The sequence below is a fragment of the Xanthomarina spongicola genome (assembly GCF_003148645.1).
GTDB lineage: Bacteria > Bacteroidota > Bacteroidia > Flavobacteriales > Flavobacteriaceae > Xanthomarina > Xanthomarina spongicola.
On sequence record NZ_QGGP01000002.1, the window covers coordinates 457,881 to 624,364 of the forward strand.

A 166,484-nucleotide genomic window follows, 5' to 3' on the forward strand; every position below is an offset into this window, starting at 1 on the left:
CATGATTTCCAGCACTGGCACAAACCACCCCTTTTGATTTTTCTTCATCGGTAAGCGACACAATTTTGTTGTAGGCTCCTCTTAATTTGTAAGAGCGTACAGGTTGTAAATCTTCTCGTTTCAACCAAACTTGAGCGAGAAATTCCTCACTCAAGTTTTCGTTTTTCATTAAGGGTGTATGTGTTGCCACGTCTTTAATACGCTCTCTGGCTTCATATACTTTTTCTAATAATGCCATTATTTCTTCGGTCTTAATTTTCGTACTTCTAAGCCTGTTTGCCACAATTCACTGTGTTTCATCAGATTTAGCTCTTCTTCTAATTTTGCTCGGTAATCTGGTTTGTTATTGGCTTCAATAACTATTTCTGCTTCCTTGCCAGATAGCACACTGTCATACAATTCATTCAAAACAGGTTCTGTAGCTTCACGAAATTTCCCTTTCCAATCCAGGGCACCACGTTGCGCTGTGGTCGAGCAATTGGCAAACATCCAGTCCATCCCATTTTCTGCTACAAGTGGCATCAAACTTTGAGTCAATTCTTCAACGGTTTCATTAAAGGCTTCACTTGGTGTATGCCCACGTTGACGAAGCACATTATATTGCGCTTCAAAAACGCCTGCAATGGCACCCATTAAGATGCCACGTTCTCCAGTAAGATCGCTATAGACTTCCTTTTGAAATGTGGTTTCGAACAAATACCCTGAACCAATAGCAATCCCTAAGGCTAATACGCGTTCCTCTGCTTTTCCAGTTGCGTTTTGAAACACAGCATAACTTGAATTAAGCCCTTGGCCTTTTAAGTACATACTTCTAAGTGAGGTTCCAGAACCTTTGGGTGCCACTAATACCACATCGATATCCTTGGGAGGTACAATCCCAGTTTTTTCATGAAAAGTCACCCCAAAACCGTGTGAGAAATAAAGAGCTTTTCCCTTGGTTAAATGGTTTTTCATGCCATCCCAAGCTTGTATTTGTCCAGCATCTGAAAGTAAATTCAAAACCACAGTCGCTTTTTTACAAGCGTCTTCCAGTTCAAAAAGGGTTTTACCTTCTTCCCAGCCATCAGCCAAAGCTTTTTTCCAACTGCCTGTTCCTTTACGTTGACCTACAATCACATTGATCCCATTATCTCTTAGGTTCAACGCCTGTCCTGGACCTTGAACCCCATAACCGATAACGGCTACCGTTTCATTCTTTAATACCTCTTGTGCTTTTTGTACTGGAAATTCCTCGCGTGTTACCACGTTTTCAAGAACGCCTCCAAAATTTATTGTTGCCATAATTATTGTGTTTTTTAATTTGTTATTAATCTGTTATTTAATTCTTCTAGTTCTTCTAAATAGGTGCTAAACTCCTTCATGGGTTTGGTAACTGCTACGCGTCCGGAGCGTGCAAATTCCAGCACACCAAAGGGTTGTAGTTTTTCAAAGAGCCATTGGGTTTCTACTACATGTCCTGTTTTCTCAATGACCATAAATTCAGGGTCCACTGTAAGGATTCTTGCATGATGTTCCCGAATCACCTTTTCAACATCCCCATTGGTTAATGTCCCTGTTTTAATCTTGTACAAGGCAATTTCTTGATGTACCACTTCAGATTCTTCGTGTGCAAAGGCTTTAAATACATCGATGAGTTTTTCAAGTTGACCAATCACTTTATCTACTTGCTCTCTAGTTGTTCTTAAAACAATGGTATATCGAAACACCCCTTTTACTTCCGATTCGGAGGCTGTGATGCTATCAATATTCAAATGTCTTCGGGTAAAGATGATGGTTACACGATTCATCATCCCAATGCTGTTTTCGGTAAAGACCGATACGGTATATGTTTTTTTCATAATCTAATTAGTTTAAACGGACTTCTGATACTGAGGCTCCTGTGGTCATCATAGGAAACACATTTTCTTCCTTGGCAACCATTACTTCTAATAAATAAGAGCCTGTATGATTTAACATGGTTAATAATGCATCTTTTAAATCTGCTCGTGCTTCAATTTTCTTGGCTTCAATACTATAAGCTCTAGAAAGTGCTACAAAATCAGGACTTACCATATTCGTAAAGGAATAGCGTTTCTCAAAAAATAGTTGTTGCCATTGGCGTACCATGCCAAGAAACCGATTGTTTAAAATGATGATTTTAACATCCACATCACTTTGTAAAATCGTACCCAGTTCTTGTAGTGTCATTTGAAACCCTCCATCTCCAATAATGGCTACTACAGGTTTATCTGGAGCTCCAAACTTAGCTCCTATAGCTGCTGGAAGCGCAAAGCCCATAGTCCCTAAACCTCCAGATGTCACATTGCTTTTTGTTTTGTTGTATTCATAATAGCGTGCCGTCATCATTTGATGCTGTCCCACGTCTGTGACAACAATAGCCTCTCCCTTTGTTAGATCTGATAGCATTTTAATCACTTCATCCATTTTCAATTCTTCAGACTGTAAGTCTCTGGCACTTTCCTTTAAGGTGTCCACTTCAACTTTTTTAGCATCTTTAAACTCTTGCAGCCAGTCCGTATGTTGCTTTTCTTGAACCAATTCAGTCAATAATGTCAATGCTTCCTTGGCATCGCCATGTACTGCAACTTCCGTTTTAATTATTTTATTCAATTCGGAAGCATCTATGTCCACATGAACCACTTTGGCTTGCTTGGCATACCTAGACACATCTCCAGTAACTCTATCGTCGAAACGCATCCCGATAGCAATAAGCACATCGCATTCATTGGTTTTTACATTTGGAGCATAATCTCCATGCATGCCTAAAAAGCCAACATATTGCGAATGATGATGTGGAAAAGCTCCTAATCCTAATAATGTAGATGCTACAGGAATTCCTGACTTCTCAACAAAGGCTAGCAATTCGGATTCTGCATTCGATAACATAATGCCTTGCCCAATTAATAAATAAGGTTTTTTGGCTTGATTAATTAAAGTAGCTGCTTCTTCCACAACTAGTCTTCTCAACTTGGGTTTCGGATGATAACTTCGAATAGATGTACAGGATTCATATTTAAAATCCATTTCCCCAAATTGGGCATCCTTGGTTATATCAATCAATACAGGACCAGGCCGACCAGATTGTGCGATATAAAAAGCCTTAGCAATGGCAGCAGGAATCTCTTCGGCTTTGGTTACCTGACAATTCCATTTGGTAATTGGCATCGATATCCCAACCACATCTGTTTCCTGAAAAGCATCAGTCCCTAAAAGATGGGAAGCCACTTGTCCAGTAATACAAACCAAAGGGGTAGAATCTATTAAAGCATCGGCTAAACCGGTTATTAAATTGGTAGCTCCAGGACCTGAAGTGGCAAACACCACACCTGTTTTATTGGAGGTTCTGGCATAACCTTGAGCTGCATGAATAGCACCTTGCTCGTGACGCACTAGAATATGATTTACCATATGCTCATAATCATATAAAGCATCATAAATAGGCATGATAGCGCCTCCGGGATACCCAAATATCGTATCCACTTGTTCGGCTACTAACGATTTCATGACGGCTTGTGCGCCTGTTACTTTTGTTGTTTTCATTTCTTGTTCTTTTAAATTATTGATCGGTAACACAGCCCGTGGACGCACTTGACACACATTTGGCATATTTATATAAAACTCCTTTGCTTGCATTAAGCTGGGGTTGTTGCCATTCAGCTTGTCGCTTGGCTAATTCCTGGTCGCTGACTTTTAATGTTATGCTATTGTTTTTTGTATCGATGGTGATGGTATCTCCATCTTTTACCAGAGCGATGGTTCCACCTACAAAAGCTTCAGGTGTAATATGTCCTACCACAAAACCGTGTGTGCCTCCTGAAAATCGGCCATCGGTTATTAAGGCAACACTTTTCCCTAATCCTGCTCCCATAATGGCAGAGGTAGGCTTTAACATTTCAGGCATTCCGGGTCCACCTTTTGGTCCACAATAGCGAATCACAACAACATTCCCCGATCTGACTTCGCCATTTTTTACACCAGCAATAACTGCATACTCATCGTCATACACTTTAGCTGTGCCTTCAAAATAGCTACCTTCATTACCACTAATTTTTGCTACAGAGCCTTCAGAAGCTAAGTTTCCATAGAGGATTTGCAAATGCCCAGTGGCCTTTAAAGGTGTTTCTAAATCAAAAAATACCTCTTGTCCAACTGTCAAACTGGGTACATTCATTAAGTTTTCTGCAACTGTTTTCCCTGTAACCGTTAAGCAATCTCCATGTAACAGCTTGTTTTCTAACAGGTATTTCATAACCCCTGGAACACCTCCCACAGCATGTAAATCTTCCATTAAGTATTTACCACTGGGTTTTAAATCGGCTAGCACTGGAACTTTGTCACTAATCTTCTGAAAATCTTCCAGGCTCAATGTCAAGTCCACTGAATGTGCCATAGCAATTAAATGCATCACTGCATTGGTAGAACCTCCAAGAACTGTCACCATAGTCATCGCATTTTCAAAAGCCTTTTTGGTCATAATATCCTTGGGTTTAATGTCTTTCTCCAGCAAAACCCTGATGGCTTTCCCAGCATCTAGACATTCCAAATGCTTTTCTTTACTTAAAGCTGGATTAGACGAACTGTATGGCAGGCTCATCCCCAAAGCTTCAATGGCAGAAGCCATAGTATTTGCTGTGTACATGCCACCACAGGCGCCAGCACCAGGACAGGCATTTTTAATGACACCCTTAAAATCTTCAGGGCTTATGGTATGGTTGAATTTCTTCCCCAAAGCTTCAAAAGCAGAAACAATGTTTAAGGACTCCCCTTTCCATTTGCCAGAATGAATACTTCCTCCATAAATCATGATAGCTGGTCGGTTTAGTCTGCCCATAGCCATTACAGAACCTGGCATATTTTTATCGCAACCCACTACAGCCAAAACGGCATCGTACCATTGAGCGCTCACCACAGTTTCAATAGAATCTGCAATAACATCTCTGGAAACCAACGAAAAACGCATCCCATCAGTACCGTTAGAAATACCATCACTCACACCAATAGTGTTGAATATCAGCCCGACAAGATCTTCTTGTAGAACCACTACTTTAACTTCTTTCGCCAAATCGTTCAAGTGCATATTACAGGTATTCCCTTCATATCCTGTACTTACAATACCTACCTGGGCTTTTTGCATATCCTCTTCTGTTAACCCAATACCATAAAGCATGGCTTGAGAGGCAGGCTGAGAGGCATCCTGCGTAATGGTTTTACTGTATCTGTTTAGTGTATTCATAATGCTGTTGTTGTTCTTAATGTTTTTTCTGATTGCCTCACAAATTCCGAATAGGCATCCTGTAATTTTTTCCCTAGTGTATCGGTCCATGCTTTAGGGAAAACGGTATCATCTACAGATGCAATTCCAATCACTTCGGCTGCTGTACCACAATAAAAAGCACTATCTGCCAATGCCAATACCTCAGGCTTATAAAGTCCTTGTTGCACTTCAACACCTAGTTTTTCGGCCAATTCTAAGACTGTTGCACGTGTAATTCCCGGGAGAATGTTCCCTAATTGTGGTGTAAACAAAACGCCATCTTTTTCAAAAAACAGATTCGCGCCTGGACCTTCGGCCAGGTACCCATCACTATCTAAAAGCAAAGCTTCATCATAGCCATTGTCTTTAGCTTCATTCGTGGCAAGAATAGAATTCACATAATGCCCACAGACTTTGGCTTCTATTTTTATGGAACGTGGATGTGGCCTGCAATACGAAGAGACATTTAAACGTAAGTGTTTATCACCCAGATAAGCACCCCATTCCCAGGCGCAAATCATAATGGAAACCTCTTTTGGTCTAGTAAGAGCCATATTTGGGTCGCAGAAAACCAACGGACGCACATAGGCATCAGATAAGTTGTTTTTTTCTAAGAGCATATTAGTGGCATCCACTAACGTCTGTACAGAATAATCTAATGGAATGTTAACGAGCTCGCAGGATCTTTTCAATCGCTCATAATGTTCCTTAATTTTAAAAACTCGCGTGCCATTTTTGGTAGCATAGGCTCGAATACCTTCAAATACACCATAACCATAGTGCATAGTCTGACTGTACAAATCTGTTGTAGCTTCACTAGCTTTTACAAACTTTTTGTCGAGATAGATAAGTGTGTTGTTGTTGTAATACATCTTGTTTGATTTAATTGTTATTTCATTGAATAAAAAAGCCTTTCTCAATGGATTGAGAAAGGCTTATAAATTTGGACAATACCAGCCTGACTCACCCGGAAGGGCAAATAATAATGCTGATAATAATTATGTTAGTATGTGTTGTCATGTTTCAATAATGTTAAAAAAAAAGCCTTTCTCAAATAAATGAGAAAGGCTTAAAATTGGATTATACCAGCCTGACTCACTCCGTAAAGCAAATAATAATGCTGATAATAATAATGTTTGTTGTCATATCTTTTGTACCAATAAAAAAAGCCTCCTGATGTCTCGGGAGGCTTTTTAAATATCTGTTAATATTTTATACCACTCCCTCTGCCGATGTAATAATAACATCTGCAATAATAATTGAAGGAATAATAGTAAATGATTTCATTGTTTTTCTAAATGTGCTGCAAACCTAGAAAAAAAATTTGAAAGTCCAAACATTTTAATTAAAAAGGAGATAATTCTTTTTATTAGGGCAGAAAATTATACAAAATCAGCTTTAAAAACGTGGCTGATATGGAGTAACCCGTGAGTTACTCTGGGTAAACTCTTATGGAAATCTTTATTTATAACAGCTCTGTTTCCACTTCCTTAAAGGAAAAGGCATACTAATTCATTACTTACTCTGATGCTTTTAAATAGTTGTCTAGAGGTACCAAGATGTTATTGGTTTCCATCATTTCGTCTGAAAGGGTTTGAGCTTCGGTAACCATAGCAGCAGTTAAGCCACTAGTAGTTGAAATATTATTTCTTGCTTGATTTTCAGGAGATGCATCCATAGCAGCAGAAACCAGGAGAAGTGCCATACCTGCAACCTTGTTTTCTTTCACACCTTGACCACGTATATACAACATGCCTAGATTACCAACAGCTAGACCATCACCTTGAACGGAAGCCTTTCTATACCACGCATTCGCTTTTTCGAAATCAACCGTAGTACCTAGTCCATTTTCATAGCAAACGCCAAGATTAAATTGGGCAGCTGAATTTCCCTGCTTGGCAGATTGGTTATACCAATAAACTGCTTCCTTTGCATTTTTACTAATTCCAAGACCCTGTTCATACATGAGTCCCACATTGTATTGAGCAAACATATGCCCTTCTTTAGCTCCAGCCAGAAATTCATTATATGCCAATGGCATGTTGTTTTCATTTGCAGCCTTTAGCCCAGATTCAAAATAAGCTATTCCTTTAGCAACATTAGTGGTTTCTTCTTGAGCTGGACTAGCAACTTCTTCTTGAGCTGTACTGGAGGCTTCACCTTTACAAGATATTATGACATGCAGACATACACTAAGTAAAAGAATTCGACATGTGAATGGTACTATTTTCAATAATGTCATTTTTTGTTTATTTTTTTGAGATTTTACGTTTTAGCAAGTAACTAGGGCTAAATCGACTTTTTATTAGGTAAACAAAAATAGTATTTTATAGCAGAATAAAATTGTAAGTGGTATTCTTATTTTAAAAGTAATTCTAAACAGATGTGTATCTACTTTTTAATTACTTAGATTATTTTAAACCCGTTGTTGTGCTTTCGTTATTTTTTTTTGTCTTTTAGCTCTAATTCAATTGCATGAATAAGTTCAGTTATCATTTTCTCTATGTCTTTATATGTTATGATTATATAATTTCTCAAATCACAATTTAATTTAATAACTGACTTAAATTCATTATTCCGTGAGAGCTCTTCAAAATTAATTGGTTGATATAAATTTTCAGAAGTCAATCTTAAGTTCTTATTAATTTGAGGTATAATTTGTTCATATTGAAATTTCTCATCTCTTACTTGTTCTATATACCTTATGTATTCATATCGTGTAGAATATAAATTTGTGATTTTTATTCGTAGACTGTCATTTTTTATAATATTGATTCCAAGGGATTCTAAATTTTTGTAGGCTGAAGTATTTTTAACAAAGACAGTATTTCCTTTTATTAATGTATAGTAAAAATTTAAAGAATCGTGATAAACACCATTGTTTAAACTCTTAATTACAATACGGTTGGCTTTTAACAGTCTTTCATTTTTATTAATATCCCACTTTAAACCTTCTAAATCCGATTCTAAATTCGATTTCATTTCAATTAGAAGAGTTGTTTCCTTATTTGAAAGATTATTTGCATTATTCCAATTGTTTATTCCTAAAGCAATCAGAATTCCAATAACCACAAGAATTATTTCACCAATAGCATATTTAAGATACCTGCCTGTCCGGTAGGCAGGCTTTCCAGTTTTATTTTCCATCAGTAAATTTTGTCTAATTTTTCTAAAGAACTTTATCATTGGTTAGTGGTTTCTGATAATGAAGCACAACCTGCTTCTATATTAGTGGTGGCGTGTTCCAGCATCTAAGTTAGCTAATTCAAACCAAACAGACACGAGCAATGTAAACTGCCTAGCAATTTTCGTGAGAAATCTAAAACGCAGCAACATGCCTGACTGAAGATAGGTTTTATAAAATAGCTTAAAATTGCTTGTTTTTTAACTCAGTTCTTTGTTGTGCTTTCGTTATTTACATTCTTTTTCTTTTAATAATCTTATAGGTTCTTGCATTTCCTTCTTCAAATTAGATAAATGCTGTTCCTGTCTAATTAGCATACCAATAAGTGTAACAAGATTGTCCTGAAACTTTAAGAATATTGGATTATTAGGCTCATTGGTCCAATTATTTTTTGGTAAAAGGTCAATATGTTCTTTATCAAGCTCGCGCTGAAGATAATCCATATCTTGATATCCAAATTCAGTCATTAACTCAAAACTATCCATCCCGTTAATAATGACATTCCTATTTTCTTGGAGTAGATTTGAAATGTTGTTTAAAAATGTACTATGCTGAATCAATCTGTTTTTAAGTTCTAAATCTGTTAACAGCTTTAATTGCCCTGATGATGTTATGTCTTCAAAAGCAATAGTACTGGGTATAAAAACGTCTTGTCTTAATGCAAGTACAAATTTATTTAGTATTTCACCTCTGTCATTCGGTATATTGTTTAAATCTAATATCAGCTCTTTACAAATCTTTATTTTGTTTCTTATCAGTTTAGAAGATTCATCAATTAATTTTTCATTTAACTCAAAGTCGTCTAAAATTCTACAGTAGTAATCAGCTTCAGCAATTTTATTTTTTCGGTTTTCATTCCAATTATTAATCTGTAAAGCAATCAATATCCCGATGACTACAAGTACAATTTCACCAAGGGCATACTTAAAATACTTTCCAGTTTTATTTTCCATCAGAAAATTTTGTCTAATTTTTCTAAAGAACTTTATCATTGGTTAGTGGTTTCTGATAATGAAGCACAATCTGCTTCTATATTAGTGGTGGCGTGTTCCAGCATCTAAGTTAGCTAATTCAAACCAAACAGTCACGAACAAAACAAACTACCTAACAATTTTCGTGAGAAATCTAAAACGCAGCAACATGCCTGACTGAAGATAGGGTTTTTAAATTAGCTTAAAATTGTTTGTTTTTTAACTCAGTTCTTTGTTGCCAGTAGTTATTATTCTTTTAAAAATTCGTATTCGTATATTTTCGGTTTAATTTTGTCTTCTAAAAAGTTCAGTTTGTTCCTTAATTCTCCAATCAATTCCATATATTTTTCATCATCACTTTTTGAGTTCATTCTACCTTTGGCGTTTCTGCCCTGAAAATGAACTCTAATGTCATAATAACTTGCATTTACATTTACATTAGGTTGGCTGTGATAGTATTTCCAAAGTTTTCTACCTGCATCAAAAACGTCTTTAGCTTCTTCTGAAAATTCTCTTTTTTTGTTTTTATTTGAGCTAGTTCCAAACAAGTCTTTTTCGTTTTCTGTTTTCATTTTACCATAAATAAAATCGGTCATAAAATTGCTCTCAAATCTATTTTGTGCATTTACTTCTTGTTCTGTAAATGGTATCCAATTATTTATGCCAAAACTTGATGAAATATTATTACTATTATCGAACAAGCAGAAAGTTAAACAATCACTTTGAAACTCTGTGTCATACACCCAATTATCATTCGGGTAAGTAAACTGGTCTCTATCATTTATCCAAGTTGCTTGAATGCAATGGCGAACAGAAATATATATTGAAACTTCTATAATGTTTTTATCAGTTACCCAAGTACCTCTAGGGTGTGGTAATTGATTTTTGTCATTAATAATGAAAATAAAATTTGTGTTTTGGAAATCATTGCCTTTTGCAGACATAAAACCAATATTTTTTTCATTAACTCTATTTCTAGTGGTTTTTATCCAATCATTTATTGATTTGAAAATTGAAGTATTAATAAATTTTTTATTGCCAATAAAATCGCCTTTAGAGTTATAAATATCACTTTTTATTTCTTTAAAATCTTCCTTAATATTATTGTTCCATATGAAAAAGCCTATTGGGAATTTTCCTTTCACATTATCGAATGAGCTTGCTGGAACAACAAATAAATTTTCGAGTTTAGCTTGAAAAAAACTTCTAAAGTCTTTGAAATTTGGTGCTTGTAGGGTTTTTAAAGTTGAGAAATCTGCAATTATTGTATTAGGAATTTCAGCATTAATTCTTGTTAGAAACTGAACAAAAAGTTCACGTCCACCAATTCCAATTTTGCTTTTATATTTTTCATAAATTTTTGTGGTAACTGCAACATTTGTTTTATTTGTCCCTGTCTTTGTTACAGTAGATTTACTCGCTGCTTCTGCATAAGGTGGATTTATATAAATAATCAGTTTTTTCCGTTTCTCGGTATCGTTAATAACGTCTTGTAAACTTTGAGGCAACTTGGTGAAATCATCATTTAAGAAGTCAAATTGAAAAATGTGATTATGCAGTAAGTTCGCTCCGTGGTCAATACGCTCGTGCATTACGTTAACATCAGACTGATCTAATGTGCTTGCGTAAATATTGTATTTGTTAGTCAAACCTGTTAATAGATTTCCTGTGCCAGCCGCACAATCCCAAACGTAATAGTCGTCTTGCCAGTTTTCGCCTAAATGGTCAGTTAAGTATTTTTGTGAAAGTTCAACCCAAATCCGAGGTGTAAAAAAAGCTCCTTTGCGTTCTCTAATATCTTGAGGTACGAGTAAATCTTTGCGTTCTATTATATAATCTTGAAATTCTTGTATTGGTGGCCGTTTGTAGAGTTTCCAGAATTGTAAATAAGCATTTTTATTTCGGATATTTATCGTAGCATCAAACATTTGCTTAATGTTCTCTTTGGCAATTTTATAGCCTTGATTATGAAAGACAACAAATAAACTATCTCTTATGGTTAAATCATCATCAATATCTTGTGTGCCTTTGTCGTCAACAAATATGTCAGCTAAATAAAAATCACTATCAAAAATATTCGCTTTTTTTAAGTCATCCCAATTAACGTCAATTATAGGTTTAACAATCTCAATCCAACGTAAATAAATTGGAATGAAATTGTTTTTGTCTATTTTGATTTTACTTTTTGTTGTGGCATTAGCCACATTATTTTTAATAAAGGTATTGAGTAGCTTTTCGTCTTTTTGATAATCAAAAACATAAGTTTTCGTTTTTAAGATAGATTCAATTCTTTCTTTAATTATTTGAAATTCTTATGTTTCGTGATTACTTGATGTGACGTTCCAATTAAAGTCATTGAGATAAAAAATATCTTGAATGTTAACATAATCAACAAATGCGATTTTTTTAAAATCAAATGCGCCTAAAAAAGCTGGCGGTAATGTTTTGTCAAAAGTTCTTGCTTTTCCTATTGTCAGAATGAGCTGAACAAACATAGTCGGAATGTCAAAATCCCCAGTTTTGGCTTCTGCCCATAAAAGAGGTGTTCTTCCAAATAAGCTGTCTTGTTTCGGAAAAACAGTAAAGTCAATATTTCCAAGAATTTCGGTTGTGTCAAATTGCTTAAACCAGTCAGCTCCAACTTTATTTTTTAGTTCTTCTTCTCGGATTTTTTTATACCTCATTCTTTTTTTTTGTCTTTTTACGCTGTGGTCTGTTCTAATTGCTGGCAACGGTTACGTATAAGAATAGTGCGGTTTTGAGAGCGAGGATTTTCCGAAGGAAAATCAGCAGCTAACAAAAACGTACTAACCTTTGATTAAGCACTAAACTACGCATTATTTTTATACAATGTTGTGTAACGTTTTTTTTAAATTCCATAACTTTCATTCATACACATAATTCCATTTATTTCGGTCATTTTTTCAATTTTTTTGGTTTTAAGATTTGCTTTCCACGCACTTTTAATTTTGGAATAATATTCTAAATCAAAATCATTTTCAGTTCTCTCAATTATTGTGAAAATCCGAGAATCTGCTTTTCCGTTATTTTGGCAAACACCAAATGATGTAAATTCATTTTCTTTAAAATTATTGATATGAATGGTATCTAAAATTTGATACTTTTTTTCAGGTTTTCCAGTCTCAACAATTTTCTCAAGAATAATTATTCGTTTGTTGTCATTTACCATCTCCACAAAAACATATTCCCATCTACTTTCTTCATAATTTATGACAGAGCTAATTCCGTTTTCGTGATTTTTGAAATATTCAATTTCATTAATTTTCCTAAAGACTTTATCAAAAATCGTTTTTTTTGTTTTTTCAGAATCCGAAATTTCAGTTTCACTTTGTTCATTTAGTGATGTTTGAGTTTCTGTTTTATTCTTTTTGTCAACACAACTAAAAGTCAGAAATATTAATATGCAAGTTAGTATTTTGTTCATTTCTCAAATGTTACACAACTCGTTTTATAAACCATAAATATAATCATATCCCTGAAACGAATTCCATTAACAAGCCAATATAAACTGTTTTATATTAAGAAATATATGGAAATCCGTAAGTATTAAAACATGAGTAGATTTATAACCTTATTTCTTACTTAGTTCATCCACATGCATCATATATGTTGCAATGGCATCTAACTCAACATCGGTAATTTGTTTTAAAAACCCATCAATATTAGCTTGCATTATAGCTACTTGGCTGGCAGTTGTATCCACAATAGGTTTTGCATAGCCTTTTAAGAAGGATACAATATCGGCATTATTTGCTTTATAAACATGCATAATATCTACAACCGAAGGCGCTTTATGTTCTCTATCTATAGCATGACAGGTAATACAGGTCTTTTCTGAAAACAACCTATTACCTAGAAATATTTTTGAATCTTGACTTAATTCCGTTCGCTCAGGAACTACAGTCTCAAGTTTCTTTTCTGTTTTTTTATCTGTTTGGCAGCTAGTTAGCACTAGAATTCCTGTTAAAACGATTAATATACGCTTCATATAATGGGTTTTAGATGACTACTTTTAAAGTTTGATTTTACTAAAATAAATAATATTTCCATGTAAAAAGCAGTTTACAATACAGGTTGTGACTTTTTTGTAGATTATTTTAAAAGGACTTTGATTCTGAAACAAAAGAATAATATCTTTGAGCAATAACAAACTAAGCCTATAAAGATTGCAACAGATAAAAGCGTATTTAGATCAAATTGCTACTATTTCTAATACAGATTGGGCGTTTTTTACATCTAAATTGCAACGTCGTGTTATTAAAAAGAAAACCGTTTTTTTAAAACTTAACGACATAGAGAATCACATCTCTTTTATAGAGTCTGGAGTGGTGCGTGTTTATATTCCAAAAGAAAACCCTGAGAAAGAAATAACTTTTGGGTTTAGTTTTAAAGACCAGTTTATTTCTGCTTACGATTCGTTTTTAACCCAAACACCTTCGGCTTACGAGCTTCAAGCACTTACAGATACCACCATTTTAAGTATTACCTACAACGATTTGCAAGAGGTTTATAAACAGACACAAATAGGTAACCTAATTGGCAGACTCACTGCCGAACGCTTGTTTTTAATCAAATCTAAGCGCGAACAAAACCTGTTAAATCTTACAGCTGAAGAACGTTACGTGAAGCTGTTTAAAGAACGTCCAGAACTTTTAAAAGTTATTCCTTTAAAATACATCAGCTCTTATATAGGTGTTACTGCTCAAGCTTTAAGTAGAATTAGAAAACGTATCTAACTAGCTTTTGGAATTTAGTTTTTTAGAACCCTTACAGTTTTTCTTGATTTAGGTTCATTGTTTGGCTCAACGCATCAGTTTATCTTTACAAAAAAAAGAAATGGCAGTTGTTATTTTTGTGTTAGTACTATGGTATGGAGGCTTATTCTTTCAATCTTTCTTTTTGCATCGCTATGCAGCCCATCAGGTATTTACTATGTCGAAAACTATGGAACGAATTACCTTTGTTTTAACTTGGGTATTTCAAGGCTCTAGTTATTTAAGTGCCTATGGTTATGGCGTTATGCACAGAATGCATCATGCCTATACAGATACTGAAAAAGATCCACATTCGCCATCTTTCGATGCTAATGTATTTGCCATGATGTGGAGAACAAAAACAATCTATCAAGATATTAATAAACAACGTGTTGCTGTGGAAGATCGTTTTACTAAAAACGTCCCACAATGGAAAAGCTTTGATGCTTTTGCTAGTTCTCGCTTTTCCAGATTACTCTGGATTACTGCTTACATTTTATTCTTTGTATTTTTTGTTACTGCATGGTGGCAGTGGCTTTTGTTACCAATTACATTTTTAATGGCACCAATTCATGGTGTGATAATTAATTGGTTTGGACATATTTATGGCTATGTCAATTATAAAATGAAAAACACCAGTAAGAATCTATTCCGTTTCGATTTTTTAATGATGGGTGAAGGTTATCATAACAACCACCACAAACATGCTAGTAGTGCCAATTTCGGGGTAAGATGGTATGAAATTGACATCACCTATTTAATTATAAGACTGCTAGATATTTTTGGCGTTATTCAATTGAAACCTGTAACCATAAAGAAATAATTATTTAGTTAGTACTTGATTGTTATTGTTTCATTCTAAATTGCTTTAAATGAAATCCGAATAATAACAATGCTAAGAAGATGTTAGCGAAGTTAGAAAACTAACCAGTTTATAAAATGAAAAAGTGAGGCTTTTAAAAAATAGAATGTTTTTCTATTCAAATAGCCTCACTTTTGTTTTATTCTGTAATTATAATTATTCTTTTAACGATTTCATATCAATAACAAAACGGTATTTAACATCGCTTTTAAGCATGCGTTCGTAAGCTTTATTTATGTCTTGCATTTTTATCACCTCGACATCCGAAATAATTTGATGCTTGCCACAGAAATCTAATAACTCCTGAGTTTCAGCAATACCACCAATTAAAGAACCAGCAATAGCTTTTCGTCCCATAATCATTGGAACAGTTACTAACATTGGGTCTAATGGTCCTAAATAACCAACAACAACCAAAGTACCATTTGTAGCCAATGTGCCAACATATGGATTTAAATCATGCGCATAAGGAACTGTGTCTATAATAACATCAAAGTTGTTCATTACACTTTCCATTTGGGTTTCATCTGTAGAAATAATAACCTGATCTGCTCCTAATGCTTTGGCATCTTCAATTTTATTAGTAGATCGTGAAAACAATGTCACTTGAGCTCCTAAAGCATGTGCTAATTTAATAGCCATGTGGCCTAAGCCTCCCAAGCCAACAACAGCTACTTTAGAGTTTTTTCCAACATTCCAGTGTCGCAATGGAGACCAAGTAGTAATTCCAGCACATAAAACAGGTGCAATACCAGCAAGATCCAGGTTTTCTGGCACACTTAATACAAAATCTTCGTCTACAACAATGGTTTCTGAATAGCCACCATGAGTATTGGTATCTAAATGCTTATCGTAACCACCATAAGTACCAACCCAGCCTCCAGAACAGTATTGTTCTAAATCGGCTTTACAGTTATTACACGTTCTACAAGAGTCAACTAAACAGCCAACAGCTACTAGATCGCCTTTTTTATATTTGGAAACTCCTTCTCCAGTGTTTATTACTCTTCCAACAATTTCATGGCCAGGAACAACAGGATATTGCGTCATTCCCCAATCGTTACGAGCAAAATGCAAATCGGAATGGCAAACACCACAAAACAAGATGTCTATTTCTACATCTTTAGAGGTCACTTCCCTTCTATCGATATTAAATTGTTTTAAATCGGCTTCAGCTGAATCTGTTCCGTATGCTTTTACACTTTTTGTTTTCATGGTCTTTTTTTATTTGTTATAATGATTAATTAATACTTTATTTTTTGAACTTTTTAAAAAAGGAATCAGCAAATGAAATCATGGCTAACGCATTAATTTATTCTCATAAATATAAAGAAATAGAGGTAATTTTTTTAGAGAAAGCAGAATTAACTTTCTAATCTAAACAATAGGCTTGGTTTACAAGCTCACTAAAATGGACTTGCTTCAGTTGTTCTTTCTTTGCAATGACTAAGCTTGAGTTACGTTTGGGTATAAAAAAACCATCTGTTAGAATGGTTGTTTTGTAATACATGAGATATGGTTAGACTAAACTTACTTTAACTGCAATTAATCCTTTTTCTCCTTGTTCTATATCAAACTTTACGTGGTCGTTTTCTTTAATAGTATCGATAAGATTAGTTGAGTGAACAAATATTTCTTTCTCAGAATCTTTAACTGTAATAAATCCAAAACCTTTGGCTTTAATGAAAAACTTCACGTTACCTTCTTTTAATTGACTTGCCTTATTAGATTTTATAAATCTATTTAATATTTTTTTAATCATTATTTCTATTGTTATTAGTCGTTTTCATTCGCTTTTAGGTGATGCCAACAATTGGCTTCTTTCCAAGCATTCGAAGCATTTTTGTATGATCTTTCAAGGCTTGAAAGATGCTTTTCTTTACATGATATGGCATACCAAACTCTTTGGCAGTTTCTGAAACTATATTGGTTAATTTTTTATAATGGACATGACACACGTCTGGCAAAACATGATGCTCCACTTGGTAATTTAAACCTCCAATCAACCAAAATAGCAACTTGCTCTTTGGCGAAAAATTACTTGTAGTAGCAAATTGATGTCTGTACCACTCATTTTTCATCATGCCTTTTTCATTAGGCAAAGGGAAATCAGTTTCTGGCATAATGTGCGCAATTTGAAACACAGCACTTACCATAAGACCTGTTATTACATGCATGCTTAAAAATGCTAATAAAATAATCCACCATGATAATGGCACCATAATCATTGGTAGTACTAAGGCATAAGAATAATAAAATAGCTTCCATGCAGTAATACTAAATATTCCTTTTGGAAATTCATTTTTCTTGTTCAGTAAACCCATATTATTATAACGGTTTAAACGAACAAAGTCTTTTACTGTTATCCAAAACAAAGTAGATATTCCATAAAAAAACCAGATATAAACATGTTGAAATTGCTGAGACCAATGATGTTTCGCATTAGGAGAAAAACGAAGAAAAAATGGTGTATTAATATCATCGTCTGCATGATCAATATTGGTATAAGTATGATGCAGAATATTGTGTTGAATCCTCCAAACTTTATCGCTTGCACCAATTAGATTAAAAGTATAACCCAACAGTTTATTGATATTTTTATTTTTTGAATAGGCACCATGAATAGCATCATGCATCACTCCCATTCCTATTCCAGACATACCAAACCCACTTATTATGTATAATATGAATAGTAGCCAGATGCTTGTAACTAATCCAGAAGAAAGTAAAATTAATGGTACGAAAAATAAAGAAAGCATAACTAAAGTTTTTACAACCATATTAGCATTGGCTTTTTTACTTAAATTATTTTCTTTGAAATATAGATTTACGCGACTTCTTAGTGTTTTCGAGAAATCGTTACCTGCTTCTCTTGAAAATCTGGGGTTTTCCATTGTATGATTTGACGTATTAATTAATGGCATTGTATGCTTCAATCACCTTTATTAATGGTTTTGAAGTTTCGTATTTCTAAGAGAAAATAGTTATGAAGATTGTATTTTGGATAGGTTTATTTAAGCAAATCCGAAAAGTCTTAACAAATAGAATATCTAATATACTACGATATTAAAGTATTGAAGAGCGCAAAAATTAATTAAAATTGGGAGAAATTAAAAAAGGTAAGCAGTCTAAATAATTAATGTTGTAAAGATAATCTTAATTTAACCAAATTAGCATAATTATGTGTTAAAGTATTGATAATCATTATTTTATTTAACCAACTAGATTCGCTTGAGAATGTGCACTCCACTACGCTCATTTTAAATAAGATACCCTTTTTTAAAACTTTTTAAATACTAAAAAACTTAAGAATTTATTTCCAATTTATACCCTACACCATGCACATTTGTAATCTTTACAGAATCGTCTTTTTCCAGTTTTTTTCGCAATTTGGAAATATAAGTATCTAAACTTCTACCGACAAAAACGCCATGATCTTCCCAAACTTTCTTAGTTAATTCATCTCGTTTAATAATCTGATTAGGATTTGCTACAAAAATTTCTAACAGTTCGCATTCTTTTTTAGACAGACTAATTTCTTCAGCTTGTTTTACTAATTTATTTTGCTCTGGATAGAATTGAAAACTGCCAAGAGTAGCGTAATTCTCTGCGTTTTCTGGAATGTCTGGTTCTAGTTCTCTTTTATAGAACCCTAAAAACACTAGAACAAAACCTGCAAATAATAATCCATAATAACCTATTTGACCACTAGGAGATGTTGTTTTTATGTTTGTAAATTGTACTTCAATAGTATAACAACTTTCTGGCAAATACCTTCCAGCACAAGGGATGATGCTATTTTCAACATTATTTAATATTTGATAACTATATGCAACTTCCTGTTCTTCACACTGGATGGTTTCCACCAAGTAATCTTTAGGAAGTGTTGCTTTTTGAAATGAAGAGTCAATAATGGAAACTAAGTTTCCAGGTTCAAAAGACAATGGCTTTTGAAAAGATAATTGATATTTGTTTTCTTCTAATTCTATAACAGGTAAAATTAAAGACGTAGTATCTTGATTGCGTAGTAATATTTTATTCCCAACATCACGTAGAGAAACCTTAACTCTTTCAGAAAAAAGGTCCTTATTTTTTTTAGTTGGTATTAGCATCCATATTGAAAACAGAATGATAATCAAACCACTAGCTTTAAAAATTATTTTTTTATTCATAATTACTGTAAATAACATGATATTTAATGACTTTTTAAAACTGTTGACACTTCTTTTACATTTTTTTGACATTTTTTGGCTATGTTTATTCTAGTTTTACGGTTATTATGAATCACTAAAACAATCAATTTATGAACAGAATAGTATTATGTTTCATCCTGCTTATTTTTATTAGTTTCAGTACTAAAAGTCAGGAATCGGGTAAAGAGATTGCTTCAACTGAAGTGAATTTACCTTTAAATCCATTTGAAACAATTACATATAAAGAACCTTATAGTCCACATAGCCCTTATCATTTAGACTTAAAAATAGAAAATACAGAAACTGATTCTAAGCAATTAGTTGTTTTTATAACCTTGAAAGGTGACTCCTATTTTGTATCACCTCATGCAAAAAAAGATTTTAAAGGACGTTTTAGCATGACTTTAGATGAAAGCAGCAATTTGGCAACACAAGGACACATTATTGAAATACCACAATCGGTTGAGGAAATAGATACTCACCATCTTGTAGATGGCACTGTTAATTGGGTAAAAGAAAACACGACATACAAATTACCATTAAACGTTAATACAGATAAAGACTTTGAAGCAACTGGAGCTATAAGATTTACTATAGAGCCACGTTGCACGTTTGAAGAAATCCCGTTTATGATTAGTCAGAAATCTGGGAAATTATCTGTGAAATTAATTGGTGGTTGTTAAGGATAGTATAGAAAAATTTGTCATATGCAACTGAAATAAATTCAGACCTTAAATGTCAATTTGACATATTTATTAACTATAACATGCTAACTTTAAACATATTAACTACTTTTTCATCTAAAGGTTTTAATAAAAAGTTAAAATAATATCAATTTTTAACTTTGGCATTTTGTTTGCTTTTTTTGATAATGAAATTTTGATTTAATGTTTAATTTTAAATTTTTATTATTATGAGCACTATAGTTAATGTTCCTAAAAAAGAAAGTTTACCAAACACTAATTCGAATGTAAACTTTCCTAATTGGTCTAATTGGTTAGAAGATGTTTTTAACAGAGAGTTACCTAATGTATTTACTCCTAATTTTAATACTGGTATCTCTTTACCTAAAGTAAACATTAAGGAATCTGCTGATTCATTTATTGTTGAAATGGCAATTCCAGGAGTTAAAAAATCTGATTTAAAAATTGACCTTGATAACGAAACTCTTTCAATTTCTACTGAGTTAAAAGAAGAAAATGAACAGCATGAAGATAATTATACTCGTAGAGAGTTTGGTTACTCTTCTTTTAAGAGAACTTTTACACTTCCTGAAAGTGTAAATGACACAAAAATTGATGCTAAATATGAAGATGGTATCTTGAATATCTTATTGCCAAAAAAAGAAGAGGCAAAAAAGAAACCAACAAGAACTATTAAAGTTTCATAAAAGTAGCAATTTATTTGGTAAAGAAAAATGGGGCTGCTTTTAAGCCCCTTTTTAACCAACTTTCTATTTATAATTTGATTACAATTTCTTATTATAAATTACTCTATTCCATTAAATATAATAAATGTTTAACCTATAATTAAAACTTAATATTATGACTTTAAGAAAATTTAAACCAGGAGATTGGGTTAAAATTAAAGGTTTACCCAGCAATCAAAAAATGGAAGTATTAAAATATGTTATAAAAAAAGACCCTCTTTTAGGGATCACCAATAGTAATAAATATTTAGAATGTGTTTGGTATAAAAATGGCGAACGAAATTCAGAAATATTTCATCAAAACAAATTGTTAAAAATACATGAAACTGGTGGCCTATATAAAGCTTAGTTAAACATATAATTAATAAAAAACAAATATCATGAGAGCTTATATTATTTTATTAATGATGAGTTTATTGAGTTCTAGTTGTACTGGACAAAAAAATGATTTGGCAAATAATAATTCTAAAGCTCATCAAGAAAGAAATGAGAATCAACCTCAAGGAATTTGGAGGGTTGAAAAAGAATTTGATAAAGACGGAAATTTAATTCGTATTGATAGTATTTATTCTTGGTCTTATTCAAGTTCGAGTAAATACAACGAATTAAATGATATAGAAAAAGACAGTTTGCTTGAGGAGTTTAAATCTAGATTCTTTAAACAGTATTCCCATTTAAAAAATGATGGGTTTGGTAATTTATTTAATTTAGATTCAATTTATAGCAAAAACTATTTTAATGATGATTTCTTTAAAAGTGATTTTGGTAATGAATTTATGAATCTAGATAAAATAACACAGCAGATGATTGACAGACAAAAAGCATTTTTAGAGAAATACCAACCAAAAACTATAGAACCTATCGAGTAGGAAACATATACTATTATAATTTATAAATAAAGACCATATTTTGGTCTTTTATTTTTTTTCTAAAATAATATTATAGTTAGACACGTACATATCTTCCTTTTTTAATGTAGTAAGAATACTATTTATTCCTTTTTTATTTAGTCTTTTTCTGCAAGCTTTAGTTAAAAAAGGGTCGTCGTTAAATAATAAAGTATTTAAAGCGTATTCTGGTTTACCTATTTCTTTAACCACTGGATGTATGTGTCTTAATTCTTTACTATGTGGATAAGATCCTGGAATAAATGTATAAAATGTATATTCTCCATTTGCATCTGTTTTAATCCAGCCTCTATTATTTACATAACGTTTATCATTCTCAAATTTTAAATCGTACTCTCCATTGTCATTTGGTTGTTCAATATATAGAATCACGTCTTTAGCAGGAGTCACACCATCTGATAGAAAAATAGTACCAGTAATTTTAAGTTTATTTTCCAGAGTTTCAAATCCGGGAATGGTATCTGTATTGTTTAAGTTTTTTTCAGCATAATCATATATAGGACTTCTGGTCATATAATCGAATGGAATTTCTTCTAAAACATTGGCTGAATCTTGTGCTTTTAGCTGTACAAATGAGCTAAAAAAACAAGAGATAGAAAAGATAATAATAAACTTTTTCATGAGGCTTAACTTATATAATTCGTTTAAAACTATATATTTAGACCTATTACTTCATAAAAAATCTTATGAACTATAAAATTTTACGATGAAATGAAAATAAGGTTCAAAAGTATCGATGTAATACACTAATTAGATGTGATTCTTGAAAACTAAAGAAAGTCTATTTGCTCTATTTCCAATTTAAAGTTTTGAGCTTTCTTATTAGCTATTAAAAATCCAATTTCTTCAAGATATTTTCCTGGATATTTAGAAAGTTGCAACTCTCTGCCACGATAGGTTGGATAGAATTCTGTAAGTGGAAACTCAATAGTTTGCCATTGGTCTGAAGTTTCAAAATAAGATATATAAGAATGTCTATCTTCTTTTTTAGTTTTTATTCGTAATTGATATCTATGCGTATCTCCTTTTAGTTTAATTCTAATTTTTGTAAATGCATCTACATCTATCCGATCTAAACTATATTTAACACTAGAGAAACCACCATTATTTTCTAAAGACACTTGACCTGAAAACTCGCCATATCCTTCTTTATTTATAACAAATTTAGATTGAGAGTTTCCTCCCATTACCACATCATTAGTAATCTGCCAATTAGATAATTCAGGGTGTGTTTTTGCGTGAAATACCATCATAATAAAACCTCTAAGTATTTAATTAAAGTTACCAAATAGTTCATTTAATTTTTGAGTACGATGATTAAAAATTTCAGTTAGTTTAGGCTTTACTAAAACAGGATGTAACAACCTACCCAAAAAACCAAATGGTATTTTATAATCTATTATATCTTCCATCTCTACTCCTCCTTCAATTTCTTTTAAAAAATGTTTGTGATGCCACAAAGCATAAGGCCCAAATCGTTGTTCATCAACAAAATAGTGCCTGTCCTCGACATGTGTTATTTCAGTAACCCAATGTGTTTTTATTCCTAAAACAGGTGTCACAATATATTGAATAATTTGGCCTGCAAACATCGGTTTTTCAGCACCTGAAATAATATCAAAACTCATGTATCCAGGTGTAATCGTTTTTAAATTTTTTGGGCTAGATAGAAATTGCCATGCTTCTTCTAATGTAATTGGTAAATTTTGTTTGGATGACAATCTATAAACCTTGCCTTTTGTAGAGAAGTCCATGTGGTATAATTAATTATTAAATAATATATAAGCATTTAAACTACTAGCTATTATTAACCAACCAAAATATAGTACAATCAACCAAGTTTTAGTCTTTAAAGCAGGCATGTATTTAAACAAAAATGTACCAACTACAATAGTTAAAAAGAGTATGATTATAAGGCCAAAACCAACTAAATGCTGATTGAAGAAAATATAATTCCAAGACACATTTAATACAAACTGAATAGCAAACAAACTAACTACAAAAGTATTGGGCACTAACTTTATTAAACTTGCCATATAAAACGAAAAACAAATCATAATAGTTGTCCAAGCAACACCAAACAACCAACCAGGTGGAGTCCAAGGCGCTTGATTTAGGCTCATGTACCATTCAGTCATTGGACCATTATCCATTAGCCAACTTCCAATTCCTAGAGCAGCAAAATTTATTATTAGAAATAAAATGACTAATTGATACTTTTTCATTTCAAATGATCTGTAATTTTAGAACTTAAAGGCTTGGTTATTGAATAATAATAATCTACAAAATGACCCTCTTCGTCTAATAAATATTTTTGAAAATTCCATTTTACTGTAGAACTACTTACTCCATTTAACTCTTTGTTTGTTAACCAAGTATAAAGCTCATGCTGATTATCTCCTTTAACATCAACTTTTTCTGTCATTAGAAAAGTTACGCCATAATTTACTTGACAAAAAGATTCAATTTCTTTTGCAGATCCAGGCTCTTGACCACCAAATTGGTTGCATGGTACACCTATAACTACTAACTTATCTTTATAAGTATCATATAATTCTTGCAAGCCTTCGTATTGACCAGTAAAACCACATTCTGAAGCCGTATTTACAATAAGGATTTTCTTTCCTTTAAACTGACTTAAATCTATGGGTTCACCAGTTAAACTATTAATCGATATGTTATAAATACTCGCTGTTTCTTGCATAAGTTTCGCTGGTTTATTTCTATTAATAAAATAGAAGATGATTCCTAATGGGATTAATACGTAAAGAATTTTTATCATTTTATATATTTTTATGAGTTGTTAGTTTTTTTTGTTTAACATTTATCGTTGCAAAGTTAGACAAAATATTTAAATTAATTATATAAATAATCATAAAATATTATAATTGTCGGGGAAACTATATATCACAAACAGTAAATATTACTTATTTCTAAACCTGTTAAATATGGCAATTTTTTTCTTTGTATTAATAAAATAAACACCAATTAGTAAAATAAATGCAGCAATAAGGGACTGTTTTGAGATGTGTTCATCTAAAACATACCAGCCTAGCAATAAAGCTATTACTGGGTTTACATAAGCAGAAGTAGATACTTTCTCTGTAGAAACCACTTTAAGTAGGTAGTTAAAAGCTGTAAAAGCAACAATACTTCCAAAAATAATTAACAAGACCATAGATACTTGTGCCTTAGCACTCCAATTAATTGGAGATAACCAAGGTTCGTTTAATACAAGACTAAAAATAATTAGCAAAAATCCTGCTGCCAACATTTGATATCCTGTACTAACAAAAAAGCTACTAGGCAAATTTGCTTTAGACACAAATATACTAGCATAACTCCAGCATAGAACACAACTAAAGATCATAAAAATGCCTATAATGCTTTTGTTATTCAAAACTAAGCTGTCTTGACTAACCAATAAATACATTCCTATAATTCCTAAAACAACGCCAAGAATAGATTTCACCTGAATTTTACTACCATAAAGAATTCGCATGAGAAAAATTACAAATAAAGGTTGTGTAGCAGCTATAAGTGCAGCAAAACCACTATCTACATATTTTAATGCCCAAACAAAGACACCATTTCCATAAACTAAGAATAAGAAACCTGCAATAACACAGTTAATAAGCTGTTTCCTGGTGATTTTTAACGAAATTTTTAGCAAAAGTGATATACAAATAATAATTGCTCCTGCTATAAAAAAACGAATTGCAGCTAATAACAAAGGCGCTACTTCTGCTACTACTATTTTATTTAACAAATAGGTAGAACCCCAAATAACATAAATAGAAAAAAATGAAAGAATAATTAATAGGCCTTTTTGAGGTTTACTCATTTTTACATAGTTAAGATTGGCAATATTTTGCACCTCAATATTAAGAAAACTAATTAGTATATTATTATTTCAAGCAAATATAATTAACCATATAATAGTTAAAATTGTCTATTTACAAGATTCTTTAAACGGATACTTTTCTTTTGGAAAACAATATGTTAGGTGATAATTCTGAAAAATAGTTGTACCTTAGTAATATATAAATCATCGGCTTTCCCCAAATAATTTTATCGTTTTTTCTCTAAGTAATTGATAATAGCACTAATTATTAATCAACCAATAACATTACAATTATGAGCAAAGCAGTTGAAATTACAGTTATTTTGGCAGATTCTAGAAGCAATCCTCCAAAAATTAAATTAAGAGATTCAGAAGGACACTCCTCAAAAGGTGACGACTTGACTACAAATGTCGATCCAGGAGCAACGGTTACATGGATTCCAGATTACAGTAGTGGTATATCGGAATTAACAGGGATAACCAAAAACGCCAAAATTACTAAAGACAATTACAATTTATTAAATGATGACATTAAACCAGAAGGTGGAAAACTAGTTGGGACTATTGTAACAAAATCTCCTGGAAAAGGAAAAAAAGAATATTACACTATTGGTTTTAAAATAGATGGAGATAATTCTCCATATTCTGATGATCCAAAACTTCAAATTAAAAAATAATAATTTGTGACCATGTGTATAAAACATTTTAAAGCCTATTACTTGTTAATAGGCTGTTTTTATTTTTTTATTCAAGCTGCTTACTCTCAAGAACAAAAACAGGCAGATAGTTTAAAAACACTTTATAATACTGGAGACTATAAAGAAAGTGAATTAGAAATACTAAGTAGTATTTTAATGTCTGAAATCAATCCAGATACATTGTTACATTATTCTGATTTATTAATTGATAAAGCTACACCAGATTCAATTAACCATTTAAAAAGAGGCTATTTAAATAAAGGATATGCTTTATCAAACAAAGGTAATAATGTTGAAGCATTACAATATTTCTTAAAATGTTTAGAATTAAACTATCAGTTAAAAGATGAACAAGGAATTGGGGCTGTATTAATTTCTATTGCAGATACGTATTCCATTATGGAAAATAAAGAAAATGCAACTGAATATTACAATAAAGGGATTCAAATTATAAGAAAATTAAACGATTCTATACCTTTAGGTTCAGCCCTTTTAAATTCAGGTGATAATTATTTTCACATAAAAAAATATGAAGAAGCCTTATCAAATTTTAAAGAATCTGGCACGATTTTTAAAAACATAAATTTTGAAAGAGGAACAGCTTATAATACGGGAAATATAGGCATGGTTTATACAGAACAAGGAAAATATGACCTAGCTAAAACATATTTAAATGAAGCAATATCAAGTCTTGAACCTTTTGATGACTACTATGCTATTTCTGTGTATCTTTTATATTTATCAGATATTTATGCAGAAGAGGGTAATCTAACTGAAGCTTTTAACAACGCTAAAAGAAGTTTAGAGCTTTCTTCTTCTCTTGGTTTAAAAGATCAAATTAGTGATGCAAACTTGAAGCTATCTAGACTCTATGAAGACTCAGGAAATATCGAAGATTCTTATACTTATTTTAAAAACCACATTATTTATAGAGACAGTGTTAATAACATTCATTCTGTACAGGCAATGGCAGATTTGCGCACCAATTTTGAAGTGTCTCAAAAACAAATTCAAGTTGACCTTCTTAATCAGCAAAAAAAGAATCAACGAATTATAGTATATTCAACCTTTGCAGCCCTTTTAGCCCTTATTCTATTTGCTTTTGGTCTATACAGACGTTTTATATATGTTCGATCCACCAAAAAGATTATAGAACAAGAAAAAGAACGTTCAGATAACTTATTGTTGAATATTTTACCAGAAGAAACAGCACAAGAACTCAAACTGAATGGAAAAGTACAAGCCAAAAAATTCGAATCAGTAACTGTATTATTTACAGATTTTAAAGATTTTACCCACTATGCAGAAAATTTATCTCCAGAAAAATTAGTAGAAAGTATTGATTTCTATTTTTCAAAATTTGATGCTATTATTGAAAAACATGGCTTAGAAAAGATTAAAACCATTGGAGATGCCTATATGTGTGCAGGTGGCTTGCATAATTTATCGCATACTCATGCTAATACCATGATATTAGCAGCATTTGAAATATTAGAATTTGTCTCCAAATCAAAATTAAATAATCCTGAAAATTTAACTCGCTATGATATTCGAATAGGTATACATACAGGTCCTGTAGTAGCTGGTATTGTAGGTACTAAGAAATTTTCGTACGATATTTGGGGAGATACTGTAAATATTGCATCCAGAATGGAAACTAATTCAGAACCTGGTAAAATAAACATATCAGAAAATACTTATTCACTAATAAAAGACTCTTTTGCTTGTGAATATCGTGGAAAAATGAAAGTAAAAAACAGAGGCTTATTAAATATGTATTTTGTTTATGGAATGAAGGATGGTAATGAATTTTCTAAACTTCAAACAAGTCATCTTACTAATTAATAAAGGTACACAAAAATGTTATTTTTTGTTAAATTTTTCATCACTTCTAAAACTGTAACACGCTGATTATCTATTTATTATAATATATATGATATTGTAAAATGTTAAATGTTATCATAAATTGGCATCAAATGATAATGTTTTGTGTATTTGAACGTTCTTTTTACTATTTTCGTCGAGTTTAACAATTTAATCGAAGCCAAATCATTCTTAATAACGCTTGAATGTTTTGAAAGTAAATAGTATATGAAGTCATTTATTGCCTTAGTTTTTTTGTGTACAACCTACACTACTTTTTCTCAGAATATGTCACCTGAAGTCAATTCTATTGAATCTACTATATTTATAGATAGCTTAAGTCAGTATCTAACAGATTTGAATATTAAAGAACACACTGTAGATATTACAGCCGACTTTTGGGATACCAGCAAAGTAAAAATAGATTATAATACAGAAGTTACATATCCATTGCACATTCAGTTTAAAGACTCAAACTATATCTCTCCTATTTCAAAAAACAAAGTAATAACCTCACGTTATGGCTGGAGAAAAGGTAGAGCTCACAAAGGTATAGATATCGATCTGGTAACAGGAGATAGTTTGTATGCCATGTTTGATGGTGTGGTTAGATTTGCAGATTATAGTTCTGGGCATGGAAGAACTGTTGTAGTTAGGCATTTTAACGGATTAGAGACAACTTATGCACATTTATCTAGATATGGTGTTAAGGAAAATGATTCTGTTGTAGCAGGATCTTATTTAGGTAAAGGTGGAACGTCTGGAAATGCTAGAGGAAGTCATTTGCATTTAGAAATAACTTATAATGGCATTTATATACATCCAGAAAATCTATTATATTTTGATGAAACAAACCAAGTTCGAGCAAAAGATATCTGGATTACTAAAACATGGACGAGACCAGAATTACACAATAGCAAACGTCAAAGTAAACTAGAAATATTCTCAACTGAAGAAGAAGCTATAGCTAGCATGAATAAGCCAGCACGAGTTTATATTGTTAAGAAAGGTGATACTTTATCTCGAATTTCTTCTAGAAATAATACAAGTATTAGTGCATTATGTAAAAGCAATCATTTAAAATACAATAGTACTTTACGTATTGGACAGAAACTAATTATAGAATAAATAAGATTTATTAAACGTAATACTTCTTTCTTAACCAAAACGCCACTCTTACTAAGAGGATTAATGCAGGTACTTCTACCAAAGGACCAATAACGCCTGCAAAGGCTTGTCCAGAATTCAACCCAAAAACTGCAATAGCAACAGCAATAGCTAATTCGAAGTTATTTCCTGCTGCAGTAAATGCAATGGCTGCATTTTTATCGTACGTAGCTCCAAGTGCTTTGCTAACAAAAAAGCCTATTAAGAACATGATGGCAAAGTAAATTAATAATGGAACTGCAATAATTAAAACATCCATTGGGATTTGAACAATTAATTCTCCTTTAAGCGAAAACATCACGACTATAGTAAACAATAAAGCTATTAAGGTGATTGGTGAAATTTTAGGAATAAAAACAGTGTTATACCAAGTTTCTCCTTTTAATTTCACTAAAATCTTCCTGCTTAAAAAACCTAATAAAAACGGAATGCCTAAATAAATGGCAACACTTTCGGCTATTGTAGCTATAGAAATATCAACAATAGCGCCTTCAAATCCAAAGTATGGTGGTAATATGGTTATAAAAATCCAGGCATAAAAACTATAGGCAAATACTTGAAAAATACTGTTTAATGCTACCAAACCTGCTCCATATTCGCTACTACCTTCAGCTAGATCGTTCCAGACCAAAACCATGGCAATACATCTGGCAAGACCTATTAGAATCAAACCAACCATGTATTCGGGATAATCCTGTAGAAAAGTGATGGCAAGAATAAACATCAATATTGGACCAATAACCCAATTTAGAACCAAGGAAATAGAAAGGATTTTAACGTCCTTAAAAATCTTTGGCAATAAGGCGTAATTTACTTTTGCAAGTGGTGGATACATCATTAAAATTAATCCAATAGCAATAGGAATATTAGTCGATCCACTACTAAACGTATTGATATAACTAGGAATTGAAGGAAAAAGATAACCAACACCTACTCCAATGGCCATGGCAATAAAAATCCAAAGTGTTAAATAACTATCTAGAAAACTTAATTTTTTTGTTGAAGCCATTATTATTTTTTGATTTGTGAAAAAACATAATACATTTCGGTTGCTATTTGCAAACTTCGGTTTGTATATACTTTAGTTTGCTTTGAAGTATTATCTGAAATTTTTGGATCTTCATAGGTTATTGGAATCCGTTTTTCTGCTCCAATAATATAAGGACATCCTGCATCAGCCTGCGAACAAGTCATGATAGCAGCAAAATTTGATTCTGGATTAAAAGCATCATCGAACGTTTTTGAAAAACCGATAATTGGAGATTCATTTTCTGAAAATTTGATATTATAAACCGGATTTTTATTTTCAGATAACTTAGTGATTTGAAAACCCATTTGCTCTAAAGTTTTAGCAACCATAGGATATAAAGCTGTTGCTTCTGTTCCTCCAGAAAAACAATTCACTTGATTTATTTGAAAATAATGAGCCATTGTTTGAGCCCAAACTTGAGATAAATGGCTACGTCTGGAATTATGAGTGCAGATGAAATTTAGACGAACTTCTTCTTTATTTGAAACCTTTTCTTGAATGTAACCAACAAGTATATTTAATAAAGCTTGGCGTTCTTTTGGAATACTAGTAACATCCAAGGAGTTAATTATATCTGTAATTTTTTTATACATCACAAACTTATATTCATTAAAATTAATTAGCAACAATCACCATCTTTAATTGTTACCTGTTCTAAAAACTGCGTAAACAATATTCTAATATTTTGCCATTCATCTTGATTAATACAATAACAAACACTGGTTCCTTCTATGTTTCCTTTAATAATACCAAGATTTTTAAGTTCTTTTAAATGCTGAGAAATGGTTGGTTGTGCCAAGCCTATTTCGTTTACCAAATCGCCACAAACACAACTATTTATTTTAAAGAGATGTTGCAGAATGGCTATTCTTGCTGGATGACCAAAAGCTTTAGCAATCAAAGCTATTTTATTTTGTTCATCGGTAAACATTTCAGATTTTGTTAATCCCATAACTCTAATTATTTATCCATTAATTGCAATATTACGATTAAGAGATATATAACACAACTATTTTTAATAAAAAATGAAAATTGAGTTAATATTAGAGGTTTCCTTTTTATAAAAAAGATGTACTTTGCATGTCTATTAAAACAAATTAAATGAAAGTATGTATTGCCGAAAAACCTAGTGTTGCTAGAGAAATTGCTTCTGTTCTTGGAGCAACAAACAGACATGATGGATATTATGAAGGTAATGGTTATGCTGTAACATATACATTTGGGCATTTATGCACATTAATGGAACCAAATGACTATAAACCACATTGGAAAAGTTGGGATTTAAACAATTTACCTATGCTTCCAGAGAAGTTTAAAACGAAAGTGGTTAGTAATTCTGGAATTCAAAAGCAATTTAAAATTGTCAAGAGTTTATTCGATAAAGCAGACGTGGTTATCAACTGTGGTGATGCTGGTCAAGAAGGAGAACTCATTCAACGTTGGGTTTTAGATCAGGCCAATTATAAAGGTAAAGTTGAACGACTTTGGATTTCTTCACTTACAACAGAAGCTATAAAAGAAGGATTTAACAATTTAAAGCCTTCTGAGAATTATGATAACCTCTATTATGCAGGGTTTTCAAGAGCTATTGGAGATTGGCTATTAGGCATGAATGCAACAAGGCTATTTACTGTAAAACATGGTGGATACAAGCAAGTACTTTCTGTTGGTCGTGTGCAGACACCTACTCTAGCGATGGTTGTAAGTAGATTTAAAGAAATTGAAAATTTTAAACCACAAGCGTATTGGGAACTTCAAACCATGTATCGAGATACTTTATTTTCTTATGAAGAAGGTCGGTTTACAAAGATGGAAGATGGTGAGGTTTTAGCCAATAAAGTAAAAGAACACGAATTTGAAATTGAATCTGTAACCAAAAAGAAAGGAAAGGAATATGCGCCAAAACTCTTTGATTTAACGGGTTTACAAGTGTATTGTAATACGAAGTTCGGATTTTCGGCAGATGAGACGTTGAAGTTAGTTCAAAAGTTATATGAAATGAAAGTGGTTACGTATCCAAGAGTCGATACTACTTTTCTACCAAACGATGTGTATCCAAAAGTAGCTGGCATACTTCAAAAACTCACTAATTACGCTACTTTAACACAACCACTTTTAGGGAAGAAAATAAAGAAATCGTCTAAAGTTTTTAACGATAAAAAAGTAACCGATCACCATGCAATAATTCCAACAGGCATTCAAACAAATTTGCAATACAATCAACAACAGGTTTATGATATTATCGTCAAGCGCTTTATTGCTGTTTTTTATGAAGATTGTTCTGTATCAAATACCACAGTAATTGGAAAAGCTGCTGATGTCAATTTTAAAACAACAGGTAAAGAAATCTTAAAGAAAGGTTGGCGAGTGGTTTTCGAATCAGACGAAAAAGAAAAGAAAGAAGCCAATATGCTTCCAACATTTGTTAAGGGTGAAAAAGGACCACATGAACCTAGTTTTTTAGAAAAACAAACTAAGCCACCAAATCAATTTACAGAAGCCTCTCTCCTACGCGCTATGGAAACAGCAGGCAAACAGGTAGACGATGATGAGTTAAGAGATTTAATGAAAGAAAATGGAATTGGTAGACCATCGACTCGTGCTAATATTATTGAAACACTTTTTAAGCGTCAATATATAAAACGAAATAAAAAGCAAATATTACCTACAGTTACAGGAATTGCCTTAATTGATACTATACAAAATGAATTACTCAAATCTGCTGAATTAACTGGTTTGTGGGAAAAGCAATTAAAAGATATAGAAAAAGGAACATTTAGTGCGAGTCAGTTTATAATTAACATGAAAAAAATGGTTGATGAATTGGTTTACGAAGTTCGAAGTGAAACTACCAGAGCCAATATCTCTCAAGCTACAGTCGTTAAACAAAGACAAGCCAAAACAGAGCAAAAGCAAAAAGCTGGGATTACTGTAGAAACCTGCCCAAAATGTCAAAAAGAAACCCTAATCAAAGGAAAAAAAGCTTATGGTTGTTCTGCGTATAGTGATGGTTGTAAATTTATTTTACCATTTGAAATTTACGGCAAAAAGATTTCAGAAAAACAATACATCAGACTCCTTCAAAAAGGCTCTACTGTTAATTTAAAAGGTTTTAAAACCGATTCCGGAACAACTGAAGGCCTATTGTGTTTAGACGATAATTTTCAACTTGTTTTAGAACCAAAGAAAGCCAAATTAAAATCTATTCCAGACACTTTAGCTTGTCCGAAATGTCAAAAAGGAACCGTCATCAAAGGCAAGACAGCTTATGGATGCTCTGCTTATAAAGAGGGTTGTGATTTTAGATTTTCTTTTGATGATTTAAAAAAACAGGCCGGAAACAAAGCTCTTACCAAAGAATTAGTATACCATATTCTAACAAATTCTCATTAGATTACCACCTACCAATTAAATTATTCTATTCATTTTTAGTGCAATTGAAATATTTTAGTATCTTTGTTAACCAAATGGTTAAACTATACAGTTAAATGGCAAGAACTAAAGACGAAAATACGGAAGAACAAATCCTTGAAGCTGCAAAAAATGTCTTTCAGACAAAAGGTATGGATGGAGCAAGAATGCAAGAGATTGCAGATAATGCAGGTATAAATAAAGCGATGCTTCATTATTACTATAGAAATAAACAGTTACTATTTGAAGCTGTTTTTAAAAGTGCTTTTTCCTTATTAGCTCCACAATTAAACAAAATTTTAAATGATGATTCTTCAATAGAAGATAAAATTAGAAACTTCACAACTAATTATATCTCTTTTATTATGAAGCATCCTTATTTACCAAACTTCATCATACAAGAACTAAATAGAAACCCAGATTTTATTATTACCATTCAAAAAAACAACACGTTACTTAATATTGAAAAATTTAAAGCTCAAGTGGATTTAGAAGTAAGTCAAGGGAATTTAAAACCAACCAAAGGAGATCAGCTATTCATTAATATTTTATCGTTAAATATTTTTCCATTTGTTGCAAAACCACTTATAAAAGCATTTACTAAAGAAGATGACAAAGGTTTTGAGCGACTTATAGAACAAAGAAAAACTGAAGTTTCAGAATTTATTATCAATTCAATAAAACAGCATTAAAATGAAAACAACTTTTAGCATATTGGTTTTCTTTTTATTAATCTTACAAAGTAACGCGCAGCAGCAAATTACGTTGGAAGCCTGCTATCAGTTGGTTTCTGAAAACTATCCATTAGTTAAACAAAGAGCGTTATTAGATAATAAAAATGCATTAGAATTAGATGCTTTAAACACTGCAAAACTACCTCAATTGAATTTTAATGCAGAAGCTTGGTATCAGTCTGATGTTACCCAAATTCCAATTCCAAATTCAGGAGTGGAACCACCAAATAACGATCAATATCGTGCAACACTTTCCGTTAATCAGTTAATATATCATGGTGGTTCTATTGATGCTTCATCTAAAGTAAAATCGGCACAATTAAAAACACAACAAAAGCAATTAGAAGTAAGTCTTTACCAATTAAAACAACGTATCAATCAGTTATATTTTTCCATTTTACTTTCAAATGAATCTTTTAGCTTATTAAAGGCAAAGGAAATCCAGTTAGAAACTAAACTTAAAGAAGTAAAATCTGGTATTCAATATGGAACAATATTACCATCATCAGACAAAATGATTGAAGCTGAATTGTTAAGAATCAAACAGCAGTTTTTAGAAATCAATAATAATAAAAAGGTGTTGATTGAGACATTGTCTTCTATAATTGGTAAACCTTTAAGTATATCAACCATATTTCAAGAACCAAATATCTCAACAAGCCTCACTCCTACAGCTCAACGTCCAGAGATGGAATTGTTTCAATTAAAAAAAGAGGAAATTGAAAGTCAAGAACTGCTTATTCAAAAAGACAATATTCCAAAATTAGTTGGCTTTGCTTCTGGTGGTATTGGAAATCCTGGCTTAAATATGTTAGACAATACATTTGAACCATTTTATATTGTTGGTATGAAATTGAACTGGAATGTGTTTGATTGGAATGCTAATAAAAAGAAACGCGAATCCTTAATCATTAATAAAGATATTGTTAATAATGAAACTGAAATTTTTCAATTAAACACCAATATTGAACTTAATCAATATCAAACAGAAATTGATAAAATTTCTAAAAATATAGTCATAGATTCAGAAATTATCCAACTTAGAAAAGACGTATTGTTGGCCACAGAATCTCAACTAAAGAATGGCGTAATAACCACTTCAACTTATATTACTGAATTGACCAATTTATTTGAAGCTGAAAATATGTTGGTAACCCACAATATTCAATTGGAATTAGCTAAAGCAAATTATAACATCACTCAAGGACACTAAATATGAAACAAATACACACATATTATATAGCAGTTAGCTTAGGCATTTTAAGTATGGCATCTTGCAGCGACTCTAATGGGAAAGCTGATGGTTATGGTAATTTTGAAGCCACAGAGATAACCGTTTCAGCTGAAAATAATGGTAAACTCATGACATTTCAAGTAAATGAAGGCGATGAGCTTAAAAAAGAAACTTTTATAGGATATATAGACACTATACCATTGTCTTTAAAACGCGAACAACTTTTAGTCTCGAAAGAAGTTATTAGGTCTAAATCACAAGGAGTTTTATCTCAAATTGATGTATTGCATGCTAAGCTAAAAACAGCCAATACCAATAAAACCAGAACAAAAAATTTAATAAAAGATAATGCAGGAACACAAAAACAATTAGATGATGTTTTAGGTGAGATTGATGTTATTAAACAACAGATACGAAGTGTAGAAATCCAGAATGCTCCAGTAGTAAACGAACTTAAAAGTATAGATATCCAGTTAAAACAAATTGATGACCAAATTAAAAAATGTAAAATAATTAATCCGATAAACGGAACTGTTTTAACTAAATATACTGAACCTGGTGAGATTACGGCTTTTGGAAAACCACTTTACAAAATAGCCGATTTAAACACCATGGAATTACGTGTTTTTATAAGTGAAACACAATTAGCAAATATAAAAATTGGTGAAAATGTTAATGTAAAAATTGACAATCAAGATACCATGAAAGATTACGAAGGAACTGTTACATGGATTGCCTCGGAGGCTGAGTTCACTCCAAAAATTATTCAAACAAAAGAAGAACGAGTAGCCTTGGTTTATGCAGTAAAAATAGCAGTTATAAACGATGGTAGTTTAAAAATTGGTATGCCAGCCGAAATGTGGCTAAAAAAATAAAATCAACCCTTAAAATTATATATTATGAAAAAAACACTTTTATCAATCGCAATGATGGCATTTATCCTTTCAAGTTGTAATAACAGCAAAAAAGAAGCACATGCTACAGAACAAAACACGAAAGTAGAACTTGAAGAAGTTTCTCATCAAAATCATGACGCACCTTCTGAAGGTAATGTATTAAACAACAACTGGATGAATGAGATTCAATTAGATAATGGATCTCAATGGTTAGCAAATATTGAAACAAACGAAGGTGTTCAAAAAATGAAAGAAATGTTAAAATCTATAGACACCAATACCTTAGAAGAATATCACAACCTTGCTGCAGAATTAACTCATGCAAAAAATTATGTTATAAAGGAATGTACCATGAAAGGGCCTTCTCATGATAATTTACATGTATGGTTACTTCCATTAATGGAAAAAATTGATGCACTTGCAGAAACTAATAATTTAGAAGAAGCAGCAAAAATAAAACAAAGTATTACAGAGAATGTAAATGCTTATGACAATTATTTCAAATAATCTCTAAATATAAATCATCATGGAAAAACATGTTTATAATGTAGATGTTACTTGGACGCAAGATAGAAAAGGTATCATGTGTTCTCCAGAATTAAACAATGCAGAAACTCAAGAGACCAACTGTTTAGAAGTTGCAACACCTCCTGAATTTCCTAATGGTATGCCACATATTTGGTCTCCAGAACATTTGTTTACTGCAGCAGTTAGCAGTTGTTTAATGACGACCTTTTTGGCAATCTCTGGATATTCAAAATTAGAGTTTATCAGTTTTAAATGTCCATCGAAAGGTATTTTGGAGAAAGTAGATGGCAAGTTTGTTATGAGTGAAATTCAATTGTTCCCTGAAGTAGTTATAGCAGATAAAAAACAACGTGATCGTGCAGAACGTATTATAGAGAAATCGGAAAAAGCGTGCTTAATCTCTAATTCCATTACATCTAAAGTTACCTTAAAATCAACAATAATTGTACAAAATTAGATAGTCTTGGGAATTTCAGTTTCAAACATATCAAAATCTTATAAAGATGTAAAAGCCTTACAGAATATATCATTTGAAGTCAAACCCAATGAGCTTTTTGGGCTCATTGGGCCAGATGGAGCAGGAAAAACCACGCTTTTTAGAATCTTAACCACTTTGTTAATTGCTAATGAAGGTGAAGCTACAGTTGCAGGATTAGATGTGTTAAAAGACTTTAAGGAAATTAGAAAACATGTGGGTTATATGCCTGGAAGATTCTCTTTATATCAGGATTTAACCATTGAGGAAAACCTAAACTTCTTTGCTACCATTTTTGGAACCAGCATAGAAGAAAACTACGATCTTATAAAAGATATTTACGTTCAAATAGAACCTTTTAAAGACCGAAGAGCTGGAAAATTGTCTGGTGGCATGAAACAAAAACTTGCCTTAAGTTGTGCTTTAATTCATAAACCAAAAGTCTTGTTTCTAGATGAACCAACAACTGGAGTAGATCCTGTTTCAAGAAAAGAATTTTGGGAGATGCTAAAGCGCTTACAACAAAAAGGCATTACCATTTTGGTGTCCACACCTTATATGGATGAAGCTGCTTTATGTGATAGAATTGCACTTATTCAAGATGGAGAAATATTACAGATTGATACTCCTGAAAATATTGTGAAACAGTATCCTAAAACCATTTACGATGTAAGTGCCAATAACATGTATCAATTAATTAATAGTCTAAAGGCCTACCAACATAAACATAGTGTGTATCCCTTTGGGGAATTTGTGCATTATACTGATACACGTTCAGATTTTAATCCTAAAGAATTAAAAACATATTTAGAAGCGCAAAATCTATCTAATATAAGTATAGAAAGAACCCAAGCAACCATAGAGGATAGCTTTATGGAATTGGCAAAATAACAACCTTCAAAGTCTCAAAACCTTGTAGGTTTTAATGAAAAACATGAACAATACCAACGTCATTCAAGCAGAAGGCTTAACCAAAATGTTTGGGGATTTTACAGCTGTAAATGCCATTACTTTTGAAGTTAAAAAAGGAGAGATTTTTGGATTTCTTGGAGCCAATGGTGCAGGAAAAACTACAGCTATAAAAATGCTTATTGGCATTTCTAATCCAACATCTGGGCAAGCACATGTAGCAGGTTTTGATGTTTCTACTCAAGCTGAAGACATTAAGAAAAACATTGGTTATATGAGTCAGAAGTTTGCTTTGTACGACGATTTAACTGTTAAAGAAAATATTACTTTTTTTGGTGGCATTTACGGACTTACTAAAATAAAGATTAAAGAAAAAACCAAAGAGCTTATTGAAGACTTAGGCTTGGAGGAAGTTGCCAATCAATTAGTTGGTTCTCTGCCATTAGGCTGGAAACAGAAAATTTCGTTTTCAGTTGCCTTATTGCACGAACCAAAAATTGTGTTTTTAGATGAACCAACAGGAGGTGTCGATCCAATAACCAGACGTCAGTTCTGGGAAATGATTTACAGAGCAGCACACCAAGGTACCACCATTTTTGTTACTACTCACTATATGGATGAAGCTGAGTACTGCGATCGTGTTTCGATAATGGTAAATGGTAAAATTGAAGCGTTAGATACTCCAAAGGAATTAAAGAAACAATTTCAAGTTGATAGTATGAATGATGTGTTTTTAAAATTGGCCAGAGGATGAAACGATTTATAGGCTTTATTACCAAAGAATTTTATCATATTTTTAGAGATAGACGCTCATTGTTTATACTTTTTGGAATGCCTATTGTTCAAATTTTACTTTTTGGTTTTGCTATTACAAATGAAATTAACAATGTGGATATTGCCATTTTAGATCATTCTAAAGATGCCACTACCAAAGAGATTATTAATAAAATTTCTGCCTCTAAATATTTCAGCATCAAACAACTTATTGAACGTGAAGACGATATTGAAGCTGTTTTCAAAAAAGGAAAAGTAAAGGCAGTTTTAAACTTTGAAAAAGATTTCAGTAAAAACCTAGTCAAAGATCATAAAGCTACAGTTCAAATAATTACAGATGCCACTGACCCTAACACAGCAAATACCATAAGTAATTATGTAAGTTCAATTTTGCAAAAATACCAACAAGAACAAAACAAAGCTATTAAGATTAACTATATAATAGTTCCACAACCAAGAATGGTTTATAATCCAGAACTAAAAAGTGTCTATATGTTTGTTCCTGGCGTTATGACCATTATTTTAATGTTGGTGTCTGCCATGATGACTTCCATTTCCATAACAAGAGAAAAAGAACTTGGTACTATGGAAATTTTATTAGTATCTCCTATTAAACCTTTTCAAGTCATTATTGGCAAGGTGTTTCCTTATATTTTCCTCTCTATAATCAATGCCATTGTTATTGTTTTATTAAGCATATTCATTTTTAAAATGCCAGTTCAAGGAAGTCTGTTCTTATTAGGTGTTGAGAGTGTGTTGTTTATTATTTCGGCTTTAGCTTTAGGTATTTTAATTTCAACCATTTCTGCAACACAGCAAACAGCCATGATGATTTCCTTAATGGGACTAATGCTTCCAGTAATTTTGCTATCTGGCTTTATTTTTCCTATTTCAAGTATGCCTCTACCATTACAGATTATAAGTAACGCCATTCCAGCAAAATGGTTTATCATTATTTTAAAAGGGATTATGTTAAAAGGTGTTGGTTTACAATTTATATGGAAAGAAACATTGATTTTATTGGGAATGACAGTGTTTTTTATTGGGTTAAGTGTGAAAAAGTATAAAATTAGATTGGAATAATATGAAGATAATTTTCTACATCATACAAAAGGAGTTCAAGCAAATTTTTAGAAATAAAGGCATGCTTCCTATTATTTTCGTGTTACCACTACTCCAATTGGTTATTCTATCTAATGCTGCAACTTTTGAAGTAAAAAACATCAAATTTGCTTATATAGACAACGATCGTAGTTCTTCGTCTAGAGCCTTAATAGAAAAATTCGAGGCATCAACTTATTTTAATGTCCTAACCAATTTTCCATCAGAAGCCATTGCAAGTTCAGCGATGTTAAAAGGAGAAGTGGATGTTGTTTTAGAAATACCTTCACATTTTGAACGTAATTTGCAAAAAGAGAAAAGGTCAAATCTTGGAATTACTATAAATGCCATAGATGGCGCAGCTGCTGGTGTAGAAAACGTTTATGTTACACAAATAATACAAAGCTATAACAAGCATATTAAAACGGATTTGATGCAAATTTCAGATACACAAATTCGACCCGTTAACATAGATACAATACCTTTATTTTGGTATAACGAAACTCTTAACTATAAAACCTATATGGTTCCAGGAATTCTCGTGCTGTTAGTGACCATGATTACTTTATTTCTTGCAGGAATGAATATTGTTCGTGAAAAAGAAATTGGCACCTTAGAGCAAATAAACGTAACACCTATTAAGAAAAGTCAGTTTATTATTGGAAAACTCTTTCCGTTCTGGATTATTGGTATGGGCTTATTAACCATAGGATTACTATTAGCAAGGTTGATTTTTGATGTTCCAATGGTAGGGAGTTTGTTATTAATGTATGCTTACACTTCTATTTATATTTTAGTGATACTAGGTATGGGATTATTTATCTCCAATTTTACTGATACTCAACAACAAGCCATGTTTATAGCTTGGTTTTTTATGGTCATTTTTATATTAATGAGTGGTTTGTTTACACCTATAGAGAGCATGCCAGAATGGGCTCAAATACTAACAGAATTTAACCCAATTAAATACTTTGTTGAGGTGATGCGTATGGTTATGCTAAAAGGTTCTGGCTTAATGGACATATTACCACAACTTATCAAGACAATTGTTTATGCTCTTATAATGAATGGCTTAGCTGTTTGGAGTTATAAGAAGACCTCTTAAATCACACTACTATGGAAACAAAAAAAAACCATAAACTTTCAACAGACGAATCCTTGTTTGTTAGAGGACCATTATCTCGTTTCAAAGAATTAACCTTTGCATTTAAAGTGTTTTTTAATTTTATTAACGCATTTAGGAAGATGCATTTTATCGGTCCTTGTGTTACTGTTTTTGGCTCTGCAAGATTTACACAAAACTCTGAACATTATAAAAATGCTGAAAAAATTGGAGCAGAATTAGCAAAAATAGGATTTACAGTAATGACAGGTGGAGGTCCAGGTATTATGGAGGCAGCTAACAAAGGCGCTTTTGAAGCTGGAGGATATTCTGTTGGATGTAATATTATCTTACCCTTTGAACAGAAACCAAATCCCTATCTCCATAAATGGATAAATATTCCATACTTCTTTGTACGAAAAGTTGTTCTTGTAAAATACTCCTACGCCTTTGTAGTTATGCCAGGAGGTATTGGAACTTTAGATGAACTTTTTGAAGCATTAACACTTATCCAAACCAAAATAATACAAGATTTTCCTGTGGTTATTTTTGATTCAGAATATCATAAAGAATTATGCCAACACATTGAATTAATGGCAAAAAATGAGAGTATAAGTCCTGAAGATATGGAATTATTATTTGTAACCGATTCTGTTGAGGAGTTAATTGCTCATATTAGATCTCATTCCATAAAGAAATTTGGATTGATTAACAAACAAGATAGGCCAAAATGGTGGCTTGGTGAACAAAGAAATAAGACAATTACTCATGAAAAATAAAAAGGTTATACATATAATTAGTGCAATTGTTCTATTGTTGTTTGCTATACTTACTTTGTTTATGAGTAGCTCGGTAATTTTTGATTGGTTTGATATTAGAGTCAAAGAAGGTAACTATGTCCTTTTTATTGTTTGGGCAAATTTTATTTGCAGTCTATTATATTTTCTTGCTGCTTATGGTTTTATTAAAGGCCAAAAGTGGACTTTTTCGGTGTTAATATCAGCTTTAATAATTCTAATCATCAGTTTTATTGCGTTACAATTTTACATTAATAGTGGTGGGATTTATGAAACAAAAACCATAAAAGCCATGATCTTTAGAATATTACTAACGTTCACTTTTTCATTAATTGCATTCTTTATGTTTCGTAAAACACTATTAAAAAAAGTAATAAATATGTAAAAATGAATTTTAGAATAATCATTTTGATTCTTGTTTTGAATTCTACCTCTTATTTAATGGCACAGGATTCAGACTCACTTTTACCTAAACTTTCATTAGAAAAAATAGCATTAATCAATCAAAGTGATAGTTACATTACCTTTCCTACAGATATTGGAAACATAGAACCTTTAATATTTGAAGCCAATATTAACCCTTCATTTGTAATAAGAAAACGAAAGGATTCTAAACTTATAGCAATATTAACGCCTCAGATTATTATTAGAATGTACAATGAGGACTCCTATCCTATTCGAACACCTAGTTATATTCCTCAAATTTCTGCTTTTTATCTCTTGAATAATAAAAGTGTGTTAGAATACTCTGTTTTATTTGGACGATTAGCACATCATTCTAATGGCCAAGATGGTGCGTTTTATTTGGAAGATGGTTCCATAAATTTAGAATCAGGTAATTTTTCAACAAATTTTATTGAATTAGGTTTTATTCAAACTGATTACAGCAATAGATTAAAAGCCATTAAAACCTTAAAAAGCTCTATTGAAATTCATCCAAAGTACTGGATGCAAGACGAGTTACAAGGCCTATATAGTGGTTTAAGATGGAACAATGCATTTACTTCATTTAAGTTTCCTCTAAACAAACCAAAAATACAAGATAGAGCAAAGTTTTCACTAAAGGCTGAAACCATCTTTATGCTAGATAATTATAACGATTTAAAGATGTTTGACCTAGATAGACTTAACGCCAAGCTTACTTTCTATTACCATCCCAAGTTTTTTGAAGACATCGGTTTCTTTATGCAGCTTTATCATGGTATGGATTATTACAATATTTATTTTCAACACCAAATATCTGTCATTAGGTTTGGAATAATGACAGAGATTCTAAGATTTTAAAACTATATATTATGATGAAAAAACAAGTTTATATTAAAAAAAGTAATGATGAGGTTGAACTTTTTTCGTTTGAAAAGTTAAGACAATCTCTTCTAAATACAGGAGCATGTTTAGAAGTGGTTGAAACTATAGTGAGTAAAATACAATTGGAGGTTTATGATGGCATATCATCTAATGACATCTATAAAAAAGCTTTTGCTTTATTGAAAAAACATAACAGAATCTCAGCTTCTAGATACAGTTTAAAACGGGCTATTTTCGATTTGGGACCTACGGGTTTCCCTTTTGAGAGATTGATTAGTGCACTCTTAAAAGAAAAAGGATTTAATACAAAAGTAAGTGTTATATTGGATGGAGAATGTGTTACTCATGAAATTGATGTATTAGCAGAAAAGGATGGCAATGTGTATGCTATTGAATGTAAATTTCATTCGGATGCTAAAGGGTCAAGTAATGTTAGAGTGCCTTTATATATTAATTCCAGATTCTTGGATGTACAAAAACAATGGAATACCAATTCAAAAAATAAAACACACTTAAAACAAGGTTGGCTGGTAACTAATACCAGATTTACTAAAGATGCTATAGATTATGGGAAATGTATAGGTTTGACTTTGTTAAGTTGGGACTATCCGAAAAACAATGGTTTAAAAGCAAATATAGACAGCTTGGCTTTATATCCTGTAACTGCTTTAACAACTTTAACGAAGAAAGAAAAACACCAACTAATTGATAAAAATATTGTTTTAATTAAAGAATTAGCTAATGCTACTAAAACAATGAAAAGTATTGGAATCTCTGATCTTAGAATACGAAGAATTCTAAATGAAGTAGAGAAACTTTGTCTTTAATAATAAAAAAATCCCATCAAAATGAATTGATAGGATTATATATTATAAGTAATTTGATTTTAATCAACAATTTTCACACGAACAGCATTCATTCCTTTCATACCTTTTTCAAGTTCGAAAGATACTTTATCGTTTTCTTGAATTTCATCAATTAATCCACTAACGTGGCAGAAATATTTTTCTTGATTTTCTGAATCTATTATAAATCCAAAACCTTTTGACGAATCGAAAAATGACACTTTTCCTTTTCTAACTGGATCGAATTCTTCTATATCGCTATCGTCACGTTTTGGAATACTAACTTCTATACTTTCTGCATCTACCTTTACTTTTAAAGAAGGGTCTGGAGGCGTATCAGTTAAGTTTCCATTAAAATCAACATAAGCAAATTGGATACCTTCACTTCCACCAGCTTCTTTTTCTAGCTTTCGAGCTTCCATTTTTTTACGTTTATCTTCGCGTTTTTTTAAACGTTTTTTTTCCTTTTCACTTTTATTAAATGTCTGTTGCGATTTTGCCATTCGTTATTTTAAAATTAATTGATAATGTATTGCTTAAGAAGAAGTTAAAATACTAAACGAATGTTTCGATAAGAACCATGTATATTATTAATGAACCTAAAGATATGACTTGCAAAAAAATATTGCTAACTAGGTATATCTCCTTTAAGTCCTACAAAGATAAGGGATTCATTTTAATTTATTTAGAGAATTGACTGTATTTTTTTTAAAGACGTAATAAATTATAGCCTTAAAAATATTTCCTAAAAATTACATAACAATCTCTCTAAATGTAATTCCTAATTCTTTTTGCAGATCATGAACTCGTTGTAATTCTCCAGGAATAATTAATGCAATAGAATGTCCTGTTTTTCCAGCTCTTGCAGTTCTACCACTTCTATGTGTATAATACTCTAGTTGTTCAGGAAGTTGATGATGGATTACAAAAGCTAAATTATTAACATCAATGCCACGTGCAGAGACATCTGTTGAAATAAGTACTCTAAGAGATTCGTTTTTAAAGGCACGCATCACTTTATCACGCTCCTTTTGTTGCATGTCTCCTTCTAGTGCTCCAACCGAATATCCTTCGTTTTTAAGGTTTTCAACCAAATTTTGTGTTCCTGCTTTAGTTCTGCAAAAGATAATACCTCTTTCTCCTTTTCTTCTATCTAAAATTCGAGTGATGATATTTTCTTTATCTTTTATAGTCGTGCTAATGTATTGATGCGTAATGTTTTCATTAACCAAGCTATCTTTGTTAACTTCAATACGAATAGCCTTTTCAGACATATACGTTTTAATAATTTGTTTAATCTCTTCAGGCATAGTTGCAGAAAACAACCAAGTATGTCTATTACCAGTAGTAAATTTTAATATATTATTTAATTCATCTTTAAAACCCATACTAAGCATTTCATCAGCTTCATCTAGCACTAAGGTTTTTATATTTTTAATGTCAATCGATTTTCGCTCAATTAAATCAATTAAACGTCCTGGAGTTGCTACCACAATATGTGTAGGACGCTTTAATGCACTTATTTGTCTATCTATTTTTTCGCCTCCATAAACACCTTCAACAAAAATTTTAGAATCTGTGTATTTAGTAAACTTAAATAATTGTTTTTTTATTTGCTGAACCAATTCTCTTGTTGGAGCAAGTATTAAAGCCTGAATTTGATTTGATGTAGAATCTATTTGATGCAAAATTGGTAATCCAAAAGCAGCTGTTTTTCCTGTTCCAGTTTGTGCTAGTCCAATAAAATCTGTTTGTGAATTTAGTAAAATAGGAATCGTTTGCTCTTGTATATGCGTAGGTGTTTTAATTCCTAGCTCTTTTAAAGCTTTAACATATTCTTTTTGAATTCCTATATCTAAAAAAGTTGCCATATTATTTAATTAAGTGGCAAAGGTAATGCTATTTACTCTTGTTGGATTAGTTTAATTATAAACTCTTTTAGATATTTAATAAGTTTATCTTTGGCTTATAAGAGTTAAATCAAATAAAATGCATCTTAGAAACATACATCGTAAAGGATATAATTTTGATGAGTTAGTTGAAAATCATAATCCATTAGAACGTTTTGTGTTTACTAATGAATACAAAACCAAAACCATTGATTTTAATAAACCAGACGCTGTATTTCATTTAAATAAAGCCTTATTAAAAACATATTATCAGATTACAGATTGGCGTATACCAAAGGGTTATTTATGTTCTCCAATTCCTGGAAGAGCAGATTATATACACCAAATAGCAGACTTACTTCAGGTGCAAGACTCTAAGGACTATATTACTGGTCTTGATATTGGTGTTGGTGCCAATTGTATTTATCCTATTTTAGGTAGTAAAATTTATGGATGGAAAATGGTTGGATCTGACATACAATTAGAAGCTGTTGAAGCTGCAAAAAACAATATTAGCTTAACCAATAACCTAAAAGATTCCATAGAAATAAGGCATCAATCTAATCCAGCTAATATTTTTGAAGGGATAATCCAACCCAATGAACATTATCATTTTACGATGTGTAATCCTCCATTCCATGCATCTAAAGAAGAAGCTTTAAAAGGCACAAAGTTAAAATTGAAGAATCTTAAAAAGGATGGAGCTACATCACTTAATTTTGGTGGTCAAGCCAATGAACTGTGGTGTAATGGTGGCGAAGCCTTATTTATAAAACGAATGATTAAACAAAGTAAGGATTTTAAAAATCAAGTAGATTGGTTTACAAGTTTGGTTTCAAAAAAAGAGCATTTACCTAAATTACAGAAACAGTTAGTAAAGCTAAATTCAACTTATAAAATAATTGAAATGTTTCAAGGAAACAAGAAAAGTCGCATTCTAGCTTGGTCTTTTAAAGATAATTAATAAGAAAGGCTTAGTGAATAAGCAATTTATTTGTTTCACTTTGATTAGCTGAAGTTATTTTAACCAAATACATTCCAGAGCTAAGAGCTTCTAATTGAATATTGTTTTTTCCAAAAGAAAGTGGTTGACTAATAATAACTTGCCCTTTAATTGAATAAATATCTAAACTTGCTAGTTGCGTATCTATGGTTACAGAAACCATATTTGTTGCAGGGTTTGGAAACATATTAAATCCAAATTTAGGCTCTTCTTCTACTGTCAAAGCTTCACAATCAGATTCATTTTCAACAAATGCACTAGCATCATCAATTAACCATGTTTCTAAATAACTTGCTTCTGCATCATCAACAAAAATACAGTTTAGATTTGAGTTTTCTGTCATTGTAAATTCAGAAATATGACTGTTGTTTCCATTTCTAAAATCTACACTAGATAAATTATTTTTATCAAATTTTATCCATCTTAAATCTAAATTATTTGATATATCTAAAGTTGATATATTGTTATCGCTAGCAAAAATCAATAACAAATCTGAAAGATTGGTTAAGTCTATTTCTGTTAAATGATTGTTACTAAAAAACAATCGTTTTAAATTTGAATTATTACTTAAATCTAAATCTGTAAGATTATTATCCCTGCAATCAAAATAATTCAAATCAGAATTGTTTAGAAGGTTTAATTCCGTAAAGTTATTTGAACTACAGGACAAAGTTCTCAATATCGTATTTTGACTAAGATCTAAATTGCTTAAATTATTAAAATTTATAAAAACATGTTTTAACAGTGTATTATTAGTTAAGTCTATTACACTTAAGTTATTAGAGTAACAACCTAAATATTCTAACTGTAAATTATTTGTTACATCTAATGAAATTAAGTTATTTAAATCAACTGATAAATTTTCTAAATATGGATTATTGTATAGATTGATAGTGGTGAGTTGATTTGAACTCAAACTCAATAATTCCAACTTAACATTAGATGAAACATTTATCGTATTTAGTTGATTATCGTTTGCATTTAATTCCTCTAATTGAATATTATTTGATATATCTATTGAGTTTAGATTATTCTTAGAACAATCAAGTGTTTTCAAATTCGAAAAAGCTTCAATACCTGTAAGATTTTGAATAAAATTTTCGCTAACATCTAAATTAAGTACTGAATCAGCGTCACTATTTAGTATATTACCATTTAAACCGTTAGTATCTATATTTAAATTTACAAGTGCTTGTTCAAAATTAGAATCTAGAATATTTGTTGTTTGAGAGTAACTTTGGCAATGAAAAAAAACACTTATAAAAAGTGTTAATATAAAGATACGTTTATATATGCTTTTTGATGTAGGTTGCATATTTTGGTTTGTTTTTGGTTTTAATAATAGCTTACTGATTATAAATGTATTGTTTTATTAAAAGGCAATTACATTTTATCGTTATTGGTTTAATTTATTCGATAACTTGTTGTTTTTTACTTTAATATAAATTTTCAATGCATGATATTTAATTAGTTAAAAACATTTAAAAAATGCTCTTAATTAACTTATTGAATTGTATTTTTGCTCCTTAAATAAACTTTATGCTTACATTATTAAACCTCTTCAGAATTATTGCCTTTTTAGAAGGTGTTTCTTATATTTTATTATTATTTATTGCCACTCCAATTAAATATTTTGGAAACGATCCTCAATATGTAAAGTTGTTAGGTATGCCACATGGATTGCTTTTTATAGCTTATATTATTTTAGCCATAATACTTGGGTCTAAATTAAAATGGAAAACTAAAACCTTATTGTTTATTTTAGCAGCTTCTATTATTCCTTTTGGAACTTTTTATATTGAAAAAGTATATTTAAAACAAGCTTCATAATGCAAGAGTTTCAGTGTTATTTTCATGATTATTTTGTGTCTTTCGGTATTTCTGAAATTGCTGCAAAATATTTAAACATGTTATGTTTGTTACTAATCTTATTGGTGATAATTTACATAACCGATTTTATAACTAGAAAATTATTAGTAAATGCATTTATTAGTTTTTCAAAAAAATCTAAAAATAGTTTAGATGATTTATTAGTCAATCATAAAGCACCAAGAAACTTAGCACATATAGTTCCATTAATTATTACCATTAAAGTATTTCCTATTGTTTTCTACGATTTTCCTCATTTTGAAGGTTACATTGTTGTCTTACTAAAAGTTTATGGAATTATTCTATCTGTATGGATTATACGTAGTATTTTAAAAACATTTGAATCTTATTTTAAAACCTTACCAAGATTAAAAGACAAGCCAATTGACAGCTATATACAAGTAGCTATGTTATTTATATGGATTATTGGTGTTGCTGCCTGTTTAGCAGTTGTTATTGATTTATCTTTTATAAAATTCTTTACGACTCTTGGTGCAGCTTCTGCTGTATTATTATTGATTTTTAAAGATACTATTTTAGGATTTGTAGCTAGTATTCAAGTGGCTGTTAATGACACTGTTAGAATTGGAGATTGGATAACCATGGAAAAATATGGTGCAGATGGAGATGTTATTGAAATTAATCTGTCAACGGTTCAGGTACAAAATTTCGATATGACTATTACTAGCATTCCAACATATGCTTTAATTTCAGATTCTTTTAAAAACTGGAGAGGCATGCAAGCTTCAGGAGGAAGACGTATTAAACGAGCAATTGTTTTGAAAGCCAAAAGTGTTCACTATTTATCTGATGAAAGTATTAATCAATTAATGAAAATTCAATTAATAACTGATTATTTAGAGCATCGTCAAAAAGATATTATCTCATTTAACAAATCCAATAACATTGACAAATCTGTATTGATTAATGGAAGAAATATGACCAATTTAGGTGTGTTTAGAAAATACATGTTATCATATATTCAAAACCATTCTGCTGTAAATAAAGATATGTCAATTATGGTAAGACAATTAGAGCCAACACCTCATGGGTTTCCTTTAGAAATCTATGCTTTTAGTAGTGATAAGCGTTGGGAAAATTACGAATATATTATGGCAGACATTTTCGATCATGCCATTGCTGCAGTATCTTATTTCGATTTAGAATTGTTTGAGTATCCTACAGAATATCCAAATCTAACTACGTAGTTTTATTTAATCTATCTTTTACGTATTCCAGTCTTTTTTTACCATGAGGTGCTGGTTTTCCATCATCGTCTAGATTTACCATAATAATTTTATCTACAGTTAAAATTGTTTCCCTAGTCATTTTATTTCTGGCTATACAATTAAGTGTAATAGAGGTTATTCCAAATTTTGTTACTTCCATTCCAAGTTCAACAATATCTCCTTGTTTAGCAGAACTGTTGAAATTTATTTCAGAAATAAACTTGGTAACTATTTTAGAATTTTCCAGTTGAATATTTGCATATAAAGCAGCTTCTTCGTCAATCCAAGCTAATAAACGACCTCCAAATAAAGTACCATTTGGATTTAAATCTTCGGGTTTAACCCATTTTCGTGTGTGAAATCTCATCATAATAACTTTATGTTTAGCTTTTATTCAAAGATACTTAATATTAAAACTAATCTTATAAAATCAGTATCTCTAAGTTAAATAAAGTCAATTTTCTCTTTATTGTTAATAACACTGTTAATATTGATTATGGTTCGAGTTCAAATACGAAGTCATTATTAATAAATTTAAACAAACTTACTAAAATGAACAGATCTAAAGACTTATTAGAGTGTCGGCCACAAATCTCATCAGCATTATTTTTTGATTCCATGAGCGATGATGAACGCTTTCAAAATGCCACATTAAGACCCGTAATTAAATTACAATCTAATTTATTTATTGAAGTTTTTAAAAACTATGTAAACAAGCATAAAAATGTCTTTTTAGATTTATCTATAGAAAAACAAATAGATTATATTGAAAATGCTATTCATAAAGACATGAAATTTAGAAACTCTTTAAAAGGAATGGTTATTGGACAATTTACTGTTGAAGAATATCAAATTTATATTACAAATTCTTCAGCTTTAAATAAACGAATGATGAACTTAGTAAAAGAAAAATTAATTAGTAATATTCAAGTTTTTCATTCTATCTTTGCATAAGATATGAACTTGAAAGAACAGTTGTTACAAGCTTGCTATAGCTATGTAAACAAACGCATTGCTAGCTATAAAGACGAATTAGAAACTATTAAAGAATCTATTGAGAGTAACGATAAAAGCAATGACGAAGGAGATGATTCTGGTAACGGAAAATTGTATAACGATTTAGAATTGAATGCGCAATATTTAAGTGATGCCACTAAAATGTTGGATACATTAAAACTTATAAATTCTAAAACGGTTAATACTCATGTTGCTTTAGGAAGTTTGGTAAGAACAACTTCTAATAATTATTATATCTCCATAAGTGTTGGGAAAATTGAAATAGATAATGAAATTTATTTTGGTATTTCCTTACTCTCACCTATAGGCCAATTACTTAAAAACAAAACAGTAGGAGAAAGTATTATTTTTAATAATACTACAATAACAATTACTGAAATTATATAATAGACTCTCCATTTAAATTAGTAGTAAGCACGTCGCTCATATAATTAAAAAACGGTCTAATTGCCTTAAAAGATTTATTTACATCTTCTAAAAACGTATCAGATAAAACCTCCTTATCTGTATATTTCTTAGTAAAAATGTATTGTTTTTTTCTAATTAAGTCTATTGCTGGATGATCTTTATCAAAATCTCTTGGAGCTGTTTTTAATTCATCTCCAACAAATTCTCCCCAAATATTTTTAAAAGATTTATTTGAAACTATTTTTCTGATTTCAGAATCATCCATTTCAAATTCTTTTCGAATTCTGTATAAGTCGTCTTTATTTGGTTCCCAGAAACCAGTTGCAATAAAAGATTCGTTATTTGGCGCTATATGTAAATAATAACCACCTCTTAACTCAGGTTTCTTTCTATGAAAAGAACCTCCAAAATGCGTTTTGTATGGTAGTTTGTTTTTTGAAAACCTAACGTCTCGATAAATTCTGAATATTTTAAGCTTATCAACATCATCATGTGTTTTTAATAATTCAAAAAGTGAATTGTAACATGCTTTTGTCTGCATTTCTACTTCTTTAAATTCTGCTTTGTTTTCATTAAACCAATCGCGATTGTTATTTTTTTCTAACTTTTTAAGAAAATCTAATGTTTTGTTTGGTATCGAGTAAGTCATTTATTTGATAAAGTTTAAATTTAAAAATACAAAGAACATATTAGTTTTCTACAAAATAAAAGTTAATTAAGGACTCTTACTAGATATTTTCAAACTCAATTTTATTAAGAATTAATCCTGAAGCTGGAGCAATATAATCCATTACTTCAATGCTGTCTGACGCCAAAGAAGCCTCAATATATTCTAATGTGATATCGCCTCTACCTAGTTTTATTAAAGCTCCCATCATTAATCGAATTTGGTTTCTCATAAAACCTTGACCTCTAACTCGAAGTAAATAAGAAGTCTCTGGGAAAAAATTGGCAGTAAAAATATTATTTTCAACAATTTCGCAAGTAAGAATTTCTCTTTCATAAATACCATTGTCTGTTGCTTTATAGCAATAGGTTTTAAAATTATGAAACCCTTCAAATAGCTTTGCTCCTTGCTTCATTAGTTTAATATCTAATTCTTCCAGAATGGTTGTCATTATTGGTGCACAAAACGGATGATGCTTTTGTCCATGAGCAAAAACATAAAGGTATTCTTTAATTTTTGCGTGATTTATTATATTAAATACTTCATCTACTTCTACTACAGAAAGAGCACGAATGTCTTGAGGTAGATTATGATTAAACAGTTCTAAGAATATTTTTAAATCCTCTATAGGTTCAAAAACAAACAACTCGAAAGCTGCTTCTTGTGCAGATACCATAGCATCAGTTCTTCCTGAACCCAATGTTTTAAATCGTTTTCCTTCAAAAATATAATTTAAGGTTCTGTCTATCATTAAATGAACCGTTTTTAAATTAGGCTGTTTTTGCCAACCATGAAAACGGTATCCTAAATATTGAACCTTTAAAACGTAGAAATGTTTTTTATTAAACACGAAGTTTTTATTTGAGGGTTGAAAAATAAGTCATTTTAAGCAACTGCCAAATTTTTTATACCTTGTAATTGTATTAACCACTAAAACATTAATTAATTATGACTGACATTTCAACAAATAAACCACCTATTTGGTTTTGGGTAATAGCTGTTGTTGCATTAGTTTGGAATCTTATGGGAGTAATGGCCTATATTGGACAAGCTTATATGACAGAAGCTGAATTGAATGCTTTACCTGAAGTAGAACAAGCATTATATGCTAATTATCCTGCTTGGGCAACTGCTGCTTTTGCAATAGCAGTTTTTGGAGGTGCAATAGCTTCTATAGCTTTGTTACTAAGAAAAAAATTAGCAAAAACACTTTTTTTAATTTCTTTAATTGGAATTATTGTTCAAATGATTTACAATTTCTTTATTAGTGAAGCCATGGATGTCTATGGTCCTGGTGGTATGATTATGCCAGTAATGATAATTATTATTGGTGTTTACCTTGTAATGTTAGCTAAAAAAAGTATTTCGAATAATTGGATTTCATAAACAGTTTTTAAATGATAAAAAAGGCATTAAAAGATATTTCTAATGCCTTTTTTTTAATTCATTTATAACATTTTGAAGTTTGAATCCTTTTGCCTGGAGTAAAATTAAATAGTGAAACAGTAAATCTGCACATTCATTAATAAAAAAAGTATCATTATCATCTTTTGTTTCAATAACAACTTCTACTGCCTCCTCTCCTACTTTTTGAGCTATTTTATTTATACCATCTTCAAACAAAGATGCCACATAAGAATCTTTTGAAGTAGAATTTTCTCTTCTATCTTTTATTATGTTTTCTAGCAGAAATAAAAAACCAAACGCTTCAATATTATTTTCATTCCAACAGGTGTCTGATCCTTTATGACAAATTGGTCCTTTTGGATTGACTTTAACAAGCAGTGTATCTTTATCACAATCTAATTTTATATCAACTAAAGTCAGATAATTTCCGCTTTCTTCCCCTTTTGTCCATAAACGTTGTTTACTTCTGCTGTAAAAAGTTACTTTTTTAGTTTCATAGGTTTTGATTAATGCTGCCTCATTCATATAACCTAACATCAAAACATTTTTTGTTTGTGCATCTTGAATGATGGCTGGAACGAGTCCATTATTTTTTTTGTAGTCTATATTCATTTTTTTAATTATTATGTGAAGCTGAAATATGTTCAGAAAAACAACTTTAAAGTCGTACAGGAATATTTTTATTTTTTAGTTTATTCTTTACATCCTTAATTGTTATTTCACCAAAATGAAACACACTAGCAGCTAAGGCTGCATCAGATTTCCCTAAGGTAAAAGCATCTACAAAATGTTGAATTGTTCCTGCGCCACCTGAAGCAATAATTGGAATATTTAGTTCTTTGGAAAGTTTATTTAAGGCATGATTGGCAAAGCCATTTTTAGTGCCATCATTATTCATTGATGTAAATAATATTTCTCCTGCACCACGTTTTTCAGCCTCTTTTGACCAATCGAATAAATCTAGTTCTGTTGGAATACTTCCTCCTGCAAGATGTACAATCCACCGACCATTTATAAGCTTTGCATCTATAGCTACTACAATACATTGACTGCCAAATTTACTAGATAATTCGTTAATTAAATCTGGCCGTTTTATTGCAGAAGAGTTAATGGATATTTTATCTGCACCACATTTTAAAAGTGCATCTACGTCTTCAATAGATGTAATACCACCTCCAACAGTAAATGGAATATTTACTTGTTTAGCGACCTTCAAAACCATATCTAACATGGTTTTTCTACCTTCAAGTGTTGCTGAAATATCTAAAAAAACAAGTTCGTCTGCGCCATTCTCAGCGTACATTTTAGCCAATTCTATTGGATTTCCGGCATCTCTTAAATCAATAAAATTTACTCCTTTTACTGTCCGACCATCTTTAATATCTAAACATGGAATAATTCGTTTTGTAAGCATTTTAAAAATGAGTTTCTAAATCCTTTAGTTTAATATTTCCTTCGTACAAAGCTTTTCCAATAATTACAGCTTCACAACCTATGTCTTCAAGCGAATTAATATCATCTATGCTAGAAACACCACCAGAAGCGATTAATTTAATTGATTGTCCGTTGCTATTAGAACAAGAATCAATAATGTTTTTATATAACTCGATTGAAGGACCTTCTAGCATTCCATCTTTAGAAATATCCGTACAAATAACATATTGAACACTCTTTTTTTGATAATTTTGGATAAATGGAATAACTTCTAGTGAGCTATATTCCTGCCAACCACTTATAGCTATTTTTCCATTCTTACAATCTGCTCCAAGAATTATTTTTGTTCCTCCATATTTTTCTAGCCAACCTACAAAAGTTTTTGAATTGCTAACAGCAGCACTACCTCCTGTAATTTGCTTGGCTCCAGAATTAAATGCAATATGCAGATCTTCGTCTTCTCTTATTCCACCGCCAAAATCAATTTTTAAATTGGTTTTTGAGGCTATTTGTTCCAACACTTTATAATTAACAATTTTTTTTGCTTTTGCTCCATCTAAATCTACTAAATGTAAATACTGAATTCCAGCTGCTTCAAATTGTTTAGCCACTTCTATAGGACTTTCGTTATATATTTTTTTTGTGCTGTAATCTCCTTTGGTTAGTCTAACGCACTTTCCGTCAATGATATCTATTGCTGGTATAATTCTCATGTTATAATTCTAAAAAATTCTTTAATAATTGCTCTCCAGCATAACTACTCTTTTCTGGATGAAATTGAACTCCATAAAAGTTGTTTTTTTGTAAAGCAGATGAATAGATTTGGTTGTAATTAGTAGTAGCTATTGCTTCTTTGCAGTTTTCTGCATAATAACTATGTACAAGATACATATATTCATTTTCAGAAATACCATTAAAAAGCTTAGATTTTAAATTAGTTATAGAATTCCATCCAATTTGTGGCACTTTTACCTGATTTGAAAATCGTTTTACAGAAACATTAAAGACTCCCAATCCATTTGTATTGCCTTCTTCAGTGTCGTTGCAAAGTAATTGCATTCCTAAACAAATTCCCAATACTGGTTGTGTAAGTTGTGGTATAATAATATCTAAACCACTTCCTTGAAGCATTTTTATAGCGCTTTTTGCCTGACCTACTCCAGGAAAAATCACTTTATCTGCTTTTAATATTTCTTCTGGCTTATTAGATAAAATAGCATTCATACCTAAACGTTTAAATGCAAATTGAATGCTTTTAATGTTTCCTGCTCCATAATTTATAATTACAAGTTTCATATATTTTTATTTTTGATACTCTCCTACAAACACTAAGTGATATAATATTAATTGATTCTATAAAACACCTTTTGTTGATGGTAAAATCAATTTGTCCATATCGCGTTTTATTGCCATTTTAATAGCTTTTGCAAAAGCTTTAAAAATAGCTTCGATTTTATGGTGTTCATTAGTTCCTTCTGCTTTAATGTTTAAGTTGCATTTTGCGCCATCTGTAAAGGATTTAAAAAAGTGCATAAACATTTCAGTTGGCATTTTTCCTATCATTTCGCGATTAAATTCTGCATCCCAAACCAACCAGTTTCTGCCACCAAAATCAATGGCTACTTGTGCTAAACAATCGTCCATAGGTAAACTAAATCCATAGCGTTCAATACCTAATTTATCTCTTAATGTAGTTGCAAAAAGTTCACCTAAGGCAATCGCTGTATCTTCTATGGTATGGTGTTCATCCACTTCTAAATCACCAACAACTTTAATATCTAAATCTAATTGTCCGTGTCTAGCTATTTGATCTAACATATGATCGAAAAAGGCAATACCAGTATCTATGCTACTTTGTCCTTTTCCATCTAGGTTTAGATTGATTTTAATCTTAGTTTCATTAGTGTTTCTTTCAATTGAACCTGTTCTTACTTCTACTTTTAAAAAGGTATAAATCTTTTTCCAATCGTTGGTTTCTAAAGCAATAATACTATTTAACTCTTCGCGTTTAACGGTAATTTCATTTGTTCCTAGGTTGGTATTGTCATTAATAAAAATGCCCTTAGAACCTAAGTTTTTTGCTAATTCAACATCGGTTAATCGATCTCCTATAACGTATGAGTTTTTTAAATCATAATCTTCAGAAAAATATTGAATTAATAAACCTGTATTTGGTTTTCTAGTTGGAGCATTCTCATTAGCAAATGTTTTATCAATAAATTGCTCTTTAAACTCGATACCTTCTGCTTGAAATGTTTTAATGATAAAATTATGAACTGGCCAAAACGTGTTTTCAGGAAACGTATTTGTTCCTAAACCATCTTGATTGGTAACCATAACTATTTCGAAATCCAACTCTTTGGTTATCCTACTTAAATATTGAAATACATTTGGGTAAAACTCTACTTTATCGAATGAATCTATTTGCTCATCTGGTGTTTCTTTTATTAGTGTTCCATCTCTATCTATAAAAAGTACTTTCTTCATTGTATGGCTTTTAAAGTGTTTATTAATCTTGTGTTTTCAGCTTTAGTTCCTAGGGTTAAACGCAAACAGTTTTTACAACCTAACTGATTGGTTCTATTGCGAATTACAATGCCTTTTTCTATGAATTGTTGATACCTAAAATTTGCATCGTCTACTTTAACAAGTATGAAATTAGCATCTGAATGATAGATTTTAGATATAAAGGAAATGGCTTGTAATTCAATAATTAGATTCTCTCTTTCAGCTTTGATTTGTTGAATTTCAAAAGCTACTTCTTTTCTATTTTTTAATCTATCTAAAACCGACTGTTGTGTCAAACTATTCACATTATAAGGTGGTTTTATTTTATTCAACACTGAAATAATTTCTGTTGATGCGTAACCAATTCCCAATCTAATTCCAGCCAGACCATAAGCCTTTGAAAAGGTTTGTGTAATGATTAGGTTTGGGAACTCATCTAACTTATTTAACCAGCTTTTCTGTTCCGAAAAATCTATATAGGCTTCATCTAAAACGACAATTCCTTGAAAATTTTTAAGTAATTTTTCAACATCAGAAACTGCAAAACAATTACCAGACGGATTATTTGGTGAGCATAAAAACAAAATTTTTGCGTTTGTGACCTCCAATATTTTGTCTATTCGAGGCTGAAAAGTGTTAGATAAAGGCACTTCTACAACTTCAACAGCATTAATATTCGCTAACACTTGATACATACCATAAGTTGGTGGTAAGGTTATAACCCTATCTTTATTTGGTTCGCAAAAAGCGCGAAATATTAAATCGAGTATTTCATCACTTCCATTCCCTAAAAGCATGTTATTAGTAGAGAGGTTTTTAATTTTTGAAAGTTCAGATTTTACTTGAGATTGCTGAGGATCTGGATAACGATTCACACCATTATCAAACGGATTCTCATTGGCGTCTAAAAACAGCTTGTTGTTTAAACCATCCTGATATTCATCTCTTGCAGATGCATAAGGTTTCAATTCTTTTACGTTATTTCTTACTAGCTCTAAAATCTTCATGATAACAAGTCTTTTAATCTTATTGAAACGGCATTTTTATGAGCTTGTAAGCCTTCAGCTTCTGCCATTAATTCAATTGTTTTGCCAATGTTTTTTAAACCTATCTTTGATATCTTTTGAAAGGTGATACTCTTAGTAAAACTATCTAGATTTACTCCTGAGTATGCTTTACTAAATCCGTTTGTTGGCAATGTGTGATTGGTTCCAGACGCATAATCGCCAGCACTTTCTGGTGTGTAATTCCCAATAAAAACAGAGCCTGCATTTTTAAGATTATCCTTATAATAATCTTCGTTTTCTGTACTAATAATGAAGTGCTCTGGAGCATAATCGTTAATTAAATCCATAGCATCAGCCTTATCTTCTATAAAAATAAATTTGGAATTGGAAATGGCCTCTTCTGCAATCTCTTTCCTTGGCAACTCTTTAAGTTGTTTTACTATTTCAACCTCTACTTGGCTAATAAGGTTTTTTGAAGTTGACACCAAAATTACTTGACTATCTAAACCATGTTCAGCTTGACTTAACAAATCTGATGCTACATAGCTTGCATTAGCAGAATCATCTGCTACTACTAATAATTCGCTTGGTCCTGCAGGCATATCGATAGCTACTCCAAATTTTGTGGCCAATTGCTTTGCTACAGTTACAAACTGGTTTCCTGGTCCAAATATTTTATAGACTTGAGGTATGGATTTAGTTCCAAAAGTTAAACCTGCAATAGCTTGAATACCTCCTACTTTAAAAATCTTTGTTACACCACAAAGTTTGGCTGTGTATAGAATTTCGTTTGCAATCTTACCTTCATTATTTGGTGGCGTACATAACACGATTTCTTTGCAACCTGCAATTTTAGATGGAACTACCAACATTAATACAGTTGAAAACAAAGGAGCAGTACCTCCAGGAATATACAACCCAATTTTTTCTATAGGTCTTTTTTCTTGCCAACAAATAACCCCTTTTGATGTTTCAACTTTTACTTTATCTGTTTTTTGAGCTTGGTGAAATTTTTCAATATTTGATTTAGCAAGTTTAATAGCACTTTTCAATTCATTTGAAACTAGATTTGAAGCCATTTCAATTTCTTCGGCAGAAACAATATTAGATTGCAAAGTTACACCATCAAAAAGTTCGGTGTATTTGCTAATAGCATCATTTCCATGTCGCTTTACATCTTCAAAAATTTGATTAACTGTAGACTCAATATTTTTAACTTTTTGTGTTGGCCTTTGCAATAAGGATGACCAATCTTCTCTTTTAGGATTTATAATTGTTTTCATATTACCATATTTTCAATTGGGCCCACTAGTATTCCTTGGGCACCTTGTAGTTTTAATTCATCAATAATTTCCCAAAAATCGTTTTTGTTGATGACTGAATGTAAAGAACTCCAACCCTCTTCTGCTAGAGGTAAAATTGTTGGACTCTTCATTCCAGGGAGCACTTTAATAATATCTGGAATTCTATCATTAGGAGCATTTAAAAGAACATATTTTGATTGTCTTCCTTTTAAAACCGATTGAAACCGAAATTTCAATTTGCTCAATATAATCTGGTTTTTAGGAAAAATTAATGGTGACACGGCTAAAACAGCTTCGGAATGCAAAAGCACTTCAACTTCTTTTAAGTTGTTTTTAAATAAGGTACTTCCACTAGATACAATGTCTACAATAGCATCTGCTAAACCAATATTTGGAGCAATTTCTACAGAACCGTTTATGATATGAAGGTTCGCATCAATCTTATTTTCATCCAAAAACCGATTGACTGTATTTGGATATGACGTAGCAATGCGCTTACCTTGTAAATCCTGAATAGATTTATATTTTGTAGATTTTGGAACTGCTATTGAAACTTTACAGCTAGAGAAACCTAATTTTTCTGCAATTGAAATATCATTTCCTTTCTCAATTAATACATTTTCTCCAATAATGGCAGCATCTACAACACCATCTCTTAGATATTGAGGAATGTCTCCATTTCGTAAATAGAAAACTTCAATAGGAAAATTTTTAGCTGAAGCTTTTAGTTGGCCTCTACCATTATCTATTGAAATTCCTACATCTTTTAGGAGTTTCATGGAGTCGTCGTGAAGACGACCAGATTTTTGAACGGCAATTTTTAATTTACTCATTATTTGATTAAATATGTTTGAGTAAATCCTTTGGATATAAATTTCTGTTTTTTAAAAACAAAAAACCCGTTTGATCTACTCAAACGGGTTTTTAAATATGTTGATTTTATTCAATACATTTTCAGCTCGCTTGAGTGCCAGAATGAAAATGATGATGATGTAATTGAATAAAAGCCATGTTTCTATTTTGTGAGTACAAATATTGTAAATAATTAATTACAATTCCTAAATAAATATTATTTTTTATTGATTACCTAGTATTAAAGGCATTCCAGAGTCTCCAGAACCAATAACAATTACCTTAGTATTAGGAGATTCAGATAATTTAATGGTAGCGTCAATACCTTTATCTTGTAAGATTTTATCTGTAAGGGAAGCACTTAAAATTCTGTTTGATTCTGCTTTACCTTCAGCTTCTATAATTACTTTTTCAGCTTCTTTAGCTGCTGTAACTAGTCTAAACTCATATTCTAAAGATTCCTGCTCTTGCTTTAACTTACGTTCAATTGCGTCTTTAATAGTTGGTGGTAACGTAACATCTCTAACTAAAACTTCGTTTAACTGAATGTATTGATCTTCAACAATATTTTTAGTTTCTTCAAAAATCTCTTGTTGTATTGCATCTCGTTTACTAGAATATAATTGCTCTGGTGTATAACGACCTACAACACTTCTAGCTGCAGAACGAATGGCTGGTAACAGAACACGCTCTTTATACATTTCACTTTTCTCTTGGTGCAATTTCCCTAAGCTATTAAAATCTGGCTGAAACCAAATTGATGCTTCTAATTTAATATCTAAACCATTAGAAGATAATACATTCATTTTTTCAAGAATCTCTTGTTGTCTCACTTCGTATACAAACACTTTGTTCCAAGGAGCAACAATATGAAACCCCTCGCCTAATGGAGGCGCATCTGTAACCACACCATTATCGAAGGTTTTATATAATACACCAGCTTCTCCAGAGCCAATAGTTACAGCAGATTTTGCTAATAAAATAATTAGTACAATTGCAATTATAATTGTTGGCAATGCTATTTTAGGTAATTTTTCCATAGTTATTTTTTATATTAATCCGTTATATTTTCTAATAAACCACTCAGCAGATAAGCACAAGACTATTAATGCTAGAAGGTATTTCCAATCTATCAAAGGTACGATATTTTTAATGCTTTTCTGGATTGGTTTATATCTCTTATCTTCTAATATTTCATTAATTAATTCATTACTATTAGCAGCAAAAAAACTATTTCCATTACTGTTAACAGCTATTTGCTGTAGTTTTTTATAATCTGCATTTAAAAACTGTTGTTCAATATTATAATCTAAGATTTTAAAACTACCAGATTTTGATAAATTTTCGGAAATAGATTTTACTAAAAAGTCAAATTCTGAAGCTGGTAAACTACTTAAATCAACTTGATAATAATTCCCTTTAAGTATTAAAGGAAATGTATTTGACTCCTTACTAACTCTATCTATTGTTGTTATGGAAAGTGTTTCGTTTGAATCAAATTCATAATTCTTATTAAAATATTGAGCTTTTAAAAATACATTCGTGTTTCCTTCATAAACAGTTTCATATTCTAAACTTATTCTACTTTTCTGTTTGTTAGAAGCCAAATATTGAACCAACTTTCCAATAAAATTATCGAATTGATTAAACGATTTAGCATTCAAATAGCTTTGTGCACGCCATTGCCAAATATTTTCTCCTAATAGGATAGCTTCTCTCCTATTATCTTTGTCAATGGTTGCCAATAAAGTGTTTTCAGTTGAAAGACTTCCTACTTTTTTATATAAAATTGAATTAAAAGGAACTTTAAATTTAATATCTCCAAAATTTGATTTTAAAGGAGGAAAAGATTCAAATTCTAAATTTTCAACAATAAAATCTGAAAAGCCAGTATTTAAAATAGGCTGATAATATTCAGTTTGATTATTTAAATCATGTGTGTAATTTAAATCTAAACTATTAAGGAAATTCCAATTAGTATTAACTCCAGTTATTAAAAGACTATTTGCACCAGACGTTTTAATATAATCAAAAACACCCTTAAAGTTATTAGTTGGCTGATATAATATAACTAATTGAAAATCATTAGATTTGCTTAAATATTCAACTGGATTTAATATGCTAACCTGACGTTGTTCGTTAGCTTCAATACTCTTTTTTAAAGCTCCTAAATCTGGATGAATATAATCTGATATTAAAGCTACATTTGTTTTCTGATCGATTACTTCTACAGCAAATTCTTTAGAATTATTAATTGTATTTTTCTCATTTTCAATAGGAACTAATGACGCTTTATAAGTACGAATACCAACTTGATTTGTTGGTAAATATAAATTTATAATTCTAGAGTTATTGTCTTTTGAAAAACTAACATTTTCTTTATAAACTACAGTGTTTCCAATACTTATATTAAATTCTGTTTGAATTGATTCCTCTTCTCCTTGATACACTAAAATAGCTTCAACTGGGAATTTATTTTTCAAATAAGCATATTTATTAACGTTTAGTTGCTGAATCTTTACGTCTGCATAAACCGTTGAATCGCCTAGAATAACAGAATATATTGGCTGTTTATATTTTGAAGCAGCAAAATAATAATCACTACCAATGGTTTGATTACCATCTGAAATTAATATTGTTGGAGAAACTGTTTGTTTATAGACTTGGTTTAATTCGCCAAACACTTTGTCTAAATTTGTTTGTTGTTCATTAAAACCTAAGGAATCGATAGGATTCAATTGATTTCCAAACGAGTATACGTTAATATTAAACTTATCTGTTAATTGATTATTAGATTTTAATGAGTTTAATACAGAGAGCGCATTTTCTTTTTGATTTAAATATGTTATTGATCCTGAGTTATCTATAGCGATATTTAGATTAGGTTTTTCTGTATAAATTGTATGACTCTCAAGTTTAGGATTAACAAACAATAACAATATTGAGAATATAGAGACAAACCTTAAAAAAGCTAAAAACATATTAAGTCTGGACTTGCTTTTTGCTTTGTATAAATACTGAAAAAGCGCTAATAAAAGCGCTATGATTCCAGATAAAATGATATATAAAAGAGTTTCAGAACTCATTAATTAGTTTAAAATTATTTTTATTAATATGCTCTTTCTATGTTAGCATACCACCATCAACATTAATAGTTTGCCCTGTAACATAATCGCTCATATCGCTAGCTAAAAATACGCAAACATTGGCTATATCTTCAGGTGTCCCACCTCTTTTCAAAGGAATAGCATCTCTCCATCCTTTAACTGTGTTTTCATCTAATTTAGCAGTCATTTCTGTTTCAATAAATCCAGGAGCAATTACATTACTTCTAATGTTTCTTGAACCCAACTCTAATGCTACAGATTTAGAAAAACCAATAATTCCAGCTTTTGAAGCAGCATAGTTTGTTTGACCAGCATTTCCTTTTACACCAACTACAGAACTCATGTTAATGATAGATCCTTTGCGTTGTTTCAACATAGTACGTTGTACGGCTTTAGTCATATTAAAAACAGATTTCAAATTAACCTCAATAACTTGGTCAAAATCCTCTTCAGTAATTCGCATTAACAAATTATCTTTTGTAATTCCAGCATTATTAACTAAAATATCTATGGTTCCAAATTCTTCTACAACAGCATCAGCAAGTACTTGAGCTTCATTAAAATTTGCTGCATTACTTTTATATCCTTTGGCTTTTACACCAAGAGCATTTAATTCGTTTTCTAATTCATTAGCTGCTTCTACAGAAGAACTGTAAGTAAATGCTACATTAGCACCTTGTTGAGCAAAAACTTGTGCAATACCTTTACCTATTCCACGACTAGCTCCAGTTATAATAGCTGTTTTTCCTTCTAATAATTTCATATGTATAATTTTTGTCGCTAATTTAGATATGCTTAGAATTCTACATTTCTAAATATTGGTTGATTTCTAATTCAAATATAATGATAAGAAGTTGTATGAAATGAAAAAACCTCATAAAATTAAGATGAATTTATGAGGTTTAATACTATGTTATAAGAAATTTATCCTAAAACTTCTTTGACTTTTTTACCAATTTCAGCTGGAGAATCTACAACATGAATTCCACAAGCTCTCATAATTTTCTTTTTAGCTTGAGCTGTATCATCACTTCCACCAACAATTGCACCAGCATGACCCATTGTACGTCCTGCAGGAGCTGTTTCGCCAGCTATAAACCCAACAATAGGTTTCTTACTACCACTTGCTTTATACCAGTTTGCAGCATCTGCTTCTAATTGACCTCCAATTTCACCAATCATTACAACAGCTTCAGTTTCTGGATCATTTATTAATAATTCTACGGCTTCCTTAGTTGTTGTTCCAATAATTGGATCTCCACCAATACCAATAGCTGTAGTTATTCCTAATCCTTGTTTTACTACTTGATCAGCAGCTTCATAAGTTAAAGTTCCAGATTTAGAAACAATTCCTACTTTTCCTTTTTTGAAAACAAAACCTGGCATAATACCAACCTTAGCTTCACCTGGAGTAATAACTCCTGGACAGTTTGGACCAATTAACCTACAATCTCTATTTTTAATATAGTTTGCAGCTTTAATCATATCTCCAACAGGAATTCCTTCTGTAATGGTAATAATAACCTTAATTCCAGCATCAGCAGCTTCCATAATGGCATCTGCAGCAAAAGCTGGTGGTACAAAAATAATAGTTGTATCTGCTCCTGCTTTTTCTACTGCTTCTTGAACAGTATTAAAAACTGGTCTATCTAGATGTGTTTGTCCACCTTTTCCAGGTGTAACTCCACCAACTACATTTGTTCCATACTCTATCATTTGACTAGCATGAAATGTTCCTTCACTACCTGTAAAACCTTGAACAATTATTTTTGAATCTTTATTAACTAGAACGCTCATTGATGTTTAATTTTTTATGTTTTTAAAACGTGGCAAAAGTAAGTTTTTAACAGCTATTAATAAAGTTTTTTAAACTTTTATTTCTGAAAAAGAATTAGATTGAATAGCAGCATCATCTGCTGGAAGGCTTATTTGGTGTCCTTTAAACAGTTTTCCATCTTTAACTTGCCAAATACAAATGTAATGTGCTAAAGGAGTTTCTTCTTCTTCATTTTCGATAGTTCTCCCATAAACTGTATATCTAGTTGTTACAAAATCTGCTTCTTCTAAAAAATGACTATTTTCATACCTCAATGAGATATAATTTTCATTTATATTTTTAAAGAATGAATAAATATCTTCGAAATTCAATATTTTAAATCCTCTACTACTATTCCAATGTAATTCACAATCTTTATGAAAAAACTGATTAACAACATCCAGATTATTAACTAAATCTGACTGATAAAATTTTTTTAAGACTTCTTTAGGGCTCATTTATTTAATTTTTAATCTCTCTAATATTTCAGGAATCTTTCTAATTGCTGCAATTTCTTTATATTTTGATCTAAAATCATCTGCTGGAGTTCCAAAATAGCTTTTATTTCCATCCAGAGATTTACTTACACCTGATTGAGCAGAAATTACAGCTTTTTCGCCAATTGTTATTCCACTTGTAATACCAACTTGACCCCAAATAGTTACTTCATCTTCAATAATTACACAACCAGCAATACCTACTTGAGATGCAATAAGACATTTTTTTCCTATTACTGTATCGTGTCCAACTTGAATTTGATTATCTAATTTTGATCCTTCTCCAATTGTAGTATCTGCAGTCACACCTCTATCAATGGTACACAAGGCTCCAATATCTACGTAATCTTGTATAACAACACGTCCACCTGATTTTAATTGATCGAAGCCTTCAGGGCGTTTCTTATAATAAAATGCACTTGCTCCTAAAATTGAACCAGCATGTATAATGACATTATTACCAATAACAGTATCATCATAAATACTAACATTAGAATGAATGATGCAATTGTCTCCAATTACTACATTATTTCCAATAAAACAATTTGGTTGAATAATGGTGTCTTTACCAATTTTGGCTGATGGTGAAATGGCTGAATTTGATGAAACAAATGGTTTAAAATGTTGTGTAAGCTTATTGAAATCCCGAAACGGATCGTTACTTATCAACAGAGCCTTACCTTCTGGACATGCTACTTCTTTATTAATTAACACTATTGTAGCTGCAGACTCTAATGCTTTATCGTAATATTTTGGATGGTCTACAAAAACAATATCTCCTGCTTCTACAACATGAATTTCGTTCATGCCTAGAACTTGAAAATTTGCATCGCCAATAAACTGACAATCAATTATTTCTGATATTTGCTTTAAAGTATGTGGATTAGGAAACTTCATATTTTCAGTTTTCAGTTCCAGTTATCAGTCTATTCACCGAAAACTGCTACTGATTTATTGTGGATTACTCTTTAACTCTTTCCTTATAAGTTCCTTTATCTGTTTCAATTTTAATTTTGTCTCCTTCATTAATAAACAAAGGTACATTTACTTCAGCTCCAGTTTCAACTGTTGCAGGTTTTGTAGCATTTGTAGCTGTATTTCCTTTAACACCTGGTTCTGTATGAGTAACTTCAAGAATAACACTTGCAGGCATTTCTACTGAAAGAGGCATGTTGTCTTCAGTATTAATAATTACTGTAACAACTTCTCCTTCTTTCATTAATTCTGGTCTATCAAGAGCAGCTTCAAGTAAACGAATTTGAGTATAATCTTCTGTATTCATAAAATGATAGAATTCGCCATCATGATATAAAAACTGAAATTTATGTGTTTCCACACGAACATCTTCTAATTTGTGTCCAGCTGAAAATGTATTATCTAATACTTTTCCATTAGTTACACTTTTCATTTTAGTTCTTACAAAAGCAGGACCTTTACCTGGTTTTACATGTAAAAATTCAATTATTTTATATATATCGTTGTTATATCTTATACATAATCCGTTTCTAATATCGCTTGTTGTAGCCATTCTATTTTATTGTCTTTTGTTATTAAGTTCCTCCTTAGTTTAAGCTTTGGATGGATAAATATTTAGTTTTGTGGTAATTTATTAATTTGATTTAAAATATCCTTTCATAATACCACGATGAGAATTCTTGATAAACTGAATAATTTCATCTCTTTCCGGAGTTGCTTCCCATTCTGCTTCAATAATTTCTGAAGCTTGTGTATTATTATAATTTTTTTGATATAAAACTCTGTATATATCTTGAATTTCTCTAATTTTTTCTGTTGAAAATCCTCGTCTGCGTAAACCAACTGAATTAATACCAACATATGATAAAGGCTCACGTCCAGCTTTAACAAATGGTGGTACATCTTTTCTTACTAAAGATCCTCCAGTTACAAAAGCATGATTGCCAATAGAACAAAACTGATGAACTGCTGTCATTCCAGCTAATACAACATAATCTCCAACATTAATATGACCTGCGAGTGTTGAATTATTTGAAAAAATACAGTTGTTACCAACAATACAGTCGTGAGCAATATGACAATAAGCCATTATTAAACAGTTATCTCCAATAACAGTTTTCATTCTGTCTGTAGTTCCTCTATTTATAGTTACACACTCTCTAATTGTAACATTGTTACCAATAATTGTCAAAGTGTCTTCGTCATCAAATTTTAAATCTTGTGGAACAGCAGAAATAACAGCTCCTGGAAAAATATTACAATTTTTTCCAATACGAGCACCTTCCATAATGGTTACATTACTTCCAATCCAAGTTCCTTCTCCTATAATAACATTATTATGTATAGTTGTAAAAGGATCAATAACTACATTCTTTGCAATTTTAGCTCCAGGATGGACGTATGCGAGTGGTTGATTCATCTATATATAGTTTTACTTCTTTATTTTACTTTTGATATTTGAGCCATAAGCTCAGCTTCTGCACATAATTTACCATTCGAATAAGCATATCCTTGCATATGGCAGATACCTCTACGAATAGGTGAAATTAAATCGCATTTAAAAATTAAGGTGTCTCCAGGAACAACTTTTTGTTTGAATTTAACGTTATCGATTTTCATGAAAAATGTTAAATAATTTTCAGGATCTGGAACAGTACTTAGAACAAGAATACCACCTGTCTGTGCCATAGCTTCAACAATAAGAACTCCAGGCATTACAGGAGCTCCTGGAAAATGTCCAGCAAAGAATGGCTCATTCATTGTCACATTTTTCATTCCTATAACATGTGATTCTGACAACTCGAAAATTTTGTCAATCAACAAAAAAGGTTGTCTATGTGGCAACATCTCCATTATTTGATTTACATCCATTAATGGTTCTTGATATAAATCAATGTTAGGCACATTATTTCTACGCTCAATTTTTATAAGTTTAGACATTTTTTTTGCAAATTGAGTATTTACAAAATGTCCAGGTTTATTGGCTATTACTTTTCCTCTTAAACGAATACCAATTAATGCTAAGTCTCCAATAACATCTAATAGCTTATGTCTAGCTGCTTCGTTTGGATAATGTAAAGTTAAGTTATCTAAAATGCCGTTTGGTTTTACTGCAATTGTATCTTTATTAAAAGCGATTTTTAATTTTTCAATTGTATCTGGAGAAATTTCTTTATCAACATAAACAATTGCATTATTTAAATCACCTCCTTTAATTAAACCATGTTCAAGAAGCATTTCTAGTTCGTGTAAAAAACTAAAAGTTCTAGAGTCTGATATTTCATCTTTAAAATCTGAAATATGCTTAAGGGTTGCATTTTGTGTGCCTAAAACTTTAGTGCCAAAATCTACCATAGTGGTTACTTGGTATTCTGCAGCTGGCATAACTAATATTTCGCTTCCAGATTCTTCGTCTGTATAAGAGATAACATCTGTTACTACATATTCTTCCCTAAAAGCTTCTTGTTCATCTACTCCAGCCTTTTCTAATGCTTCAACAAAATATTTTGAGGATCCATCCATGATTGGAGGTTCAGACGCATTAAGTTCAATAATTACATTATCTAAATCTAAACCTATTAAAGCTGCTAAAACATGCTCAGAAGTTTGAATTGTTACACCATTTTTCTCTAAACAGGTTCCTCTTTGAGTATTTGTTACATAATTAGCATCTGCCTCAATATTAGGAGTACCTTCTAAATCGACTCTTTTAAATACATAACCTGTATTTTCAAGAGCAGGCTTAAAAGTTAAAGTTACATTTTTTCCAGTGTGTAATCCAACACCAGTTAAAGAAACTTCATTTTTAATGGTTTTTTGTTTAACCTCAGTATTAATTATTCCCATTTACTTTTTTTTCTATATCAGTTATATTTTTTACAATTTTCGGTAAATTTTTAAAATATACATAAGACTTATTCCAGTCACCATAACTAAAAGCTGGAGAGCCTTGTAAGGTTTCATTGTCTTTAATACTTCTACCTATTCCTGATTGAGCCTGAATTTTAACATTATTACCAATGGTTAAATGTCCTGCAAAACCAACTTGTCCACCTATTTGACAATTTTCGCCAATTTTAGTTGAACCAGCTATACCAGTTTGGGCAGCAATAACTGTATTTTTACCAATCTCTACATTATGAGCTATTTGAATTTGGTTGTCTAACTTAACACCTCTTCTAATAATAGTTGATCCCAAAGTTGCTCTATCTATAGTAGTAGCAGCTCCAATATCTACAAAGTCTTCAACAATAACATTTCCTGTTTGTGGTACTTTGTTATATTCTCCTTTTTCGTTTGGAACAAAACCAAAACCGTCTGCTCCTATAATAACTCCAGAATTAATAACACAATTTGAACCAATAATAGTTTCAGAATAAATTTTTGCGCCTGCAAATATAATCGTATCACTACCAACTACTACATTATCTCCTAGGTATGAATTTGGAAATATTTTAACATTATCACCTATTTTTACATTCTCACCTATATAAGTAAATGCTCCTACATAAATATTAGAACCATAAGTTGCTGTTTTTGAAATAAACGAAGGATCCTCAATTCCTTGCTTATTTAACTTTACCATATTATAATATTCCAGTAATTTAGAAAATGACTTGTAAGCATCTTCTACTTTAATAAGCGTTGTCTCTAAATTATTTTCTGGCACAAAAGTTTTATTAACTATTGTTATTGAGGCTTTTGTTGAATATATATATGATTGATATTTAGGATTAGCAAGAAAGGTTAAAGAACCTTCTGTTCCTTCTTCTATTTTGGAAAGCTTAGATACTTCAACATCTGGATTCCCTACAATGTCTCCTTCTAAAATTCCTGCTATTTGTTGTGCTGTAAATTTCATTCTAGCAAAAATAGGAAAAAACTCCTAAAGTTTTTCTTTAGGGTAACAGATATAATATTTAGTTACTATTTTAGATAGTGCTTTTAGGTATAATTGGTCTGAAGCTTCAATTATATCTTGAACTTTACCGTTTTTATAAATTATATTTATTTGCTGATTCTTTATTTGGTAAGCTTGATTAGAAATCTCTCCTGTAAAAACAAAATAATTGGCTTCATATTTACTTATATTATATGTATCCATTAACTTTTGAATATGAATTTGAAGCGTTTCTTTTTTAATTTTATTATCTTTTAATTTCACTTTTAGCAAATCACGATTTATTAGCATATCGCATAAATTTTTTAATACAAAATCGTCATGAAACTGCCATTCTTTCATAGCTGAAACTATGTCGTAGTCATCTAGTCTAGCAAATATATTAAGAGTCTTATTATTAAAATTTTCTAATAAAATTTCATTAGATAAAAAATATTGTAAGGCTTCACTAGCATGTAATTTTACTCCATTACGAGTTAACTCTTTGGCTCGCTTTAATACACGAATTAAAAGCTGTTCGGCTACTAAACTTGTTTTATGTAAATACACTTGCCAATACATAAGTCTTCTAGCAACAAGAAATTTTTCGACACTATAAATGCCTTTTTCTTCAACTACTAATTCGTCTTCTACTACATTTAGCATGGAAATTAAACGTTCGCTATTAATATTGCCTTCTGCAACACCAGTATAAAAACTATCTCGCTTCAAATAATCTGCTCGATCCATATCTAATTGTCCAGAAATTAACTGACAAAGAAATTTTCTAGGGTGTTCTCCTTTAAATATTTGGATAGCTAGCGTTAAACTTAAGTTAAAGTCTTTATTGAGTTGTTCCATAAAAAGCAATGAAATCTCCTCGTGAGAGACACCATTTACGATACTATGTTCCATAGCATGAGAGAATGGACCATGACCAATGTCGTGTAATAAAATGGCAACATAAAGAGCTTCTTCTTCCTTAACTGAAATGCTAACACCCTTAAAACGTAGTACATTAACAGCTTTTTGCATTAAATGCATACAACCAAGAGCATGATGAAATCTAGTATGATGTGCTCCTGGATAAACTAAATAAGACATTCCCATTTGCGAAATTCTTCGCAAGCGCTGAAAATATTTATGTTCAATTAAATCGTAGATTAACGAATTTGGAATAGTAATAAATCCGTAAATTGGGTCGTTAAATATTTTAAGTTTGTTTTGCACAATCAAGCTTATTCTTTTACTTAATAATTTAAACAAATATACATGAACCATATAAATATTCTTTGGGTTGACGATGAAATTGATTTACTTAAACCACATATCCTCTTTCTTGAAAAGAAAAATTATTTAGTAACTACTTGTCAAAGTGGTACTGAAGCTCTTGAGATATTAGACGATAAAAACTTCGACATTGTTTTTTTAGATGAAAACATGCCAGGATTAACAGGATTGGAAACTCTAAATGAAATTAAAGAAAAACGAGATACACTTCCTGTGGTTATGATAACCAAAAGTGAAGAAGAATATATTATGGAAGAAGCTATTGGTAATAAGATAGCAGACTACTTGATTAAACCCGTAAACCCAAATCAGATTTTATTAAGTTTAAAGAAAAATCTAGATCATTCTAGATTAGTCTCAGAGAAAACCACATCTAATTATCAACAAGAATTTCGAAAAATTGCCATGGATCTTAGTATGGTTAATAGCTTTGAAGATTGGGTTAGTTTATATCAGAAACTTATTTATTGGGAAATACAACTTGAAAACATAGAAGATGCTGGTATGTTTGAAATATTAGAATCGCAAAAAAGTGAAGCTAATACGCAATTTGGGAAATTTATTGACAAGCATTATCCAACCTGGTTTGAACCACATACAGATGCTCCTACTTTATCTCATACCTTATTTAAAAATAAAATTGTTCCAGAATTAAGTAAAGAACAACCTACTTTATTGGTAGTTATTGATAATTTGAGATATGATCAATGGAAAGCTTTCGAGCCCATTGTAAATAATTATTATAAAAAAATGAGTGAATCTCCTTTTTATAGTATTCTCCCAACTGCTACTCAATATGCCAGAAATGCTATATTTTCAGGCCTAATGCCTAGCGATATGGAAAAACTACATCCAGATTTATGGAAAAACGACACAGATGATGGTGGAAAAAATTTATATGAAAATGAATTTTTAGAAGCCCAATTAAAACGTCTAGGCCTTTCTCATTTAAAAACTGAATATCATAAAATAACTAATTTAAAAACAGGAAAAAAACTAGTTGAAAATTTTAGGTCTCTAAAAGATAACGACTTAAGTGTAATCGTGTATAATTTTGTAGATATGCTTTCGCATTCTAAAACTGAAATGGATGTGGTAAAAGAATTAGCTTCTAATGATAAAGCCTATCGTTCTTTAACACAGAGTTGGTTTAAAAATTCTCCATTGTTGGAAATGATCCAGCAAGCTCAACAACTTGGTTTTAAATTGATTTTAACTACAGATCATGGTACTATTAATGTAAAAAACCCTTCGAAAGTGATTGGTGATAAAGACACTAGCTTGAATTTAAGATACAAAACAGGACGAAGTTTAACTTATGAAGACAAGGATGTCCTGGTAGCAAAAGACCCAAAAAGCATCCACTTACCTTCTATTAGCATGAGTAGCTCTTTTATTTTTGCAAAAGGTGATTTGTTTTTTGCTTACCCAAATAACTACAATCATTATGTAAGTTACTTTAGAAATACTTATCAACATGGTGGCGTTTCGCTTGAAGAAATGATTATTCCATTTGTTGTTCTAAGTCCAAAATAAATCTGTGTAATGCAAAAATATCCGACGAAATACACTTTTTATTAGTTTTTTTAAATAATTCTTCATATTATTGTATGCTTAATTCAAGTAATTTGAATATTAATTATAGTTTAAAAGAGTTACAAACTGTTGCTAAACAACTTATAAAGAACCTGAAAAGTAAAACTATTTTACTTGAAGGAGATATGGGAGTTGGAAAAACAACTTTAATAAAAGAACTTGTAAAAGCACTTGGAAGTGCAGACGAAGTTAGTAGTCCAACCTTTTCTATAGTTAATGAATATGAATTGAAAAATGATAAAATTTATCATTTCGATTTTTATAGAATAAAAGATATCGAAGAAGCCTATAATTTTGGCATTGAAGATTATTTAGATTCTAATAATTGGATTATTATTGAATGGCCTGAATTAATTGAAGAATTAATTACAGATAAATATAATCGTATAATTTTATCATTAAATGATGATAATACTAGAAAAATAGTTTTAAAATAATTGTTAAACGAGTTAAAATAAACAACAAAAACAACCAAATCTGCCTGAAATTTGAACCGATTACGGAAAAACCGTAACGGAAAATTTAAAATTCCCTGTTTTTAACATAATTTTAACATTTAAGCAAATAGGTGATGCATGTTCTTAGTTACATTTGAGGTATTAATTAATTAAATCCCTTAAATTATGAAAACTAAAAAGTATGTAATTGCAATTGCAATTTTCGGTGGAATGTTGTTTACAGCACAAGCAACAAATTTATTTCAAGCAAATGAAGACGCACCAAAAATTGAAAGAAGAGCTTACCCAATTCCGTCACACGGATAAGAAAAGCCTTATTATAGGGAGTATAGTAGCTACATTATTAGCTATTACTCCGTATTTATTTTATTTATACGAAAGTGTTCCAAGCACACAAGTTTGGGACACTTTTTTATTTTCGTTTGATGCTGGAAAATTAGAAAACGCAAACTATGTGATGTGGCTGATTACTGGAAAAGCATTGCCTTTAATGTTTTTATTAATCTGGTTTTTTACTTGTAGACATTGGTGGTATCATGTTATTTTGGTACCTACTGTTATGTACGCTTTTCAAATTTCAGCTATTTTTTATGATACTACATCTCCTGTTGATGAATTACAACTCATGTATTATTTTCCATTAATGGCTATAGTTATTCCAACTATATACCTTATTAGAGCTAAAATGTTTGATAGAATTAATACAGCTAATAAATCTATGGAAGAACTGGAAGAAGAGTTTATGATCAAGCCAAAAAACGTTTGGGAGAAAGTTAAGCAGTATTTTTAAATTACACTCTAAACATTTAAAAATTTATTCGTAATTTGACTCATATTATAATGAGCAACTTATGTCTAAATCTTTATCTCCTTTTACCAAACAACAATTACTTCCTCAAGAAGAAACTTTAGAAATTTTAAAACGTAAGGGAGAACTATTTATTGGTATTCCAAAAGAAACTGCATATCAAGAGAAACGTGTTTGCCTTACTCCAGACGCAGTTTCTGCTTTAATTAACAATGGACATCGAGTATTGCTAGAATCAGGAGCTGGTGAAGGAGCACATTTTAGTGATAAAGAATACAGTGAAGCTGGAGCAGAAATAACCAAAGACACTGCTAAGGTTTATTCCTGTCCTATGATTTTGAAAGTAGAACCTCCTACTCTAGACCAATTAAAACTTATAAATCCGCAAACCATATTAATTTCTGCTGTTCAGCTTAAGACTCAAACTAAGAAATATTTTGAAACTCTAGCATCTAAAAGAATTACAGCATTAGCTTTCGAATTTATTAGAGATGAAACCGGAGCTTATCCAGCAGTTCGTTCTTTAAGTGAAATTGCAGGAATATCTTCTGTACTAATTGCTTCAGAATTACTAAGCAATGTAAATGATGGTAATGGGCTTATGTTTGGAAACATATGTGGTGTACCACCATTAGAAGTAGTAATTTTAGGAGCAGGAACTGTAGGGGAATTTGCAGCAAGAAGTGCCTTAGGTCTTGGTGCCAATGTAAAAGTATTTGATAATTCGATTACTAAACTAAGAGCAATTCAAATAAATTTAGGACAAACTATTTACACTTCTACATTACAGCCAAAAAACCTGACTAAAGCTTTAAAACGTTGTGATGTGGCTATTGCAGCTGTTAGAGGGAAAAATAGATCGCCAATTTTAGTAACAGAACCTATGGTTGCAAATATGAAAAATGGCTCTGTAATTATAGATGTTAGCATAGATATGGGAGGATGTTTTGAAACCAGTGAAGTAACTTCTCATAAAACACCAACGTTTACAAAACATGGTGTTATTCATTATTGTGTACCTAATATTCCTGCTAGATATTCTAGAACTGCCTCTATATCAATAAGTAATATTTTTACTCCTTATCTTTTGAAGATTGCTGAAGATGGAGGTTTAGAAAATTCTCTAAGATTTGATAAGGGTTTAAAAAATGGGTTGTATTTTTACCACGGAATTTTAACTAGCAAATCTGTTGGTGAATGGTTTGACTTAAAGCATAGTGATATAAATTTACTTATTTTTTAATTTCCTTTTACTTATAAACCTTTTTAAAATTTCATGTTATATTAAATTTAACTGAATGAAATTATTACATAGAGTTGGCTATTATTTAGGTGGATTTTCTATTGGATTAATAGTATTAGCCTTTTTTTTAAATGGCAAAAAAGTGTCTTGTGATTATGGTCCTGAAGCTAGAGTATTGAAAAATATTAATTTAAAACAAATTAATTATTCTAATACTATTGATTCGGCTATAATTAATAATGAAATAGACTCTTTAGAAATTAGAAACATATTAATACAAGGAGATATTAATTTCTCTAAAAGTGAAACTCGTAAAGAACCTTGTGCTATTTACGCTATTGAAGGAGAATTAGATAAAAAAGAACTTGTTTTATTAGTTGAAAATTGCGACAGTATTGCTACTATTCAAGAAATAAAATGGGAATAAAAAAAGCCTGAAATAATATTTCAGGCTTTAGTTTATAATTTTATTGAATATTTCCCTAATTCAAAATAATTCGTTTTGTTACTGAACCGTTATTTTCAGTTTGAAATGATAACAAATAGACTCCTTGTGGTAAAGTTGAAAGATTCAAACTTTTCTCATTAGTATCCATTTCTTCAGTTCTAATTGCCCTTCCAAGCATATCAAATAATTGTATAGATTTTACAGCAATATTTCCATTAAGTTTAATATTTACCAATCCGTCTCTAGATGGATTTGGATAAACTTTAATTTGATTTTCATTTATGCTTTCGTTTTCAACACTTAAACTACTATTTGGTGCTTGTACAATAAATGCTGGTGCGTAATCTCCTGTGAACGTATCATCATAATTACTGGCAAACATAACTTTAGATCCATCTCTATTAGGAACTGCATGAGCTTCATGACCATAGCCTGAGTCTTCGTTTGTATGATGTATGGTAAATCTTTCAATCATATCTGAACCATCTAATTTTATTGCGAAAACTTCTCTTTTACCAACAGTCTCACAACATCCTTCACTTACATAAGCCCAACCAGGTCTGCTATTATTTCTACAAGATATATGTCCTGACCAAACACCTGTATCTTCAGGATAGTAAAATATTGGTGTTACCAAGCCATCTCTTAAACGAACCGTTTTCATATAATAGTCGTTTGGTCTAGTAGTTTCATCTCCAAAAGCAACATAAACATCTTCTCCATCTTCATTTAGACCTAAATCTGCATGAGATGTATAGTCGTTTAAATGTCTGTAATTAGTTAAATCAATGTCATAAACTTTTATACCTTGTTCTTCGCCACTTCCATTTGGTGCATAATGTTCAACTGCATATAAACCCGTTGGGCTTACTGTAAACCACATCATATTTCTTGTACCTATAAAATGAGTACCAACAACTACATCTTCTTCTATATCATATACAATTAATGTTTGATCATCACCATTTCTACCAATAACTCCCATATACTTATCATCAAAAGATGTATTTCCTTTTCCATAACCATATTTAATATATGAGAATTCACTAAATGTATGTAATGTTTCTCTACTATTGGTTGTTACATTATAACTTACAATACTGTTTCCAGAAACTCCATACATAGTATTTGGGTCGGAATTAGACCATAATGCAGAACTAGGTATATTTGCCCAATACAAAAATTCATTTGTCTCACCATCTAAAATTGCAGCTGGATAACCTGCTAATTTAATTAATGATCCATCTGAATTCCATGGTTGGTCTAAAGAATAACGATGTCTTAAATTTTGCCAATCTGTACCAAAAGCATCTACATCGCTAATTCTAATAACTTCATTACCAAACTGATTAGTGTTTACTTCCAAATAACCTGGAGCTTGACCTGTAAAAGTTTGATAAGGCTCATAATTAACTGATGATAATGATTCTTGCATTGGATAATTTTGAGCAATCACATACAAATTTGAAAATAAAATAAAAACTAAAAGAACTCTTTGAATATTCCCAATTAAAGATGAGAATTTTCTAACATATAAATGTTTCATAATAAGGGGGTTTTGCTATTAATCTTTTGCTAATCTATTGAAATACATTTCATGTAACCATAAAAAATAATTTAAATTCGATAAAATACATCATATTTGTAATACTTTTACTACAATAAATGTGTTTTGTAGTATTTTTTCGACTTTTAAACGATACTGCTGTCGACAAACTGCACTTCAATAGACAACAGGTTTATATACGGACAGAATATAGTTTTGGATTTTTTATATTTTTAAAAGTAATTAACAGGTTATGAACAATTTATAAAGTGTCAAACTTATCTTACACATCTTTTTGTTGCATTTTAAATTATAAATTGGTTATTTCATCTAATTAATTATGGAGAAGTATTTTTAGAATAAAAAAATACATATTTTTAATAACTCTAATAATAGCTATTAATCTATATTTCTTTGCCTAACACTTTTTAAAATTGAAAAAATCAATTGCTTTTGTATTACCAAACTTAAATGCTGGTGGAGCTCAACGTGTTGTTAGCTCTCTGGCCAACTCATTGATTAAGGAATATGATGTATGTATAATAGTTTTATATAATTGTGATCCATTCTATAAATTACATCCAGATATAAGTATAAGATTTTGTCTTCCAGAATATAATTCAAATCCAAATACTTTTCAATCTATAATTAACATATTTAAATTAGTAAATAGTCTGATTAAAATACTTAAAAATAATAATACAAGTATTGCTATTGGGTTTATGCCAGTTACAAACATATATACCATATTAGCAACTAGATTTATAAATATTCCAAATATTATTAGCGAAAGAGCAAATCCAAAATATAGCTCTATGAATAAATTTTGGACATATTTTAGAAAAATCGCTTATCCATTTGCAAATTGTCTTGTAGTGCAAACTAAGGCAAATAAAGATTTTTTTAAAACTTATGTTAGAACTGAAATTGAAGTGATTAATAACCCCGTTGATAGAGAATTATTAGAAAAAAGAAATTTTCAATTTCCAAAAGAAAACATCATTTTAAATGTAGGCAGATTAGATGAACCTAAGAATCAAGATTTATTAATTTGTGCATTTTCGAATATAAATAATTCTAAATGGAAATTAATTTTAGTTGGTGATGGTAATAATTACAATGAATATAAAAACTTAATTGCCTCATTAAAAATGCAAGACAAAATAATATTAGCAGGCAACATTACAGATGTTTCTAAATATTATAATATGTCTAAAATTTTTGCATTTACTTCTAAATGTGAAGGATTTCCAAATGCTTTAATTGAAGCTATGTCTTTTGGTTTAGCATGTATTTCTACAGATTGTCCACATGGACCTTCAGAAATAATAAATAACAATCATAATGGAATTTTAATACCAGTTGGAGATCAAAAGGCATTAGAAGAAAACTTAGTTAAGTTAATGAATGATGAGGTTCTACAGGAAGAATTTAGATTGAAAGCTGTTCAATCAACTTTGGCTTATCAACCAAATGATATAGCCTCTGAGTGGTCAAAAATAATTAACAATTTAATACTGAAAGAAATTTTTGAAAGTTAAAAAATATATCGCCTCTTTAATTCACTCACTTAGAAAAAACCCAACTGTAATTAATATTGTTGCAGTAGCATCTATTACTTTTATAGTAAAGGGATTTGGTTTCTATAAAGAAATAGTGGTTGCGAGTAATTTTGGTTTGTCAGAATTATTAGATACTTTTTTAATTGCAACATTAGTTCCAGGCTTTATCTATCAAGTATTTCTGGGTGCATTTAAATCTGTTTTTATTCCTAATTATATTATCGAACAGAAATCCGGCAGACCTATAAGTTCTTTCCAATCCACAAGTTTTATAATTACTATTGGCACCACTATTTTTTTTATGATTCTGGCGTATTTATTTACAAATACCTTTCTAGAATTATTTTTCCCAAACCATTCAGAAAGTTACTATAATCTAATAAAAGTTCAATTTTTCTATTTATTACCTTGTATTTTATTTTGGGGACTTTCATCTTTAATAAGTGGTCTTTTAAACATACATGATGAATTTAGGTATTCAACTATTTACCCCGTATTTACGTCTATTGCCATTTTAGTTTTATTATTGTTTTTTAAAAATATATTTCAAGAAAAAGTATTAGCAGTTGCTATGCTAATTGGTAGTATTCTTGAATTTTCATTTTTAATTATTGTAGCAAAATCTAAAAAGATCATTAAACTTACAAAGCCTGATTTCAGAGCAGATGGAACTAAAATGTTGTTCAATCAGTTGCCTGCAAAAGTGAGTTCTGGGTTTTTAACTGGTTTAATACCTATAACCGACCAATATTTTGCAGCTCAGTTAATAGTTGGTTCAATTGCTGCCTTAAATTATGCATTAAAAATTCCTGCATTTTTTACTGGCATTGCCGTTTTAGCATTAGCTAGAGTCCTACTCCCACACTTTTCTAAGTTAACTAATAATGACAGAAAGTCTGCTTTTAAACAGCTTAATAAGATTTTAAAATTTGTTTTCATTTCATTAATTTTAATCATTATCCCAATAATTCTATTTTCAGATAATATTATTGAATTAGTTTTTGAACGTAATGAATTTACCTCTGAAGACACAATAATAGTATCAGGATTACAAATAGTCTTATTAATAGGAGCACCATTTTATATCTGTGGAAATATTTTAGTTCAATTTTTAACAAGTATCAATAAAAATAAATTTATGGCCTATGTGTCTTTTGGCAGTATGACTTTAAATATTATTCTAGATTATATTTTCTTGAAAATATATGGAATTTATGGCATTGTATTGTGTACAACTACTATATACGTAGTTAGAAGTTTAGTGCTATTTATCTATGCCAACAAACAAAAGAATTTATAAACCATTATATTGCAAGTACTTAAATTATCATTTTGTTCTTAAGTAGTATTAAATAAACGAATAAAAAAGTAAAAAATGAAATTAAACGAATTATTACCAACCTATACACCATTAGAAAAACCATCTAATTTCGACTATAAATTTACTTTGTTTACACCAGTATATAATCGTGCTGATACCATACATAGAGTGTTTGATTCACTAGAAAAACAAACATTTAAGGATTTTGAATTCTTAATTATAAACGATGGTTCTAAAGATAATTCACATGAAGTTATACAAGAACTTATTAATAAATCTAATTTAAATATTAGATATATAAATAATGAAGTAAATAGACATAAGATGGCTTGTATAATACAAGGAGTTGAATTAGCAAATGGTGAATTTTTTCTACCATTAGATTCAGATGATGAATGTGTAGAAAATGCTCTTGAAATATTCTTAGAAAGATATAATAGTATTCCTAAAGAAAAGCTATCCAATATAAGTGGTGTAACCTGTTTATGTGTAGATCAAAATGGAAATTTAGTAGATGATAAATTTAAAGTCGACCCCCTTTATAGTACTTCGTTCGAAAACAGACTAAACGAATTAAGCTTATCAGAAAAATGGGGTTTTATAAAAACAGATATTTTAAGAGGTATTTATGTAAATCCTGAAGTTTATTCAAAAGGATATATTCCAGAAGGTATTTTATGGAATTTAATTGCAAAACACAAATATCAAACCATGTATACTAACGATGTTTTAAGAATATATTATTTAGATACTGGAAATAGAATATCTAATCAAGACCACGCAAAAGATGCTTTTGGTATGGCTGTATTTTCATTATGTATCCTTAATTGGTTTTATAAAGATTATTTTTGGAAAAATCCAAAAGTGTTTTTAATTCGAGTATATTCATTAATTCGAGCAGCTATCTTTTTAGATTTTAAAAAACAAGATTATCTAAATGCTATAGAATCTAAAGGAATTAAGTTTTTAGTTAATTTATGCTGGCCTTTTAAAAGATTATTTTTAAAAATAATTGGTTAAGCACATTTATTATCAATAAAATATAGCATCTAAAACTAATACCATGAAACTATTAAAGTACTTTTTACTGACTTTAATTTTATTAAACATGACATCCTTTAGTTTAACCGTATTAGGCTCTGGAGGAGGTAGTCTTTTTAGCGCTTTATTATTTGGTTGCATCATACTCTTTTACTTTCTAAATCCGAAACCTAAAATTCAAATTATATTCGTTGTTCTTGGACTTACGTATTTTTTTATTTCCGGTATAAATTATACTGGCCCAATTAGAGATTTTTTTATCGATGTCATTAAGTATTTTATATTTATTATTGGTGCTGTTTCTTTAGCTAAAGAAACAAATCAAAAAGAAATTGGCTGGTTCATGTTTATTGGCGCTATGAGTGTTTTAATAAATGCAGTTGTGTTTTCCAGTGCTTATGGTAGGTATGGAGGATTTTATATTAATCCAAACAGAGCTGGAGTTGCCTGTTTAATAGCATTTTCTCTTACATTCTATCTTAAAAACAAATATTACAAATTATTTTTACAACTATTAATTGTAATAGCAGGAATAATGACTCTTTCAAGAACTTTTATTGTTGTTCTTTTAGCTATAAATATTATAGCCATTATTGCAAATAAAAAGAATAGCATCAGTTTGGTTGCTGGGTCTGTAGCTATTGTTTTAGTTTTAACAGTTTCGTCATTATTTAATCTAAACACGGTAAGATTTTCTGCTTTTCAAAGCATTTTCGATAGCCAAGAAGTTGAAACAAAAACCATTACTAGAGGTTCTAGAAATGAAACTTGGGCATTATATACAGATATTATTTTAAATAATGCTGTAACAGGAATTGGTTATAATGCACTACATGGAAATCGATCAAATGTTGATATAAAATCTGGAGTCCATAATACATTTCTAATGGCAATAGGAGAATCTGGCATCATACCTTTTTTATTATTTATTATTCTTTATTTAGCACTCTTTTTTAGAAGTTTAAGACATTTAAAAACTAACCCAGAATATACTTGTATTGCAACTATATTAATATCTTTTTTATTAGTATCTCATAACTATTTTGATAATTATTTAATTCTTTTTATATCTATTTGGCTTTATGATAAAGTAAAAAGTAAAACCAAGTTTGAAATTTCAGAGATACCAGTTAATCTTTAAAAGAATTTTAAATGAGTAAAAAACAAATAAAAATATTATTTATATTACCTTCATTAGCTGCAGGTGGTGCCGAAAGAATAATGTCTTTTATTGCTAGTAAAATTAGTAAAACACAATTTAATACCAAACTAGTAATTACTGGTTTTAAAAACAAGACCGTATACCAAACAGAAGGTTTAGAGGTTATTTATTTAAATAAGTCTCGTGTTTTAAAGTCTGGCATTAGTTTGTATAAATTAATTAAAAAGGAAAATCCAGAGATTGTTATTAGCTCTATTGTGCATTTAAATACCTTTTCAGCATTTTTCTCATTATTTTTTCCTAATATCAAATTCATTGCTAGAGAGGCTAATGTATTATCTGTTTTAAATAAACATAACCCAACTAAAAATTTGCTTTTTTCAAAAAATATGGTGGTGTTTGCTTATAAACTTGTTGATAAAATAATTTGTCAATCTAGAGACATGCAAAAAGATGTTGTAACTAATTATGGTGTTCCACTAGAAAAAACGGTTCTTATCAACAATCCAATCACTAATTCTTTCCAAACTAAAAAATTATCTAGAAATTTATTGACCCCAATAAAGTTTATAACTGTTACAAGACTAAGTAAACATAAAGGCCATGAAAGAATTATTAATGCTTTAGCTAAGCTAAATTTTCCTTTTCATTATACAATTATTGGAAAAGGTCTAGAAAAAGATAATATTTTGAATCTAATTAATAAATATAATTTAAATGAAAAAGTAGAATATATTGAATACACTCATGAGGTTAGCAAATATCTCTCTGAAAGTGATTTATATTTACAAGGATCATTTGTAGAAGGTTTTCCAAATATATTAATTGAAAGTTGTGTTGTTGGAACACCTATTTTAGCTTTTAATGCTCCTGGTGGTTTAGATGAAATTATTGAAAGTGGAATAAATGGGTATATTGTTAACTCAATAGATGAATTTGTTACTTATTTGAATAATATAAATTCTACATACAGTTTTAATCCAGAAAAAGTAAGCAATGTGGTAAAAGAGCGTTTTGGAGAAGATAAGATTATTAATGAATATGAAAATTTATTTTTAAACTTAGTAAACTAATAAAATGACAAGAAAGAAAAAAATAGCCTTATTTGTTCCTGGAATTGGGTTTGGTGGTGCAGAAAAAGTTGTTAGTTTACTTACATTCGAACTAACTAAATATTATGATGTTACATTAATATTATTATTTAATATTATAGATCTACCTATTTCAAATAAAGTAAAAGTAATTACTTTATCTGATAAAGAAACATTCAAAACTTCAATAATTAATCATTATTTTAATTATTTAAAATTTATTTTTAAATACAACAAGGTATTAAGAAATGAAGATATAGAAGTTACCTTATCATTTATGATTCGTCAGAATATTATGACTGGTATTGCAAAAATGTTCAATAAAAATTTAAAATCAATTATTAGTGAAAGATGCTTTCCTTCTAAAAGATATAGAAACAATTTTATAACTTCAATAATAACGAGTATAGCCATACCTTTTTTTTATAACAAAAACAATAAGCTTTTTTCAAACTCAATTCATATTAATAAAGATTTAAAGGAGAATTTTAATATTAAGATTGATACAAGTGTCATCTATAATCCAATATATTTAAATACTGAAAAATTAAACATTAACAATTATAATAATCCACAAGACAATTTTAAAGTTGTTACTGTTGGCAGATTAATCCCAGTTAAAAATCAGAAACACATTATAAATAGTATCAGTAAATTACCTGATATAGTAAATTTAGATATATATGGCGAGGGTGAATTAGAAACGGAATTACAATTATTAACTGAAAAATTAGGAGTTAAAAATAGAATTAATTTTAAAGGAACAGTTTTAAATGTTCATTCTAATATCATCCAGAATCATTGTTTTATTTTAAGTTCTCTCACTGAAGGGTTTCCAAATGTTTTACTTGAGGCCATGTCTGTTGGCTTGCCAGTTATTGCTACAAATTGTATGTCTGGACCATTAGAATTATTAAATGAAAATATACCTGTAACCATAGAATTTGGAACATTTTATAAAGCAAAATATGGAATATTAGTAAATGTTGATGATGTTGAAGGATTAACTAATGCCATATTATTCTTTCAAGAAAACAATCAAGATAGACTTATGTATGGTGGTTTAGGTTATACACGTTCTAAAGATTATAGTATTGATAAGATAGGTGTCCAAGTAAAAGAATTAATAGATAGTCTATAAATTATTAGTTTACTTTTGGTAACTTAAGCATATTTCCAAATTTCAAATCCCATTCAGATGGTACAAATGCTTCAAAACCAGATCCTGTATGAAGGGTTATTTCACCAAAATATACTTTATTATTCAATGTATATAAATCTACTCTTGTATAACAAAAATCTTGAGCCAAAGCTTTAGAAACCATTTTCATTTCTTCAAAACAAATGGGCTTGTCAAGTTGGCGACCATTATTATAAATCCATTTTATATCTAAAAAATTCCAATCTGTATCGTATAGATTTCTAGTATGATTTGTATGTCTATCCAAATCTACATGTATAAAAACAAGCTCTCCATTAAAATAATGCATTTTATAATCGAAAGGAATACTACCATCTTGATGTTGAAGTAGTTTCTCTACTATAATTCGTGGCTTAATATTTTTATATTGCCATTCTTTATATTTAGTATAATAATTTATATGTAACGACTTATATAGTTTATTTCTAACTACAACCCAATTCGTATTTCTTTTATCAGTTATTATAGAACCTCCAGAGCTATCATGATTTGCCTTAATAATAACTGGGTAATCTGGAATATTATCAGGATTAATATCTTTTAATTTCTTTGTATGAAAAACTAATGGAATTAAATATTTTTCACCAATTTTTTCTTTAACATACTCTCTAACAGCAAATTTATCAGCACATTTTGTATGCAAAGGAGTTCTGTCATTTAATTTAAGCCATTGCATTTTTTCATTAAAAGTTTTAGGGTTCACTAAATCTGGCTTATGCCCAAAATTACGAACAAACTCTCTGTTAATTCTAGAAACATCAGATACGATAGTAAATCTAAAATAATTATACAATCCGTAAAAAGGCTGTATTAAATATGGTCCAATAGTAGTCTCTAAATATATTTTTCTAACAACTTCTTTCAAGACAATTGATTTTGATATGCTAATTATTTTTTATTATTAATATTTAAATTTTAAACATTTATCTAATTTATAATTAATTTCAAAAAACAGAAAGCTTATATTTAATTAATATTTTAAATTTGTGTTGATTTTCTATATATGGTAACAAAAATCTGTTTAATTGGTGGCGAAGATGTTCAAAAACGCATTCCATTATCAAAATATTTAATCGAGGCAGGTTTTCATGTAACAATTGTAGGTACTAGTGATGCAGATTTTCCTAATTATATAACTTATGTTCCATATAATTTAAATAGACGCTTCTCTCCTATTTCAGACTATAAAACAATTTCTTGGTTAAAACATTTTTTCAATAAAAACACATTCGACATTATTCATACTTTCGATACTAAGCCAGCTTTTTTAGTTCCATTATCTCAATTAAATACTACAACATTAATAACAAGAACTGTTACTGGTTTAGGAACCATTTTCATGTCTAATACTTTTTCAAGTGCTTTATTAAGGAAAGTTTATATACTTCTACATTCATATATTAAAAACAGGGTTCATTTAACGATTTTCCAGAATGAAGATGATAAAAATTTATATTTAAAACACCATCTGATTACAAAAAGTAATAGTGAAATAATTTTAAGCAGTGGAATCGAGTTAAAACATATTACACGGAAAGCAGCTAGAAACAATAAAATATTTACTTTTATTTGTGTTGCCAGAATAGTATATGAAAAAGGTATTATAAATCTCTTAGAAGCTGCAAGAATTTGCGAAAGCAAAGGATATGTCTTTAAATATTTATTAGTTGGCCCTCTTGAAGAAAACTCAAAGAGACTTAATCAAAATATTCTTAATCAATATAAAGATATTATAGATATTTTAGGGCCTCGAACAGATGTTTTTGATTTATTAACTTCTTCTGATGCATTTGTACTACCAACTTTTAGGGAAGGATTTTCAAGAGTATTACTTGAAGCTGGAGCCATAGGTTTGCCAATAATTTCAACAAATGTAACTGGAGTACGTGAATTTGCCAGACATGGTAAAGAAGCATTGTTAGTAGAGCCAAAAAACTCTGAAGCTTTAGCAAATGCCATGATTAAATTAGCTACAGATAAAGAATTGGCGGATAAATTAGCTGAAAATGCAATAAAACACGTTAAAATGTTTAGTCTAGAAAATGTATCTAAGCAATATATAGCTATCTTTAATGCAGCTATTAATCATGATTAAAAATGAAAATCCCTTTTTCTCCACCTTATATAAATAAGGTTGTATTACAAGAAGTTAACAGTACCCTAGAATCTGGCTGGATAACCACTGGGCCAAAAGTTAAACAATTAGAAGAGTTAGTTTGTAAATATACTTTTTCACCCAATACTTTGTGTGTTAATTCTGCAACTTCTGGACTTATGTTAGCGTTAAAATGGTATGGTATTGGTGAAGGCGATGAAGTTATTATCCCTGCTTACACTTATGCTGCAACTGCACTAGCTGTCATTCATGTTGGTGCAACTCCTGTTATGGTAGATGTAGAAAACGACTTTAATATTTCAATAGAAAAAATTGAAAAGGCAATTACAAATAAAACAAAAGCTATCATACCAGTTGATATTGCAGGTTGGCCTTGTGATTATGACGCCATTAAAACATTAGTATGTAATAAAATCGAACTTTTTAACCCTTCTAATGAAAATCAAAATAAGTTAGGAAGAATATTAATCTTGGCAGATTCTGCCCATTCAATTGGCGCAACATATAAAAATCAATTTTTAGGGTCAATTGCAGATATTACTGTATTTTCTTTTCATGCTGTTAAAAACATAACAACTGCTGAAGGTGGAGCAGTTTGCATCAATTTGCCCAAACCATTTATTAACCAAGAAGAATATTATTATTTAAGATGCTTCTCTTTAAATGGGCAAACTAAAGATGCCTTCACAAAGTCTAAAGCTGGTGGTTGGAGATATGATATTATTTATCTAGGTCTAAAAATAAATATGCCTGATATTTTGGCTGCAATCGGAGTTGCTCAAATACCTGAATATTTTGATGAAACTTTAGATATAAGAAAAGAAATATATAAGGTATATCACGACTATTTTGCAACTAAAACATGGGCAATTACACCTCCTTATAAGAACGAATACAGAGAATCTTCTTGTCATTTATATGCCTTAAGAATAAAAAACATAACTGAATCTATAAGAGATTTAATAATTGAAAAAATAACAAAACAAGGAGTAGCTGTTAATGTACATTTTCAACCTTTACCAATGCTTACTATTTTTAAAGAAATGGGGTTTAAAATTGAAAATTATCCAATTGCATACGACAACTATAAATGTGAAATTTCTTTACCAATCTACCCACAGCTTACAAAAGATCAACTTAATTATATAATAAGGACAGTAGAAAATGCAGTTGAATCAACAATATGATTAAAAGACTATTTGATATTATTTTTTCTTTTTTTGGGTTAATCTTTTTATTACCTTTATTATTAATAATTGCCCTTATAATTAAAATTGAATCTAAAGGTTCCATTTTTTATTTACAACAAAGAGTTGGTAAACATAATAAGGATTTTAAAATATTTAAATTCAGAACTATGTTTATTGGTTCAGATAAAAAAGGATTATTAACACTTGGAGATAAAGACCCAAGAGTTACAAAGATTGGCTATATTTTAAGAAAATATAAATTAGACGAACTCCCTCAACTAATAAATGTTTTAATAGGTAATATGAGTTTTGTAGGACCAAGGCCAGAAGTACGTAAATATGTGAATTATTATTTGAATGAAGATTTAATCATACTATCCGTAAAACCTGGAATAACAGATTATGCATCAATTTATTATAGAAATGAAGCAGAATTATTAAAAACAACAAAAGACCCTGAAAAATTCTATTTAGAAAACATATTACCTAAAAAGTTAGAACTCAATAAAAAGTACATTAATAGCAAGAATTTGTTTATTGACTTAAAAATTATTTTTAAAACTGTTCAAACTATTATAAAATGATATTAAAAACAACAGGTTATTTTATTTTTTCCTTAGATTTTGAATTGCACTGGGGAATGATTGACAAGGTAGATGTTTCTCAATATGAAGAAAATTTAAAGAATGTTAAGCTTGTTATTCCACGCCTATTAGAATTAGCAAATACTTATAACATAAAATTAACTTTTGCAACAGTTGGGTTTCTATTTGCTAAAGACAAAAATGAACTTCTTTATTATAAACCAAAACAACTACCAACTTACAAAGACAAAAAATTTGACCCTTATTCTAAAATTGATTCTATAGGAAATAACGAACAAGAAGATGGATTTCATTATGCATCTAATCTTATTGATGAGATTTCTAAAAGTCAAAAGCATGAAATATCAACACATACATATTCTCACTATTATTGTTTAGAAGATGGGCAAACTAAAGAACAATTTGAAGCAGATTTATTAGCTGCAAGGGCTATTGCTCTTAAAAAAAATATTGAAATAAATAGTATTGTATTTCCAAGAAATCAAGTAAACAACAATCTATTAGAAACTTGTTATAAAAACGGAATTAACTGTTACAGAGGAACAGAAAACAATCCAATCTATAATACTGGAAATAAAAAAATTCATGGAAACATAATTGCTAAAGGATTACGTGTTGCAGATTCTTTTATAAATTTAACTGGACACCATACTTATAAAATAGAGAATCAAAGAAAAGAAGCACAAATAATTAATATTCCATCTAGTCGCTTTCTAAGACCTTATAGCAGTACATTAAAATTGTTTGACCCATTAAGAATTTCAAGAGTTAAAAGCGCAATGACGCATGCTGCTAAGAATAATGAGGTGTATCACTTATGGAATCATCCTCATAATTTAGGAAAAAATATTGATGAAAATTTTAAAGCATTAGAAAGTATTTTTGATCATTATAATAACCTAAATAAAAAATATAATTTTAGAAGTATGACCATGAAAGAACTGGCAAAAAACTATTCTAATATTAACGAAACCTTACTGTAAATTTATTTTTATTACCAATAACATAATATATTTCTGAATTTTGGTTATTTGAAATATATGCTTTTATGCTTGATAACGGTTCTGGATTAGAGTAAAGAGTATCTAAAGTAATTCGCTTCAAAAAAGAAAATTCTGGATCTATTAAGTCTATTTCTTTTTGAAGACCATTTAATTTAAAATTATTTAGGTCTTCGATAATAAATTTACTCTTTTCTTTTTTAAAATCTAATAGATTTTTAATACCATATTTAAACTTTGTGTACAATAAATTAATATTTTTATCTCTTAAATATTGCTTCAACCAAAAATATTTAGATAATAATAAGGCAGTACTTGATGCAACAAAACTTTTAGAATCATAGATTATATTGCATTCGTAATAATACTTCATATTAGTCCACCTAGTTTTATATTCGTATTCTCCTTTTGAAAAATCTATAGTAGTAATATTATTTTCCAAACACCATTCTAAAATTCTACTTATATCTAAGTGTCCTATATTAAATTTATAATAATCTGCATCAAATGCTTTTACTGCATTAAATAATGTGTCATTATTTAAAAATACCATTGACAAAGAAATAGGAGTACCATTACTATATATGCCAAAAATTGCTGCTTTTTTATTCTGAATCATTGGATACAATAAATCTTCAAAGAATGGCCATCTAGAAATTAGAGTCACCTCCATTTTTAATTCATCGTATCGTTTTTTAATTAAACTCTTAAACTGCTCAAGTAATATATTATATTCATCTTTTGATACTTCACCATAATATGTTTTATAAGTAATTTTGGTACAAGACTCTAATCTTCTAAAACTACGTCGAAAACGTTTTCTGCTACCAGAACTAAACTTTGAATTAATAAATTCATCAGAATTTTGAACATCCTTTAAGCTAGTTGCAAAACCAGAGTATTGCCTTATTTTTTTAATTTTTAAATTCCTAGATTCATTCTCATTTTTAACCTTATAATAATTAGGAACATCATAAATTAAATACACTCCACCCTTAAAGTCAGAAGCTTTTATATTTAAACTATAAACTAAACCATTTGTAGTATTCGTTCCAACATTAACTAAAAAAGGAAAATATTTATGTTTAATAAATTGAACACCTTCTATAGCATTTACATTTAAACTCGATTGATTATTATAAAAGTGCTTTAACCAAGTTGATTCATAAATAGAACAACTAAATGGGTTTTCTTCAGAAGATTTAATCATATATTTAGCATATACTTTTTCATGTATTCAAAAACTAATGTAAATATTTAAGTATAATATAAATATTATTAGTTGTTTTTTTAGATGTATGAATTAAAAACTAATATGAAAGGTAAATAATAAGTCTCAATTAAAACAAAAAGTTGTATATTTAAATATACTTTTAATAGCAATTAAAACAGTTACTGTTTAAAATCTCTCCCTTTATTATCTTATAAATAAATTAAATTTTCAAAAAACACTATGTTTGTTTGAAACAAATAAGAAATTTTAAAAATTAATAAAAAACGATTAAAAGCCCAATTATAGCGTTAAAACTAAAACTTAAATTTGTTTTAAATAAAAGAACGTGAAAATTAGTTATTTATCGTTTTTATTTGATGATTGCTATTTAAACGTAGATATTTACTATGGCTAAAAATGTGTCTAAATTGAATACAAAAATATGGTTATCGTCTCCACATATGAGTGGACATGAAAAAAAATTCATAAAAGAAGCATTTAAAACTAACTGGATAGCTCCATTAGGACCTAATGTAAATGGGTTTGAAAACGACTTAGAAAACTATTTAGGAAATAAGGTACATGTAGCTGCGTTAACAACTGGAACTGCTGCTATACATCTAGCTTTGGTTCTTTTGAATGTTAAACAAGGAGATGAAGTTATTTGTCAAACCAAAACATTTGCTGCCTCCGTAAATCCAGTTACATATTTAGGAGCGAAACCTGTTTTTGTGGATAGTGAAAGAGAAACATGGAATATCTGTCCAGAATTGCTGGAACATACCATTAAAGATAGAATTAAAATTGGTGTAAAACCAAAAGCCATAATAGTAATTAATCTATATGGAATGCCTTATAAAGTAAAAGAAATAAACGCCATATCAAAAAAATATAACATACCTATTGTTGAAGACAGCGCTGAAGCATTAGGAAGTAGTTATTTTGACCAAAAATGTGGAACTTTTGGGGATATGTCTATATTATCTTTTAATGGAAATAAAATAATTACTACTTCTGGTGGTGGCGCTTTAGTTTCAAAAAACAAGGAATTAAAATCAAAAATCATATACCTAGCAACTCAAGCAAAAGAACCAGGTTTAGAATATTCTCATGTAACTACAGGTTATAATTATAGAATGTCAAATATTTTAGCTGGGATAGGAAGAGGTCAAATGGAAGTGCTAGACAACTATGTTGAATTACGTAGAAATAATTTTAAATATTATTTAAAACAATTAAGTGCTATAAATGAAATTAGTTTTTTAAATGAACCTGAGGGCTTCTACTCTAATAGATGGCTTACTTGTATTATTTTTCAAACAAATAAAATGCGAGATGATATTTTAAAAATGTTAGAATTAAATAATATAGAAGCTAGGCCATCGTGGAAACCAATGCATTTACAACCAGTTTTTAAAAATTATCCTAAATACCTAAATGGTGTTTCAGATGATTTATATAAAAAAGCACTCTGCTTACCTAGTGGATCAAACTTAACTAAAATAGAACTTGACCGTATTATTAAATTAATAAAACAGTATTTTGAATAAAATAATCCACATATTAAAAGGGCTTTCTCATAAGTATGCATCTAAATGGCTTGTGTTACTGTTCGATTTATGTGTTGTTGCTTTTACATTCTTTCTTGCTTACATTATTCGTTATAATTTTGAAATTGATTTCGATTTTATTGCTTTTTTAAAACAAATACCATTTGTTTTAATTGCTGCTTTAACAAGTTTTCTTATTGTTAATTCACACAATGGTGTAGTAAGATTTACTGGAGTAAAAGACGTTATCAATTTAATAATAGGTATAAATATATTAGCAACTATCTTAATAGTTACCACTTTCTTAAGCAGGCAATTTAATTTTGACAAAGTCTTTGATATTCCAGGATCCATTATTTATATCCATTTATTATTAAATATCTTTTTTTTAGTTGGAATTAGATTTTTTATAAAATCACTCTATAAAAGTATTGTTACAGATTTTGATGTTAAGAAGTCCGTTTTAATTTATGGAGCTGGAACATCTGGTATGATAACATACGATGCTGTTTTTAACGATCCAAAAAGCAATATCCAAGTGGTCGGTTTTATTGATGATAACGATAGTAAATCTGGTAAAAAAATTAATCTGCTAAATGTCTATGAACCTGAAAAAATAACTAAAAAGTTTATTGAAAAAAATAATATTGAGGAAGTTATAATTTCAATTCAAAACATTGATTCAAATAGATTATTGCAAATAACAAGCAATCTTTTTGCTTTAAATCTAAAAGTAAAAATTGTTCCAGCTGTTAAAAATTGGATAGATGGAGATTTGAGTTTTGGACAGATTAAAGATTTAAATTTAGAAGATTTATTAGGAAGAGAACCTATTAATATCGATAATCCAATACTTGATGAAGAGTATAGCAACAAAGTAATTCTAGTTACAGGTGCTGCAGGTTCTATTGGTAGTGAATTGGTTAGAAAATTATCCCGTTACAATTTTAAAAAATTAATATTATTAGATAATGCTGAATCAAATTTATATGATATTCAGCAAGAATTAAAAAGAAATGGAAAAGTAAATATTGAGGCAATTGTTTCTGACATTAGAAATAAAATTAGAATTAATAATATTTTTGATTTCTACAAACCAGATATTATTTTTCATGCTGCTGCTTATAAGCACGTGCCTTTAATGGAACAATGTCCTTACGAGGCTGTTAGTGTAAATGTTAGAGGAACTAAAAACTTAATTGACTTATCAGTTAAATATGGCATCGAAAAATTTATTTTAATTTCAACAGATAAAGCTGTAAACCCAACAAATGTAATGGGAGCTACTAAACGTATAGCAGAAATGATAGTTTGCTATCAAAACAGATCTAGCTCAGGAAAAACCAAATTTATAATTACAAGATTTGGAAATGTATTAGGTTCTAATGGTTCTGTTATTCCATTGTTTAAAAAACAAATTGAATCTGGAGGACCATTAACAGTAACTCATAAAGACATTATTCGTTACTTCATGACAATTCCAGAAGCTGCTCAATTAGTTCTAGAAGCCTCAGCAATGGGGTTAGGTCACGAAATATTTGTTTTTGATATGGGAAAACCTGTTAAAATATTCGATTTAGCAATTAATATGATAACGTTATCAGGATTAAGATACCCAGAAGATATTAGTATAAAAATAACTGGATTACGTCCAGGCGAAAAGATATTTGAAGAATTACTAGTCGATGGAGAAAACACAAAACCAACTTACAATGAAAAAATTATGATTGCAAAATGCAAATCAATTACTATTCCTGATGTGAAAAAAAATATTGATGATTTATGTAATTTAGGACCGAATACCCAAAATATAGAGATTGTATCAAAAATTAAAGATATAGTTATAGAATATATCCCAAATAACTCAAAATACGATGTATTAAATACTACAAAATAAATGAAAACTTCAACAATTATAGTAAAACGAACTAAACAAATACTGCATAAAGTAATAATAATTAATATTATTCTAGTTTTTTCATCATGTGTGTCAAGTAAAGAAATTATTTACTTTCAAGATGAGCCATTAAATAGTCTAAGTACAGTAAATTTTAATTCAGATATTGTTTATAAACCTAACGATCTTCTTACAATAAATGTTTCTGCTTTAGACCCAGAAACTGTAAAACCATTCAATTTACCAGTAATAACCAACAGTATCTCTTCACTTAGACCTCAAGGTGATATAAAAATGCAAACTTATATTGTGGATTTAAATGGTAATATAGAATTTCCAGTATTAGGATCTATAAAAATTGGTGGATTAAATAGATTTCAAGCAACTCAAATGTTAAAAGAAAGAATATCTGAATATGTTACAGACCCTATTATAAATATTCGGGTAACCAATTTTACAATTACTGTTATAGGCGAAGTAAATGGACCTGGAACATATACCATTGAAGATGAAAGAATTTCTCTTTTAGAAGCCATAGGTCTTGCTGGCGATTTAACTATTCATGGTAAAAGAGAAAACGTTTTTTTAATTAGAGAACAAGATGGTGTGAAACGATTTACAAAATTTGACTTAACATCAATCAATGTTATAAATTCTCCAAGTTTTTACCTAGAACAAAATGATGTTGTCTATGTCGAACCAAATAAAGCAAAAATCCGTTCAGCCTCTTACAATCAAAATTACATTGTAATAATATCGGCAATAGGAACTTTAGCAACTATAGCAGCAATATTGGTTAAATAATTTTATTTATTAGTTCAAGTATTATGAATAAAAAAAACGATTATAAGGAATTAATTAATCCATATCTACATAAATGGAAGTTTATAGTTTTATGTGTTTTTGGTGCTCTAGTAGTTGCTCTTCTCTATTTACGCTATGCAGATTACCAATATAATGCAAGTGCAAAAATCAAAATAAAAGACGATAAATCAAATAGTAAACTCCCAGAAATATCAACTTTACAAAATTATGGATTGTTTAAAACTGAAAACAATAATGTACTAGACGAAATTGAAGTAATTAAATCGAGAACCATAATAGAAGAAGTAATTAAAGAATTAAAGTTTAATATTCAATATTTTGTTGAAGGACGTATTAAGGCATATGAAGAGTATGAAAATCCTCCTTTAAGTATAAATTTTAACGCATCAGATTCTATTATTCATAAAGTAGATACAACTTTAAGCATTCGTATTCAATCTGCAAATAATTTTGTTTTAAAAGGGGTTAATTTTAGTGAGAAATTTTCTTTTAACTCTGATGAAAATGATGATCCTGATATCAAAGGCACTGTTTATGCTTTTGGAGAAAGCATTCCAACTAGTTTTGGAGACCTTATCATTACTCCCAGAATTGGTGAATCATCTACAAAAATCGGCTCTAATATTAAAATTAAAATATCCCCTCTATCTAGTATTGTTTCTAAATACAAAAGTAAAATCCTAATTGAAAATCAAGAAATGTCTAATATACTTAAATTAAGTATTAATGATAATGTAAGAATAAAGGCTAGTTTATTTATAGATAAACTTATTGAAAAATACAATAATGATGTTCAAAATGATAAACAATTAGTTGTAGACGCCACTTCTGATTTTATTAACAATAGACTTGAAATTGTGTCTACAGAACTAGGTGAAGTAGATTTATCTGCCGAAGATTTACAAAAAACCAACAAACTAACTGATTTAGCAACTCAATCAAGCCTGTCCCTACAAAATGAAAAAGAGAATGAAAACAAATTAATAAATACTGCAACTCAAATTCAGTTAATTGATTATATGAACGAGCAAATTACAGGTAATAATTTAGATTTATTACCTGCTAATATTGGAATATCAGACAATTCAGTATCACAATTGACCAGACAGTATAACCAATTAGTTTTAGAAAAAGATAGGCTATTAAAAAATTCAAGTGAAAAAAACCCTACTGTAGTTAATCTAACAAACCAAATAAATCAGCTTAAAGAAAATTTATCTCAAAGTTTAAGCAGTATTAAAGCAACAAACGAAATTACATATAATTCATTAGTTAATGAAAGTAATAGAATAAGATCTCAAATATATTCTGCACCAAAAAAACAAAGACAGTTTAGAGATATAAAACGTCAACAAGATATAAAGGAAGCTTTGTATTTATACTTATTAGAAAAAAGGGAAGAAGCTGCTATAACTCATGGTGTAACATCTCCTAATGCAAAAATTGTTGATAAAGCTTATGCTTCAGGGATGCCAGTAGCCCCTAAAAAACCTATTATTCTTTTAGCAGCATTAATACTTGGGTTTGGCTTTCCTATAGGATTTATATACCTTGTTAATTTACTAGATGACAAAGTTCACAACATCAAAGACGTCAAGAACATTGTTTCAATTCCCTTTATAGGAGATATTCCAAAATCAAATAAAAACAAACAATTAATCTCCAAAGTAGATTACTCTCCAAAAGCTGAAGCTTTTAGAATGGTGAGAACTAACTTAGAGTTTATGCTTCAAAATATTGAAAACAGGGCAAAAGTTATTTTTGTAACATCTACTACTAGCAAAGAAGGCAAATCTCATACCTCTATAAACTTAGCATTGTCTTTATCGTATTCTGAAAAAAATGTATTATTAATCGAAACTGACATAAGAGTTCCAAAAGCTACAAATTATTTAAACGTTAAAAATGAATTTGGCTTAACAAATTATATAGGCAACCTACACACTCAAGTTGATGAAGTTATTTTTAAACATAAAGACAATACCTTTCTAGACGTTATTCCTTCTGGAACTATCCCTCCAAATCCAGCAGAATTACTAATGAGTAATCGGGTTAAGGAACTATTTGATCATGTATTACAAAAATACGATTATATTATTGTAGATACAGCTGCTGTTGGTTTAGTTACAGATACATTATTAATTAGCAAATTTGCAGATTTATTTATTTATGTAGCAAAAGCTAATTACATATCAAAAAGACAGCTAGAATTAGCCGAAAGAATGTATACAGAGAAAAGACTACCAAACATGACTATTTTACTTAATAGCGTTAACCATAAAAAAGGATATGGATATGGATATGGATATGGTACCAATCCACATAAAAAGAAATGGTGGAAATTTTCTTAAACTAGTTTTCTTCTGTTTTTTTCTTTTGTTAATAACATGAGCTCTCTACCAGTTTGTCCTGCTACTGAAGTATTCTCTTCGGCTCGACGAATTAAATAAGGTAACACGTCTTTAACTGGTCCAAAAGGAACATATTTAGCCACATTATAACCAAGATTAGCTAAATTAAAACTTATATGGTCGCTCATACCATAAAGCTGGCCAAACCAAACACGATTATCATTTATAGAAATCCCTTTTTCTTCCATCATTTCCAATATCAAATAACTACTCTCTTCATTATGTGTTCCTGCAAAAAGAGAGATAGTGTCTAAATGATCTAGTATGTATTTTGCAGAAGCATTAAAATTATCGTCTGTTGCAGCTTTACTTTCACAAATTGGAGTTGGATAACCCATTTTTAAAGCACGTTCGTTTTCTTTTTCCATATAAGCACCACGAACAATTTTATATCCTAAGTAATAACCATTTGCTTTGGCATGATCGTGTTCTTGCATTAAAAAAGCCATTCTATCGTGTCTATACATCTGTAAAGTGTTATAAACAATAGCTTTTTCTGTATTATATTTTTGCATCATTTCAGACACCAAATCATCTACAGCTTGTTGCATCCAGCTTTCTTCAGCATCAATTAATAACTCAACATCTTTTTCTTTGGCTAATTTACAAACCTTATCATATCTAGCTACTACTCTATTCCATTGAACTTGTTCTTCAGCTGTAAAGGGTTTACCTTCACCTTTTTTAGTATATAAACTTGGTTTCCCAAAACCTGTTGGTTTAAACACAGCAATAGGCATGGCTTCTTTATTTTCTGAGAATTTAATAATCTCGAGTGTCTTATCCATGGCTGCGTCAAAAAAAGATTCTTCCTCTTTCCCTTCAACTGAGAAATCCAATACAGAGCTTACTCCTTTTTCAAACATAGCATCAATTACTGGCAAACAATCCTTTTCATTGATTCCTCCACAAAAATGGTCGAAAACAGTTGCTCTTATAACACTGTCTACAGGAAGGTTTGCTTTTATTGCAAAATTACTTAGAGTCTTTCCTACCTTCACAAGTGGCTCGTAAGAAATCATTTTAAACAAAAGATAGGCTCTATTTAGTTCTGAATTACTTTTTAGCGAAAAAGCAATTTCAGTATTATCAAAAATTCGTTCTTTAGACATGTTGAAAAATTTTACACAAATATAATTATTGTAAATCTACTTATTTAAAAAAAAACTCTAATTTTCGCACAATATTTTACAATAATTCAAAATGAATTCTATCAACACAAAAGATTACACAATTTACTTCAAAACAGACTGTTATAAAGCTTTGAATACGCATTTGAAGAAAGCTGCTTATTCAAAAATATTCATTCTTGTTGACGAAAATACTCATGAACATTGTCTTCCTAAGTTTTTAAGCAATTTAGAAACCCAATTGGATATTGAAATTATTGAAATTGAATCTGGAGAACTACATAAAAATATTGAAACTTGTTCTGGTGTTTGGAATGCTCTATCTGAATTAGATGCAGATAGAAAAAGCCTTATAATTAATCTTGGAGGAGGTGTGATTACAGATTTAGGTGGCTTTGTGGCTTCTACTTTTAAACGTGGTATAGACTTTATTAATGTTCCAACCACTCTGTTAGCCATGGTTGACGCATCTATTGGTGGTAAAAATGGTGTAGACCTTGGACATCTAAAAAACCAAATAGGTGTTATAAATACTGGTAAAATGGTTTTAATAGACTCGTCGTTTTTAAATACATTGCCAGATAACCAAATGCGTTCTGGTTTAGCAGAAATGTTAAAACATGGTTTAATTTATAGTGAAACTTACTGGAATAAATTTCATAATGTTAACGAACTCAACAGCAAAACACTTGATGATTTAATTTATGAATCTATAGAAATAAAAAACACCATTGTTGAAGTAGATCCATTTGAAAACAATCTTAGAAAGACCTTAAATTATGGCCACACTATTGGTCATGCCATTGAGTCTTATTACCTAAGTAATGCTTCTAAAACGCCATTGTTACATGGAGAAGCAATAGCAATAGGAATGATATTAGCAACTTATATATCTACAGGATTAACAGATTTTCCAAAGAATGATTGTGATAAAATTAAAGAAACCATTCTACAAATTTTTGGTCAGCCAACAATTCTTGAAGAAGATTTTAGTGCTATTATTGATCTTTTAAAATTTGATAAGAAAAATGAACATGGTATAGTTAATTTTGTACTTCTAAAAAAGATTGGAGAAACAAAAGTAAACTGTCAAGTTGAAAATAGTTTAATAATTGAAGCTTTCAAATATTATAATTCTTAAAAACAATAAAATTAATTTGTAACTTTATAAAAATTGCTACAGTAAAAAGTTAGTGCTATTTATTAATTTTAATACCTTTAGTAATGAAAAGAATAATTGTAGATTACAAAAAACTCACTCCTAAACTCCTAAAGTTATTAACCGATAAATTTCCAGATGGTTATAACGATGATGATGTTATTACATTCGAAAATCATAAGAATGAAATAATAGAAGCAGTAGAAGTACGAACAAATGAAAGTGTGTATCTTGTTAAAGTTAGCAGCAAACTTCATTATACCATGAATAATTTTGAAGGCATTGAAGATACTGAAGTAGACGATTTAGGTCATGTTGTTATTAACGATGATATTAAATCTGAAACTTTTAAAGACGAAGAAGAGTAATTCTACAAATATCGAGAAGTAATAACTTCGCAATGATGTTTCTCATGTCCTATAATTACAAAACCAATAGCTCGAACAGACATATTACTATTACTTGCCACTCCTACAAGTTTTAATGCATCTTCATTAAAACTTTTAAACAACATTATGGTAGACTCTCTAACTAATTGATATTCTTTTAACAACTCTGCTCTACTCCTTTTATTCGCATTAGCCACGTCTGTATATGTGTTTTCCTCAAAACCAGGTAAAGATGTTTTATCTTGTCTAGCAAAACGCAAAGCTCTATAAGCAAACACACGCTCAGCATCAATTAAATGCTGAATAATATCTTTAACAGTCCACTTACCAGCATCATATCTATATTCAAGCTTGTTTTCTGGAATGGTATTAAAAAAAGCAAGTATACTACTCAAACTAGATTCTAAGCCAGATACAAGCATCTCTTCTCCAGCTTTATTTATATAATTACTGTAATATTGTGCATATTCGTTTTTTGATAGTTGAGATGCTTTCATGAAGTTATGTTTTAATAAAAAGCCTCTTTAATATTAAAGAGGCTTTTATAATTGATTTTATTTATCTACAGTTCATTAAAAATAGAATGCATTAAACGCTTTTTATCGTTAATACTTTCTTCTAAAGAAATCATAGTTTCTGTTCTATAAACCCCTTCAATGTCGTCTAGCATAAAGATAATATCTTTGGCATGCTCTGTATTTTTTGCTCTTATTTTACAAAAAATATTGAATTTTCCTGTAGTTATATGCGCAACAGTAACAAAAGGAATATCGCTAATTCGCTCTAAAACAAACTTAGTTTGAGACGTATTTTGAAGAAAAATACCTACATAAGCAATAAATGAATATCCTAATTTCTTATAATCCAATGTTAAAGAAGAACCTTTAATAATTCCTCCTTCTTCCATTTTTTTTACTCTTACGTGAATTGTTCCTGCTGAAATGTTTAATTTTTTAGCAATGTCTGTAAACGGAATCCTTGTATTATCAATTAACATATCTAAAATTTGATGATCAATATCATCCAACTTAATTTTCCCCATTTTTAATTTTTATTTGAATAATAAGCAAAAATAATATAATAATGCTGAATATTCCCTATTAAAGCAGAAGGTTATGTTAATTTTAATGAATATTTAATATTTTTTAAAAACACTGTTTCAACTACTAATCCTTCAGCTAAAACATCCTGTCCTTGTAAAGAAAACTCTTTATTCTGGGCTAATATATTTCTATGACCATTCAAATTACTTAAATCTCCAATTTTTTCAACTTTTGGAACAAATTCAATAATACCATTTTTTAAAGTTTCAACATATTGAATCCCAATATCTACAGTCTCACTTTTGTTATTCAATATAATTGTTGTTTGCCTGATAATGATGTCTAGAAAACTTTTATTGTTTTCTGGAATATTTAAATATGGCTCATATAAATCACCTGAAACTTCGTTATTTGAGATATACATTAAACTGGACAAAATTGCCTCAAACATATAAAACCTAGTAATTTCCCTGTTATAATCTTCTTTATAATGCCCAGCTTCAAATAAAATAGTTGGACAATGTAACGCTTGAAACGTGTCTCCTACACAGTTTTCGTTATAAGTATCATCATAAATCCCTATTTGATTTGGTATTTGTGTTTGCAATAACTTATTCATAACAGAAATAACCTCCATTGCTTTTTTACGAGTTTCTGTAATTGTAGAACCTTCATCTTGTGCAGGTGATAAAAACGACAAAGTAGCAGTATTACTAGTGTCTCCAACACCAAAAATGGTACGTTGTCCATGTAAATTAAAACAAAAGTCTGGCTTAAAATCATCAAACAAACCTCTTAAAACTTTACTTTCTGGTTGCGATAAGTTTTTTGCATCTCTATTTAAATCTATACTATTCGCATTTAGCCTTGTATAGAGTTTAGCTCCATCTGGATTAAGAATTGGTACAATTAAAATTGTACAATTACTTTGTATTTGTTGCATATCAACATTAGAAGAATTTGCAAACACATTACAAATATCGAAAATGGCCTTGGTGGTCGTACTTTCGTTTCCATGCATTTGAGACCACATCAATATTTTTTTAGAACCAGTTCCAATTTGTATAGAATGAATAGGCTCTCCTAAAACTGAAAATCCAATTTGTTTAACCCTAAAAATTTCTTTATAATTTTCAAGCAATGGAAGTATATGATCATTTTGAATATATCTATTTTTAAGTTGAATTTCCTTATAAGAATCGAACAGGTTTCTAAAATAATCTGAAGTCATTAACATTGTTTAATACAAATGTAAACAATTAACAATTTACATTTGTAAACAATAAAAACAACACTATTTGTTTACAAGAGTATACATATTAGATAAATTTCCATAATAATTTTATCATCTTGTAATTTAAAATTTAACAAATTATATTTTATTAGTTTTAAATATTGTATTTCAGCTAGTTAACTTGCTTTATTTAAAGTGTTAATCAATAATTTTATACATTATTTACTATAAGAATATTTACAATATCAATATATTTGTTACATTTGTAAATACAAAACAACCTATTTATAGTTTACAATGATAAACAACGAAGATTTTGCAAAAAGACTTCATAAAGTCATCGAATTTTACAACGAAAGCGCCTCTTCTTTCGCTGAAAAAATTGGTGTACAACGTTCCAGTATTTCACATATTCTTTCTGGCAGAAATAAGCCAAGTTTAGATTTTGTACTTAAAGTACTCTCCTCTTTTCCTGAAGTAGAATTGTATTGGTTGCTGAATGGAAAAGGAAAATTTCCTTCTGAAGAAAAAACTGAAACAAAAATTCCTATTGAAAAAAATATTAAAGAAACTAAATCACAAAAAGTGATTTCAGAAATAAAGCATGTTGAAAACAATACCTCAAATAAAAAAACCATAGAGCGTATTGTTATTTTCTATACAGATGGAAGTTTTAAAAATTTTGAAGATGCTTAAAAAAGAAAAAGCTTGAAGTGATTTCAAGCTTTAAATAAATACGTTATTTAATAAAAATTTATTTTATAAATCGGCTGTGCCAACTATCACTAGCTGGTACCTCCCAATTTTCATTGAATTCTGCAACAGTAGTCACTAGATTGTTAAAAACAATCGTGTTTTTAGATACTGCCCTGTCTTTAGCCATTTTTCTGAAATCAGTTAATGTTTTATAAGCAACAAATTCTCCTTGCTTATAAGACACGTTCATCTTGTCTAACAAGTCTACCTGATATTCTTTTTCTAATTGTTGAATAAAATGTACTGAAGCATCAATAGAACAGCCTGATGCTGCACTAACCTGCTGATTTAAGCCAATAACAATAAAACGTTTGTAAACTATTTTATATCCTGCCTGTAAGTCACTTCCATGTGCTGTCCAGTTTTCAAGAAACACATCTAATTTAGAAGATATTTCTTCAATTTCAATATCTGAAAACGATCTGTTAGCTTGATAGATCCAAACTCTTGATTCTTCTGGTAATACATTAAAATCTACTAACATATTATTCTTGAGAATTTGCAATTAATTCGGCAATATCCAATACTTGAATACTATCTTCTTTTTCTTTCGCTTTTACGCCATCTGTCATCATAGTATTGCAATAAGGGCAACCAGTTGCTATAATATTCGGGCTTGTCTCTAAAGCATCTTCTGTTCTTAGTACATTTATGTCTTTATCTCCTTTTTCTGGTTCTTTAAACATTTGTGCACCACCAGCACCACAACATAACGCTGAGTTTCTGTTACGCTTCATTTCTACCAACTCTACACCTAAAGATTTCAATAAAGTTCTTGGAGCTTCGTAAACATCGTTAGCACGACCTAAATAACAAGGATCGTGAAATGTAATTTGTTTACCATTTAATTTCGATGCGCCTTCAATTTTTAATCGTCCAGCTTTCATTAGCTCATCTATAAACTCTGTATGATGTTGCACTTGATATTTACCTCCAAGCTGAGGATATTCGTTTTTTAATGTGTTATACGAATGTGGACAAGCAGTTACTATTCGTTTTACTTCGTATCCATTTAAAACCTCAATATTCATTACAGCCTGCATTTGAAACAAAAATTCATTTCCTGCACGTTTAGCAACATCTCCAGTACAACTCTCTTCGGTTCCTAAAACTGCAAAATCGACATTGGCTTTATTTAATATCTTAACAAAGGCTTTAGTTATTTTTTTTGCTCTATCGTCGTAACTACCAGCAGAACCAACCCAAAATAATATTTCTGGTTGCTTCCCTTCTGCCATATATTGCGCCATAGTTGGCACTTTTAATTGTTCGCTCATAATTGAGTTTATTTATCATTTACTATAAAAGTATTTAAACAGCTATTCATGTTGGCCATCATCAAACACTTGTATAGTCACTTTTTTATCTACTAAATCTGTAAATTTCCCTTTATATCTCGTGGCTTTTACTAAATGATTATCTATCCAATGGTAATTTCCTCCTCTTGGTTTTCCCATTAATAAACTATGAAATTTAAATCCATGCTTATTTAACCAGTTTGTGGTTACTTCTCTATGATCTTCTGTTCTTGAAGTAAAAAAACAAATTAAATGTCCTTGCTCGTACCACTTATTACAAGTTGCTAAAGCATCAGGATATGGATCGCAAGTCGCCATTCTTTCTGGTTCTTCATTTGGAATATCGTCTGTAATAGTTCCATCAATATCTATTAAATAGTTTTTAACTCCTTTTGGTAAAATAGGACTTATTTTTTCTCCTGCTTCTACTTTTTCGTGTAACAGCTTGTCTGCGTCTTCTCTTTTCATATTCTAAATTCCTGTTTAGGTAGGATTTTTTTTTAAATTTTTATTTTATTAGAAGTTGATTTTTACTACTCATCTTTCCAATTTAATCTGTCCATTTGGTTATATGGCCAAGGTGCTCCATTATTCTCGATGTTCGTCATCATATTATTTAATTCTACAGGTGCAGCACTTTGTTCCATAACTAAATAACGTCTCATTTCTATAATAATAGACAAAGGATCAATGCTAACTGGACAAGCTTCTACACAAGCATTACAAGTTGTACAAGCCCAAAGTTCTTCGGTAGAAATATAATCTCCTAACAACTGTTTACCATCATCTTTAAATTCGCCATTATTAGCATCTATGTTTTTACCAACCTCTTCTAACCTGTCTCTAGTGTCCATCATGATTTTTCTAGGCGACAATTTTTTGCCAGTTAAATTAGCTGGACATTCGCTTGTACAACGTCCACATTCTGTACAGGTATATGCGTTTAGCAATTGAACCCAACTTAAATCCTGAACATCTGAAGCTCCAAATTTTGCAGGCATTACATTCTCTGCACCTTCTGCTGGTGCAGCAAATGGATCGACGTTTGGATCCATCATCATTTTTACTTCGTTAGTAACTGCTTCTAGATTATTTAATTGGCCTTTAGGCTGTACTTTACCATAATATGTATTTGGAAAAGCTAAAAGTATATGTAAGTGCTTTGAGAAATACAGATAGTTTAAGAAAATTAAAATCCCTATAATATGTAGCCACCAAGCTGTACGTTCTATTACATGGATAGTTGTTTCTGGTAAACCACTAAACCAAGGAGCAATAAACTGACTAACAACATTTCCAGAATTCATTAATTGAAAATGAATATCTGTAGCATTCATAATCAAGAAAAGCGACATTAGAACCATTTCAAAATACAAAATGTAATTGGCATCGTTTTTTGGCCAGCTTGTCATTTCGTTTTTCCAAAATCTATTAATTTTTATAATGTTTCTACGAATCCAAAAAACAATAACTGATACTAAAACTAAAACAGCTAATATTTCGAAGGTTCCTATTAAAACTCCATAAAGTTCCTGGTAATATGAAAAAATTCTCCAAGAACCTGTGAGACCATCAATAACAATTTCTAATAATTCAATATTAATTATTACAAATCCTATGTAAACAACAATATGCAAAAAACCAGCAATGGGTCTTTTAACCATTTTTCCTTGTCCTAGAGCAATTCTAGTCATGTTTTTCCAACGTTGCGATTTATTATCGCTAACATCAACATCCTGACCTAGTTTAATGTTTCTAATTAGTTTTCTTACGTTTTTGGCAAAGTATCCAAAACCTGCAATAAGTAATAAAGCAAATAATATGTTTGGAATATAATTCATGTTCTTTGGTAATAGTTAGTTTTCAGATTCTTCATAAGGAATTTCCTTTTTGGAAAGGATTCTAAAATAACGTTTAGGATGCAACTTAACATCTTCTAATAATTCTTCTAATTCTTTTGAAGCTCCTTCTAGATTATTATACAATTCGTCATCATTGAGCAATTTACCTAGAGAGCCTTCTCCTTTATCTAATTCTGCTAAAAGGGCATTTACGCTTGATAAAGTTTCATCTAGATTGTTAATAGTTTTTGATATTTCAACATCTTTTAAATCTTCAGATAAAATTGCTAAGTTTTTACTTATAGTACTAAAATTACTAATAACTGCTGTCAAGCTATCTTGATTTTTTGCAATTAATGAATTAAAAGATCCAGATAATGTTTTAAATGAAGATAATGTTTGATTGAGCTCTTTTATTGCGTGTTTTAATCCTGCTTCAGAATCATCTTCAACTAATCCATTTAAACTAAATAAAAGAGAGTCTGCAGATTTTAAAGTACTATCTAAACCTGTGCTTAAACCTGAAAAGTTTTTGGTTAAACTAGTAATTAATCCTTGTTCTACTTCAGATTGCAAAAAATCACCACTTTGAGCATATTGATCGTCATCAGCAGTAATAATAGCCAGACCATTACCTTCCATGATGCCTAGTTCGTAAAGTCTAATTTTACTGTTTTTTGAAAATTTTAATTTATTATCTACAGCAAAAGATACTCTAGTTTTTCCAGTTTCAATAACGTAGATAATTTCATTGATTCTCCCAACGTTATTACCTTTTATAGTTACAGGAGATGCTTTTGTTAATGCATTATAGTCGAATTCTGTGTAGAACACTTCTGAAGAATCTAGTAAATTTTTACCTTTTAAATAATTGATTCCAAAAATTAAAAATACAATTCCAAGTATGACTAATATAGCTGTTTTGACTTCTCTAGATAGTTTCAAATTGATTTTATTAAGTTACTAAACAAAATTAGAAATAAATTTATAAAGAATGACTCTAATTAGCTTTTGATTTTAAGGCTTCATCTAAAGGAATATTTTTACCATCTTTAAAAGAGACAATAAAACTTGAATCATAACCTCTTGATTTGGCATAGGCTTGAAAATCTTTTATTTTAGTATAATTAGAAGTATAACCATAATAATATTTATATAGTCCATTTACTTTCTCTCTTGAAACATCTTCTAGACCTTTAAAATTATATGCTTTCAATTCAATTTCTTTAGAACTAGCTGCTATTTGTACTTTAAAAACAATATTATTATAAATATCGTCTGGTTCTGTATTTTCAACAATTTTAGTTTCGGATTCTTGATAAACAAAATCATCAACATTCTGATAAATGGCATTTTTATAATCTAAAATAGCATTCTTAATTGCTGTAGACATTTCTAGTTGCCCTTTATACGAATTTAAATAAGCACCTTCATGTTTGTTAGTAATAAAGCCTGTTTCGACAAGAACACTAGGCATAATTGTTTGATGTAACACGATAAATCCAGCCTGCTTAACACCTCTGTCTTTGCGCTTTAATGAATTTGTAAAATACTTTTGTATTAAACTTGCTAATAAAATACTTTGATCTAAATACTCTTCCTGCATAAGGGTTAATCCAATATAAGATCCAGGAGAATTAGGGTTGAAACCTTCATAATTTTTCTCGTAGTCATCCTCTAAATAAATAACTTCGTTTTCTGCTTTTGCTACATTAAAATTGGTGTCGTTTCTATGTATCCCTAAAACGTAAGTTTCAGAACCGTATGCTTGAGTATTGTGTGCATTACAATGCACAGAAACAAATAAATCTGCTTTTGCTTCATTTGCAATTTTTCCTCTTACAAATAAATCAACAAATACATCTTTTGTTCTAGTGTAAACAACTTTAATATCTGGATTTTTTTCTAATTCTTTACCAACTTCCAATACAATTTTAAGAGCAATATCTTTTTCTGTATATCCTTCTTTTGAAGGTTTTCCAGGATCTTTACCTCCATGACCAGCATCTAGAACTACAATAAATTTATTTGAAGTATCTTGAGCATAGATAGTAGATTTGTTTATAAAGAATAAAATAAACAGAATAGATAAGAAAAGTAATAACGATTTCGTTTTCATATTTATAATAACAGCTTTTGGGCAGGTTTATTACCTAAATTAATAGTGGTTAAGTTTAATTTTCGAATTTTCGTTAATATTAAATTAATCACAAAAAATATATATAATTTTGGCAATTCAAAAACCGAGCCATACTTTTACAAAAATACATTTAAAAGCGTTGCGTACAAACAACTTTTACATACTTTTTGCCTTAAGTTTTACAGTGTTTATCAACACTTTTGGCTTCGCTCAAGATATTCCAAATTCTGGAGGAAAAGTAACACCTAAAAAAAGCAACGATTCAATTTCAGTAAATGTAAATGATCTTGAAAAATTAGAGCTTTCAGAAGCAGGTCAAGATTCAACTTTACAGGATTCCGTAAAGCCAAAACAAGAGTTTTTAACTGGTATTGTTACTTACAAAGCCACTGACTATACATCTTTCAACAATAAGGAACAAAAACTTTATTTATATAACGAAGCAGAAGTTTACTATGAAGATATGGAACTTAAAGCTGGAATTATTGTAATAGATTATGAGAAAAATGAAGTTTATGCTGGACGTATAAAAGATTCATTAGGAAATTACTCACAGAAACCATCCTTTAAACAAGGTGATAATTTGGTTGAACCTGATTCCATTCGTTTTAATTTTGATACTGAAAAAGCACTTATTTTTAATTCGAAAACCGAACAACAAGGCATGCAGATTTATGCGCCTATTACTAAAAAAGAAAACGATTCGGTAATTTTCTTATATAAAGGGCGTTTTACCACGTCTAAAAATATTGAGAATCCAGAATATTATTTCCAGGCTAATAAAATTAAATTAGTTCCAAATAAAAAAATTGTAGTTGGTTTAACTAATATGGTAGTTGCCGATGTTCCAACACCAATTGGATTACCTTTTGGTTTCTTTCCTTTAACAAAAAAGCAAACCTCTGGAGTTATTATTCCAAGTTTTGGAGAACAAAGTAGTAGAGGTTACTTTCTACAAAATGGTGGTTATTATTTTGCAATTAGTGATTATTTAGATTTAGCTGTTTTAGGAGATTATTATACAAATGGTAGCTATGGCTTACGTTTTGAGAGTAATTATGCTGTACGCTATAAATTTTCTGGAAATTTAGGATTTCGATACGAAAACCTAATAGAAAGTGAACGAGGCTTCCCAGATTATTCAAAATCTACAATCTATAATATACGTTGGTCGCATTCACAAGATCCAAAATCTAGTCCAAATTCCAGGTTTTCAGCTTCTGTAAACTTAGGAAGTAGTAAGTATTATAGAGAAACAATAAATCAAGTAAATGCTCCAAGTTTTTTAAATAATACTATGGCATCTTCAGTTTCATATTCTAAAACATTTCAAGGAGAGCCACAAGTTAACTTGAGTTTAGCTGCAACTCATTCTCAAAACACAAATACTGAACAAATAAACATGACTCTACCTACACTACAAGCAAGTGTAAGTAGAATTTATCCTTTCGAACCTAAAATAGGAACAAAAAAAGGAATTATTCAGAATATAAACTTTCAATATAATATAAGGGCCGAAAACAATATACAAACTACAGATTCTTTATTCTTTAAAAAGGAAATGTGGGATGATGCAAGATTTGGTGTCAACCATAGTATTCCACTAACAACAAATTTTAAAGTTTTTAAATATTTAAGCTTAAGTGCTGGAACAACATTCAATGAAACTTGGACTTTCGAATCTGTAAAAAAATACTATGATGAGGATACTAAGGAAGTAATAACAGAAGTTGATAACGGTTTTGAATCTTTTAGAAGTTACAATTTTAATGCTAGCTTAGGTACCACATTATATGGTATGTTTAATTTTGAAAAAGAGGGAGAAGATAAAAAGATTAAACAGCTACGCCATGTTATGAGACCATCGGTAAGTTATATCATAAACCCATCATTCGACCAATATTATGACACTTATGAGATTGTTAGTGCAGATGGATTAACAACTACAGAAGTTGAATATTCGAAATTTGAAAATTCAATTTATGCTACTCCTACTAACAGGTTTTCAAATACAATTGGATTAGGTCTATCTAATAATATTGAAATTAAAGTTCGTGACAAGGATTCTACCAAAACAGAACCAAGAAAAATTAAATTATTAGACAATCTTAATTTCAATACTGGATATGATCTTGCAGCAGACTCAATAAATTGGAACCCATTAAGAATTACAGGAAGCACACAGTTATTAAAAGATAAAATGTCTGTGAATTTTGGCGCAACATTAAACCCTTATGCTTTAGATAGTAACAATAGTATTATTGATATGTGGAATATTGATAATGGTGGAAGTTTATTTAGACTTACAAGTGCCAATGTTACTATGAATTATACCATTTCTAACACTACATTTACAGGTAGAGAAACAGATGAAAGCAAAGAAGAAAATCTAAGAAGTGGTGGTCGTGCTGATGATTTATTTGGACGATCTCAAGATTTTGCTGATGCTAGTTTTTATGAAGATGATGAAGATGAAAAAACGCCAAGTGATTTATATACCAATGTTATACCATGGAGTTTACGTTTAGCTTATGCTGTTAACTATTCTAATGTTAGACGTGAAGACGAAATATCTTCTCATTCTTTAATGTTCTCTGGTGATGTTGAACTTTCTCCACGTTGGAAAGTTGGTGCTTCTTCTGGATACGATTTTAAAAACAAAGGGGTTACTTATACGTCCCTTCGTTTTGAAAGAGATTTATTAAGCTGGAGAATGAGTTTCAATTGGATTCCATTTGGTGACAGAACGTCCTGGAACTTCTTTATTGGTATAAAATCTAATTTACTTAAAGATCTTAAATACGATAAACGTAGACAGCCAGATAAACAATTATAGTGTAATTATTTAATAACTCTTCCAATGAAAAAAATTATAAACACATCTCTAGCTCCTGCTCCAATTGGTCCTTACAACCAAGCAGTTTTAGTAAATAATATTTTATATACGTCTGGACAGATAGCTTTAAACCCAGAAACTATGGAGTTGGTTTTAAACGATATTAAAACGGAAACCAAACAAGTTATGGAAAACTTAAAAGCAGTTTTAAATGCAGCAGATATGACTTTTGAAAACGTTTTTAAAACAACAATATTTATAAGTGATATGCATAATTTCTCGAAAATAAACGAAGTATATGCTACCTACTTTAACGAAGAAACTGCTCCAGCACGTGAAACAGTTGAAGTTGCCAATTTACCAAAATTTGTAAATGTTGAAATTAGTATGATGGCTTCAAAATAGTATTATTATACTTTCTCGAAAACATACAGATTATTAAGTCCTAATTGAAATTTTTTCTTTTTTATAAGTTTAAATCCTTTTGAAAATAAAGTTTCAGTATCACTAGGTTTAAAACCATAATGCTCTTCTAAACTCATACCATCAACAAGTTTTAACTTTAACAGAACTTCAAGAATAGTATCTACTTGTGGTGAAGGTACTGTTATTATAACACGACCTTTAGGCTTTAATAACTTAAAAAAATCTCGAGACATAGTTTCCTGAACTTCTTTAGGAATATGTTCTAAAACTGCAAGCATGGTAATTGCATTAAAAGTTAAATTTTTTGGAATATCTTCTGGAAATTTTCCTGGCAACAGCGTAAAATAATCTGTTTTAATTTCATGCTCTAAAATTGGATCAATACCATAACTATAAGAAATATTTTTTTTCCATTTTTCGAACATCACACCATCTACACTTCCTATATCCAAAATAGCATCGTTTTTTCTAATAAATTTTTTGGCTTTATTAATACGAACGTTTTGTAAATATCTGTCTAAGGTTTTCATTTATATATAATTAAACAGTTATTCACCAAGTAAACTTTCTTGAAACAACTTGTAAATTCTTGTATATTCATCTGTCCAGCTACTAGGCTCCACAAATCCATGACGTTCTATAGGATAAATAGCCATTTCCCAATTTTCTTTACCTAACTCTATTAAACGTTGCGACAAACGAACCATGTCTTGAAAATGCACATTATCGTCTATCATTCCATGTAAAATCAATAAATCTCCTTGTAAACCATCTGCAAAATAAATTGGAGAACTCCTTCTATACGCCAAACTATCTGTTACTGGAGTATTTAATATCCTTGCTGTATAACCATGATTATAAGCTGCCCAATCTCCAACCGAACGAATAGCAGCACCTGCTTTAAAAGTTTCAGGTTCGTTAAACATAGCCATAAGGGTTATAAAACCTCCATAAGAACCTCCATAAATACCAATTTTATCTTTGTCAATATCATATTCGCTTATTAAAAATTCGGCACCATCCACTTGGTCAGACAAATCTTTTCCTCCCATGTGTCTATAAATTCCTGTTCTACAATCTCTCCCATAGCCTGCACTACCACGATAATCAATATCTAAAACAGTATAACCGTTATCTACTAACAAATTATGAAACATATACTCTCTATAATAAGAGCTCCACCATTTATGAGCATTCTGTAAATAACCAGCTCCATGAACAAAAATAACTGCAGCTTTGTTCTTTACTTCTGCTTTTGGCTGATATAATCTAGCATGCACATTTGCTCCATCATCCGCTTTAAAAGTAATAATTTCTGGAGCTCTCCAAGGATAGCTATCAAAAGTATCAGTTGTTGAATGTGTTATTTGCTTTGGAGTTGATTCTTTTGAAGCAAACATCGGATTTTCTTTCACATACAATTCTGTAGGTTTATTTGAATAGGAATACAAAATAGCCATCTGCTTTTCGTCTGGTGAAAGCGTGACATCATTTTTACCAATTTTATTGGTTAGAGCAGTAAATTTTCCTCCATGTATAGGCATACTGTAAAACTGACGATCTCCAGGATGGTTCATATTAGAAGTTAAATACCAATGCTTTTTATCTTTAGAAATCTGTGGATTGTATATCTCGAATGAACCTTCAGTAAGAGTTTTTATCTTTTTAGAAGTCACATTCATTGAATATAAATGCGAATACCCTGTTTTCTCAGACATAAACCAAATACTCTTATTGTCTGGCATAAAACCCAAACTTCCTCCTCCATAACCTCCAATTCCAGGTCCTGATATCCAAGCTTCGTCATGTTGATGGTCTAAGTTTTCAATAGTTCCAGTCTCTATATCCAAAAGTGTAATCCAACGGTCTTTGTAATCGTTTGCAATAATATCTAAAATAGCATATTTACCATCTGGACTCCAAGTTGGTCCAGAAATATACCCAATTCGGTTTTCGTTTTTATAAGGTTTGTCTGGATATTCTTTTGTGTACTCTGGAATATAATTCAAACCATCTAAATTATCTAAAACAACAGGATATGTTTTTCTATTCGCAATATCATAAATAAACATACTGTATTCTGTAAGCTCATCACCTACTTTAGAACGTGTGTTTTCATCTTCTGTATAACCAGATTCAGTCACATAATGTGGCATGATAGTTTTTTTATTCTCTGGTCTTTTTGCTGTTATATAAGTCACATATTTTCCATCTGGACTCATTAGTTGATTTAATACCGATTTTCCTTCTAGATAAATTTTCAATGGTTTCTTCGCATCAAAACGCTTCATTAGCGTATCTCGTTTATCAGATTTTTCCTTGCGTTCTTTTAGTACTTCGAAAAGCTCCAACTGATCATTATAAAGCCATTCATCTTTTTCACTTTTATCTTTTTCTTTTTCTTCTTTATTTAAGAAATTAGTGACTTGTATAGTTGTTCCTGTAATTATATTCCATTTGTAGATATTCTTTTCTTTTACATAAGCTACTTCTGTATCTTTATTAGTAAAATGTACCTGACTTTCATATTCTAATGTTTGGGTTATTTGATTGGTTTTATTAGTGGAAACATCTACTAAATAAATATCGCCATATTTACTGTATATTTTCTTTGATTTGTTTTTATTGAAAATTACATTTGAAGCTGGTAAAGCATATTCTGTTTCGAAATCAACTTTACTTATTTTATCGTTTTTTGTATGATATGCATAAAGAGAATCACTTAAATCTGCATTGGGATTCCATTTGAAATAAATAATATCACTTTTACTGGACCAACTAACATTAGATGGTAAATAACCAATAAAGTCAGAACCTTGCATAATCTCTTTAATGGTTAATTCAGATACATTATTTATTTGAGCGATACTCAAGAAGCTCATTAGACAAAAACTTATATATAACAAAGAGTTTTTCAACTTCATAACAAATAAAATTAAAGAGAATATTAAGAAAACGAAGTTACTCTTTCTCAACATGAATTCAAACCAAAAAGAGTTCCGTTTCTTTAAACAATTGTTAATAAAACGCACTTTAAATTTTAAATTTTATATGAAGTATTTTTAATAGAACGTGTATTTTTGATAGTAACCAAATATCTTCCAGACATGCGAATAGAACAAGACATTAAATTAGGCTTTAAAGACGTGATGATAAGACCAAAACGTTCCACCTTAAAAAGTAGATCTCAGGTTAATTTAGAACGAAATTTTACTTTTTTAAACTGTGATTTAACTTGGCATGGTATTCCTATTATGGCAGCAAATATGGATACTGTTGGCACGTTTGAAATGGCTTTAGCTTTAACAAAGCATAAATTATTTACAGCTATACACAAACATTATACGCTTGAACAATGGAAACAGTTTTTACAAAACGCTCCTAAAAACATAGCCGATTATATTGCAGTAAGCACTGGAACTGGAAAACAAGACTTAAAAAAATTAGCCGATATTTTTATCTTAGATCCAAGCTTAAAATTTATTTGTATTGATGTTGCTAATGGTTATTCTGAACATTTTGTAAGTTTTGTTCAACGTACTAGAGAACAATATCCAGATAAGACCATAATAGCTGGAAATGTGGTTACGGGCGAAATGGTTGAAGAATTATTACTTGCAGGTGCAGACATTATTAAAGTTGGTATTGGACCAGGTTCTGTTTGTACTACTCGCGTAAAAACTGGTGTTGGATATCCACAACTATCAGCCATTATTGAATGTGCAGATGCAGCTCATGGCTTAGGTGGACAAATAATTAGCGATGGTGGTTGTGCTACTCCTGGAGATGTTGCTAAAGCTTTTGGTGCTGGAGCAGATTTTGTCATGCTTGGAGGTATGTTTGCTGGTCATAATGAAAGTGGTGGAGAAACCATTGAAAGACATGGTAATATCTACAAACAGTTTTATGGCATGAGCTCGGAAACAGCTATGGATAAGCATGTTGGTGGTGTTGCAGAATATAGAGCTAGCGAAGGTAAAACGGTTGAAGTTCCATATAAAGGTGATGTTGAAAATACACTACAAGATATTTTAGGAGGATTAAGAAGTACGTGTACTTATGTTGGAGCTCAACGTTTAAAAGAATTGACTAAGCGTACTACTTTTATTCGTGTTGCAGAACAGGAAAATAGGATTTATACAGAATAAATAAGGGAACCGAAGCTCCCTTATATATTTTTAAATAACAAACGTTATTATTTCATAAACTGTAAATTAACACCAGCTAAAACTTGAAAAACTGGTTGAACTCCTTTTACATATACTGAATATTGTGGTTCCACATACAAATTAAATACGGTGTCTCCCATTTTAACAACTTTCCCTATACCTAGCGCAAATGGTACAGAATACGAATCATCTTTAAGATTAAGAACCCAAATTGGTGCTCCTCTTAAATACGTTCCTTTCCCTAATTGCCAGAAATAAAATGGTTGAATAGCTGCTAAGTTAGTATCTTTTCTATCACTTTCTCCAGCAAATGAGGCTTGCCATGTTATTAACCCACCAAATTGAAACACTGGCGATTTTGCCACAAATGCAACAAAAGCAAAACCTCCTTGCCATTTTCCAGTTCCCAAGGCATCATCACTAGCTGTTGGTGCTGTAATAGATGGACCAATACCCATAGTAGTAGTCTCATTAGATACAAAATTATAGGATAAAAAGGCATTCATATCACCAAGGCCACTAGTTGTATTTACCACACCAAATTGATTTGGCATTCCAATGGTTGAAATTGGCATAGATGCACGTAATAATAATTTTCCTTTTGCGACAGGTTTTGCAAAACGAACCCAAAAGGTATTCATATATGCATCATCTGGAGCATCAGATAATTTTGGCATATAATAATTTTGAAAGCTTAAGGCAGTCATGTTAGCTAATGGATTGTTAGCCTGTGCTTCGCTTGAACTAGCAGCTGACTTTTCTTCAGGTTTTGTTTCTTGTGCAAACCCTGAAACTAAACAGAACATAGTAGAGAATAATAGTAATAACTTTTTCATAATATAATGTTGTTTGCTTTTTTCATTATTTAGATAATTAATTTTAGACATTCAGTTATTATCAACAAAATTAAGCTAAAAGTCCTTAACAATCTTTTAACTTAAAGTTTTTTTAAATAATTTTACATGGGTAAATACCAACGAAAACCGAAACGAATCCCAAAATTATTCATATTTTTTAATCACTTAACATATTTTAATATTTATAAAATACACTTTATTTATACTGCTTTTTGAATTGTAAGTTTTAACTTAAAGTCTATTTTATTTCAAAAAAAGGTCTAGTCTTATTATTAAGAAGCTAGACCTTAATTAATAATTGGTATTGGCATTATTTATTTCAAATCAGATGGAAAAATAACTTTCCATTCTGTTTTCATATCAACTACGTGCCAACCACTAGAATCTGCTTTTTTCATTAATTCATCAGAAAATGTTCCAATATGAGAGTCTGGACCGTAAGCCCATTCTCTATCTGCATCTGTATGGTGTACCAATCCTTGGAAGGTTTTTGTTCCTTTACTTTGACTCCATTCTAACATTTGCTGATCTCCTGTTGAGTTTCCAAAAGCAAGAATTGGTTTCTTACCAATATGTGAATTGATTCCAACAGGTTTTCCAACTTTGTCGTCAATAAAATCAATTTTTGCAATTCTCTTGAGAACTGGCTTCCCATCATTATAATCATAAGCAACCTGAACACTACTTCCAACTACATTTTGTGTTGGAACTCCATAAACTCTATCTGTCCAAGGGCGCATAAATTCAATTCCTCCTCCTGAAACTATAAAGACATCAAAATCATTAGCTCTTAAATAATCCAATAATTCAAGCATTGGTTGATAGATCATTTCCGTAAAAAGTCTATCTTTAAATCTTGGGTCTGGTTGTTTAGCTACAGTAATCCAATTGTTTACTATAGTTTCAAAATCATCTGTAGACATTCCAGCATGCGTAATTGTTACAATTTCTAACAATCCTTTCTCACCAGATTCCATCAATGTTTTTTGATCATTTTCTAAAACAGCTTTAAAAGGTTGTTTGTTTTTCCATTCTGGATGCTCGGGAGCTAATGTTTTAATTCTATCAAAAGCAAATAACAATTGTGCATAAACAGGTTGTTCAGCCCATAAGGTTCCGTCATTATCAAAGGTTGCTATTCTGTCGTTTGGTGAAACGTAATCTGCTCCGTTTTTATCTGTAACTGCATTTACAAAACTAACAATGGCTTGTTTTGTAGCTCCATCATTCCAAGATGGTAGAGGATCTTTACTTTCTGCTGGTTGCTCTGTGTTTGCAACCACAGGCTCTTTTGCATTTGTTTGTTCTTTACAAGAAGAAAAAGCGATTAAGAAAGTAAGAACAAAAAAGTAATAAAATGATTTGTTTATTTTTTTCATCGAATTCGTTTTAAAGAAACAAAAGGGTGCAAAATGCACCCTTTTGTTATTCTGTAAATAAAGTTTATTCTCCTTCTAATTTAGGAATTACTACACCTTTTTCTTTTAGCAGCAATTTAGCTTTTTCCATATTTCTAAATTGTTTAATTTCTAATGGACCCGTAAATACTTCACTTTGTAGTGGACGTGGTGGATACTTAACATACGATTCTATTAAGTCTTGTGTCGCTTTATTGAAGATTGGTAATGTCCATGTTTTTTCTGTAAAACTATTCATAAATAAATCGTAACGTTCTTGAGGATCTGCCCATAAATCATAAATAGCTGGTACAGTTGCGACATAGGTTTGGTCTCCTCTCCAACCTAATTCTTGTCCTGGCATATTACTTCCTGCTAAAGCACCATTGTCTCCACGTGTATTGAAAACAGCTTTCCATCTATCAACTCTTACAGCTCCAGGAGATAATTCAGACTCTGTAAAGTAAAACCATTTTCTACGTAATGGTTCCCCTTCATCAAATAAGATGTTAGACATATCGTAACTATCAAAAACCATAGGAACTCCTTCTCTATCTTTAGTTGGTAATTCTACTCCTGCTAAAGATGCAAAGGTTGCCATATAGTCTAATCCACCAACAATATCATGATTATCTGTACCTGCTTTAATTTGTCCTGGCCACCATGCTAATGCTGGAACAAGGCTTCCACCTTCTCTATCTGTACCTTTAGATCCTCTAAATGGTGTATAACCAGCATCTGGATATACATCTTGCCAAGCTCCATTATCAACTGTATAAACTACAATTGTATTCTCGCTAATGCCTAGAGCCTTAATTTTGTCCATAATACGACCAACGTTGTAATCCATTTCCATTACTGCATCTGCATATTTGCTTTTAGCTGGTGATTTTCCTTTAAATTGCTTTGAAGGTAAATTTGGCTGATGGTTTTTAGCAAAGTTAATGCTCATAAAAAATGGTTTTTTATCTTTTGCATAAATATCCATTTGCTTTAGAACATTTTCAGTCATATTCATGTCTAATTCTGCAATGTTCTCTGTAGTAACTTTAGAAACTTCTCTAACTGGCTTACCTGCTTCTCCTTCTAAAATACCTTTGGTTACTTTTTGGAAAAAAGCGGCCATTTCTGGAGACATTTCTGGATTCCATGAAGGGAAAGCATATGTATATGCATTTAAGTGATATAAAACCACGTTTTGCATAATATCATAACCTTGTGCAGTTGGCATGGCATAATCGTCTTCACCTAAATGCCATTTTCCAGAAAAATACGTGTTATAATCTGCTTTTTTTAATACTGAAGCTATTGTCCATTCTGCTGCTGGTAGTCCACCACCTTGTCCTTGAAAGGCAACTGTAGTCATACCAGAACGGTTTGGAATTCTACCAGTTTGCATAGCTGCTCTACCTGGAGTACAACTTGGCTGTCCATAAAATGACCAAAATTGCATACCCTCTTTTGCAACTTTGTCTAAATTTGGAGTTGGCATTCCTCTACCAACACCTCCTCCATATACGCCTAAATCTCCCCAACCTGTATCATCTGATACAATCATGATGATATTCGGTTTTGCTGGTCTTTTGCTGTTTTTCTGAGCAAATGTCACAGAAAATGATAGGAAAAAAATACCTATCATTATTAATGATAACGTTTTTGTGTTTTTCATTGTTAAATTTATTAAGTTAAAATTGATATTGATTAATTAAAAAGGCACTAAAATATAAACACATAGTCTCAAAATAAATTTGCTTGAATATTATTTATAATTGATAAATAATGATCTGAGGAGTGCTAATTGGCTGTAAATCTATTGTTTAAAACTAGCTATATTTATTAGTTACCTAAATATAAACAAATTTAAAAAAAAAAAACACAGAACTTAAAAACAGGCAAAAATTTCTTACAAAAAAGTTTTAAGTATTGTAACAACTCAACAATACGTGATAAAAATAGTACGTATATTTAAGTTATTTATCTACAACCCTTTCATTAATAATTCAGCAGTTGCAGGATTAGTAGCCAATGGCACATCGTGAACATCGCATAAACGCATAAGCATAAGCACATCTGGTTCGTGAGGGTGTTTTTCTAAAGGATCTCTAAAAAACAAGACCATGTTACATTTGCCTTCAGCAACACGAGCAGCAATTTGTGCATCTCCACCTAAAGGTCCTGAAAGTAATCTTAACACTTCAAAACCAGCTTTTTTAACTTTTTTGCCAGTAGTTCCAGTAGAAACTAAAGAAATATTTTTTTGAAGAAGCACCTCTTTATGTTCATTTAAAAACTGAACCATTTCTGCTTTTTTCCCGTCGTGTGCTATTATTGCTATTTCCATGAATCTAATTGATTAATATGATATTTTACAAGCCCATCTATAGGACGTCTTACAATGTTTCCTACTTTAAAATGAAACTCTTCGGCTATTTCCAAAATTTCATCTTTAGAAAAATATGCAATTGAACCAGCAAAGTGAACAGGTACTGCTTTAAGTACATCTGAATATTGCAGAATCATATTTTTTGAAAATTCACGAAGTCCTTTTTTGATTAGGTTTTTAATATACTCTGAATCTTTATGAGTAAACATAAATTCAGCAAAAGATGCCAAATAGGCATTTGGATTTGGTTGTTTATACAAGTTATATTTAATTTCATCTGCATCTATGTGATATTTTTGTGCAAACAAAATCTTCAAATTTTCTGGCATGTGATTAAAATAATAATCACGAATTAGTTGTTTTCCATAATAATTTCCTGCAGCATCGTCCATAATAGTATAGCCTAAAGATGATACACGTTGATGCAGAACTTCACCATCAAAATAACTACAATTAGAACCTGTACCTAAGATACAAACTACTGCTGCTTCGTTTTCATGGTTTATGGTTGCTCTAACTGCTGCAAATGTATCTTCTTTAACTTCTACTAAAGCTTTATTGAAAATGGATTGTAAGACTTGCTTTAATAGGAGTCTTGGTTTTTCTGTGCCACAACCTGCTCCATAAAAAAACACATGAGTGACATCTGTTTTATGTGATATTAATTCAGGATTTGAGTTTATAATATTTGAAAGCTCTTCTTCTTTTAAAATGGCAGGATTAAGACCCTTAGTATGAATTTTATCTAAAAGCTGATGTCCTTGAGAATCTACAGAAATCCAATCGCATTTTGTTGAGCCACTATCGACAATTAATATCATGAGTTAAAAATATAAAAATTCCACACACTATTTTAATAATCTTGATATAGTGTGTGGAATTTAATTTTTAATTTTTTAAAGTGAATGCATTATTTCTGCTAATTCCAATAATTTTACAGAATATGCGTATTCATTATCATACCAGCCAACTATTTTGAAAAATTTTGAATTTAATTCTATAGCTGCATCTGCATCGAAAACACAAATTCTTGTTTCGCTAACAAAATCTTGAGATACTACTTTTTCTTCTGTGTAACCCATAATGCCTTGCATTTCGTTTTCAGAAGCATCTTTAAAAGCTTTTTTTATTTCTACTAGCGAAGTTTCTTTTTCTGTTCTTACAGTCAAATCGACTACAGAAACATTAGCCGTAGGTACTCTAAAGGCCATTCCTGTTAATTTTCCATCTAATTTTGGAATTACTTTACCAACTGCTTTTGCTGCTCCAGTAGAAGCAGGAATAATATTAATTAGTGCACTTCTTCCAGATCTATAATCTTTTCTTGAAGGACCGTCAACTGTTAATTGTGTTGCAGTTGTAGCATGAATAGTAGTCATTAATCCTTCTTCTAGACCAAAGTTATCGTCTATAACTTTTGCCATTGGAGCTAAACAGTTTGTGGTGCAAGAAGCATTTGATATAATTGTTTGCGATGCTTTTATATCTTTATGATTAACACCCATTACAAACATAGGTATGTCTTTACTTGGTGCTGAAACAACAACTTTTTTTGCTCCTGCTTCTATATGATAATTAGCCGTTTCTAAGGTTTTAAAAATGCCTGTACAATCTGCTATAATATCTGCATTAACCTCGTTCCATTTTAAGTTTCTTGGGTCTTTTTCTGCTGTGACTCTAATAGATTTTCCATTTACAACTAAATGTCCATTATTAACTTCAATTTTTCCATCGAATCTTCCATGAACAGAATCGTATTTTAATAAATAGGCTAAATGGTCTACTTCTAATAAATCATTTACACCTACTACTTCTATATTCTGTTTTATAGCTTCTCTAAATACCAGTCTCCCAATTCTTCCGAAACCGTTAATACCTAATTTTAATTTTGACATTCTAATCTATTATTTATTTTGATTCTTTATTTATTATTTTTCTTTTGAAATTTATTTAAATGGTCATGATATCTGACACTCTTAATAGCTCTAAATTAATTTCTGTTCTTCCTTTTACAGCCTTATCTAAAGCTGTTAATTCTATTTTATTATCAAGAATTCCAACCATGTAATTTGATTTTCCTTCTAGCAAAGATTCAACAGCCTTTACTCCCATTCTACTTGCAAGAACGCGATCGAAACAAGATGGCGAACCTCCTCTTTGCATATGTCCTAAAACAGAAACTCTAACATCGTATTCTGGCATGTTTTCGTCTATATAGTCTTTTAATTCGAACACATTTTTACCTATTTTATCTCCTTCAGCCACGACAACTATGCTTGAAGATTTTCCTGAGGCCTTGCTTCTTTTCAATGATTCTACTAATCTATCAAGTCCTAAATCTTCTTCAGGAATTAAAATTTCTTCAGCTCCTGCTCCAACTCCTGCGTTTAAAGCTATATGACCAACATCTCTTCCCATAACTTCAACAAAAAACAAGCGTTTATGAGAACTTGCTGTATCTCTAATCTTATCTATAGCTTCTACAACAGTGTTAATTGCAGTATCATAACCAATAGTGAAATTGGTGCCAAAAATATCGTTATCGATAGTTCCTGGGATTCCCATTATAGGGAAGTTAAATTCTCCATTAAAAACCAAGCCACCAGTAAATGTACCATCTCCACCAATTAATACCAAAGCATCTATACCTTCTTTAATTAAATGTGCATGTGCTTTATCTCTTCCTTCTTTTTCTCTAAACTCTTTTGAACGAGCAGATTTTAAAATGGTACCTCCTGTATGAATTATGTGGTTTACACTTCTTGCTGAAAGCAATTTAAAATCGCCTTCCATCATACCTTCAAAGCCTCTATAAATACCAACACACTCAACATTATGATAAGCACAAGTTCTTACAACAGAACGTATGGCAGCATTCATTCCTGGAGCATCACCTCCAGAAGTCATGACTCCAATTTTTTTTATTTTTTTACTCATTTACCTCAATATTTCATATTGTAAACTTACTAAAGAAAACATATTAAAAACAATGACTTATATCATGCATAAATTATAAGTATTAGCTTTATTCTTTCTCTTTATCGTCTTTTTCTTTAAAACCAACATAAGATGGCAACACGTTGTCTTCGCTCTTGGCTTCTTTCTCTTCTTCTGTGCTTTCAATGGTCTTTACTTTACCCTTAAATATTTTATCTATTAGCTCTTTAAATGTATCAAAATCTACACTATAGGCGATTCCAACTCCTTGTGTATAACCAATTTCTTCTCCAAAGTTTCTAATACTATTCTCTCTATTAAACACTTTTGCAGTTAAAGTTCCTTCATCGTTTAGTAAGAAGTCTATTTGTACATCTCCAGCAACAACAGACTCACTAACGCCACCTACTGGAACACCAACTTTTCCGTTAATAATTACACGTTCAGAAATATTAGTTTGTAAAGTAACACCTAATCTATTATCTGTTTGATATTCAGGCGTATTTTCGCCAGCTTCATAGTTCAACCCAATATTAACTTTGTTATCTCCATTAGAGAACATTCCTGTAATAATACCATTAAGACGTTCTGTTAGTGTACCTGTAAAATTAACATCGTTTAAACTATTTGAGAAAGAGCCTGTTGCTAATAAATATAGTGCTTGATTATCTCTATCCTCTTTAGAATTTAATCTATATTGAATTTCAGATTTAACTGTAGAACTTAAGTTTGGAAATACAAAATCAAAATCTACATCAGGTTTTTCTAATTGCCCAGTTAATGAAGTTACTACATAAACTGGAATACTTCTGTTTATTGGATTATCTAGTAAAGGAGATGGATTTGCTTGTGTTTTATATGAAGCTTTAATGTCTATTATTGCATCATATGGCACACCATCCCATCCTAAACTTCCTTCTTCTACTATAAATTTCTTTTCAACAACGCCTCCATATTTAAAGTTATAAATCCCTTCGAATACTACAAAATCTCCATACATTCTAAACTTTCCGTTGGTATTGATTTCTATTAATAATCCTCCTTCTCCTTTACCTTTAATGGTACTTCCGGATTCTTTATCAATAACAATCTCAATTTCAGCATCTTGAGTAATATCTAAATCGAAATCTAGTTCTAAACCTTTAACTTCTTTAACAACAATTTCTTCTCCTTTAAGTTTTGCAGCTTTTTCTTCTGGAGATAAAAAATGAATAAATGAGTTGTCTCCAAAAGTTTCCATATCACTTAAAGGAATAACAAATGTTGTTCCTGGATTTGTTTCTGCAGTGACACTTATTACTAATTCATCTGCTGGACCTTTTATAGTAGCAGAACCACCAATAAATGCTGTACCATAATATAATACTTCATCTTCTTCATCATCATCAACTACACCATCTGTATCTAAAACCACTAAGTTTGATGTTTCAATGCCTAAATCTAATTTCCATTTAGAAAAATTAGTATGACTTATACTGCCATTTAAAACACCTTTTGTGTCGAATTTTGTATCTGATAATCTAATTGAATTAAATATAAAGCTTTGATTTGTTAAACTAACTAAGGAGTTTTCAGCTAAATTATAATCGACATTTAGATATGGCACAGATAATCCGGAGTTATTTAGTTTTAATTCGCCAGTTATGTCTGGTTTCATTAAGTTTCCAGTAACTCTTGCAATCCCTGAAACATCGCCTCTTATATCTTCTAATATATCTACTAAAAATGGATTTAGAATTTGAAGACTGAAATAATTAAACTTCAACCCAACATCTATTGAAGAAGTTTCGCCTTGTACATATATATCTCCAAAAGCCGAAAAAGATTGAGAAATATCATCTTTAATCTTAACATCTACATTATATGCAGTTAAGTCTTCATTTCCTACAATTTTAGCATCAAAAGATCCAAGAGCTAATTCATTGACTATAAAATTATCTATAGTTATTGCTGAGTTTGGCAAATAACTTCCATTTTGTTGAAACAAATCTAGTTTACCATTTACATTACCTTGTAAATCTAAACCTTCAACAGTTGGTGTGATTTTTGCTAAATCGACATTTTCGAACTTTAGGTTTATGCTTTTATAAGTTGAATCTTTTAATACTCCAGATAGTTTAATAACTTCTTTATTATGATTCATAACTATTTGATCTATATCAAAATTTACTAAATCGTTATCAAATTCAATTTTATTTAAGGAGTCCCTCTTCTCATTTATAGTCCATGTATTTCCTTTGAATGTAACATCAGATTCTTTAAATCCAATAACAGATTTATTTTCTTTATTAATAGTATGATAAAAATTTAAGTTATAGATATCGCTATTTTTATTTCCTCCTTGAAACTCTGTACGCACAAATAACGTATCGTTAAGTGTTTTATTAATTAAATTGAATTTAGATACATCATAGTATTTTGTATTGATACTGTCTACTTCTACATATGCATTAAATAGTGGGTTTTTATTATCTAATTGCAATTCAATTTGACTTGCAAAATAATCGAAAAGCTTAATCTCTGGAGACTTAAATGTTAGTTTAAATTCTTCTTCATCACTTTCTACTCTTCCTCTTACGTAAGTATTCTTTCCTAATGATAATTCTGGAACAAAAACTTCAACAATTTTATTATAAATCTTAAAATTAAAATCTATGTACTGATTTAATTTAACTTTATGAGGTTTATAGTTTGTATAGATGCTACCTAATGCATTTTCAAACAACAATCCAATATCTCTAAATAGAAATTCGCCACTTAGTTCTCCTTCAACAATATCTGGTGAATTTACTACTACATGTCTTAATTTTCCATTAAAAGTAGAGGTTATGGCAAAATCGTCAAAAAAGTATTCATCATTTTCATTTTTATAATACGTTTCATTGAATTGAATACTACCTACTGCATCATCTATGGTAATACCTTCCATTTTCATTTCAACAATTCCTTTAAAAATTGAAATATCGTCATTATGTACAAAATTTAATTCCCTTAGGTTTGCATAATTTACGTTTGCAATAAAATCGAAAGTATTTATTTTTTCAGAAAAATTGGCGAGACCATTAAACTGTAATTTTAAATTTTTATCATTAGAATTAAGTTTTCCATCAAATATTTTGTTCATTAAATCTCCTGAAACCTCTATGTTTTGATAAGTGTAGTTATTATAGGTAACAGAAAAAATATCACCATCTAGATGTGTATCGACATTTTCTTTAGTAAACCCAGAACCATTAACATCTAAGTTTAATGAAGCTACACCTAGTGTTTCATCATTAATAAACTTCCCAATATTAAACTCTTTAAATACAACGTTACCAGAATATGATGCATTATCAATATCATTTATTTTTTGCATACTTAAATTAGCATCAATAAAACCTAATTGCGTGTTAATTGCTAAACTAGCATTGATTGTAGAAGTAGTGATTTCTGTTAGACCAATAACATTAAAATTACCCAGTTTATCGAATGAAGAAGGAATAGATTCACCAAGAACATTTGGCAACAAAGCTTTTAAATCTCTATAGTTTGAAGATAGTTTGTGAAAATCTCCTCTCATATAAAAATTATTTTCTTCACTATTAAATAAGTTTTTAAAATTAATATTTCCGTAAATCTCACTCCTTGAGCTAGTAAACAAATTTAAATTAGTAACCTGTAAATCGTTTAAAGTACCATCTATTTTAGCACTTAACTTAGCTCTTTGGTTAACACCAAATTCGTTATAAAAAGTATTTAATTCGTTTAGAGCAATATCAGATTCATCAAAAGTTGCATCGACTTGCACCTTATTTGTAAAGTCCTGCAACTCTTCTCTTTTATACAAAAACTTAACTTCACCTTTTAAAGACGAATTAAGAGTTTTTATACTTAAATTTTCTAATAAAATATTACTTGGTGTATAAGTGAAATTACTGATAAGGTTTTTAACTTCTAATCCACGACTATCTAAAAATGCTAGAGTGTTTATTCGAGTACTAACATCGCTACCATTAATTAACAAGTTAGTTGTATTTGTATAAATGTTAGTGAATTCTAATATTTTAGGAGTCTCTTTATTTTGATCTATTAGTCTAAAAGTACCTCCATTTATAGTAACATCGCTTGAAGACAGTAAAAAATCACTTTCTTTATCTGAAGGATTATCTTCATCAAATTTTGCAACAAAAATATCTAAATTTGTATCTGTTTCTCCTTGATACGTTTTTAAATTGAAGATTAATCCTTCTAAATCTATATCTCCAAATACCAATTTAGAGTTGATAATATTTCTAAAATTTAAAATAGACGTATTTAATTCTATAACACTAAATAAAGTGTCTTTTTTATAATCTCTAATTAGTATTTCTTTTAATTCTACATCTCCATTAAACTGAAGGCCTACTTTACCAATATTAATATTGGTTTTAAAATCTTCATTTAATCTTGTAGTTACTTTTTTTCCAAGATAAGTTTGAACAGCTGGAATTGAAAGTAACAGCACCAAAATGATGAAAAGCAGCAATATAATTGCTACTAATTTAGATAGTATTTTTAAAAATTTTTTGATACGTTTTAAAGTTATAACTTTGAAACCAAAATTAACAATTATTGTGCCTAAAATTCACTAATGTCCTCACAAAATATTTACATTCTTGGAATTGAGTCTTCATGCGATGATACAGCTGCATCTGTAATGCAAAACGGAAAAATTTTAAGCAATGTTGTTGCTAGTCAAAAAATACATGAAGAATTTGGAGGTGTTGTTCCTGAATTAGCATCTAGAGCACACCAACAAAACATTGTTCCTGTTGTAAATCAAGCTATTAAAAAAGCAAATATTGCAAAAGACCAACTTAATGCTATTGCTTTTACACGTGGTCCTGGCTTAATGGGTTCTTTACTTGTTGGAACTTCTTTTGCAAAATCTCTAGCTATGGGTTTAAACATTCCATTAATAGATGTTAACCACATGCAGGCACATATTTTGGCACATTTTATTGATGAAGAAGGATTTAATAAGCCACCATTCCCATTTTTGGCAATGACCATTTCTGGTGGACACACTCAAATTGTAAAAGTTTCAAATTATTTTGAAATGGAAGTTATTGGCGAAACCATTGATGATGCTGTTGGTGAGGCTTACGATAAAAGTGGTAAGATTTTAGGCTTAGGTTATCCTGCTGGACCAGAGATTGACAAACGTGCACAATTAGGGAATCCGAAGGCTTTTAAATTTACTAAACCTAAAGTAGCAGAATTGAATTTTAGCTTTTCAGGATTAAAAACAGCCATTTTATATTTTATTCAGAAGGAAATAAAAGCAAATCCGAATTTTATTGAAGAGAATATTAATGATATTTGTGCCTCAATTCAATATACAATTATTGGAATTTTAATTGATAAATTAAAATTAGCCTCTAAACAAACAGGTATAAAACACATAGCTATTGGTGGAGGCGTTTCAGCAAACTCAGGTATTAGACAAGCATTAAAAACTGGTGAAGCTAAATTTGGCTGGACAACATATGTTCCTAAATTTGAATTTACTACAGATAATGCTGCAATGATTGCAATTGTTGGGTATTTAAAATATTTGGAAAACAATTTTTCTCAGCAAAACGTAACAGCGTCTGCTAGATTAAAAATCTAACTCCATTAAAAAACAATCTTTGAAAACTCTGTTAATAACCTTATAGAAATTAATGATTTCTGTTTCATTTTTTTGTTTTTTTGTTTCACTTAATAATAACTATATATTTTTATGAGAAGTTTACTTATTACCATTTTATTTGCTTCATCTATAATTTCTGCTCAAGAATCAACAACAATCTCTTTAGATTCTGTTACAGACCTAACTAAAGCAGAAGCCTACCTTAAATCTAATAAAGGAAAAGGCAATAAATTAATTACATTTAACGAAGAAAAACATAAAACAACTTTAGCTACAGATTTACTTAAATTACCAGTAGGTGGAAAAAAATCGATTGAAAATGATATTGAAAAAACAACTTATAAAGTAGTTGAAAAAAATTCAATAACACATTATAGAGGGAGTTATATCTTATTAGATAGCAATAAGAATAATATTGAAAAAACAAAATCAATAAGAGATAAAATAATTACCGATTATAACAATGGCTATCCTTTCGATTTTTTAGCAAAAAAATATTCAGTTGCAAAAAATGCAACTCGTGGAGGTGACACAGGTTGGTTTATTAATGGTGAAATGGATATAATTCTAGAAGTTGCTATTACAGACAATACTCATGATTTAAATAGCATCTTTTCTTATGATGATCCTGAAAAAAATCACTTTTATATTATTCTTAAAACATATTTACCAAAAGAGATTAAAGAAATTAAAGTTCTAAAAACTGTAGAACGCTTATACTAATGCAACTATTTTATAATCAAGAAATATCTGAAGAAGCAACTCAAATTATTTTCCAAAAGGAAGAGAGTAAGCATATTATAAAAGTGTTACGAAAAACAGTTGGAGACATTTTGCATATTACCAATGGATTTGGCTGGCTATTTACTGCAAAAATTACAGTTGCAGATACTAAAAACTGTGTTGCAGTTATTATAAACAAAGACAAACAAGCAAAAAGAACTTATCAAGTTCATCTGGCTGTAGCACCAACTAAAATGAATGATAGATATGAGTGGTTTTTAGAAAAAGCAACCGAAATTGGCATCGATACCATTACGCCTATTATTTGTGATAACAGCGAACGCAAAGTAATAAAAACAGAACGCTATGAGAAAATATTGCAGTCAGCTATGAAACAATCTCTTTCTTGTTACATGCCTAAACTAAATGATGCCATTACTTTTAAGAGTTTCATAGATCAATCTTTTACTGGACAAAAGTTTATTGCTCATTGTGAAGAAACAGAAAAAAAATCTTTAAAGAATGAGATTATCTCAAATCAAGATATAACTTTATTAATAGGACCTGAAGGAGATTTTAGTGTTAAAGAAATTGAAATGGCTATAAATAACAATTTTATTCCTGTAACTTTGGGTAACACAAGATTAAGAACAGAAACTGCAGCTATTGTAGCATGCCATTCAGTTGCATTTATAAATGAACTTTAAAATAGATAAACACATCTTTAATAGTTTTATGAAAAACATAACTAAAACAAGTCTTTTCTCGTTGATTTTTTGTCTCTTGTCTACATTTGTTTTTTCACAAGAAATAGCTGTTTTAAAATATAAAGGTGGTGGAGATTGGTATAGCAATCCTACTGCACTTCCTAATTTAATTACCTTTTGCAATAATAATATCGATACTAAAATAAGCTCTAATCCACAGACTGTAGAAACTGGTAGCACCGAAATTTTTCAGTTTCCTTTTATTCACATGACAGGACATGGAAATGTGTTTTTTACTGAAGAAGATGCAGAGAATTTAAGGAATTATTTAATTTCTGGTGGTTTTTTACATATCGATGACAATTATGGCATGCAACCTTACATTACAAAAGAATTAAAAAAAGTGTTTCCAGAAACGGAGTTAGTAGAAATACCAGCATCTCACCCAATTTTTAATATAGCATATAATTTTCCAAAAGGTTTGCCTAAAATACATGAACATGATGGTAAACGTCCTCAAGCATTTGGAATTTTCTTTGGAAATAGAATGGTTTTATTATTTACTGTAGAGAGTGATTTGGGTGATGGTTGGGAAGACGAAGTTGTACATAATGATTCAGCTGATGTTAGAGAAAAAGCTTTAAAGATGGGAGCCAACATTGTGAAATATGCTTTTGAAAATTAATTTCTCGTGAAACAACTTACCCATTACAATACTAATTTTACCAAACAACTTTTTCCAATTACTTTAGTGTGCGACAATATAACTAATGCTCCAAACATAGGAAGCCTCTTTAGAACTGCTGATGCTTTTGGAATAGAAAAAATACTTTTTTGTGGTTCGGCAATTCCACAAGGTAGAAAAATGACTAAAACGTCTCGAGCTACTGAAAAAGTAGTTTCTTTTGAAGAAAAAGAATCTATACTAGAAACCATCCAACAGTTAAAAGCTGAAAAATACACGATTCTTTCTTTAGAGATAACATCTAACAGTAAACCAATTAACAACTATACATTTAAAAAAGAACAAAAAATGGCTCTAATAATTGGAGACGAAAACTTTGGTGTTTCAGAAGATGTTTTAAATCTTTCAGATGGTATTATTCATATAAACATGTTTGGCCAGAATAGCAGCATGAACGTTGTTCAAGCAACTTCAATCGCTCTTTATGAAATTACAAAACAGATAAAATAAAATCTTAGTTTTCATATTTTTAAACTTCAATATGTATATTTACTGAATGAATTCAAACACTATATCAAAAGGAATTTTAAGAGCTTTAGGAATCATACTTGGTATCTTTTTATTATTATTCTTCCTATATAAAATCCAATCTGTTATTGTTTACATAGTTATAGCAGCAGTTATTTCACTAATTGGAAGACCTGTTGTAATATTTCTTAGAGACAAACTTAAGTTTAAAAACGCAATAGCTGTTATTGTTACAATGGTGCTTTTAATTAGCTTACTAGTTGGATTAGTTGGTTTATTTATACCATTAATTGTTAAACAAAGTCATAATCTAGCTTTATTAGATATAGATTCCCTTAAAATTAATATTGAGAATATATATCAAGAAGCAACTTCTTACTTCAATATTAAAACTGAAAATGTTAAAGAATCTATAAAAGAATCGCATTTTCTTTCAAAGATTGATTATGCTATGATACCAGATTTTTTAAATACTATGATTGCTGGATTTGGAAGCTTTAGTATTGGTTTGTTTTCTGTGCTATTTATTTCGTTTTTCTTTTTAAAAGATAGTCAGCTATTTGAAAGTAGTATTATGGCTTTTATTCCTGATAGTAAAGAAGAACGTTCTAAAAAATCCTTCCTAAAAATTAAAGACTTATTATCTCGTTATTTTGTTGGATTAATCTTTCAAATATCCATTTTATTTATCATCTATACAATTGGTCTTTTAATTATTGGTGTTGAAAATGCAATAGTTATTGCGTTTCTGTGTGCTTTATTAAACCTAATCCCTTATGTTGGGCCATTAATTGGTGGAGCTTTAATGATTATATTAACCATGACTAGTTATTTAGGACAAAGTTTTAGCGAAGTTTTACTGCCAAATACTTTATATGTACTTATTGTTATTGGCATTGGACAATTAATAGACAACTTTTTTAGCCAGCCAATTATATTCTCAAAAAGCGTCAAATCTCATCCTTTAGAAATCTTTTTAGTTATCATTATTGCTGGTATTTTATTTGGCATAGTTGGTATGATAATAGCTGTACCAACTTACACAGCTATTAAGGTTATTTTAAAGGAATTTCTATCTGATAATAAGATTGTTCAACAACTTACAAAAGGCTTATAATTTACTTTGAATGAGCTTGTTTTAAATACTGTTAATCAAGATTTTATAAATAATCATTTAAATTCAGACACAACAACTCTTCTATTTAAAAAACATAAAGAATTAAGTCTAGACATTAAAGTACTTATTGAGCAAATAGAAGCCAAAAACCGTTGCAAAAAAAAACTTCCAACATGGTTTAATACACCAAATATTTATTATCCAAACAAGCTAAATGTAGAGCAAACTTCTTCCGAAAAAACTGCCAAGTTTAAAGCAAGTATTATTAAAGGAGAATCATTAATTGATTTGACTGGTGGTTTTGGTGTTGACACTTTTTATTTCTCTAAGGTTTTTAAAAAAGTGACGCATTGCGAAATCAACCACGAACTTTCAAAAATTGTAAAGCATAATTACAAACAATTAAATATTCACAATATTGAAACACTAAATGTTAATGGTATTGAATACTTAATTGAAGCTAAAGAAACATATAATTGGATTTATATTGACCCATCTAGAAGACATGAAAGCAAAGGAAAAGTTTTCTTTTTAAAAGATTGCCTGCCAAACGTACCAGAACATTTGGAGTTATTATTTAGTTTTTCCAGTAATATTTTAATTAAAACATCTCCTCTATTAGATTTATCAATAGGTATAAAAGAACTAAATCATGTTAAAACAATTTATGTTATTGCTGTAAATAATGAAGTAAAAGAATTGCTTTGGATATTACAAAAAGATGAAACAATAAATGATATAGCACTACACACTTTAAATCTAAAAGGCAAAGACATCGAATCTTTTAATTTTACTTTAACTGATGAAACTAACGCTAAACCTTCATATAGTTTACCACAAACGTATTTATACGAACCAAATGCAGCCATATTAAAATCAGGAGCTTTTAATAGTGTTTCTGAAAAACTAAGTATTAATAAATTAACCCAGAATTCACATCTTTATACTTCTGAATCGTTAATTGAATTTCCAGGCAGGGCATTTAAAATTGAAAATATTATATCGTATAATAAAAAAGAATTTAAAAAAACTGGTATTACTAAAGCGAATATTACAACAAGAAATTTTCCAGTTTCTGTAGAAGACATAAGGATTAAGCTTAAAGTTAAAGATGGAGGTAATAAATATGTTTTTGCAACAACTAATTTGAAAAATCAAAAAATATTAATAATCTGCAGTAAGCTTTAATTATTCTTTAAATGAAGTATCTCATTTATTTTTAAAAAGCTTCAGTATATTTGCCAAAAAAATTATTAGTGCTTAAAGCAGTTTTATTTGATATGGATGGTGTAATTGTAGACACTGAGCCTCTACACCACAGAGCATACTTTGGCATGTTCGATACTTTAAACATTGAAGTTAGCGAATCTCATTATCAAACCTTTACAGGTCAATCTACTATAAATGTTTGCAAAAATCTATGCAAGCATTTTAAACTTTCTAATAACCCAGAAGATCTTGTTCAAGTAAAAAGAAATATTTTTAAAGATTTATTTAAAAACGACCCAAATCTTCAACTTATCGATGGTGTTTTAAATCTTATTAAAGAATATCATGAGAATGGATTAACGCTAGTATTAGCATCTTCAGCTTCTATGGGCACTATTGAAAGTGTTTTTACAAGGTTTGAATTAGATCAATATTTTATTGCTAAATTAAGTGGTGCAGATCTAAAAGCGTCCAAACCACATCCTGAGATTTTTTTAAATGCAGCTAAAGCTAGTGGTTTTAATAAACAGAACTGTTTAGTTATTGAAGATTCTACAAATGGTATAAGAGCAGCTCATGCAGCAAAAATATTTTGTGTAGGATATAAAAGTATTCATTCTAAGAATCAAGATTATAGTTTAGCAAATAAAGTAATTAGTAACTTTAATGAAATAAATTATAGTAAAGTTCAAAATTTTTTTAATAATTAATCCTTCACTTCATTTTTATTAGCTTTCTGGATAATCTCTCTTAAACGTTCTTTTCGTTTAATCTCATCAACCTTAAGCTTATTCTTTTTTCTATTCACTAATTTAGAATGCTTGGCTTTATTTTTAGTATTTTTTTCTCGTCCAGTTTTTGCCATTAAAAAACATATTCATTAAAAATTTAATATTACAAATATAAAAACAAAAAAGCCTCACTATTTCTAGTGAAGCTTTTTGTGAGCCCGATAGGATTCGAACCTATGACCGCCTCCTTAGAAGGGAGGTGCTCTATCCAGCTGAGCTACGAGCCCGTAACTCTTAAAAATTTGTCGGGGTGGCAGGATTACAACTACTACCCATTTATGTTTAATAATCAATAAGTTATATAATTTTCAAATTACTTGGTAACCGAATAGGTAACTTTATTGATAAGAACTTTCGCTTTGTATTAGTTTACATTTGAGCGCTGCAAATATAGCGACCTTAATTAAACAATACAACATAAATTTACACAAATTTTATGAGGAATGAAAGTAGTTTCTAACTAATTTATATACTGGTTAATAACTTCTAATTCGATGCCTGAATACTCTGAAAATTCATGTATAGTAACGAATTGATGAGGTTCTTTATCTAATGCTTCACGGATGTTTTGAAGCAGTTTACGCCCATAACGCTCACTCCTACCTGTTATTAGTTGGATATCTTTTGCATATATACATATTCGTTTGCGATTCATGGTACTTTATCTTGGGGGTATCCTTGCTTTATCATACAAATATAATGTCATAAACGGAATATTCGGCAAAATCGGTTTGAATGGTGTTTTCGGAACTCGATTTTTTAATTCCTGACTACAAGTTAGTTGTTTTGTTCTATTAATCAAAAAACGAATTATTATGGCAAAACAAGCTGGAATTATTAAACTTAAAGGAACTATCGGAGGTATTTCCTTTTACAAAACGACTGATGGACATCTAGCACGCGAAAAAGGTGGTGTTGATGGCAATCGTATTGCGAATGATCCTGCGTTTCAGAGAACGCGTGAAAATGGGTCTGAATTTGGGTCTGCAGGTAAAGGTGGAAAGGTTATTCGAAATGCTATTCGTATTCTTTTGCAGAATGCAAAAGATAAACGTGTGGTTTCTCGGTTGACAAAAGATCTTTTAGCTATCATTAAAACAGATCCTATTAATGATAGAGGATTACGAACTTTAACTGATGGTGACTTCAACTTATTTTTAGGTTTTGAATTCAATCTGAATGGTAAGTTAGGGACGACTTTATTCACGCCATTTGTGAATGCGTTTGATCGTGTGACTGGGGATGCTACTTTAGATTTAGCACCTTTCTCCCCTACTTTAAGAATTGCAGCTCCATCTGGAACTACGCATTTTAAAGTGGTTATGGGTGCTGCAGAATTGGATTTTGCTAATGAAACCTCAACATTTGAAAATGATGAGACTGCCATTCTTCCTTACACTGCTGCTGATACTGCTGCTATAGCTTTATCTGCTACGATAACTGCAAACTCTACAGTCGATGTTATTCAAGTGTTGGGTATTGAGTTTTATCAAGAGGTAAATGGTCAAATGTATGCCCTTAAGAACGGTGCTTACAATGCTTTAGCTACTGTTATTGTAGATACTCCTTAATCATGGAGTTCGTGCTTCATAGAGCCTATTTTAAAGAGGGTACCAACGGTACTCTCTTTTGTTCTGGCTCATTCTTATGTCATACCATTGAATTGCCCTGGAATGATAACAAACGAAATATGTCTTGTATTCCAGAAGGCACTTATGAAATCGTGACAAGATTTTCTAAACGCTTTCAAAATCATCTTTTAGTTAAAGGTGTTCCAAATAGACGTTTGATTCTGTTTCACCCTGCTAATGATGCTTTAAAGGAATTAGAAGGCTGTATTGCTCCTGTTACCTATTTAAGTGGTATTGGTAAAGGCTCTCAATCAAGACCTATGATGCAAAAACTATTGTCTTTGGTATCTCAAGCTCAAGACCGAAAAGAACAAATTTTATTAACAATTAAATCTCAAAATCATGAACATTATAGAACGTTATAAAAAACCAACGCCGAAGTTTTTCAAAACTTTGAGAAATATTGGAATCGCTTTAGCTACAGCTGGAGGTGCTATTATAGCTGCTCCTATTAGCTTGCCAGCAATTATTATTACTATTGCTACTTATTTAACTGTTGCAGGTACTGTGGTGACTGCTGTCAGTCAAGCTGTGGTAGTTGATGAAGATGGCGAAAAAACCGCTAAAGAAGCGTCATAATGCATTTCAATTTCAATGAAAAAATAAGCATTGTTGGTGGTACTGTCTTTGGTATTTTACCTAATATACCACCCGACGACCTCGTGGTTACGATCATTATGGCATTCACTGGTGCATTGGTCAGTTTTATAGCCTCGATGCTTTTTAAATGTTTAGTAAATCGCTTCAAAAAGTTCAAATGATAGATTGCCCGGATTTCTTCCGGGTTTTCTTTTTTCATCCTATTCCTTCCTAATAAATTTTTTAAACAAAGAAAAAATAAAAAAGAAAGCTTCATTTTAGATGGCGTGGATCATGCTGTCAAGGTTTTTGGAAAAAATACTACCCGAAATTTAGTGAACAGTAACAGTGGTAGCTGGCAGATAGTTGACTAAATAATATTATTCATGCCTACGCACCAGCTGGCACGTTCACTAAAAATGTCTGCTAGACATTTTCTTAACGTTCCGTCCGGGTGGAGATTTTTTTCAAAACCCGAAGGGCTTGACCTTTATAGCATGCAGCGTTGGGCAGAGGAGCCAGCTATCTTCGTTTTCTTTTTTATTTTTTTTTATGGCCTTAAATTATTGTTTTGGCAGGTAATCTAGTTGCGCGAGCCGACTGCGAGATGAGCAAGGGTGGTGTGGTAATAGCACGTTGCCTTTTCGGCAAAAGTGCGTACCACAGCAACGGTTTACCGCAAGGGTGGCGCATTTTTTGATTTCTTTTTATAGTCAGATGAAGTTGTATTGGTATTTACCGAATATTCAAGTTTGGGTAAGTGCAACGATTGAAAGAGGCAATGGAAGGTTTTGAGAATAGTTTTCATTTAAGGTTTGGCGTTTCACTAAACTACAAGAATATTGAGAAGTTAAAGGGTTTGAGGAAAATTGATGTGAAACCTAACTTTAGCCAATCCGTAATGTAAAAACTATTAAGCGTGGATGGAATTGCCGACTGAATGAGTTGCTCTTACATGGTTTGCAAAATAGGATAACTTTTAACTTTACTATAATAGGTTTATTTAACAAAAATTGGAAATACATTTAAGAGGTCCCCGCATTCGCGAGGATAAAGTTATCTTATTTGCAATCTGGAGTAGTTCAAAAAATGTGACACCCGCAGACCCACATGCTTAATCTATCAGAATATGAAGCAACACCTACATTTCAATTAAAAACAATACTTTCAATCTAGATAAATTTATGTGGGTTTTGCCCGAAGCGACCCGCAGGCTCGCATCATATTAAGTAGCGGTTGCCCCTTAAATAAAAAGAACAGCACGGAGTGCTGACCTTATAGAGATTTTAAGGGGCAAGAGTAGCTACGGGTGAGGAAGGAGAGAATGTGTGAAATAAAACAAATAAATAGTGCCAACGAGGACGTGTCGCCGCAGTGGTGCTATTTATGGTATATGCAAGAGCCTTACTAAATAATTGTAGTAATACTTGATGAGATTGCCACGACTTTTTATCAAAAGTCTCGCAATGACATACTTGGCTCTTGCAGATATGTTTTATGGAACAAAATGGAACGATTGACGAACACCTTATTACCTGCCTTCCCGATTGTTCAAGTATTGTACTGAAGTTTGTAATGAAGATGGATTAATATTTGTTCGGATTTTTAGAAATATTCTTCATCCGTCCAGAAAAATGCAATTAAACTGATTTTTTCTATAACCATATTCACTCCTTTGTCTAGGTATTTAGATGTTTTTGAAGTTAAATAGTTTTCTCCAGTCTTTGAGCATGTAATTTTCTCAATTAATCCTAAACGTGACGGATGAATAATTTTATTTTCTATTAGGTGTTTTAGATCTTCTTTGCCTTGAGTATTTATCTTATAGTAACTTTTATCTTCTTTATTAATAAACGAAATAATACTATTGTCAATAGTTTTTCTTTTTATATAAAAAATACCATCGTCTTTTAATAGATGTGTGAATTCTTTTTCATTGTATTCGTAATTATTATATATCCATTTTCTTTGTGTAAATAACCATTGTTTGAATAATTTGTAGTTTGTTGGAATATTTTGATTTTCAATTAACCATTTTAATATTTCAGAGGATTTACCAAAAACGGAAAGTCTTACTTCAAAATCATCCATTTCCCTATTGTAAAGCTAATTGTTTTATTTAGAGTTTGGTTTTGAATTTCGAAGATAGTTCTAAATGCATTTAATGTATTTTTTACAAGTGTCGTTAAATTTTTAGAACCATGAATTATAATTGGGTAGTTAGTGTAATAGTCAAATGGTTTTACATACTCAACTTCATTTGGGTATTCGAGTTCTCCACCATTTCGTCGTATACACTTTTCTATTTCTATTATGTCATACTCAATCACATTTATAGTTTCGTCATTTCCAAATTTTATTATATCTGGATTTATAACTTTTCTCTCAAATAAATCATAATTATCAGACTTATTGAAATAGGATACAAATAATCTTACTCCATCTTGAATATTTATTTTATTGGGAATATAATTTGTTTGTTTTGATTCCTTTTTTGTGGAATTAACTAAATTGTTATACTCTTCCTGTGCTCCAAAATATTCAAATATAAGAGGGTTGCTTTTATAATAAAGAATGCATAACTTTTTCCAATCGGCTAATTCAAGTTTGCCATCAATTCGAAAGAGTTTAGTGTAAAGTGTGTTTTTTCCAGCTTTGTTTATGCTTAAGTCCCATCTTTTTAATATTTGTTCTTCTGTGTAGGTTCTGATTGCACCATCAAAATGAATAAATTCTTTTTCAGGGTTATTATATATTGAGTGAATATAACGGCATCCATAAGTTTCTTCATTTATTCCTAAAGATGGTTTTTCTCTAATTTCTTCAACTTCTAGTGTTTTTTCGTCACCATCTGCTTTCCACCAAAACTCTGTCCCTTTTACTTCGCTAAACATCTTTTGATTTTCATTGCTTTGATACCTTGTGACTTGATTTGGTAAATTTGAAATATCATTATTAAATTTTGGACCCCACCAATAGTCAAATTCTAAAGTTCCTCTGAAAGTTTCTGATAAACCTATGAGGTTACGGTCTATTGCAATTCGTAAGGTGACATTTTCTTCTGAATTTAAGCGAATAAATTCATCAATGAAGTAAGTATTGAAGTTATTTATTAATGATAAATTTCTATTGAAATATTGATGACAAAATATACTGAACTCATTAGACTTACTCTTAAAAACACCACTACCAACATAATCGAATTGTTCTAAAATATCGTCTAAAAATATTAATCCTGATTTATCAATTTTTTCAAATAGCTTTGGAAATACCTTCTCAACAATATTTGGTAAGTTATAAGACACACAACCTTTATCAATGAAACTTCCATCTTTTGAGTAATTATCATCTAAAAGCTTCTTAAATGTACCTATATGGTTTTTGCAGCTTTCATGATTTATGTATTGCCAATAATCTTCTATTTTGGGAAAAATTAATTTAGCATCTTTATCAGTTTCACAAACAAGAAAATTCCCTATTGTTTTGCTTATTTTAGGTTCAATGAACAACCCAAATGGGAATATCCAGCCTAAAGGTCTGTGAAAATCGTGCTCAATTAAGGATGGCATACCTCTCAATGCATTCTCTTTTATGCCTTGTTCTAATACCTCTATTGTCAACAAGTACTTGTCTCTGGTCAAAGAATCGGAACTCAATACTGCAAGATATGTGTACATAAGATTAGTAGTAATTACAAAGTTTAGTTTTTTTATAATTAATTCAAAGATTTGAAACTGATATTCTGTGCTGAACGAATTGAATCACCCTTTTCATAGGTTATATAAAAACCTTTTCTGCCATATATTATCATGAAGATCAATGGAGAATTGAGAATATTGCCTTGAAATTGTTTTTTGATTGACTTAAAATCTAAATTTGATGGTGAGGGAAAATCTTCTGGATGTGTATGCCATTCACCTAAATAAATTTGTTTACCATCACTGTTATTGAAAGCTTTATTCAATATCTGTTGTGCATTTTTTTTGGAACGAGTGAAATTATACCGACTTGCCTTATCTAACTTGCTTGGTACTGAAATATCATTAATTGCAAAAACATTTTCTTTTAATACATACCCCATTAAAATGCCGCCAGATTCTGGTTTGTAACTGACATCCTGAATATAATCATTCATCTTATCTATAACGTTTTTATAAATTTTCACTTTAACATTCCCCAACTTTACTGTTATCATACTTCATTGATTATTAATTGAAACGATTCGTTAGAATTACCAAATTGACTTGTAATTAATAACTTTTCTTTAAGTAAAGCCTTATCACCTATCCAGGAATATATTTTTGAAGTTTCATTATTACTCAACAAATGTAGTTTTAAGTATGGAAAAATCATTGAAAGAAAATAAGTCAAATATGCAGAGGAATATGGAAAATAACCAGACTGACAACTTCCTTCTATTATATATGTTTTATCAAGTTGGCTATTTACATTGTCCAATACATGAAAAGGGAAATTATTTTGAGAAATTAAATCAATGACTTTCGGTGCATCTTTGGGCAAAACAAACAGCATTTGACCACTCGCCAAAAATGGTTCTACCCAAAATAGTATAGTCGGTTTTGACAATACACCATTTTGTATGTTTTCTAGTATAAAATTTTCGACATTAGTTTTTCCAATCGCAACAATGTGAAAATCGCAGTCATTAATAAAAGTTGGTTCTTTTAATATTACATTATTAACTGAATCATCTCTTATTTCAATTATATTCAATGGATTTATATTGCATAATTCATTTTTTATAGCGTCAACCTTTTTGTATTTTGAATACGAAAGACCTAAATAATGTCTCTTTATGTTTTCAGGTGATAATGAATCGTTATCAATTAAATGAAATTTATTGATTGGCAAATTACGTAGGAAATAGATTAGATTCGAACCAATACTTCCCAAACCACTTATAACTATACTTTTTTGTTCTTCAACATATCCGGTTGTGCGTATCTGAAGTCTATCCAAAGAAATATTATCAAATGATAACCTAGACACCAATTTATGGCTATTGTAAGGCGCATTAAGATGTATAAATTTAGAAGTTGTATTCCTATAGCCTCCATGTTTTCTCAATAGCATTGCTACATTTTTATAAGTCCAACCATAATATTCGCTAACCGAATTTTTTGTATTCTTGAACACTATAATTACACTATTGAACTCTTTAGATTTACATAATTTCTTAAATTCTTGGAATCTATCATTATCGTTTTGAAGCAATATTAATGACTCCATAAAAGTAGTATCGTATGGAGGAATATCAAACGGATTATCTATAATAATTACAGATAGCTCTTGATATTTATAGCCATTTAAAGTAGAAATATTTTTAATTCTATCTAAATCAGCGTCATTATTAGAGATGAAATATTCATAACCACAGAACATTTTATTTGTAAATCCTATACCTTTTACAGAAAGCGTACTCTCGTTATTTATTGAATGAAAACCAGAATTGGAAACAGTATCTTTTTCTGAATATACTAATTCCCAATATGCTTTAAACTCATTTAAGAACTCTTCCTTTTTATATTCATCATCATCGGCGCATGTAATTATTTTTTTTGCCTTGGAGAGCATTAAACATAGCAATTCAATCAAATTAGATTTAGGCATTACTGGATTGTTACCCTCGTCAAAAATACAAATGGACAAATCAGAATTAATATGAGGAATGTATTTTATTGGCTCATAACTACTTTTGTTAATGAATATTTTTGGAAAACTGAACGGAAAGTTAGTTGGGAAATTAATATACAATGTAATATCTGTACATTTACCCTCAATAGTAATTTCTGTCGAAACTTGCCAAACGGTACCGTTTTCAAAGAAATCGTAATCTAGTGATTTTAACTCTTCTTCATTTAATTGATTACAGTTTTCTGTTTTAGATATTTCATCCAATAAATTCTTAAAATCAAACATTTAGGCCGATTTATTATCGTATCTAATTTGATCTGTAACTGTGAAAGCTTTGGCTAACTCTTTGTCATCCTCTTCTATTGTAGAACATGGAAATCTATCACCTAAATGCTTTTGCCACTTCGCACACGCATCTTTTTTGCTTTTCAATTCAATTGCCTGTTTGCCAGAATTGATTAGACCATCCAAGGCATCTAAAAAATTCTTCTTTCTTGTTTCTGATGAATATTTGTCTAGTAAGTTTTCTGTTGTATTGATAGTAGGTCTTTTGCAGACATAACTCGCCCAATAACTTCTTGTATCATCAATAGACTTTTGAATTGCTTCTAATGTTTCTAGAAATGCTTTATCATCGCTAGAATTACTTACATAATTATTTACTGCCAATATTGTAAAAACTATCCCACTTGGAAGATTTAGATGATGTTTGTTGTCTGTCCAAGCCTTAAGGTATCTTACTATCCGTTTTAATTGATCTTTATCTTTGGCCGCCTTTTCAAACCATAATTTAAAAGCATAGGGATCACTTTCTACCCAACCTTCTCCCTTATGGGCCAGTTCCGGAACATCTTCGCTATCATAAAAAAATTCATGGTTGCTATCCGTCGTTTTATAGTAAATTGGTAAGTCTATATGATATTTTTTAGCATATTGTACTCTCACACAGGTATTTTTGTCAATAGTATTTTGGTCTGTTCTATTTTCTACAGCTTTAACAATCCAACTATGAGCTGTTGATGTAGTTGGTCTATCCTCTTTTTTACCAAAAATATAAACACCATCATCTACATCATATTCTCCACTCAAGGGCAAAATAGATGTATTCATTGAGAATGAACCTTGTCCCTTGAACTTAACCGTATGTAAATCTCTATTTTTATTGAAATAATCCTTAATATCCTCGCGTACCGCATTTCTTGATTTTCTTAATTCATCTTTTCTGGTTGTCGAAAGCTTAATGATATCATTAAACTCTACAAATGTTTCATTTAGATCTGCCATGTTATTATATTATATATGATTTTTTTGTTGTAAATAATTCTTTAATTTTGTCTTTCTTTTCAAATATTAGTGCCTGTTCACTTGCTTTAATCTTCATCAAATCGAAAGCTTGTTTATTTGCAACATCGAGCTGAATTAAGTCTTCTTGGTCTGTTGAAATTGACACACTTGGAATTCTTAAATAATTTATATGAACGTCATAGATTTCGTGGATTTGAGACATGAAAAAGTCTGAAAAATAACTCTGGCCGTTCATGGATGTTTCAAACAAATCCGCTTTCCAATCAATAAAAGACCTTTTTCTTTTTAAACCAGTTTTTTTGCCACCAGTTATTGATAGACTGCTCAAAGACAATATTTCGATGGAATCATATGGCTTTCCATTGCCAACAAAATATTTCAGAGCCTCCAAAAGACCAACTAAAGTTGGGTTATTTGCCCAAACACCACCATCAACAAATTGTTCGTTATCGTAAAATTCAGATTCGGCCATTGGAAAATAGGTAGGTGCAGCCGAAGTTGCAAGTGCCACATCAATTATTGGTGCTTTATTATCTCGCGATAAATCTGAATGATCACGTTTAAAAACTTTTGGTTTTGCCTCTGTAATTGAATAGCTTGGAATACAAAATAAGTTGTTGCAATCTTCAACTAATTTGTCGCCAAAAATTTCTTTGAGTGCTTCTTTTAGTCCTTCGTCTGTATATTTACCTCCTTTTGCTACTTGTTTAACCAAACCATGATTTACTTTACCAAAATATGGAAGCCAGGTTTCTTTATGTTTTGGAAAAATTTTTTCCCCATTATCAGTGTAGAAGTCACAGATATCACTTGCAGAAATTTTGAGAGATAAAGCCAAAGCTATTAAACCACCTGTAGAAGTACCACAAAGCATATCAAAGTGGTCACCGGTTTTACAATTAAATGTCTCTTCGAACTTTTTTAAAATAGATGCTGAATATAAACCTTTGATTCCTCCTCCATCTATTGCTAAAATCTTAAATTTCTTACCTTCCATTTTGGTTATTTTGAGTATTCGATGTCAATAATTAAACCAAATAGGCAATTACTAAAAATTAAACAAAATCTAATAAATTTTATGACATAATGTCATTTTTTATTAAATTAATATTTATTCTGGAATAGATTGATTGCTTTTATGAATAATTAATAAAATCAATTGAGTTTTTTTTTGTATTGAATTTCAGGTAATAAGTAAATAAGAGATTTTTTTTAGTACAACTGATGGATTATACATAACTCCCTTCTAAAATAAATCTCAGAGTTTATTAATTATAGATTTATCTCTTTTGATAGCATAATTATATTTTTTCTAACAACTGTTCTGTAATGTTCTTAAAAGCCTTATCGTTATCATATTCAATTTCAGGACGTAATAGTGTGAAAATGTCATTTGTAAACTCATCGTCTAACATTTTTTCTTCCATGTTTGCAATATATTGCTTTTGAGTTGGTGGGTTCCCTACTGAGAATGCCATATACTCTTTGTAACATTGCATCAATTTATCAGCATCTACTTCCACATTTGATAAGGCGACATCCAAATCGAATAGATCCCTACCCTTAGTTCGTTGGTATAAGGCTCTTAATTTGGTGCCTAATAATTCTTCCAAAAAATAGGTATTTATCATACACTCTCCAGAAAACCAACCATTTTTAACTTTAAATGGAACTTGCTGTAAACCCAATACATTGAAATGTTCTCTACAGTTAATTTCGACTTTTAAACGTAAATTAATAACTGGTGGTATTTCTGAATTAAAACGGTATACTATTGTATTATTATTTGCATTTTGTTTGACGGTTCGAACTTTTCCTAAAAAGCTTAAGACTTCTCTTAATTTTACTAAAATAGGCTTTATAGGACCTTCTTTAATTTGTACCAAGTCAATATCTTCAGAATACCTTGCTTGTGGCTTTAAAAATAGTTTGTGTAATGCTGTACCACCTCTAAACGCCAAGTTCTCATTTAAAAACTTATCTGAAAATATTTCAATAATTGCTCTTTCAATAACTAAATCTTGTTCTACTTGAGCATTTTCTGGCCATGGAGCAAATTCCTTCCATTCTTCAATGTATCTTCTTGGTATCATAGGTCGCTTTCAATTTTTACATTGTGAATTATTTTCCATTTAGTATTGATTTTCCCTTTTCTATTTCTTCCTGGCATTAAAGGAATATTTGCTCCTTTTTTGAGATTGATAGACTCATATAGTATATCACTAAATTTTTGATTATTTAATATGGTTTCAGATAAATACCCTAACCTTTGTATTGCCGCTTTTTGAGGATAATTCTTAGCAACTTTTTTTAATTCACTTGCTTTCACAACTTCAAATAACTCTTCCAAAATTGTTATTACTCTATTCATACCAAGACTACCAATGTAATACAGTAAATCTAAAGCTGTAAGTTCTGGAGATGATACATTCATATAGCCTGCATCTGTTTTTACTTGTAGTATATCCTCTTTGTTCCAGCAATTTTTTACATAAAAATTAATCTTTAATTTCTTGTTTTTAACATTACGAAGTGCTGGTTTTTCGGTAATTACAAATGTTTCCATTGATTGTTGATGTGATGCACCGTGAATAGCTGCAGCAGAAATAAGCCCTAAATAATACTCCTTATTTAAAGCTAACATCATATCATCTAGAAATAAATTAGTGGGTATTATACCTTGGTGTGCATATTCTGGAGGTAATATGGTATAAAATTCTTTACGTATTTGTACTATTTTATTTTTTGATTTTAACCGATATAAATTCTGACTTATAGCTTTATCTGATATGTTAAATTGGCTTTTAACCTCATCTAATGTAAATGCAAATCGCCCTTTAGCCCTTATTTTATCTAAGAATTCCTCTAAATAATTATATGACAACGCACCCTCTTTCACTAATATATTTTATTTGCTATTTACTACAAAATGTGTAGTGTTATGCGAATATAATATATTACTTACTTTATATCAATATTAAAAGGAATAAATTTGAAATGAACCCTTCCATTTTTTTATATTTTTTACAGATTCATTATGTTTTTACGCTGATTTGTCAGTATTGAGTCGGTGTTGTGTTTTATAATTAATTAGATTCTTTTTCTTTTTCATCCTCTGTAAAATGATACAATTGAAACCAAATATTCGACCTAACCAAGCTAATCAATCCTATATTGGTATTCCATTGTTTCCCAATCCAGAAGCAGTAAAGGATTTTATTTCGGTAGTATTCAACGTAAATTGGTTGAATATTCAGATTAACAAATCTATTGAAATTGTTTTATTTTTGGGTCTTTGAATTGGAATTTTGTCGGTGTTATGTCGGTGTTGTGTTTATTTGCCAACACGCCAGCTGGCTCCTTCACTAAAAATGTCCACTGGACATTTTTTAACGTTCGATCCGGTGTTGTCCTTTTTATTCTTCATCAACACTTTTTCAAAAGCAAATTAATAATTGGGTATGTTATTTCTTAAACATTAATGAGTCAAGAAATTTTACATAATTTAAATTTACTATCAAAAAAAAACTTAAATTGTAGTAGTGAAATTTAACATTAATAAAAGAAATATATTATGGGAATTAAACCAGGACCAAAAAGAATTGCTGATTCCACAGGAAAACCAGACAGACGACAACGAGATAATAAGGAAACTCCAAAAAATACGCCATCACTAAAGCCACATAAACATAAGAAAGGGGATTAACCCTAGATTCTTAGAAATAATGGAATTGCTTAAAGACATAACTATAAATCTCCTTTCTAATTTGATTTCGTATCTAATTGGAGCATTGTTAATCTACATGTTTGCCAGTCTAAAAAAAGCTAAAACAGTAATATATTATATTACTAATCCCTTTTTAAAAAAACCTGTATTGGCACAAAATTGGCACACAATTGACACAATTTAAAAAACCAACCGATTTAATAGACTAACAAGTAAATAGTTACATTTTTATTACCGACCCCTAAGGGATTCGAACATGCGATTTTTAAATCTTCAACATTAAAATAAAAAACGAACATTTCTTCCTTTATCATTAAAAAATAATTATCCCAAATATCAAAAAAAAGTAAGAATAAAGTCATCACCCCAACACACTACTTAATTTAAACATGGGCAGATACATGGCTATTAAAATAACTCCTACAAGAACTCCTATTATAAGAATAATAACAGGTTCCATGATGGTTGCTAATAACTTGGATCTTTGATCTACTTGTGTATTGTATTGATTGTTTAGTCTTTCGAAAATAAACTCATTTTGATTGGTCTCTTCTGCTACTTTAACCATCGCAATCATTTTTTGATCAAAAATTGGTTGCTTACTTAAACTTTCGCTTAAAGAGCTACCTTTTAGGATTTCTGATTCTACAGCCTCTAAAGCTTCTTTTAGGGGATAAAAATTTATCATTTGTTTTACCAATTGAATGCTATTGACAACTGGCACTTTAGAGGCCGTTAACAGTGTTACTGCTTGTGTAAACTGTGACAAATACACTGTTTTTACGAAATCGCCAATAAAGGGAAGTTTTAAAATGAATTTGTCCTTGTTTTTCTTATACCATATTTTCTGACTAAATGCTGTTCTTGAAGCCATAACTACAATGATTAATAGTAACAAAAGCCAACTATATGATTTCATAAATCCTGACACATTAATAATAAATTTCGTGATGGCTGGAAGCTCTACTTTTTGCTGTTCAAAAATGTCTTGAAACATAGGTACTACATATTGCAACATAAATACAACAACTAATACTGCTGTTGTTAGGATAATTATAGGGTAAGTGAGTGCGCTTACCAAATTTCGGTGTTGCTCATTCTTTTTAGCATAAAACGACCCCAATTGCTCGATAACTTGTGAAAGTGTTCCTGTTTCTTCTCCTATTTTAATGGAATAGTATTCATAATCTGAAAACTGCTTAAAAACCTTTAAAGCATCGGATAAACTCTTACCAGAAACAATGTCGTCAACAACCTTTTGAAGTGCTTCTTCAGTATGCTTTTTCTTTTGAGAGTTACTTATTAATTCTAAGCTTTCTTTGAGATTAACACCTGCTCTTAACAACACACTCAATTCAATATAAAAAGCTTCCTTAATTTTATTTGAGTAAGGCTTACTAAATAATTTTATCTCCTTCGTAAAAAAAGACCCAGATTGTATGTCTTTCTTTGGCTTAGAAATTGCTTCTTTGGTTTGTATGTTGTCTAAATTAAAAGCCATTATTCTATAAATGAAGTTGCATCATTTTGTTTATACACAAAAATGAATTTATTGCTGTTATTGTTAGATATAGTTAACTTAATTGCATCTATATTTCCATTTTGCTTCGGTTCCCCTTCAAAATATAATTTCTTGTTTTGCAACTGAATTTTAAATGTGTCAAGTTCTTTTACGATATAGTCACTATTAAATTGATACTGTATGGTATCTATTTCATTGTAAAACCGTAATTCTTGTTCCATGTCATTATAATTAATTTTTGAAAAACGATTGAAATCTAAACTTAGAGACACTTCTAACTTATTAATAATTGTATGCTCTTTTAAGTTTTCTTCAATACTGCGCATGTGTTTTTGAACCAATGATAATACTGAAAACGCCAATGCCACAACAATACTGGTTAAAATTAAAACCACTATTATTTCACTTAATGTAAAGGCTTTTATTTTATTGAATTTGTTCAATATATTTCTTTGTTATAGTCTTATTGGTTTGCTTATTTAATGCCTCTATTTCAATTTGTTGAAACTTGTTATTATCATATTTTTCAATGGATATTTCCCAATGATTATAGTCTTCCGAATATGGTAAATCGATTTTATCATGAAATTGTAAATATTGTAGCTCCTTTAAATAGGTATCAATAGCCTGTGTATTATTTTTTATACTTCCAGAAAACAAATTATTTAATATCATACTGGTAATTATAAAAACAATGATAATTAAAACCGTGGCGACCAAGGTTTCCATAAGTGTAGATGCTTTTAACTTTTTTAGTATAACCATTTCATTACACCTTTTTTAGAATCTTCAAATGTTAATCCAACATATTGAATAGGTAAATCGTCACTGATAATATTTCCATTGTAAATGTGATTTTGATAGATAGATCCTGATTGATTTGCAATAAAATTGGATGCAAATACAGACCCTTGAACCGTCCCTTTTAATTCTAAATTTAAATTGCAATATGCTTCACCTTGGACAAAGGCATTTTCCTCAATAATTAACTGAGCTTTGTGGTTGTTTTTTGTTGCATCACCATGATAAACAACAAGACCTTTTATGATACTTCCCTCTCCTATTCGTATTTCAGAAAGGCTATTTTCATTCTCTGTTCCAGGACCCTGAATCGGTTTTTTGGTTTTAAGAATTAATGCAGATGGATAGTTTAGTGTACAATTCTCTCCAACAGTTATTTTATTTGTTGCTAGAGATTGAAATATACCATTCACCTTATTCTTTATTTCTATTTCTGGAGCTATTAAAACCACATCTTTCAATTGTGAAGATGCCTCAACTATAATTTTGGTCTTAGAAATAACCTGTATATGACCTGTTAATTTGATTAGAGATAAATAGATGTCATTATTACTAAAGATTGTTTTAACAGGCTTTAAAAAAGAATTAGAGACGTTTCTATTCCTACTTATATCGATAAATTCATTGTTACTTTCTAGGTTTAGACTTGTTAGGGTGTTATAAAAATCTGATACCAATTTTGGAAGTAAATTACTTGTCCTTTTTTGACCGTAGATTAAATCTGTTCCATAGTAGGAATGACCTGCAATATTTCCTGGTTTCACGCCTTGCTGAGGTAGATAAGCGACACCAGCAATTTTTGTATGACCTACTAAAACCAAAGGTTTGTTTTGGTCTTCTAAATAAAGTGCTAATCTGTTATCTTTAGGCTGTATTCCTCCAATGAATGCTACTTTTTCTATGCGATTTGTTTTTATCTTTGAAACTGATGTCACTGTCTCAAAAACACCCCAATAATCTCTATAAATTTTGATGGATTTATAATCTTCATCATTAAGATTTACTAATACAGAATCCTTTAGAGCTACATTATTAAACAAAGCATAGTTTACACCATCATTAGCATTTTCAACAGTTTCTTGAATGAATTCTGTTTGAATATCGAATCTTTTATGTAATTGAATGAGTAGGATAAAAGCAGATAATAAAATGGCAATCACTACCGAAATAAATAGGGTAGATTGCAAAGCTCCAGCTTTTATTTTTTTGAGTTTCATTACTGGATGGGTAATGTGATTGTCTTGTTTTGAAATCTAACAACCATTTTTCGAGAGTCGGCTTGGATGATTTTAATCTTTTCAACTGTTTGCCCCTTTTTGACCAGAAATTGTTCTCCATTGATATTCAGTGCAAATATTTGATCGTTAGATTTCTGTATTTTCAATAAACCCAAATATGTCATTTGTGGGATTTGAATGGTGTCCTTTGGTTTTTTAGAAACACCTTTATTAGTGGTTGAAGGTTTTCTCTTTATGGTACCTAAAAAAGGGTCTCTTTGTAACTGCTGAATCGTGAATGTGTCTGTTTTTTTTGTTAGTGGCTTAAACGCCATAACTGTAGTTTGTTTATCTAATGCAGGAGCTACAGGATTGTAAGTTGAAAAGAATTTATAAGCAATAGTTCCCCAAATGCTTAAAACAGCCATAATAAGCAGGTATGTTTTAGACTTTTTATTCAATGGCAAAGCTTTGTGTAGAATACCCTGTATGATACTCTGAATTTTCTCCTCTTACTCGCCATTGGTATTCCCCTAATTCTAACACCTTCGTAAAATTTAAACCGATAATTGTGGAATCTGTTACAATTTGCAGGGCTTCTGCAAAATTAGGCTTGGCTATTTGTATGGCATACCACTCAGCATCTTCCACTTGTTCCCAAGTGAAAGTCACGATGTTTTCATTTAATAAGGCGCCATCCGTTGGAGCTAAAACACGTATATTTTCTCCAGAAATATCATCCACTAAAACCACATCGCTACAGGACATACATAAAATAATTAAACAATAACTAAAAATCGATTTTCTCATTCTTAAAACTTATAATAATTAATTTCTTTTTTTGCATTTTGTGCAGATAGATAACTTTTATTTGGGCAATTGTCGTTGGCATCCACTAAATCAACAATTTCTAATTGATATTTGTCGTTTTCTTTCCAACAGCAACTGGCTGTTTTGTATGCAAAAACAACTCCTTCGAAGAAATTTACAATTTTAATTAGTTCTTTTTCTTTATAAAGATGCAAGGCAATCGATTTTTTTCCTGAAGGCTCTATAAAAACTTCTTCAGCATCTTGAAGGTCTTTTAATATATTTTCTGGAAAAGCCATAGAAATATATGTAACAATATGAGACTCGGTTTGATTTACCAAATACTCTTTAATATCTGCATTTGTCTTATCGTTTAACAAAGTGATTAAACCTACTTGATCTACGATCTCCAGATTTATAAAACTTGGTTTTAACTCTAATGAATCTACATATTTAATTTGAACCTTAGTGGTTTGAAAGGGCTGGGCTTGCTGAAAACTTTTATAAGAAGATTTATTAAAAGGTACTGCTGTAGCTTGCACTTTAATTGGCGTTATGTAATTAGGAATTGCCGAGCTACTATAATGTTGTTCTAACAAGTAATTAGCATCTTGACCAATACTACCTAGAACAATTTGCTCTTTTGCTGTTTGATATTGATTGTCTTGAACAGAAATGGTTTTACAGCCTGTAAAAGCCAAAACCATTAAAATAAAAAGGCATTTATAGATCGAAAAATAAGTTTTCATTTGATATGGGAAATAATCCACAATATAAGCTTGAAAAATTTATTTTAACAACATTGTACCTTACTTAAAGTAAGGTTTAGGCTTACAAATAGATTGTCTTTTAAAAGGTTATTTAATATAAAAACATAAATCATCATCATTTAGTGAGACCATGGGTGTTATTGGTTTGGTTATATCTTTAGTTGGTAATTTAATTGTGTTAATAGTTCTTGGTTTGATTCAGGTTATTAAATGGCTTAGAAGTTAAAAGCAAAACAGCAACCCGATTAAAGATTGCTGTTTAAACCCAATATTGGGTACTGTTTGTTCTGGTTTAATATTATGAATGTTTACAAAACATTTTCTTTACGTTCCGCCCTGTAGTTTAAAGTAGTGAGTTTCAATTAGACCTTTTACTGATTGATTATTCTATAACATAATCCTAAAAGGTTTTTTGACTTACATATATCCCGAATCCCAACTTCTGTACAAATTTTAGTGTTATTAGGAACATCAATACATTTTTCAAAATCTGAATAATTCACAGGAAGTTCTACGCCTTCGCTAGCTCTTGGTCGAGTTAATAATAAACTTTCAACTCTAAAAGAGTATAAAGAATCTAAAACAACCTTATTACAATTCTCGTGTGAAACTTTCTCTGATATTATTTTATAATTGAGTTTTTCATTGGAGACATATATTAAGTAATAATTATTTATAGAATCAATCTTATAAACTTTAGCAAGGATTTCACTCGACAAATCAATTTTTAAAGGTTTTTCTACCTTATTATTTTTCTGACTTTTACATGAAATAATACCTAATATTAAAATAATTAAATATATTGTTTTTTTCATATTTGATTTCTTATTTAGTTGCTATTACTTTTCCATTGGACGTATATTCGACATGAGAAGCACCCGATGGACCAGACAACTTAACACCTTTAGGTTGCAAAAACATAACTCGGTTAGACGAACTAGGTGCATAATAGTTTGCTCTAATAATACCTGGTTGTTTAACTGATTCAATATAATGGGCAGAATCGTATGCTGGGTTAGGAACTCCTTCATATTTTGGTTGTGCTGAAACACCAGAAGCTTGTGATATTTTACCTCCTTCATAAGATTCAGTAACCTCATGTAAAGTTCCATATCCAGATTTACCATTTGCATCGCCAAACTTTTGTAATACAGTTGGATTAATTTCTTGATTAGCAACGACTGTATTATTTCCACTTGCATCTGTGCTTACTGTATTACCCATAAAGGCTCCGCCAACATAATCATTACCACTTGAAGTTTTACTTGTGTTTTCTGCCTTTAAATTAACAACTACCGAACTGTCATCAACTGCATCCACAAGTTTCTGTGCATCTGAAGATAGTTTGCCAGTTGAATTTTGTGTATAACCTACCTTACCCTTAGAATCCATTGATAGTGTCAATTCATTACTAACTGATTTTTGTAAATCATTAAATGCTGCCTGTTTTTCATTTCCAGAAATAATCACATCATCGGGAGACATACCATCTGGGTCTGTAAACCTTAACGGATTATTAAAAGCATAGTTATATGGCGAGTGTCTTCTCATCATTTCTGCCAACGGGTCAATATTCATCCATCTACCTAATGCCGCATCGTAATTACGAGCAGAAAAATCCAACCATTCAAGACCAAGTTCGTCATTTTCTTCTTTACCACCAAAGCCATACTTATGGTCTGTACCATTAACAACGTTATTATACCCTTTATGTTTCAGTCCAAAAGGATAGTAGTTGTTCTCTTCTTGTATTTGTAATACAGGAGTTGTACTGGTGCCGATATTTTTATAGCTCAACCTGATATTACCTAAGTGGTCTTTATATTGGTAAATATACTCAAAAATTCCAGAACTATTTTTTTCTACATAACCTTCTGGTTGATTGAAAAATTTTAAATCTTCAATAGAATTTGTTTCTTCATAAATATATTTCCCAGCGTATCTAGTGTATGTATCAAATGAACCGTTAGATACTTTTTTCTCTAACTTTACACCAGAAGCATCATAAATATACTCTATTGAACCATCTATAATATCGTCGTCATTATTATCAAACACAATTTCTGTGGGTAAATTCAAATAGTTATAGGAAATTTCTAAGATATTTTTATTTTTATCTTTTGTCATATTTCCATTACTATCATACTCAAAATCATTATCAAAAACATTTCTATCTATGAATCCTTCTTTCTTATGACCTGTATCAACTACACTTAAAAGTTTATTGCTTTTTGGTTCGTAATTGTACTGTAATTGGTCGATAATATCTGTTTTAGGAATAGTAGTGCCTATAGTACCATAACGTTGTAAGTTAAAAATATTACCATTTCTATCGTAGTTAATATTACTAATACTAAAATTTTCAAACTCATTCGGATTATTAATTAGAGCATAATTCCCGTGATAGTTGGCTGTTAAAATTCGGTTTAAGGCATCATAACCGTAATCATAACTTCTTGGATTATGATCGTTAGCTGTTTGCCAATGAGTTTCGCTTATGTTTCCATTATATAAAGGGATTCCAGTTGTTGTATTATTATATTTTAATTCGAAGCCAAAAAGGTCGTTTCCTATAGTATTACCATTATTAATAGTTTTAAGCCAGCCACGAATGTTATAACCAAAATCTACCGTTTGTAAGCCATTAGAATCTTCTGCAATACTAGCGACTGAACCACCAACATTTTTGCTTGTTAACCGTCCAAATTCATCATAATGGTTGTTTAAAATAAGTTCTGGAGGAGCACCATTTATAGTTTGAGTTTGAGTTAGAAGCCTAAGGGCATGGTCATAGGTAAATTTATCTATTGTTGTAATAGTCGTTTGTCCTGTTTTTTGATGTTGTGTTGTTATTTCTAATGCTTTCCCTACAAAGTCTAATTCTGTTTTACTCCAATCTATCGTGCTTAAATAATCATTTTTACTGACTGAAAAAATAGGTCTTGCTTTAGTATCATAATAGTTAGCCGAGGTTATCCAATCGTTTGTTTGTAAAACGCGAACCTTATTTACTGTTGGAAATGTTTTGTTATTATCTGAAAGTGATTGATTATAACTATTTTGATAAGCTAAAGCTGGATCAAGATTAATTGCATCGTAGTCATCATAATAATTTATTGAATGTAATTCAATATCTGTATTAGGTATAACATTTTGACTATAAAAAAGGGATGTTCCATCTATTGATGTTCCTGTAGAATTTCTAACTTCATTAAAAACACTTTGTAGTTTAATAGCTTCTTGTAATTCCAATCTTCCTGAATTGCTTAAAAACCCTGTTGGTGTAAATACATGCTCCCCTGTATAAACCACTCTTGAAGAAGCATCGTATTTTGTAAATAACCACTTATTTTCTAATCTTAAATTAGCATCTTGGATAAGTACCGGTCTATCCATTTGGTCATACACAATGTATTCCCAATCTTTTCCAGGAATTTTCTTCTCAATCAGTCGGTTTTTATAATCATAATGATAAATATAACATAAACCTTCAACTGTTGCTGGGGGAATTGTTGGCACTGGAGTCCCACAGGTACGAATAAAGGAATTAAGAGACTGTTTTCCTGCAATATGCAAGTTATTGTCTTTTATAGATAGTGTGTAGCCTAGAAAAGTTTCAAAATTATCTCTGTCATCTATTTTACGTTTTGCATTTAATGGGATTACTAATCCTCGTTTTAACTTTAAAGGTGTTGTTGTTGAACTATTAAAAGTAAAAAGCACATTGTCATATTCATCAATAGTAATATTAAGACCACCTTGACCTCCATATTCATTTGGAATATTTATTCCTAAAATATCACTATTAGGATAAGCATCTAATTGCTTTTCATAATCTGAAGCAAATTTAGGATCTACATCTGTGTATGCTGTCCAAGGATAATTTTGTGTATAGGAAAGCTTTATATTACTATTAAATAATTGGTTCACACTTGTTAGTTTTCCATCTCCTTTCCCTAATTTTTCAATAATGATATTATTATTTTTAATTAGAAAAATATATTGAAAATCATCTCCACTAATACTACCTAGTTCAGTATCCTTATAATTACCGTAGTTTTTTAAAGATGCTAATTGGCCTTGCTTTAGCTCAAAAGGTGCAGTTGTTGAAAAAGTAATACTTAAAGTAACTAGATCTTGATTGGCATGAGTACTAATAGTAAAACCACCTTGAGCTCCATATTCATTAATTAAATCTGTGTTTAAAATTTCACTATTCTCATACTCGTCTAATTTTTTATTATATTCTTCTGCAAACACTTGATCCACTAATACTAAATCTGTCCATGGGTAATTAGTTTGCGAAGCAATGCGAAAACCAATTGCACCTTCATCTATAATTTGATAAGAAGCTTCGGGTGAAAGGACATATGTTAAATTACCAAAATCATCGTATACATAATAGGTGTCAAGTGCCTCATTATCATTGTAAGTTCTTTTTAAAATAACTTGTCCTTGTTTATTTTTATACTCTTCATTCGTATGGTTTTTGCTAGACGTCCAATTTTCATCCTTAGTCACAGTTTTGTATAATGCAGTAGTTGGGTAATAACCATTAAAGACTAACTCAGTTTGTTCCGTATTATCTTCTGGATGAAGCACTGAAAAGATCTTTACGTTATCTTTTAAAGGATTTGTAGGGTTTGTTGCATCAAATGTATTTGTTTTGTATTCAAACTTGATTGTATGACCATTTCCAACGGCCCAATCACTTCCAGGACTTGCTTGTTCAGTTACTCTATTTAGTGGAGATTCTTCAAATACTTTCTGACTATAAGGGTTAAGAGTATTGTCCAAATCTTCAGGAAACTTCATTTGATATTGGGCATCAATTTGATTTAAAATATCCGTTGGGTTTTGTATGTATAGACTAGAAACACTTTCTCTTGCATAGGGTAAATACTGTTGTGATTGTCTTCCAAAATCATCATAGACCATGGGAACAATAATGGCTTCTTTATTACCTCCTGCTTGTTTGGTTATAGACTGTTTAGCACGACCTAAACCATCATAATAGGTAATTGATTCAATTTTATCATCATCTTCAACTTCACCATTTTGAGTGGCCAAAAGATATTTTGTTGTATATAAATAGTTTTCATTTAGGGTAATATTAGGACAGCCATTGTATTCTCCATATACATCAGGACACTGGTCATTGTTGTTCAAGACATACCCACCCCAGTTATTACATGCGACGATAGAACTATCTGGATCGCCAAGGCCATCTCCGTCTTGATCTCGATATTGGATATATCCAGTATTTGTTAGAGTTGGATCAAAATCATTACAGTCATCTGAGTTTTCAACATATCCGCTAGGCTGGTCTACAGCACAAATTGGATTATGAGTACCACCGTATCCATCTCCATCATTATCTGGATACCATAAAGTTTCTCCAAACATGCAAGCTTCTGGTTCTGGTTGTATATTTTCTTGAGCTAAAGCAATCGTAGAATTTAAAACTAACATTAAAATTAAAGCTATATTTTTCATATTAATATTCGTTTTTATAATTATACTCTGTTTTTTCTAAAATATTCCCATCATGGTCTTTAATGTGTTTCAATCTATTAAATTCATCATACTCATAATAAGTAGTCTTACCACGTGGGTCAGTGAAGCTGGTCATCCCTATTAAAGGATTATAAGTATATGTTGTTATGAATGCTTTTCCAGAAGTATGCTGAGATATGTTTAAACGCAAAACATCTAACAAATCTCTTAATTCTTGTTCGGTAGTTGAGTCTATATCACTATTAGAAAGTGTTGTTATATCGTAGAAAGTATAACCAGTATCAAAATATAACCAACCATGAGCTTCCGTATATTCTACTCCTTCTAGTATAGCAATTGGATGATTAGATTTATAACCCCATATAGTAGTCACGGAAACTCCATCTTCTCTAGTATATTGTTCAATATTCCCTTTGTTATCTCTACGATCCACCATAGATCCTTCCTCTATTAAAGGGCTATCAGCTTTAGACGCAGATAAACTCTTAGGCATGTAATGAGCATTAAAACTTGAATTAAAATTATCGTAGTTAATTAAATTAGTAGAGAGTAATAGGTAGTCCTTAAACACTTCACTTTTTATAGGTTCATATAATTTATTGGCAGACACTAATTCATTCATAAAAGACAAACTACTAACTTCTGAATCAAATGGGTAATACGTTCTAGTCTCTATTGTACTTACATTATCTTCGATCTTATGGCGATTTAATAATGGTAAATCATTATCGTAATAATAAAATTCTGATGTGACTTTATTTCCTCCAACTAGATATTCCGTAGTCGTTTTTTTTGTGGTTAAATCTCTTGCATAAACAAATTGAGAATTATTTAAAATGGCATGAGAGAACGTATACATACCCGTTGTTTTTTTTGTTGGTGTAAACCTTAGTTTACTAATTAGATTAATTGTTCCAAATTGGTTTGTACTATACTCATAAATTTCTTTAAGCTGGTTTTGACTATTTTCATTCTTTATAATTTTGCTTTTAAGTTTCCCCCTTTTAAAATCTATATCTTTAAAATAATCTAAAGAGAAAGCACTGTTTTGCATAAATTTATTAACGCAATTATAACTATAGTTTCCTGGGTTACCATCTGGACCATATGTACCTGGATTATATAATCCATTAAGAGCAGTTCTAGTATTAAACTGTGCAGGAAAATCCGATGGTGAAGTAAATTTATAAGCTATCGAGCCATTACCAATTTCCTGCTGTTTAACTTGAGAGTATCCTACAAAACTATTATTAGTTAAAGCTAAGTTTGCTTTATTCATGTCGTAAACAGTAAACTCTTGGATATTAAATGGGCTTAATGTAAAATACTTTGGATATGCAAATACGGGAATATTATTAATGGTTCCTGATGAAGTGCCATTGTCCTTCTTGTATTGATAAACAAATTCTCTAACGCTACCCTCACTATTACTAATAATTTGTTTTTTTATACGTAGTCCTCCGGCTAAATATTCTGCTCCATCAAAATAAAATGTGTGATTTTCATATTCAAATTCAGAGTACCCTCCTGTGGGATAATTAATCCTCTTTAAAGATCCCGACTTGGAATATGAATTAGGCTCCATGTTAAGCGGCCCATTAATGGTAATATCAACAGGCTTATTAGATAAAGGGAAAGGGAGTATAGAATTACTTCCTGAATTTTTATAATAATATAATTTTGGTTTTGTGTAACTATTTCCAACACCACTTACACCATTATTATTATAGTAACCTAAATAATCCTGTTGTACTGATCCTCTCTTAGGAAGTTTGTTTTCATAATTATACTCAAATGAATGTGAATTTAATAATGTGTCATCTGGAGAAAAGTAATGAATGGCATCTAATCTTAATCTATAGCACTCTGCTTGTGAACAATTCTCTTTAGATTGAAAATAAGTATAATCCAATCTAATTTTTTTAATAATTACATTGTTATAATCTTTGACAATGATTTGAGTTAAAGCTCTTTCTTCCAAATCATCTATTCGTGCATAACCATATATAAATTCTACTACTCCTTCATCAAAAACTATTCTATTTAAACGATGAAGCTTCGGATGTTTTGAAACATTATTAATTGGTCCTTCATGTGGCTGTGATTGGCCGTCAATAAAATAATTAGGGTTTGTTAAGCAAGTGCAGCCATTCGTATTATCATACATAAAATCTCCCTGAAAAGCTGAAACTTCATAATTTGATTCGACATATCTATTTAGCTTTGGAGTAGATTTGGAATATTCATCATATATAAAGTTTATTTCAGAATAGGTATCTGGGTTTTTGATTTTAGATAAATTCCATGCATTGATAGATTTATTATAATAGTTATATCCTATTTTAATTCGGTCGTATATATTATTGTTATCGAAATAATTGTCAGAATAAGTAAAACTTTCTGTATAATCTTCCTTGTCAAATGTATATTCTAACCCATTAGTATTCGTCAAATTAAATTCATAAAAATCCCTAATCCTATTAGATCTCTTTCTAAATTCCAATGCATCAGACATTTGAGATGGATCTAAAATACTTTCAAAAAACCCAAAACCTAGTTGTGTTCTAATATCAAGTAACATATTATTGACTAAAACTCCAGAGTGGTCTAAAGTTTCTCCTTTAAATGTGGCATTATTAAAACCATAGGAACCACTTAAAAAAGTATTAGTATCTCGTAATGCAGTAAAATTAGTACTTAAACCTGGTGCATTTGCTATAAACACATCTGGAGCTAAATCTGAATGAACACTATCAATGTTATTTCCAGCTGTGCTAGCAGAATTGTAACCTCCATCTTCTCCACCATAACCAACACCATTATTAAAATCAGCCGGAGCAGATCCTTCCCCTTCGAGTCTTTCAGATATCATTGCATCACAATAATAATTACCACTTCCATACTCAAAATAGGTCCAATCCTTTTTTCCCTTTTTAAAATCATATTTTCTATTAAACCCTACCGATTGAAGAATTGGATAAGCAGCCGGAACAACATCCCAATCATATTCTACAAATGTTCCAATATCTATTTGATTATCTGGAATGTCATTTATTTTTCTATAAATACTACCGCCTGCATTTAAAACCCAACCAAGTCCAACAGAAGATGACTCTTGGTCAACTTTTATTCCACCTGTGTTATATGAAATACTTATTGGCACACTGATGCCTCCAGATTGTATTTCATAGATAGGTATTGTAACATCAACTTTTCCTGTATATAAATTAACGGGCAACATTTTATATTCTTGAAATGAAGCAACTTGTGGGGAAAGAATTTCAGAATTTAATTTAGTTGGATTAAAATTTAAATTTGGTGAAGGGTATTCTGGTTGCTGCTGCGAAAAGCAATTATAAGAAATTAAACAAAAGCTAAATAAACCGATAAAGCGTAAATGTAGTCTGATCATAATCTAAAATATTAATGAGTAAGAAAATGTATTCAACGTTGAGATATTATTGAATGACAATATACCTATGCATATCTCTTTAGGAGAAAATCTAGCCTTGCTTTTAGTAAGGTGTTGGCTTGAAGTTTTTATGGGAAAGCCGTAATTGTGTAAAATATTTCTATTTGGGAATGGCCATTAAGAAGTTGTAAATAAATGTTTTTAACATCATGGAGTAGTAAAAACTACTAAAGAAATAAGTTAGAAGTCTTAGTTGTAAAATGGCTTAGTAGTTAAAAGCAAAACAAACACCTATTTTAAAGATAATTCTCAATATTGTATACTTCGTAATTTAAAGTACTGGTTTTTGATTGCTTATGGTTCCTCTTTACGACTAAACTCTTTATACTTCAATAATCCAAATCGTAATCCTATTGCCATGGATATAGGAACACCTAAAGGCTTAATTAACTTTTCAAAAAAGTCTCCAATTATTTCTACTTTGATATTTGGCATAATCCAAAACATTCCCACAAGAACCAGTAAAAAGGTCAACGTTATTAATATATTCTTGTTCATAATTTATATAGGTTTTATTTTATTAATTCATCTATCAGATTTTCAACATCCAGCAAGTTTAGTATAAGTAAGTAGCTAATAACTAAATTTATTATCATTGGTGCTGTGACACGGTAAACAAAACTGAATATCCAAGTTACTACTGAACCTAATTTTAACAGAGAAAACATCTTCCCTAACGTTTTCGCTAATGTATATTAAGTGTACAATAAAGTTTAAGACATGAGCTTTAAACCTTTACCACGCAAGGTATTCACTATGTTTTTCTTAAAATAGGACAGAAAAAAACCACCTAATCTAACACCCTAAATTAGACCAACAAAAAAAGCTCCAACTCTTTCGAGCTGAAGCTAGTAGCAAATTTAAAACTTTGATTTTACATATACAAAAACATAAATTGTATATTAAGGAAATGAAGAATTTCTAATACTAATGGCTATATGGTTTGATTCAGTTTGTTAAATGTCTTAGAAGTTAAAAGCACAACAGCAACCCGATTAAAGATTGCTGTTTAAAACTAATATTGGGGACTCCCTAACGACAGCTGGCTCTTTCATTTAAAATGTTTATAAAACATTTTCTTTACGCTCCGTCCTGTGGTTTAAAGTAGTGATTGCGTAGTAAAATATTGAACTATGCCTTTGTTATATTTTTGTTCATATTATAAAAAAGGTAAATAATAAACGTAGTGAAAACACCAGCTATAATTGAACTAAAAAAATAGCCTCGATAAATTGCTCCACTAAACCCTTCATCGAATAAATAAGGAATGGCCAAACTACCTGTAAAGACTGAAAAAACCACCTCATATAGAATGAGGTACAATAGAAGTGCCACATAATAGTTTATTTTGATTCTCTTATTAAGTAGGATAAAAAGTATTGAACCAATTACAAATTGAAGTGCCACTGCAATCAAAACATTTAAAGGTGTCATTCCAACCTCACCATCACTGAAGTCCCCAATTGTTATCCAAAGAAAAAATATGACAAGAGTTAATACACTTTGAACAAAAAAGTATTTAATCATAATTCAATTATTTTTAATCGTTACCACATGAGGTACAATTCCATGTTTGATTCTCTTTATCATAAAAGTAAGTACCCACTTGTAAATTACTAATATCGTTAAAAAAAGTAAATATACTATGTGCCGCTTCATTTTCATCTTCAAAATAGTTACTATCGCTTAAACCATTTTGACGCTGATTAGCTAACCAACCTAATCTATCCGAATCCTTTCTACCTTTACCATTCTTATGAGTATATTGTTGTGTATGAATATTCGGGTCTGCAGTCAAACTTCCAGCTTGATGGGGGTCAAAATCTGCCACAAGAGTTATTCTTATTTGTCTTTGTTGCTCAATTGGTAATGTACTAATATACTTCTTCAATGCTTTTACATATCCTTTCCCATAAGCACCACCCATACTATGAGTAATTATCTTAATAGTTTCTATAATTTCCCCAGTTGTTTTATCTCTTTTCAAATTTGCAATGATTGTTTTTGCATCACGATTACCTTGTGCAAAACCGTTACGAATTCTTCCAGCTGCCATATTTACACCAATAGGATTATCTGAAGAAACACCAAAGAAACCTCCAGCAGAGCCATCTCTATATATGGGAGAGCTATAATCTCTCAACTGTAATTGTACTTCATCATCGAAAAACCTTCCATTATTTCTCCAATAAGTTGAAACTCCATTGAAATTATAACTAGACGTCCCTTTTCTCCATTCTTCATAGCCTGTTGCTCCTTCTCCTTTATGATTTCCGTTTATAAAAATAACTACATTTCCATCTGGGTCTATTGCTTGCAATGGAGTATTAAGAGCATATACATAAGTAGAATTACTGAAATATAATTCGCTTAAATTATCCGTAACATGCCAACGCCCAATAGCAGGGTCATACATTCTTGCTCCAAAATCTAACATATTCAATTCCATTTCATCTTGTTCTTCTTTACCACCAAAACCATACTTATGGTCAACACCAACTGTTGGTGCACCATAACCCTCATGTTTAAGTCCAAAAGGATAATAGTTGTTTTCTTCTACAATATCTGGTTCTCCTGTTGAAGCATAAACATTGTCGATATAAAAATGTGTTGCATGATTAGTATCCGTATTACTTTTTGCTATTTTTAAATTCAACTTCTCACCTGCAACTACAGTGTGTGTAAAATTATGACTTCCTGTTAACAAGTTGTTATTCATATTATAAATTGCAAGTACATTACCATTTGAATTTCTTTCTTGTACAACAATATAGATTTTATCTGTTAGGTCTTTATCAATATCAACTCTAATGTCTATTTGGTCACCAGGGTTGAATGAGTCTCCTATTTCAATAGTTGCCCCATTATATGCATTTGTAACATTTACTTTTAATCTGCCTGATTCTAGTACAATATAGCCATTGGCTGTCCCTCCATTATAGCCCCAGCCATCATATTCTTCATAAAAAGCACTTTCAATTAACGATTGAAAACTACCCTTATTATAACTCAATCTAATATTACCTAAATGGTCTTTGTATTGGTAAATATAATCAAAACTTCCTAAACTGTTTGGTTCTACATATCCTTCTGGATGATTGAAGAATTTTAGTTCTTCTCCTGTGAGAGTTTCTTCATAAATATAATTGCCTGCATAGTAAGTTGTTGTTGGTGTGGTAGTAATAACTGGCCCTGATGAGCTAACAATTTTTGAAAGTTTAACCCCAACTGCATCATAAACATACTCTATTAATCCTTGTGTAATGTCTGGACTATTTATGCCATTTGGTGCATAAAACACGACTTTGGTTGGTAAGTTTAAATGATTATA

Annotated in this window: 164 protein-coding genes and 1 tRNA gene (1 of these 165 only partly in view); 68 read left to right on the forward strand and 97 right to left on the reverse strand. The window is 30.4% G+C overall.

Annotation, left to right across the window (positions count from 1 at the left end; all coding sequences use genetic code 11):
• The 13 genes from ilvA to LX78_RS06085 form a co-directional block, all read right to left on the reverse strand.
• Nucleotides 1-238 carry the 5' end (the start) of a threonine ammonia-lyase IlvA gene (gene ilvA / locus LX78_RS06025; protein WP_109681740.1) on the reverse strand. Its footprint begins 1,007 nt before the window's first position, so the window shows 238 of its 1,245 coding nt (coding positions 1-238); it begins with the start codon at nt 236-238; its stop codon lies off the left edge, out of view.
• Nucleotides 238-1,281, reverse strand: coding sequence for a ketol-acid reductoisomerase (gene ilvC / locus LX78_RS06030; RefSeq protein WP_109681741.1), 1,044 nt, complete (start codon nt 1,279-1,281; stop codon nt 238-240). The genes ilvA and ilvC overlap by 1 nt, the downstream gene beginning before the upstream one ends.
• A 14-nt stretch (nt 1,282-1,295) precedes the next feature.
• On the reverse strand, nt 1,296-1,838 hold the full coding sequence (gene ilvN, locus LX78_RS06035) for an acetolactate synthase small subunit (RefSeq protein ID WP_109681742.1): 543 nt from the start codon (nt 1,836-1,838) through the stop codon (nt 1,296-1,298).
• A gap of 7 nt (nt 1,839-1,845) precedes the next feature.
• Complete coding sequence (ilvB, locus tag LX78_RS06040) at nt 1,846-3,540, reverse strand: biosynthetic-type acetolactate synthase large subunit (protein WP_109681743.1); 1,695 nt, start codon at nt 3,538-3,540, stop codon at nt 1,846-1,848.
• Between the two features lie 16 nt (nt 3,541-3,556).
• Nucleotides 3,557-5,233 carry a dihydroxy-acid dehydratase gene (ilvD, locus tag LX78_RS06045; RefSeq protein ID WP_109681744.1) on the reverse strand — a complete coding sequence of 559 codons (1,677 nt, stop codon included), beginning with the start codon at nt 5,231-5,233 and terminating at the stop codon, nt 3,557-3,559.
• Nucleotides 5,230-6,126 (reverse strand): branched-chain amino acid transaminase, encoded by an 897-nt coding sequence (locus LX78_RS06050; RefSeq protein WP_109681745.1) that lies wholly within the window; start codon nt 6,124-6,126, stop codon nt 5,230-5,232. The genes ilvD and LX78_RS06050 overlap by 4 nt, the downstream gene beginning before the upstream one ends.
• 647 nt (nt 6,127-6,773) lie before the next feature.
• Nucleotides 6,774-7,496, reverse strand: coding sequence for a tetratricopeptide repeat protein (locus LX78_RS06060; protein WP_109681747.1), 723 nt, complete (start codon nt 7,494-7,496; stop codon nt 6,774-6,776).
• A 197-nt stretch (nt 7,497-7,693) separates the two neighbouring features.
• The gene (locus tag LX78_RS06065) at nt 7,694-8,401 is read right to left on the reverse strand and encodes a DUF6090 family protein (protein WP_170109805.1); all 708 of its coding nucleotides are present in this window, start codon (nt 8,399-8,401) and stop codon (nt 7,694-7,696) included.
• A 264-nt stretch (nt 8,402-8,665) separates the two neighbouring features.
• On the reverse strand, nt 8,666-9,391 hold the full coding sequence (locus tag LX78_RS06070) for a DUF6090 family protein (protein WP_170109806.1): 726 nt from the start codon (nt 9,389-9,391) through the stop codon (nt 8,666-8,668).
• Nucleotides 9,392-9,657: 266 nt separating this feature from the next.
• The gene (locus tag LX78_RS06075) at nt 9,658-11,613 is read right to left on the reverse strand and encodes a hypothetical protein (protein ID WP_245881486.1); all 1,956 of its coding nucleotides are present in this window, start codon (nt 11,611-11,613) and stop codon (nt 9,658-9,660) included.
• Between the two features lie 108 nt (nt 11,614-11,721).
• Nucleotides 11,722-12,093 carry a hypothetical protein gene (locus LX78_RS14915; RefSeq protein WP_245881487.1) on the reverse strand — a complete coding sequence of 124 codons (372 nt, stop codon included), beginning with the start codon at nt 12,091-12,093 and terminating at the stop codon, nt 11,722-11,724.
• 185 nt (nt 12,094-12,278) lie between these two features.
• Entirely contained in the window at nt 12,279-12,854 is a 576-nt protein-coding gene (locus tag LX78_RS06080; RefSeq protein ID WP_109681750.1) for a hypothetical protein, read from the reverse strand.
• Between the two features lie 147 nt (nt 12,855-13,001).
• On the reverse strand, nt 13,002-13,418 hold the full coding sequence (locus LX78_RS06085) for a c-type cytochrome (protein WP_109681751.1): 417 nt from the start codon (nt 13,416-13,418) through the stop codon (nt 13,002-13,004).
• 178 nt (nt 13,419-13,596) lie between these two features.
• Here LX78_RS06085 and LX78_RS06090 point away from each other — a divergent pair, with 178 nt between their 5' ends.
• Both LX78_RS06090 and LX78_RS06095 read left to right on the forward strand, forming a co-directional pair.
• Complete coding sequence (locus LX78_RS06090) at nt 13,597-14,166, forward strand: Crp/Fnr family transcriptional regulator (RefSeq protein ID WP_109681752.1); 570 nt, start codon at nt 13,597-13,599, stop codon at nt 14,164-14,166.
• 100 nt (nt 14,167-14,266) lie between these two features.
• Complete coding sequence (locus LX78_RS06095; RefSeq protein WP_109681916.1) at nt 14,267-15,007, forward strand: acyl-CoA desaturase; 741 nt, start codon at nt 14,267-14,269, stop codon at nt 15,005-15,007.
• Nucleotides 15,008-15,202: 195 nt separating this feature from the next.
• Here the strand turns inward: LX78_RS06095 and LX78_RS06100 are convergent, their stop codons facing one another.
• The 4 genes from LX78_RS06100 to LX78_RS06115 all read right to left on the reverse strand — a co-directional run bounded on the left by LX78_RS06100 (nt 15,203) and on the right by LX78_RS06115 (nt 19,218).
• A complete protein-coding gene (locus LX78_RS06100; RefSeq protein WP_109681753.1) occupies nt 15,203-16,261 on the reverse strand; it encodes an NAD(P)-dependent alcohol dehydrogenase in 1,059 nt (352 codons plus the stop codon).
• A 304-nt stretch (nt 16,262-16,565) separates the two neighbouring features.
• Entirely contained in the window at nt 16,566-16,808 is a 243-nt protein-coding gene (locus LX78_RS06105) for a cold-shock protein (RefSeq protein ID WP_109681754.1), read from the reverse strand.
• A gap of 34 nt (nt 16,809-16,842) precedes the next feature.
• Complete coding sequence (locus LX78_RS06110) at nt 16,843-17,940, reverse strand: fatty acid desaturase family protein (RefSeq protein WP_109681917.1); 1,098 nt, start codon at nt 17,938-17,940, stop codon at nt 16,843-16,845.
• A gap of 411 nt (nt 17,941-18,351) precedes the next feature.
• Nucleotides 18,352-19,218 (reverse strand): winged helix-turn-helix domain-containing protein, encoded by an 867-nt coding sequence (locus LX78_RS06115; protein WP_109681918.1) that lies wholly within the window; start codon nt 19,216-19,218, stop codon nt 18,352-18,354.
• A gap of 131 nt (nt 19,219-19,349) precedes the next feature.
• Here LX78_RS06115 and LX78_RS06120 point away from each other — a divergent pair, with 131 nt between their 5' ends.
• From LX78_RS06120 to LX78_RS06135, 4 genes are all read left to right on the forward strand, one after another.
• Complete coding sequence (locus LX78_RS06120) at nt 19,350-19,922, forward strand: hypothetical protein (RefSeq protein ID WP_109681755.1); 573 nt, start codon at nt 19,350-19,352, stop codon at nt 19,920-19,922.
• A 230-nt stretch (nt 19,923-20,152) separates the two neighbouring features.
• Nucleotides 20,153-20,629, forward strand: coding sequence for an Hsp20/alpha crystallin family protein (locus tag LX78_RS06125; RefSeq protein WP_109681756.1), 477 nt, complete (start codon nt 20,153-20,155; stop codon nt 20,627-20,629).
• 154 nt (nt 20,630-20,783) lie between these two features.
• Nucleotides 20,784-21,017 carry a hypothetical protein gene (locus tag LX78_RS06130; protein WP_109681757.1) on the forward strand — a complete coding sequence of 78 codons (234 nt, stop codon included), beginning with the start codon at nt 20,784-20,786 and terminating at the stop codon, nt 21,015-21,017.
• Between the two features lie 31 nt (nt 21,018-21,048).
• Nucleotides 21,049-21,537, forward strand: coding sequence for a hypothetical protein (locus LX78_RS06135; RefSeq protein WP_109681758.1), 489 nt, complete (start codon nt 21,049-21,051; stop codon nt 21,535-21,537).
• A 48-nt stretch (nt 21,538-21,585) separates the two neighbouring features.
• On the opposite strand, the gene LX78_RS06140 is transcribed toward LX78_RS06135, so the two are convergent.
• The 6 genes from LX78_RS06140 to LX78_RS06165 form a co-directional block, all read right to left on the reverse strand.
• Nucleotides 21,586-22,197, reverse strand: a complete 612-nt coding sequence (locus tag LX78_RS06140; protein WP_109681759.1) for a dioxygenase family protein — start codon at nt 22,195-22,197, stop codon at nt 21,586-21,588.
• 149 nt (nt 22,198-22,346) lie between these two features.
• Nucleotides 22,347-22,829, reverse strand: coding sequence for a CIA30 family protein (locus tag LX78_RS06145; RefSeq protein WP_109681760.1), 483 nt, complete (start codon nt 22,827-22,829; stop codon nt 22,347-22,349).
• A gap of 18 nt (nt 22,830-22,847) precedes the next feature.
• Complete coding sequence (locus tag LX78_RS06150) at nt 22,848-23,330, reverse strand: SRPBCC family protein (protein ID WP_109681761.1); 483 nt, start codon at nt 23,328-23,330, stop codon at nt 22,848-22,850.
• A gap of 9 nt (nt 23,331-23,339) precedes the next feature.
• Nucleotides 23,340-23,801, reverse strand: coding sequence for a TspO/MBR family protein (locus tag LX78_RS06155; RefSeq protein ID WP_109681762.1), 462 nt, complete (start codon nt 23,799-23,801; stop codon nt 23,340-23,342).
• Entirely contained in the window at nt 23,798-24,280 is a 483-nt protein-coding gene (locus LX78_RS06160) for a glutathione peroxidase (RefSeq protein WP_245881495.1), read from the reverse strand. Before LX78_RS06160 ends, LX78_RS06155 begins: the two co-directional genes overlap by 4 nt.
• A gap of 219 nt (nt 24,281-24,499) precedes the next feature.
• A complete protein-coding gene (locus LX78_RS06165) occupies nt 24,500-25,420 on the reverse strand; it encodes an EamA family transporter (RefSeq protein WP_109681919.1) in 921 nt (306 codons plus the stop codon).
• Nucleotides 25,421-25,713: 293 nt separating this feature from the next.
• Between LX78_RS06165 and LX78_RS06170 the strand changes: the two genes are divergently transcribed.
• The 3 genes from LX78_RS06170 (at nt 25,714) to LX78_RS06180 (ending at nt 29,109) form a co-directional block, all read left to right on the forward strand.
• Nucleotides 25,714-26,097, forward strand: coding sequence for a hypothetical protein (locus LX78_RS06170; protein ID WP_109681764.1), 384 nt, complete (start codon nt 25,714-25,716; stop codon nt 26,095-26,097).
• Nucleotides 26,098-26,109: 12 nt separating this feature from the next.
• Nucleotides 26,110-27,963, forward strand: coding sequence for an adenylate/guanylate cyclase domain-containing protein (locus LX78_RS06175; RefSeq protein WP_109681765.1), 1,854 nt, complete (start codon nt 26,110-26,112; stop codon nt 27,961-27,963).
• Nucleotides 27,964-28,209: 246 nt separating this feature from the next.
• Nucleotides 28,210-29,109: a peptidoglycan DD-metalloendopeptidase family protein gene (locus LX78_RS06180; protein ID WP_109681766.1), complete on the forward strand. Its 900-nt coding sequence runs from the start codon at nt 28,210-28,212 to the stop codon at nt 29,107-29,109.
• Between the two features lie 10 nt (nt 29,110-29,119).
• Here LX78_RS06180 and arsB read toward each other — a convergent pair whose 3' ends face one another.
• From arsB to LX78_RS06195, 3 genes are read right to left on the reverse strand one after another with little or no spacing between them, the layout of a single operon-like run.
• Nucleotides 29,120-30,157, reverse strand: a complete 1,038-nt coding sequence (arsB, locus tag LX78_RS06185) for an ACR3 family arsenite efflux transporter (protein ID WP_109681767.1) — start codon at nt 30,155-30,157, stop codon at nt 29,120-29,122.
• A 2-nt stretch (nt 30,158-30,159) separates the two neighbouring features.
• On the reverse strand, nt 30,160-30,771 hold the full coding sequence (locus tag LX78_RS06190; RefSeq protein ID WP_185117702.1) for an arsenate-mycothiol transferase ArsC: 612 nt from the start codon (nt 30,769-30,771) through the stop codon (nt 30,160-30,162).
• Nucleotides 30,772-30,797: 26 nt separating this feature from the next.
• Nucleotides 30,798-31,130, reverse strand: a complete 333-nt coding sequence (locus LX78_RS06195) for an ArsR/SmtB family transcription factor (protein WP_109681768.1) — start codon at nt 31,128-31,130, stop codon at nt 30,798-30,800.
• A 149-nt stretch (nt 31,131-31,279) separates the two neighbouring features.
• On the opposite strand from LX78_RS06195, the gene LX78_RS06200 reads away from it, so the two are divergent.
• The 14 genes from LX78_RS06200 (at nt 31,280) to LX78_RS06265 (ending at nt 44,274) form a co-directional block, all read left to right on the forward strand.
• Nucleotides 31,280-33,571: a type IA DNA topoisomerase gene (locus LX78_RS06200; RefSeq protein ID WP_109681769.1), complete on the forward strand. Its 2,292-nt coding sequence runs from the start codon at nt 31,280-31,282 to the stop codon at nt 33,569-33,571.
• A gap of 95 nt (nt 33,572-33,666) precedes the next feature.
• On the forward strand, nt 33,667-34,281 hold the full coding sequence (locus tag LX78_RS06205; protein ID WP_109681770.1) for a TetR/AcrR family transcriptional regulator: 615 nt from the start codon (nt 33,667-33,669) through the stop codon (nt 34,279-34,281).
• A gap of 1 nt (nt 34,282) precedes the next feature.
• A complete protein-coding gene (locus tag LX78_RS06210; protein ID WP_109681771.1) occupies nt 34,283-35,536 on the forward strand; it encodes a TolC family protein in 1,254 nt (417 codons plus the stop codon).
• 2 nt (nt 35,537-35,538) lie between these two features.
• Complete coding sequence (locus LX78_RS06215) at nt 35,539-36,432, forward strand: HlyD family secretion protein (RefSeq protein ID WP_109681772.1); 894 nt, start codon at nt 35,539-35,541, stop codon at nt 36,430-36,432.
• Between the two features lie 24 nt (nt 36,433-36,456).
• Entirely contained in the window at nt 36,457-36,960 is a 504-nt protein-coding gene (locus LX78_RS06220; RefSeq protein ID WP_109681773.1) for a hypothetical protein, read from the forward strand.
• A 19-nt stretch (nt 36,961-36,979) separates the two neighbouring features.
• Nucleotides 36,980-37,438 carry an OsmC family protein gene (locus LX78_RS06225; RefSeq protein WP_109681774.1) on the forward strand — a complete coding sequence of 153 codons (459 nt, stop codon included), beginning with the start codon at nt 36,980-36,982 and terminating at the stop codon, nt 37,436-37,438.
• Between the two features lie 6 nt (nt 37,439-37,444).
• Nucleotides 37,445-38,347, forward strand: coding sequence for an ABC transporter ATP-binding protein (locus LX78_RS06230; protein WP_109681775.1), 903 nt, complete (start codon nt 37,445-37,447; stop codon nt 38,345-38,347).
• Nucleotides 38,348-38,390: 43 nt separating this feature from the next.
• Entirely contained in the window at nt 38,391-39,119 is a 729-nt protein-coding gene (locus LX78_RS06235; protein WP_109681921.1) for an ABC transporter ATP-binding protein, read from the forward strand.
• Nucleotides 39,116-40,222 carry an ABC transporter permease gene (locus tag LX78_RS06240; RefSeq protein ID WP_109681776.1) on the forward strand — a complete coding sequence of 369 codons (1,107 nt, stop codon included), beginning with the start codon at nt 39,116-39,118 and terminating at the stop codon, nt 40,220-40,222. The genes LX78_RS06235 and LX78_RS06240 overlap by 4 nt, the downstream gene beginning before the upstream one ends.
• Nucleotide 40,223: 1 nt before the next feature.
• On the forward strand, nt 40,224-41,345 hold the full coding sequence (locus LX78_RS06245; RefSeq protein ID WP_109681777.1) for an ABC transporter permease: 1,122 nt from the start codon (nt 40,224-40,226) through the stop codon (nt 41,343-41,345).
• A gap of 11 nt (nt 41,346-41,356) precedes the next feature.
• Nucleotides 41,357-42,121: an LOG family protein gene (locus LX78_RS06250; RefSeq protein WP_109681778.1), complete on the forward strand. Its 765-nt coding sequence runs from the start codon at nt 41,357-41,359 to the stop codon at nt 42,119-42,121.
• A 61-nt stretch (nt 42,122-42,182) separates the two neighbouring features.
• Complete coding sequence (locus LX78_RS06255; RefSeq protein WP_245881488.1) at nt 42,183-42,524, forward strand: hypothetical protein; 342 nt, start codon at nt 42,183-42,185, stop codon at nt 42,522-42,524.
• A gap of 56 nt (nt 42,525-42,580) precedes the next feature.
• Entirely contained in the window at nt 42,581-43,423 is an 843-nt protein-coding gene (locus LX78_RS06260) for a hypothetical protein (protein WP_109681780.1), read from the forward strand.
• A gap of 11 nt (nt 43,424-43,434) precedes the next feature.
• Nucleotides 43,435-44,274: a restriction endonuclease gene (locus LX78_RS06265; protein WP_342766613.1), complete on the forward strand. Its 840-nt coding sequence runs from the start codon at nt 43,435-43,437 to the stop codon at nt 44,272-44,274.
• 59 nt (nt 44,275-44,333) lie between these two features.
• On the opposite strand, the gene LX78_RS06270 is transcribed toward LX78_RS06265, so the two are convergent.
• Nucleotides 44,334-44,795: a cold-shock protein gene (locus LX78_RS06270; RefSeq protein ID WP_109681782.1), complete on the reverse strand. Its 462-nt coding sequence runs from the start codon at nt 44,793-44,795 to the stop codon at nt 44,334-44,336.
• Nucleotides 44,796-45,044: 249 nt separating this feature from the next.
• Entirely contained in the window at nt 45,045-46,163 is a 1,119-nt protein-coding gene (locus tag LX78_RS06275) for a DEAD/DEAH box helicase (protein WP_109681783.1), read from the reverse strand.
• A 118-nt stretch (nt 46,164-46,281) separates the two neighbouring features.
• Here LX78_RS06275 and rlmF point away from each other — a divergent pair, with 118 nt between their 5' ends.
• Nucleotides 46,282-47,145: a 23S rRNA (adenine(1618)-N(6))-methyltransferase RlmF gene (gene rlmF, locus LX78_RS06280; protein WP_109681784.1), complete on the forward strand. Its 864-nt coding sequence runs from the start codon at nt 46,282-46,284 to the stop codon at nt 47,143-47,145.
• A 10-nt stretch (nt 47,146-47,155) separates the two neighbouring features.
• On the opposite strand, the gene LX78_RS06285 is transcribed toward rlmF, so the two are convergent.
• Nucleotides 47,156-48,499: a T9SS type A sorting domain-containing protein gene (locus tag LX78_RS06285; protein ID WP_109681785.1), complete on the reverse strand. Its 1,344-nt coding sequence runs from the start codon at nt 48,497-48,499 to the stop codon at nt 47,156-47,158.
• 224 nt (nt 48,500-48,723) lie between these two features.
• Between LX78_RS06285 and LX78_RS06290 the strand changes: the two genes are divergently transcribed.
• Together LX78_RS06290 and LX78_RS06295 are read left to right on the forward strand one after the other, a co-directional pair.
• Nucleotides 48,724-49,014: a DUF3817 domain-containing protein gene (locus LX78_RS06290; RefSeq protein WP_109681786.1), complete on the forward strand. Its 291-nt coding sequence runs from the start codon at nt 48,724-48,726 to the stop codon at nt 49,012-49,014.
• Nucleotides 49,014-50,261 carry a mechanosensitive ion channel family protein gene (locus LX78_RS06295; protein ID WP_109681787.1) on the forward strand — a complete coding sequence of 416 codons (1,248 nt, stop codon included), beginning with the start codon at nt 49,014-49,016 and terminating at the stop codon, nt 50,259-50,261. Before LX78_RS06290 ends, LX78_RS06295 begins: the two co-directional genes overlap by 1 nt.
• Here LX78_RS06295 and LX78_RS06300 read toward each other — a convergent pair.
• On the reverse strand, nt 50,254-50,649 hold the full coding sequence (locus LX78_RS06300; protein WP_109681788.1) for an acyl-CoA thioesterase: 396 nt from the start codon (nt 50,647-50,649) through the stop codon (nt 50,254-50,256). The two genes, LX78_RS06295 and LX78_RS06300, sit on opposite strands and share 8 nt — an antisense overlap.
• A gap of 185 nt (nt 50,650-50,834) precedes the next feature.
• Here LX78_RS06300 and LX78_RS06305 point away from each other — a divergent pair, with 185 nt between their 5' ends.
• A complete protein-coding gene (locus LX78_RS06305; protein ID WP_109681789.1) occupies nt 50,835-51,236 on the forward strand; it encodes a glyoxalase in 402 nt (133 codons plus the stop codon).
• A 3-nt stretch (nt 51,237-51,239) separates the two neighbouring features.
• A complete protein-coding gene (locus LX78_RS06310) occupies nt 51,240-51,686 on the forward strand; it encodes a transcription elongation factor (protein ID WP_109681790.1) in 447 nt (148 codons plus the stop codon).
• Here LX78_RS06310 and LX78_RS06315 read toward each other — a convergent pair.
• Together LX78_RS06315 and LX78_RS06320 are read right to left on the reverse strand one after the other, a co-directional pair.
• The gene (locus LX78_RS06315) at nt 51,679-52,356 is read right to left on the reverse strand and encodes a DUF2461 domain-containing protein (protein WP_109681791.1); all 678 of its coding nucleotides are present in this window, start codon (nt 52,354-52,356) and stop codon (nt 51,679-51,681) included. The two genes, LX78_RS06310 and LX78_RS06315, sit on opposite strands and share 8 nt — an antisense overlap.
• Before the next feature lie 79 nt (nt 52,357-52,435).
• Nucleotides 52,436-53,224: a tRNA pseudouridine synthase A gene (locus LX78_RS06320; RefSeq protein WP_109681792.1), complete on the reverse strand. Its 789-nt coding sequence runs from the start codon at nt 53,222-53,224 to the stop codon at nt 52,436-52,438.
• Between the two features lie 98 nt (nt 53,225-53,322).
• Here LX78_RS06320 and LX78_RS06325 point away from each other — a divergent pair, with 98 nt between their 5' ends.
• Nucleotides 53,323-53,760: a hypothetical protein gene (locus LX78_RS06325; RefSeq protein WP_109681793.1), complete on the forward strand. Its 438-nt coding sequence runs from the start codon at nt 53,323-53,325 to the stop codon at nt 53,758-53,760.
• A gap of 39 nt (nt 53,761-53,799) precedes the next feature.
• Here LX78_RS06325 and hisIE read toward each other — a convergent pair whose 3' ends face one another.
• The 19 genes from hisIE to LX78_RS06420 form a co-directional block, all read right to left on the reverse strand.
• On the reverse strand, nt 53,800-54,393 hold the full coding sequence (hisIE, locus tag LX78_RS06330; RefSeq protein ID WP_109681794.1) for a bifunctional phosphoribosyl-AMP cyclohydrolase/phosphoribosyl-ATP diphosphatase HisIE: 594 nt from the start codon (nt 54,391-54,393) through the stop codon (nt 53,800-53,802).
• Nucleotides 54,394-54,439: 46 nt separating this feature from the next.
• Complete coding sequence (gene hisF / locus LX78_RS06335; protein ID WP_109681795.1) at nt 54,440-55,195, reverse strand: imidazole glycerol phosphate synthase subunit HisF; 756 nt, start codon at nt 55,193-55,195, stop codon at nt 54,440-54,442.
• A 1-nt stretch (nt 55,196) separates the two neighbouring features.
• Nucleotides 55,197-55,928 carry a 1-(5-phosphoribosyl)-5-[(5-phosphoribosylamino)methylideneamino]imidazole-4-carboxamide isomerase gene (gene hisA, locus LX78_RS06340; RefSeq protein WP_109681796.1) on the reverse strand — a complete coding sequence of 244 codons (732 nt, stop codon included), beginning with the start codon at nt 55,926-55,928 and terminating at the stop codon, nt 55,197-55,199.
• Nucleotide 55,929: 1 nt separating this feature from the next.
• Nucleotides 55,930-56,511 (reverse strand): imidazole glycerol phosphate synthase subunit HisH, encoded by a 582-nt coding sequence (gene hisH, locus LX78_RS06345; protein ID WP_109681797.1) that lies wholly within the window; start codon nt 56,509-56,511, stop codon nt 55,930-55,932.
• Between the two features lie 57 nt (nt 56,512-56,568).
• Nucleotides 56,569-57,702 (reverse strand): bifunctional histidinol-phosphatase/imidazoleglycerol-phosphate dehydratase HisB, encoded by a 1,134-nt coding sequence (gene hisB, locus LX78_RS06350; protein ID WP_109681798.1) that lies wholly within the window; start codon nt 57,700-57,702, stop codon nt 56,569-56,571.
• Nucleotides 57,699-58,730 carry a histidinol-phosphate transaminase gene (gene hisC / locus LX78_RS06355; RefSeq protein ID WP_109681799.1) on the reverse strand — a complete coding sequence of 344 codons (1,032 nt, stop codon included), beginning with the start codon at nt 58,728-58,730 and terminating at the stop codon, nt 57,699-57,701. Before hisC ends, hisB begins: the two co-directional genes overlap by 4 nt.
• Nucleotides 58,727-60,013, reverse strand: a complete 1,287-nt coding sequence (gene hisD / locus LX78_RS06360) for a histidinol dehydrogenase (protein ID WP_109681800.1) — start codon at nt 60,011-60,013, stop codon at nt 58,727-58,729. Before hisD ends, hisC begins: the two co-directional genes overlap by 4 nt.
• Nucleotides 60,010-60,867, reverse strand: a complete 858-nt coding sequence (gene hisG / locus LX78_RS06365; protein ID WP_109681801.1) for an ATP phosphoribosyltransferase — start codon at nt 60,865-60,867, stop codon at nt 60,010-60,012. Before hisG ends, hisD begins: the two co-directional genes overlap by 4 nt.
• 243 nt (nt 60,868-61,110) lie before the next feature.
• Nucleotides 61,111-61,926, reverse strand: a complete 816-nt coding sequence (locus tag LX78_RS06370) for a prohibitin family protein (protein WP_109681802.1) — start codon at nt 61,924-61,926, stop codon at nt 61,111-61,113.
• A gap of 9 nt (nt 61,927-61,935) precedes the next feature.
• Nucleotides 61,936-63,972 carry a hypothetical protein gene (locus LX78_RS06375; protein ID WP_109681803.1) on the reverse strand — a complete coding sequence of 679 codons (2,037 nt, stop codon included), beginning with the start codon at nt 63,970-63,972 and terminating at the stop codon, nt 61,936-61,938.
• 37 nt (nt 63,973-64,009) lie between these two features.
• Nucleotides 64,010-64,756: a 3-oxoacyl-[acyl-carrier-protein] reductase gene (fabG, locus tag LX78_RS06380; protein WP_109681804.1), complete on the reverse strand. Its 747-nt coding sequence runs from the start codon at nt 64,754-64,756 to the stop codon at nt 64,010-64,012.
• A gap of 161 nt (nt 64,757-64,917) precedes the next feature.
• A complete protein-coding gene (gene sucD / locus LX78_RS06385; protein ID WP_109681805.1) occupies nt 64,918-65,790 on the reverse strand; it encodes a succinate--CoA ligase subunit alpha in 873 nt (290 codons plus the stop codon).
• A 69-nt stretch (nt 65,791-65,859) separates the two neighbouring features.
• On the reverse strand, nt 65,860-66,267 hold the full coding sequence (locus LX78_RS06390) for a nuclear transport factor 2 family protein (RefSeq protein ID WP_109681806.1): 408 nt from the start codon (nt 66,265-66,267) through the stop codon (nt 65,860-65,862).
• Nucleotides 66,268-67,203, reverse strand: a complete 936-nt coding sequence (locus LX78_RS06395; RefSeq protein WP_109681807.1) for a UDP-3-O-(3-hydroxymyristoyl)glucosamine N-acyltransferase — start codon at nt 67,201-67,203, stop codon at nt 66,268-66,270.
• A gap of 64 nt (nt 67,204-67,267) precedes the next feature.
• Nucleotides 67,268-67,834, reverse strand: a complete 567-nt coding sequence (efp, locus tag LX78_RS06400) for an elongation factor P (protein ID WP_109681808.1) — start codon at nt 67,832-67,834, stop codon at nt 67,268-67,270.
• A gap of 81 nt (nt 67,835-67,915) precedes the next feature.
• Nucleotides 67,916-68,701, reverse strand: coding sequence for an acyl-ACP--UDP-N-acetylglucosamine O-acyltransferase (gene lpxA, locus LX78_RS06405; protein WP_109681809.1), 786 nt, complete (start codon nt 68,699-68,701; stop codon nt 67,916-67,918).
• A gap of 20 nt (nt 68,702-68,721) precedes the next feature.
• Entirely contained in the window at nt 68,722-70,128 is a 1,407-nt protein-coding gene (locus LX78_RS06410) for a bifunctional UDP-3-O-[3-hydroxymyristoyl] N-acetylglucosamine deacetylase/3-hydroxyacyl-ACP dehydratase (RefSeq protein WP_109681810.1), read from the reverse strand.
• The gene (lpxD, locus tag LX78_RS06415; RefSeq protein WP_109681811.1) at nt 70,115-71,143 is read right to left on the reverse strand and encodes a UDP-3-O-(3-hydroxymyristoyl)glucosamine N-acyltransferase; all 1,029 of its coding nucleotides are present in this window, start codon (nt 71,141-71,143) and stop codon (nt 70,115-70,117) included. Before lpxD ends, LX78_RS06410 begins: the two co-directional genes overlap by 14 nt.
• Nucleotides 71,144-71,167: 24 nt before the next feature.
• Nucleotides 71,168-72,397, reverse strand: coding sequence for an HD domain-containing protein (locus tag LX78_RS06420; protein WP_185117703.1), 1,230 nt, complete (start codon nt 72,395-72,397; stop codon nt 71,168-71,170).
• 36 nt (nt 72,398-72,433) lie between these two features.
• Here LX78_RS06420 and porX point away from each other — a divergent pair, with 36 nt between their 5' ends.
• The 6 genes from porX to LX78_RS06445 all read left to right on the forward strand — a co-directional run bounded on the left by porX (nt 72,434) and on the right by LX78_RS06445 (nt 76,983).
• Nucleotides 72,434-73,987 carry a T9SS response regulator signal transducer PorX gene (gene porX, locus LX78_RS06425; protein ID WP_109681813.1) on the forward strand — a complete coding sequence of 518 codons (1,554 nt, stop codon included), beginning with the start codon at nt 72,434-72,436 and terminating at the stop codon, nt 73,985-73,987.
• 92 nt (nt 73,988-74,079) lie between these two features.
• Nucleotides 74,080-74,484, forward strand: coding sequence for a tRNA (adenosine(37)-N6)-threonylcarbamoyltransferase complex ATPase subunit type 1 TsaE (tsaE, locus tag LX78_RS06430; RefSeq protein WP_245881489.1), 405 nt, complete (start codon nt 74,080-74,082; stop codon nt 74,482-74,484).
• Between the two features lie 186 nt (nt 74,485-74,670).
• Entirely contained in the window at nt 74,671-74,811 is a 141-nt protein-coding gene (locus LX78_RS14795) for a hypothetical protein (protein ID WP_170109807.1), read from the forward strand.
• Entirely contained in the window at nt 74,774-75,295 is a 522-nt protein-coding gene (locus tag LX78_RS06435; RefSeq protein WP_109681815.1) for a hypothetical protein, read from the forward strand. Before LX78_RS14795 ends, LX78_RS06435 begins: the two co-directional genes overlap by 38 nt.
• Nucleotides 75,296-75,356: 61 nt before the next feature.
• The gene (locus tag LX78_RS06440; RefSeq protein ID WP_109681816.1) at nt 75,357-76,556 is read left to right on the forward strand and encodes an alanine dehydrogenase; all 1,200 of its coding nucleotides are present in this window, start codon (nt 75,357-75,359) and stop codon (nt 76,554-76,556) included.
• A gap of 55 nt (nt 76,557-76,611) precedes the next feature.
• Nucleotides 76,612-76,983 carry a DUF4258 domain-containing protein gene (locus LX78_RS06445; RefSeq protein WP_109681817.1) on the forward strand — a complete coding sequence of 124 codons (372 nt, stop codon included), beginning with the start codon at nt 76,612-76,614 and terminating at the stop codon, nt 76,981-76,983.
• A 55-nt stretch (nt 76,984-77,038) separates the two neighbouring features.
• Here the strand turns inward: LX78_RS06445 and LX78_RS06450 are convergent, their stop codons facing one another.
• Nucleotides 77,039-78,550 (reverse strand): T9SS type A sorting domain-containing protein, encoded by a 1,512-nt coding sequence (locus LX78_RS06450; RefSeq protein WP_109681818.1) that lies wholly within the window; start codon nt 78,548-78,550, stop codon nt 77,039-77,041.
• 434 nt (nt 78,551-78,984) lie between these two features.
• Here LX78_RS06450 and LX78_RS06455 point away from each other — a divergent pair, with 434 nt between their 5' ends.
• From LX78_RS06455 to LX78_RS06480, 6 genes are all read left to right on the forward strand, one after another.
• Entirely contained in the window at nt 78,985-80,091 is a 1,107-nt protein-coding gene (locus LX78_RS06455) for a glycosyltransferase family 4 protein (protein WP_109681819.1), read from the forward strand.
• On the forward strand, nt 80,081-81,412 hold the full coding sequence (murJ, locus tag LX78_RS06460) for a murein biosynthesis integral membrane protein MurJ (protein WP_109681820.1): 1,332 nt from the start codon (nt 80,081-80,083) through the stop codon (nt 81,410-81,412). The genes LX78_RS06455 and murJ overlap by 11 nt, the downstream gene beginning before the upstream one ends.
• Before the next feature lie 75 nt (nt 81,413-81,487).
• Nucleotides 81,488-82,453, forward strand: a complete 966-nt coding sequence (locus LX78_RS06465) for a glycosyltransferase family 2 protein (RefSeq protein WP_109681821.1) — start codon at nt 81,488-81,490, stop codon at nt 82,451-82,453.
• Between the two features lie 43 nt (nt 82,454-82,496).
• The gene (locus LX78_RS06470) at nt 82,497-83,615 is read left to right on the forward strand and encodes an O-antigen ligase family protein (RefSeq protein ID WP_109681822.1); all 1,119 of its coding nucleotides are present in this window, start codon (nt 82,497-82,499) and stop codon (nt 83,613-83,615) included.
• 11 nt (nt 83,616-83,626) lie between these two features.
• On the forward strand, nt 83,627-84,709 hold the full coding sequence (locus LX78_RS06475) for a glycosyltransferase (protein WP_109681823.1): 1,083 nt from the start codon (nt 83,627-83,629) through the stop codon (nt 84,707-84,709).
• Nucleotides 84,710-84,713: 4 nt separating this feature from the next.
• Entirely contained in the window at nt 84,714-85,868 is a 1,155-nt protein-coding gene (locus LX78_RS06480; protein ID WP_109681824.1) for a glycosyltransferase, read from the forward strand.
• Nucleotides 85,869-85,872: 4 nt separating this feature from the next.
• Here the strand turns inward: LX78_RS06480 and LX78_RS06485 are convergent, their stop codons facing one another.
• Nucleotides 85,873-86,793: an ATP-grasp fold amidoligase family protein gene (locus LX78_RS06485; protein ID WP_109681825.1), complete on the reverse strand. Its 921-nt coding sequence runs from the start codon at nt 86,791-86,793 to the stop codon at nt 85,873-85,875.
• Between the two features lie 138 nt (nt 86,794-86,931).
• Between LX78_RS06485 and LX78_RS06490 the strand changes: the two genes are divergently transcribed.
• From LX78_RS06490 to LX78_RS06505, 4 genes are read left to right on the forward strand one after another with little or no spacing between them, the layout of a single operon-like run.
• Nucleotides 86,932-88,023, forward strand: a complete 1,092-nt coding sequence (locus LX78_RS06490; protein ID WP_109681826.1) for a glycosyltransferase — start codon at nt 86,932-86,934, stop codon at nt 88,021-88,023.
• 2 nt (nt 88,024-88,025) lie between these two features.
• Nucleotides 88,026-89,231, forward strand: coding sequence for a DegT/DnrJ/EryC1/StrS family aminotransferase (locus LX78_RS06495; RefSeq protein WP_109681827.1), 1,206 nt, complete (start codon nt 88,026-88,028; stop codon nt 89,229-89,231).
• Complete coding sequence (locus tag LX78_RS06500; RefSeq protein ID WP_109681828.1) at nt 89,228-89,818, forward strand: sugar transferase; 591 nt, start codon at nt 89,228-89,230, stop codon at nt 89,816-89,818. Before LX78_RS06495 ends, LX78_RS06500 begins: the two co-directional genes overlap by 4 nt.
• Complete coding sequence (locus tag LX78_RS06505) at nt 89,815-90,822, forward strand: polysaccharide deacetylase family protein (RefSeq protein WP_109681829.1); 1,008 nt, start codon at nt 89,815-89,817, stop codon at nt 90,820-90,822. The genes LX78_RS06500 and LX78_RS06505 overlap by 4 nt, the downstream gene beginning before the upstream one ends.
• On the opposite strand, the gene LX78_RS06510 is transcribed toward LX78_RS06505, so the two are convergent.
• On the reverse strand, nt 90,803-92,050 hold the full coding sequence (locus tag LX78_RS06510; RefSeq protein ID WP_109681830.1) for a GNAT family N-acetyltransferase: 1,248 nt from the start codon (nt 92,048-92,050) through the stop codon (nt 90,803-90,805). The genes LX78_RS06505 and LX78_RS06510 overlap by 20 nt on opposite strands.
• Nucleotides 92,051-92,460: 410 nt before the next feature.
• Here LX78_RS06510 and LX78_RS06515 point away from each other — a divergent pair, with 410 nt between their 5' ends.
• From LX78_RS06515 to LX78_RS06530, 4 genes are read left to right on the forward strand one after another with little or no spacing between them, the layout of a single operon-like run.
• Nucleotides 92,461-93,603, forward strand: a complete 1,143-nt coding sequence (locus tag LX78_RS06515; RefSeq protein ID WP_109681831.1) for an aminotransferase class V-fold PLP-dependent enzyme — start codon at nt 92,461-92,463, stop codon at nt 93,601-93,603.
• A complete protein-coding gene (locus LX78_RS06520; RefSeq protein WP_109681832.1) occupies nt 93,593-95,500 on the forward strand; it encodes a polysaccharide biosynthesis protein in 1,908 nt (635 codons plus the stop codon). Before LX78_RS06515 ends, LX78_RS06520 begins: the two co-directional genes overlap by 11 nt.
• Nucleotides 95,501-96,304 (forward strand): polysaccharide biosynthesis/export family protein, encoded by an 804-nt coding sequence (locus LX78_RS06525; protein ID WP_109681833.1) that lies wholly within the window; start codon nt 95,501-95,503, stop codon nt 96,302-96,304.
• A gap of 23 nt (nt 96,305-96,327) precedes the next feature.
• Nucleotides 96,328-98,676 (forward strand): GumC family protein, encoded by a 2,349-nt coding sequence (locus LX78_RS06530; protein WP_109681834.1) that lies wholly within the window; start codon nt 96,328-96,330, stop codon nt 98,674-98,676.
• On the opposite strand, the gene LX78_RS06535 is transcribed toward LX78_RS06530, so the two are convergent.
• Nucleotides 98,673-99,848, reverse strand: a complete 1,176-nt coding sequence (locus tag LX78_RS06535) for a proline dehydrogenase family protein (RefSeq protein WP_109681835.1) — start codon at nt 99,846-99,848, stop codon at nt 98,673-98,675. The genes LX78_RS06530 and LX78_RS06535 overlap by 4 nt on opposite strands.
• A gap of 91 nt (nt 99,849-99,939) precedes the next feature.
• On the opposite strand from LX78_RS06535, the gene aroB reads away from it, so the two are divergent.
• Nucleotides 99,940-101,007 carry a 3-dehydroquinate synthase gene (gene aroB, locus LX78_RS06540; protein ID WP_109681836.1) on the forward strand — a complete coding sequence of 356 codons (1,068 nt, stop codon included), beginning with the start codon at nt 99,940-99,942 and terminating at the stop codon, nt 101,005-101,007.
• A gap of 83 nt (nt 101,008-101,090) precedes the next feature.
• Nucleotides 101,091-101,393 (forward strand): hypothetical protein, encoded by a 303-nt coding sequence (locus LX78_RS06545; RefSeq protein ID WP_109681837.1) that lies wholly within the window; start codon nt 101,091-101,093, stop codon nt 101,391-101,393.
• A gap of 2 nt (nt 101,394-101,395) precedes the next feature.
• On the opposite strand, the gene LX78_RS06550 is transcribed toward LX78_RS06545, so the two are convergent.
• The 3 genes from LX78_RS06550 to LX78_RS06560 all read right to left on the reverse strand — a co-directional run bounded on the left by LX78_RS06550 (nt 101,396) and on the right by LX78_RS06560 (nt 103,688).
• Nucleotides 101,396-101,911 carry a DinB family protein gene (locus LX78_RS06550; RefSeq protein ID WP_109681838.1) on the reverse strand — a complete coding sequence of 172 codons (516 nt, stop codon included), beginning with the start codon at nt 101,909-101,911 and terminating at the stop codon, nt 101,396-101,398.
• Nucleotides 101,912-101,976: 65 nt separating this feature from the next.
• Nucleotides 101,977-102,456: an Lrp/AsnC family transcriptional regulator gene (locus tag LX78_RS06555; RefSeq protein WP_109681839.1), complete on the reverse strand. Its 480-nt coding sequence runs from the start codon at nt 102,454-102,456 to the stop codon at nt 101,977-101,979.
• A 71-nt stretch (nt 102,457-102,527) separates the two neighbouring features.
• Nucleotides 102,528-103,688 (reverse strand): M14 family zinc carboxypeptidase, encoded by a 1,161-nt coding sequence (locus LX78_RS06560; protein ID WP_109681840.1) that lies wholly within the window; start codon nt 103,686-103,688, stop codon nt 102,528-102,530.
• 300 nt (nt 103,689-103,988) lie between these two features.
• On the opposite strand from LX78_RS06560, the gene LX78_RS06565 reads away from it, so the two are divergent.
• On the forward strand, nt 103,989-104,387 hold the full coding sequence (locus tag LX78_RS06565) for a helix-turn-helix domain-containing protein (RefSeq protein ID WP_109681841.1): 399 nt from the start codon (nt 103,989-103,991) through the stop codon (nt 104,385-104,387).
• 58 nt (nt 104,388-104,445) lie between these two features.
• Here the strand turns inward: LX78_RS06565 and LX78_RS06570 are convergent, their stop codons facing one another.
• From LX78_RS06570 to LX78_RS06595, 6 genes are all read right to left on the reverse strand, one after another.
• Entirely contained in the window at nt 104,446-104,931 is a 486-nt protein-coding gene (locus tag LX78_RS06570) for an ABC transporter ATPase (RefSeq protein WP_109681842.1), read from the reverse strand.
• 1 nt (nt 104,932) lies between these two features.
• Nucleotides 104,933-105,724, reverse strand: coding sequence for a (Fe-S)-binding protein (locus LX78_RS06575; RefSeq protein ID WP_109681843.1), 792 nt, complete (start codon nt 105,722-105,724; stop codon nt 104,933-104,935).
• Between the two features lie 42 nt (nt 105,725-105,766).
• Nucleotides 105,767-106,213 (reverse strand): LNS2 domain-containing protein, encoded by a 447-nt coding sequence (locus tag LX78_RS06580; protein ID WP_109681844.1) that lies wholly within the window; start codon nt 106,211-106,213, stop codon nt 105,767-105,769.
• A 65-nt stretch (nt 106,214-106,278) separates the two neighbouring features.
• Complete coding sequence (locus tag LX78_RS06585; protein ID WP_109681845.1) at nt 106,279-107,586, reverse strand: (Fe-S)-binding protein; 1,308 nt, start codon at nt 107,584-107,586, stop codon at nt 106,279-106,281.
• Between the two features lie 15 nt (nt 107,587-107,601).
• On the reverse strand, nt 107,602-108,531 hold the full coding sequence (locus LX78_RS06590) for an MlaD family protein (RefSeq protein ID WP_109681846.1): 930 nt from the start codon (nt 108,529-108,531) through the stop codon (nt 107,602-107,604).
• 55 nt (nt 108,532-108,586) lie between these two features.
• Nucleotides 108,587-109,705, reverse strand: coding sequence for an N-acetylmuramoyl-L-alanine amidase family protein (locus LX78_RS06595; RefSeq protein ID WP_109681847.1), 1,119 nt, complete (start codon nt 109,703-109,705; stop codon nt 108,587-108,589).
• A 109-nt stretch (nt 109,706-109,814) separates the two neighbouring features.
• On the opposite strand from LX78_RS06595, the gene LX78_RS06600 reads away from it, so the two are divergent.
• Together LX78_RS06600 and LX78_RS06605 are read left to right on the forward strand one after the other, a co-directional pair.
• A complete protein-coding gene (locus LX78_RS06600) occupies nt 109,815-112,562 on the forward strand; it encodes a putative LPS assembly protein LptD (protein ID WP_109681848.1) in 2,748 nt (915 codons plus the stop codon).
• A gap of 24 nt (nt 112,563-112,586) precedes the next feature.
• Nucleotides 112,587-112,967, forward strand: coding sequence for a Rid family detoxifying hydrolase (locus LX78_RS06605; protein WP_109681849.1), 381 nt, complete (start codon nt 112,587-112,589; stop codon nt 112,965-112,967).
• A 5-nt stretch (nt 112,968-112,972) separates the two neighbouring features.
• Here LX78_RS06605 and LX78_RS06610 read toward each other — a convergent pair whose 3' ends face one another.
• Nucleotides 112,973-113,518 carry a methyltransferase domain-containing protein gene (locus tag LX78_RS06610; protein WP_109681850.1) on the reverse strand — a complete coding sequence of 182 codons (546 nt, stop codon included), beginning with the start codon at nt 113,516-113,518 and terminating at the stop codon, nt 112,973-112,975.
• Nucleotides 113,519-113,536: 18 nt separating this feature from the next.
• Nucleotides 113,537-115,870, reverse strand: a complete 2,334-nt coding sequence (locus tag LX78_RS06615; protein ID WP_245881490.1) for a S9 family peptidase — start codon at nt 115,868-115,870, stop codon at nt 113,537-113,539.
• Nucleotides 115,871-116,095: 225 nt separating this feature from the next.
• Here LX78_RS06615 and LX78_RS06620 point away from each other — a divergent pair, with 225 nt between their 5' ends.
• Nucleotides 116,096-117,136 carry a GMP reductase gene (locus LX78_RS06620; RefSeq protein ID WP_109681852.1) on the forward strand — a complete coding sequence of 347 codons (1,041 nt, stop codon included), beginning with the start codon at nt 116,096-116,098 and terminating at the stop codon, nt 117,134-117,136.
• A 47-nt stretch (nt 117,137-117,183) separates the two neighbouring features.
• On the opposite strand, the gene LX78_RS06625 is transcribed toward LX78_RS06620, so the two are convergent.
• The 8 genes from LX78_RS06625 to LX78_RS06660 all read right to left on the reverse strand — a co-directional run bounded on the left by LX78_RS06625 (nt 117,184) and on the right by LX78_RS06660 (nt 129,238).
• Complete coding sequence (locus LX78_RS06625; RefSeq protein ID WP_109681922.1) at nt 117,184-117,993, reverse strand: hypothetical protein; 810 nt, start codon at nt 117,991-117,993, stop codon at nt 117,184-117,186.
• Between the two features lie 335 nt (nt 117,994-118,328).
• The gene (locus tag LX78_RS06630; protein WP_109681853.1) at nt 118,329-119,393 is read right to left on the reverse strand and encodes an HAD family hydrolase; all 1,065 of its coding nucleotides are present in this window, start codon (nt 119,391-119,393) and stop codon (nt 118,329-118,331) included.
• 64 nt (nt 119,394-119,457) lie between these two features.
• Nucleotides 119,458-121,080, reverse strand: coding sequence for an arylsulfatase (locus LX78_RS06635; protein ID WP_109681854.1), 1,623 nt, complete (start codon nt 121,078-121,080; stop codon nt 119,458-119,460).
• Nucleotides 121,081-121,389: 309 nt separating this feature from the next.
• A complete protein-coding gene (locus LX78_RS06640; protein WP_109681855.1) occupies nt 121,390-121,752 on the reverse strand; it encodes a methylglyoxal synthase in 363 nt (120 codons plus the stop codon).
• The gene (locus tag LX78_RS06645) at nt 121,743-122,615 is read right to left on the reverse strand and encodes an N-acetylglucosamine kinase (RefSeq protein WP_109681856.1); all 873 of its coding nucleotides are present in this window, start codon (nt 122,613-122,615) and stop codon (nt 121,743-121,745) included. The genes LX78_RS06640 and LX78_RS06645 overlap by 10 nt, the downstream gene beginning before the upstream one ends.
• A 75-nt stretch (nt 122,616-122,690) precedes the next feature.
• The gene (gap, locus tag LX78_RS06650) at nt 122,691-123,689 is read right to left on the reverse strand and encodes a type I glyceraldehyde-3-phosphate dehydrogenase (RefSeq protein ID WP_109681857.1); all 999 of its coding nucleotides are present in this window, start codon (nt 123,687-123,689) and stop codon (nt 122,691-122,693) included.
• 55 nt (nt 123,690-123,744) lie between these two features.
• Complete coding sequence (gene pfkA / locus LX78_RS06655) at nt 123,745-124,731, reverse strand: 6-phosphofructokinase (RefSeq protein ID WP_109681858.1); 987 nt, start codon at nt 124,729-124,731, stop codon at nt 123,745-123,747.
• Nucleotides 124,732-124,819: 88 nt separating this feature from the next.
• Complete coding sequence (locus LX78_RS06660) at nt 124,820-129,238, reverse strand: translocation/assembly module TamB domain-containing protein (RefSeq protein ID WP_245881491.1); 4,419 nt, start codon at nt 129,236-129,238, stop codon at nt 124,820-124,822.
• A 105-nt stretch (nt 129,239-129,343) separates the two neighbouring features.
• On the opposite strand from LX78_RS06660, the gene tsaD reads away from it, so the two are divergent.
• The 8 genes from tsaD (at nt 129,344) to LX78_RS06700 (ending at nt 136,066) form a co-directional block, all read left to right on the forward strand.
• Entirely contained in the window at nt 129,344-130,366 is a 1,023-nt protein-coding gene (tsaD, locus tag LX78_RS06665; RefSeq protein WP_109681859.1) for a tRNA (adenosine(37)-N6)-threonylcarbamoyltransferase complex transferase subunit TsaD, read from the forward strand.
• Between the two features lie 111 nt (nt 130,367-130,477).
• On the forward strand, nt 130,478-131,110 hold the full coding sequence (locus tag LX78_RS06670) for a peptidylprolyl isomerase (protein ID WP_109681860.1): 633 nt from the start codon (nt 130,478-130,480) through the stop codon (nt 131,108-131,110).
• Complete coding sequence (locus tag LX78_RS06675) at nt 131,110-131,817, forward strand: 16S rRNA (uracil(1498)-N(3))-methyltransferase (protein WP_109681861.1); 708 nt, start codon at nt 131,110-131,112, stop codon at nt 131,815-131,817. The genes LX78_RS06670 and LX78_RS06675 overlap by 1 nt, the downstream gene beginning before the upstream one ends.
• Nucleotides 131,818-131,845: 28 nt before the next feature.
• Nucleotides 131,846-132,502 carry a DUF4159 domain-containing protein gene (locus tag LX78_RS06680; RefSeq protein ID WP_109681924.1) on the forward strand — a complete coding sequence of 219 codons (657 nt, stop codon included), beginning with the start codon at nt 131,846-131,848 and terminating at the stop codon, nt 132,500-132,502.
• 6 nt (nt 132,503-132,508) lie between these two features.
• Nucleotides 132,509-133,012 carry a TrmH family RNA methyltransferase gene (locus tag LX78_RS06685; RefSeq protein ID WP_109681862.1) on the forward strand — a complete coding sequence of 168 codons (504 nt, stop codon included), beginning with the start codon at nt 132,509-132,511 and terminating at the stop codon, nt 133,010-133,012.
• A 46-nt stretch (nt 133,013-133,058) separates the two neighbouring features.
• A complete protein-coding gene (locus tag LX78_RS06690; protein WP_109681863.1) occupies nt 133,059-134,147 on the forward strand; it encodes an AI-2E family transporter in 1,089 nt (362 codons plus the stop codon).
• 6 nt (nt 134,148-134,153) lie between these two features.
• Nucleotides 134,154-135,335, forward strand: a complete 1,182-nt coding sequence (locus LX78_RS06695) for a THUMP-like domain-containing protein (protein ID WP_109681864.1) — start codon at nt 134,154-134,156, stop codon at nt 135,333-135,335.
• A gap of 68 nt (nt 135,336-135,403) precedes the next feature.
• The gene (locus LX78_RS06700; RefSeq protein ID WP_109681925.1) at nt 135,404-136,066 is read left to right on the forward strand and encodes an HAD family hydrolase; all 663 of its coding nucleotides are present in this window, start codon (nt 135,404-135,406) and stop codon (nt 136,064-136,066) included.
• Here the strand turns inward: LX78_RS06700 and LX78_RS14800 are convergent.
• Both LX78_RS14800 and LX78_RS06705 read right to left on the reverse strand, forming a co-directional pair.
• Nucleotides 136,063-136,221, reverse strand: a complete 159-nt coding sequence (locus LX78_RS14800; protein WP_170109809.1) for a hypothetical protein — start codon at nt 136,219-136,221, stop codon at nt 136,063-136,065. The two genes, LX78_RS06700 and LX78_RS14800, sit on opposite strands and share 4 nt — an antisense overlap.
• A gap of 79 nt (nt 136,222-136,300) precedes the next feature.
• Nucleotides 136,301-136,374, reverse strand: a tRNA-Arg gene (locus LX78_RS06705).
• 588 nt (nt 136,375-136,962) lie between these two features.
• Here LX78_RS06705 and LX78_RS06715 point away from each other — a divergent pair.
• Genes LX78_RS06715 through LX78_RS06725 form a run of 3 tightly spaced genes read left to right on the forward strand, consistent with a single transcriptional unit; the run spans nt 136,963 to nt 138,357 of the window.
• Nucleotides 136,963-137,718, forward strand: a complete 756-nt coding sequence (locus tag LX78_RS06715) for a hypothetical protein (RefSeq protein WP_109681866.1) — start codon at nt 136,963-136,965, stop codon at nt 137,716-137,718.
• A 2-nt stretch (nt 137,719-137,720) separates the two neighbouring features.
• The gene (locus LX78_RS06720; RefSeq protein WP_109681867.1) at nt 137,721-138,143 is read left to right on the forward strand and encodes a DUF5675 family protein; all 423 of its coding nucleotides are present in this window, start codon (nt 137,721-137,723) and stop codon (nt 138,141-138,143) included.
• Nucleotides 138,121-138,357: a hypothetical protein gene (locus LX78_RS06725; protein WP_109681868.1), complete on the forward strand. Its 237-nt coding sequence runs from the start codon at nt 138,121-138,123 to the stop codon at nt 138,355-138,357. The genes LX78_RS06720 and LX78_RS06725 overlap by 23 nt, the downstream gene beginning before the upstream one ends.
• Nucleotides 138,358-139,962: 1,605 nt before the next feature.
• On the opposite strand, the gene LX78_RS06740 is transcribed toward LX78_RS06725, so the two are convergent.
• The 8 genes from LX78_RS06740 to LX78_RS06775 form a co-directional block, all read right to left on the reverse strand.
• The gene (locus tag LX78_RS06740; RefSeq protein ID WP_109681871.1) at nt 139,963-140,448 is read right to left on the reverse strand and encodes a hypothetical protein; all 486 of its coding nucleotides are present in this window, start codon (nt 140,446-140,448) and stop codon (nt 139,963-139,965) included.
• Nucleotides 140,430-142,034: a hypothetical protein gene (locus LX78_RS06745; RefSeq protein ID WP_109681872.1), complete on the reverse strand. Its 1,605-nt coding sequence runs from the start codon at nt 142,032-142,034 to the stop codon at nt 140,430-140,432. Before LX78_RS06745 ends, LX78_RS06740 begins: the two co-directional genes overlap by 19 nt.
• A 38-nt stretch (nt 142,035-142,072) precedes the next feature.
• Nucleotides 142,073-142,552, reverse strand: coding sequence for a Mov34/MPN/PAD-1 family protein (locus tag LX78_RS06750; protein ID WP_109681873.1), 480 nt, complete (start codon nt 142,550-142,552; stop codon nt 142,073-142,075).
• On the reverse strand, nt 142,549-144,297 hold the full coding sequence (locus LX78_RS06755; RefSeq protein WP_109681874.1) for a ThiF family adenylyltransferase: 1,749 nt from the start codon (nt 144,295-144,297) through the stop codon (nt 142,549-142,551). The genes LX78_RS06750 and LX78_RS06755 overlap by 4 nt, the downstream gene beginning before the upstream one ends.
• Nucleotides 144,298-145,296, reverse strand: coding sequence for a CBASS cGAMP synthase (locus LX78_RS06760; protein WP_109681875.1), 999 nt, complete (start codon nt 145,294-145,296; stop codon nt 144,298-144,300).
• A 4-nt stretch (nt 145,297-145,300) separates the two neighbouring features.
• Entirely contained in the window at nt 145,301-146,314 is a 1,014-nt protein-coding gene (locus tag LX78_RS06765; RefSeq protein WP_109681876.1) for a CBASS cGAMP-activated phospholipase, read from the reverse strand.
• Nucleotides 146,315-146,618: 304 nt separating this feature from the next.
• Nucleotides 146,619-147,410, reverse strand: coding sequence for a nucleotidyl transferase AbiEii/AbiGii toxin family protein (locus LX78_RS06770; RefSeq protein WP_109681877.1), 792 nt, complete (start codon nt 147,408-147,410; stop codon nt 146,619-146,621).
• Nucleotides 147,407-148,216: a type IV toxin-antitoxin system AbiEi family antitoxin domain-containing protein gene (locus LX78_RS06775; protein WP_109681878.1), complete on the reverse strand. Its 810-nt coding sequence runs from the start codon at nt 148,214-148,216 to the stop codon at nt 147,407-147,409. Before LX78_RS06775 ends, LX78_RS06770 begins: the two co-directional genes overlap by 4 nt.
• Nucleotides 148,217-148,439: 223 nt before the next feature.
• Between LX78_RS06775 and LX78_RS14805 the strand changes: the two genes are divergently transcribed.
• Nucleotides 148,440-148,616, forward strand: a complete 177-nt coding sequence (locus LX78_RS14805; RefSeq protein WP_170109810.1) for a hypothetical protein — start codon at nt 148,440-148,442, stop codon at nt 148,614-148,616.
• A 275-nt stretch (nt 148,617-148,891) separates the two neighbouring features.
• Nucleotides 148,892-149,023, forward strand: coding sequence for a hypothetical protein (locus LX78_RS14995; RefSeq protein ID WP_281267906.1), 132 nt, complete (start codon nt 148,892-148,894; stop codon nt 149,021-149,023).
• A 382-nt stretch (nt 149,024-149,405) separates the two neighbouring features.
• Here the strand turns inward: LX78_RS14995 and LX78_RS06785 are convergent, their stop codons facing one another.
• From LX78_RS06785 to LX78_RS06840, 13 genes are all read right to left on the reverse strand, one after another.
• Nucleotides 149,406-150,545 (reverse strand): type II secretion system F family protein, encoded by a 1,140-nt coding sequence (locus tag LX78_RS06785; RefSeq protein ID WP_109681880.1) that lies wholly within the window; start codon nt 150,543-150,545, stop codon nt 149,406-149,408.
• Complete coding sequence (locus LX78_RS06790) at nt 150,545-151,009, reverse strand: type II secretion system protein (RefSeq protein ID WP_245881492.1); 465 nt, start codon at nt 151,007-151,009, stop codon at nt 150,545-150,547. Before LX78_RS06790 ends, LX78_RS06785 begins: the two co-directional genes overlap by 1 nt.
• On the reverse strand, nt 150,993-151,295 hold the full coding sequence (locus tag LX78_RS06795) for a hypothetical protein (RefSeq protein ID WP_245881493.1): 303 nt from the start codon (nt 151,293-151,295) through the stop codon (nt 150,993-150,995). Before LX78_RS06795 ends, LX78_RS06790 begins: the two co-directional genes overlap by 17 nt.
• Nucleotides 151,296-151,318: 23 nt before the next feature.
• Nucleotides 151,319-152,584, reverse strand: a complete 1,266-nt coding sequence (locus LX78_RS06800) for a hypothetical protein (protein ID WP_109681882.1) — start codon at nt 152,582-152,584, stop codon at nt 151,319-151,321.
• On the reverse strand, nt 152,584-153,012 hold the full coding sequence (locus LX78_RS06805) for a hypothetical protein (RefSeq protein WP_146192546.1): 429 nt from the start codon (nt 153,010-153,012) through the stop codon (nt 152,584-152,586). The genes LX78_RS06800 and LX78_RS06805 overlap by 1 nt, the downstream gene beginning before the upstream one ends.
• A gap of 25 nt (nt 153,013-153,037) precedes the next feature.
• Nucleotides 153,038-153,394 carry a hypothetical protein gene (locus LX78_RS06810; protein WP_146192547.1) on the reverse strand — a complete coding sequence of 119 codons (357 nt, stop codon included), beginning with the start codon at nt 153,392-153,394 and terminating at the stop codon, nt 153,038-153,040.
• Nucleotides 153,395-153,396: 2 nt separating this feature from the next.
• The gene (locus LX78_RS06815) at nt 153,397-154,101 is read right to left on the reverse strand and encodes a hypothetical protein (RefSeq protein ID WP_109681885.1); all 705 of its coding nucleotides are present in this window, start codon (nt 154,099-154,101) and stop codon (nt 153,397-153,399) included.
• Between the two features lie 434 nt (nt 154,102-154,535).
• Entirely contained in the window at nt 154,536-154,979 is a 444-nt protein-coding gene (locus tag LX78_RS06820) for a hypothetical protein (protein WP_109681886.1), read from the reverse strand.
• A gap of 10 nt (nt 154,980-154,989) precedes the next feature.
• Nucleotides 154,990-159,660 (reverse strand): DUF6443 domain-containing protein, encoded by a 4,671-nt coding sequence (locus LX78_RS06825; RefSeq protein ID WP_109681887.1) that lies wholly within the window; start codon nt 159,658-159,660, stop codon nt 154,990-154,992.
• A gap of 1 nt (nt 159,661) precedes the next feature.
• Nucleotides 159,662-163,093, reverse strand: coding sequence for an RHS repeat domain-containing protein (locus LX78_RS06830; RefSeq protein WP_109681888.1), 3,432 nt, complete (start codon nt 163,091-163,093; stop codon nt 159,662-159,664).
• 354 nt (nt 163,094-163,447) lie between these two features.
• Nucleotides 163,448-163,588, reverse strand: coding sequence for a hypothetical protein (locus tag LX78_RS14810; RefSeq protein WP_170109811.1), 141 nt, complete (start codon nt 163,586-163,588; stop codon nt 163,448-163,450).
• 696 nt (nt 163,589-164,284) lie between these two features.
• Complete coding sequence (locus LX78_RS06835; RefSeq protein WP_109681889.1) at nt 164,285-164,680, reverse strand: hypothetical protein; 396 nt, start codon at nt 164,678-164,680, stop codon at nt 164,285-164,287.
• Nucleotides 164,681-164,693: 13 nt separating this feature from the next.
• Nucleotides 164,694-166,484, reverse strand: a 1,791-nt coding sequence (locus LX78_RS06840) for an RHS repeat protein (RefSeq protein WP_281267907.1), incomplete at its 5' end; no start/stop codon positions are given.

Coding starts and splice junctions, on each gene's coding strand:
- LX78_RS06300 (WP_109681788.1), bottom strand. CDS start 50,649: ATGAGATTTCACACACGAAAATGGGTTAAACCCGAAGATTTAAATCCA.
- hisH (WP_109681797.1), bottom strand. CDS start 56,511: ATGAAACTTGTAATTATAAATTATGGAGCAGGAAACATTAAAAGCATT.
- LX78_RS06785 (WP_109681880.1), bottom strand. CDS start 150,545: ATGGCTTTTAATTTAGACAACATACAAACCAAAGAAGCAATTTCTAAG.
- LX78_RS06545 (WP_109681837.1), top strand. CDS start 101,091: ATGAAAAGAATAATTGTAGATTACAAAAAACTCACTCCTAAACTCCTA.
- LX78_RS06630 (WP_109681853.1), bottom strand. CDS start 119,393: ATGAAAAAAATAAACAAATCATTTTATTACTTTTTTGTTCTTACTTTC.
- aroB (WP_109681836.1), top strand. CDS start 99,940: ATGAATTCTATCAACACAAAAGATTACACAATTTACTTCAAAACAGAC.
- LX78_RS06530 (WP_109681834.1), top strand. CDS start 96,328: ATGAATAAAAAAAACGATTATAAGGAATTAATTAATCCATATCTACAT.
- LX78_RS06215 (WP_109681772.1), top strand. CDS start 35,539: ATGAAACAAATACACACATATTATATAGCAGTTAGCTTAGGCATTTTA.
- LX78_RS06325 (WP_109681793.1), top strand. CDS start 53,323: ATGACTGACATTTCAACAAATAAACCACCTATTTGGTTTTGGGTAATA.
- LX78_RS06145 (WP_109681760.1), bottom strand. CDS start 22,829: ATGATGGTATTTCACGCAAAAACACACCCTGAATTATCTAATTGGCAG.
- LX78_RS06620 (WP_109681852.1), top strand. CDS start 116,096: ATGCGAATAGAACAAGACATTAAATTAGGCTTTAAAGACGTGATGATA.
- LX78_RS06645 (WP_109681856.1), bottom strand. CDS start 122,615: ATGATATTAATTGTCGATAGTGGCTCAACAAAATGCGATTGGATTTCT.
- efp (WP_109681808.1), bottom strand. CDS start 67,834: ATGGCTACAACAAGCGATATTAGAAACGGATTATGTATAAGATATAAC.
- LX78_RS06240 (WP_109681776.1), top strand. CDS start 39,116: ATGAAACGATTTATAGGCTTTATTACCAAAGAATTTTATCATATTTTT.
- LX78_RS06690 (WP_109681863.1), top strand. CDS start 133,059: ATGAATTCAAACACTATATCAAAAGGAATTTTAAGAGCTTTAGGAATC.
- LX78_RS06795 (WP_245881493.1), bottom strand. CDS start 151,295: ATGGAAACCTTGGTCGCCACGGTTTTAATTATCATTGTTTTTATAATT.
- hisA (WP_109681796.1), bottom strand. CDS start 55,928: ATGAGAATTATACCAGCAATAGATATCATTGACGGAAAGTGCGTTAGA.
- lpxD (WP_109681811.1), bottom strand. CDS start 71,143: ATGAAATTTACAGCACAACAAATAGCAGGAATTTTAGAAGGAGACATT.
- LX78_RS06295 (WP_109681787.1), top strand. CDS start 49,014: ATGCAAGAGTTTCAGTGTTATTTTCATGATTATTTTGTGTCTTTCGGT.
- LX78_RS06315 (WP_109681791.1), bottom strand. CDS start 52,356: ATGACTTACTCGATACCAAACAAAACATTAGATTTTCTTAAAAAGTTA.
- LX78_RS06130 (WP_109681757.1), top strand. CDS start 20,784: ATGACTTTAAGAAAATTTAAACCAGGAGATTGGGTTAAAATTAAAGGT.
- hisC (WP_109681799.1), bottom strand. CDS start 58,730: ATGAAGATTTTAGAGCTAGTAAGAAATAACGTAAAAGAATTGAAACCT.
- LX78_RS14800 (WP_170109809.1), bottom strand. CDS start 136,221: ATGGCAAAAACTGGACGAGAAAAAAATACTAAAAATAAAGCCAAGCAT.
- ilvB (WP_109681743.1), bottom strand. CDS start 3,540: ATGAAAACAACAAAAGTAACAGGCGCACAAGCCGTCATGAAATCGTTA.
- LX78_RS06170 (WP_109681764.1), top strand. CDS start 25,714: ATGAGCAAAGCAGTTGAAATTACAGTTATTTTGGCAGATTCTAGAAGC.
- LX78_RS06680 (WP_109681924.1), top strand. CDS start 131,846: ATGAAAAACATAACTAAAACAAGTCTTTTCTCGTTGATTTTTTGTCTC.
- LX78_RS06165 (WP_109681919.1), bottom strand. CDS start 25,420: ATGAGTAAACCTCAAAAAGGCCTATTAATTATTCTTTCATTTTTTTCT.
- arsB (WP_109681767.1), bottom strand. CDS start 30,157: ATGGCTTCAACAAAAAAATTAAGTTTTCTAGATAGTTATTTAACACTT.
- hisB (WP_109681798.1), bottom strand. CDS start 57,702: ATGAAGAAAGTACTTTTTATAGATAGAGATGGAACACTAATAAAAGAA.
- LX78_RS06375 (WP_109681803.1), bottom strand. CDS start 63,972: ATGAGTTCTGAAACTCTTTTATATATCATTTTATCTGGAATCATAGCG.
- LX78_RS06800 (WP_109681882.1), bottom strand. CDS start 152,584: ATGAAACTCAAAAAAATAAAAGCTGGAGCTTTGCAATCTACCCTATTT.
- LX78_RS06510 (WP_109681830.1), bottom strand. CDS start 92,050: ATGATTAAATCTTCTGAAGAAAACCCATTTAGTTGTTCTATTTATGAA.
- LX78_RS06370 (WP_109681802.1), bottom strand. CDS start 61,926: ATGGAAAAATTACCTAAAATAGCATTGCCAACAATTATAATTGCAATT.
- rlmF (WP_109681784.1), top strand. CDS start 46,282: ATGCATCTTAGAAACATACATCGTAAAGGATATAATTTTGATGAGTTA.
- LX78_RS06235 (WP_109681921.1), top strand. CDS start 38,391: ATGAACAATACCAACGTCATTCAAGCAGAAGGCTTAACCAAAATGTTT.
- LX78_RS06715 (WP_109681866.1), top strand. CDS start 136,963: ATGGCAAAACAAGCTGGAATTATTAAACTTAAAGGAACTATCGGAGGT.
- LX78_RS06250 (WP_109681778.1), top strand. CDS start 41,357: ATGGAAACAAAAAAAAACCATAAACTTTCAACAGACGAATCCTTGTTT.
- LX78_RS06490 (WP_109681826.1), top strand. CDS start 86,932: ATGGTAACAAAAATCTGTTTAATTGGTGGCGAAGATGTTCAAAAACGC.
- LX78_RS06080 (WP_109681750.1), bottom strand. CDS start 12,854: ATGAACAAAATACTAACTTGCATATTAATATTTCTGACTTTTAGTTGT.
- LX78_RS06725 (WP_109681868.1), top strand. CDS start 138,121: ATGAACATTATAGAACGTTATAAAAAACCAACGCCGAAGTTTTTCAAA.
- LX78_RS06825 (WP_109681887.1), bottom strand. CDS start 159,660: ATGAAAAATATAGCTTTAATTTTAATGTTAGTTTTAAATTCTACGATT.
- LX78_RS06595 (WP_109681847.1), bottom strand. CDS start 109,705: ATGAAAACGAAATCGTTATTACTTTTCTTATCTATTCTGTTTATTTTA.
- LX78_RS06580 (WP_109681844.1), bottom strand. CDS start 106,213: ATGAAAAGAGAAGACGCAGACAAGCTGTTACACGAAAAAGTAGAAGCA.
- LX78_RS06535 (WP_109681835.1), bottom strand. CDS start 99,848: ATGTCTAAAGAACGAATTTTTGATAATACTGAAATTGCTTTTTCGCTA.
- LX78_RS06615 (WP_245881490.1), bottom strand. CDS start 115,870: ATGAGCTTCTTGAGTATCGCTCAAATAAATAATGTATCTGAATTAACC.
- LX78_RS14795 (WP_170109807.1), top strand. CDS start 74,671: ATGAAAACTAAAAAGTATGTAATTGCAATTGCAATTTTCGGTGGAATG.
- hisIE (WP_109681794.1), bottom strand. CDS start 54,393: ATGAATATAGACTACAAAAAAAATAATGGACTCGTTCCAGCCATCATT.
- LX78_RS06260 (WP_109681780.1), top strand. CDS start 42,581: ATGGCACAGGATTCAGACTCACTTTTACCTAAACTTTCATTAGAAAAA.
- LX78_RS06830 (WP_109681888.1), bottom strand. CDS start 163,093: ATGATCAGACTACATTTACGCTTTATCGGTTTATTTAGCTTTTGTTTA.
- LX78_RS06440 (WP_109681816.1), top strand. CDS start 75,357: ATGTCTAAATCTTTATCTCCTTTTACCAAACAACAATTACTTCCTCAA.
- LX78_RS06245 (WP_109681777.1), top strand. CDS start 40,224: ATGAAGATAATTTTCTACATCATACAAAAGGAGTTCAAGCAAATTTTT.
- LX78_RS06125 (WP_109681756.1), top strand. CDS start 20,153: ATGAGCACTATAGTTAATGTTCCTAAAAAAGAAAGTTTACCAAACACT.
- LX78_RS06225 (WP_109681774.1), top strand. CDS start 36,980: ATGGAAAAACATGTTTATAATGTAGATGTTACTTGGACGCAAGATAGA.
- tsaD (WP_109681859.1), top strand. CDS start 129,344: ATGTCCTCACAAAATATTTACATTCTTGGAATTGAGTCTTCATGCGAT.
- LX78_RS06265 (WP_342766613.1), top strand. CDS start 43,435: ATGATGAAAAAACAAGTTTATATTAAAAAAAGTAATGATGAGGTTGAA.
- LX78_RS06470 (WP_109681822.1), top strand. CDS start 82,497: ATGAAACTATTAAAGTACTTTTTACTGACTTTAATTTTATTAAACATG.
- hisG (WP_109681801.1), bottom strand. CDS start 60,867: ATGAGTAAATTAAAAATTGCCGTTCAAAAATCTGGTCGTCTTCACGAC.
- hisD (WP_109681800.1), bottom strand. CDS start 60,013: ATGAAAACAATTATAAATCCTAAAAGAGAAGATTGGTCATCCTTATTG.
- LX78_RS06720 (WP_109681867.1), top strand. CDS start 137,721: ATGGAGTTCGTGCTTCATAGAGCCTATTTTAAAGAGGGTACCAACGGT.
- LX78_RS06070 (WP_170109806.1), bottom strand. CDS start 9,391: ATGGAAAATAAAACTGGAAAGTATTTTAAGTATGCCCTTGGTGAAATT.
- LX78_RS06640 (WP_109681855.1), bottom strand. CDS start 121,752: ATGGAAATAGCAATAATAGCACACGACGGGAAAAAAGCAGAAATGGTT.
- LX78_RS14915 (WP_245881487.1), bottom strand. CDS start 12,093: ATGAGGTATAAAAAAATCCGAGAAGAAGAACTAAAAAATAAAGTTGGA.
- LX78_RS06155 (WP_109681762.1), bottom strand. CDS start 23,801: ATGAAAAAGTATCAATTAGTCATTTTATTTCTAATAATAAATTTTGCT.
- LX78_RS06605 (WP_109681849.1), top strand. CDS start 112,587: ATGAAAAAAATTATAAACACATCTCTAGCTCCTGCTCCAATTGGTCCT.
- LX78_RS06585 (WP_109681845.1), bottom strand. CDS start 107,586: ATGAATTATATTCCAAACATATTATTTGCTTTATTACTTATTGCAGGT.
- LX78_RS06390 (WP_109681806.1), bottom strand. CDS start 66,267: ATGAGCCCTAAAGAAGTCTTAAAAAAATTTTATCAGTCAGATTTAGTT.
- LX78_RS06395 (WP_109681807.1), bottom strand. CDS start 67,203: ATGAAGTTTCCTAATCCACATACTTTAAAGCAAATATCAGAAATAATT.
- LX78_RS06255 (WP_245881488.1), top strand. CDS start 42,183: ATGAGTAGCTCGGTAATTTTTGATTGGTTTGATATTAGAGTCAAAGAA.
- LX78_RS06505 (WP_109681829.1), top strand. CDS start 89,815: ATGATATTAAAAACAACAGGTTATTTTATTTTTTCCTTAGATTTTGAA.
- LX78_RS06750 (WP_109681873.1), bottom strand. CDS start 142,552: ATGATAACAGTAAAGTTGGGGAATGTTAAAGTGAAAATTTATAAAAAC.
- LX78_RS14805 (WP_170109810.1), top strand. CDS start 148,440: ATGATACAATTGAAACCAAATATTCGACCTAACCAAGCTAATCAATCC.
- LX78_RS06195 (WP_109681768.1), bottom strand. CDS start 31,130: ATGGGATTAACAAAATCTGAAATGTTTACCGATGAACAAAATAAAATA.
- sucD (WP_109681805.1), bottom strand. CDS start 65,790: ATGAGCGTTCTAGTTAATAAAGATTCAAAAATAATTGTTCAAGGTTTT.
- LX78_RS06180 (WP_109681766.1), top strand. CDS start 28,210: ATGAAGTCATTTATTGCCTTAGTTTTTTTGTGTACAACCTACACTACT.
- LX78_RS06565 (WP_109681841.1), top strand. CDS start 103,989: ATGATAAACAACGAAGATTTTGCAAAAAGACTTCATAAAGTCATCGAA.
- LX78_RS06745 (WP_109681872.1), bottom strand. CDS start 142,034: ATGTACACATATCTTGCAGTATTGAGTTCCGATTCTTTGACCAGAGAC.
- LX78_RS06095 (WP_109681916.1), top strand. CDS start 14,267: ATGGCAGTTGTTATTTTTGTGTTAGTACTATGGTATGGAGGCTTATTC.
- LX78_RS06755 (WP_109681874.1), bottom strand. CDS start 144,297: ATGTTTGATTTTAAGAATTTATTGGATGAAATATCTAAAACAGAAAAC.
- LX78_RS06210 (WP_109681771.1), top strand. CDS start 34,283: ATGAAAACAACTTTTAGCATATTGGTTTTCTTTTTATTAATCTTACAA.
- LX78_RS06120 (WP_109681755.1), top strand. CDS start 19,350: ATGAACAGAATAGTATTATGTTTCATCCTGCTTATTTTTATTAGTTTC.
- ilvN (WP_109681742.1), bottom strand. CDS start 1,838: ATGAAAAAAACATATACCGTATCGGTCTTTACCGAAAACAGCATTGGG.
- LX78_RS06135 (WP_109681758.1), top strand. CDS start 21,049: ATGAGAGCTTATATTATTTTATTAATGATGAGTTTATTGAGTTCTAGT.
- LX78_RS06500 (WP_109681828.1), top strand. CDS start 89,228: ATGATTAAAAGACTATTTGATATTATTTTTTCTTTTTTTGGGTTAATC.
- lpxA (WP_109681809.1), bottom strand. CDS start 68,701: ATGAATCAACCACTCGCATACGTCCATCCTGGAGCTAAAATTGCAAAG.
- LX78_RS06555 (WP_109681839.1), bottom strand. CDS start 102,456: ATGGGGAAAATTAAGTTGGATGATATTGATCATCAAATTTTAGATATG.
- LX78_RS06625 (WP_109681922.1), bottom strand. CDS start 117,993: ATGAAAAAGTTATTACTATTATTCTCTACTATGTTCTGTTTAGTTTCA.
- LX78_RS06675 (WP_109681861.1), top strand. CDS start 131,110: ATGCAACTATTTTATAATCAAGAAATATCTGAAGAAGCAACTCAAATT.
- LX78_RS06305 (WP_109681789.1), top strand. CDS start 50,835: ATGAACAGATCTAAAGACTTATTAGAGTGTCGGCCACAAATCTCATCA.
- LX78_RS06770 (WP_109681877.1), bottom strand. CDS start 147,410: ATGATACCAAGAAGATACATTGAAGAATGGAAGGAATTTGCTCCATGG.
- LX78_RS14810 (WP_170109811.1), bottom strand. CDS start 163,588: ATGCCAAATATCAAAGTAGAAATAATTGGAGACTTTTTTGAAAAGTTA.
- LX78_RS06270 (WP_109681782.1), bottom strand. CDS start 44,795: ATGGCAAAATCGCAACAGACATTTAATAAAAGTGAAAAGGAAAAAAAA.
- LX78_RS06805 (WP_146192546.1), bottom strand. CDS start 153,012: ATGGCTGTTTTAAGCATTTGGGGAACTATTGCTTATAAATTCTTTTCA.
- LX78_RS06190 (WP_185117702.1), bottom strand. CDS start 30,771: ATGTATAAAAAAATTACAGATATAATTAACTCCTTGGATGTTACTAGT.
- LX78_RS06450 (WP_109681818.1), bottom strand. CDS start 78,550: ATGAAACATTTATATGTTAGAAAATTCTCATCTTTAATTGGGAATATT.
- LX78_RS06765 (WP_109681876.1), bottom strand. CDS start 146,314: ATGGAAGGTAAGAAATTTAAGATTTTAGCAATAGATGGAGGAGGAATC.
- LX78_RS06635 (WP_109681854.1), bottom strand. CDS start 121,080: ATGAAAAACACAAAAACGTTATCATTAATAATGATAGGTATTTTTTTC.
- LX78_RS06815 (WP_109681885.1), bottom strand. CDS start 154,101: ATGGTTTTGGCTTTTACAGGCTGTAAAACCATTTCTGTTCAAGACAAT.
- LX78_RS06835 (WP_109681889.1), bottom strand. CDS start 164,680: ATGATTAAATACTTTTTTGTTCAAAGTGTATTAACTCTTGTCATATTT.
- gap (WP_109681857.1), bottom strand. CDS start 123,689: ATGTCAAAATTAAAATTAGGTATTAACGGTTTCGGAAGAATTGGGAGA.
- fabG (WP_109681804.1), bottom strand. CDS start 64,756: ATGAAATTATTAGAAGGAAAAACAGCTATTATAACTGGAGCTAGTCGT.
- LX78_RS06475 (WP_109681823.1), top strand. CDS start 83,627: ATGAGTAAAAAACAAATAAAAATATTATTTATATTACCTTCATTAGCT.
- LX78_RS06140 (WP_109681759.1), bottom strand. CDS start 22,197: ATGAAAAAGTTTATTATTATCTTTTCTATCTCTTGTTTTTTTAGCTCA.
- ilvD (WP_109681744.1), bottom strand. CDS start 5,233: ATGAATACACTAAACAGATACAGTAAAACCATTACGCAGGATGCCTCT.
- LX78_RS06495 (WP_109681827.1), top strand. CDS start 88,026: ATGAAAATCCCTTTTTCTCCACCTTATATAAATAAGGTTGTATTACAA.
- LX78_RS06060 (WP_109681747.1), bottom strand. CDS start 7,496: ATGACATTATTGAAAATAGTACCATTCACATGTCGAATTCTTTTACTT.
- LX78_RS06810 (WP_146192547.1), bottom strand. CDS start 153,394: ATGAGAAAATCGATTTTTAGTTATTGTTTAATTATTTTATGTATGTCC.
- LX78_RS06760 (WP_109681875.1), bottom strand. CDS start 145,296: ATGGCAGATCTAAATGAAACATTTGTAGAGTTTAATGATATCATTAAG.
- LX78_RS06575 (WP_109681843.1), bottom strand. CDS start 105,724: ATGAGCGAACAATTAAAAGTGCCAACTATGGCGCAATATATGGCAGAA.
- LX78_RS06560 (WP_109681840.1), bottom strand. CDS start 103,688: ATGACTTCAGATTATTTTAGAAACCTGTTCGATTCTTATAAGGAAATT.
- LX78_RS06570 (WP_109681842.1), bottom strand. CDS start 104,931: ATGTTAGTAGATTTTAATGTATTACCAGAAGAATCAAGAGTTTGGATC.
- LX78_RS06610 (WP_109681850.1), bottom strand. CDS start 113,518: ATGAAAACCTTAGACAGATATTTACAAAACGTTCGTATTAATAAAGCC.
- LX78_RS06115 (WP_109681918.1), bottom strand. CDS start 19,218: ATGAATAAAAAAATAATTTTTAAAGCTAGTGGTTTGATTATCATTCTG.
- LX78_RS06160 (WP_245881495.1), bottom strand. CDS start 24,280: ATGCAAGAAACAGCGAGTATTTATAACATATCGATTAATAGTTTAACT.
- LX78_RS06200 (WP_109681769.1), top strand. CDS start 31,280: ATGAAAGTATGTATTGCCGAAAAACCTAGTGTTGCTAGAGAAATTGCT.
- LX78_RS06100 (WP_109681753.1), bottom strand. CDS start 16,261: ATGAAAACAAAAAGTGTAAAAGCATACGGAACAGATTCAGCTGAAGCC.
- LX78_RS06820 (WP_109681886.1), bottom strand. CDS start 154,979: ATGAAAAAAACAATATATTTAATTATTTTAATATTAGGTATTATTTCA.
- LX78_RS14995 (WP_281267906.1), top strand. CDS start 148,892: ATGGGAATTAAACCAGGACCAAAAAGAATTGCTGATTCCACAGGAAAA.
- LX78_RS06085 (WP_109681751.1), bottom strand. CDS start 13,418: ATGAAGCGTATATTAATCGTTTTAACAGGAATTCTAGTGCTAACTAGC.
- ilvC (WP_109681741.1), bottom strand. CDS start 1,281: ATGGCAACAATAAATTTTGGAGGCGTTCTTGAAAACGTGGTAACACGC.
- porX (WP_109681813.1), top strand. CDS start 72,434: ATGAACCATATAAATATTCTTTGGGTTGACGATGAAATTGATTTACTT.
- LX78_RS06445 (WP_109681817.1), top strand. CDS start 76,612: ATGAAATTATTACATAGAGTTGGCTATTATTTAGGTGGATTTTCTATT.
- LX78_RS06465 (WP_109681821.1), top strand. CDS start 81,488: ATGAAATTAAACGAATTATTACCAACCTATACACCATTAGAAAAACCA.
- LX78_RS06050 (WP_109681745.1), bottom strand. CDS start 6,126: ATGTATTACAACAACAACACACTTATCTATCTCGACAAAAAGTTTGTA.
- LX78_RS06515 (WP_109681831.1), top strand. CDS start 92,461: ATGGCTAAAAATGTGTCTAAATTGAATACAAAAATATGGTTATCGTCT.
- LX78_RS06065 (WP_170109805.1), bottom strand. CDS start 8,401: ATGGAAAATAAAACTGGAAAGCCTGCCTACCGGACAGGCAGGTATCTT.
- LX78_RS06550 (WP_109681838.1), bottom strand. CDS start 101,911: ATGAAAGCATCTCAACTATCAAAAAACGAATATGCACAATATTACAGT.
- LX78_RS06670 (WP_109681860.1), top strand. CDS start 130,478: ATGAGAAGTTTACTTATTACCATTTTATTTGCTTCATCTATAATTTCT.
- LX78_RS06290 (WP_109681786.1), top strand. CDS start 48,724: ATGCTTACATTATTAAACCTCTTCAGAATTATTGCCTTTTTAGAAGGT.
- LX78_RS06220 (WP_109681773.1), top strand. CDS start 36,457: ATGAAAAAAACACTTTTATCAATCGCAATGATGGCATTTATCCTTTCA.
- LX78_RS06105 (WP_109681754.1), bottom strand. CDS start 16,808: ATGATTAAAAAAATATTAAATAGATTTATAAAATCTAATAAGGCAAGT.
- LX78_RS06525 (WP_109681833.1), top strand. CDS start 95,501: ATGAAAACTTCAACAATTATAGTAAAACGAACTAAACAAATACTGCAT.
- LX78_RS06740 (WP_109681871.1), bottom strand. CDS start 140,448: ATGGATGATTTTGAAGTAAGACTTTCCGTTTTTGGTAAATCCTCTGAA.
- LX78_RS06175 (WP_109681765.1), top strand. CDS start 26,110: ATGTGTATAAAACATTTTAAAGCCTATTACTTGTTAATAGGCTGTTTT.
- LX78_RS06110 (WP_109681917.1), bottom strand. CDS start 17,940: ATGGAAAACCCCAGATTTTCAAGAGAAGCAGGTAACGATTTCTCGAAA.
- pfkA (WP_109681858.1), bottom strand. CDS start 124,731: ATGAGTAAAAAAATAAAAAAAATTGGAGTCATGACTTCTGGAGGTGAT.
- hisF (WP_109681795.1), bottom strand. CDS start 55,195: ATGCTTACAAAACGAATTATTCCATGTTTAGATATTAAAGATGGTCGG.
- LX78_RS06410 (WP_109681810.1), bottom strand. CDS start 70,128: ATGGGAATAATTAATACTGAGGTTAAACAAAAAACCATTAAAAATGAA.
- LX78_RS06150 (WP_109681761.1), bottom strand. CDS start 23,330: ATGGACTTCTCTACAAAAGGCAAGGTTTATAGATTGTCATCCAAACAA.
- LX78_RS06285 (WP_109681785.1), bottom strand. CDS start 48,499: ATGCAACCTACATCAAAAAGCATATATAAACGTATCTTTATATTAACA.
- LX78_RS06310 (WP_109681790.1), top strand. CDS start 51,240: ATGAACTTGAAAGAACAGTTGTTACAAGCTTGCTATAGCTATGTAAAC.
- LX78_RS06275 (WP_109681783.1), bottom strand. CDS start 46,163: ATGGCAACTTTTTTAGATATAGGAATTCAAAAAGAATATGTTAAAGCT.
- LX78_RS06205 (WP_109681770.1), top strand. CDS start 33,667: ATGGCAAGAACTAAAGACGAAAATACGGAAGAACAAATCCTTGAAGCT.
- LX78_RS06480 (WP_109681824.1), top strand. CDS start 84,714: ATGACAAGAAAGAAAAAAATAGCCTTATTTGTTCCTGGAATTGGGTTT.